Annotated in this window: 230 protein-coding genes, 9 pseudogenes, 2 riboswitches and 2 other annotated features (1 of these 243 cut by a window edge); of the genes and pseudogenes, 46 read left to right on the top strand and 193 right to left on the bottom strand. The window is 41.4% G+C overall.

Features of this window, described 5'->3' with window-relative positions:
* The 23 genes and pseudogenes from NKF87_RS02355 to NKF87_RS02245 all read right to left on the bottom strand — a co-directional run.
* Positions 1-570, bottom strand: partial view of an ABC transporter permease gene (locus tag NKF87_RS02355; RefSeq protein ID WP_117597922.1) — the 5' end (the start) only. Its footprint begins 1,593 nt before the window's first position; 570 of the gene's 2,163 nt are visible here — the first part of the coding sequence; its start codon is at positions 568-570; its stop codon lies off the left edge, out of view.
* A gap of 94 nt (positions 571-664) precedes the next feature.
* Positions 665-1,240, bottom strand: a complete 576-nt coding sequence (pdxT, locus tag NKF87_RS02350) for a pyridoxal 5'-phosphate synthase glutaminase subunit PdxT (protein WP_117597921.1) — start codon at positions 1,238-1,240, stop codon at positions 665-667.
* A 1-nt stretch (position 1,241) separates the two neighbouring features.
* Positions 1,242-2,117, bottom strand: coding sequence for a pyridoxal 5'-phosphate synthase lyase subunit PdxS (gene pdxS / locus NKF87_RS02345; RefSeq protein ID WP_028086810.1), 876 nt, complete (start codon positions 2,115-2,117; stop codon positions 1,242-1,244).
* A 174-nt stretch (positions 2,118-2,291) separates the two neighbouring features.
* Positions 2,292-2,726 carry an RrF2 family transcriptional regulator gene (locus NKF87_RS02340; RefSeq protein WP_117597920.1) on the bottom strand — a complete coding sequence of 145 codons (435 nt, stop codon included), beginning with the start codon at positions 2,724-2,726 and terminating at the stop codon, positions 2,292-2,294.
* A 149-nt stretch (positions 2,727-2,875) separates the two neighbouring features.
* On the bottom strand, positions 2,876-3,169 hold the full coding sequence (locus NKF87_RS02335; RefSeq protein WP_242998884.1) for a hypothetical protein: 294 nt from the start codon (positions 3,167-3,169) through the stop codon (positions 2,876-2,878).
* 68 nt (positions 3,170-3,237) lie between these two features.
* Complete coding sequence (locus NKF87_RS02330; RefSeq protein ID WP_117597919.1) at positions 3,238-4,419, bottom strand: cation:proton antiporter; 1,182 nt, start codon at positions 4,417-4,419, stop codon at positions 3,238-3,240.
* 97 nt (positions 4,420-4,516) lie between these two features.
* Positions 4,517-4,592: riboswitch (Fluoride riboswitch) on the bottom strand.
* Positions 4,593-4,635: 43 nt separating this feature from the next.
* The gene (fliB, locus tag NKF87_RS02325; RefSeq protein WP_253583915.1) at positions 4,636-5,829 is read right to left on the bottom strand and encodes a flagellin lysine-N-methylase; all 1,194 of its coding nucleotides are present in this window, start codon (positions 5,827-5,829) and stop codon (positions 4,636-4,638) included.
* Positions 5,830-6,038: 209 nt separating this feature from the next.
* Positions 6,039-6,665 carry a L(+)-tartrate dehydratase subunit beta gene (gene ttdB / locus NKF87_RS02320; RefSeq protein ID WP_055282987.1) on the bottom strand — a complete coding sequence of 209 codons (627 nt, stop codon included), beginning with the start codon at positions 6,663-6,665 and terminating at the stop codon, positions 6,039-6,041.
* Positions 6,665-7,564: a L(+)-tartrate dehydratase subunit alpha gene (gene ttdA, locus NKF87_RS02315; RefSeq protein ID WP_022416354.1), complete on the bottom strand. Its 900-nt coding sequence runs from the start codon at positions 7,562-7,564 to the stop codon at positions 6,665-6,667. The genes ttdB and ttdA overlap by 1 nt, the downstream gene beginning before the upstream one ends.
* 170 nt (positions 7,565-7,734) lie before the next feature.
* Entirely contained in the window at positions 7,735-9,003 is a 1,269-nt protein-coding gene (locus NKF87_RS02310) for an SLC13 family permease (protein WP_055180518.1), read from the bottom strand.
* A gap of 317 nt (positions 9,004-9,320) precedes the next feature.
* Positions 9,321-9,938 (bottom strand): Spy0128 family protein, encoded by a 618-nt coding sequence (locus NKF87_RS02305; protein ID WP_055282985.1) that lies wholly within the window; start codon positions 9,936-9,938, stop codon positions 9,321-9,323.
* Positions 9,935-10,690, bottom strand: coding sequence for a class B sortase (gene srtB, locus NKF87_RS02300; RefSeq protein WP_117597918.1), 756 nt, complete (start codon positions 10,688-10,690; stop codon positions 9,935-9,937). Before srtB (NKF87_RS02300) ends, NKF87_RS02305 begins: the two co-directional genes overlap by 4 nt.
* Positions 10,691-10,750: 60 nt before the next feature.
* Positions 10,751-11,869 (bottom strand): DUF7601 domain-containing protein, encoded by a 1,119-nt coding sequence (locus NKF87_RS02295; RefSeq protein WP_147332468.1) that lies wholly within the window; start codon positions 11,867-11,869, stop codon positions 10,751-10,753.
* 45 nt (positions 11,870-11,914) lie between these two features.
* A complete protein-coding gene (gene lepB, locus NKF87_RS02290) occupies positions 11,915-12,409 on the bottom strand; it encodes a signal peptidase I (protein WP_117597916.1) in 495 nt (164 codons plus the stop codon).
* A 19-nt stretch (positions 12,410-12,428) separates the two neighbouring features.
* Positions 12,429-14,672 (bottom strand): DUF7604 domain-containing protein, encoded by a 2,244-nt coding sequence (locus tag NKF87_RS02285; RefSeq protein WP_253583914.1) that lies wholly within the window; start codon positions 14,670-14,672, stop codon positions 12,429-12,431.
* A gap of 429 nt (positions 14,673-15,101) precedes the next feature.
* A complete protein-coding gene (locus tag NKF87_RS02280) occupies positions 15,102-15,746 on the bottom strand; it encodes a GntR family transcriptional regulator (protein ID WP_117597914.1) in 645 nt (214 codons plus the stop codon).
* A complete protein-coding gene (locus NKF87_RS02275) occupies positions 15,743-16,348 on the bottom strand; it encodes a GntR family transcriptional regulator (RefSeq protein WP_117597913.1) in 606 nt (201 codons plus the stop codon). Before NKF87_RS02275 ends, NKF87_RS02280 begins: the two co-directional genes overlap by 4 nt.
* Before the next feature lie 77 nt (positions 16,349-16,425).
* A complete protein-coding gene (locus tag NKF87_RS02270; RefSeq protein WP_055282973.1) occupies positions 16,426-16,857 on the bottom strand; it encodes a hypothetical protein in 432 nt (143 codons plus the stop codon).
* Between the two features lie 208 nt (positions 16,858-17,065).
* On the bottom strand, positions 17,066-17,959 hold the full coding sequence (locus NKF87_RS02265) for an IS3 family transposase (protein WP_226851847.1): 894 nt from the start codon (positions 17,957-17,959) through the stop codon (positions 17,066-17,068).
* Positions 17,959-18,645, bottom strand: coding sequence for a helix-turn-helix domain-containing protein (locus NKF87_RS02260; protein WP_006426148.1), 687 nt, complete (start codon positions 18,643-18,645; stop codon positions 17,959-17,961). The genes NKF87_RS02265 and NKF87_RS02260 overlap by 1 nt, the downstream gene beginning before the upstream one ends.
* Positions 18,646-18,749: 104 nt before the next feature.
* Complete coding sequence (locus NKF87_RS02255) at positions 18,750-20,432, bottom strand: Na/Pi cotransporter family protein (RefSeq protein ID WP_055283051.1); 1,683 nt, start codon at positions 20,430-20,432, stop codon at positions 18,750-18,752.
* 280 nt (positions 20,433-20,712) lie between these two features.
* Positions 20,713-21,180 carry a low molecular weight protein-tyrosine-phosphatase gene (locus NKF87_RS02250; RefSeq protein ID WP_253583913.1) on the bottom strand — a complete coding sequence of 156 codons (468 nt, stop codon included), beginning with the start codon at positions 21,178-21,180 and terminating at the stop codon, positions 20,713-20,715.
* A gap of 179 nt (positions 21,181-21,359) precedes the next feature.
* Positions 21,360-21,530 (bottom strand): annotated as a pseudogene (locus NKF87_RS02245) (tyrosine-type recombinase/integrase); the annotation flags it as partial.
* Positions 21,531-21,831: 301 nt separating this feature from the next.
* On the opposite strand from NKF87_RS02245, the gene NKF87_RS02240 reads away from it, so the two are divergent.
* Positions 21,832-22,284, top strand: coding sequence for a hypothetical protein (locus NKF87_RS02240; protein WP_253583911.1), 453 nt, complete (start codon positions 21,832-21,834; stop codon positions 22,282-22,284).
* Here the strand turns inward: NKF87_RS02240 and glsA are convergent.
* From glsA to NKF87_RS02200, 8 genes and pseudogenes are all read right to left on the bottom strand, one after another.
* A complete protein-coding gene (glsA, locus tag NKF87_RS02235; RefSeq protein ID WP_253583909.1) occupies positions 22,245-23,195 on the bottom strand; it encodes a glutaminase A in 951 nt (316 codons plus the stop codon). The genes NKF87_RS02240 and glsA overlap by 40 nt on opposite strands.
* 472 nt (positions 23,196-23,667) lie before the next feature.
* Entirely contained in the window at positions 23,668-23,937 is a 270-nt protein-coding gene (locus NKF87_RS02230) for a MazG-like family protein (RefSeq protein WP_242998888.1), read from the bottom strand.
* A gap of 131 nt (positions 23,938-24,068) precedes the next feature.
* Positions 24,069-24,959 (bottom strand): Fic family protein, encoded by an 891-nt coding sequence (locus tag NKF87_RS02225; RefSeq protein WP_253583908.1) that lies wholly within the window; start codon positions 24,957-24,959, stop codon positions 24,069-24,071.
* A gap of 341 nt (positions 24,960-25,300) precedes the next feature.
* Positions 25,301-25,462, bottom strand: coding sequence for a hypothetical protein (locus NKF87_RS02220; protein ID WP_242998881.1), 162 nt, complete (start codon positions 25,460-25,462; stop codon positions 25,301-25,303).
* 122 nt (positions 25,463-25,584) lie between these two features.
* Positions 25,585-26,067, bottom strand: a complete 483-nt coding sequence (locus NKF87_RS02215) for an AAA family ATPase (RefSeq protein WP_253583906.1) — start codon at positions 26,065-26,067, stop codon at positions 25,585-25,587.
* A 145-nt stretch (positions 26,068-26,212) separates the two neighbouring features.
* Positions 26,213-26,454, bottom strand: a pseudogene (locus NKF87_RS14470) (radical SAM protein); the annotation flags it as partial.
* Between the two features lie 111 nt (positions 26,455-26,565).
* The gene (locus NKF87_RS02205; RefSeq protein WP_022279769.1) at positions 26,566-27,045 is read right to left on the bottom strand and encodes a GNAT family N-acetyltransferase; all 480 of its coding nucleotides are present in this window, start codon (positions 27,043-27,045) and stop codon (positions 26,566-26,568) included.
* Positions 27,046-27,120: 75 nt separating this feature from the next.
* Positions 27,121-27,813: a Crp/Fnr family transcriptional regulator gene (locus NKF87_RS02200; protein ID WP_118310057.1), complete on the bottom strand. Its 693-nt coding sequence runs from the start codon at positions 27,811-27,813 to the stop codon at positions 27,121-27,123.
* 98 nt (positions 27,814-27,911) lie between these two features.
* On the opposite strand from NKF87_RS02200, the gene NKF87_RS02195 reads away from it, so the two are divergent.
* Together NKF87_RS02195 and hcp are read left to right on the top strand one after the other, a co-directional pair.
* Positions 27,912-28,631 (top strand): 4Fe-4S binding protein, encoded by a 720-nt coding sequence (locus NKF87_RS02195; RefSeq protein WP_117597904.1) that lies wholly within the window; start codon positions 27,912-27,914, stop codon positions 28,629-28,631.
* A 17-nt stretch (positions 28,632-28,648) separates the two neighbouring features.
* Positions 28,649-30,253 (top strand): hydroxylamine reductase, encoded by a 1,605-nt coding sequence (gene hcp, locus NKF87_RS02190; RefSeq protein WP_118224354.1) that lies wholly within the window; start codon positions 28,649-28,651, stop codon positions 30,251-30,253.
* Between the two features lie 115 nt (positions 30,254-30,368).
* Here the strand turns inward: hcp and queF are convergent, their stop codons facing one another.
* The 5 genes from queF to NKF87_RS02165 form a co-directional block, all read right to left on the bottom strand.
* The gene (queF, locus tag NKF87_RS02185) at positions 30,369-30,851 is read right to left on the bottom strand and encodes a preQ(1) synthase (protein ID WP_028087154.1); all 483 of its coding nucleotides are present in this window, start codon (positions 30,849-30,851) and stop codon (positions 30,369-30,371) included.
* 11 nt (positions 30,852-30,862) lie between these two features.
* Positions 30,863-31,546, bottom strand: a complete 684-nt coding sequence (gene queC, locus NKF87_RS02180; protein ID WP_253583904.1) for a 7-cyano-7-deazaguanine synthase QueC — start codon at positions 31,544-31,546, stop codon at positions 30,863-30,865.
* A gap of 19 nt (positions 31,547-31,565) precedes the next feature.
* Complete coding sequence (gene queE / locus NKF87_RS02175) at positions 31,566-32,216, bottom strand: putative 7-carboxy-7-deazaguanine synthase QueE (RefSeq protein WP_117597901.1); 651 nt, start codon at positions 32,214-32,216, stop codon at positions 31,566-31,568.
* Positions 32,217-32,639, bottom strand: a complete 423-nt coding sequence (locus NKF87_RS02170) for a 6-pyruvoyl trahydropterin synthase family protein (RefSeq protein ID WP_253583902.1) — start codon at positions 32,637-32,639, stop codon at positions 32,217-32,219. It abuts the gene before it with no gap.
* Positions 32,640-32,895: 256 nt separating this feature from the next.
* On the bottom strand, positions 32,896-33,600 hold the full coding sequence (locus NKF87_RS02165; protein ID WP_117597899.1) for a Crp/Fnr family transcriptional regulator: 705 nt from the start codon (positions 33,598-33,600) through the stop codon (positions 32,896-32,898).
* A 98-nt stretch (positions 33,601-33,698) separates the two neighbouring features.
* On the opposite strand from NKF87_RS02165, the gene NKF87_RS02160 reads away from it, so the two are divergent.
* Positions 33,699-34,418, top strand: coding sequence for a 4Fe-4S binding protein (locus NKF87_RS02160; protein ID WP_118224356.1), 720 nt, complete (start codon positions 33,699-33,701; stop codon positions 34,416-34,418).
* Between the two features lie 66 nt (positions 34,419-34,484).
* Here the strand turns inward: NKF87_RS02160 and NKF87_RS02155 are convergent, their stop codons facing one another.
* From NKF87_RS02155 to NKF87_RS02130, 6 genes and pseudogenes are all read right to left on the bottom strand, one after another.
* Positions 34,485-36,554, bottom strand: coding sequence for an efflux RND transporter permease subunit (locus tag NKF87_RS02155; RefSeq protein WP_117598482.1), 2,070 nt, complete (start codon positions 36,552-36,554; stop codon positions 34,485-34,487).
* A gap of 149 nt (positions 36,555-36,703) precedes the next feature.
* Positions 36,704-38,932: an ATP-dependent helicase gene (locus NKF87_RS02150; RefSeq protein ID WP_253583899.1), complete on the bottom strand. Its 2,229-nt coding sequence runs from the start codon at positions 38,930-38,932 to the stop codon at positions 36,704-36,706.
* Positions 38,911-40,290 (bottom strand): MATE family efflux transporter, encoded by a 1,380-nt coding sequence (locus NKF87_RS02145; RefSeq protein WP_118310059.1) that lies wholly within the window; start codon positions 40,288-40,290, stop codon positions 38,911-38,913. Before NKF87_RS02145 ends, NKF87_RS02150 begins: the two co-directional genes overlap by 22 nt.
* The gene (locus tag NKF87_RS02140; protein WP_118310060.1) at positions 40,290-41,774 is read right to left on the bottom strand and encodes an AAA family ATPase; all 1,485 of its coding nucleotides are present in this window, start codon (positions 41,772-41,774) and stop codon (positions 40,290-40,292) included. The genes NKF87_RS02145 and NKF87_RS02140 overlap by 1 nt, the downstream gene beginning before the upstream one ends.
* A gap of 132 nt (positions 41,775-41,906) precedes the next feature.
* Entirely contained in the window at positions 41,907-42,872 is a 966-nt protein-coding gene (gene arsS, locus NKF87_RS02135) for an arsenosugar biosynthesis radical SAM (seleno)protein ArsS (RefSeq protein ID WP_253583897.1), read from the bottom strand.
* Positions 42,872-43,105, bottom strand: a pseudogene (locus NKF87_RS02130) (C-GCAxxG-C-C family (seleno)protein); the annotation flags it as partial. The gene arsS and the pseudogene NKF87_RS02130, both read right to left, overlap by 1 nt.
* 268 nt (positions 43,106-43,373) lie before the next feature.
* On the opposite strand from NKF87_RS02130, the gene NKF87_RS02125 reads away from it, so the two are divergent.
* A complete protein-coding gene (locus NKF87_RS02125) occupies positions 43,374-44,576 on the top strand; it encodes an IS110 family transposase (protein WP_253583866.1) in 1,203 nt (400 codons plus the stop codon).
* A 99-nt stretch (positions 44,577-44,675) separates the two neighbouring features.
* Here the strand turns inward: NKF87_RS02125 and NKF87_RS02120 are convergent, their stop codons facing one another.
* From NKF87_RS02120 to NKF87_RS02070, 11 genes are all read right to left on the bottom strand, one after another.
* The gene (locus tag NKF87_RS02120; protein WP_253583895.1) at positions 44,676-44,891 is read right to left on the bottom strand and encodes a C-GCAxxG-C-C family (seleno)protein; all 216 of its coding nucleotides are present in this window, start codon (positions 44,889-44,891) and stop codon (positions 44,676-44,678) included.
* Between the two features lie 26 nt (positions 44,892-44,917).
* On the bottom strand, positions 44,918-45,934 hold the full coding sequence (locus NKF87_RS02115; RefSeq protein ID WP_253583894.1) for an aminoglycoside phosphotransferase family protein: 1,017 nt from the start codon (positions 45,932-45,934) through the stop codon (positions 44,918-44,920).
* 39 nt (positions 45,935-45,973) lie between these two features.
* Positions 45,974-47,305: a TIGR04283 family arsenosugar biosynthesis glycosyltransferase gene (locus NKF87_RS02110; protein ID WP_118224361.1), complete on the bottom strand. Its 1,332-nt coding sequence runs from the start codon at positions 47,303-47,305 to the stop codon at positions 45,974-45,976.
* Positions 47,306-47,321: 16 nt separating this feature from the next.
* Positions 47,322-48,296, bottom strand: a complete 975-nt coding sequence (locus tag NKF87_RS02105) for a (Fe-S)-binding protein (protein WP_118224362.1) — start codon at positions 48,294-48,296, stop codon at positions 47,322-47,324.
* Positions 48,286-48,966 carry a TVP38/TMEM64 family protein gene (locus NKF87_RS02100; RefSeq protein WP_118224363.1) on the bottom strand — a complete coding sequence of 227 codons (681 nt, stop codon included), beginning with the start codon at positions 48,964-48,966 and terminating at the stop codon, positions 48,286-48,288. The genes NKF87_RS02105 and NKF87_RS02100 overlap by 11 nt, the downstream gene beginning before the upstream one ends.
* Complete coding sequence (locus NKF87_RS02095; protein WP_253583892.1) at positions 48,956-49,378, bottom strand: hypothetical protein; 423 nt, start codon at positions 49,376-49,378, stop codon at positions 48,956-48,958. Before NKF87_RS02095 ends, NKF87_RS02100 begins: the two co-directional genes overlap by 11 nt.
* Before the next feature lie 104 nt (positions 49,379-49,482).
* Positions 49,483-49,611 carry a hypothetical protein gene (locus NKF87_RS02090; RefSeq protein ID WP_330419046.1) on the bottom strand — a complete coding sequence of 43 codons (129 nt, stop codon included), beginning with the start codon at positions 49,609-49,611 and terminating at the stop codon, positions 49,483-49,485.
* 110 nt (positions 49,612-49,721) lie between these two features.
* Positions 49,722-50,591 (bottom strand): rhodanese-like domain-containing protein, encoded by an 870-nt coding sequence (locus tag NKF87_RS02085; protein ID WP_117598470.1) that lies wholly within the window; start codon positions 50,589-50,591, stop codon positions 49,722-49,724.
* Positions 50,592-50,620: 29 nt separating this feature from the next.
* A complete protein-coding gene (locus NKF87_RS02080; protein ID WP_022415879.1) occupies positions 50,621-50,953 on the bottom strand; it encodes an arsenosugar biosynthesis-associated peroxidase-like protein in 333 nt (110 codons plus the stop codon).
* 21 nt (positions 50,954-50,974) lie between these two features.
* On the bottom strand, positions 50,975-51,670 hold the full coding sequence (locus NKF87_RS02075) for a TVP38/TMEM64 family protein (protein ID WP_055282916.1): 696 nt from the start codon (positions 51,668-51,670) through the stop codon (positions 50,975-50,977).
* A 224-nt stretch (positions 51,671-51,894) separates the two neighbouring features.
* Positions 51,895-54,651, bottom strand: a complete 2,757-nt coding sequence (locus tag NKF87_RS02070) for a translation factor GTPase family protein (RefSeq protein ID WP_253583890.1) — start codon at positions 54,649-54,651, stop codon at positions 51,895-51,897.
* Between the two features lie 208 nt (positions 54,652-54,859).
* Here NKF87_RS02070 and NKF87_RS02065 point away from each other — a divergent pair, with 208 nt between their 5' ends.
* Complete coding sequence (locus NKF87_RS02065; RefSeq protein WP_022415882.1) at positions 54,860-55,723, top strand: phosphoribosylaminoimidazolesuccinocarboxamide synthase; 864 nt, start codon at positions 54,860-54,862, stop codon at positions 55,721-55,723.
* 184 nt (positions 55,724-55,907) lie between these two features.
* On the opposite strand, the gene spoVAE is transcribed toward NKF87_RS02065, so the two are convergent.
* The 18 genes and pseudogenes from spoVAE to NKF87_RS01975 all read right to left on the bottom strand — a co-directional run bounded on the left by spoVAE (position 55,908) and on the right by NKF87_RS01975 (position 72,629).
* Positions 55,908-56,264, bottom strand: a complete 357-nt coding sequence (gene spoVAE / locus NKF87_RS02060) for a stage V sporulation protein AE (RefSeq protein WP_028087137.1) — start codon at positions 56,262-56,264, stop codon at positions 55,908-55,910.
* Positions 56,265-56,292: 28 nt separating this feature from the next.
* A complete protein-coding gene (locus NKF87_RS02055; protein ID WP_253583888.1) occupies positions 56,293-57,297 on the bottom strand; it encodes a stage V sporulation protein AD in 1,005 nt (334 codons plus the stop codon).
* A gap of 34 nt (positions 57,298-57,331) precedes the next feature.
* Positions 57,332-57,793 (bottom strand): annotated as a pseudogene (locus tag NKF87_RS02050) (SpoVA/SpoVAEb family sporulation membrane protein).
* Positions 57,794-57,797: 4 nt separating this feature from the next.
* Positions 57,798-58,214, bottom strand: coding sequence for a stage V sporulation protein AB (locus tag NKF87_RS02045; protein WP_028087134.1), 417 nt, complete (start codon positions 58,212-58,214; stop codon positions 57,798-57,800).
* On the bottom strand, positions 58,174-58,848 hold the full coding sequence (locus NKF87_RS02040; protein WP_028087133.1) for a stage V sporulation protein AA: 675 nt from the start codon (positions 58,846-58,848) through the stop codon (positions 58,174-58,176). The genes NKF87_RS02045 and NKF87_RS02040 overlap by 41 nt, the downstream gene beginning before the upstream one ends.
* Complete coding sequence (locus NKF87_RS02035; RefSeq protein WP_044924819.1) at positions 58,799-59,026, bottom strand: hypothetical protein; 228 nt, start codon at positions 59,024-59,026, stop codon at positions 58,799-58,801. Before NKF87_RS02035 ends, NKF87_RS02040 begins: the two co-directional genes overlap by 50 nt.
* A gap of 112 nt (positions 59,027-59,138) precedes the next feature.
* Entirely contained in the window at positions 59,139-59,852 is a 714-nt protein-coding gene (locus NKF87_RS02030; RefSeq protein ID WP_253583887.1) for a SigF/SigG family RNA polymerase sporulation sigma factor, read from the bottom strand.
* A complete protein-coding gene (gene spoIIAB, locus NKF87_RS02025; protein WP_028087131.1) occupies positions 59,831-60,286 on the bottom strand; it encodes an anti-sigma F factor in 456 nt (151 codons plus the stop codon). Before spoIIAB ends, NKF87_RS02030 begins: the two co-directional genes overlap by 22 nt.
* Position 60,287: 1 nt before the next feature.
* Complete coding sequence (spoIIAA, locus tag NKF87_RS02020) at positions 60,288-60,599, bottom strand: anti-sigma F factor antagonist (RefSeq protein WP_055282902.1); 312 nt, start codon at positions 60,597-60,599, stop codon at positions 60,288-60,290.
* Positions 60,600-60,730: 131 nt separating this feature from the next.
* A complete protein-coding gene (locus tag NKF87_RS02015) occupies positions 60,731-62,095 on the bottom strand; it encodes a tetratricopeptide repeat protein (protein ID WP_253583885.1) in 1,365 nt (454 codons plus the stop codon).
* A gap of 99 nt (positions 62,096-62,194) precedes the next feature.
* The gene (locus NKF87_RS02010; RefSeq protein ID WP_006428236.1) at positions 62,195-62,344 is read right to left on the bottom strand and encodes a hypothetical protein; all 150 of its coding nucleotides are present in this window, start codon (positions 62,342-62,344) and stop codon (positions 62,195-62,197) included.
* Positions 62,337-63,677 (bottom strand): bifunctional folylpolyglutamate synthase/dihydrofolate synthase, encoded by a 1,341-nt coding sequence (locus tag NKF87_RS02005; protein ID WP_253583883.1) that lies wholly within the window; start codon positions 63,675-63,677, stop codon positions 62,337-62,339. Before NKF87_RS02005 ends, NKF87_RS02010 begins: the two co-directional genes overlap by 8 nt.
* Positions 63,664-65,868 carry an LTA synthase family protein gene (locus tag NKF87_RS02000; RefSeq protein WP_118378608.1) on the bottom strand — a complete coding sequence of 735 codons (2,205 nt, stop codon included), beginning with the start codon at positions 65,866-65,868 and terminating at the stop codon, positions 63,664-63,666. Before NKF87_RS02000 ends, NKF87_RS02005 begins: the two co-directional genes overlap by 14 nt.
* Before the next feature lie 98 nt (positions 65,869-65,966).
* On the bottom strand, positions 65,967-68,627 hold the full coding sequence (locus tag NKF87_RS01995) for a valine--tRNA ligase (RefSeq protein WP_117598463.1): 2,661 nt from the start codon (positions 68,625-68,627) through the stop codon (positions 65,967-65,969).
* Positions 68,628-68,692: 65 nt separating this feature from the next.
* Positions 68,693-68,944 (bottom strand) — a binding site (T-box leader).
* Positions 68,945-69,023: 79 nt separating this feature from the next.
* Positions 69,024-69,968, bottom strand: a complete 945-nt coding sequence (locus NKF87_RS01990; RefSeq protein WP_253583882.1) for an AEC family transporter — start codon at positions 69,966-69,968, stop codon at positions 69,024-69,026.
* A 46-nt stretch (positions 69,969-70,014) separates the two neighbouring features.
* Positions 70,015-70,512: a DNA-deoxyinosine glycosylase gene (locus NKF87_RS01985; RefSeq protein WP_253583880.1), complete on the bottom strand. Its 498-nt coding sequence runs from the start codon at positions 70,510-70,512 to the stop codon at positions 70,015-70,017.
* Positions 70,513-70,640: 128 nt separating this feature from the next.
* Complete coding sequence (gene tnpB, locus NKF87_RS01980) at positions 70,641-71,744, bottom strand: IS200/IS605 family element RNA-guided endonuclease TnpB (protein ID WP_253583878.1); 1,104 nt, start codon at positions 71,742-71,744, stop codon at positions 70,641-70,643.
* Between the two features lie 39 nt (positions 71,745-71,783).
* Positions 71,784-72,629 (bottom strand): hypothetical protein, encoded by an 846-nt coding sequence (locus NKF87_RS01975; RefSeq protein WP_253583876.1) that lies wholly within the window; start codon positions 72,627-72,629, stop codon positions 71,784-71,786.
* 142 nt (positions 72,630-72,771) lie between these two features.
* Here NKF87_RS01975 and hydE point away from each other — a divergent pair, with 142 nt between their 5' ends.
* The 3 genes from hydE (at position 72,772) to NKF87_RS01960 (ending at position 75,680) form a co-directional block, all read left to right on the top strand.
* Positions 72,772-73,833, top strand: a complete 1,062-nt coding sequence (gene hydE / locus NKF87_RS01970) for a [FeFe] hydrogenase H-cluster radical SAM maturase HydE (RefSeq protein WP_253583874.1) — start codon at positions 72,772-72,774, stop codon at positions 73,831-73,833.
* A gap of 89 nt (positions 73,834-73,922) precedes the next feature.
* Positions 73,923-75,155, top strand: a complete 1,233-nt coding sequence (gene hydF / locus NKF87_RS01965; RefSeq protein ID WP_253583873.1) for a [FeFe] hydrogenase H-cluster maturation GTPase HydF — start codon at positions 73,923-73,925, stop codon at positions 75,153-75,155.
* A gap of 30 nt (positions 75,156-75,185) precedes the next feature.
* Complete coding sequence (locus tag NKF87_RS01960) at positions 75,186-75,680, top strand: GNAT family N-acetyltransferase (protein WP_055282880.1); 495 nt, start codon at positions 75,186-75,188, stop codon at positions 75,678-75,680.
* Positions 75,681-76,070: 390 nt separating this feature from the next.
* On the opposite strand, the gene NKF87_RS01955 is transcribed toward NKF87_RS01960, so the two are convergent.
* The 13 genes and pseudogenes from NKF87_RS01955 to mgtE form a co-directional block, all read right to left on the bottom strand.
* Positions 76,071-76,232 carry a hypothetical protein gene (locus NKF87_RS01955; protein WP_171029259.1) on the bottom strand — a complete coding sequence of 54 codons (162 nt, stop codon included), beginning with the start codon at positions 76,230-76,232 and terminating at the stop codon, positions 76,071-76,073.
* Between the two features lie 5 nt (positions 76,233-76,237).
* A pseudogene (locus NKF87_RS01950) lies at positions 76,238-76,720 on the bottom strand (DUF3878 family protein); the annotation flags it as partial.
* Positions 76,721-76,734: 14 nt separating this feature from the next.
* Complete coding sequence (locus NKF87_RS01945) at positions 76,735-77,760, bottom strand: transglutaminase domain-containing protein (protein WP_253583870.1); 1,026 nt, start codon at positions 77,758-77,760, stop codon at positions 76,735-76,737.
* A gap of 106 nt (positions 77,761-77,866) precedes the next feature.
* Entirely contained in the window at positions 77,867-78,241 is a 375-nt protein-coding gene (locus tag NKF87_RS01940; protein ID WP_055282875.1) for a DUF1667 domain-containing protein, read from the bottom strand.
* 3 nt (positions 78,242-78,244) lie between these two features.
* Complete coding sequence (locus tag NKF87_RS01935) at positions 78,245-79,537, bottom strand: NAD(P)/FAD-dependent oxidoreductase (RefSeq protein ID WP_118377722.1); 1,293 nt, start codon at positions 79,535-79,537, stop codon at positions 78,245-78,247.
* 20 nt (positions 79,538-79,557) lie between these two features.
* Entirely contained in the window at positions 79,558-80,994 is a 1,437-nt protein-coding gene (locus tag NKF87_RS01930) for an NAD(P)/FAD-dependent oxidoreductase (RefSeq protein WP_253583868.1), read from the bottom strand.
* A 201-nt stretch (positions 80,995-81,195) separates the two neighbouring features.
* On the bottom strand, positions 81,196-82,692 hold the full coding sequence (glpK, locus tag NKF87_RS01925) for a glycerol kinase GlpK (protein WP_055282869.1): 1,497 nt from the start codon (positions 82,690-82,692) through the stop codon (positions 81,196-81,198).
* Between the two features lie 110 nt (positions 82,693-82,802).
* Positions 82,803-83,372: a glycerol-3-phosphate responsive antiterminator gene (locus tag NKF87_RS01920; RefSeq protein ID WP_055214851.1), complete on the bottom strand. Its 570-nt coding sequence runs from the start codon at positions 83,370-83,372 to the stop codon at positions 82,803-82,805.
* A 189-nt stretch (positions 83,373-83,561) separates the two neighbouring features.
* Entirely contained in the window at positions 83,562-83,942 is a 381-nt protein-coding gene (locus NKF87_RS01915; RefSeq protein ID WP_055214853.1) for a VOC family protein, read from the bottom strand.
* A gap of 119 nt (positions 83,943-84,061) precedes the next feature.
* Positions 84,062-84,991, bottom strand: a complete 930-nt coding sequence (locus tag NKF87_RS01910) for a GTP-binding protein (protein ID WP_117598456.1) — start codon at positions 84,989-84,991, stop codon at positions 84,062-84,064.
* A gap of 213 nt (positions 84,992-85,204) precedes the next feature.
* Positions 85,205-86,125 carry a TDT family transporter gene (locus NKF87_RS01905; RefSeq protein WP_117598455.1) on the bottom strand — a complete coding sequence of 307 codons (921 nt, stop codon included), beginning with the start codon at positions 86,123-86,125 and terminating at the stop codon, positions 85,205-85,207.
* Between the two features lie 38 nt (positions 86,126-86,163).
* Positions 86,164-86,688: a C-GCAxxG-C-C family protein gene (locus NKF87_RS01900; protein ID WP_006426142.1), complete on the bottom strand. Its 525-nt coding sequence runs from the start codon at positions 86,686-86,688 to the stop codon at positions 86,164-86,166.
* Between the two features lie 214 nt (positions 86,689-86,902).
* The gene (gene mgtE / locus NKF87_RS01895; RefSeq protein ID WP_117598454.1) at positions 86,903-88,291 is read right to left on the bottom strand and encodes a magnesium transporter; all 1,389 of its coding nucleotides are present in this window, start codon (positions 88,289-88,291) and stop codon (positions 86,903-86,905) included.
* Positions 88,292-88,868: 577 nt separating this feature from the next.
* Here mgtE and NKF87_RS01890 point away from each other — a divergent pair.
* Positions 88,869-90,512, top strand: a complete 1,644-nt coding sequence (locus NKF87_RS01890; RefSeq protein ID WP_117598453.1) for a SulP family inorganic anion transporter — start codon at positions 88,869-88,871, stop codon at positions 90,510-90,512.
* Between the two features lie 179 nt (positions 90,513-90,691).
* Here NKF87_RS01890 and NKF87_RS01885 read toward each other — a convergent pair whose 3' ends face one another.
* From NKF87_RS01885 to NKF87_RS01875, 3 genes are all read right to left on the bottom strand, one after another.
* Positions 90,692-91,894 (bottom strand): IS110 family transposase, encoded by a 1,203-nt coding sequence (locus NKF87_RS01885; RefSeq protein WP_253583866.1) that lies wholly within the window; start codon positions 91,892-91,894, stop codon positions 90,692-90,694.
* A 603-nt stretch (positions 91,895-92,497) separates the two neighbouring features.
* The gene (locus tag NKF87_RS01880; RefSeq protein ID WP_118309112.1) at positions 92,498-92,767 is read right to left on the bottom strand and encodes a hypothetical protein; all 270 of its coding nucleotides are present in this window, start codon (positions 92,765-92,767) and stop codon (positions 92,498-92,500) included.
* A gap of 14 nt (positions 92,768-92,781) precedes the next feature.
* Complete coding sequence (locus NKF87_RS01875; protein WP_117598281.1) at positions 92,782-94,185, bottom strand: alanine/glycine:cation symporter family protein; 1,404 nt, start codon at positions 94,183-94,185, stop codon at positions 92,782-92,784.
* 190 nt (positions 94,186-94,375) lie between these two features.
* Here NKF87_RS01875 and NKF87_RS01870 point away from each other — a divergent pair, with 190 nt between their 5' ends.
* The 4 genes from NKF87_RS01870 (at position 94,376) to NKF87_RS01855 (ending at position 100,701) form a co-directional block, all read left to right on the top strand.
* Positions 94,376-95,380, top strand: a complete 1,005-nt coding sequence (locus NKF87_RS01870) for a calcium/sodium antiporter (RefSeq protein WP_028086956.1) — start codon at positions 94,376-94,378, stop codon at positions 95,378-95,380.
* Positions 95,381-95,414: 34 nt separating this feature from the next.
* Positions 95,415-96,350 carry a D-2-hydroxyacid dehydrogenase gene (locus NKF87_RS01865; RefSeq protein ID WP_117598282.1) on the top strand — a complete coding sequence of 312 codons (936 nt, stop codon included), beginning with the start codon at positions 95,415-95,417 and terminating at the stop codon, positions 96,348-96,350.
* Positions 96,351-96,377: 27 nt separating this feature from the next.
* Positions 96,378-99,197: an HD domain-containing phosphohydrolase gene (locus tag NKF87_RS01860; protein WP_117598283.1), complete on the top strand. Its 2,820-nt coding sequence runs from the start codon at positions 96,378-96,380 to the stop codon at positions 99,195-99,197.
* A 112-nt stretch (positions 99,198-99,309) separates the two neighbouring features.
* A complete protein-coding gene (locus NKF87_RS01855; RefSeq protein ID WP_117598284.1) occupies positions 99,310-100,701 on the top strand; it encodes an MATE family efflux transporter in 1,392 nt (463 codons plus the stop codon).
* A gap of 116 nt (positions 100,702-100,817) precedes the next feature.
* On the opposite strand, the gene NKF87_RS01850 is transcribed toward NKF87_RS01855, so the two are convergent.
* Together NKF87_RS01850 and NKF87_RS01845 are read right to left on the bottom strand one after the other, a co-directional pair.
* Positions 100,818-101,768, bottom strand: a complete 951-nt coding sequence (locus NKF87_RS01850) for a DMT family transporter (RefSeq protein WP_319017398.1) — start codon at positions 101,766-101,768, stop codon at positions 100,818-100,820.
* A complete protein-coding gene (locus NKF87_RS01845) occupies positions 101,758-102,981 on the bottom strand; it encodes a dicarboxylate/amino acid:cation symporter (RefSeq protein ID WP_117598285.1) in 1,224 nt (407 codons plus the stop codon). Before NKF87_RS01845 ends, NKF87_RS01850 begins: the two co-directional genes overlap by 11 nt.
* Before the next feature lie 195 nt (positions 102,982-103,176).
* Here NKF87_RS01845 and NKF87_RS01840 point away from each other — a divergent pair, with 195 nt between their 5' ends.
* Positions 103,177-105,492 carry a TIR domain-containing protein gene (locus NKF87_RS01840; protein ID WP_117598286.1) on the top strand — a complete coding sequence of 772 codons (2,316 nt, stop codon included), beginning with the start codon at positions 103,177-103,179 and terminating at the stop codon, positions 105,490-105,492.
* A gap of 71 nt (positions 105,493-105,563) precedes the next feature.
* On the opposite strand, the gene pnuC is transcribed toward NKF87_RS01840, so the two are convergent.
* The 14 genes from pnuC to ribD form a co-directional block, all read right to left on the bottom strand.
* Entirely contained in the window at positions 105,564-106,250 is a 687-nt protein-coding gene (gene pnuC / locus NKF87_RS01835) for a nicotinamide riboside transporter PnuC (RefSeq protein ID WP_117598287.1), read from the bottom strand.
* Positions 106,243-107,160, bottom strand: a complete 918-nt coding sequence (locus tag NKF87_RS01830) for a PfkB family carbohydrate kinase (protein ID WP_117598288.1) — start codon at positions 107,158-107,160, stop codon at positions 106,243-106,245. The genes pnuC and NKF87_RS01830 overlap by 8 nt, the downstream gene beginning before the upstream one ends.
* On the bottom strand, positions 107,148-108,164 hold the full coding sequence (locus NKF87_RS01825) for an ADP-ribosylglycohydrolase family protein (protein ID WP_117598289.1): 1,017 nt from the start codon (positions 108,162-108,164) through the stop codon (positions 107,148-107,150). Before NKF87_RS01825 ends, NKF87_RS01830 begins: the two co-directional genes overlap by 13 nt.
* A gap of 303 nt (positions 108,165-108,467) precedes the next feature.
* Complete coding sequence (locus NKF87_RS01820; RefSeq protein WP_117598290.1) at positions 108,468-108,683, bottom strand: hypothetical protein; 216 nt, start codon at positions 108,681-108,683, stop codon at positions 108,468-108,470.
* A 59-nt stretch (positions 108,684-108,742) separates the two neighbouring features.
* Complete coding sequence (locus tag NKF87_RS01815) at positions 108,743-109,264, bottom strand: GNAT family N-acetyltransferase (RefSeq protein ID WP_181978376.1); 522 nt, start codon at positions 109,262-109,264, stop codon at positions 108,743-108,745.
* Between the two features lie 19 nt (positions 109,265-109,283).
* Positions 109,284-109,913 carry a flavodoxin family protein gene (locus tag NKF87_RS01810; protein WP_117598291.1) on the bottom strand — a complete coding sequence of 210 codons (630 nt, stop codon included), beginning with the start codon at positions 109,911-109,913 and terminating at the stop codon, positions 109,284-109,286.
* Positions 109,914-109,982: 69 nt separating this feature from the next.
* Positions 109,983-110,756 carry a TIGR03915 family putative DNA repair protein gene (locus NKF87_RS01805; protein ID WP_117598292.1) on the bottom strand — a complete coding sequence of 258 codons (774 nt, stop codon included), beginning with the start codon at positions 110,754-110,756 and terminating at the stop codon, positions 109,983-109,985.
* Between the two features lie 6 nt (positions 110,757-110,762).
* Entirely contained in the window at positions 110,763-112,289 is a 1,527-nt protein-coding gene (locus NKF87_RS01800; RefSeq protein ID WP_117598318.1) for a putative DNA modification/repair radical SAM protein, read from the bottom strand.
* A gap of 156 nt (positions 112,290-112,445) precedes the next feature.
* Positions 112,446-114,143 (bottom strand): carbon starvation protein A, encoded by a 1,698-nt coding sequence (locus tag NKF87_RS01795; protein WP_055283175.1) that lies wholly within the window; start codon positions 114,141-114,143, stop codon positions 112,446-112,448.
* 67 nt (positions 114,144-114,210) lie between these two features.
* Positions 114,211-114,490: a binding site (T-box leader), on the bottom strand.
* 112 nt (positions 114,491-114,602) lie between these two features.
* Positions 114,603-115,247, bottom strand: a complete 645-nt coding sequence (locus NKF87_RS01790; RefSeq protein WP_253583864.1) for an HAD family hydrolase — start codon at positions 115,245-115,247, stop codon at positions 114,603-114,605.
* Positions 115,248-115,260: 13 nt separating this feature from the next.
* Positions 115,261-115,734 (bottom strand): 6,7-dimethyl-8-ribityllumazine synthase, encoded by a 474-nt coding sequence (ribE, locus tag NKF87_RS01785; RefSeq protein WP_006427673.1) that lies wholly within the window; start codon positions 115,732-115,734, stop codon positions 115,261-115,263.
* Positions 115,735-115,766: 32 nt separating this feature from the next.
* On the bottom strand, positions 115,767-116,984 hold the full coding sequence (locus NKF87_RS01780; RefSeq protein ID WP_253583862.1) for a bifunctional 3,4-dihydroxy-2-butanone-4-phosphate synthase/GTP cyclohydrolase II: 1,218 nt from the start codon (positions 116,982-116,984) through the stop codon (positions 115,767-115,769).
* Positions 116,985-117,003: 19 nt separating this feature from the next.
* Entirely contained in the window at positions 117,004-117,657 is a 654-nt protein-coding gene (gene ribE, locus NKF87_RS01775; RefSeq protein WP_253583860.1) for a riboflavin synthase, read from the bottom strand.
* Positions 117,639-118,775 carry a bifunctional diaminohydroxyphosphoribosylaminopyrimidine deaminase/5-amino-6-(5-phosphoribosylamino)uracil reductase RibD gene (gene ribD / locus NKF87_RS01770; RefSeq protein WP_253583858.1) on the bottom strand — a complete coding sequence of 379 codons (1,137 nt, stop codon included), beginning with the start codon at positions 118,773-118,775 and terminating at the stop codon, positions 117,639-117,641. Before ribD ends, ribE (NKF87_RS01775) begins: the two co-directional genes overlap by 19 nt.
* 164 nt (positions 118,776-118,939) lie before the next feature.
* A riboswitch (FMN riboswitch) is annotated at positions 118,940-119,054 on the bottom strand.
* A 155-nt stretch (positions 119,055-119,209) separates the two neighbouring features.
* On the opposite strand from ribD, the gene NKF87_RS01765 reads away from it, so the two are divergent.
* Positions 119,210-122,578 carry an EAL domain-containing protein gene (locus NKF87_RS01765; RefSeq protein WP_253583857.1) on the top strand — a complete coding sequence of 1,123 codons (3,369 nt, stop codon included), beginning with the start codon at positions 119,210-119,212 and terminating at the stop codon, positions 122,576-122,578.
* A 150-nt stretch (positions 122,579-122,728) separates the two neighbouring features.
* Here the strand turns inward: NKF87_RS01765 and NKF87_RS01760 are convergent, their stop codons facing one another.
* Together NKF87_RS01760 and NKF87_RS01755 are read right to left on the bottom strand one after the other, a co-directional pair.
* Positions 122,729-123,652, bottom strand: coding sequence for an alpha/beta fold hydrolase (locus NKF87_RS01760; RefSeq protein ID WP_055195619.1), 924 nt, complete (start codon positions 123,650-123,652; stop codon positions 122,729-122,731).
* A gap of 36 nt (positions 123,653-123,688) precedes the next feature.
* A complete protein-coding gene (locus tag NKF87_RS01755) occupies positions 123,689-124,246 on the bottom strand; it encodes an HD domain-containing protein (RefSeq protein ID WP_253583855.1) in 558 nt (185 codons plus the stop codon).
* Between the two features lie 103 nt (positions 124,247-124,349).
* On the opposite strand from NKF87_RS01755, the gene NKF87_RS01750 reads away from it, so the two are divergent.
* On the top strand, positions 124,350-124,892 hold the full coding sequence (locus NKF87_RS01750) for a nitroreductase family protein (protein ID WP_226853230.1): 543 nt from the start codon (positions 124,350-124,352) through the stop codon (positions 124,890-124,892).
* A gap of 212 nt (positions 124,893-125,104) precedes the next feature.
* On the opposite strand, the gene NKF87_RS01745 is transcribed toward NKF87_RS01750, so the two are convergent.
* The 15 genes from NKF87_RS01745 to NKF87_RS01675 form a co-directional block, all read right to left on the bottom strand.
* Positions 125,105-125,551 (bottom strand): C-GCAxxG-C-C family protein, encoded by a 447-nt coding sequence (locus NKF87_RS01745; RefSeq protein ID WP_055283155.1) that lies wholly within the window; start codon positions 125,549-125,551, stop codon positions 125,105-125,107.
* Positions 125,552-125,604: 53 nt separating this feature from the next.
* Positions 125,605-126,105, bottom strand: a complete 501-nt coding sequence (locus NKF87_RS01740) for a YkgJ family cysteine cluster protein (RefSeq protein WP_028086933.1) — start codon at positions 126,103-126,105, stop codon at positions 125,605-125,607.
* A gap of 53 nt (positions 126,106-126,158) precedes the next feature.
* Positions 126,159-127,748 carry an AAA family ATPase gene (locus NKF87_RS01735; protein ID WP_253583853.1) on the bottom strand — a complete coding sequence of 530 codons (1,590 nt, stop codon included), beginning with the start codon at positions 127,746-127,748 and terminating at the stop codon, positions 126,159-126,161.
* A 69-nt stretch (positions 127,749-127,817) separates the two neighbouring features.
* Positions 127,818-128,588: an alpha/beta hydrolase gene (locus NKF87_RS01730; RefSeq protein WP_253583851.1), complete on the bottom strand. Its 771-nt coding sequence runs from the start codon at positions 128,586-128,588 to the stop codon at positions 127,818-127,820.
* Between the two features lie 180 nt (positions 128,589-128,768).
* Positions 128,769-129,605, bottom strand: a complete 837-nt coding sequence (locus NKF87_RS01725; RefSeq protein WP_118309137.1) for an NUDIX hydrolase — start codon at positions 129,603-129,605, stop codon at positions 128,769-128,771.
* A 183-nt stretch (positions 129,606-129,788) separates the two neighbouring features.
* The gene (locus NKF87_RS01720) at positions 129,789-130,490 is read right to left on the bottom strand and encodes a hypothetical protein (protein ID WP_118377686.1); all 702 of its coding nucleotides are present in this window, start codon (positions 130,488-130,490) and stop codon (positions 129,789-129,791) included.
* Between the two features lie 82 nt (positions 130,491-130,572).
* Positions 130,573-130,914, bottom strand: coding sequence for an arsenate reductase family protein (locus tag NKF87_RS01715; protein WP_055182302.1), 342 nt, complete (start codon positions 130,912-130,914; stop codon positions 130,573-130,575).
* Positions 130,915-131,120: 206 nt separating this feature from the next.
* Positions 131,121-132,227, bottom strand: a complete 1,107-nt coding sequence (locus tag NKF87_RS01710) for an RNA-guided endonuclease TnpB family protein (RefSeq protein ID WP_055182670.1) — start codon at positions 132,225-132,227, stop codon at positions 131,121-131,123.
* Positions 132,224-132,631 carry an IS200/IS605 family transposase gene (tnpA, locus tag NKF87_RS01705; protein WP_055182673.1) on the bottom strand — a complete coding sequence of 136 codons (408 nt, stop codon included), beginning with the start codon at positions 132,629-132,631 and terminating at the stop codon, positions 132,224-132,226. Before tnpA ends, NKF87_RS01710 begins: the two co-directional genes overlap by 4 nt.
* A gap of 236 nt (positions 132,632-132,867) precedes the next feature.
* Positions 132,868-134,925 carry a hypothetical protein gene (locus tag NKF87_RS01700; RefSeq protein WP_253583850.1) on the bottom strand — a complete coding sequence of 686 codons (2,058 nt, stop codon included), beginning with the start codon at positions 134,923-134,925 and terminating at the stop codon, positions 132,868-132,870.
* Positions 134,926-135,111: 186 nt separating this feature from the next.
* Positions 135,112-135,384: a hypothetical protein gene (locus NKF87_RS01695; RefSeq protein ID WP_253583849.1), complete on the bottom strand. Its 273-nt coding sequence runs from the start codon at positions 135,382-135,384 to the stop codon at positions 135,112-135,114.
* A gap of 355 nt (positions 135,385-135,739) precedes the next feature.
* Positions 135,740-137,182 carry a glycoside hydrolase family 32 protein gene (locus tag NKF87_RS01690; RefSeq protein ID WP_253583847.1) on the bottom strand — a complete coding sequence of 481 codons (1,443 nt, stop codon included), beginning with the start codon at positions 137,180-137,182 and terminating at the stop codon, positions 135,740-135,742.
* A 21-nt stretch (positions 137,183-137,203) separates the two neighbouring features.
* The gene (locus NKF87_RS01685; RefSeq protein ID WP_055304203.1) at positions 137,204-139,123 is read right to left on the bottom strand and encodes a PTS beta-glucoside transporter subunit IIBCA; all 1,920 of its coding nucleotides are present in this window, start codon (positions 139,121-139,123) and stop codon (positions 137,204-137,206) included.
* Between the two features lie 193 nt (positions 139,124-139,316).
* Positions 139,317-140,306: a LacI family DNA-binding transcriptional regulator gene (locus NKF87_RS01680; protein WP_028087351.1), complete on the bottom strand. Its 990-nt coding sequence runs from the start codon at positions 140,304-140,306 to the stop codon at positions 139,317-139,319.
* Positions 140,307-140,598: 292 nt separating this feature from the next.
* The gene (locus NKF87_RS01675) at positions 140,599-141,102 is read right to left on the bottom strand and encodes an ATP-binding protein (protein WP_253583845.1); all 504 of its coding nucleotides are present in this window, start codon (positions 141,100-141,102) and stop codon (positions 140,599-140,601) included.
* Between the two features lie 180 nt (positions 141,103-141,282).
* On the opposite strand from NKF87_RS01675, the gene tnpB (NKF87_RS01670) reads away from it, so the two are divergent.
* Positions 141,283-141,573, top strand: coding sequence for an IS66 family insertion sequence element accessory protein TnpB (gene tnpB, locus NKF87_RS01670; protein ID WP_301291883.1), 291 nt, complete (start codon positions 141,283-141,285; stop codon positions 141,571-141,573).
* Between the two features lie 596 nt (positions 141,574-142,169).
* Here the strand turns inward: tnpB (NKF87_RS01670) and NKF87_RS01665 are convergent.
* The 11 genes and pseudogenes from NKF87_RS01665 to NKF87_RS01615 form a co-directional block, all read right to left on the bottom strand.
* Complete coding sequence (locus NKF87_RS01665; RefSeq protein WP_253583842.1) at positions 142,170-143,003, bottom strand: HEPN domain-containing protein; 834 nt, start codon at positions 143,001-143,003, stop codon at positions 142,170-142,172.
* Entirely contained in the window at positions 143,003-143,338 is a 336-nt protein-coding gene (locus NKF87_RS01660) for a nucleotide pyrophosphohydrolase (RefSeq protein ID WP_253583840.1), read from the bottom strand. The genes NKF87_RS01665 and NKF87_RS01660 overlap by 1 nt, the downstream gene beginning before the upstream one ends.
* A 254-nt stretch (positions 143,339-143,592) precedes the next feature.
* Positions 143,593-143,919, bottom strand: a complete 327-nt coding sequence (locus NKF87_RS01655; RefSeq protein WP_055181744.1) for an HIRAN domain-containing protein — start codon at positions 143,917-143,919, stop codon at positions 143,593-143,595.
* Positions 143,920-144,126: 207 nt separating this feature from the next.
* The gene (bioD, locus tag NKF87_RS01650; protein WP_227097093.1) at positions 144,127-144,795 is read right to left on the bottom strand and encodes a dethiobiotin synthase; all 669 of its coding nucleotides are present in this window, start codon (positions 144,793-144,795) and stop codon (positions 144,127-144,129) included.
* A 21-nt stretch (positions 144,796-144,816) separates the two neighbouring features.
* Positions 144,817-145,380: a biotin transporter BioY gene (locus NKF87_RS01645; protein WP_006426874.1), complete on the bottom strand. Its 564-nt coding sequence runs from the start codon at positions 145,378-145,380 to the stop codon at positions 144,817-144,819.
* Between the two features lie 123 nt (positions 145,381-145,503).
* Positions 145,504-146,496 (bottom strand): helix-turn-helix transcriptional regulator, encoded by a 993-nt coding sequence (locus NKF87_RS01640; RefSeq protein ID WP_055181743.1) that lies wholly within the window; start codon positions 146,494-146,496, stop codon positions 145,504-145,506.
* Between the two features lie 2 nt (positions 146,497-146,498).
* Positions 146,499-147,797, bottom strand: coding sequence for a TIGR02679 domain-containing protein (locus NKF87_RS01635; protein WP_253583839.1), 1,299 nt, complete (start codon positions 147,795-147,797; stop codon positions 146,499-146,501).
* Positions 147,794-151,900 carry a TIGR02680 family protein gene (locus NKF87_RS01630; RefSeq protein ID WP_253583837.1) on the bottom strand — a complete coding sequence of 1,369 codons (4,107 nt, stop codon included), beginning with the start codon at positions 151,898-151,900 and terminating at the stop codon, positions 147,794-147,796. The genes NKF87_RS01635 and NKF87_RS01630 overlap by 4 nt, the downstream gene beginning before the upstream one ends.
* The gene (locus tag NKF87_RS01625; protein WP_253583835.1) at positions 151,890-153,035 is read right to left on the bottom strand and encodes a TIGR02678 family protein; all 1,146 of its coding nucleotides are present in this window, start codon (positions 153,033-153,035) and stop codon (positions 151,890-151,892) included. Before NKF87_RS01625 ends, NKF87_RS01630 begins: the two co-directional genes overlap by 11 nt.
* Positions 153,032-154,516 carry a TIGR02677 family protein gene (locus NKF87_RS01620; RefSeq protein WP_253583834.1) on the bottom strand — a complete coding sequence of 495 codons (1,485 nt, stop codon included), beginning with the start codon at positions 154,514-154,516 and terminating at the stop codon, positions 153,032-153,034. The genes NKF87_RS01625 and NKF87_RS01620 overlap by 4 nt, the downstream gene beginning before the upstream one ends.
* A 431-nt stretch (positions 154,517-154,947) precedes the next feature.
* Positions 154,948-155,571: pseudogene (locus NKF87_RS01615) on the bottom strand (MATE family efflux transporter); the annotation flags it as partial.
* A 4-nt stretch (positions 155,572-155,575) separates the two neighbouring features.
* Here NKF87_RS01615 and NKF87_RS14465 point away from each other — a divergent pair.
* Both NKF87_RS14465 and NKF87_RS01605 read left to right on the top strand, forming a co-directional pair.
* Positions 155,576-155,734, top strand: a complete 159-nt coding sequence (locus NKF87_RS14465; protein ID WP_253583832.1) for a helix-turn-helix domain-containing protein — start codon at positions 155,576-155,578, stop codon at positions 155,732-155,734.
* A gap of 123 nt (positions 155,735-155,857) precedes the next feature.
* Positions 155,858-157,657 (top strand): AAA family ATPase, encoded by a 1,800-nt coding sequence (locus tag NKF87_RS01605; RefSeq protein WP_138376069.1) that lies wholly within the window; start codon positions 155,858-155,860, stop codon positions 157,655-157,657.
* 220 nt (positions 157,658-157,877) lie between these two features.
* On the opposite strand, the pseudogene NKF87_RS14460 reads toward NKF87_RS01605, so the two are convergent.
* The 11 genes and pseudogenes from NKF87_RS14460 to NKF87_RS01550 all read right to left on the bottom strand — a co-directional run.
* Positions 157,878-158,009: pseudogene (locus NKF87_RS14460) on the bottom strand (hypothetical protein); the annotation flags it as partial.
* 605 nt (positions 158,010-158,614) lie between these two features.
* Positions 158,615-158,947, bottom strand: coding sequence for a DUF5301 domain-containing protein (locus NKF87_RS01595; RefSeq protein ID WP_005333498.1), 333 nt, complete (start codon positions 158,945-158,947; stop codon positions 158,615-158,617).
* The gene (locus NKF87_RS01590) at positions 158,904-159,740 is read right to left on the bottom strand and encodes an EcsC family protein (protein ID WP_005333496.1); all 837 of its coding nucleotides are present in this window, start codon (positions 159,738-159,740) and stop codon (positions 158,904-158,906) included. Before NKF87_RS01590 ends, NKF87_RS01595 begins: the two co-directional genes overlap by 44 nt.
* A gap of 1 nt (position 159,741) precedes the next feature.
* The gene (locus NKF87_RS01585; RefSeq protein WP_005333494.1) at positions 159,742-160,101 is read right to left on the bottom strand and encodes a YccF domain-containing protein; all 360 of its coding nucleotides are present in this window, start codon (positions 160,099-160,101) and stop codon (positions 159,742-159,744) included.
* Positions 160,102-160,104: 3 nt separating this feature from the next.
* A complete protein-coding gene (locus NKF87_RS01580) occupies positions 160,105-160,539 on the bottom strand; it encodes a hypothetical protein (protein WP_005333491.1) in 435 nt (144 codons plus the stop codon).
* A gap of 229 nt (positions 160,540-160,768) precedes the next feature.
* Positions 160,769-161,101: a hypothetical protein gene (locus tag NKF87_RS01575; protein WP_005333489.1), complete on the bottom strand. Its 333-nt coding sequence runs from the start codon at positions 161,099-161,101 to the stop codon at positions 160,769-160,771.
* 3 nt (positions 161,102-161,104) lie between these two features.
* Positions 161,105-161,395, bottom strand: coding sequence for a hypothetical protein (locus tag NKF87_RS01570; RefSeq protein ID WP_022415108.1), 291 nt, complete (start codon positions 161,393-161,395; stop codon positions 161,105-161,107).
* Between the two features lie 121 nt (positions 161,396-161,516).
* Positions 161,517-162,413 carry a sensor histidine kinase gene (locus NKF87_RS01565; RefSeq protein ID WP_005333486.1) on the bottom strand — a complete coding sequence of 299 codons (897 nt, stop codon included), beginning with the start codon at positions 162,411-162,413 and terminating at the stop codon, positions 161,517-161,519.
* Positions 162,414-163,265: an ABC transporter permease gene (locus NKF87_RS01560; protein WP_253583830.1), complete on the bottom strand. Its 852-nt coding sequence runs from the start codon at positions 163,263-163,265 to the stop codon at positions 162,414-162,416.
* On the bottom strand, positions 163,258-164,184 hold the full coding sequence (locus NKF87_RS01555) for an ABC transporter ATP-binding protein (protein ID WP_117980468.1): 927 nt from the start codon (positions 164,182-164,184) through the stop codon (positions 163,258-163,260). Before NKF87_RS01555 ends, NKF87_RS01560 begins: the two co-directional genes overlap by 8 nt.
* A gap of 77 nt (positions 164,185-164,261) precedes the next feature.
* The gene (locus NKF87_RS01550; RefSeq protein WP_119246877.1) at positions 164,262-164,960 is read right to left on the bottom strand and encodes a response regulator transcription factor; all 699 of its coding nucleotides are present in this window, start codon (positions 164,958-164,960) and stop codon (positions 164,262-164,264) included.
* Positions 164,961-165,285: 325 nt separating this feature from the next.
* Between NKF87_RS01550 and NKF87_RS01545 the strand changes: the two genes are divergently transcribed.
* The 12 genes from NKF87_RS01545 (at position 165,286) to NKF87_RS01490 (ending at position 174,565) form a co-directional block, all read left to right on the top strand.
* Positions 165,286-165,987, top strand: coding sequence for a single-stranded DNA-binding protein (locus NKF87_RS01545; protein WP_117980470.1), 702 nt, complete (start codon positions 165,286-165,288; stop codon positions 165,985-165,987).
* A gap of 141 nt (positions 165,988-166,128) precedes the next feature.
* Complete coding sequence (locus tag NKF87_RS01540) at positions 166,129-166,905, top strand: hypothetical protein (RefSeq protein ID WP_201836390.1); 777 nt, start codon at positions 166,129-166,131, stop codon at positions 166,903-166,905.
* Positions 166,906-166,921: 16 nt separating this feature from the next.
* Positions 166,922-168,733, top strand: coding sequence for an AAA family ATPase (locus tag NKF87_RS01535; RefSeq protein ID WP_119246875.1), 1,812 nt, complete (start codon positions 166,922-166,924; stop codon positions 168,731-168,733).
* Positions 168,734-168,742: 9 nt separating this feature from the next.
* The gene (locus tag NKF87_RS01530) at positions 168,743-169,009 is read left to right on the top strand and encodes a helix-turn-helix domain-containing protein (RefSeq protein ID WP_119246874.1); all 267 of its coding nucleotides are present in this window, start codon (positions 168,743-168,745) and stop codon (positions 169,007-169,009) included.
* A complete protein-coding gene (locus tag NKF87_RS01525; protein ID WP_195601517.1) occupies positions 169,006-171,123 on the top strand; it encodes a vWA domain-containing protein in 2,118 nt (705 codons plus the stop codon). The genes NKF87_RS01530 and NKF87_RS01525 overlap by 4 nt, the downstream gene beginning before the upstream one ends.
* A gap of 16 nt (positions 171,124-171,139) precedes the next feature.
* Positions 171,140-171,826: a hypothetical protein gene (locus tag NKF87_RS01520; protein WP_109215038.1), complete on the top strand. Its 687-nt coding sequence runs from the start codon at positions 171,140-171,142 to the stop codon at positions 171,824-171,826.
* Positions 171,827-171,888: 62 nt separating this feature from the next.
* On the top strand, positions 171,889-172,407 hold the full coding sequence (locus tag NKF87_RS01515; protein WP_109215039.1) for an AbrB/MazE/SpoVT family DNA-binding domain-containing protein: 519 nt from the start codon (positions 171,889-171,891) through the stop codon (positions 172,405-172,407).
* Between the two features lie 19 nt (positions 172,408-172,426).
* On the top strand, positions 172,427-172,675 hold the full coding sequence (locus NKF87_RS01510) for a hypothetical protein (RefSeq protein WP_109215040.1): 249 nt from the start codon (positions 172,427-172,429) through the stop codon (positions 172,673-172,675).
* Between the two features lie 5 nt (positions 172,676-172,680).
* A complete protein-coding gene (locus NKF87_RS01505) occupies positions 172,681-173,259 on the top strand; it encodes a hypothetical protein (RefSeq protein ID WP_109215045.1) in 579 nt (192 codons plus the stop codon).
* Positions 173,240-173,617 carry a hypothetical protein gene (locus NKF87_RS01500; RefSeq protein WP_119246873.1) on the top strand — a complete coding sequence of 126 codons (378 nt, stop codon included), beginning with the start codon at positions 173,240-173,242 and terminating at the stop codon, positions 173,615-173,617. Before NKF87_RS01505 ends, NKF87_RS01500 begins: the two co-directional genes overlap by 20 nt.
* Positions 173,617-174,225, top strand: a complete 609-nt coding sequence (locus NKF87_RS01495; RefSeq protein ID WP_005333458.1) for a hypothetical protein — start codon at positions 173,617-173,619, stop codon at positions 174,223-174,225. Before NKF87_RS01500 ends, NKF87_RS01495 begins: the two co-directional genes overlap by 1 nt.
* A 55-nt stretch (positions 174,226-174,280) precedes the next feature.
* Positions 174,281-174,565, top strand: coding sequence for a hypothetical protein (locus tag NKF87_RS01490; RefSeq protein WP_005333456.1), 285 nt, complete (start codon positions 174,281-174,283; stop codon positions 174,563-174,565).
* 32 nt (positions 174,566-174,597) lie between these two features.
* Here the strand turns inward: NKF87_RS01490 and NKF87_RS01485 are convergent, their stop codons facing one another.
* The 13 genes from NKF87_RS01485 to NKF87_RS01425 form a co-directional block, all read right to left on the bottom strand.
* On the bottom strand, positions 174,598-174,999 hold the full coding sequence (locus NKF87_RS01485; RefSeq protein ID WP_005333454.1) for a winged helix-turn-helix domain-containing protein: 402 nt from the start codon (positions 174,997-174,999) through the stop codon (positions 174,598-174,600).
* Between the two features lie 62 nt (positions 175,000-175,061).
* Entirely contained in the window at positions 175,062-175,934 is an 873-nt protein-coding gene (locus NKF87_RS01480) for an ABC transporter ATP-binding protein (RefSeq protein ID WP_005333452.1), read from the bottom strand.
* A 4-nt stretch (positions 175,935-175,938) separates the two neighbouring features.
* Positions 175,939-176,595 carry a hypothetical protein gene (locus NKF87_RS01475; protein ID WP_253583829.1) on the bottom strand — a complete coding sequence of 219 codons (657 nt, stop codon included), beginning with the start codon at positions 176,593-176,595 and terminating at the stop codon, positions 175,939-175,941.
* On the bottom strand, positions 176,592-177,656 hold the full coding sequence (locus tag NKF87_RS01470) for an ABC transporter permease (protein ID WP_008373936.1): 1,065 nt from the start codon (positions 177,654-177,656) through the stop codon (positions 176,592-176,594). The genes NKF87_RS01475 and NKF87_RS01470 overlap by 4 nt, the downstream gene beginning before the upstream one ends.
* Before the next feature lie 70 nt (positions 177,657-177,726).
* Entirely contained in the window at positions 177,727-178,929 is a 1,203-nt protein-coding gene (locus tag NKF87_RS01465) for a HAMP domain-containing sensor histidine kinase (RefSeq protein ID WP_118618603.1), read from the bottom strand.
* Complete coding sequence (locus NKF87_RS01460) at positions 178,917-179,591, bottom strand: response regulator transcription factor (RefSeq protein WP_023921570.1); 675 nt, start codon at positions 179,589-179,591, stop codon at positions 178,917-178,919. Before NKF87_RS01460 ends, NKF87_RS01465 begins: the two co-directional genes overlap by 13 nt.
* A 94-nt stretch (positions 179,592-179,685) precedes the next feature.
* Complete coding sequence (locus NKF87_RS01455; RefSeq protein ID WP_253583828.1) at positions 179,686-180,003, bottom strand: winged helix-turn-helix domain-containing protein; 318 nt, start codon at positions 180,001-180,003, stop codon at positions 179,686-179,688.
* 313 nt (positions 180,004-180,316) lie between these two features.
* The gene (locus tag NKF87_RS01450) at positions 180,317-181,522 is read right to left on the bottom strand and encodes an ABC transporter permease (protein ID WP_119246872.1); all 1,206 of its coding nucleotides are present in this window, start codon (positions 181,520-181,522) and stop codon (positions 180,317-180,319) included.
* Positions 181,506-182,396, bottom strand: coding sequence for an ABC transporter ATP-binding protein (locus tag NKF87_RS01445; protein WP_008373946.1), 891 nt, complete (start codon positions 182,394-182,396; stop codon positions 181,506-181,508). The genes NKF87_RS01450 and NKF87_RS01445 overlap by 17 nt, the downstream gene beginning before the upstream one ends.
* Positions 182,380-183,144 carry a hypothetical protein gene (locus NKF87_RS01440; protein ID WP_117470419.1) on the bottom strand — a complete coding sequence of 255 codons (765 nt, stop codon included), beginning with the start codon at positions 183,142-183,144 and terminating at the stop codon, positions 182,380-182,382. The genes NKF87_RS01445 and NKF87_RS01440 overlap by 17 nt, the downstream gene beginning before the upstream one ends.
* A complete protein-coding gene (locus NKF87_RS01435) occupies positions 183,141-183,656 on the bottom strand; it encodes an RNA polymerase sigma factor (protein ID WP_117470420.1) in 516 nt (171 codons plus the stop codon). Before NKF87_RS01435 ends, NKF87_RS01440 begins: the two co-directional genes overlap by 4 nt.
* 103 nt (positions 183,657-183,759) lie before the next feature.
* Complete coding sequence (locus NKF87_RS01430) at positions 183,760-184,485, bottom strand: M15 family metallopeptidase (protein WP_008373954.1); 726 nt, start codon at positions 184,483-184,485, stop codon at positions 183,760-183,762.
* Positions 184,486-184,558: 73 nt separating this feature from the next.
* On the bottom strand, positions 184,559-184,813 hold the full coding sequence (locus NKF87_RS01425; RefSeq protein WP_005333435.1) for a hypothetical protein: 255 nt from the start codon (positions 184,811-184,813) through the stop codon (positions 184,559-184,561).
* Between the two features lie 259 nt (positions 184,814-185,072).
* Here NKF87_RS01425 and NKF87_RS01420 point away from each other — a divergent pair.
* The 4 genes and pseudogenes from NKF87_RS01420 to NKF87_RS01405 all read left to right on the top strand — a co-directional run.
* Positions 185,073-185,942: pseudogene (locus tag NKF87_RS01420) on the top strand (BRCT domain-containing protein); the annotation flags it as partial.
* A 77-nt stretch (positions 185,943-186,019) separates the two neighbouring features.
* On the top strand, positions 186,020-186,523 hold the full coding sequence (locus NKF87_RS01415; protein WP_023921566.1) for an NADAR family protein: 504 nt from the start codon (positions 186,020-186,022) through the stop codon (positions 186,521-186,523).
* A 21-nt stretch (positions 186,524-186,544) separates the two neighbouring features.
* Positions 186,545-187,018: an LPD11 domain-containing protein gene (locus NKF87_RS01410; RefSeq protein WP_005333427.1), complete on the top strand. Its 474-nt coding sequence runs from the start codon at positions 186,545-186,547 to the stop codon at positions 187,016-187,018.
* Positions 187,019-187,107: 89 nt separating this feature from the next.
* Entirely contained in the window at positions 187,108-188,472 is a 1,365-nt protein-coding gene (locus tag NKF87_RS01405; RefSeq protein ID WP_005333425.1) for an ATP-binding protein, read from the top strand.
* A 63-nt stretch (positions 188,473-188,535) separates the two neighbouring features.
* On the opposite strand, the gene NKF87_RS01400 is transcribed toward NKF87_RS01405, so the two are convergent.
* The 6 genes from NKF87_RS01400 to NKF87_RS01375 all read right to left on the bottom strand — a co-directional run bounded on the left by NKF87_RS01400 (position 188,536) and on the right by NKF87_RS01375 (position 190,952).
* Positions 188,536-188,898, bottom strand: a complete 363-nt coding sequence (locus NKF87_RS01400; RefSeq protein ID WP_005333424.1) for a type II toxin-antitoxin system HicB family antitoxin — start codon at positions 188,896-188,898, stop codon at positions 188,536-188,538.
* Positions 188,882-189,139: a type II toxin-antitoxin system HicA family toxin gene (locus NKF87_RS01395; protein ID WP_005333422.1), complete on the bottom strand. Its 258-nt coding sequence runs from the start codon at positions 189,137-189,139 to the stop codon at positions 188,882-188,884. The genes NKF87_RS01400 and NKF87_RS01395 overlap by 17 nt, the downstream gene beginning before the upstream one ends.
* Before the next feature lie 2 nt (positions 189,140-189,141).
* Positions 189,142-189,498, bottom strand: coding sequence for a hypothetical protein (locus tag NKF87_RS01390; protein ID WP_005333420.1), 357 nt, complete (start codon positions 189,496-189,498; stop codon positions 189,142-189,144).
* Positions 189,499-189,507: 9 nt separating this feature from the next.
* Positions 189,508-189,729, bottom strand: coding sequence for a DUF5348 domain-containing protein (locus NKF87_RS01385; RefSeq protein ID WP_005333419.1), 222 nt, complete (start codon positions 189,727-189,729; stop codon positions 189,508-189,510).
* Between the two features lie 46 nt (positions 189,730-189,775).
* Positions 189,776-190,435 (bottom strand): recombinase family protein, encoded by a 660-nt coding sequence (locus NKF87_RS01380; RefSeq protein WP_040015506.1) that lies wholly within the window; start codon positions 190,433-190,435, stop codon positions 189,776-189,778.
* Positions 190,436-190,640: 205 nt separating this feature from the next.
* On the bottom strand, positions 190,641-190,952 hold the full coding sequence (locus NKF87_RS01375) for a winged helix-turn-helix domain-containing protein (protein WP_023921561.1): 312 nt from the start codon (positions 190,950-190,952) through the stop codon (positions 190,641-190,643).
* A gap of 253 nt (positions 190,953-191,205) precedes the next feature.
* Here NKF87_RS01375 and NKF87_RS14455 point away from each other — a divergent pair, with 253 nt between their 5' ends.
* On the top strand, positions 191,206-191,547 hold the full coding sequence (locus tag NKF87_RS14455) for a winged helix-turn-helix domain-containing protein (RefSeq protein WP_005333412.1): 342 nt from the start codon (positions 191,206-191,208) through the stop codon (positions 191,545-191,547).
* A gap of 153 nt (positions 191,548-191,700) precedes the next feature.
* On the opposite strand, the gene NKF87_RS01365 is transcribed toward NKF87_RS14455, so the two are convergent.
* Positions 191,701-192,225, bottom strand: coding sequence for a PadR family transcriptional regulator (locus tag NKF87_RS01365; protein WP_005333410.1), 525 nt, complete (start codon positions 192,223-192,225; stop codon positions 191,701-191,703).
* Between the two features lie 210 nt (positions 192,226-192,435).
* Here NKF87_RS01365 and NKF87_RS01360 point away from each other — a divergent pair, with 210 nt between their 5' ends.
* Positions 192,436-193,791, top strand: a complete 1,356-nt coding sequence (locus tag NKF87_RS01360; RefSeq protein WP_005333407.1) for an MATE family efflux transporter — start codon at positions 192,436-192,438, stop codon at positions 193,789-193,791.
* A 130-nt stretch (positions 193,792-193,921) separates the two neighbouring features.
* Here the strand turns inward: NKF87_RS01360 and NKF87_RS01355 are convergent, their stop codons facing one another.
* Both NKF87_RS01355 and NKF87_RS01350 read right to left on the bottom strand, forming a co-directional pair.
* Positions 193,922-194,110, bottom strand: a complete 189-nt coding sequence (locus tag NKF87_RS01355; RefSeq protein WP_005333406.1) for a helix-turn-helix domain-containing protein — start codon at positions 194,108-194,110, stop codon at positions 193,922-193,924.
* Positions 194,110-194,637 (bottom strand): sigma factor-like helix-turn-helix DNA-binding protein, encoded by a 528-nt coding sequence (locus NKF87_RS01350; protein ID WP_253583826.1) that lies wholly within the window; start codon positions 194,635-194,637, stop codon positions 194,110-194,112. Before NKF87_RS01350 ends, NKF87_RS01355 begins: the two co-directional genes overlap by 1 nt.
* Positions 194,638-194,963: 326 nt before the next feature.
* Between NKF87_RS01350 and NKF87_RS01345 the strand changes: the two genes are divergently transcribed.
* Positions 194,964-195,293 carry a helix-turn-helix transcriptional regulator gene (locus tag NKF87_RS01345; RefSeq protein ID WP_005333402.1) on the top strand — a complete coding sequence of 110 codons (330 nt, stop codon included), beginning with the start codon at positions 194,964-194,966 and terminating at the stop codon, positions 195,291-195,293.
* Positions 195,294-195,443: 150 nt separating this feature from the next.
* Here the strand turns inward: NKF87_RS01345 and NKF87_RS01340 are convergent, their stop codons facing one another.
* Together NKF87_RS01340 and NKF87_RS01335 are read right to left on the bottom strand one after the other, a co-directional pair.
* Positions 195,444-195,815 carry a hypothetical protein gene (locus tag NKF87_RS01340; RefSeq protein WP_005333400.1) on the bottom strand — a complete coding sequence of 124 codons (372 nt, stop codon included), beginning with the start codon at positions 195,813-195,815 and terminating at the stop codon, positions 195,444-195,446.
* 4 nt (positions 195,816-195,819) lie between these two features.
* Positions 195,820-196,758: a ParM/StbA family protein gene (locus NKF87_RS01335; RefSeq protein WP_020436706.1), complete on the bottom strand. Its 939-nt coding sequence runs from the start codon at positions 196,756-196,758 to the stop codon at positions 195,820-195,822.
* A 321-nt stretch (positions 196,759-197,079) separates the two neighbouring features.
* On the opposite strand from NKF87_RS01335, the gene NKF87_RS01330 reads away from it, so the two are divergent.
* From NKF87_RS01330 to NKF87_RS01320, 3 genes are all read left to right on the top strand, one after another.
* Positions 197,080-197,475, top strand: coding sequence for a hypothetical protein (locus NKF87_RS01330; protein ID WP_118011129.1), 396 nt, complete (start codon positions 197,080-197,082; stop codon positions 197,473-197,475).
* Between the two features lie 149 nt (positions 197,476-197,624).
* Positions 197,625-198,218, top strand: a complete 594-nt coding sequence (locus NKF87_RS01325; protein WP_020436704.1) for an RNA polymerase sigma factor — start codon at positions 197,625-197,627, stop codon at positions 198,216-198,218.
* On the top strand, positions 198,190-198,996 hold the full coding sequence (locus NKF87_RS01320) for a hypothetical protein (protein WP_109215051.1): 807 nt from the start codon (positions 198,190-198,192) through the stop codon (positions 198,994-198,996). The genes NKF87_RS01325 and NKF87_RS01320 overlap by 29 nt, the downstream gene beginning before the upstream one ends.
* 577 nt (positions 198,997-199,573) lie before the next feature.
* Here NKF87_RS01320 and NKF87_RS01315 read toward each other — a convergent pair.
* The 8 genes from NKF87_RS01315 to NKF87_RS01280 form a co-directional block, all read right to left on the bottom strand.
* Positions 199,574-200,020 (bottom strand): hypothetical protein, encoded by a 447-nt coding sequence (locus NKF87_RS01315; RefSeq protein WP_005333384.1) that lies wholly within the window; start codon positions 200,018-200,020, stop codon positions 199,574-199,576.
* A gap of 32 nt (positions 200,021-200,052) precedes the next feature.
* Positions 200,053-200,835 (bottom strand): class B sortase, encoded by a 783-nt coding sequence (srtB, locus tag NKF87_RS01310; protein WP_117887981.1) that lies wholly within the window; start codon positions 200,833-200,835, stop codon positions 200,053-200,055.
* Positions 200,832-202,052 (bottom strand): CHC2 zinc finger domain-containing protein, encoded by a 1,221-nt coding sequence (locus tag NKF87_RS01305; RefSeq protein WP_119246869.1) that lies wholly within the window; start codon positions 202,050-202,052, stop codon positions 200,832-200,834. Before NKF87_RS01305 ends, srtB (NKF87_RS01310) begins: the two co-directional genes overlap by 4 nt.
* A gap of 54 nt (positions 202,053-202,106) precedes the next feature.
* Positions 202,107-203,054, bottom strand: coding sequence for a hypothetical protein (locus tag NKF87_RS01300; protein ID WP_117887979.1), 948 nt, complete (start codon positions 203,052-203,054; stop codon positions 202,107-202,109).
* Between the two features lie 83 nt (positions 203,055-203,137).
* Positions 203,138-205,375: an ATP-dependent RecD-like DNA helicase gene (locus tag NKF87_RS01295; protein ID WP_118427047.1), complete on the bottom strand. Its 2,238-nt coding sequence runs from the start codon at positions 205,373-205,375 to the stop codon at positions 203,138-203,140.
* A 51-nt stretch (positions 205,376-205,426) separates the two neighbouring features.
* A complete protein-coding gene (locus tag NKF87_RS01290; protein ID WP_005333354.1) occupies positions 205,427-206,485 on the bottom strand; it encodes a YqaJ viral recombinase family protein in 1,059 nt (352 codons plus the stop codon).
* Entirely contained in the window at positions 206,479-207,618 is a 1,140-nt protein-coding gene (locus NKF87_RS01285) for a hypothetical protein (RefSeq protein WP_005333353.1), read from the bottom strand. The genes NKF87_RS01290 and NKF87_RS01285 overlap by 7 nt, the downstream gene beginning before the upstream one ends.
* Positions 207,619-208,016: 398 nt before the next feature.
* Positions 208,017-208,211: a hypothetical protein gene (locus NKF87_RS01280; RefSeq protein ID WP_005333351.1), complete on the bottom strand. Its 195-nt coding sequence runs from the start codon at positions 208,209-208,211 to the stop codon at positions 208,017-208,019.
* A 186-nt stretch (positions 208,212-208,397) separates the two neighbouring features.
* Between NKF87_RS01280 and NKF87_RS01275 the strand changes: the two genes are divergently transcribed.
* The 3 genes from NKF87_RS01275 (at position 208,398) to NKF87_RS01265 (ending at position 210,507) form a co-directional block, all read left to right on the top strand.
* Complete coding sequence (locus tag NKF87_RS01275) at positions 208,398-208,715, top strand: helix-turn-helix domain-containing protein (RefSeq protein ID WP_005333350.1); 318 nt, start codon at positions 208,398-208,400, stop codon at positions 208,713-208,715.
* A 381-nt stretch (positions 208,716-209,096) separates the two neighbouring features.
* Positions 209,097-209,291 carry a DUF3173 domain-containing protein gene (locus NKF87_RS01270; RefSeq protein WP_005333349.1) on the top strand — a complete coding sequence of 65 codons (195 nt, stop codon included), beginning with the start codon at positions 209,097-209,099 and terminating at the stop codon, positions 209,289-209,291.
* A gap of 34 nt (positions 209,292-209,325) precedes the next feature.
* Complete coding sequence (locus tag NKF87_RS01265) at positions 209,326-210,507, top strand: tyrosine-type recombinase/integrase (protein WP_005333347.1); 1,182 nt, start codon at positions 209,326-209,328, stop codon at positions 210,505-210,507.
* A gap of 260 nt (positions 210,508-210,767) precedes the next feature.
* Here the strand turns inward: NKF87_RS01265 and NKF87_RS01260 are convergent.
* The 14 genes and pseudogenes from NKF87_RS01260 to NKF87_RS01195 all read right to left on the bottom strand — a co-directional run.
* Positions 210,768-210,902: pseudogene (locus tag NKF87_RS01260) on the bottom strand (type II toxin-antitoxin system HicB family antitoxin); the annotation flags it as partial.
* A 12-nt stretch (positions 210,903-210,914) separates the two neighbouring features.
* Positions 210,915-213,572, bottom strand: coding sequence for a TrlF family AAA-like ATPase (locus tag NKF87_RS01255; RefSeq protein ID WP_129900150.1), 2,658 nt, complete (start codon positions 213,570-213,572; stop codon positions 210,915-210,917).
* 75 nt (positions 213,573-213,647) lie between these two features.
* Complete coding sequence (locus NKF87_RS01250; RefSeq protein WP_022250145.1) at positions 213,648-214,673, bottom strand: PDDEXK nuclease domain-containing protein; 1,026 nt, start codon at positions 214,671-214,673, stop codon at positions 213,648-213,650.
* A 136-nt stretch (positions 214,674-214,809) separates the two neighbouring features.
* On the bottom strand, positions 214,810-214,977 hold the full coding sequence (locus NKF87_RS01245; protein WP_022250146.1) for a ribbon-helix-helix domain-containing protein: 168 nt from the start codon (positions 214,975-214,977) through the stop codon (positions 214,810-214,812).
* A gap of 14 nt (positions 214,978-214,991) precedes the next feature.
* On the bottom strand, positions 214,992-216,080 hold the full coding sequence (locus NKF87_RS01240) for a restriction endonuclease subunit S (protein ID WP_022250147.1): 1,089 nt from the start codon (positions 216,078-216,080) through the stop codon (positions 214,992-214,994).
* Positions 216,068-218,170, bottom strand: coding sequence for an HsdM family class I SAM-dependent methyltransferase (locus NKF87_RS01235; protein ID WP_129900151.1), 2,103 nt, complete (start codon positions 218,168-218,170; stop codon positions 216,068-216,070). The genes NKF87_RS01240 and NKF87_RS01235 overlap by 13 nt, the downstream gene beginning before the upstream one ends.
* An 84-nt stretch (positions 218,171-218,254) precedes the next feature.
* On the bottom strand, positions 218,255-218,629 hold the full coding sequence (locus tag NKF87_RS01230) for a TnpV protein (RefSeq protein ID WP_129900152.1): 375 nt from the start codon (positions 218,627-218,629) through the stop codon (positions 218,255-218,257).
* Between the two features lie 12 nt (positions 218,630-218,641).
* The gene (locus NKF87_RS01225; protein ID WP_227199138.1) at positions 218,642-220,192 is read right to left on the bottom strand and encodes a MobA/MobL family protein; all 1,551 of its coding nucleotides are present in this window, start codon (positions 220,190-220,192) and stop codon (positions 218,642-218,644) included.
* Between the two features lie 315 nt (positions 220,193-220,507).
* Entirely contained in the window at positions 220,508-220,735 is a 228-nt protein-coding gene (locus tag NKF87_RS01220; protein ID WP_129900153.1) for a DUF5348 domain-containing protein, read from the bottom strand.
* Between the two features lie 174 nt (positions 220,736-220,909).
* Positions 220,910-221,152, bottom strand: a complete 243-nt coding sequence (locus NKF87_RS01215) for a hypothetical protein (protein WP_055155751.1) — start codon at positions 221,150-221,152, stop codon at positions 220,910-220,912.
* A gap of 91 nt (positions 221,153-221,243) precedes the next feature.
* Positions 221,244-222,398, bottom strand: coding sequence for an AAA family ATPase (locus NKF87_RS01210; RefSeq protein ID WP_129900154.1), 1,155 nt, complete (start codon positions 222,396-222,398; stop codon positions 221,244-221,246).
* A complete protein-coding gene (locus NKF87_RS01205) occupies positions 222,395-222,718 on the bottom strand; it encodes a plasmid mobilization protein (protein WP_022250154.1) in 324 nt (107 codons plus the stop codon). Before NKF87_RS01205 ends, NKF87_RS01210 begins: the two co-directional genes overlap by 4 nt.
* On the bottom strand, positions 222,696-223,796 hold the full coding sequence (locus tag NKF87_RS01200; protein WP_156723366.1) for a site-specific integrase: 1,101 nt from the start codon (positions 223,794-223,796) through the stop codon (positions 222,696-222,698). Before NKF87_RS01200 ends, NKF87_RS01205 begins: the two co-directional genes overlap by 23 nt.
* 17 nt (positions 223,797-223,813) lie before the next feature.
* Positions 223,814-223,996 (bottom strand): transcriptional regulator, encoded by a 183-nt coding sequence (locus NKF87_RS01195; RefSeq protein WP_026650251.1) that lies wholly within the window; start codon positions 223,994-223,996, stop codon positions 223,814-223,816.
* Positions 223,997-224,228: 232 nt separating this feature from the next.
* Here NKF87_RS01195 and NKF87_RS01190 point away from each other — a divergent pair, with 232 nt between their 5' ends.
* Positions 224,229-224,753: a helix-turn-helix domain-containing protein gene (locus NKF87_RS01190; protein WP_118576621.1), complete on the top strand. Its 525-nt coding sequence runs from the start codon at positions 224,229-224,231 to the stop codon at positions 224,751-224,753.
* Between the two features lie 186 nt (positions 224,754-224,939).
* Here the strand turns inward: NKF87_RS01190 and guaA are convergent, their stop codons facing one another.
* From guaA to NKF87_RS01165, 5 genes are all read right to left on the bottom strand, one after another.
* A complete protein-coding gene (guaA, locus tag NKF87_RS01185) occupies positions 224,940-226,487 on the bottom strand; it encodes a glutamine-hydrolyzing GMP synthase (protein WP_044919655.1) in 1,548 nt (515 codons plus the stop codon).
* 81 nt (positions 226,488-226,568) lie between these two features.
* Positions 226,569-227,930 (bottom strand): MATE family efflux transporter, encoded by a 1,362-nt coding sequence (locus NKF87_RS01180; protein WP_117598409.1) that lies wholly within the window; start codon positions 227,928-227,930, stop codon positions 226,569-226,571.
* A 106-nt stretch (positions 227,931-228,036) separates the two neighbouring features.
* The gene (locus NKF87_RS01175) at positions 228,037-228,267 is read right to left on the bottom strand and encodes an HPr family phosphocarrier protein (RefSeq protein ID WP_028087784.1); all 231 of its coding nucleotides are present in this window, start codon (positions 228,265-228,267) and stop codon (positions 228,037-228,039) included.
* A gap of 125 nt (positions 228,268-228,392) precedes the next feature.
* A complete protein-coding gene (locus NKF87_RS01170; RefSeq protein WP_117598410.1) occupies positions 228,393-229,937 on the bottom strand; it encodes a response regulator transcription factor in 1,545 nt (514 codons plus the stop codon).
* A 33-nt stretch (positions 229,938-229,970) separates the two neighbouring features.
* Positions 229,971-230,648, bottom strand: coding sequence for a TetR/AcrR family transcriptional regulator (locus NKF87_RS01165; protein WP_242998912.1), 678 nt, complete (start codon positions 230,646-230,648; stop codon positions 229,971-229,973).
* Positions 230,649-230,686 lie beyond the last annotated feature (38 nt).

Genomic DNA, 230,686 nt, shown 5'->3' with positions numbered 1-230,686 from the left:
TTTCATAAGCAGAAAACTCAGTCCGTAAATTCCAAAAGAAAACAGACAGATCACCGGAAACGTAAGCTTTGAATAACTGCCGGCCTTCCCTTCTATACCGACCATATCTGTAATAAATTTCCGGAATATCAAGAACATCCCTTTTCCCACAAAGAAACCAATGAACGTTGCGGCCACATAGCAAATACCTGCTTCTGTCCAGATCATCTTCCTGGTATCTGACATTGATATTCCCATTCTTTTTAATAACATATACTGTGGAATACGTTTTCCAAGATAAGAAACCATTACCGTAATGATCAGAACGATAGCACAAAATAATAACAACATTCCCGCATAGACAAATTGACGGCTGATTCCGTCCTCCTGTAGAAACAATACCTCACTGGAATGCTTCGCCGAAAGGATCTGATAGCACATACTTCCGGAATATGCAATTGCAACTATCAGCATCTCACAGATAATTAACAATATTGTTTCTTTTCTGTTATACAGCATGTTTTTCCAGATGACTGTCTGGAATAAATTATTTTGTTTCTTTTCCGCCCGTAGATCTTTTATTCTCTGCATATTCCAATCCCCCTTGTTATTTTCTTAATGGGATTGTAAGCCTTCAAGTTACTTGAATGTCAATAGAATATACAGAGAACCCCGGAACAGACAATCACTGTGTCTTACTTTCTTTTATCATTTGCACAAAATATTCATGTACACTTGTGTCATCATTCAGCTCTGGATGAAATGCTGTCGCAAGCTGATTTTCCTGTCTGGCCGCTACCACTTTTCCATCTACTACGGCCAGTGTCTCTGCATTTCCATAGACATCAGCAATATATGGCGCACGGATGAATGTCATTGGAATCTTTCCAAGTCCTTTCATCTCATCTTCTGTGTAAAAACTTCCAAGCTGCCTTCCATAAGCATTTCGCTTTGCCAGAATATTCATCGTACCAAAGCATTGGACTCCATCTTCCACCTGATCTGCCAGCAGGATCAGACCGGCACAAGTTCCAAATACCGGAAGTCCGTCTTCAATCTTCTCTTTTAATATATCGTAAATATCCAGCTCGATCAGAAGCTTTCTCATAACGGTGCTTTCCCCGCCCGGAAGGATCAGTCCGTCAAAAGAACGATCCAGATCTTCTTTTTTCCGGATTTCAAAATGTTCCACGCCCAGGCGATCCAGCATCTGTCCATGTTCTAGGAATGCTCCCTGCATTGCCAAGATTGCAATTGTCATTTTACTTTCCTCTTTCTGCCATTAATAATTCAATTTCCTGTTCGTTGATTCCTACCATTGCTTCGCCAAGATCTGTCGAAAGTTCAGCGATCAGTTTTGCATCTGTGTAGTTCGTAACTGCTTTCACAATAGAAGCCGCACGCTTTGCAGGATTACCAGATTTGAAGATTCCGGACCCTACGAATACACCTTCTGCTCCAAGCTGCATCATCAGTGCCGCATCTGCCGGTGTCGCAACTCCGCCTGCTGCAAAGTTTACGACCGGAAGCTTTCCATTTTCATGAACATATTCCACAAGATCAACCGGAACCTGTAACTGTTTTGCTGCTTCGAATAATTCATCTGCTCTTAAGTTCTGGATACGGCGGATCTCCGCATTCATGGCTCTCATATGACGTACTGCCTGTACAACATCTCCGGTTCCCGGCTCGCCTTTTGTACGGATCATGGATGCACCCTCTGCGATACGGCGGAGTGCCTCGCCGAGATCTCTTGCACCACATACAAATGGTACTTTGAACTCTTTTTTATTAATGTGGTAAATGTCATCGGCCGGTGAAAGTACTTCGCTTTCATCGATATAATCAATCTCGATTGCTTCCAGGATCTGCGCTTCTACAAAATGTCCGATTCTGCATTTTGCCATAACCGGAATGGATACCGCTTCCTGAATGCCGCGGATCATCTTCGGATCGCTCATGCGGGATACGCCGCCTGCTGCACGGATATCTGCCGGGATTCTTTCCAGTGCCATGACTGCACATGCACCTGCTTCTTCTGCGATCTTTGCCTGCTCCGGAGTTGTTACATCCATGATAACTCCGCCTTTTAACATCTGTGCCAGCTGCTTATTTAATTCATATCTGTTCTCTTTCATAATTCCTGTACCTTTCCTATCTGTTTTCTGTGAATTTTCTTTGAGTCCTATCATACGCTCATCTGGTATTTTTAAAACAGCCAGTTTTTATGTTTTTGCACATGCCAGTTTCGCATAAAAAATACAGCAGACTTTTGCCTGCTGTACATTTTCTTGTTTTTTATTCATTTACATTTACAGATCCAGCTTGCTGCACTTCTCTTCATGATTATTTACCAAATCTGCAAGTGTCACACTATCCACATACTGGTCGATTACTTTTTTAAGTCCTTCCCAGAACTCAAGTGTGGAACACTGATCCTGTCTCTCGCAGCGATTCGGCACGTCATCCAGACACGCAATCGGCGCAAGGCTTCCTTCCGTTGTACGGATAATATCTCCGGCTGTATATTCTTCCGGCTCTTTCGCCAGCATATAACCACCGTTATTGCCACGATAACTTCTTACATATCCGGCCTTTGTCAGCATCGGCATAATCTGTTCCATATATTTTAATGTAATTCCCTGTCTTGCCGATATGTCTTTCAGACGAATATATTCCCCATTTGCATTCTCTGCCAGATCAATCATAATTCTCAGTGCATATCTGCCCTTTGTTGATATCTTCATAGTACTTCACCTTTCATCCAGGTCTCTTCTCCCGGTTCTTCTCCTACTTAATTACTATGATATCACATTTTTTGACAAATGCCAATCCTCCGAACCATTCGTCCGTTATCCTTTTTCGCCTTTTTTAATCCTGGAATGTCTTCAAAGCATCAATTGTTCTCTGAATCAGATCTTCCAGTGTCCATCCAAGCATATCCGTGACTCGCCGTTGCATGGATGATCTTCTCATCGATTCCCCGTTCTTTCATGATCTCCTGCGATTTGATACAGTGTTCTTCCGGATATTTCTCAAAATCCAGATCGTGTAAAAGTCCTACGATTCCCCAGAAATCTTCCTCATCCGCAAACCCGAGCTCTCTTGCAAAATAACGCATCGTATTCTCTACCGTCTGTGCATGCAGGAGATGAAATTCATCTTGGTTATATTCGGTTAATGATATCACAGAACTGCCATTTGTCAATCAGATATTGGATCTACTTTATTTTATACAGAGAATACATTGCAATGGAATCACTTAGTTTTTGTCAGAAATTTTTTGTAACTGCTATCAATCGCAAATGCTCCAAGCGGTGCAGTCAGTACAATTGCAAGCACTGCTACCGTCAGAACCACATCGCCACAGGCAAATCCAAGCGCCAGTGGAATTCCTCCGATTGCAGCCTGTACGGTTGCTTTCGGTGTGTATGCCATCATCGTAAATAACTTTTCTTTTCCATTCATATCCGTTCCAAGCAGACATACAAAGACCCCTGCCATTCGGAAGATCAGTGCGCCACAGATTAAAATGACTGCCTTGAGTCCTACATAAGACAAATATCCGATATTTACAGTCGCACCGACCAGTACGAATAAGAATACCTCTGCTGCCACCCACATCTTTCCACATTTTACTGCAATCCTTTTTGCAGCCACTTCCCTGTATTTCTGTAAGCCCACTCCCAGAAACATCACTGCAATTAACGCCGAGAACGTAATTGCAGTTGTCATATGATCTTCTGCCACTACCAATAAAAATGAAATACTGAGTAAGATTAATACCTTTACGGTATCCCGGATATGTACTTTCTCAAAATACCGTGCAAGAAGCCATCCGGCAAGTAATCCAATGATCATTCCCAGGATAATAGATATCGGAATATTCAGGAAACTCATAACCGATACGCTTTTTCCCTGCATAATCCCTGAAAAGGTCGTAAATAATACAATGACATATACATCATCTACCGAAGCGCCTGCAAGAATCAACTGTGGGATTCCTTTTTCCGTTCCATAGCCTTCTTCCATCAATCTTACCATACGCGGCACGACAACCGCCGGTGAAACCGCCGCAAGTACAGATCCTAATATTGCCGCCTCCAGCACAGAAAGTCCCAGTAACCTTGGTGCCAGCACTAACATTCCCAACAGCTCAAAAGTTGCCGGTACAAAGCACATCATTACCGCCGGACGCCCGATTTTTTTCAAACCGGAAATGTCAAGCCCTAATCCGGCCCTCATCAGAATAATGATCAGTGCCATCTTCCTAAGTTCCGATGAAATATTTAACAGATTTTCATCCAGAAGATTCAGCACATACGGCCCCAGAACGATACCGGTGAGAAGCATTCCCAGAAGCCCCGGCAGTTTTAATTTTTTACAGATCCAGCTCATCCCCATACCACAGAGCAGGATCAGCGCAACGCTTAGTAACATTTTATATTCCTCCTTATCTACAGAATCTGCCACTGGCAGTTTCTTTCAACCGCATAGCGATCTATAAACGCAGAAAAAGCTGAGACTTTCTGCGTCATTATTCGCAGAAGTCATCAGCTTTATAAGCGGTTCTAGTATGATCACTAAGGGAGAACTTCATTCCCTTCTAAAAGTTATAACATACCTGTATGGTATTTTGCAACTGTAGTTTCAATTTTAATACCTGTCCATCTCCTTATCACCGTCATTTTCTTTCTTAAACCAGGATAACAGATCTCTCCTCATCAGCTTTTCCATCAGGTTCAGATTCGGATCGGAATGCTCCAGTTCTCTGGAATAACGATATACGGTATCTATCACATCCTCCATCTCCAGTGTCTTCTCATTCTTCAGCCACTGTGCCAACAGAAGTTCGTGGATCAAAAGTACACTGACAACCGCCATCTGTACCTTTACATAAGCTTCCCCGTCATACACTGCACCACAGAAATAAGTGCTGATAAAGTACACCAGTAACTGCTCATACTGGATCTCATAATCTGGCATATATGTATTCAGCCATTCGTGAAATTCTCGTTTGTTCTTTGCATACTGTTCTTTGTACTTTGTACATTGTTCTTCACTGTCGCTGCAACCAATATCTCCGTAAAGTAAACTTTCTGCCTCAAGAAGATGCGGTTCCCAGTCATCCCTTAAGCGTTCCATCAGATACTGATTCCGGAACATTTTCTTAATAAATGCATAGTTCTCATCTTCTGATAATTTTGCTTCTACAAACTGTACTGCCTTCTCTGTCTGATATTTTTCAAATACATCATCAATTGAAAAGATATCTTCTCTCTTGATCCGCACCTGCAAGTCATGTGCAATTGCCAATACCAGCCCCACACGCAAATCCAGCTTCTTATCTCTGTCCTGAAGAATATCGATCATCACTTTTCTTGCATCTACCAGTTTTGAATACAGAAACGGGTCAAAATCATCATATTCTTCTTCCTTGTTACTTTCATAAGTCAGAAAACGCACCGGTTCCTTTTTACCAAGCAGAATTCTTGCTACCTCCGGACAGGATACAGACAGCGTCATCTCCCGGACATCTTCGAATTCTTCTACGTGTCTCGGATACATCTTGCAGGTCCGGCACAGGCTTTTCTCTCCGAGCGCAGTATACATATCACAGAGATTCTCATCATTTAAAAAGGCACATCGCTTATTCTTGTCCTGCTTAAATGTTCCCTCTTTCCAGTTAATGGACCGTCTTAATCTTTTTCTGAAAGATCCGGTTACTTTTTTGTATTTTTTCAGTGCCGCCTCATCTGCTACGATCTGCCAGCCGGCACAGCAGGTATCTTCACATTCTCCTGCAATACAGGAAAATTCATGATAATAATCCGGAATTGTATATAACATTGATTCTTCCTCCAGTTTTTATACAAAATCAATTCAACTTTGAGCATTATACCACATAATTTTTTCTAAAACAGCCATTTCGTTTGAACAGGTGCAAAAAGCACAAAAAAGCCCCCGGGCACTTTAGGAGGAAAAGCCCGGGGGAATCGCATAACTTACATTAGTATATAAATGGATTCTCAAGAATTTATTTTTATTATTATCTCAGTTTATTTAATAAAACTTACATGCTTACAGATCTCTTCTGTAGCAGCATCTTTCTTCTTATTGTATTCAACCTTTCTTTCTTCAAAGAGGTTGTCTCCGTTTGCATCGATAGAAACGATCAATGGTCCGAATTCTTTTACGCGGCAGTTCCAGAGTGTCTCCGGCATACCAAGATCTCTCCACTCGGCTCTTACGATCTCTTCTACTTCTGTAGCAGCTACTACAGCGTTACCTGCAGGGAATACGCAGTGGATTGCTCCGAATTCTTTACATGCACGCTCTGTATTTTCTTTCATACCACCTTTACCGATGATCACACGTACACCAGTCTCTTTTACGAATTCATACTCGAATTTTTCCATTCTCATACTTGTTGTCGGTCCTACAGATACCATTTCGAATTTGTCATTTTCCAGTGGACGGATGATCGGTCCTGCATGAAAGATTGCGTTGTTTCTTACATCTACAGGAAGTTCTCTTCCTTCTTCTACCAGACGGCGGTGTGCAACGTCACGACATGTTGTCATGCTTCCGTTCAGATATACGATGTCACCGATCTTGATATCTTTTAAGTCTTCTGCTGAAATAGGTGTTGTTAAGATTTTTTTACCGTTCTTTACTTCTACCATTATAATTCTACCCCCGTATGTGTTGTGATTGTGTAGTTCAGGTCCTTATCAAATACAATATGTCCTCTTCTGTGGCTCCAGCATCCTACGTTAACAGCTACACCGATTGTAGACGGATGACGTGCTGTGTTCTCAATATTAACGCCCATTACAGAATATTTTCCGCCCATACCCTGTGGTCCAAGGCCGATTGCATTGATTCCGTCTTCGAGAAGAGTCTCCATCTTAGCTGCTCTTTCGTTCTCATTGTGTGATCCGATCGGACGCATCAGTGCTTTCTTAGAAAGAAGTGCTGCCGTCTCAACAGATGTTGCCACACCTACGCCAACGAGAAGCGGAGGGCAGGCATTCAATCCGTATGTTGTCATAACGTCCATAACGAACTTTGTAACTCCTTCGTATCCTTCACCCGGCATCAGAACCATAGCTTTTCCAGGAAGAGTACATCCGCCCCCTGCCATGTATGTATAGATCTCACATTTGTCTGAATTTGGAACGATATCCCAGAATACAGTCGGTGTTCCTTTTCCTACGTTCTTTCCTGTGTTGTATTCATCAAATGTCTCTACACTGTTGTGACGGAGAGGTGCTTCAAATGTTGCTTTCACAACAGCGTCTTTCAGAAGTCCTTCCAGTTCGTCGATAAGTGGGAATTTTGTTCCACATTTTACCCAGAACTGTAATACACCTGTATCCTGACAGCTTGGTCTGTTCAGTTTTACAGCAAGTTCCTGGTTCTTGAACATGGTGTCATAAATTACCTTTGAAAGCGGGCTGTCTTCTTTCTCACGCAGCTCTGTTAATTTTTCAATGACATCATCCGGCAGTTTCTTTGCGATATGTGCAATAAATTTTGCCATATAATCTGTAAGTTGTGTTACCTGTTGTTCTTTAGACATTTTCATATCCTCCTTGAAATTCTATTAAAAATTTTTAGTTCCTATCTATATTCCCACAACAGTATTGTGATGAAAGACAGCGAAAACTTTTATCACAAACTGTCATGAGAGGTATGTCTGCTTACATCTTCCGTTTTTATGGAGATTAGAGGTCAAATACTTCCTTATGTTTATGGGAAGAATGGATAGAAGATTGGAAGCAAGATCATACTTACTATGGTTGCTACTACGATCATAGGAATACCTGCTTTCGCATAATCCTTGAACGTATATCCTCCTGCTGTTACTACCATGGTGTTGGCCGGCATTCCGATTGGTGTTGCAAATGCACAGGAGCCTCCGATTACACATGCCATCAGTACGGCACTTGGATCTGCACCCATGCCCTGTGCGATGGATACTCCGATCGGAGCCATCAGTGCTGTCGTTGCTGTGTTTGACATAAAATTTGTCATGATACAGCAGAGCATGAAGATTACAAATGTTAATATGTATGGTGAAGGGTTATCTCCCAGCATTCCGATTACTTTATCTGCGATCAGTTCTCCGGCACCGGTTGCTTCCAGTGCAGACGCAAGGGAAAGCGTACCTCCGAATAAGAAGATCGTCTTCAAGTCGATGGAAAGGAGTGCGTCTTTCTCACTGATAACGCCTGTAACGATCAGTGCAAGTGCTCCCACACATCCTATGACACATAACTTAATACCAATCTGATCTTCAAAAATCATTCCCAGAAGTGTTAATAACAGGATGATCAGTGAAAGGGTCTGTTTCCACTTTGGAACATTGCTGAAATCTTTTGTCTCATCAAAGATTCCCTCACCACTTGTGTCCACTTTATCCGGCAGGAATTTGTATCCAAACAGTGCGAAAAAAATGATTCCTACGATCAAAATCGGAAGTCCTACTTTCGCATAATCGAAGAATCCGAATTTTAATCCGATCTTCTCCATAGATGACTGTGCGATCATGTTACCAGGTGCACCGATCAGTGAAAGGTTACCTCCCATGGCTGCTGCAAATACCAGCGGCATTAACAGTCTTGATCTTGAATATCCTGATTTTGCAGCAATACCGATAACTACCGGAATCAGGATCGCGGCTGTTCCTGTGTTGGAAAGGAAGCCGCTCATCACTCCGACGATCACCATGATCGCAATGATCAGCTGCCTTTCTGTCTTGGCAAAGTGTGTAACCACTCCTCCGATCTTGTTCGCCATTCCCGTCTCAAACAGTGCTCCACCGACAATGAACATTGCAACAAATAAGATTACATTGCTGTCGATGAATCCCGAGAATGCAGTCTGCCAGTCCAATACCCCTGTGACTACCAGTCCTACACAGACAATCATCGATGTTACCCCAAGCGGAATCTTTTCAAGCATGAACATGATGATTGCAAATGCCAGAAACAGTAATGTAATTGTTATCTGACTCATCTTCATTACCTCCTTGTAATTATTTCGTTCGATTTACTCTGATACAAATTTCTTTTCTTGTCTGATATTTGATGTTTGATATGTGATTTTGTATCCAAGACTTGATTATAAAATACTCCTTACTGAGAAAAATGTCAATAGGCTTTTTGACATTTTGGCATATGTTATAAAAGTGTTTATCTACTTTTGTTCAAAATCACAAGAGGATACTTTCATTGTATACTTTGTACGTATTTTTCGGTTTTTGACAGCTATAATCCCGTACGAAAAAGAACAGCTCCGGCACTTTGACCTGACCTGTTCTTTTCCACGATTCCCTAATTTTCTTTTTTCCGCTTCCATCTCTCTACTGCGGTCAGAACTCCGGCCGATATACCGGACATTGCTGCAAGAACTGCAATCGGTGCTACATCTCCTGTCTTGACCGGATAGTTCCGGTAAATGGCCGTTTTTCCCGTCGGAGCTATCTCCGGCGCCTGTTCTTTTACCGAATTCGTAAATATAATCTCGTACGATTTTCCTTCTGTTCCTTCTTTTTCCCCCCAGACTACTGCTTTCGGTTCTCCGGATTCTGTACTGGTCACCCGTACCGTCACATCATATACTGCCGTATCATAAGTAACATCTGTCACATTAGCGGACTTCTGATAAATCTTATAGTGATAATCTTCCGGTTCTTCATAGCATATCGGTCCGAAGCTTTGCTTCTCGTCTTTTCCGATCTGAAGTTCTGTCCGGTCCGGCACTGGTATGCCAGCTTTCTCCGGCTCCAGCACGATTGTTCCTGCCGCACCTTGTACACTTACCGGAATCTGGATCTCCACATTCGGTGTTCCGGCATACACTGGAACTGCCATTGTACTGCCTATCCACATAAATAACATTACGCCCGCAGCTGCTATTTTCTTTACACTTCTATATCTTAGAATCTTCACTGTTTTTCTGCCACCTTCCTCTCTAATTTCCCGATCAGAACTACACGACCATTCGTCTCTGCCTCCGAGCACGTTGATAAAGCAATCAGCGAATTCTCATCTGCCACATTTACATCACGATACTGGACTGCATTCGCCTGAATATAATCAAGCAGATCCTTCAGATTCTCCTTGCGGTATCCATCCGGATGGTAAATCTTTGCATCCGCTGCAGTCACTTTCATACAGGCAAAGAACCGGATTTTCCGTGTTGCATCTGTCAGATAGAGCTTTCCTTTTTGGTGCGTTTCAAAATATTCTTTATTCGTGAAATCTGCCACATCCGCAAACATTCCACCATTTTTCATGTTGTGTCCATAGACCAGATTATATGGATCGGAGAAATCATCCTTGTTCAGGCATGACAGAAAGATTGCTCCCGACAGTTCGAATTCCCCATATACATTCTTATTAATATATTCCATATCATCCTGCCCCTGCACCACCGGATAATCGATGTTGGTCTTCGGCACCTGAATCCAGGCTTTCACATCCGGATTCAATTTTTTCAGATCTTTCAGCGTCGGATTATCCTCTCCGTCATCTGTCGGCCGAAACTTCAACAGTTCTTCATCTGCAAATGAATTGGCATAGATCTTATAAGTATCCCATAACGAATACATTCCATAAGAAAGCATCAGAAGGATCAGGATTCCTGCCATGATACTGAGTATCCGATTACCTACTCTTGCTGCCATCGCTGCCTTTTTCATTTCGCCACTTCCTCTCTAATGCTTTCTTATACCTTCTATCTGCTTTTTTCGCCCAGCCGATTAGTCAATATCCATATCTTTTACACGTTTTCTTCTGAAGAACAGAAGGCTGGATGCAATTGCTGCACCGATCAATGCAATATACGGAGCAACATGGAGGAAGATTCCGGTTGGAGAATTTGTTGTTTTATCATTTACAACAGTAATGTTCTTGTCGCCATTGTCTGCGGTTGTTCCTGCACCGGTTGCGATTGTTCCTGCTGTCGTCGATGTCTTTACATTATTAATGGTTGTTGTATAGCCATCATCTGCATAACTAGACTCTGTTACCGTATATTTATCTGTCTTTGACAATCCCCAGATTTTTGCTGTCTGGTCATCTTTTAATGTGAATGTCTGAGGTTGCCCGGATACCAATGTGATCGGAGTTCTTGAATCTGAGAATGTCATATAATATTTTTCACCGGCTGCTCCGGCTACGTTCAATGTAAATTCGAATTCTTTATTACGATTTCCCTGATTACCGGTAACCTCTTTCTTTACGGTCAGATCTTTCAACGTATCGTGACGACTGCTGTAATCATTCGTGAAAACTCCCTCACCCTTTGACTTCAGATTATTTTTATCTGCAAACAGATAAGAGCTGACTTCCAGATTTCCGTCATCATCGGATGTTACATACACATCAAAATACTTCTGTTCTGTGGTATAAGCAACACCTTCATACGCATTTCCGTCCTTGTCCGCTGCAGCCTCACTTACTACATAGCGGAAGATTCCAGGTTTTGCATTCTTTCCTGTTGTAAATACAGATTCATTAACATTAAGCTTTGTCGTTCCTACTGTAATTTTCTCATTTCCAATATCGCTGTCCGCCGGTACCGATGCAATGACATCCTTATCCAAAGTTACCCCCTTTGCCGGTCCTGCATATATTGCCTCCTGATTCTCACCTGCCGGCACTGCCGTTCCTGGAGCAACGGTAAATTTAAATGTAGTCTTCGGTGCATATATATTACTTTCCTTCGTAATCTGTTTTGTGATCGTCGGAGTTTTCTTAACTGCAGTTTCGCTATCTGAACTTTCTGCCGCTGACACCTGCATTCCGAGCATTGCTGTCATCATTATTCCGGCAGCCGTAACAGTGGATACTTTTTTTAACATTCTTTTTTCCATCATTTCTTTTCCTTTCTTTTTCCATGTTCTGCAATCATGTTACTGATTTTACAGGTTCGATCTGCGAAGGACGGTAATCACTCTTCCCTTTATATCCTTTGCATTGACCGCACCAAAGTATCTGCTGTCTTTTGCACCTTCACGGAAATCACACAGAATGAAATACTGGTCTTTCTTTACTTTCACCGGATAGGATATGCCATCCACATAGGCCGGTGTCTTATAAAAAATATCCGGCTCATTCACAATGCTTCCGTTGATCTTCAGTTCATTTTTGTCTGTAATCTCTACCTTATCTTTCTCTCTCGCCACAATACGCCCTGTATGCAATGTCCCCTCTTTTTGGAATACCACGACATCCCGGTCGGAATATTTCCGTTCCAGCCTGTAATATAAAAGCAGATCTCCGGCACATATTTTCGGGGACATATCCTGATTCTTTGCAGAAGTCATTCCAAAAATCACGCCAAACAGGACCGCCAGCATCACTGCCAGCATGAGTAAACGGGTAAAGAACAGTATGATCTCTCTTTTTTCTTTCATATATGCTCCTTGTCAGATGTTATTCTCCTGTCGGATCTCCCCATTTGCGGATTCCGTATACCAGTCCGAAAAATGCCAGCATTCCGAATGCGGCCCCTGTCATGACCATATACGGAGCCGATGTCTGCCGGATTCCGGTTGCCGGCTGTACTTCTTTCGTATTCGTAAATGTCAGATCTGTATTTTCTGATAGAATATCCGAAAGTTCTTTTTTACCATTGTCCAGTTTCTGTTCCTCTTCTTCCGAAACTTTCTTTGTAATCTGCACATCATAGTCTTCCGGTTCTTCGGAAACGATATATTCTACACCATATGGCATCGTCATCTCGATTTTTTCCATATGCCTCAGCTGGAATGTATAGACTCCATTTTCTACCGCAACTGCGTTTTTTAATTCTTCCTCACTGACTGGATTGCCCTGTGCGTCATATTTCACATAGCTGATTCCACCTGTATAGGATTTCCCGTTCAGCTTTATCTGCACCTTGAACCGAAAGGCGTGGGTACGGTCTCCCATGTTGCCGCCGACTCTCTTTGCAATCGTCAGTACGCGGTCACTCCGGATATACCGATTGACGAATTTTGCTTCCGATGTTGTACTTCCTGCAATCTGCCCGGATATTTCTGTTGTATCCGGTGATACCGTCAGATCATATCCATCCAGTATGGCATCATTTTCATTTACTTTATACGTTGTTCCCGGTGTCAGATTGGTAAATGTATATTCGTATGCGTTATTTTCTGCATTCCATACCAGTCCGTCTGCATTCAGTTTCAGTTCTTTTGTCTCCGTTTTTCCGTCTGGTTTCGTCAGCGCACAGGTAAAGGAGAGCTTCTTTAATACCTTCTGCAATGCTTCCGGGTTATCTTCCAATCCTGTAATGGCTTTCGAAATCTTTAAATTGCCCGGATGCACTTTTATGACTGGTTTCTTGTAATATTCTGTATAGTTCTGTTCTCCATACTTGTACATCAGTACTGCATGTTCATTTTGGTTCGAATAGAATCCGGTGTCTCCTGCATAGGTTCCGGTTCCTGCATCTGCCTGATCTGTGTAGCCTGATGTTCTGTATTTTTCATATGCCGTTTCTGTCGGCTGGATCTTGGCAATGACTTCATAGGTATAGCCTTCCTGCAGTTTATAGTCTGCCGGAAATTGCATTTTAACGGATTTTGATGCAGAATCATAAGAAGCCGTGATTCCGAGATCTGCTGCATTAACCAGGTTTCCGGATGCATCAAAGATCTGCACCTGTGGTGCAAGGACATTTCCATCTGCTCCCTTCACCATCTCAACATTCTCACTCAGCGGATCGGAAATCGTGACATTTGTACATGCCAGTTCTGTGATCTGTTTCTGAATGTCATCGAATGCCTTGTTCAGATTCGCCAACGTTGTTCCGGCATAAGATGCATGTTTTCCGGCTTTGACTGCTGAATTGGCAAGGTCGGTAAGTTTTTTGTAATTCCCTGACGGTCCTACACCGACCGTGAAAAAATAATCGGTCTGCATATCAGCGACTGCATCTTTTCCTGCCTTCAGACTCTTTCCATCTTCGTCGCTGCTTCCATTGCCTTCTGTATAACCGTCTGATCTATATCGGAAGGTTGGATCTCCATCAGATACGAAGATCACTGCTGTCTTGGCATTCTGTCTTTTCCCATTCAGCAATCCTTTCGCACTTCTGATCCCGGCCTGATAATTGGTTCCGCCGTCCGATTTCGGAGAAGTCCGATTCGTGATCGCAGATGCCTGATTCGTCCAGTTTACAGCAATCTCTGCATCATTCCATGCCTCATCCCTATATCCACCAGGCCGATAGTCACTCTTATTTCCACTAAACGTCACAAGCGCAAATCTGACATCCAGATTCTCATTAGCCGCCAGTGTATTCGTCATGCTGTCGATTGCCTGACTTGCCGCATTCCTTCTTTCCCCGTTATTTTCCCAGCTATTCTGACTGTCACGATCCATCGGATAAGCCATACTTCCGGATCTGTCCAAGACATAGATGACATCCAGCGGCGCTTTCGAAGACTCACTGTTTACTTTTCCTTTTACTGTTAATTTCAGATCGTAGGTTCCATCTGCATTCTCTGTCACCGTCTTTTCATGCTCCAGAGACATGCCCGAATCCGACGACTCTTCTCCCTCAGCATGCACCTCCCTGATACTCCCTCCCACGGGCAGCAGTACCAGGATCGCAGCCGTCAGTATGGTAATGATTTTCTTTATGCTCTTCCGGCTGATAGTATGTCCCATAACGCTCCTCCATTTCTGTTTCATTTGAATGTGGCTGTTTTTCTTTACCCTCATAGTATTCTTATGTAGGAGGATGGGATTTTATTCCAGAATTTCTATTTAATGCATTATGGCGGCTGTCACCGATCGGAATAAACTTACAAGGTCCTATCCTGTGCTGACTCCAACATGGGGAAATTCTAAAGCAAAAAAGTTGACCTAAAAACGAGCTCACAAAAAATCCAAACTCGACATTCGTCTCAGACAGTGGATTTTTTGTGAGCAAGCGGTCAACTTTTTTACTTAAGAATTACCAACCATGAGTCCGTATGCACAAGATAGGACCTTGTAAGTTTATTCCTGCGGTTTCGCATGCCATAATAATTAAATGGAGAACTGTAATCTTTTATTACGGTTCGGGAATCTGGCTTAGTGAATTAAATAGAAATTTTATTTATAATATGTCAGCATATCATCCCGGCTGCGCATAATATGATCGTACATTGTTTTCTGCGCAGCCTCTTTGTCATGCTTCTGGATTGCTTTCAATATCTTTCCGTGTTCTTTAATCGACACTTTCGCATAATCTTCCTCGGATACCATACTTCCCATGGACAATCCATTCCATAATTCAGAGATCATATTTTTCATCTTCTGATTACCGGCTGCAGTCCAGATCTCGCTATGGAATGCGTGGTTCAGGTCTGTGTATTGTCTTAAATTACCTTCCCGCAGAGCCTCTGCGGCTTCTTCATAAACAGATTCAATCTCAGATATATCTGCTTCCGGGTCTGCCGCCAGTGCTGCCGCTGAACTTTCCAGAATTGCGCGGAGCTGATAGTGTTCTTTTATGTATGTTTCGGTTATTCCAAGTACGACAGCTCCCTTATTCTTACGAAGCTGGATCAGTCCGTCACGCGCTAAGATCTGAAAGGCTTCCCTTACCGGCATTGCTGATACATTTAGTTGAGTGGCGACGCTGTCCAGCGAAAGAACTTCGCCTTCCTGCATCTGTCTGGACAAGATTGCCTTTCTGAGTTCCGCAGCTACTTTTTCTTTGGCAGACGGCATTTTAATCGGTTTTAATCCGTTCATTCATTCATCCCTCTCTCTTCGTTAACTGCCTTCGCCAGCAGTTTGAAATATGCATCCAGAGCTTTCTCTGCTTTCTTTAATTCCCCATTTTTCAAAAGTTCTGTCAGCTTGTTTCTTTCTTCTTTTATCTCTTCTTTATGACGTCCCGTTGATAGCGCAAAACGGATATAACTGTCACTTGCATTTCTCAAAAGTCGCTTAATATATTCATTTTCCACCAGGTCGCACATTGCTTCTGCCGGCTGCACTTCTCCCAGTAATCCCGGTGTCGTAAGCCTTTCGTACAATTCTTCCGTCTTTTTACTATGCTTCAGACTGTCCAGAGCTTTCTTTGTCATCTCTGAAATCATGCTGTAGATCAGACAGATCTGTTCTTCATCCAGTTCTGTTACGGTAATTCTTCTGGTTGCCAGACGGATAATCAGGCCCTGATTCTCCAGAATCTGAAATGCTTCCCGGATTGGGATTCTGGAAGCTTCGAATGCTTCCGCCAGTTCTTCCTGTTTTAACTGGCTTCCCCCGGGAATTCTTCCAGATAAGATCTCGTCTGCAATCTGTTCTGCCATATAATCGCTTAATCTTTTTTCTGATATATCTTTCATAATTTCCCCTTTAAATTATATTCTTATAACAATAATGTATCCAAAATCACACAAATTGTAAAGGGCTTTTTGTCTTTCTACAAATATTTTTTCATATCCTGAATCAGTTTTTCACACGTCTTTTCAAATTTTTTTGCCAGTGAAATGCTTTCTTTTTCTGCCTCCGAATAACGATTTAATTTCTCTGTAATGGATTTTATTCCCATATTGGCACCATCAATCATCATTTCTGCTATTTTCGAAGTGTCGTCATTGAACATCATCTTTACTTCGGCACTGATCCATGCAAATGTCTCTGCTGCCTTTTCTGAAAACTTTTCTTCCTGAAGTTTTCCTTCTGATAATCTTATCGATTCTCTCTCCATTTTTTCATAATCTTCTTTATATTTAGATAATAACTCCTGCAATTCCTGGTTTTTCAGATATGCTACCAGCTGCTCGATGCTGTTCACTGCCATCCTGCAGCCCGAATTACACTCTTTCATGATCTCATATGTTGATGTGTCCATAATACTTCCTCCTTTTTTAGATAGTCTGCTATCTTTTTATAGTTTTTCTTTCTTCATTACATGATCTTTCTTTTATAGTATTTCTCAAATTTTATTTTTTATGTCTTTAGACTAAAAAAGCCCTTGCAGATTGGTATGCTCCCCGTCAAGAGGACAATAAAAAATAATAAATTTTTGTATCGTCAGCCATGCTATGGCTGGCGATATTTTATGCTGCTTTTGTATATTGCTCATGATATTTCATTGGTGTCATTACATGCAGTTTCCTTTGAAGTCGTTGGTTGTTGTAGTAATCTATGTAATTAGCTATCGCAGTAATCAAAGAGCTTCTGTCATTAAAACGCTGTTTATAATACATTTCTCGTTTTAGAATTCCCCAAAACCCTTCCATTGGTCCATTGTCAATACAGTGGGCAACTCTAGACATACTCTGCTTCATATGATGTTTTTTTAATCTAGTATAAAACTGTGCGCTTGTATATTGAAAGCCTCGATCAGAATGAACTAATGGGTGTGCATCTGGCTCCTGACGAACAGCCTCATCAAACGTGTCCATAACTAATGGATTATCATTATGATCGCTGATTTTAAAGGAAACAATCCTTCTATCATATAAATCTAAAATAGCACTCAGATAAACTTTATGAACTTCTATTCCGTTGTAGTATTTAAATTCAGAAACATCTGTAAGCCACTTTTCATTCGGTTTTTCGGCGTGAAATTCACGGTGTAAATAGTTTTTTGCTATGTGATCAGGATTTCTGTCTCCTCTGGTACAACTCTTAGGTTTCCATTTAATATTTGATTTTATATCGTATTTCCTACAAATACGAAGTACTCGTTTATCATTCACATGAATTCCTTTATGTCCATCTAATTCATCACGAATCCTTCGGTATCCCATATCTGGATGCTGGTGATGAATCCTTTGGATTTCAGTGGATAGTCTTTCGTTTCGAAGTTCATTATTACTTTTCGGATATTTTCCCCAGCGGTAATACGCAGAACGTGTAACATTAAGATATTTACAAAGTCTATCTATGGGATAATGCTTAGTAGACGATAGTTTTTGGATGGCTTCATATTCGGCTAACCGATGGATTAAAGATAGCGACCCCTCCTTTCCAGTTCTCTGACTTTTTTTAACAGATCATTCTCCATTTGTAAGTCTAGATTTCTTCTTTCCAGTTCAGCTATCTTGTCACGTAGCTCTTCTTCAGGTGTTCTGCTTGGAAGAGAAGCTATACGACGTCCACGTCTGTCTTCCAGACCCGCTTGACCCATCTTTTCGTATCGTATTACCCAATTGCGAACTTGTTGATAGGAACAATCATATTTGAGTGCCATTGCACCATAATTCTTATCATTTGCAAGACAATCTGTTACTATTTTTAATCTCTCATCAAGTGTAGTGTTCTTTGCCTTTTTCATGTAAGCACCTCCAGTGGATGTTTTTAATATTCCACCAGAATTATACACCTTAATCCAATCGGAAAGCTGTCTGTGTGAACGAATTCCGTATTTTGTGCAAATATCCTGAAGAGATCCTTCTCCGTTAAGATAATCATTTATAGCAGATATTTTTAAATCTTTTGAATAAGATTTGTTTTTCGGTTGATTGAGTAATCCAGTTGGTCCATCATACTGATAAATAGAAATCCAATTTCGAATACTATGATGATCAACTCCTAATTCTTTTCCTGCTTGCTGTATGCCAATTTCTCCTGCAAGGTAGCGTTCGACTATTTTTACTTTTTCTACTGGTTCTATCTTACTCTTTCTGAACATGAAAATACCCCCATATAGGACTTTTATATTTCATTGTCCTATATGAGGGTAGCATATCAGATATCATTTTTATATCCGCAAAGGCTTTTTTTTCTCTCATATTCTTAATTTACCATAAAATAATTCAGACTGATTTCATTTGACGCAACATCCGCAAGGTTGACACAACTGTTTCCCATACGGTCGATCAGATGCAGGATATTTGTAAATGGTGCTGTCAGGCTTGCTTTACATTTTCCTTTATTGACACGCTGTACATGCGCTTTTCTCATCTTCAGATCCAGATCCATGATCTTATCTTTCCGTTTTATCAGCTTCTCGATCTGCACTGACTCATCTCCCTGTAATGCCTTAAGTGAATCATTGAACATCTTCTCCAGTGTCTTCAGACTCTTCTGCAGTTCATCCATCGCTTCCGGCGTATATTTGTACCGATTGTCTACCTTTTCCCGTACACATTTTGCAACTTCTACGCTCAGCGTTCCCATACGTTCCACATCGCTCAAGATGTACATGAGACTCGCCGTCTGTGCTGCCTGCTGCTCTGTCATTGTTCCGGCCGAGAATAGGGAGGCCAGATATTCTGTGATCTGATCCGTCAGTTTCTTTATCTGTACTCCTTTTTCCTGCAATGGTTCCAGTTCATTCAGGTCTTCTGTTTTAACGATTGTGATCGTATCTGCCACAACCACTTTCACCATTTCACTCACACGAAGAATTTCCTTTGCAACCAGCTGAAGTGCTGCTGCCGGCTGGCTGATGATCTTGTCATCCAGAAATACAGGTTTTGCAGGATTCATATCGACTGCTTTTCCATCCGGAATCAACGTCATAACAATCTTTACCATCACATTGATCAGACAGACCCAGATAAGTGTCATTGTAATGTTGAATAATGTATGTGCATTTGCAATCTGTCTTGAGATCACTTCAATCTCCGGTCCTTTCGGAGAAATGTGCTGGATCAGTACTGCAAATGGTTTCACAAACCAGATAAATAACAGACATCCGGAAATGTTGAAAATACAGTGTGCAACTGCGGTACGTTTCGCATCTTTTGTCTGACCGATACTTGCCAGAAGTGCTGTAATTGTAGTACCGATATTATCTCCAAGCAGGATCGGGATTGCTCCTGCAAGTCCAAGCATACTTGTCACACCGTCAGGTCCCGGCTGTGATGCAAAGTTCTGCAATACTGCGATCGTCGCACTACTGCTCTGTACTACCAGTGTCATAAGCGTTCCGACAAATACACCAAGTACCGGAATATGTGCCACTCTTTCAATCAGATCCGTGAACACCGGGCTGGATGCCAGCGGTTTCATGACATCTCCCATGGTCTCGATTCCAAGGAATAACAGACCAAATGCAAAAATTGTCTGACCGATACTTTTCACTTTTTCAGATTTCGCAATAAACGAAATGATAAATCCAATAAAAATAATGATATAAATGTAATCGCTGATCTTAAATGCAATAATCTGCGCCGTCATTGTCGTACCGATATTCGCACCAAAAATGATTGAGATTGCCTGTGGCAGACTCATAAGCCCCGCACTGACAAATCCGATTGCCATAACGGTTGTCGCACTACTGCTCTGTAATACTGCTGTGGTAAGTGCACCTGCGATAACCCCAAGTACCGGGTTCTTAGTCAGAAGTGCCAGGATGCTTTTCATCTTTTCTCCTGCCGCTTTCTGCAGACACTCACTCATCATATTCATTCCATAAATAAAGACTGCCAGACCTCCTAAAAGTCCGAATATTATCTGCAATTTTTCATTCATAATATTTTTCCATTCTCCTTCATTCGTCTTCTGTAGAACCTGCCGTCGGCAGCTTCTTTCGAGCATATGATGTCCCCTCGACGTTACGGGCTTATTGTAACGAAGGTGTATGCAGCCTATATCAAATCTATGTTAAATCTATGTAAAATCGTACCCGGAGTTTATATTATATTAAATTCTATGAAATTATTTTCGAAAAAATGTAAAGGAATCATCAAATGTATGCAAAATTATCTGAATACTTAAGATGATTCCTTTTTATTGTTTACTCCTATTGTTTTTAATATAACGGTTCATTCTCCATCAGATATTGCAAGAATGCCTCGCAGCCTTCTTTCACATCTTCATAAGTCACATCAAAATTCCCCGTGTACCACGGATCTGCAATATCTCTTGCATCTCCTGCATATTCCAGTAACAGATGTACTTTATGCTCCGGATCTTTCCGGATGATGCGGTTGATGTTGCGAATGTTCCACTGTTCCATGCCGATCAGGTAATCGAACTCTTCATAATCTTTTCGCGTCATCTGACGTGCTCTGTGATTCCCGCACGGGATTCCTTCTTCTCTTAATTTGTTCTGTGTCCCATAGTGTACCGGATTGCCATCTTCTTCGTTACTGGTTCCGGCAGAGTCGATGTAGAAAGATGACTCCAGATTCGCTTTTTTTACTAAATCTTTCATTACATATTCTGCCATGGTGGAGCGACAGATGTTGCCGTGGCAGATAAAGAGCACTTTTATCATTGTTGCATAACCTCGCATTTCTTAGTTTTTCTTGGTATTTCGGGCTTTGTAAGCCTTTGTAAATTTTTGCTTTCTGGCATAACCTGGTTTATTTTCGCATAATATCGTCAGCAAAAGGTGTAAAATAAGGTGTATGTTTTCCCATTTTACACCTTGCTATTTTCAATTAAAAATCGTAATTACACAACCTGAATCCGAGCAACTTCTTCCCTGGCATCCTCAAGATTTACATGCGTATATGTATTCAACGTTACGCTGATCTCTGAGTGGCCCATCAAATATTGCAATGCTTTTGGATTCATTCCGGATTTTGTCATATTTGAGCAATAGGTGTGCCGGCATACATGTGGATGTGTCAAGTATAGGACAAAAAAATTTTATTTTTTTCTGCCGAAGACTATCTGACGCTTCCATCAGGTAGTCCCAGCACCTTTATTATCTTCTGATAAGTCATTCTTGTCCTGCTCAAGTTATCTCTGTTCTGAAAAAATATCGTCAAAATTCCATTCGATTTCAATTTCATCCTGACTATGAACACGGATCACCTTGATAATCTCACGCAGCTTCTCTGTATCGAACTTCTGAATTTTCAAGAAATCTTTAAGTTTTATTTTATCAGAAAGTTCATTTTGTTCAAGAAGCAAAAGTTAGTTGCAGAAGGTAAAATCAAAAAAGATAAGCACGAATCCGTCATTTTCAGAAGGGATAATTCTCATTATGAAAAGCATGGTTCTGAGGAAGTTTACATTGATGATAAATTGCCTTTTGAAATTCCAAGAAATTGGCAATGGTGCGATTCCTACCGGGAACAGCAGACCAAGCAACTATTTTAAGAACAAACCGACTTCAAAAAATATCCTTATTCAGATTTTTCATACGAAAAAAGGAAAAGTCGTTGCAATCAATTTTGGAAAAAATGGATACATGGTAACCATGATTGCAGGAAAAGAACCAACCATTGTTAAAGATGGAAATTGTCTTCCATCCTCTGAAAAATATGCGGATAAAAGAAAAACGACACTGCAAAACCACATGCTAAGGGAGTTCTGCAGTATCGTCTTTTTTTATTTTTCTACCTTCCACTCTCTGGTATCAAAGATGTGAAGATGCAGTGCTTCTGAAATATATCCCAACAATTCGCAGCCTGCGATACAGTTTCCTTTTTTATCAAGAGACGGTCCGTAGATCCCGATTCCCATTTTCTTTTTCGATACGCTAAGCAGGCCGCCGCCGACTCCGCTCTTAGTCGGAATTCCTGTTCTTAACGCAAATTCACCTGATCCGTCATACATCCCGCAGGTGAGCATAATGGTCTGTACCATCCGTACTGTCTGAGATGAGATCAGACGTTTTCCGGTAGATAATTGCACTCCGTCATTTGCAAGCAAAAGACCGAACATTGCCAGATCTCTTGCATTTACCGACATGGAACACATCTTTGTATAAAAGGTAACACTATCTTCTACATCGGTATCAATGATCTCCTTACTTTTTAAAAGATAGGCAATCGCCTTATTTCTTGCGCAAGTCGCCATCTCAGACTGAAATACAGCTTCGTCTACTGCAATCTCCGGATCTTCACATACATCCTGCATATACTTCTGCATATCTTCGATGGAATAGTGGTCTACAAGCAGGCTCGCAACCGTGATTGCTCCAGAATTGATCATCGGATTAAAGGGCCGGTTACTTCGGTTATCCAGTTCTACCAGTGAGTTAAAAGCCTCCCCTGACGGCTCCACACCAACATGATTAAACACAAACTCTGCTCCAAATGTTTCCAGTGCCAGACACAGTGCCATTACTTTGGAAATGGACTGTATCGTAAATCTGTCTTCTGTATTTCCGGTCTCAAATTGATTGCCGTCTATTGTGTAAAGGCAGATTCCCAGTTTATTCTTATCTGCCTTGGCAAGCTCCGGAATATACGATGCAACACTTCCATACCGGATCACACCTTTTCCGATACGGATGGCATTTTCCAGTATTCTCATAACCTCTTCTGATTTCATCATATTCTCCTTTTTCGCTCAGTCATAATCCCCTTACAACTGCTATTTCCTAAGTACTAAGATACTAAAATAGTAATCGTTCCCTTTCCAACCATAATGATTATATTATATGCAAAAATGTGCAAAAAAATCAATCGTATTTTTTTACAATTGATTTTTTAATTAATTTTGAGTGTAGTATTATTTTTTGACCAACTAAATTATGACAACTTTTTTAATTATTCCGATTCGGTCTTCCAAAGGTATAAATAAGGTGTAAATTATTTGTTTCTATCTAGAAAAGTCTTTCTCGCCATACTTTAAACGTTGCCGTGGCAGATAAAGAGCACTTTTATCATTGTTGCATAACCTCGCATTTCTTAGTTTTTCTTGATATTTCGGGCTTTGTGAACCTTTGTACTTTTTTGTTTTCTGGCATAACTTTGTTTATTTTTGTATAACAGCATCTGCTCAAACACATCATCTTTCGCATTAACTATAGTTCAGTATATTTCGTTGCATTTCCTTTTGCTTTATCTACCGGGTACTTTGCTTCATTCTGTTTCATCTTCATATTCACGATTTCATCAGCATCAAGTTCCAATTTGTCCAAAAGATTTTGTGAATAAACAAGTACATCTGCCAGTTCTTCTTTTATATGCTGCAGATCATACTCTGTATCACTCCATTGAAAACACTCCAACAACTCTGCTTTTAATGAATTCCGCCAGACATTCAGCTCACTTAATCCTGTCGTCCGGTTCATCTTTAATTTTATATTTTCATATAATTTTGTTTCCAAACAATCATTCTCTGTATCCATCATAAAATCACTTTTTGTACCTGCATAAATAAGCATTTATTCACCACCCACACATCATATTATTTTGTTCAATTTCAGTAGGCAATCCTAAAATAATCCAAATCCGCTTTATATTTGTCTTGTGCGGTCAGGCAGGTATCTGTCAGATAGCCTTTTTCATTATCCCATTCCTTCAATCCACGGTAATAGAACATTTTCAGATTATCCTCAATGATAAACGGAACAATATTGTATTTCAGACACTCCTTAAACATAATCAACCTGCCCACACGACCGTTGCCGTCCTGGAACGGATGAATCCGCTCAAACTTCACATGGAAGTCTAGAATATCCGCAAAGGTCTTTTCTTCTTTGGCGTTGTATTCCGTCAGCAAAGCCTTCATTTTATCGGCAACTTCTTCTGGAAGGGCTGTATCCCTACCGCCGACTTCATTCGGAAGTTTCTTATAATCTCCAACAGCAAACCATTCTTTTCTGGAATCACTGGTGCCGTTCTTCAAAACCAAGTGAAGTTCTTTGATGAACTTCTCCGTCGGAGCTGCTTTTGCATGATCAATAATTATGTCAATGCACCGGAAGTGATTTGCCGTTTCGATCACATCATCCACATTCAGCACTTCTTTTTCTACGCCAATAGTATTGGTTTCAAAAATATATCTAGTTTGATCGTGTGTCAGGCGGCTTCCCTCCATATGGTTAGAGTTATAGGTCAAATCAATCTGTGTCTTATGATAAATCCCACCGGAATATTTACTTGCCTTCTGCTCTTTCAGAATATCCAACAGAGTAATCGGCTCTTCTTTTCTTTTGTTGGTGCGCTCCGGTTTTTCTGCGTTTTCTGGAATGTTCCATGTCTTACCAGTAAGAAATGCACCGTTCACACGCCCTTGGGCACAGTAATTTCTAACACTGCGCTCTGACATATTCCATTTTTTTGCTATATCAGCAACTAAAAGGTATCTCATCTACAATCCTCCATCACAAATCATAACCCATATCCAAAACGTATCAATCTACTAATTAGTATATCACACTATCGGCAAAAACGCCATTTCTTTTGCCCACCGCGCTATTTTTTAGCCGATATAACAATTATATCATCTAATAAGTTTCACTTTCATTTTCGCACATGATCATGAGACTTTTTTCGTTCAAATTGTGCAATCATATGTAAGTAAAAGGTGAATGTTCCTTATCAAAATAAAAATGGCGAAGTGCTTATCGTAACACTCCGCCGAAAGCCTAACCGGTTTGAGCTAGATGCTTGGTTAGGTCTGCTTTATTATTTTATGCAATTCCATTGCATTTATACACTTAAATGTTCTTTCCAATCCGCAGGAAGATTCATTGCTGCGAGACTGACCACACCATTATTATTTTGAATCAGCTTATCGAAAGCATTTACAAATACTGTCCATTCCTCATCAGATGAACGCAGGTACTTCATCGCCAGTAAGATTTGATACAAGCCATTACTTTAATTGTACTGGATATACATTTGTAGTCTTCATCTTCGGTAACGAAAATTCCCCCTCGTATTGCCTACCACCAAAGGTGGTCGGGGCTATCAATGGCTGCCCCAGCACAATCTTATTCCTGTAAAATTACTTTTTCTCCTTCGCCACATGGTTCTTGAAAATCGTTATAATGATGCTCTAGTATCTCATTTGTTATTATAAATGGAGAATTAGCATTCAAAGACTGATTCCTTTTATACAATCTTTTTTGTAAGGTTCCTTTACTAGCCTTCATATAAACAAGTTCTGGTGTACCGCCAGCTTTTTCTATAAGCCTTTTATAATACGCTCTGTTTGCCTTATTCCAAAAGCTGAAATCAAGGACTACATGTTTTCCTTGTTGAATGAGAGACAGGAGTTCCTTCTGGAGTGCCATTTCCACTATTTCTGAAAGTTTCTCATACTGTTCGTTTGGATAATCAATCCCCTTTCTCCCGTAAGTTTTCCACATTTCCTCATCAATGGACAAGCGAACATAGCCTTCTTTTTCTTTCTTCTTTGCATAAGTTGTTTTCCCGGAACCGCATATTCCACACATCATAATAACTTTAATCATAAAAATCTCCTTGTTTTACTAATCAATGCAGCCTTCTATTGATACTATCAAAGCGTTATTTATTCAACAGCTTTGTCTAAAAATATTTCTCCGTCTAAATATTCTAATTCATGGCAGAAGCACTTTGCCATTTCTGGTCCTATTTTAGTTTTCTATATTCTTCATCACTTACCGGTTCAAGATTAACACTGATACGATCTGCAAGATATCCTGCTGATGCAATCAGCTCGTCCGAAGCAGCAATAACGTCTCGCACATCTTCTCAATCGTATAAGTCGGATTCTTTAAGATTCCGGAACTCAAAAACAGACCCTCGATATAATTACACTTATAAAACTCTACTGTTAAGTCACAGATTTCTTCCGGAGTAAAAGCAGCCCGCTTGATGTACATGCCACATCATATTTTGCTGCGTCAGCAAGAATCTGCAGCGTTTGTATATGATCATTCGAAAAAATATCGTAATAGTCTTATTTCCATGTTTTCTATTTCTGCATATTATTTTTCTACCAATATATATTCCATTTGTCTTTCTTTCGTTCGCATTCCCATTTTTTCATAAAATTTCTCTGCTGAAGTATTTCCCGCCCATACATTCAATGTCACTTCATAGCACCCTATCTGTTTCGCTTCATTTTTTACATATTCAAACAGACTTTCGCCAACATGCTGACCTCGAACCTCTTGACTGACACAAAGATCATCAATAAAAAACGTCTTAAACGGAACCATGTTGTTTGAAAAAGGCTGCTCTTGTAATTGACAAAATGCATACCCTACACAAACATCATCCTCATCCACCGCAACATATATTGGCTTTTCTTTATGTTTCAAAAGCTCTCTCAATTCGTCTATCGTATATTTGGTCGTGCCCGGAATAAAAATATCAGGCCTTATATCTGCATGAATTTGTAACACTTGCTCTAATAACTCTAAAATTCTCGGAATATCTTTTTCTTTCGCTTTTCTGATAATCATTTTTACCTCCATCCATTCTCATTCTTCTGCAAAATAATAATTCTCAAATTAATCCTATATTTCCCTTGATATACATCACATTTTCCTTGTTGAATCCACATCATTAGAAACCATTAATTCAAAATGCTTTCGATTTGTTTTTATAAAACCTTCTTTTTGTAACTTTGATATCTCCGTAGACATTGCTGCACGGTCAATACAAAGATAATCTGCTAACTGCTGCCGGTCAAAAGGAATATCAAAGGATAAAGATGAATGTCTGATTGATTCGGCTGACAGATATGACAATAGTTTATCTCTTGTCGTTCGCTTGCCAACATGTGTGATCTTATCGTTCAAGATCAGTATCTTATTTGCCAGGACACTGACCAGGTTACGAATCAACTTCTGATGATGCTCGCATGCAGTTGGACAAGTAATCAGAAGCTTCTGGACATTTAGGAAAATAATTTCACAGTCCTCATCTGCTACCACACTGATATTCAAAACAGCACCCGGACTTGCCGCATATGGTTCTCCGAAAAAATCACCGGCATGACATTTTGATAAAATATTTCGATGCCCCCAAAGGTCTTCCTGGATAACAAGAACACAGCCTGACACCACAAGTCCCATTACTTCTGTAGAATCTGCTGCTCTGAAAATATAAGAATCTCTCTCTTTTGAAACTGTTGTTGCCTCTACACAGTGCAATATGGATAATATCTCGTCATCAGTAAGACCTTTAAAGAAAGGACTGTTCCTTAAAATGGGTAAAAATTTTTTCAAAATTGTTCCTCCTGTTGGAAATCAAACATACAAGTTGCATTTGTTATACTATGATTCTAACAGAAATAAAAATTTTATGCTATAGACGGAGGGTAAAAATGATAAGAAAGATTATTCGAATTGATAAAGAAAAATGTAATGGATGCGGTGCCTGTGCAGATGCCTGTCATGAAGGTGCCATTGACATCATTAACGGAAAAGCAGAATTGGTAAGAGAACATTTCTGTGACGGGCTTGGCGATTGTCTCCCGGAATGTCCTACAGGTGCCATTTCTTTTGAAGAAAGAGAGGCTCCTGCATATGATGAAGAAGCCGTAAAAGAAGCGCAGAAAAAAGTATTTGCCAAAAATCAGGCAATGTCTACACACACCGGCTGTCCTGGTTCTAGAAGTATGCAGATTCAGCGATCCGAAACACCTGAAACCATAAAATCAACTCCAAGCGTAGAGCAGCTATCAAAACTTCAGAACTGGCCAGTACAGATTAAACTGGCACCTGTAAGTGCACCATATTTTAACGGCGCAAAACTATTAATCGCAGCCGATTGTACTGCTTATGCATATGCAAGCTTTCATCAGGATTTTATTCGGAATAAGGTAACATTAATCGGCTGTCCTAAATTAGATCAGGTAGATTATAGTGAGAAATTGACTGCAATTATTCAAAATAACAACATTCAAAGTGTAACAATTGTAAGAATGGAAGTTCCTTGCTGTGGTGGTCTGGAAATGGCAGCAAAAAAGGCGCTTCAGGATAGTGGAAAATTCTTACCATGGCAGGTTATAACGATAAGTATTGATGGAAAAATTATAGAATAAAAAAGGAGAATATAATAATGGATAAGAAAATGTTTTGCTTTCAGTGTGAGCAGACCGTCGGATGCGCCGGATGTACAGGAAATGCCGGTGTCTGTGGAAAAAAGGCAGATACAGCCAGATTACAGGATGAACTGACAGGTGCCTTGATTGGTCTTGCAAGAGCTGTCGATAGTACAACAGCTATTTCCAAAAGAACCGGACAGGTCATAATTGAAGGACTGTTTACCACAGTTACAAATGTAAATTTTGACGATGCCTCAATTGAAAACATGATACAAAAAGTCCGAGCTGAAAAAGAAAGACTGGTTCCTGACTGCAGCAAAGGTCAGTCACCTTGCGGTAAAACAGGCGAATACGATATGCAACAGCTGTGGAATGCCAATGAAGATATACGCTCTTTGAAATCTCTTATTCTTTTCGGAATTCGTGGAATGGCTGCCTATGCCTATCATGCAAATGTTCTGAATTATGAAGATACTGAAGTGAATCGCTTCTTCTGTGAAGCATTATTTAAGATTGGTTATGAAGAAAGTGCAGATGCACTGCTTCCTACAGTACTAAAAGTAGGAGAAATCAACCTGAAGTGTATGGCACTTCTTGATAAGGCAAATACAGAAACCTATGGGACACCAGAACCAACCAATGTTACACTTACAATAGAAAAGGGACCATTTATTGTTGTAACCGGACATGATTTGAAAGACCTGCAGATTTTACTTGAACAAACAGAGGGCAAGGGAATCAACATCTATACTCATGGTGAAATGCTCCCTGCCCATGCCTATCCACTCTTAAAAAAATTCTCACACTTAAAAGGGAATTTTGGAACCGCATGGCAGAATCAGCAAAAAGAGTTTGATCATCTTCCAGCTCCGATTCTCTACACCACCAACTGTCTGATGCCGCCAAAAAGCAGTTATGCTGACAGAGTATTTACAACAGAAATGGTTGCCTTCCCCGGTGCTGTTCATATTGATGAGAAGAAAGATTTTACGCCGGTTATTGAAAAAGCGCTGGAACTTGGTGGTTACAAGGAAGATCAGGTACTCACCGGCATCAATGGCGGTACAAAAGTGACAACCGGTTTTGGTCATGCAGCCATCCTGTCCCATGCAAACACTGTAATTGAAGCAGTAAAATCAGGTGCAATCCGTCATTTCTTTCTGGTTGCCGGCTGTGATGGTGCTAAACCTGGACGAAACTATTACACAGAATTTGTAAAACAGACACCTTCTGACAGTATTGTCCTTACTCTGGCATGCGGAAAATTCCGTTTCAACGATCTCGATCTTGGAGAAATCGGTGGTCTGCCACGACTAATGGATATGGGGCAGTGTAATGATGCTTATGGTGCGATTCAGGTTGCTGTAGCACTTGCAGATGCATTTGGATGCTCCGTAAATGAACTTCCTCTTTCCTTCGTTCTCTCCTGGTACGAACAGAAGGCCGTCTGCATCCTGTTAACACTTTTACACCTGGGTATCAAGAACATTCGTCTTGGTCCTTCTCTTCCGGCATTTTTGTCTCCTAATATTTTGAATTTTCTGGTAGAAAATTACGGTATAGCACCTATCACCACGCCGGAAGAAGACATCAAAACGCTGATGAATTATAACAAATAAATTTCTTTAAATCTCTATGGAATCTCCGAAGCCGATACAGGATTCAAAAATCCTGCATCGGCTTTATGATCAGATTCTTCTCTGCAAAACCTATGTTCCTTTATTATAACAACTCTCACCGATTATCAACCCTCTCCGGAAACATATCATGATTACTCATACGATTCCAGGCAACCTGCTCCCAATCTGTCCCCGGCTTTCCGTAATTACAATACGGATCAATGGACAATCCTCCTCTAGGAAGAAATTTCCCCCAGACTTCTATATATTTCGGTTCAAGAAGCTTGACCAGATCTTTCATAATTATATTGATCACATCTTCGTGAAAATCTCCATGATTTCTAAATGAGAACAAATATAATTTTAAGGATTTGCTCTCCACAAGCCGTTCATCCGGAACATACGAAATCGTGATCGTTGCAAAGTCCGGCTGTCCGGTAATCGGACACAGGCTTGTAAATTCAGGGCAGTTAAACTTGACAAAATAATCATTTTCAGGATGTTTATTTTGAAATGCCTCTAATACGGATGGATTATAATCCATACTGTACTCTGTTTGCTGATTTCCCAATAGTGTTAAATTTTCTTTTTCTCTCATCTCTTCCTCCTCTATCTCAACGCCGGATCTTCCATTTGATTTGCCTGAAATGCCGCTGCACGATCAATGCATGTTCCACATTTTCCGCAAGGCTTCTCTCCACCTTCGTAACAGGACCAGGTCAACTCGTAAGGAACTCCCAGTTCTAATCCAATCCTTACCACTTCGGCTTTGGATACATTAACAAAAGGTGCTTCTATTTTAAGCTGATGTCCGGAACCTTCCCATATTGCTTCATTCATAGCCTGATTGAATACCGGTGAGCAATCCGGATATGCAAAACCTGCAGAATCATCTGCATGAGCTCCATAATAAATTACTTCGCAGTCTTTGCTCAGTGCAATACTTGCCGCCGAAGAAAGAAATAATCCGTTTCGGAACGGTACATATGTGCTTACTGGTTTATCGCCATTTGTTTTTGAAATCTGTTCTGCGTAACTCTCCTCCGGAATGTCTTCTGTAGACTGTTGAAGCAGTGAACAGTTACTATATTGAAATATCTTACTTAAATCCAGAAACAAATGCTCCACGCCATAATATCGGGCAACTGCTATTGCAGCTTTAATCTCTTTATCATGCTTTTGTCCATAGGAAACCGAAAGAGCAATGACCTGGTCTTTCCCATACTTTTTGATTGCCAGTCCCAATGCCGTTGTTGAATCAATTCCTCCACTAAAAAGAACTAATGCTTTCATCTCTATCACCTCTCACTATTTATACTCCCCGTTCATCGGGATCCCAGATTACTTTATGCATCTGTATCTGCAACCGTACACCATTCAACCGATGTTTCAACATAAATTCTACTATTTGCATCGGTTCTATTGCTCCAAAAACAGGGCTAAGATAAACATGACATCTATTTGTCAGATCGTAAGTCCGAATCAATTCCAATGCTTTCAATAAATCTTCCTGACTGCCAGATACAAATTTTACAGTATCATTCTTTTCAAGCAGTTTCATGTTCTCTGTTATCATATGTTCTTCGCACCCGCTTGATGGTAACTTATAGTCCATTGTAAATACCGGACGTTCTTCACAAAATGCTGCCAAAGCGACTGCTCCATTCGTCTCAACTTCAACTTGCAGCCCCGCTTGTAAAAGAAGATGGATTAAATTCCTGATGTCTTTTTGCAGCAGCGGTTCTCCTCCTGTCAGTGTCACATTATGAATTCCAGTTCCAAGAACATAATTTAATATTTCTTCTGGGGTTTCCTCGTTATATGGGCACTCAGGTTCATTAGCCCACAGAGTATCACAATAACTGCATCGCAGGTTACACCCTTTAAAACGAACAAATACTGCAAGTTCTCCTGCGCGCGTGCCTTCCCCATTAATACTGGTAAATTTTTCTGCTACCTTCATCTACTCTTCCTCATAAACTGCACAATTATCAGGCGTCTCATATACTTCCACACAATGAACTCCATACCCTGAATCCGTCAATTTTTTGTAGAAATAATATGCGAAATTTTCTGCTGTCGGACGAAAAGAGACTTCTTCCAAATGAAACTCTTCCTTCTGAAGTGCAGCTACCGTTTCTGCTTTCAGAGATCCTGTCTCGTAAATCAGACTATGGTCAAAGTAATCACAAAATACTTTCAGGTCGTTTTTCAGATTACCAAAATCCACTACCATTCCTCGTGTCTGTCCTTCTCGTTCCAACTCCTGACTCTTGATTTTTGCAACAACATTCCAACGATGTCCGTGGATGTTTCTACATTTTCCTTCGTATTTCCATAGAAAATGTGCTGCATCAAAACTGGCTTTTGTTTGTAAATAATACATATTTCAACTCTCCTATATGTGAAATGTATGTACCTGTTAAGAGCTATGCATCCTAAATGGAGCAGTTTTTATATATCAGAAAATCCATATCTAATATACAAAAAGCTCTGCGTGTATCTTCGCACGCAGAGCCTGAAATCCTCATGATTAGCCCCGGTTTTATTTTTCGACAGGAAGGTACAAATGAACTGTCGGCTGTTTTCACAGCATGAAAATTATACCACAAAACATCATATTGTCAAATTGATTTATGATGTTAATATATTGCTCTTCCCTTCATTCTTGAATCCACATTCTTAGAAACAGTCAATTCAAAATGATTTCGATTTGTTTTTATAAAGCCTTCTTTTTGTAACTTTGATATTTCTGTAGACATTGCTGCTCGATCAATACAAAGATAATCTGCCAGCTGCTGTCGGTCAAAAGGAATGTCAAAGGACAAAGATGAATGTCTGATGGATTCGGCTGACAGATATGACAATAGTTTCTCTCTTGTCGTTCGCTTGCCAACATGTGTGATCTTATCGTTCAAGATCAGTATCTTATTTGCCAGAACACTGACCAGATTGCGGATCAGCTTCTGATGATGCTCGCATGCAGTTGGACAAGTGACCAACAGCCTCTGGATATTCAGTAAGAGAATCTCACAGTCCTCATCTGCTACCACACTGATATTCAGAACAGCCCCCGGGCTTGCTGCATACGGTTCTCCAAAGAAATCGCCGGCATGGCATTTTGATAAAATATTTCGATGTCCCCACAGGTCTTCCTGAATAACAAGAACACAACCTGACACCACAAGCCCCATTACTTCTGTAGAATCTGCAGCTCTGAAAATATAGGAATCCCTCTCTTTTGAAACTGCTGTTGCCTCTACACAATGCAAGATAGATAATATCTCTTCATCCGTAAGACCTTTAAAAAATGAACTGTTTCTTAGAACCGGTAAATATTTTTTCAAAATCTTCCCTCCTGTTGGAAATCAAACATACAAGTTGTATTTATCATACTATAATTCTGGCAGAAACAAAAGTTAAATACTATTGACGGAGGATAAAAATGATAAGAAAAATTATTCGAATTGATAAAGAAAAGTGTAATGGATGCGGTGCCTGTGCAACTGCCTGTCACGAAGGAGCCATTGACATCATTAACGGAAAAGCAGAATTAGTAAGAGAACATTTCTGTGACGGACTTGGTGATTGTCTCCCGGAATGTCCTACCGGTGCCATTTCATTTGAGGAAAGAGAAGCACCTGCATATGATGAAGAAGCCGTGAAAGAAGCACAGAAAAAAAACGCCATTCAAAAACAGGCAATGCCTCCTCACACCGGTTGTCCGGGATCTAGAATCATGCAGATCCAACGAACAGAAACACCAAAGTCTGAAGGACCATCTTCAGCTACAGATTCAGTATCAAAACTTCAGAACTGGCCGGTACAAATTAAACTGGCTCCAGTCAGTGCACCATATTTTAACGATGCAAAGCTTTTAATCGCAGCCGATTGTACTGCTTATGCTTACGCAAGCTTTCATCAGGATTTTATCCAAAATAAAGTAACATTAATCGGCTGTCCAAAATTAGATCAGGTAGATTACAGTGAAAAACTGACTGCGATAATCCAAAATAACAATATTCAAAGTGTGACAATTGTAAGAATGGAAGTTCCATGCTGCGGCGGTCTTGAGATGGCAGCAAAAAAAGCACTTCAGAATAGCGGAAAATTCATTCCATGGCAGGTTGTAACGATAAGTATCGACGGGAAAATTATCGAGTAAAAGCAAGCCCCACAAAAATACGGGGCTTGCTTTTATTCTGGTTATATAAATCAATCCTTATATGCTTTATTTCACAGGTAAGAATCCCTTACTTGTCTTCACAATCACCTTATCAAATACCATGAACATCGACGGTAATACAAAGATGACTACGATCATACTGATGATTGCACCTCTCGCCATCAATATACACAACGAGCTGATCATATCAATATTTGAATACAATCCGACACCGATTGTTGCTGCAAAGAAACTCAGCGCACTTACCATGATCGACTGTGCTGATGCACGGTGTGCGGTAGTGATCGAATCGTATTTCTCCGCTCCGTGATTGCGTTCTCTCTTATATCTCGTTGTCATGAGGATCGCATAATCCACCGTTGATCCAAGCTGGATCGTGCCGATGACAATCGATGCGACGAATGGCAGTTTCGTTCCTGTATAATACGGGATTCCCATATTTACAAAGATAGCAAATTCAATAACACCAACCAGAATAACCGGAAGCGAAATGGATTTAAATAATATCAATATGATCACGAAAATGATACCGATCGATACCATACTGACTGTCTTGAAATCCGTATCTGTAATATCGATCAGATCTGCTGTCAACGGGCCCTCACCGATCAACATACCACCTTTGTCATATTTATGTAATATTTTATTCAGATCTTTGATCTGTGCATTCAGTTCATCCGATGCAACCTTATACTCAGAATTGACCAATAGCAGTTGATACTTATCATTCTTCAACATATCTGTTACAGAATTCGGGATCATATCCTGCGGAATTGCCGGTCCGATCAGTGCATCCAGTCCAAGTGCCCATTTAACACCATCGACATCATCCATCTTATCAATCATTTTTGCAACATCTGCCGATTCTACGGAACTGTCTACAAGAATCATATGCGTCGTATTCATGTCATAATCTTTTTTTAGCTTCTCATTTGCAATAATACTTGGAAGGTCTTTTGGCAGTGTCTCATCCAGATTGTAATATACGGCTGTATGGTTATTTCCATAGATTGCAGGGAACAAAAGTACAAGGAAAAGGATTACATAGATCATATACCGCTTCGTAACTTTATCTGATATCTTTCCAATATCCGGAAGGAAAGGCTTATGCATCGTCTTCATGATCCATTTGTCACAGCACAGGATCATAGATGGCAGGATTGTCACACAGGCAATCACTCCGAGGATGACACCTTTTACCATAACTACACCGATATCCATACCCAGTGTAAATGTCATAAAACACAGGGCAATAAATCCTGCCACTGTTGTAACCGAGCTCCCGATTACAGATGAGAATGTCTGCGATATCGCATGTGCCATTGCCCGTTCTTTATCACCGTTGTAACGGACCTGCTGTTCTTCATAGCTGTGCATCAGAAAGATCGAATAATCCAGTGTCACTCCGAGCTGAAGTACTGCTGCCAATGCCTTCGTAATATACGAGATCTCTCCAAAGAAGTAGTTGCTTCCCAAATTATACACGATTGCCATTCCGATACTCAGCATAAAAAGTAAAGGAATAAAATAGGAATCCATCGTAAGACCTAATACGATCACTGCCAATACGACTGCGATCAGTACATATAACGGTGTCTCCTTCTCAGCCAGATTCTTCGTATCCGTAACAATTGCTGACATACCACTTAAAAAGCACTGTTTTCCTGCCAGTTTACGGATCTCCCCAATGGCTTCCATCGTTCCGTCAGATGAAGTACCCTCGTCAAAAAAAATCGCCATCATCGTTCCTGTATCGGAATTGAACACCTCATAGACATCCTTTGGGATCATGCTCTTTGGCATACTGATATCTGCCAGCGAATCATACCATAAAACTTTCTGAACATGTTCCACGTTCTCAATCTTTGCTTTCAGGGCCGATACCTCTTTATCTTCCATTCCATCCACAATGAACATGGAAAATGCACCGGTTCCGAAGTCTTTTACCAGAATATCCTGCCCTTGCATCGTCTCTATATCTTCCGGCAAATACGTCAGCACATCATAATTGACTCTGGTATTCACATATCCAAGTCCCGCCGGAATCAGGAGTAAGATACTGATGATCAGTATCGGGATTCTGAACTTTACTACCTTTTTGCCAAATGCAACCATATTCATAACCGCCCCTCCTTTATGACCGTTGGTCATTTTATATTCTACCTGCACTATACAATAAAAAAGACCAGTAGTCAACGTGTTTTTTGACTATTGGTCATTTTTGTTTTATACAATTTTATACATTTGTATGGAACGGTTTTTCTCTATATTTCAAGTAATCCAAGCCTTGCTAAAACCTTCAGATCCATGTTCTTTACATTGTCTCCAAACTGTATCCGGATGTGATCACCCTCCATGTCTACCACGACACCCTCACCGAATTTCTTATGCTTTACAATCATGCCTTCTCCAAGTGCATCTGCGAGTTCCTGATAGCTTTTTCCCGGTTGCTTCTGAGAGCCATGATACATTCCATTTTCCTTTACGCCATATGTTTCCGCCGGACTATAATCTCCCCATTTCTTTATTCCTGCATATTCTTTTTGCCGATTCTCTCTCAGATTCCTCTTTCCCAGCAGCTCACTGCAGAATTTAGACGGCTTATTCGTCGTAAATACATTCAGCTGATTCTTTGCCCTGGTCACACCTACATAGAAAAGTCTTCTTTCTTCCTCGTAAGTTTCAAGTTCTTCTTTCGATGCCGTCCGCGGATTTACCAGAACTTTTTCCGGCAGTATCCCATCCATAACATCCAGAAGATAGACGGTATCATATTCCAGTCCTTTACTCGCATGCATGGTAGACAGAATAAATGGACAGTCGCTTTCCGTCTTCTTTTCCCGGATGATCTTTCTAAGCTCTTCCAGACGTTCCAGTAATTTTTCCGGAGAGTCTACCCTGCTTCCAATCATCTTGACAATCTCTAATTTATTTGCATTCATGCCCATTTTCTTCAGATAATCCTGATAACCCATATATGTCAGTATCTGATCAACCGCCTCATCCCCTGTCATCTTTAAGATGCGTTCCATCTGCCGTCTCAGATTACGGATATTATCCTCCTGATACTTTTCCAGATTATCATACTTAAGTACCGCATCTAGAACCGCCATATCTTTCTCCTTGCTCAAGTTAACATATCTTAAAGCATCTTCCTTACGGAAGAACAATTTCAATCTGTAATATATCTGCATGAATCTGTCAGTATCTTTCGGATTCATTGCAAACCGTATGATATTCTCTACATCCAGAACCGTACGGTGTGTGAAAAAAGACAGCTCTGCATTCCGCATCCTGTACGGAATATTCTTCCTCTCCAAAAGATCTATCAACGGAATAGCACACTCGTTATCCCGGTATAGAATCGCCGTCTCCGCTTTCCGTGCATCCATACCGTTCTTTTGCAGGCTGCTTTCCCGGGTCATACATTCCTGTGCTACCCTCATCAGATATACATACTCTGCCTTTCTGGATTTTAAAGAAATTTCTCTGATATCCGTCCCTGCCTCTCTTGCAGGCTTCATATGTTTTTCATGACGAAGCGTATTTTTCTGGATGAATTTATCCGCTGCCTCCACAATCTTCGCATTCGATCGGAAATTTTCTTCCATCAGAAGTACCTTTGCACCTTTATGATTCTTTTCGAACGACAACAACGCTTCCGGATAAGCCGCCCGGAATCCATAGATACTCTGATCCTCATCTCCGACCATAAACAGATTTCCCGATTCTGTCGCCAGCAAAGCAATGATCGCATGCTGGATTTTTGATGTATCCTGTGCTTCATCTACACAGATATACGGATACAATTTCTGAAAATACGCCAGAAGTCCAGGATCCATTCTCAGCATCTTATATGCATACAACATCTGATCATCATAATCCATCAGATTCTGCGCACGCATCTGACTACAGTATTCACGGTAGATTCCTGCAATCCGGATATCCGACTCTTCTTCTAACTTCTGAAGTTCTTCTTCGGTCAGCATCATATTTTTTATATATGTGATCAACGTTCTTACATTCTTAAGATCACTCTCCGTCGGATATCCCATGCCATGATCCTGACAGATTCTGATCAGCATCCCTGTCGTTGTCTTTTCATCCTTCACCAGTTCGAATGGTGTCTTTCCAATCCGTCTTCCGTAATACTGGATAATCCTCGCACAGATTCCGTTGATCGTCCTAAATTCCAGTCTCTTTGCCATATCCTCGCCAAAACGGACTGCAAATCTTTCGGACATATCTTTTGTCGCTGCCACCGTATATGTAACCGTAAGTATGCTCTCCGGAGGAATATTCCTACAGTAGATCATATAACCAAGACGTGTCACCAGTACCGTGGTCTTTCCTGATCCGGGTACGGCAAGAAGCAGTACCGGCCCTTTTGTGCTCTGTACTGCTTCTTTTTGCTGTTGATTTAATTTTACCGAAAATGTTGTTTCAAATTCTTTCCATTCCATACTTCTTTTTATGTTAATTTGTGAATCCACTTATAGCTCCTAAATCGTAAAAATACCGGAATTCCTTTGAACAACTGATCCGACTGCACTGCAGCCACAACCAGTTCCACAGGGAGTTTCCACACGAATGCCGCCAAAAATGACAACGGCATCACGATTCCCCAAGTAGAGATCATATTCGTGTACATAGAGAACTTTGTATCTCCCCCACCTTGAATGACACCTACCGATACCGGCATCTGATATGACATTCCTACCATAACTATGCTCATGATCATAATGAAATGATCTGCAAGCACTGCTGCCGTATCTGTCAGTTTATACATGGATAACAGAGGTCCTCTCAATACAAATAACAAAGAAGCAAGCACTGCACCGATCAGAAGATCAATCACAGAAAGCGTTCTTCCATCAGATTTTACTCTTTCAATATCTCCCTCTCCGATATCTTTCCCGATCACAACTGCAGATGCAGATGATATGGCGATTACGATCACCTTCAGATACTGGAAAAATGTGCTGGATACAGAATTTGCAGCAATTGCATCTGCAGACAAATGTCCGAGAATTGCCGTCTGCATCGGTACCGAGATTGCCCAGATCATCCCCGAGCACATGATTGGAAATGCAACTTTCAAGAATGCTCTCCATATCTTTCTATTCTCCGGCGCAAATATGATTTTGATCAGATTGACGTCAAATAACCGGACTTTCGTATCTATCTTCCATACATACACCACAATGATCAATAGTTCCAGCATTCTTGCAGTTAACGTTCCCACTGCTGCTCCCCTGATTCCCATCTCCGGAAATCCAAAATGTCCAAAAATCAATGTGTAATTGATACAACCGTTTGTGATCAATGACACTACTGATATGACAAATGAAATCTTCACTACCTCTACACTTCTAAGCATGGCAATCAGCAGATTACTTATCATGAAAAGTAAAAATGTCCACTTCAGACGCCCCAGGTATGCCTTTCCTTCCGCAATAATCTCAGGTGACGTCGTAAATATTCCCAAAAGCCTCTCCGGCATGCACGTACAGGCTGTCACGACCACTGCAGCGATCAGGATACTGAGTGCCAGTGCTATTCCTGTCAGCTTCCGGATTTCCTCAGTCTCCTGCTTTCCCCAGTACTGAGAACAGATTGCTACCAGTGCATTTCCAATAGACAATGCCAGCTGGTTCACAATAAAGAATATCTGGTTCACCGTTGCCGCACCGGACAATGCATTCTGGCTGTAACTTCCAAGCATAATATTATCAAGCATATTCACACTGTAAGCCACCAGATTCTGAAGTGCCACAACCAGCATCAACCGGAAAAATGTCTTATAAAAATTTTTATCTCTTGTAAAAAATGTTGTTCTTGTAGTTTCCATTATCTTAACAGATTTCTTACCATTTCTGCATCAAATGTAACAGATTTCACATGATCTACCTCAATCTGATACAGGGCATTCGCCGCAATGTGTTCAGCCGCCTGCTCCAGATCACGGATTCCGGATGTATTAGAATATAACTTGATCAATTCATCCAATCCTTCCTCACTCATGATACACTCGTCTTCCTTAAGGCTCATTCTCTTTAATACCTTCGGAAGTGCGAATTTGGAGAAGATCACTTTCTTCTCTTCCGGTGTGTAATCAGGGATATCGATCACGGCAAATCGTGACATCAGCGGTGCACTGATCTGAGACTTGTCATTCGCAGTCGCAATCGGATATACTCCTACGGTCGGAATCATACACTCGATATAGTTATCTGTAAATCCAAGATTATCCAGTAATGTCAGAAGTACATCGGCCGGATTGCCATTTCCTTTTCCGGATGCTGCTTTATCCAGCTCATTAATGATGAATACCAGATTTGATTCTCCTGCCATGGCAAATGCATCCATGATGATACCTGTCTTTGCATTGGCATAGATACGAGAACTTCCTGTCAGCTGCTCAGGATCATTGATCGAACTCATATCCAGAGTCGTCCATGGAAGCTTCAGGATACGTGCCACCGCATAGGCAATCTGTGATTTACCGGTTCCTGCCGGTCCTACTAACAGAAGTCCATATGCCGGCAATGTATGTGTACGGTTGATCTGAATTATGGTCTCGATGATTCTCTGCTTTACGCGCTCCATTCCGTAAAGTTCTTCATCAAGAATTCTGCGCGCTTCATCCGGATCGATCGCTTCAAAATAATTGCTCTTCCACTGTACATTCATCATAATAGAAAGCGCTCTCTGTGCATGACGTCTTTCTTCCGGTGATACTTCATGAGAACGTGCCACGGCAAGATTACGTCTTGCCCAGAGGCGGATATTATCCGGAAGGGTTCTTCCCGCACAGTTCATGAAGTCTGTGATACTCTGAAGACTGGTAAGCTTCATATCATCTCCTGCTTCGTCTTCATCTTCATCATTCTCCTCTTCTGCCGGTGCATTACTTGCCAGAAGACGCTCGATCATAAATTGCAGGAATCCATCTTCTGCAGATAACTTTGTACCGCCGCCAAATGCAATCTCACGGATCTTGTATACTGCATATCCTTCTTCTGTATTCTCTCCTGAGAGACGCACATTAATATGATTCTCTCCGAGCCATTTTAACAGACTTACAAATCTTGCATCGATCTTTAAGATGTCTGCACTTACGGTTCCGTCTTCCTGCTGGAATTCGAATGATGTTCTCTTGATCGGATTTGTGAATACACCGCAGGAATGATGATCCCATTTACGGATCTTGTTATCCAGAATCATCATCGGTTTTTCTATAGTTGCTTCATTTTCATTAGAGCGGATTACCGTATATGTACATTCCGCTGGTTTCTTCTCGTCCGGTGTTGCGTTAAAATCAAAAACTGGCATCGTTTGTTCTCCTTTTTGTATATTCTTACATTGTCATGCATAATTATTGTTCTTACTGCATTAGTGTAACATAACATACTCGCTTCTTCCAGCGCTATTTGTCAGGCAGCCTGCCTAACTCATTGCGCCTCCTCAGCTGGAACCTGCCCCTGCTGTACATGCATAACAATGCTTATCCATCCGGATTTTTCTCACCTGATATGGCTCTCCAGTCACATCAAATATAGTCTGTCCGCCGTTCACAGGCATTCCCGCAGCTAGGTTAAAATCGCAGTCATACAGCTGTCCGTCATAATCTACTGAAAGTTGTGTCCTGCACATCAAAGCTTCCACTGTATCTGCATTGAATGCATCAAATAATTTCTTCATATAACGATTCAGATTTCCTGATTTTCTTAAGAACGCTCCGAATCTTCCCATCGGATTATTATACAAAGTGTAAAGACTATTGAATTCAATTCCGAAATCCTGCAATAGCTTCTGCTTATATTCTTTTTCCATTGCTTCCTGATCAGGCGGAAAGAAAGCTTCTGCCGGATTATAGACCATATTCAGTACGAGTTCCGGATTGCGCCCATATCCCATTGCATTCAGATGCCGAATCACTTTGATTGCTTTATCAAACGCTCCTGCACCGCGTACTTTATCCATCTCCGGTGCACGGTAATACGGAAGCGAACATACCACTTCTACTTTGTTTCTTGCATACACTTCCATGAGATGTTCATATTCTTTTTCAAGAAGAATGACCAAATTTGTTCTTACTATGACATGCCCGCAAATTTTACTGCTTTCTTCTATCAGATATTCCAGATGCGGGTTCATCTCCGGTGCTCCTCCGGTAATATCTATTGTTACAATCTTCTGCTCTTTTGCAAAAGTAAGGCAGGCATCCATCACCTCTCTTGACATCTCTTCTGTCCGCGCGGGACCCGCATTCACATGACAATGTTTGCAGATCAGATTGCATTTTCGTCCAATATTCATCTGCAATACATCCAGATATTCTTCTGTATCCATATACTTCTTATCCGATATCATCTGCTGGAATGGCGGGATCTCTGTCAAATCATGAAAATCCTTAATGATATCATCCATTACATAACCTCTTTCAGTATCTCGATCGTATCTTTCACTACTTCCGGGCAGAAATCAAACAAAAGACCTTCAGCCAGTATCTTCTGCATATCTTCCGGATCCGCAATATCATGCTTTAATAATCCTTTGCAACTGCACGAAGCATATTTTTTTCCGAATTTTTCCAGAAATTCTGCTCTTTTTGCATTCATAATCTCTTTCTGTTCCATGTGTTCTGTGTCAAAATGTCCATATTTAGTACCATAAAAGTGTAGTTGTTAGAGAGTAATTAACTCTAACATCTACACTTATTTTATTATAATAAGGGAAGTAGTTGGTATGACATATTGCCATTAGGATTTTCACATCCGTGAATGAAACCGTCAGCCATCCCCTTATTATAAACATTCATTTAAGCAGGTTGAAACTCGCAGGAGCTTTCGCGTAACGAACTAAACTGAATCATAATAAGTGTAGATGGGATAAACAACTGCAATTCTATAAAAAGAAAAGGAGTATATTATGATCAGCGTAGGAATTGATGTATCAAAAGGGAAAAGTACAGTATGTATTTTGAAACCATATGGAGAGATTGTTAGTAAGCCTTTCAATATTACCCATACCCAAAAGGATTTAAGCGAATTATCTTCCATGCTTTTCAGACTAAATGATGAAGTCAAAATCGTTATGGAAGCAACCGGAATTTATCATCTTCCAGTTCTTACATATTTACAGGAAAAAGGATTTTTTGTTTCTGTAATTAATCCGTATCTTATGAAAAGTTATCGTAACGAAAGTCTGCGAAAAGCCAAAACCGACAAGATTGATTCCCGTATCATTGCTAATTATGGAATTGATCATTGGTTTAAAATGAAAGAATTTCAAACTTCTGGAGAGATTTATGAAGAGTTGAAGTTGCTTGGACAGCAATATCGGCATTATATGAAGCTTCATCTTTTATCTCTCGCTGAATTGACCCATCTTTTAGATTTGACCATGCCTGGAATAAAGAATCTTCTTGCAAGTTGGAATGAAACAAATCGGAAAGATAAAAGAAGTGATTTTGTGGAACGTTTTTGGCATTATGATGTAATAACATCTATGTCTGAACAGGAATTTACTGAAGAGTATATACTTTGGGCAAAAGAAAAGAAATACGTCCCAAGCCAGGAAAAAGCCAAAGTTATATACACCCTGGCTCAGGAAAGTATTCCCACATTACCTTCAGAAACCTCATCGATCAAAATGCTGGTGACTGAAGCAGTTCGGGTGCTCAAGGAAGTTGATGCAACCCTTGGTCTAATTTTATCACGGATGCAGGAAATAGCCAAAACTTTGCCAGAATATTCGGTTGTAAGAGAAATGGGTGGAGTGGGAAATACATTAGCCCCAAAGTTAATTGCAGAAATAGGAGATGTTCGCAGATTTCGCAACGGGAAGGCATTGGTTGCATTCGCAGGAATTGATCCACCACCGTATGAATCTGGTCAATTTGTAGGTTGTAATAGGAAAATCTCGAAACGTGGTTCAGCATCATTGCGCAAAGTAGGATACGAAACAATGAGAAGTTTAAAAATGCATTCCAGACCAGAAGATCCGGTTTACCGATATGTTGTAAAAAAGGAATCAGAAGGTAAAAGTAAAAAATCAGCAAAGATAGCCGGATTAAATAAGTTTTTACGCATTTATTATGCTCGAGTAACCGAACTATATAAAAATATATAATCTTATATAAAATAAATAATTTTTTAGACTGCCAATCAGACAGTCTATTTGTGGTACGCAAATATATTTTGTGACAGAAAATAAAAAAGATAAAAATAATTATTGACTTTTCTTAGCAGGTTTCATTCCCAAAACGATCATTGCACCGACTACTGCACCGCAAGTCTCGCCGATTCCCATTCCGCCGCCAAATCCTGCAGCCATCTTATATGCTTCTTCCTGTGTGATCCCCAGTTCTTCTGCAAATGCCCCTGCTACAACCTGAGAACAGTCAATTCCTTTCATAAAAAGTTCTGCAATTCTTTCTTTTTCCATCTCTTTTCTCCTTACTCACACTTACGTTATTGTTCCAAAAACATTTCTATTTTTTCTAAAAATCCATCACTCAGATAATCCTCCAGCTTCCGATATGTAGATTCATTTATAATCAGTTTATCCGGCTGCTGATACTGCACCCATGCCATTGCGCACCAGGTGATTCCTCTTAAGCATGTAATCTCCATAAATACTTTCGTTCGTTCTTTTAATCCCGTTATATCAAAACGCGCCCCCACACATTTCAGATATTCATTCAGAAAATTTTCTATCTCTTCTTCCCTCAATATCACATCCGTTTTCCAAAACGTCGTTGTCGGTGCAAGGAAATGTCCCAGATCCTGTGCCGGATCTCCAAATAACGGCTTTTCCCAATCAATGAGATAGTTCGACTTTCCTTCTCCTCCAATCAAGAAATTCGTGGAATTCAGTTCTGTATTAATGCAGCATTGATACGGTGAATCTTCCATATGGAATTCTTTTGCCTTTTTCCATGCCTTATCAAGCAAATCTCGGAGTTTCCTTTTCATCCTGTCTTTTCCAAGCGGTGAATCCATATATATCTTCACCATCTCTTCGCACTCTTCCAATATTGCGGTCAGTGGATTCTCTGGCCGAATCAAACCCGATTCTGATTCCGGTATTCTGACACTATGTATATCAGCCAGACACTCTGCCGCATATTTTAAATCCGTATGATAGTCTAATGCTTTTCCCGGCAGATATTCCATTACCAGTACTCCGTGATCTAAAAATTTCCTGCTCCCATCTACATAAAGCACTTTTGGCGTTCTTCCCGATGCTTCCAGCAATTGCAGTGCATGACATTCATACCCAATCTGATTTTCCAGATGCATCTGACTCCCACAATTGACACGTAACAGAAGTTTTTTCCCTGTCTTTGGATGCGTGAAGCTGTAATTAATATTATACTCTCCCTGTGCAAGCATTGTATATTCTTCTTCCTGTTCATTCGGAAGATTTAATGCTTTCCTATACTTTTCATTTTTCACATATTCATTTAATCCTTTTATACGTTCCATAATCCCGATCCCCTATTGGCTATATTGTTTCCTGACATTTTATCTTACATCTTTATATAACTTCGATATCGTCTCTATCGGCACACCATCCCGGTACATTTTTCTTAGCCGGTTCATCTTCCACATCACTTTTAACTGCGGAATCACCTTTTTAGGGAATCTCCGGTCTGACGTATAGATTCTGTGCCTAGCAATGCCAAGCTTTACTCCCATTTCCTTTAACGTAAGCGAAAACTGGTAATCTTCCATAATCGGAAGAGCCGGAAACATCCCCGCTTTGAAGAACAGTTCTCTTGTGATAAAAATCCCCTGATCTCCAAACATCACTTTTCTGTCTTTTATCCTATGATTTGAAATAACTCTGCATGTCCACATAAAAAACTGTCTGGAATGAAATGCAATGCCAAAGCATCCTGCTTCATGATCTTTTATCACTGCTTTGATTTCTTCCAGCGGTCTTTTCGGAAGTTCACTGTCACTATGAAGAAAGAAAAGAATATCTCCGGTACTTTCTTTTGCGCCAAGATTCATCTGGTTCGCCCTGCCTTTTTCCGAATGCAGTACTTTAAATCCCGGTCTGATCATCGACAATGTTGCGTCTGTACTCCCACCATCGACTAGAATGATCTCACACTTTCCCTGTAAGTTTTCTAATTGCTCCTGCAGTTTCTCTATCGTTGTCTCTTCATTATAGATCGGCACAATGATAGAAATCTTCTGTTTTTTTAGCAGGTAACGTCCAGTATGTGTGTTCTGAAGTAACTTCTGCCTCCTCATCCGGCTCCGATACGCCGTAATATCATCTCTGTCATCCATATCCTGCAATCTTCTTACATATCCGATTGTCAGTCCCATTTCCTGTAATGGCTGCACGGTCTGCTCCAGTACATTTCCTGTTCCATATGTCTTCTTTTCAAACACTTCACATACCGGTCTTTTCATTCCGACCAGATAATACCCTTCGTCTACGGTGGGACCAAAGACTACATCATTTACATCCAAAAGCCTGAACGCATACTCCAAATCCGAACATTTCAGTTCCGGTATATCCGTTCCTATTAATACACAGGAATCATACCCTTTTTCCAGTACATATTCGATTGCCTGATACATCCTTTCTCCCAGACCTTCCCCTGTCTGGGAAATATATTCTTTTGCTTTCCTGAATAATTTTTCCAGATATGCTTTCCCTTTTTCCGGTGTGTAGCATACGAATATGTCAGCATTTACTTTTTCGCATTCCTGTGCAATATCTTTCAGAAAATTTTCATGAAGTTTTGCACATTCTTCCGGCGAAAAATATGGCATCATTCTTGTCTTTGTCTGTCCCGGAATGGGAACTCTGGTAAATACGATCACTGCCCATTTCATTTCCGTCGTTATCCCCTTATATAAATTTTGTTTTCATCCTATTCAACATCGATTTCCCTGTATCGGCTTTTTCATCTGTTTCTAATATTTCTGTCAAAATATGAGTGACATTCTTACATCCGTTCCGATTTAGATTGCCTGCACAGGACGCACAATAGCTGTAAATCTTCTGCCCGCCACTGTTTTTTAACGCTGCTCCCATATTTTTTGCAAGTTCTGGTTCTTTTACAGGGGCACAGCCACCTAAGCCACAACACTGTACCTCTTCGATTGGAGTCAGCTTTCCTTCTATGTATTGCTCTATCTCTCCTAACAGTTCTTTCTTTTCCCTGTCAGGACATGGAAGGAACACCTTTGCCGGAAGCAGATTCTTCTTTCCGATTCCGAATTCCTCAAGCTTTTCATAAATGCTTACAACCTTTACTTCTTCCATTCTTGGTTTTAAATATGCATAGCAGTTCGGACAAAGCATGATTACTTCTTTGATTTTTCTTTTATGCAATTCTGATTGTATCTGACTTATAATCCTTTTTTCATCCTCTTTCATGCCAAGTTCTACAATCGGCTTTCCACAGCAGTCATATGCCACTCCTATACCATATTTTTTCAGTTCATTTACCAGCCTCTTGGTCGTCTTTGGATAAAAAGAAGGAAAATTACATCCCGGAAACAGAATACTTTCCCCTTGTGCATGTCTGTAATTCCGATATATATAATCTTTTTTTTCTTTTAACAGCATCCCATATCCTTTTTCTTCCAAAGTTCCACCGGATTTTTCTACTTTTTCTCTCCGGAGATTTAGAATATACTCTCTTCCATCAATATTCTCGGGGCATACCTCTGTGCACTTTCCACACAGGAAACAATGATAAGAAAGCTCTTTTAACTTCTCTGTATCTCCGATATCTATTCCGTACTTTTTCAAAAATTCACACTGATTCTGGCAGACGTGACAATGGGTACACGCTTCTACTGTATTGTTATCCTTCATTTTTTTCCTCCTGCACATAATGCTTCTTAAGGAACGCACCAAGCCCTATTACAATCCCAGCCAGAACAATTGCTATCCCGATATAAAGAATACGGTTCTCTTTGTCTGCAAGTCCTGCCATTCCAACCGTATACATAGCTGTTCCCGGAAGCATGAAGATCAAAGAACAAATGGAATATGTTGAAAACTTAATATCTGTCACACCATAAGCAAAATTCTGCAGATTATACGGAAATAATGGAACCAGTCTTGTGATCATCAGAATAAATACTTCATTATTTCCAGACTCATCAAATAACCATTTTTTTAAATATTTGTTCTTCATCGCCATCGGCTTAATAATGTCCTGTAAGAAAAATCTTCCTACAACAAATGCTACCATAGCCCCAAGTGTAGTCGCTACGGAGCAACAGATGGTTCCAAGTACCGGTCCAAATACCAGACCTGCAACGATTGCAAATGTCACCCCCGGAAGTGCAAGTACCACACAGCTTATGATGGTAAGTATGGTATAGATGCCAATCGCCAACACTAAATTTTCCTGTACCATATTTTCCAGGAATTTCAGATTCTCTGTATTTCCCAGATAAGAAGACCAGCCAAATATGTGATTTAATATCAAAATCAGAACGATCATTCCGATAAATATCCACAGTTTTTTATTTTTCATTCTTTTTTGTCCCCACTGCAATTCCATTTCTGATAATCTGCATCAGTGTCGCTGCCCCAAGAAGCGGCATTAAAAAGTAATATGCCGGAAACGATTCTATAGATTTCAACACTGTAATTTCCAAATAACTAATTCCTAATATCTGCATGATCACAATCATTACAAAATCTATCTTTCCCAACAATTCTTTTTTCTTCCTATATCCCACAATACTTAATACGATAAGTACAATAGCAGCAACTGTAATATATTTTAGTATATTATAAACAGGGTTCTTCTGGATCTGCATATTCTGATAATTCACCCACCGGAGCATCCCCAGTTTTTTTCTTGTAAAATATTGGAACGCATATCCTCCGATCAAAAACGCTATAGTTAATAAATCTAAAAATATATAAATGATTTTTTTCATTTTACTCCTTAATACTACCAAACGCTGTCACCAATATCCAGTGACAGCGCCCCTAATCTTTGTATTATATTTTCGCAGAAATTCTCTACACTCCCTGCTTTGTTTTATTTTGCGGCTTTTCCTGTAGGAAGTTCTCCAACTGTTGTGTGAACACAATCATCACTTGCCGGATCACCAACCTGTACCGGATAGTCATCATGCATTAACCACTCATACCATCCACCATCATACACAGAAATGTTATCATATCCATTTTCATAAAGTACAAGGAATGGTACGGTTGCTCTCCAGCCTGTTCCATCATCATTTGTAAACCATAACAGATTCTTTCGAACACCTATCTTTACTCTGTTACAAAAGCTGCGGATACATCTCCGTCTTTTGCTCCATTCTCAATGATAAATAAATTATCTGTATCAAATCCTGCATCTTTCATTACTGAAATTGCTGTTTTTGCACATTTATTACCACTGTAGCAGAGAATATATACAGGCTCATCCTTGTCCATCTTGTCTTTTGCAAGATTGTACATCTCTGTCTGTGCTTCCGGTGTATCAAATTCCTTCAGGCTGCACTGAAGTGTTCCTTTCAGATGACCTGCTTTATAGGTATCATCATCACGGACATCTAAAAATTGTACATCTTTATCTCCTACCTTGTCAACGGCATCCTTTCCTGCTACATATTTCCAGTCGATGTTTTCTTCTGTACGGTCTGTAGTCAATGCCCCATTTTCTTTACCAAGTGCTTCTGCTCCACCTTCTACTGTATAGATGGATGTCGGTTCAATTCCTGCATCTCTTAATACACCTGTTGCTTTTTCAGCTCCACGTTTTCCACTGTTGCAGATAAGATAGATATCTTTTCCGTCATTCAGATGATCTTTGGCATAAGTTGTCATCTCATCTACCAAGGAATCATCCTCCAATGGGAAGATTGGACACCACTCTGAATTTGCAACTCTTCCTTTGGAATAATTTTCCCATTCTCTTACATCTAACACGTGAACTCCGTCTGCACTTACTGTATCTGCCGCGGATACATACTGGTATTCATCATCTGCCAGTTCTTTCTTTTCCTCTGTATCCTTTTTATCATCCGTCTGTTCTGTCTTCGTATCGGATGTCTTATCATCAGCCTTGGATCCACATCCAACAACCATTGTTCCTGTCATTGCAGCTACCAGTAATAATGTCACAATTTTCTTTTTCATCTTATTTTTCCTCTTTTCTTCTTTTTTAATTAAAACTCCAGTTTCTTTACAATATTTTTCATCTGTACCCCGTGTACAAGACTTGCTCCGCCACGGATCGCTGCTGCCACATGTACCGCCTCTGTCATCTGTTCTTCGCTGACACCTTTATCCAGGCAGTCGTTCGTGTAAGCATCAATACAATATGGGCACTGTACGGTATGTGCCACTGCAAGTGCAATCAATGATTTCTCTCTTGCAGTCAGCGCACCCTCTTCGAATACCGCATTGTAATAAGCAAAGAATTTTTCTGCCAACTCTGATGCTTTTTCCCCGATTGTCCCAAACTTTGCAAGATCCTCCGGATTGTAATATGTTTCCATATTCTTTTTCCTCCCTTTTTTTTATTTTCCGGACTGTCTGTCCATATATATCTTTCTCAGCATAAAAATTAATGCCGAAAGAGAAAACAAAATCAATAGTGCTGTTACAAGAAGTTTCGCTCCGCCAGTCAGCATACCGCCCACATAAGAATAGACGATGGTTGCCGGTAACTGTCCGATTCCCGTAGCAACAAAGAATGAAACAAATGACATCGAAGTAAGGCCTGCCGCATAACTAACAATGTCAAATGATACAAACGGAAGAAGACGACAGATTAAAATCGTATTCTTTCCATAACGTTCAAAAAATGTATCAATTTGTTCAAGACCTGTTTTACTTGTTAATTTTTCCGCCACGTCACGTCCTAATATTTTTGCAATATAAAAGCATACTGCTGCTCCCGCCATTGCACTGCTCCATGAAAGGATCGCACCTTTCCACCATCCAAACAGGCTGGCATTGGCAAATGTAATTAAAAATGCCGGAAGCGGTGCTGCGATTGACTGAAAAATCATCAACAAGAAAGACATCAGTGCCGCATATACCCCATATGACGCAACAAAATCTCTTACAACTGTAAAGTCTCCGCTTGCAAACATCTTAAATATCTGGTTCATTGTCTTATGTATCTCCGGTACCCATAAATATGAGGCAATACATACCAGTAAAACTATAATCAGGGTTCCCTTTTTTATCCAATCATTTTTCTTTTTCATATATTCCCCCTTCATTCATGACTTGCATGCTATCATTAAATATTATTTTACCAATAAATAATCTATCTGTCTAATTGTGTTTATTGATATGTTTTCATCATTTATATATTATTTCTATATATGTATACTTTCATCAAATCCCCGCTTTTACCGGATAACAATACAAAGCACACAGAAAAATCGGATCTTTAAGATTTTTCTATGTGCTTATTTTTTACTTATCCTTATTCACTTTCTCTTCCAAGCCTGATTTTTTCCATTTTCTTCACAAATTCATCATCCGCATGGTCAAACAGATAGTTCCTGTCACTGACCCGTTGTTTTTCATTATCTTCTTCAATCAATTTCTTTGTATATTCAATCTCTTCTAAGAAATCTCTGGAAGAAATACGGGTTCCACCCTGCCCCATCGTGATTACCTGCTCTACCCCATCGGAAGTCACGACCGTCACATGATACTTTCTTCCGATATGATGAACGACCTTTTCAATGTACTGATCGGCAGTTTCGGCTTCTTTGGTATATACGACATGGATATTATGATACTTCTGAATCTCCAGTGCATAGCCTTCTACCTTGTATGCGTCAAATACCAGAATCAGGACACATTTCTTATACCCCTGATAATTACACAGGATATCCATCAGTTTGTCTCTGGCAGCCTCGATGCTGACTTTTGCCAGTTCTTTCAGCTCTTCCCATGCGAAAATAACATTGTATCCGTCAACCAGCAGGTATTCCTGCATAGCCTCTTCTTTTTTGCGCTGCTTTTTCGCATACTCACTTTCGTAAGTTTTTGGTGTCAGTCCACCTTTTCTTTCTACTTTTCCATATGTGCGGATAAAGATTTCTTCCAATTCTTTTTCTGCTGCTTTAGAATAGACTCCCGGTGTTCTGGCCGCTCTCGGTACCTGTCTTGCTGCCTGCTCGGACTGCCTCTTTGCTTCTTCTAATGCCCGTTCTTTTTCAAGCTGATTCTCCAAATGCATGTACTCTGGCACTTGATTCCATGGAACGTTAAATCCTGCACCATGGGAACAGAAGACGGATCCTGTCGGATTCTCGATGTCGCGCTCCGGATCATAACCAATCTCTTCGATCACTGCCTCTGCGTTCCGGCAAGGTTCATAGCCGCGGAACGTACAGGTCAGATGTCCCTGTCCTCTTGTATAGGAATTCACTTCCATCTGATAATCCCGCATACCTGTAACCGGTGCATATCCCTCGATCGTCGTCATCTCTCCTTCTGTCTGCGGTGTACCGGTCTCCCCATTCATCCGCTGAATATCTGTAAGTGCCCGTCCGATCATTCCCGATGGAATTTCCATCTGAAAATCATAATACGGTTCCAGCAGCATACTTTCGGCCTGCATCAGTCCTTGGCGCACCGCACGGTAGGTTGCCTGCCGGAAATCCCCGCCTTCGGTATGTTTCAGATGTGCCCGTCCTGCCGTCAGTGTGATCTTCATATCCGTGATCACAGAACCTGTCAGCACACCCCTGTGTTCTTTTTCCAGAAGATGGGTAAGGATCAGACGCTGCCAGTTCTTGTCTAACATATCCTCACTACAATCCGTTCCGATCACAATACCGCTGCCTCTTTCTCCCGGTTCCATCTTCAGATGTACTTCCGCATAATGCCGGAGCGGTTCGAAATGCCCCACACCTTCCACTGTATTCTGGATGGTCTCTTTATATACGATATTTCCCGTATCGAATTCCACATCTACACCAAACCTGTCTTTGATCAGACTTTTTAATATCTCGATCTGAACTGCTCCCATAAGTTTTGCATGAATCTCTCCCAGTTCTTCATTCCATACGATCTTAAGCATTGGGTCCTCTTCTTCGAGTATGCGCAAATTCCCGAGCATTTTGTGGACGTCACACCCCTCCGGAAGTTCGATCTTGTAGCTTAAGACAGGCTCCAGTGCCGGTGCTTCGGAATCGCATTCTATGCCAAGGCCTTCACCTGGATAAGTATAATTCAATCCGGTTACTGCACAAACCATGCCGCTTTTCGCTTCCTGTACCATCTCATATTTTTCACCGGAATAAATGCGGATCTGATTGACCTTTTCTTCCCAGTTATGATCGGCACCCTCTGTTTCATCTGAGTGACCGTTCTTCCGCATATCCCCTTTTAGGATATCTTTCACTTTCAGTCTTCCGGATGTTACTTTCAGATGTGTCAGGCGATTCCCTGCTGCATCCCTGGAAATCTTATAGGCTTTTGCGCCAAAAAAACCTGTGCTTTTTCCTTTCATGTCACTTTGACCGGATGCCGGATCTGTTTTTCTCTGCTGATTTTTCTCTATGTAACCGGTCATCCCATCCATGAATTCCTGTACGCCTTCCATCTTCAGCGCCGAACCAAAATAACACGGATATGCTTTCCTGTTACCGATTATCTCAGCAATTGTATCCTCTTCTATTTTCTCCGACTCCAGATACTCTTCCATCGCTTTCTCATCACACATGGCAAGGCTGTCATACGTTTCTTCCGTTATCTCCGAAAAATCGATACACCCTTCATCCAGTCTGTTCTGCAGATCTGCCAGTACCTTTGCCTTATCCGTTCCCACCTGATCCATCTTATTGATGAATATGAACGTCGGTATCTGATATCTTTTGAGCAGTCTCCAAAGCGTACGCGTGTGTCCCTGTACCCCGTCTGCGCCGTTGATCACCAGGATTGCATAATCCAGCACCTGTAAGGTACGTTCCATCTCTGCCGAAAAATCCACATGTCCCGGTGTATCCAGAAGAGTTATCCCCAGATTACCCATCTTTAATTCTGCCTGTTTGGAAAAGATCGTGATTCCTCTTTCCCGCTCCAATTCGTATGTATCCAAAAATGCATCCTTATGATCCACTCTTCCGAGCTTTCTGATCTGCCCACTTAAGTAAAGCATGCATTCCGATAATGTTGTTTTCCCGGCATCTACGTGAGCCAGGATTCCAATTGTAATATGTTTCATAATTTCTTTCCTTATTATCTGTCGTTATCAGTCACTATTACCATTACTTATCAGTATTCTTTTTTACGATATTCTTATTATACATCATAATTTATATTTTGTACTTTTTTTCATAATTTTGCAATTTACTATTGTTTTTTCCTGAAAAATCTGTTTGACTATTAGTGAGGACATATTAAAAAAAATAATAAATAAGCGAGGTATTGTTATGAAACCAATAAAAGAAGGTAAAGTCCGTGAAATTTATGATAACGGAGACAGCCTGATTATGGTTGCCACTGATCGTATCAGTTGTTTTGACGTAATTCTTAAGAATATTGTTTCCAAGAAAGGAACTGTTCTGACGCAGATGTCTAAATTCTGGTTCGACCTGACAAAAGACATTCTTCCAAACCACATGATCTCTACTGATGTGAAAGATATGCCTGAATTCTTCCAGAAACCAGAATATGACGGTAACAGCATGATGTGCAAAAAGCTTGAGATGCTTCCAATCGAATGTATCGTACGTGGTTACATCACAGGAAGCGGATGGAAGAGTTATCAGGAGAATGGTACTGTATGCGGCATCAAACTTCCGGAAGGATTAAAAGAATCGGATAAGCTTCCAGAGCCAATCTATACACCATCCACAAAAGCTGAGATCGGAGATCATGATGAAAATATTTCTTACGAGCAGAGCATTGCCCACCTTGAGAAATATTTCCCTGGTAAAGGCGAAGAATATGCAGCCAAGCTTCGTGACTGTACGATCGCTCTCTATAAAAAATGTGCAGACTATGCATTAAGCCGTGGTATCATTATCGCAGATACCAAATTCGAATTTGGTCTTGATGAAAATGGTAATATGGTTATCGGTGATGAGATGCTGACACCGGACAGCTCCCGTTTCTGGCCTGTAGAAGGTTATGAACCGGGACACGGACAGCCGTCGTTCGACAAACAGTTTGCACGTGACTGGCTGACTTCTCACCCGGATAATGACTGGAACCTTCCGGATGATATTGTCCAGAAAACAATTGACAAATATCTTCAGTGCTACAAGATGATCACAGGTGAAGAACTTGCTTAATTCCCCTGTATTCAGAGATAACGAACTCCTTGCGGTTTTCTCGATCATCTGATCAGGTAGCAATGCAGAGGATCTGCCACCGGCAGTTTCTCTTGCATATTTTAGTATAAATACTCCCGCCGGGACTACCACTCTGACAGCTTCTGCGGGAGTTTTATTATAATACATGAACTACCTTTGAACATTATTTCTTCATCTTCGGCTCAAAGACAAGCGATGCCAGATAGCCAAAGATAAGTGCTGCAGATATTCCAACGGCACTTGCCTTAAATCCGCCCATAAATATCCCGATGAATCCTTCTTTATCTACAGCTTCTTTGACACCTTTCCACAAAAGATTACCGAATCCCAATAATGGTACGCTGGCACCGGCTCCTGCATATTCCTGAATCACCGGATATATCTTCAGTGCTCCTAATACAGAGCCGCTGCACACCAAAAGCACCATAATCCTTCCCGGCATCAGCTTTGTCCGGTCCAGCAATATCTGTGTCAGTGCACAGATCAGACCTCCCACCCAGAATGCATTGATATAATCCATATTATGTTTCCTCCCTGTATGTTTTTGTCTAACAGTGTTCCAGCACGATTCCATGTGCAATTCCCGGAACACTTGCTCCCTCATTGTAACTGACCGTCGACATCAGTGCTCCTGTCGGAACGAACAGTACCCTCTTCCACTCACCGCTTGCAATGGCAGGCAGGATATACGCCGATAACGTTGCTGCAGCACATCCGCAGCCACTTCCTCCCGCATGGGTATCCTGCCTGCTCTGATCAAATATTGTCATCCCACAATCCATATGTCTTTCTTTGATATCGTATTCTTTTTCCCGCATAAGATCAAATAATATACTCTGTCCCACATATCCGAGATCTCCGGTAATGATCCGGTCATAATCTTCTTCTTTTCTTTCAAAATCTTCCAGATTCTGGATGATCGTATCGCAGGCTGCCGGAGCCATACATGCGCCCATATTCTGCGAATCCTTCAAGCCATAATCCACAATCTTACCGACCGTCACTCCGGTGATCCTCACATGACTCCTGTTCTTTCCAACAATAAATGCTCCACTTCCGGTCACCGTCCATTGTGCAGACAGCGGTCTCTGATTCGCATAACTGAGCGGAAAACGGAATTCCTTTTCTGCACTTCCGAAATGGCTGGATGTCACTACGAGCATCCGCTCTCCGTATCCTGCCGCCACACACATCGATGCCAGGGCGAGTGCCTCCCCTGACGTTGAACATGCACCGTACAGACCAAACATCGGTATCTGCAGCTGTTCAACTCCAAGTGATGTTGCCACTCCCTGCCTTAGCAGATCGCCTCCGAACAGATACCGAATGGCTCCTGCCGTCAGATGTGCTTTACCAAGTGCCAGCTGACAGGCTTCTTTCTGCATACTGCTTTCCGCTTTTTCCCAGGTGTCCTCCCCGAACATATCATCCAGACCCACCATATCAAACCTGCTGCCAAGTGGTCCTTCCCCCTCTTTCTTACCGATGACAGATGCACTTTCCTCAATATACGGAGATGCCTTAAATGCTATACTCTGCTTTCCTTTTATCATATTCTTATATCCTCCTGCTATATTTCCATACAGATTATCCTGCAACTCCTGCCACTTTTAGCAGCCAATAGAACAGTCCAAGCAGCCAGCTTGTAAATATCCCATACAGGATCACCGGTCCGGCAATGGTAAATATCTTGCACCCGATTCCTATAACCTGTCCTTCTTTCTTGTATTCAATCGCCGGTGCTGCCACTGAATTGGCAAATCCCGTAATCGGTACCAGCGCTCCTGCACCGCCCTACTTTGCGATCTGCGGATACAGATTGCATCCGGTAAGCACTGCACTCAGAAGCACCAGAAGCATCGAACACCAGCTTCCACTCATATCCCTGCCCAGTCCCGCTTTCTCGCAGATATTCAGAATGCCTTGCCCGATCACACAGATGGCACCGCCTGTAACGAATGCTTTCGCCATATTTACCGGCAGATTATGCACCGGTGTTTTCTGCCTGACATAATTTTCATATGACTGTTGTTGTTTTTTCTTCTCCATATCATCACCACCTCTTCCAGAAAAACAATAATGCGCCCAGACCTTTTCCAAATGCGATTCCAATCATCACCGCTGCAATCCCTCTTACCATACGGATTCTCCGGATAAAGATTGGAAACAGATCCAGCATTTCCGTCAAAGCCATTGCCCAGCAGCCCACAAAGATTCCTCCGAACAGTCCCATGACCGGAAGCAGACAGCCTGCGAACGGAACCGCCGGATGATACACAGAAATAACGGCGCCCAGGCTTCCTCCGGCTGCAACCGCATCTTCATATAACATAACCTGTTCTCCTGTATGTGTCCGGTCGGCAAAGTCCGATATCACACCCAGGCCTATGATAAAAGAAAAAAGTCCGCCTGCCGCCGTAATCCCTGCACTAAATCCCAGTAGTGCCAGACATATGTTTTTCGCCAACATCCAGTTCTTTCTCCTTTCTGGAATATGTCTCTACCAGCGTTGTCTGTATATCATTCTCGTAAAGACGCATCTCCACCTCCATCGGTGTCGGATCTACCGACAATCGTTTTTTTCCGAAATGATTGAAGAATGTCAGAATTCCTATCACAATACCAATACAGTATGTGAACTCCAGGATTGTAAATCCATCTGACTTTGTACCGGTTAAAAGTTCATATACCTGTCCAAACATTCTGGTCACACCTACATCATTATTGAATGCCATTGTTGAAAATGCTGCGCCAAAGAAACTGATCAGTACTACAGCCACAATCTTAACGCCATGGATGATCCCGCCTTTTCCATCCTGTTCCTCATACGTCACGATAAAATCCGTTTCTCCGATATTTTCTACTGCTGCATCCGGATATATCTCATGGATCTTCTGTATCACTTTCAGAAGTGATACCACTGTCCTACGCTGTCTCTTATCATCCGGATGATGAAAGGTCAGCAGATGAATGCTCCGGATCCTGGCAAGCATTGCCGGGTCTGTACACTCTATCTTCAGCACATCACCGATCATCACGGATGTCTTTGCCACCTCAACATTCCGGTCTGCCTTTATATATACAGTGCCTGCCTTCCCTGCCATCTTTCTTCACCTCCGTTTTTTCATCCTGATAGTATACCGTCTTCTTTACCAACGTTCCTTCATTTACTCCGTGACTGCCTTTTACATCATGAAAATAATAAATAAATCCTATGATCACTGCTGCTGTAATAACAAAGATCAGGCACATCCTGATCTTCTTTCTGCCTTCTTCCAACATTCTCACCCTTTCTTCCCATGCTTTCTTTTACCGGATCTCATGAGTTAGTATGCCGGATTCTGACAATTCTATGCATGGATTCCATACATAGAATCGATCCTTGACGTGCCTGTTATAACTTCTCTCTTAAATTTTTTAATATCTTCTTTTCCATTCTGGATACCTGAACCTGTGAAATTCCAAGTTCTTTTCCTACCTGTGTCTGTGTCTTTTCCGAAAAATATCGTAGATAGATCAGCTTTCTCTCGTCCTTATCCAGATTTTTCAGCAGTTCTTTCAATAGCAGATGATCTACAACTCTTTCTTCTGCCGCATCAGCCTGACCGACTTTCTCCATCAATGACATTTCCTGTCCTTCTTTTTTACAGACAGGTCTGTGCAGTGATTCCACATCCGTACATGCATCCATTGCCATCGTCAACTCTTCCGGTGCGACCTTTAACTCTTCTGCAATCTCTGCAACCGACGGCTCTCTTCCCAGCTCTTTTCCGAGCCTTTCCTGCGTCTGATACGCTTTGTATGACAGTTCTTTCAGTGAACGGCTGACCTTGATCATTCCGTCATCTCTCAGGAACCGCTTGATTTCACCGCTGATCAGCGGAACTGCATAAGTTGAGAATTTCACTTCAAAACTAAGATCGAACTTGTCAATTGCTTTCAGCAGTCCGATCGTTCCGATCTGGAACAGGTCTTCCATTTCTGTTCCGCGCCCTGCAAAGCGTCTTACGATACACCAGACCAGTCCTGTATTTTCCTCCACAATCTGTGCTCTTGCTTCGTCATCCCCTTCGTGAGATTTCTGAATTAAAGCGATTGTGTGGTCCATATCTTTCGTCCTTTTCCGATTGTCTTTTTCATTTTCACAATAGTTCCTTTTCCCGGTTCGGAACTCACTTCAACCTGATCCATGAATGCTGTCATAAAAGAAAATCCCATTCCTGACCGGTCAAGCTCCGGCCTGGTGGTAAATAACGGCTCCATCGCTTTTGTCACATCTTCGATTCCTTTTCCATGGTCTTCCACTTCTATCTCCAATGTGTCTTCACAGGTTGTACATCGGAGGAATATCTTCTCCACCCGGCATTCATAGCCATGAATCACCGCATTCGTCACAGCCTCCGACACAGCCGTTTTTACATCTGCAACTTCCTCAACTGTCGGATTCAGTGATGTCATAAATGCTGCAACGGCAACTCTGGCAAATGATTCATTCGAGGAATAACTGTCAAAAATAATCTGCATTTCATTGGTATTTTCCATTTTATTTCTCCTCCTCATATATCTGCATGATTTTTGTTACCCCTGACATAGTCAGGATCTTACGGATCCGTTCGCTGGTATGTACCGCACAGACTTCGCCGCCCAGCATATAGATTTTACGGTAACGTCCCATGATCACTCCGATTCCCGAACTGTCACAGAATTTCGTATCTGCAAAATCAAAAATCACATACCGGATATGATTATGTTCAATCAGATGATCGGATTCCTTTCTTATCTCTTCCGCATTGTGATGATCCAGTTCCCCCGGTAAAAATATAGTCAGATAATTCTCCTGTACCTGATACTTCATGTTATAACTCCCCATTTACATCTTTCTATTATTTTGCATAGTGCATAAACCAAAAAAGGACATACACCTCTTACGTGTATATCCTTCTCTTTTTGTATTTCTGCCATTTCTATACCAGGACAATCCATATCCTAGTTATTATTCTTTTTACTCTTCTGTGCATTCTGCGTATCAAGTGCTTCCTGTGCATCGGTCGCAGCCTGTGTTCCCTCATGCGCTTCTATGATCTTCTGATAATACGCATTCGCCTTATCCTGCTCACCCTGTTTTTCATAAGACTGCGCAAGCAAAAGCATGGCCTCTCCGTCCTGGTATCCCTCATCCATCTGTACCACCTGCTCCAGATTTGTTACCGCCGTATCATAATTTGCCACTTGATAATTCTTCTGGGATGTTGCATACAGGCTTTCACAGACTTTTGGATAAATCTTCTCTGTCAGACTGTCATATTCTTCTTTTCCGGATGTGCCAAGTGTACCTGCATTAATCTTCAGCAGTTCTTCTGCCAGCGCAGAATTACTCATATCTCCGGTTGAATAATGCGATACAACCGTCATCAGTGACTCATAACTTGACTTTGTTACCTCCGCAGTCTGTTTCTGTTCCTCTGCAGCTTTGGTATCTGTACGGTATGTTTCCAGTTCTTTTTTCAGTGCACTGATCTGTGACTTCTGCGTCGCAATCTGATCACTGAACTTCACCGTCTGCTTGTTCACCTTGCTCTGTCTGGATGCAGATACTGCCGGCATGACCAGGAAAGCCATAACCGCAACTCCGACAGCTACACCAATTGCAATATTTATCATTGTGTGCAATCCGACATTATCCTTAAGACCGGATGCGACAGGCTGGATGATCGTTTCATTTCCGATATTATAAGTTACCGTCTGTCTTCTTTTTTTCTTCTTTCCTGTATCTTTATCATCGACCAGGCGCACATTCCTTGACTTCCGCACCTGATTCAGTTCATGCATATAACGCATGGTGATATCATCTGTCTTGTCCAGCTTGTGTGCGATCCGGATATTCTTTCTCGCCTCAGAATACTGTTCATCCATAATGTAAAGCAGTGCCAGAAGCTGATATGCTTTCACATATGTCGGATGCATCTCAATTGCTTTCTTAAGCTGGAGTACAGCCAGATCCTCACAGCGCTGATAACAGTAATCCAGTGCCTGATTGTATCTTTTGATTGCCTGATTGATCTGATCCAACTCGTCTTTTTTCTCTTTTATCTTTATAATATAATAATTGGCAATGTTCTCTTTCGGCTGGAGATTCTTGCTTAACACCCATTCCGTCAGTGCTTCTACCACATCACCTCTTCCGTAATAGACAAGTCCCAGAAGATTTCTCGATGCGATGTTATCTCTGTTATATTGTAAACTCTTTTTCAGCGATGTGATTGCTCCGGTCAGATCCCGGATGTTCGCTCTTTTAAGCCCGTCATTATACCAGTAGTTCGACTGATACGCCAATTTTGTTGTATAATCCATATACTTCCCTCTATATTTCCGTTACTGTTCATACAGCGCTGAGACTTTCCATTCCGGAATTCTTCCCTGTGAACTGTAACCGCTTTTCTTTGCCGCAGTTTACTGTGGATCGTCCTGCTTCGTCTGTTCGATCACTTCTCTTAAAAGATCTGTCATATCTGTCAGATCATCCTGGTAAATCGCATCTCCCAGTTCCTCTACTTCCAGACTAGGCTGGAATTTCTTTAATTCTTCTTCAAAATCAAGCATCTATGGCACCTCCTGCCAGTAACTTTTTTATCATCCCTACAAGGTATAATGAACCAAGACAGTATATCTCTCCTGACTCCCCCCGTTTATCCAGTGCCGCTCTGACGGCATCTTCCAATCGTTCTTTACAATACACCGGTCTGTCTGTATACCGGCGGAAGATATCTGCAAGTTCCTCAACCGGAACACCTCTCTCGTCTTCGATCTGTGTGACGATATATGCTTTCACATCCAGATTCCCGCACAGGTATTCTATCATCTCATCGTACTTCTTATCCGATACTGCGGAAAATAATAATATCATCTCACCGCGTTCAGACTCATCCAGTGCCTTTACGCTTTCTACAAACGCCTGCATTGCACCCGGATTATGCGCACCGTCTACCGTGATATGTGCTCCGATCCGTTCCATACGTCCTTCCCAGTGAAGCTGTGCAAGTACCTGTTTCCACCGGTCCATATGTATCTCTTCTCCCGCAAGCAGATATTCCGACGCTTCCAGTGCAAGTTCTGCATTCATCGCCTGATAGCATCCGCACATCGGCACCTGAAAGATAACATCTTTATCATACGCACTCCGTCTGGAAAATGCAATATATTTCCGGTGAACTTCCCGGATTTCATACGCATGATTCGTGACTTCTCTACAATATACGCCCAGTTCTTCTCCCTTTGTCCGGATTACTTCTGCCGCTTCTTTATTACTTCCGTCAAAGAATACCGGAACTTTTGGCTTAATGATTCCGGCTTTTTCAACGGCGATCTTCCTGATCGTATCACCAAGAATCGCCGTATGATCCAGACTGATAGACGTAATGATGGACAGTGCCGGCTTCTCAACCGCATTTGTTGCATCCAGTCTTCCGCCCAGTCCGGTCTCCAGGATAATATATTCTACATCTGTTTCTGCAAATGCAGTCATCCCCATTCCGAATAAAAATTCAAAATAAGACGGATGTTCGATTCCATCTTCCACCATCCGGCGGACTGTTTTTAAAACCTTGCGGAATACTTCAAGAAATGTCTTATTATCTATCTGTACATTATCCATCCGTATCCTTTCATTTACAGATACAAGATGAGGGGATGTAAAGAACCCGGTTCTCTTCCCCTCTGCCATAAGTATGGCCTGTAAGTATGCACATACAGACCCTTTTCCATTGGTTCCGGCAACGTGGACGATTTTCCTGTCCACTGCCGGATTCCCTAATCTTTTTAAAAACAATTTTGTGTGCTCCAGCGTATGTTTTTTTGTAAATTTCGGAATTTCTTCGATATATGCGGCTGCCTCTTCATATGTGAACACTTCTGGTTCTTTTTTATTTAACATCATATTCCTGATCCACCCAAGATTTGTTCTTATCGGTTGCTGTACCTTCCTGTTTTACAAGCTGTCCGTTCTGATAAATATATTTATCGGACATCCGGAAGATTGTATCACTGGAACCAACCTGTCCGACCTGTATTACATCTCCGTCTTGCAATTCTGTCTCTGATAGATTAATACGTGTATTATTCAGGAAACTGCTCTTCTGCTTTTCTCCATTCACATATACGCGGCTGTATTTTGTAAAGTTCTCGCCGTACAGACTATATCCGCTGCTAAGCTGCGGAACAATACTGCTCAATGACACATCACGGATTCCCATTACCATATGCCCTTCCGTGATCGGAGGATGATTGTTATAAACGTACTGCTTTCCATACAGGATATCATACTGCAAAAGTTCCAGGTCTGAAAGATAATTCTTCGTTCCTTTTCTCTGCTGATGATAATTGAACACTGTACCGGAATGAATATCCAGTCTGTTCAGGATCTCTGACATCAGCTGGTAAGCAGGAATATTCTTGTCCTGTTTCTGAAGTCCGACATTGTCCCAGATCACATAATTTGTATTATATAAATAACGGCTCTTTAAGTCTTCTGCTTTCAGTCCCATGGTTGGAAGATGATCCCCATAAAATACAACTACAGACGGTTCCTTTCTTGCTTCCACTGCCTTGATCAGATCACCAACAAACTGATCCATCTCATAGACCTGATTCACATAATATTCCCATTTATTTTTTAATGCTTCATCTTCAATTCCTTCAACCTTGATCTTTGGATTTTCGATCACCTGCGTCTCCGGATAGTTTCCATGTCCCTGAACACTGACAGTGAATACAAAGTCTTCCTGATCTGATGTATCCATGGCTTCCATGATATGCTGTGTCAGGATCTCATCCTTCGCCCAGCCGTTCTCTGTCGTCTGAAGGACATTCATGAACTCCTTACTGGTAAATGTATCAAATCCCATATTGTTAAAGACATTGGCACGGCTATAGAAATTACCTGTATTATCATGCAATGCATGTGTCCCGTATCCAAGTGCGGAAAGTGCGGTTGCAGCACTCTCTGTCGGATGTTTCTTCGAGTATGTCTTATATGGATATTCTCCCGGTCCGAAGTAACGGAGATTCATTCCTGTCAGTACTTCAAACTCTGTATTTGCCGTACCGGCTCCCACCGACGGTACCTTGAAATATCCGGATGAATAATTCTGGTATAAATTATGCAGGTTTGGACACGCATCTTCAGATGTGGTAAAGAACTCTGCATTTGCCACATCAAAATATGACTCCAGCTGTACTACAATAATATTCGGAAGTTCATCGGAAGAACGGCTTGTTGTGCTCTTATTCAGCTCTCCGTTTTTATTGATCTTTGCCATTTTTTTCTTTGTGTACCCGTTTGGCTCACTGATTCCGGTATTGAACAGACTCGCCGAAAAACAATATGGAAGACCGTAATCTTCATAGGCAAATGCAATATTTCCAAAATACGTAGATACTACTCTTTTGTCTATTGCTGCATTCGTGACAAATGTGTAAAGTATGCAGCACACAACAATTCCCAGCAGCGATGCTACGTGGTGTACCTTTCCTGTATACTGTCCGCCGCGTCTCCACATCGAAACCAGCCAGACCACAAGCGCAGCTGCTCCGATAGCGATCACAACGACTTCAAAGCCATTACAATAGTTATTGATCAGCGCGATTCCGTCTCCTGCGATCTTAAGATCCTGTGCATTAAACGGTGTAACCCTCTTTAGCAGGATATATCCATTGGCAATTCCGAGGATAATCCACAATGCGCTGATAATGATACGGACAAATATCCTTCGCTTAAACAGATATACAATAGAAAAGGTTACGAAGATCATAAACGCATTGTACAAAAATACCAACGGTGTTCCTGTCATATAGTTCCAGGCAGCAGCGAGCGAATGCCTGGAAATTGCTTCTATTGTAAAGTTAATGATGCACGCAAGCAGTGCATGAAATATCAAAGAGAATCGGTTCATGAATGCATAGACCGGCTGCATCTTCTTTGCAAATGCACTGTTACGTCTTGCTTCCAGTATTCTCTCGCGTCGTTCATGTCTGCCTTTCCAGTATGCAATAACATCCTCTTTCTTCAAATTTCTTATTTTGCGGATTTTTCCCTTGATATCCGGTTTCTTTAACTGAAATTTTTTCATATAATCCCCTTTGATATCTAATCCGCAGCTATCCTGTTACTGATAACTGCGGAAATATATGGTTGTCTATAGGTTTTAAGATTTACAATTTTCTTCGCTTAAGACTGTTTTGCTTTTAATCCTTCCAGTCTTTCTTTTACCTGAGCCATCATCTGCTGATAAGTTTCCAGTTTTTCTCTTTCTTCCTGAACCTTTGCAGCCGGTGCTTTACTTACAAATTTTTCGTTGTTCAGCATTCCGTTTGAACGTGCGATCTCTTTTGTCAGTCTTTCCTCTTCTTTTGTCAGACGTTCGATCTCCTGTTCAAAGTCGATCAGCTCTTCCAGTGGAAGATATACCGTTGCATCCGGAACTACAATGGATACTGCGTCTTCCGCAATGCCTTCTGTCGTCTTCTGAAGTACCAGTTTGTTCAATGCTGCCATATTCTGAGCTGCATTACTTAACATTGCAAGTCCTGATCCGAGCTGTTCATCTTCACATACAACATAAGCAGTTGCTTTTCTTGAATTTGGAACATTCATCTCTGCACGTACGTTACGGATACCGCGGATGATCTCTTTGTAGTGATCAACAATATTCTCTGCAATTGGGAAGTTCCAGTCTTTTTCATATACCGGCCAGTCGGACATCATCAGTGACTCTTCTTCCGGTACCAATTTGCTGTATATTTCTTCTGTAACGAACGGCATATATGGATGAAGCAGTTTCAATGATTTTTTCAATACTTCTTTTAATGTCCATAATGCATCGTTTGCCCCCTGTGGATCTTCCTCTGCATGATAGATACGGTATTTTGCAATCTCAATGTACCAGTCACAGAACTCATCCCACATGAAGTCGTATATCTTGGAAAGTGCGATACCAAGTTCGAACTTGTCCATATTTTCTGTTACATCTTTTACAAGGTTGTTGCACTTGGACATGATCCATCTGTCAGCCGGACGGACAGTAAAGTCAGCCGGTTTTTTCAGTTCTTTATCGCCCAGATTCATCATAATAAATCTGGAAGCATTCCATACTTTATTTGCAAAGTTACGGCTTGCTTCTACACGTTCATTATAGAAACGCATATCATTACCAGGTGCATTACCTGTCATTAATGTCATACGAAGTGCATCTGCACCATACTGATCGATGATCTCCAACGGATCGATACCATTTCCAAGGGATTTACTCATCTTGCGTCCCTGTGAGTCGCGGACCAGACCATGGATAAATACTGTATGGAACGGTGCTTTTCCAGTATGTGCATATCCTGAGAATACCATACGGATTACCCAGAAGAAGATAATATCATAGCCTGTTACCAGAACATCTGTCGGATAGAAGTAATCCAGATCCTCTGTCTTATCCGGCCATCCGAGTGTTGAGAATGGCCACAGTGCTGAACTGAACCATGTATCCAGTGTATCTTCATCCTGTGTAAAATGTGTGCATCCGCATTTCGGGCATTTCTCCGGTGCGCCGTGTCCAACTACTACTTCACCACACTCGTCGCAGTAATAAGCCGGAATTCTGTGTCCCCACCAGATCTGACGGGAAATACACCAGTCACGGATATTCTCAAGCCAGTGCAGGTAGATCTTATTGAAACGTTCCGGAACGAATCTTAAGTCGCCGTTCTTGATCGCTTCAATCGCTGGTTTTGCAAGGTCTTCCATCTTAACGAACCACTGCTGCTTGATCATTGGCTCTACGGTTGTGTGGCAGCGGTCATGTGTTCCTACATTATGTGAATGTGGAACCACTTTTACCAGGTATCCCTGCTCTTCCAGATCAGCTACCATCGCTTTTCTTGCTTCGTAGCGGTCCATTCCGGCATATTTTCCGCCGTACTGTTCGTTGATCGTTGCATCATCGTTCATGATATTGATTTCTGGCAGGTTGTGGCGTTTTCCAACTTCGAAGTCGTTCGGGTCATGTGCCGGTGTGATCTTAACCGCACCTGTTCCGAACTCTTTGTCTACATAGTAATCGGCAACGATTGGGATTTCTCTGTCTGTCAGAGGCAGTTTACACATCTTTCCTACGATGTCTTTGTATCTTTCATCATCCGGATGAACTGCGATCGCAGTATCTCCAAGCAATGTCTCCGGACGTGTCGTTGCGATCTCCAGATAGTCATCTGTTCCAACGATTGGATACTTGATATGCCAGAAGAATCCGTCCTGCTCCTCATGTTCAACTTCTGCATCAGAAAGAGAAGTCTTACATACCGGACACCAGTTGATGATTCTGGAACCTTTGTAAATATATCCTTCGTTATATAATTTGATGAATACTTCTTCTACCGCCTTGGAACATCCTTCGTCCATTGTAAAACGCTCTCTGTCCCAGTCGCAGGATACACCTAATTTTTTAAGCTGTCCCTCGATCGTTCCGGCATATTCTTCTTTCCACTGCCATGTTCTTTCCAGGAATTTCTCTCTTCCTAATTCTTTCTTGTCAATTCCTTCTTCTTTTAACTGGTTTGTAACCTTAACTTCTGTCGAGATAGCTGCATGGTCTGTTCCCGGAATCCAGAGTGCATTGTATCCCTGCATTCTCTTATAACGGATCAGAATATCCTGCAGTGTATTATCAAGGGCATGTCCCATGTGAAGCTTACCTGTAATGTTCGGCGGCGGCATTACTGTGGTAAATGGTTTCTTACTTCTGTCAACTTCGGCGTGGAAATATTTGTTATCACACCATTTTTCATATAACTTTGCTTCAATCGCTTTGGGATTGTAAGTCTTTTCCAGGTTTTCGCTCATAGTTTCCTCCTCATTTCACACTTTTTTCACATTTTTTTATTACATGAAAAAACCCTTTACATTACGTAAAGGGCGATTGTAGTCGCGGTACCACCTTCATTATACAGGAAAACTCTTCCCCATATATCTCATCTTATTCTTTAACGGGAACGACTCCGGGATGAACTACTACCGTCTTATCATATGTCTCAGGTTCACTCATCCGGCTCCGAAGCTACCTTCCTACGTCTCGTATTCCTTAAGTGTCTCTCAGCCGATGGATCACTCTCTCTGGTATGGACGAACTTACGTGTACTCCTCTTCATCAATGCCTTTACGTATAAACTACTGAATATGATAGCCATCGAATCCCCATTTGTCAAGGATTTTAGGGATTTTTCAGAAACTCTTAAGGAGTTACACCAGACTGAAACATTTCATAATGAAAAGCCATCCCGTTAACGTAAATGCACTGCACATCGTCGTCAGCATAACTACACTTGATGACACGACACCTTCATGTCCCATATTCTTAGCCATGACATAACTGCTGACCGTAGTTGCTGAACCAAGCATGACTAAGATTGCGATCAGTTTCTCTCTCCTGAATCCGATTACTACCGCAAGCGGCATGAACACTGCTACAAATCCCACTAATTTGATAAATGCGGCGATCACGGTCGGTTTGATCTTGCCAAACGCTTTCTTAATATCAAAGGTTGCTCCCATTGCCATCAGTCCCATCGGTGTTGCTACGCCGCCGATACTGCTGACCGCCTTATGTAAGATCACAGGCATCGGAAGTTTCAGCGCTGACCATAACAGACCTGCTGCAATACCGATGATGATCGGATTCGTAATGATACCGGTCAATGTTTTCTTGAGCAGTGCTTTATCCATACCATTTTGTCCCGGTTTGAAAAACGACAGCACAACCACCGCCATAATATTATAAAGCGGTACACTTCCTATGATCATAAGTGGTGCCTGTCCGGAATTACCATAGATATTCTGAATAAATGCGATTCCCAGAAGCGCCGCACTGCTCCGGTAAGCCACCTGGATAAATTCTCCCTGGATGTTTCTGTCTTTCAACAGGCAGGAGATTCCAATTGCGATCGTGATACTGATCAATGTAATAATAAAACAGAAAATTACGAATTTCGTATCCCACGCTTCCTTGATATCTACGACCGCCAGATCGCCAAATAATAATACCGGCAGTGGTATCCGGAAGACGAATTTGTTCATCTTATTGGCAAACTCTTCGTCCATCCACCCGATCTTATTGAAAAACAGTCCCAATACCATCATTAAGAAAATGGGAACTGTTGCATTTAAACTAAACACCAGATTGTCCATTATACTATATCCTCTCTTGCTTTGAAATCAGAAAATATCTGACTCCTTATTCCAGATATTTTCTGATTTCAAAATATGCTTCATAGAGCTGCTCATACGATGTTCTGCAGTTTGCCGGACTGGTGGATGGTAACCCGATTGCCATAATCCCAGTCTTCGGATAACAGAACTTCTTATATAATTGGAACGCTTTCGTTCCCGTCGTGAAGATTGCTTTGATATCAGCACATTCAAGTATCCTGCTCATATCATTCGGCTGTGGATTGCGGATACTGCTGTCATCTGCTCCTTTGATATCACATCCCGCCAACACATCCCATACTGCAATACCATTTCTTAATGCAAATGTAATCTTATCTTCTCTTGTCTCCGGATATGCTTCTCCACAGACATCCGATGCAACTTTCCAGAATCTGTTTCTTGGATGGCCGTAGTAGAAGCCGACTTCACGGGATTTCGGAGACGGCATAGTTCCGAGCATCAGGATTTTGGAATGTTCATTGTAGATTGGTTCGAAATTGTGGATGATATGTTGTGTTTCCATGTTTGAATCAGCTCCTATTCGTGAACTACCCATTGTCTAAAGCCAATGGGCTTCCTGCTTCGCAGACCTCGTAACCTACTATCTCCACAGGCGTTAATTCGGGCAGTCCCTGCCCTATATTGTTATTTTTATGCTATTTGTCTTAATCCTTCTTCCAGTATATTTTTTGCTGCGTTGATATCCCTGTCATGATTTGTTCCACAGACAGGACATGTCCATTCCCTTACTGATAGATTTTTTGTCTCTGTGTTTTGGTATCCACAGACTGAACACAGCTGACTACTGGCATAGAATGTGTCTATTTTGACATATTTCCTGCCATTCCACTTTGCCTTATATTCTAACTGTCTTGTCAGCTCATACCATGATACATCACTTATAGACTTTGACAAACGGTGATTTTTTACCATGTTTTTTATCTGCAAATCTTCCGAAACTATCACTTGGTTTTCGCTGATAATCTCATGGGACATCTTGTGCAGATAATCTTTTCTGGTATTTGTTATTTTTTCATGGCATATTGCTATCTTTTTCTTTGTTTTGTAGTAATTTTGACTTCTTTTCTCTTTATGGGCTAACTGCCTTTGCAGTTTCACCAGTTTCTTTTCGTATTTTCTGATGATTTTTGGATTTTCGTATTTCTTTCCAGCAGAAGTAATACATAACTCCTTAATACCTAAATCTATTCCTGTATTTTGTTTTATATGTGGCAGTTCCACGTGTTCTGTTTCCACTAAAATTGATACATAATACTTTCCACTCGGAACTTGTGATATCGTTGCCAATTTTATCTGTCCGATAAAATTTCTATGCAGTTTTGCTTTTATTCTTTTTAATTTAGGCAATTTTACTCTATTGCACCCGAAATCTACTGTTATATTGCCATTCGTAAAATTTGTTGTATATGACTTATGATTATTGTGTTTACTCTTAAACTTCGGATAACCTGCGTGTTCCTTGAAAAACTTCTGGTATGCAGCATCCATGTTGTAAATCGCATTTGTCAGAGCAAATTTATCCACTTCTTTCAGCCATTCATACTCTTTCTTTAATTGTCTATTGCAATAATTGTTACAGTCGGTTTTACTAACTGTTTTTTTCTCTTTCTCATATACTTCTTTCCGGTATGCCAGTGTCTGATTATATACAAAACGGCAACAGCCAAATGTTTTTGCAATCTGTATTTTCTGCTCATTATTTGGATATATTCTATATTTATATGCCTTTAACATCCACTGTCACCTTCTTTCTCAACCTTGAATTTTGGATTTTTATCTGCCATCTTTCCAGCTCACGATCAGCCCCGCAAGCAGGAATACCACTCCTGCTCCGGCAGAGATACATCCCATCCAAAGGAATGCCTTCAGATTCACATCAATCGTACGTCCAAGTATTCTGTCCGTCAGTAAGCTGAGTACCTTATTTCCCATAAGTCCGATTCCCGGCGCAAAGATAACACTGCAGATCAGACCTTCTACACCAAGTGAAAAGAGACCTCTGTATCTTGGATAGCCCAGTAGAATCGTCAGAACCGCAAGAATCAGGATTGCTGCTCCCGCTGCCACACGGCACGGCATAGACAATAATATGGTATAAAGCTTTGCAACTTTTCCTTGCACCGTACTGGTATCGTTCATATTATTATACAGGTTTGAAGCATAGCTGTTCAGCACATCCTGCACATCAACCAGTTCCTCTTTCAACTGCTGTTTCATCATTGCCAGCATATCGTCATTTAATTCCGGATTCGTATCCTTAATTTCCTGCATACTGTCATCCAGAATCCGATTCAGTTCTTTTGTTACATCTACATCTTTGTACGCTTTTCCGCTGGAAAGATCCTCTGTTATCTCGTTCATGACCTTTTGTGTAATTGCCTGTACTTCTCCGTTTTTCTCGATCTTGTTCTGTATCTTTGCGATCCATTCCGTATCATCCGCTCCTGCATAACCGAATACCGCATCCATCATCCGGTGTGAAATTGCAGTATCAACTCCTGCCTGACTGATTGCATCCACCAATACCTTTTTTGCCAGAAAACTTGATCCCAATACCGTTACACTTATGATAAACAACAGTCCGATCAGTACATTTAATATTCTTTTGCCGATTCCCATAATTTGTTTCCTTTCCTTTTTATTTATGCTGCCACACTACATTCCAAAGTTTACAATGAATTTATTGTCTACTCTTATTAATTAGTATGATATACTATATGGAGATGATTATCAACAACCAGCAATTAAAGGACAACTATAAATGAATACAGATAACCAAAATCAAAAAAGTTTCATTGATAAATTACACAAGGAACATACACTTACCAAAGAAGAATGGATCTCACTGATCGAGGGACGCACTCCGGAACTTTCCGAATATCTCTTTTCCCTGGCACGCAAAGAGCGCCACCGCTATTACGGACACGACATCTACGTGCGCGGACTGATCGAATTTACCAACTATTGTAAAAATGACTGTCTCTACTGCGGCATACGGAAAAGCAATGGAAACGCACACCGGTATCGTCTGTCAGAAGAAGACATCCTGAATTGTTGTAAAGAAGGATATGACCTTGGCTTCCGTACCTTTGTCTTGCAGGGTGGAGAAGACGGATATTATACAGATGAACGCATCATCCATCTGATCCGGATGATCAAAGAGCAATATCCCGACTGCGCCATCACCCTCTCCATCGGTGAAAAATCAAAAGAAAGTTACCAGGCTTACTTCGATGCAGGCGCCGACCGTTATCTTCTGCGTCATGAAACTTATAATCACGAACATTACAGACAGCTTCATCCATCAAATCTTAGTCCCGGACACAGACAGCAGTGTCTGCGTAACTTAAAGGACATCGGTTATCAGGTCGGCTGCGGATTCATGGTGGGATCGCCTTATCAGACACCGGAATATCTGGCAGAAGATATGCTTTTCATGAAAGAACTGAATCCACACATGATTGGAATCGGTCCGTTCATCCCACACCATGATACCCCATTTGCCGGAGAAGCTGCGGGAACACTGGAGCTTACCTTATATATGCTTGGTCTGATTCGTCTGATGATTCCAAAGGTTCTGCTTCCGGCCACAACTGCACTTGGAACCATCCATCCGAAAGGACGTGAACTCGGAATCCTTGCCGGAGCCAATGTCGTAATGCCAAATCTCTCACCGACGGAAGTCCGGAAAGATTATCTTCTATATGATAATAAAATCTGTACCGGAGATGAATCCGCCCAGTGCAGACATTGTCTAGAAATGCGGATGAAATCCGTTGGATATCAGGTTGTAACAGACCGTGGAGATTCCCTGAATATTTAATCATTGAAACAATACCGCAGATTTATACAGTTTTAACATTTTTATATGGTCAGCTTTACACATAGCTGTCAGAAAGCGAGGAATACATCATGAGTTTAAACAGCACACCCTCTTCAGAACGTACACATATCGGAATCTTTGGCAGACGTAATGCCGGAAAATCAAGCCTGATCAATGCACTTACCGGACAGAATCTGGCAATCGTATCCGATGTACGCGGAACCACGACCGATCCGGTGTTCAAAGCCATGGAACTACTTCCGCTTGGTCCGGTTGTCATGATTGACACTCCAGGTCTCGATGACACAGGAGAACTCGGAAAACTTCGTATCCAGAAAGCCTATCAGGTCTTGAACAAGACAGATATTGCTGTACTTGTAGTTGATGGAACCACCGGAATCACCCCACAGGACAATGCAATTCTTACACGTATACAGGATAAAAAAATCCCTCTCCTGCTCGTCCTCAATAAAGCTGATCTGGTATCCGAACATGTACACCAGGAAATGATCGTATCCACACACCTGAAATATAAGATTCCTCTGGAAAATATTCTGTGGACCAATACCACAGAACATCTTCATATTCATGAACTGAAGGAACGGCTCGGATCTCTGGTTCCTTCTGAGGATTCTTCCAGATTCATTGTGCGTGATCTTGTAAAACCCGGGGATTTTGTCGTGCTGGTGGTTCCGATCGACTCGGCGGCACCAAAGGGAAGACTGATTCTTCCGCAACAGCAGACGATCCGTGATCTTCTCGATGCCGGTACAACTGCCATTGTGGTAAAAGAGACGGAACTTAAGAGCACTCTGGACTTACTGGGCAAAAAACCTGCGCTTGTGATCACCGACAGTCAGGCATTTAAAGAAGTTGACAAAGATACACCTTCTGATATCCTTTTAACTTCATTTTCTATCCTTTTTGCAAGATACAAGGGGAATCTGGAAACAGTTGTCAGAGGCGCACGTGCATTAGACACACTGGAAGACGGAGATACCATTCTGATCAGCGAAGGCTGCACCCACCATCGTCAGTGTGACGATATCGGTACTGTCAAACTGCCTCGCTGGGTATGCGAATATACCGGAAAAGACGTGTCCTTTGAATTTACCAGCGGAACCGAATTTCCTCTGGATCTGACTCGCTATAAGATGATCATCCATTGTGGTGGATGTATGCTGAACGAGCGTGAGATGAAATACCGCCTGAAATGTGCCGATGATGCAGATATCCCGATCACAAATTACGGCACTGCGATTGCATACATGAAGGGAATTCTGGAACGGAGTATCGAGATATTCCCACAATTACGAAAATAAACGAACGCTTTATATATAAAGGAGATTTTTATGCAGATCAGAAAAGCGACAATGAATGACCTCCCGGATATCCTTGCAATCTATGCCTATGCCCGGGAATATATGAAAGAACATGGAAACCCTGACCAGTGGAAGGACAACTATCCTCCGTTAGAACTGACTACACAGGACATCCGTTCCGGCTGCTTACATGTCTGTATCATCCGGGCAAATGACCGGGAACGGATTGGCGGTGTATTCTATTTTCATCCGGAAGAAGATCCCGATTATCTGAACATTGACGGTTCCTGGTTGAATTCCTGCCCTTACGCCGTTGTTCACAGAGTTGCCACAGCACCGGACACGAAAGGCATTGCCACCTTCTGCCTGAACTGGGCTTATGAACAGTTTCCAAATATTAAGATTGATACACACGATGATAATATCCCGATGCAGCATCTGCTCGCCAAATTAGGCTTCACATGCTGTGGGCATACTACATTGAAAAGCGGTGATAGCCGCCTGATCTATCAGAAAGCTGAATAAACTCAGCAGAGAGCAGCAGTTACACAGGGATAATTTTTTGGCTTTTACTGTGCTAACACCTTCTCAACCTCTTCTATCGGAAGTCTTATTGCTCACTTTAGATTTCCTACAGATTATCTTAAGATTTTTCATATTTTCTTTAGCCTTATAACACAAATTAGAAACATTTGCCATGTATTATATAATTATCAACAACAAAGAAGTCACTCAGGTATCAGAAATATGAAGCAACTTTTATCTGATCTGGCTTCGCCTAAAAAATCCTTCGGTTATTTAATAAAAGCTAACAACCGAGTTTATATATATCATTTTTCTTTTTCATAACTTTTTTCCTTTTGGGCATCCGGTGTGGATGCCCATTTTTAATACTGGCATGCGGACAAGCATCTGCTATTCTTTATTCTTTTCCAGCGAATAACTCTCTATTTTCACTTTCCTGTTTAAGATTCCCTTCTCCCAGATCATCAGATGAATCTGATAACCGATACTGTCTTTTGCAATCTCGAATGGTTCTTCTCTTAAAATAACAGAATCTTTTCCTTCCTTTTGCAATTGCTGTATTGTTCCGGCACTGCAGGATAACAGCAGTAATTAAGCGGCGGAAAATCCACCAGCATCGCAAGCTTTCGTTCCTCTGGTGTACAGTATTCCCCTCCCAGATAATCATACTTGTCTCTCATGATTGCCAGACGGTATTCCAGCTGCCGCAGATATTCATAATCCTTCATCCAGAAATGTCCGATCTCCCCATAATCATACAGATGGACATCTGTCAACAGATCTTCGAAAAATATCGTGACGACTGAATCTCCCTGATGGACCACAGGAATGTACTCCATATCTTCAAAACTCATCGATGCCGATATCTCTCCTTCATAGTCCGGTCTGTATTCCCCTGTCATTCTGGCATTGTGAAATACAAGAAAGCTTTCCACCGCATCATTCATCAGATATACCAGTCGGATATCCGGTTACCCTGAAATTGATCGCTCCGGAAAAATCAGCTCAAACTGTTCCTGTTCCAGAAGCTCTTGCAACATTACAAATGCATCCACTATTCTTTCTCTCCTTCATTTGCCTCTTCAACCACAACTTCCGGTTCCACTTCCCCATGATCTTCTACATAATCAAATCGCAATACCGCCTGTGGCCAGTTCAAACTGATCCTTGCATTCTTCTGCTTTTCTTTTCCGGCTTTCTGAATCAGCTCCAGAAGTTCTTCCAAAACAGCTTTCGTCAGATAACCGCCCCGCCAGTGAAACGTAAATACTCTTCCTTTTTTTGCGGTCTGTAATGCTCTTCTATATACATCTTCTGTCTTTGTAAACGACAGTTTCTTCTCTTTATAATAGAAACGGTCCCCATCTTCGCACTTTGGTGCCGGAGCGATCAGCGGCTCATGATCTCTGAAAATGCTTTTATCATCCAGGTTGAAATAGTCGTAGCGGATTTCTTTTTTGTCATTTCCGAGTGTATTATCAAATGTCGCATCCAGATGATAATAATTTCCACCAATTCTCACAATGTTCCAAGTATGACGGTATTTGATCCCTTTCTCCGGATTGTTACCGCAGACTGCGATCATACACCAGATCCCGAATGCGTCGCACAGCACTTTCACTGTTTTTGCAATCCCTTCACAGACCCCGACACCCTGTCCGAGCGGTCCGATGATCTCATGGGAATATGACTTTTTTAATTTATCATAGTGTACATTTGCACAGATGAAATCATGTACATATTTTTCCTTTTCCCATTCGGATTTATCTTTTACCGGTCTTGCAAGCTTTTCTACTCTGGACTTCAGTGCTTTCTGATGTTCCTTTATTTTGTTTTTATCAAATAAATATTCCGGGATAAAAATGAAATTGGGCGAATCCGGATAATACTTGTACTTATACCCGGTTGCCCAGAAGATTTCCGGATGATCCAGACGCAGGCGGAAGAATACATTATAAAGTTCCTCCGCCTCCATTCCTGGAATCTGTATTGAATCTGAGATTTCAAGCAGTCCCTGCCGAATTGCATGATAGGCTGCCTGCTGTACTTTGTTCATCTTGCTATAATAATATGGTTCCACGATCATCTCTCCATTTTTATCTTTTTAAATCTGAACCCATTATAGCAAATTTTCACATATTTTGTATATTTCATATCCATTATGTATTTTGTAGCGGTTGTAAATTTTATATAGATTCTACATTTTTCGTCGCCACAATATCCACACCGGTACCGGCCACATCCTTCACCAGTACATCTCCGATATGTACCGGTGCCGGAACTTCCACACTCTTCAGTGCTTTCACACATTCAAAGATTTTTCCTTTCGGAATATCCTCCTTTGTCTTCACCGATACCATATCCGCATCACCGCCGGATACTCTTACCGTAGAAGTTACGATTCTGGTCGGATTGGTCACTTCTTTTCTTGCATATACGTCTCCTCGTTTGCAGGTATTTCCTGTTACACTGATCACTTCGCCGGCTTCCATTGTCACGATCAGAGGGCAACCCATCGGACAGCCGATACATGTCAGTTCTCTCGTTGTTACTGTTCCCATCCTCTACGCCTCCTCTATCTTTACTGTAATTGTCTTCAGACCCGGATACTTCATAAGCTGTTCTTTCGTAAGTTTAATCTGCTCCATCTCTCCCGGTGCAACAACCGGACGTTTCTTATGTATCACACGTTCTTCATCAAAATATACACTTACATAACAGTTCTTGTATACACCGCCCACACGGAAGCGCACCGTAAGATTCTCATCCATATGAACCGGATTAATGGTACTTGGAACTGTATAACGCACACCTTCTACCGGATTCAATACAATCTCCGCTGCCTCTTCCCTACTATGCTTATCTCTATCGTCGGTATCTGCCTGTAAGTTCTTCACATATTCTGCTGCATTTCTTCCCGCAGTCTTCGCTTCTTCCGACACAAAATCCACCAGGTCATGTACATGCAGTACATTTCCACATGCAAATACACCTTCGATATTAGTCTCCAGGCTTTCATTGACTTTCGGTCCGGATGTCACAGGATTCATATCTACGCCCATACCTCTGGATATCTCATTTTCCGGAATCAGTCCGCAGGAAAGTAATAACGTATCACAAGTGTATTCTTCTTCTGTTCCCGGAATCGGCTTTCCTTTACCGTCCACTTCTGCCAGTGTGATTCCTTCAACTCTTTCTTTTCCTTTGATATCTACAACCGTGTGGCTTAATTTCAAAGGAATATCATAGTCATTCAGGCACTGTACAATATTACGCTTTAAACCACCGGAATACGGCATCAGTTCTGCTACAACTTTGACCTTTGCACCTTCCAGTGTCATACGTCTTGCCATGATCAGCCCGATATCGCCAGAGCCTAAGATTACAACTTCTCTTCCCGGCATATACCCTTCCATATTGACCAGCCGCTGCGCTGTTCCTGCTGAATAAATGCCTGCCGGACGATACCCCGGAATGTTCAATGCACCTCTGGAACGCTCACGGCATCCCATAGCCAGGATGACTGCACCTGCCTGTATTTCAAATAATCCTTCTTCCCGGTTCATCGCTGTTACAATTTTATCTGAGCTGATGTCCATAACCATCGTATGTAATTTGTATTCGATTCCAAGATCCATTACCTGTTTGATGAATCTTCCGGCATATTCCGGTCCTGTTAGTTCCTCTTTAAATGTATGAAGACCGAAACCATTATGAATACACTGATTCAGAATTCCACCCAGTTCTTTATCTCTTTCCAGGATCAGAATATCCTGAATTCCATTTTCTCTTGCTGATACGGCCGCCGCAAGTCCTGCCGGGCCTCCGCCAATAATTACTATATCGTATGTTTTCATAATCTATCTTCCTTTTTCTATTACAGCTGATCCTTATTCGTTCCTGTGATAATTTGGGATTTTCCGCCGGATTTTGTGATCTCTGACATCGGAATATCCAATTCTCTTGCCAGTATCTCCATCGTTCTAGGGGAACAGAAACCGGCCTGGCACCGCCCCATACCTGCTCTGGTTCTGCGCTTTACGCCGTCTAATGACTTTGCTCCAAGTGGTCTATGGATTGCATCGATAATCTCACCTTCTGTGATCATCTCACATCGGCAGATAATATTACCGTATGCCGGTTTCTCTTTGATCAATGTCACTCTTTCTTCTTTAGTCAGAGTGTTTGGATCCAGGATTCCTTTTCTTGTTGCAATGAAATTTTCTTTTTCTTCCAAATGAAGCTTTTCTTTCAAAATTCCCGCAACCATCTCACCGATTGCCGGACTACTGGTAAGTCCCGGAGATTCAATTCCTGCACAGTCAATAAATCCTTTCGCATTTTCTACTTCTTCTATGATAAATTCATGTCCTTCTTCATGTGCACGAAGTCCTGCAAATGAAGTAATTACCTGACGCATCGGTATATCTTTTACATTCTGTCCTGCTTTTGTAAGTACCTGATCCAATCCTTCTCTTGTCGTATTCGTTCCTTCTTTTTCTTCTATATCGATCGCTGTCGGTCCAAGAAGGAGATTGCCGTGTGCAGTCGGTGTAACCAGAATTCCTTTTCCGAATTCATTTGGCAGAGCAAATATTGTCTTGCTCACATGTGCGCCTGCTGTTTTATCCAACAGACAATAATCACCTCTTCTCGGTGTGATATGTATCTTCTTTTCACTGACCATATTGTGGAATTTGTCTGCATAAACACCGGCCGCATTCACCACATATTTCGTCTTGAATACACCCTGATTCGTGTGAATTTCCCAGATATCATCCTTTTTTCCCAATCTCTGTACTTTTGTATCAAATTTGAATTCCACACCATTTTCACAGGCATTTTCTGCCATCGCAATATTCAATCCAAATGGACATACGATTCCGGCTGATGGTGCATAAAGTGCTGCATATACATTATCTACAATATTCGGCTCCATCTCGAGCACTTCTTCTCTGTTCAGGATCTGAAGTCCCGGCACGCCATTTGCCACTCCTCTGTCGTATAATGCCTGCAATTTATCCATATCTTCTTCTCTCAGACAAATCACCAGCGAACCAACTCTCTGAAATGGGAAATCCAGTTCTTTCGATAACTGTTCCATCATTGCATTTCCGCGGACATTTAACTTTGCCATCAATGATCCTTCTTTTGCATCATATCCTGCATGTACAATTCCACTGTTGGCTTTTGACGTTCCACAGCAGACATCTTCTTCTTTTTCTAATACACATACCTTTGCTTTATAACGGGACAACTCCCTTGCTGCTGCCGAGCCTGAGACTCCGCTTCCAATTATTATCACATCATACATATTTTTATCTCTCCTTATCTAATATCTGTATGATTTTTTGAAAAAAAGCCTGACAAGTAAACGCATCACGAATATGCGGTTATCCTGTCAGGCTCTCTTCTCTCACGCCTCTTGTTCTATTTTCTTTGTCATTTTACCACGGAATAGCACCAAAAAGCAATACCGCTGCAACAGCTCCTATTACCTGTCTTTATTCAGTTTTTAATCTTCTTTTGCCCAGCCGTAAGCATATTTTACAGCTTTGTTCCAGCCTTTGATCATCTTGCTTCTCTGCTCGTCATCAATCTTAGGCTCGAATGTCTGATCAATTGCCCAGTTCTTGATCACATCTTCTTTGCTTTCCCAGTATCCGACTGCAAGACCTGCAAGATAAGCAGCTCCCATTGCCGTTGTCTCTACACACTGCGGACGGTTTACCGGTGCGTTAATGATATTCGCCTGTGTCTGCATCAGGAAATCGTTGGCACTTGCGCCGCCGTCAACCTTCAGTGCAGCAAGATCGATTCCGGAATCTGCTTTCATTGCAACAAGAACATCATTTACCTGATATGCCAGTGATTCCAGTGTTGCGCGGATAATGTGATATTTGTTCACTCCACGTGTAATTCCTACAATGGTTCCTCTTGCATACTGATCCCAGTGTGGTGCTCCAAGTCCTGTAAATGCAGGTACTACATAACATCCATTCGTATCTTTAACTTTCTTTGCCATATATTCAGAATCCGGTGCAGAATCAATAATACGAAGTTCATCTCTCAACCACTGGATCGCTGCTCCTGCTACAAAGATCGAACCTTCCAGCGCATAATTTACTTTGCCGTCTAATCCCCATGCAACGGTCGTAACCAGACCATTTTTAGAAAATACCGGCTTTTCTCCTGTATTCATCAGAAGGAAACATCCTGTTCCGTATGTATTCTTTGCTTCTCCGGCATTGAAACATGTCTGGCCGAATAAAGCTGACTGCTGATCTCCTGCTGCTCCTGCGATTGGGATCGGACCTCCGAGATAAGACGGATCTGCCTCTCCGTAGATGCAGCTTGATGGTTTTGGTTCCGGTAACATACATTTTGGAATATCCAGTTCTTCCAGAATCTCATCATCCCATTCCAGTGTATTAATGTTAAATAACATCGTACGTGATGCATTCGAATAGTCTGTCACATGTGCTGCACCTTTCGTCAGTTTCCAGATCAGCCATGTCTCAACGGTTCCAAATAATAATTCTCCTCTTTCTGCTCTTTCTCTTGCTCCCGGCACATTATCAAGGATCCATTTTACCTTTGTTCCCGAGAAATATGCATCGATGACCAGTCCGGTTTTTTCACGGAATTTATCTGTTAATCCTTTTTCTTTTAAGGAATCACAATATTCTGATGTTCTGCGACACTGCCATACGATCGCATGATGCACCGGTTCTCCTGTTTCTTTATCCCAGACGATTGTTGTTTCACGCTGATTTGTGATACCGATCGCTGCAATATCTTCTGCCTCTGCATTGATCATATTCATTGCTTCTACCGCAACACCAAGCATACTTGCCCAGATCTCATCTGCATCATGCTCTACCCAGCCCGGTTTTGGGAAATACTGTGTGAATTCTCTCTGTGCCACACTGCACATCTCACCTTTCTCATTAAACAGAATACACCTGTTACTGGTAGTTCCTGCATCCAATGCCATTACATATTTTGCCATATTCATTTCCTCCTGATTTTCGCTTCATTTTACTTGTTACTTTTTCGCATGCGTTCTATTTAAATTGCTCCCTCAAGCAATTAAATACTCTGTTTTCTCTTATACAGTTATTACATCTTCCATACTTGATGATTGGTTGATGACACTGCAATTGCTCCGGCTGATAATGCAGCCATCACATCTTCTTTATCTGTGATCAATCCTCCTGCTATGATCGGTGTCTTCACTGAACCACAGATCCGTTTGATCACTCTTGGCATTACACCCGGAAGTACTTCTATAAAATCCGGTCTCACCATATGTTGTTGCTGTCTGATATTTTCAAATGCCATGGAGTCCAGCAGAAAATATCTGAGAACCGTATACATTCCAAGTTCTTTCGCTTTCTTGATCAGTGACGGCTTTGTTGATATGATTCCATCTGCTTCTGTATGTTCTTGCAGATATTCTACCGAAATTTCTTTCGGGCTGAGTCCGCTGATCAGATCTACATGTACCATCGCAACCTTTCCGGCATCTTTCACCCGTTTTACAATCCTGTCTATCGAACAGACATCTCCAAATAATATAAAAATCACCTGTATCTCTTCTATTGCACAACATTTTTCTATATCTTCCATACTTTTCACAGCCGCAATGATCGGATTACTCCCGACTGCATCATAAAATATCTGATCCATTTTTCCATCTCTCATCCTTTTGTCAAACTTTTATATTTTCAATTTATTCTATTACATTTTGTATTATTTTTCAAAAAAAGGAGCGCGACTAAAAGCAATCGTTTGATTACTTGTATCCGCTCTCCTATCTCAACTCTTTTGTTCAACTGCGTTTACTATATCACAGTGCACAATTTTTCTCAATGACATTTACAGAAACTGACTAAACTCTACCTTCTCTTCATTAGGTCCTTTAATCGTAAAAAATTTTACTCCATTGTCCCAGAATGGCAGGAAATGAATCTCGTCATTTGTCGTATTCAGATCCATTGCACAGACTTCTTTGTATGTCTCTTCGATATCTTTTACATCAATTGCGACATGATCAATGGCTCCGGCTTTCATCGTTGCCTCATCTGATTCATATGTCTCGATCACCAGGTTTTCTAATTTTAAGAATGCTACTTTTGCACCCTCATTCACCGTCTCAAATGCCGGTTCAAAACCAAGTTTTGCAAAAAATGCTTTTGTTGCTTCCATGTCCTTTGTTGGAATTCCGATGTGCTGGATTCCTGTTGCGTAATTTTTCATGTTGTTCTTCCTCCTTTTGATTGTCATATTTTACTCGTTTGGGAATATCATCATTTTACCATTTTTGCCACGGATTTTGAATACTTCATTGATCTCACCCAATGGAAGTCTGTCGGAGATCAAAAATACTGCTGTATCCTCTCCTCATTCAGTTCTTCTCCGATCACGATCACAACTTCCTGTCCTTCCGGAATTGGACAAATTCTCATCTCCTGATGTGTGGCATTTAATTCCAGCCACTCGCCAGCTTCATCTTTCAAGAATCCTTTGACACGGAATACTCGTCCACATTCTTTATCCTCCAGAATGTTCTTTGCTGCTTCTATGATCTCGTCTGTCGTCTTATCCAGATTCATAAAATACAGGGATTTAAATGTCTCTCCCTCTTCGATATGCATCTTCCGGTAATTCTCCGGTACATATCCACAGGATAAAAATGTCTCATAATCTGCCTCATCAAATGCCGTCCAGTCTTTTACCACAATCTCATCCTTAAATCTTCTTTTACACTGTACTTTCTCCATTGCAGCATTCAGGTGTGAGACTGTATTTTCAATCTCTTTCTCCGACGCTTCCTGGCTTCTGCTGAGTACGATGCATCCTGCATTCGCAGCTTCGGATGCAAGCAGATAGTCTGCTTCATCCGACAGTCCCTCCTCCAGTTTTGCGTCAACGACTGTGATCACATTCCCTATCTCATACCATCTGTCGATCGGATCATCCCTTAACACATCAAAGAATTCATCCACATCATAGATGCCCGACGGCTCTACGATCACACGGTCATAGCCGCACATTCCCATTGCAATCAGTTTTGTGCGGAAACGTCTTCTGTGGCATTCCGCATCACATCCTCCGGCAATCATCTCCAGTTCACAGTTCTCGCCTTCCAGATCTTTTAACAGCATCATATCTACGTTGACTGCACCGTAATCATTTTCCAGTATTCCGATATTTTCTCCCTGATCTATCAGATATTTTGCATATTTTTTTATAAATGTTGTCTTTCCGGATCCTAAGAATCCTGTGATCAGATCTATCTTTACCATTTCACCCTGCTACCTCGAATATTTTCTTTCCTGCAAATTGCAATTCCCTAATTCCGGTTTAGCGATGCTTCCATATACATCTTATTATTAACTGTCATGTCAAACAAAAAAACATATCATAAAGTATAACCTTTTTTTCAAGGCTATGCAAGAACACAAAAAGCGGCTGCCCTACAACAAGCAGCCACTCTTTATTATTTTTTATTATTTTATTTATTTCTTTCCACCAAAGATAAATCCCATAAATCGGATATAAGTATACACAACCAGAACAACCGCAATAATCGTCTCGATCAATACCACATATTTCAGGAACGGCATCGGATGTCCCATATTCATTGCACATGCCATCGTCTGTTTTGAAGCGATCGCACTGATGACAAATGGGAAGGTGAATGCCGCATAGCTTGGAAAGAATGGCATCTTCAAATAGCCGATTGCTTTTACAAGTGCAAAGATATAGATCACCGTTGCAACTACAAACATTCCCATCAGAAATCCGTAAGATTTCGGCATGACAGACTGTACATATCCTGCGATACAGAGGCTTGTCGGTGCCGCATAGATACAGATCAGTGGTTTTGCTGGATCCGGTACTTCTTTCACCGTCACATAGCGGTATGTAACCAGGATCAGTAACAGGATCAGTGTCACAAATCCAAACCAGAATGCTGCACTTCCGATTGCAAGTTTCTCATAAGCAGGTGCCGTGACTGATGCAACGACAATTCCAACATATACGATATAATAACTTGCGAATACCTTTGGCATCTGCAATTTGAATACAAATTTCACCGTAAAATAAATGATCAGCACGATATGTAATGCGATCGCAAACAGCCAGATATAATAAGCCGCCTGTCCGATGAATGGTTTTACATAGGTACTTAAGATCATAAGTGCCATCGGAAATGTTCCTAATACGCTTGCCATGATCGGATTCTTCATATCTTCCTTCACAGCTCCCGGAAACATAATTAGCTTCAGAAGTGCCAGGATCAGCAGAAATGCTGCGAACACTCCACACACATAACGGATTCCTTCGGAATAGCTCTGAAGCAGGTTACCTAATGCTGCCGCTCCAAGCATGACTCCGCAGATTGGAACCGGTACTTTTTTGATTACATCTTTCATAATATCTTGTCTTCCTTTCTAGTCTGTATCTATGTATTCTAGATATCTGCAATTGCACGACGTTCTGCCGGTTCATCAATTTCGTCCAGATTCTTGATTCCCAGTTCACGACAGACAATCTGTGCTACTTTCCATGCACACAGTCCTGTGAAAAAGATACATTGTTCTTTGTGCTCACCCTGTCCCATGTTGAATTCTTTTGTCAGAACTCTGCAGCAGATTGCATTCTTCCCATTAGCTTTCTTGAACCAGTCATGCAGTTCGTGAACCAGTTCCATACATTTTACGCTCTTTGGATTGGTTGGCCCGTCCTGCTCTGTTCTTCCGAAGAACATTCCAAGTGCAAGCAGACCTCCGTTGAATGCGCCACAGACACATCCCGATTTGCCTGCTCCGACAGCCATACCGGATGACATTGCAATGACTTCTTTTGGTACATCCAGTTTAAATTCATCACGGATGGTGCACATCAATGCCTCACAACAATAATACCCGCTTTTAAAATTCTTCTCTGCTGCTCTCTGCACCGCTCTTGGGCTGATTTCTGTTACTCCGATGTTCATAAGTAATTCCTCCTGTTTTCCTTTTATTGAATATTTTCAAAAAACTTCTGTTTTTATTATATATAGATATAACTTATTTGTTAAAATGATATTTTTTATATATCACATTACTTATCATGTCTCTCTATATCCATAAATACATATACAAAAAGTCATATATCAGATTCATGCCATTATAATCTGATATATGACTTCTTCCATATTTCTTCCATATTTATCCGACCAGATGCATCATATTGATCAGGAAGATCCAGCTCAGTCCATAATATGATATAACCGCTACAAGGTCATTGACCGTTGTGATAAGTGGTCCGGACGCTACCGCCGGATCTACATGGATCTTCTTGAAGAACAGCGGGATCAATGTTCCGACCGCTCCCGAGATTACCATTGCCAGCAGCAGTGAGACTCCGATACATCCGGATACCGCATATGCGAATACAAACGTCTTTCCTTTGAATAATGCAATATATAGCCCGATCAGTGCAAACGACAGAATTCCCAGGATCGAACCATTCGAGAATGCAATCTTCATTTCCTTAAATACCAGTTCTGCCTTCTGCTTTCCGGTCAGAGACTCATCCATCAGTACACGGATTGTTACAGCCAGTGACTGGGTACCTACGTTACCTGCCATATCCAGGATCAGTGACTGGAAGCACATGATAATCGTAAGCTGGCTTACCACTTCTTCAAACAGACCAACTACAGATGAAACGATCATTCCAAGACCTAATAATACCAGCAGCCATGGAAGTCTCTTCTTGATACTCTCCTTTAACGGCTCCTTCAAATCTTCCTCTGCGGTCAGACCGGCGAACTTCGCATAGTCTTCACCCATCTCGTCATCGACCAGATCTACCATGCTCTGGGATGTGATGACTCCGAGGAGCTTGTTGTCATTATCCAGTACCGGGATCGAATCCTCGGAATAATCTTTCAGTCTCTCAATACAGTCATCGATCAGCTCATTACCATATACATATGGATACGATGTTGCGATCAGATCCTCCAGCGGGGATTCTCTTCTCGCAATGATCAGATCTTTCAGATCCATTGCTCCGTAAAATGTATTATCTTCCGTTACCATAAATAACGTAGAAATGTTATCATTCTTTGCCGCCTGATCAACCAGACTGCTCATTGCCTGCTTCACCGTCAGATTCTCACGGATCATGATACAGTTCGTCGTCATTCTGCTTCCGATCTCCTCCTCATCAAAGGAAGCGATGATTGCCATATCCTTTCTGGCATCGTCATCCATTAATTCTATCAGAAGATTCTTCTTCTCCTTTGGCATCATCTGCAGAACATCTACTACAGCATCTGTCTCCATCGCAGACAGGATTGCTGCTGCTTTCTTGATATCCATCTCATCCAGATATTCGGCTGCTGCCTGTTCATCAATATGCTCAAAGATATCTGAAAGCATGTCCAGATCCAGAATTCTACAGATTTTTCTTCTTTCGGAGATCTTCAGCTGCGGAAATACTTCAGCAAGGTCATTCGCATGATAATCTTCCAGTCTGCTTCTCATAATCCCCGGTGATGTATTGCTTCTGATGATTTCCAGTATTTCAACTGTGTAATCTTTATTTTCCATACCTTTGCCTCCTACCCTTTTTTCCTCACGTGAAATATAACCGTGGCACAGATTGCCCGGTTTTCTTCACCACAAATACACTGCAGGATATGTAACGATCATATCCTCCATCAACGACTGCTACTATTCACTTGTCATACTCATTGGGAAATAGGATAAGAAATAAAAGAAATATATAATGTATATCGCAGTGATACTTACATCCAACAGAACCGACTGTTGCTTAATAAACTTTTTTGTTCCCATCCTATGCTGCTACTTCGCCCATGACTATCGCAACCGTCCATTCTGTTCACCTGCCTTTTTCTTTGAATTTTATTATTTATTTTCTAACTATTTTGTGCGGCATATAACTGCCCGCAACATATTATAAACGCTCAGAATATGAATTTCAAGCTTTTCCCCGATACTTTTCCTTAATCTAACATAATGTTTCCGGAGATTTTACTTTTCCGGAATTGTACATAAATATAAACATCTCAGTTCCCGGTTTTTGCAAATTACTTCCTATGTTATACTGAATTGTTGTTTTTATAGATTAGAGGAATAAAAAAGAGAGAGAGGGTAAAATCAACACATGAACTCATTAAAACCAATGTTACTGACTTCACTGAAATCTTACGACCGTTCCCAGTTTGTAAAAGATGTGACCGCAGGAATCATTGTCGCAATCATTGCACTTCCGCTGTCCATAGCACTTGCACTTGCATCTGGTGTCGGACCGGAAGCCGGAATCTTCACTGCGATTGTTGCAGGATTTGTCATCTCTGCACTTGGCGGAAGCAGTGTCCAGATTGCCGGACCTACTGCTGCATTTGCAACTATCGTTGCAGGTATCGTTGCAAAAGACGGGTTGGACGGACTTGTGATTTCAACCATCCTTGCAGGTATCTTTCTGATCCTGATGGGACTCTGCCATTTTGGAAGCCTGATCAAATTCATTCCATATACGATCACAACGGGCTTCACTTCAGGAATTGCAGTTACGATCGTGATCGGGCAATTGAAAGATTTCTTCGGCATAACTTATCCCGACGGCGTAAAACCAATCGAAACGACCGAAAAATTCAAAGCATTTGCAGAAAATATCTCTACGATAAACACAGATGCCTTAATCGTCGGAATCGTAAGTCTCGCGATCCTGATCATCTCACCGATGCTCTTAAAGAGAATTCCGGGATCGCTGATCGCCGTTATTGTCGGAAGCCTGATGGTACAATTCCTGCCGCTTAAGGTCTCCACGATTGGGAATCTTTACACGATCAGCAATTCCCTTCCTTCATTCCATCTGCCGGAGGTTAATGTACAGATTGTCCAGAATGCGATTCCAAATGCATTTACCATTGCAGTACTTGCTGCCATCGAATCACTTCTTTCCTGCGTTGTTGCAGACGGAATGATCAACGGGAAACACCGTTCCGACATGGAACTGGTTGCACAGGGTGCAGGTAATATTGCTTCTGCTTTATTTGGAGGAATCCCTGCCACAGGTGCAATTGCAAGAACTGCTGCCAATATCAAAAACGGCGGACGTACACCCGTTGCCGGAATAGTCCACTCCGTCACACTGGTCATCGTACTTGTTGTCCTGATGCCATTTGCCGGAATGATCCCGATGCCGACTATTGCAGCGATCCTGTTCATCGTTGCCTATAATATGTGCCAGTGGCGTACATTCACCCATCTGGTGCGCACCGCTCCGAAGAGCGACATCATTGTATTGTTCACCACATTCCTTCTGACCATCCTGTTTGATCTGGTGGTTGCGATTGAGATCGGTATGGTACTTGCATGTCTCCTCTTCATCAAACGTATGAGCGAAGAAACTCATGTAGACAGCTGGGTCTATGTAGATGATGACACCCCGGATGTTGATGCACAACTGAAGGAACTGCCATTGCAGATCCGTGTCTACGAAATCACCGGACCATTATTCTTCGGCGCTGCAGATGCAATCGAACACATTGTTGTCAAAGACTTTACACGCTGTCTGGTTCTTCGTATGCGAAGTGTTCCTGCAATTGACAGTACTGCTATGAACGCATTATTCAATCTTACAAAGGTATGTGAAAATAAAGGAATTACGCTGGTATTCTCGCATGTAAATAAACAGCCTCTGAATGTTATGAAAAAATCCGGATTCGTAGATTTGGTTGGACGTGAGAATTTCTGTCCAAATATATCAGCCGCGCTTAAACATGCGGAAGAGTTAATTCAGTAGTAGATAGAATCTACAGGTATACAAAAAGGGCGTGTGTGTCAAATGCCTTACGAATGAAACCTGCTAAGAAAAGTCAATAATTATTTTTATCTTTTTTATTTTCTGTCACAAAATATATTTGCGTACCACAAATAGACTGTCTGATTGGCAGTCTAAAAAATTATTTATTTTATATAAGATTATATATTTTTATATAGTTCGGTTACTCGAGCATAATAAATGCGTAAAAACTTATTTAATCCGGCTATCTTTGCTGATTTTTTACTTTTACCTTCTGATTCCTTTTTTACAACATATCGGTAAACCGGATCTTCTGGTCTGGAATGCATTTTTAAACTTCTCATTGTTTCGTATCCTACTTTGCGCAATGATGCTGAACCACGTTTCGAGATTTTCCTATTACAACCTACAAATTGACCAGATTCATACGGTGGTGGATCAATTCCTGCGAATGCAACCAATGCCTTCCCGTTGCGAAATCTGCGAACATCTCCTATTTCTGCAATTAACTTTGGGGCTAATGTATTTCCCACTCCACCCATTTCTCTTACAACCGAATATTCTGGCAAAGTTTTGGCTATTTCCTGCATCCGTGATAAAATTAGACCAAGGGTTGCATCAACTTCCTTGAGCACCCGAACTGCTTCAGTCACCAGCATTTTGATCGATGAGGTTTCTGAAGGTAATGTGGGAATACTTTCCTGAGCCAGGGTGTATATAACTTTGGCTTTTTCCTGGCTTGGGACGTATTTCTTTTCTTTTGCCCAAAGTATATACTCTTCAGTAAATTCCTGTTCAGACATAGATGTTATTACATCATAATGCCAAAAACGTTCCACAAAATCACTTCTTTTATCTTTCCGATTTGTTTCATTCCAACTTGCAAGAAGATTCTTTATTCCAGGCATGGTCAAATCTAAAAGATGGGTCAATTCAGCGAGAGATAAAAGATGAAGCTTCATATAATGCCGATATTGCTGTCCAAGCAACTTCAACTCTTCATAAATCTCTCCAGAAGTTTGAAATTCTTTCATTTTAAACCAATGATCAATTCCATAATTAGCAATGATACGGGAATCAATCTTGTCGGTTTTGGCTTTTCGCAGACTTTCGTTACGATAACTTTTCATAAGATACGGATTAATTACAGAAACAAAAAATCCTTTTTCCTGTAAATATGTAAGAACTGGAAGATGATAAATTCCGGTTGCTTCCATAACGATTTTGACTTCATCATTTAGTCTGAAAAGCATGGAAGATAATTCGCTTAAATCCTTTTGGGTATGGGTAATATTGAAAGGCTTACTAACAATCTCTCCATATGGTTTCAAAATACATACTGTACTTTTCCCTTTTGATACATCAATTCCTACGCTGATCATAATATACTCCTTTTCTTTTTATAGAATTGCAGTTGTTTATCCCATCTACACTTATTATGATTCAGTTTAGTTCGTTACGCGAAAGCTCCTGCGAGTTTCAACCTGCTTAAATGAATGTTTATAATAAGGGGATGGCTGACGGTTTCATTCACGGATGTGAAAATCCTAATGGCAATATGTCATACCAACTACTTCCCTTATTATAATAAAATAAGTGTAGATGTTAGAGTTAATTACTCTCTAACAACTACACTTTTATGGTACTAAATGACAAATGCGTAACCGTAGTGGCCTCCACCGGGTTACACTTCCGGGTATTTCATTTCTTAACATCCGCAGCCAGTCACGACTTGAAGAAAACAGTATAAAGTGGTTCTGGTGAATGTGGAATACTCTTAGGAAAAGTTAGAGAGTCAGAATCTCCGTTAAAGGAACGAAGCGAACGTGTTTGAGGCAAACGCCGAGTTTGAGCGTAGTTCCTTTGCTTTTAGGAGATTCTGGCTCTCTTAGTTTTTCTTAGAGTATGGAACCTGAACCAGAACCATTTTATACTGTTTTCTTCAAGGATCGAGAGGCCAACTGCGTTAATAAATTAAATCCCAATTAAATCCAATTACAATCCCCGCCGGTAATCGCCAAGCTCAGAAGCGCATCCATCTTCGCAACTTCTTCTGTGCCTTCGATCTTCTGCAGAAGTTCTGCCGTATCCAGCACATCTTCCAGCGATTCATCCGGGCCGATCTCGTAATCGATCTCCTGCTCGCAGTCCGGACACGGGATCCGTTTCATCGTCTGCAGGGACAGAAAACGATTCCCGCATTTCTTACATTCGTAATATCCGCATTCCTTTGTTCCGTCCGCTACATAATACATAGCTGTCACCTCCTCTACTTCCAGCAATCCAGTTTCTCTTTCATTCCGATATCCGTACTCTTAAATACCGGATTCATACCCTTTTTCAGCTGTTTTTCATAATCATCGAGTGCTTTCAGTGCCGTATTTGATAAGAGGATGATCACCGGAATATTAATGATCGCCATCACTCCCATTAACACATCTGAGATATTCCAGAGCATGGACATCTCCATTCCGGCTCCCATGAATACAACAAGCGCACATACCACACGGAATGCCATCATGAAATGCCGTCCGGGCTGACTTTTATGAATATATGTCAGCAGATTATCGCAGTAAAAGCAATTGCCGAGCAGTGTTGTAAATGCAAATAATACCATAGACACCGCAATAAATACAGGGCCAAACGTTCCGAGTGATTCCTGCAATGCAGCCTGTACCCAGGGCGCTCCTTGCAATGCTTCCGACGGGGCTACCCCGGATGACATACACATCATAGCAGTTGCCGTACATAATAATAAGGTATCAATGAACACCGATAACATCTGAACCAGTCCCTGCTTGACCGGGTGCGTGACATTTGCCGATGCAGCCGCATTTGGTGCAGAACCAATCCCCGCTTCATTTGAATATAATCCCCGGCGGATTCCCTGCATCATGGCAGATCCGGCAAATGCACCAAAGATTGCCTGAAAGTCAAATGCTTCCCTGAAAATCGTTGCAAACACATCTGGAATATATCTGATATTGATCACAACCACGATCAAAGCCACCACAATATATGCCACACCCATAACCGGTACCAGCATCGAAGTTACTTTTACAATACGTGAACCGCCGCCCAGCAGACACCATCCTGTCAGAACTGCCAGAATCCCTCCGATGATCCACGGTGTCACATCTGCATGATAAAAAGAAAATCCTGCAAATGTAGACTGCAGGTTATAAGATGCCAGCATATTAAATCCAAATGCATATGTCGCGATCATGGCAATACAGAATGCAATTGCCAGCGGTCTGCACCGAAGTGCAGCCTCTATGTAATACGCCGGTCCTCCGTAACATGTTCCGTCCTCACCCTTTTTCTTATAAATCTGCGCCAATGTACTCTCCACGAACGCAGATGCGCTTCCAATAATTGCGATCACCCACATCCAGAATACGGCTCCAAATCCCCCGATACAGATTGCAGACGATACGCCTACGATATTTCCTGTTCCAACTCTCGATGCAGTGGAGACCATCAGTGCCTGAAAAGAAGAGACTGCATCTTCATCATCCGGTTTCTCCATTACCGCTTTGCAGGCGCTGCGAAACAGCCGCACCTGCGGAAATTTCGTCCGGATCGTAAAATACACACCAGTTCCGATTAACATAATGACCAGCAATTTACTGTACATGAATGAACTGATGCTGTCAATGACCATACTTAACATACTTGTATTTCTCCTTCTTGTTTTATTTTCCATATAAATATACAGTAAATCCATGCATTTGGAAAGAATAATTTATATACATTGGCACTGGCACTTGTTTCCTCTTTGTTTGATTTTATGGTACAATTACAAGGAGACAGCCTTTGCCGGCTGTTAATATCTATTTAAAGATGGAAAAAAGGAGAATCACATGCAATTATTAAAATCACTCATTATATTAATCGTCGGATTTGTCCTGTTGATCAAAGGTGCCGACTTCTTTGTAGAAGGCAGCTCTGCCGTAGCAAAGCGGCTCCGGATCCCTTCCATGATTATCGGCATGACCATCGTAGCCATGGGTACCAGCCTTCCGGAATGTGCAGTCAGTGTAACTGCTTCCCTGACCGGCAATAATTCCCTTGCCATCAGCAATGCGGTTGGCTCTAATATTTTTAATCTGCTGGTAGTATGCGGTGTCTGTACTTTATTTGTTCCGCTTGCCGTTCAGAAAAGTACTTTACAGAAAGAATTCCCATTATCTATCTTCTGTGCAGGACTTTTACTGCTGCTTGGATATCTGGGTATGACACTCGGACGAATCGATGGAATTCTCTTTCTTATAATATTTACCGGATATCTGCTCTGGATGATCCGCTCAGTCAAAAGAGCACGCCGTACAACAACACCTGATGCTATTTCTTCTATACAAGAAGAAAGGATCTCTCTTTCTGAAGAAGAGATTGAACAGGTTACCTCACATATCAATCTCCTTCCGGCATGGAAATGTCTCATTTTCATTCTTGGAGGTATGATCGCGATCAAGTACGGCGGTGATTTTGTCGTCGATGGAGCCTCTGCGATTGCAGTCCGCCTGGGACTCAGCCAGACATTGATCGGACTTACTATTATTGCCATGGGTACAAGCCTTCCGGAACTTGTCACTTCCATTGTTGCCGCCAGAAAAGATGAAGTCGATATGGCGCTCGGAAATGTCATTGGTTCCAATATCTTTAACATTCTTCTTGTACTCGGTGTTGCCGCAGCAATCAGTCCGGTGGCTTTCGCCTGGGATAACATGATCGACATTGCTGTCCTGATTGTGATCAGTGTGATAACTCTGATCTTTGCATGGACTTCAAAAGAACTCAACCGCAAGGAAGGAATCATCATGCTTATCTTATATGCTGCCTATATGGTATATATCTGTATCCGGTAAAGCAGTGATTTCATTATGAAAGGATGAACCTATTATGAAAATTGTATTTTTAGACGCAAAAACAATCGGTGATGATATTGACCTTTCCGGATTCGACGCACTTGGGGAGGTCACCAGATACGACTTTACCACACCGGAAGAAGCACCTGAACGGGTCAAGGACGCAGACGTTCTGATTATCAATAAAGTTCCTGTTAACGAACAGACAATCCATACCGCAGCGCATCTGAAGCTTGTCTGTGTTACTGCTACCGGAACCAATAATCTGGATAAAGACTATCTGGCTTCCCGCGGCATTGCCTGGCGCAATGTTGCCGGATATTCCACCGAAACAGTAACCCAGCATACATTTGCCATGCTTTTCTATCTTCTTGAAAAGCTGCGTTATTATGACGATTATGTAAAAAATGGAAATTATATCAATGACACCTGTTTTACTCATTTTTCCGAACATTTTTCAGAACTTAACGGCAAGACATGGGGCATCATCGGGCTTGGTGCTATCGGACGCCGTGTTGCCCAGATCGCAGAGGCATTTGGCGCTCATGTAATCTATTATTCTGCTTCCGGACAACCTGCCCAGAACGGATACACTCAGGTTGATCTTGATACACTGCTTACTACTTCAGATATCATCTCTGTCCATGCTCCCCTGAATGAATATACTGAAAATCTTCTAGATAAAGATGCATTTGCAAAGATGAAAAAATCCTGCATCTTTTTGAATCTCGGACGTGGACCGATCGTTGTAGAGCAGGACTTATATGATGCTTTGATAACAGATGAGATTGCTGCCGCCGGTCTGGATGTCTTATGCCAGGAGCCGATGAGTGAGCAGAATCCACTTTTTCAGATCAAAGACAGCCGCAAATTGTTAATTACACCACATATCGCATGGGCTGGCATTGAGGCGCGCATACGGCTGATGGACATTATTCTGAATCAGATCAAAGACTTTTTTGAACTGTAATCACATCGTACTTCCAGGAGGACTGACATGACAAAAGAACTATACATACAAAATACAAAAATACGATATTTGTTTTATCTTCTTATGTCCGGCATACTCGTCTGGTTTCTTATCCTTCAGGCATTCGGGACCAACGAAAGAGACATAAACGAAGTGTCCGGTATGCCAGTTTATCATGGTTCGTTCACCTGGCAGAAATCCGACGGCAGTTCCGAAAAAATTACCGTTCCCGGACGATATTCCGTATCACCGGAAGATACTATGGTAATCACCTCTACGTTACCGGAAGATTACGACAGTAATACCTTAGCTGTCCGTTCTTCTTTACAGAGTGTACGCTTTTATATTAATGGGAAACTTCGTTCCGAATACGACACCAAAGATACCAGACTTGCAGGCAAAAATTCTGCGAGCCGTTATGTTTTCTGTAAGACATCTGATGCAGATGCCGGTAAAGAACTGCGTATCGAATTACGCACCAATACCAAACAATACTCCGGTGTTGTCAATACGGTATATTGCGGTGATAAGATCGATATATGGGAATTCCTGTTCACACAATACGGCATGGAAACAATCATTGCATTTTTCCTGTTGTTTGCAAGTGTGATAACCATTATCTTCAGTATCATGCTCGGACTTATCTATCATACCAAATTCGACATGGAATATCTTGGATGGTGCATGCTTATGGGATCGATCTGGATGCTCGGCGAATCAAAATTTCGCCAGCTTCTGGTTCCGCACTCCTCCGCACTTGCCACTCTGTGCTTTATTATTCTCATGCTCTCCCCTCTTCCGGTACTCTTTTATGCCGATCAGGTACAGCATAGAAAATACCGCAAGCTCTATCTTCCGATAGGATGGCTTGCAATTTTTAATTTCATCATCAGTACCATTCTGCATCTTACAGGAATTGCTGATTATATCGAGACGCTTTTTGTGTCTCATACCATCCTCCTTCTTACTGTATTTGTAGTACTGTTCACATTTGCACTGGATCTAAAGAGAGATAAAAAGCACCGGAATCTGCTTGCATTCTCCGGACTGCTTGCTGCTACAATCTCTGTCATGATCGAAGGGATCTCTACTTATTTTGTTGTATCTCTCTCCGGTATATTTGTCGGAATCGGCATGATGATTCTTTTCTCTTTAAATGTGCTTCGCACCGCAGAAAATATACATATGATAGAACTCCAGCGTCAGAAAAAAGAACTGGCCAAACGGAAACGTCAGATGGAGAAAGTATCCCTTCAGATGATCCAGACTCTTTCTACTACGATTGAAGCAAAGGATGAATATGCCCGTGGGCACTCTCACCGCGTTGCTGAATATGCCGCTCTGATCGCCAATGAACTGGGATGGGATTCCGAAGAGATCATGAATCTGAAATATGCCGCACACTTACATGACATCGGTAAAATCGGTATCCCGGATATGCTTTTGAACAAGCCTGCCTGCCTTACACCGGAAGAATATTCCGTTATCAAAGAACACACTGTTATCGGTGCCGAAATTCTAAAGAACATTTCTCTGATTCCTCATGTTGCCGAAGTTGCCCGTTCACATCATGAACATTATGATGGAACAGGTTATCCGGACGGACTTGCCGGAGAGAATATCCCTCTTTCCGCCCGCATCGTGGCTATTGCCGACTGTTACGATGCCATGAATTCCAAGAGAATCTACCGGAATGCACTTCCGCCGGAAAAGATCTTTAAAGAAATTGAGAATAACAGAAGCACTCAGTTTGATCCGGAGCTTACAGACATCTTCCTGAATCTGCTTTGCGATGACAGAGTCCATATCTGTGAACACTGTGAATTCTCGGAGGATGATCCTGAACTTCCATTTATTGAAAATGAGATTGAAAATTTCGTTTCAAATGTCATGTCTACACTACAGACGCAGGAAGACAGTGAAAGCTTTGACTTCCTCACCGGACTTCCGATGCGGAGCAGAGGTGAAAAGCTCACTGCACAATTCATGCAGCAATATAGCGGATGCCTCATCTTCATAGATATGGACAATCTGAAAAAGATCAATGATATCCATGGACATAAAGCAGGTGACAGAGCATTGAAAGTTCTTGGTACGCTTCTTACGGAGTCCTCACAGAATTCTGTCGTATGCCGTCTCGGTGGTGATGAGTTCCTGCTCTTCATTCCTGAAACAGACAAGGAACAGGTGACAGCATTCATTCAAGATCTTTTTGAAAAATTCGAACATGCCACCTCAAAAGACCCTGAGATCCAATATGCTTCTATCTCCGCAGGATTATATCTGAGTACAAAGGGCGAACCTTTTGAAGATTGCTACTCCAAAGCCGATAAAGCACTCTATCATGTAAAACAAAACGGAAAGCAGGGATTTTTCTTCTATCAGCAGATGGAACTGGATTTTTCCGAAGACGAAGTAACCGGCAAAGACCTAGGATTAATTGCCCATGCTCTGAGCGAAAGCGGCCGTTACAATGGTGCCCTGAACCTTGATTACCGGGAATTTGCAAAAATATATGAATACATGAACCATCTCAATGAGCGCTATAAACATCACTGTTTCCTTATAATGGTCTCAATCGACACCGCACCCGGCTCTGTCACATATACGGAAAACAGAGAATATGCCCTTTCATGTATGGAACAGGCCATTCATGAAAAAATCCGTAAGGTAGATATCTGTACCCGCTACAGTTCCATGCAGTATCTGCTCATTCTGTATGAACCGGATGAGACACAGATTCCAAAAGTAATGGATCGTATCTTCCAATATTATGATACGTTATATGATAAGAAGGATTTTATACCGAGCTACGAATATCGTCCAATCCTGCATTCAAATGATTGAATCCTTTCTGCATTCATGTTAATATATATTTTTGGGTCTGATAACAGACAGAATGAAATTGTATGAACAGGCGCTCTGGTTTGCCGGCGTCACTGTGGAGGAAAAGAGATTTATGAGTGAAAATCAATCATCTGCTCCCATAGCAGAAAACAAGATGGGAACCATGCCCGTCGGAAAATTAGTATTTAACATGTCCCTGCCAATGATGATTTCCATGTTGGTACAGGCACTTTATAACATCGTTGACAGTATCTTCGTAGCAAAATTATCAGAAAATGCGCTGACTGCCGTTTCGTTAGCTTTTCCGCTTCAAACACTTCTGATTGCGGTAGCTACCGGTACCGGTGTCGGCATGAATGCACTCCTGTCAAAATCCCTTGGAGAGCGCAATTTTAAAAAGGCGAATAAGATTGCTGATAATGCAGCATTTATCTATGCCATCAGTTACATCGTATTTTTAATCCTTGGCTTTACGATTGTAAAACCGTTCTATGCAAGCCAGATTGGAAATGCAGATGTCGAGATCATGAATCTCGGAATTGATTACCTGAGTACAGTTATGATCTTTTCTTTTGGTTTGTTTACACAGATTTTCTTTGAACGATTACTGACTTCTACCGGAAGAACGATCTTCAGTATGACTTCTCAGTTATGCGGTGCTATCACCAATATCATCCTTGACCCGATTATGATTTTCGGACTTCTCGGATTCCCGAAGATGGGAGTAACCGGAGCTGCCGTTGCCACCGTCATCGGACAGTGCGTAGCTGGCATCGTAGCCGGAACCTGCAATCACAAATATAACCATGAAGTATCCTTAAGCTTCAAAGGATTCCATCCGGACATAAGCCTGATCGGACACATTTATGCAGTTGGTATTCCGTCTATTATTATGCAGTCTATCGGATCAATCATGACCTATTCGATGAACCGCATCCTGATCGAGTTTTCTTCTACCGCAACTGCTGTATTCGGTGTATACTTTAAGCTTCAAAGCTTCTTCTTCATGCCGGTATTCGGACTGAATAATGGTATCACACCGATCATTGCTTACAACTACGGTGCCCAGCAGAGAAAGCGTATGATCCGGACGATCAGGATCAGTCTGACAACTGCATTCTGCCTTACTTTTATCGGATTTCTCTGTTTTGAGGGTATCCCACAGGTATTGCTTGGAATGTTCAATGCATCTGCTGACATGCTGAAGATTGGTGTTCCGGCACTTCGTATCATCGGTATCCACTACCTGATCGCATGGTTCTGTATCATTGCCGGTACCGTATTCCAGGCACTCGGCAAAGCAGTATTCAGCATGATCGTATCTATCATGCGTCAGCTGGTTGTACTGATCCCTGCTGCTTATATCCTGTCTAAGATTGGCGGACTGCACGTTGTATGGTGGTCTTTCCCGATTGCGGAAGTGATATCATTTATTGCGTCTATGGCATTTTTGATCAGAATTTATAAGACGATTATCAGTAAGATTCCGGAAGGAAAATTGTAAACTCTATATCGCTGACATGCAAAAGAGGCTGTAAAAATTCTTTTTAGAAAGAACTTCTCAGCCTCTTACTTTATTTACATTTCATTACTGTTTTTCAAAAAGATATTTCCCGAAATCTACTTTTTATTTTTGTAATTCACAATATAAATTCCCACACATACCAGAATCAGTGCAATCAGGCTTCTCGCATTAAATGCCTGGCTTACTTCTCCAAGAACCAGTGCCGATAACACCACACTGCAAAGTGGATTGACAAATCCAAAGATTGCTACTTTTGACACTTCATTATGTGCCAGCAGAACTGACCAGAGTGTATACGCTACAGCCGATACCATCGCCAGATACAGGATCAATACCGCTCCCGCAACAGACATATGATCCAGATGTCCACCCATGAGGATTCCTACTACAAACAACAACACTCCACCCATGAAGAATTGACAGCCGCTTAAGATAACCGGTGATACTTTTTGGGAAAAAATATTGATCAGTACGGTCGATGCTCCATAGGACAACTGTGCAATCAGCACAAAGCCTTCTCCCGTCAGTCTGAAGCCCATATCCATAGAACCACCTGCCATGTTGATGATCACGACTCCTGCAAATCCGAGAATACAGCCGGCAAGTTTTCTGCCTGTCATCTTTTCATTTCTTACTAACAGACATGCCATTAAAATTGCGATAAAATTTCCAAGACCTGTGATAATTCCGCCTTTTACACCGGAGGTATGTGCTACTCCGATGTAGAAGAAAAAGTACTGGACAAAGGTCTGTGCAAAACAGACAGGAATTGCATAGCGGAATACTTTTCCATCCGGAAGAACCATATGTTTTTCACGGATAGATGCAAATACTAATACCAGAATTCCAGCCAATGCAAACCGGATACCTGCAAAGACGATCTGGCTTGCGGTATCTGCAGAATCTACAGATAAGATGCGATAGCCTGTCTTGATCACTGGAATTGCGCTGCCCCATAAGATGCAGCAGACACACGCCAGAGCTGCAACCACCCAGGTCCTCGTTAATCTATTTTGTTTTTCTGTAATTTCCATTTTATTTTTCAATCTCTATCTTCTCTTTCAGTACGACACATCCGGCCATATCACCGATTACATTCACACAGGTTGCTCCCATGTCACATAATGTATTGATACTGATATACACACCCATGACTCCGGCCGGAAGACCTGCCATTGTTGCCAGTGCCGCAAACGATGCGATTGCTCCTCCCGGGATTCCCGGTGTTCCAACTGACAGAAGAACATTCGCCAGAAGGATGATGATCATCATCGGAATACTGACATGTACGCCACATGCATTTGCAAAAAACATGATCATAAACGACATCAGGATTGATACTGCGTCCATGTTAACAGTTGCTCCAAGCGGAATTGTGATACTGGATATCTGATTCGGTACGCCCAGTTCATCTTCCACACAACTTTTGCTGAGAGGAATCGTTGCAGAACTTGAGCATGTACCAAATGCATTCAATGCTGCCGGCATGATCGCTTTGAAGAACTTCACCGGACTTGTCTTTCCGAGAATGCTTACTGCACCGCCATATACAACAAATGCAAATCCAAAGAACGCAACATATAAGATGATCAGCTGTGTAGCCAGTGATACGATCGTCTTTGTTCCATTTGCCTCTACGACAGGAACGATCGTACAGAATACTCCGATCGGTGTGAAATACATAACCGTACTGATAATCTTCAGGCATGCTTCGTTGCAAGAATCAATTACCTTTAATAATGGCTCTCCCTTTTCTCCGATCGCGATCAGTGTAAATCCCATGATCAGTGCAAATACCAGCACCTGCAGCATATTACCCTCTGCAAATGCAGACACCGGATTGGAAGGAATCAGTCCTTTCACTGTATCTAATATACTGTCCATCTTTGTTGCCTGAATATCAGATGTAGCCATCTTAAAGCTGACACCTTTTCCAAGACGGATCAGTCTCGGAATGATCAGCCCGACAAAACTTGCCAGCGCTGTGGTGCACAGGAAGAACAGCATTGCCGCTCCTGTGATCTTACCTGTCGTCCTGGCACTTCCGATGCTTGCAATACCCATTACGATCGAACAGAATACCAGCGGGAAGATCATCATGTTCAATGCACTCATATAGATGCTTCCCAGTACACTCGTTGCAGTCAGAACCACTTTAAACCGTCCCGCCAAAAACAGTCCGGTCAAGATTCCGAGGATCAATCCGCCGAAAATCGCACCGGTGATGTGTTTTCTGTACCACTCATAAAAACTCTTCATTCGTATGTACTCTCCTTACTCTTTTAACTATAATATAACGTCTATATTTTACTATAGACATATAGATAATAGTTTATATCAAAAGGAGTGGGACGTCAATGTCCCACTTCCTTGGTTTCACCGTTTTTACAGTTTCCCCGTTGTTTGTCATATGCTAAAATAGAATTATTATCAATACAGAAACGAGGTGCTTTTATGCAGCACGAAGTATTTATCAGTTATCACCGAAACTCATCTGCTGAACTTGTGGAACATATTGTAGCGGCACTGGAAAGTCACGGAATCAAATGCTGGTATGCCCCACGAGATGTAGATTCAAGCTATGCCGGAGATATTGTTAAAGCAATCAATACATGCAAAGTCTTCCTTCTGGTTATGAATGAGCAGTCTTCTCATTCTGCCCATGTACTCAATGAAATTGACTGTGCTTTTAACCGGTTCCATCAACATGAATCCATCCGCCTGTTACCTTTCCGAACCGATAACAGGGAAATATCGGATGATGTCCGGTATTACCTTGGACGGATTCATTTTCTGGATGGTACCGAACCGCCAGAAGAAGACCGTATCAATGCTCTTGTATCCAGAATTTCTTATTGGATTCAAAGCAGTGAATGGAACAACAATGCCCAACCGGTCGTTCAGGTTCAGAGCATACACAGTACCACCCTTGTACACAACACAAATTTTGTTGGCCGGGCATCTGAACTTAACGAAATATACCGTTTACTTCATAGCGACAACAATAAATTATTTTTATGCGGAACCGGTGGCATTGGAAAAAGTGAACTTGCCAGACAATATGGACTGAAATTTCAGAACGAATACCGAACCATTCTCTGGTTCACTTACAACAGTACGCTGGAAGATATGATCATCACAGATCAGTTTCTTCTCATCCATGGTCTGGAAAATGAGAAACAAGACCTTACAACTCCTCAGGCACGGGAAACTTATTATTATAAAAAGCTGAATTATTTAAAAGAACACTGTGATAAACGTACACTTCTTATCATCGACAATTTTGATGCCGAAGATGAACGTACACAGGAACTTCTGGAGGGACCATATTCTGTAATTTTCACTACCCGCATCAGTCGTGAAAAAGATGGATATCCGGAACTTTCCATTCATCCAATGGACAATCCGGAAGATCTTATTGCTTTGTTTCAGAAATTTTATAAACGTCCTCTACAGTCTGGCGATGATATGATTCTCTTGCAGATTTTTGATAAGATTGCCCGTCACACCTACGGCATCGAACTTCTGGCCAGACAAATGCAAGCCTCCAGAATGTCCCCTGCCAGTATGCTGGACTTTTTCAATGGAAAAGAAACTCCTGCCTCCAGACGTTCTCACATAGTAATGGAACATATCCTGAATATAATGACAGATTTGTTCCACCTGGGCAGCCTTACAGAAGAGAAACTCTCCATCTTGAAAAATATGGCACTTCTTCCGGTAGAAGGTATTGAAACAGAGACTTTTTTTGACTTGACAGAACTAGATGATTTTATGTTGATAGATGAACTGATTGATTCCAGTTTTATCCAGTATAATTACATTACCGATGTGATATCCCTGCATCCGCTCATTGTCAATACCATTCAGAAAAATGATCCTGATTTTGTAGATGACTGCCAGATTTATATCCAGAATCTGACCAGACAGCTCTCATCTTTTACACATTTGAAGTCAACGGAAAAGCGTACCCTGCTCTCACTTGCGGAAGCTTACTATCTGAAATGGTGCAGTCCATCCCGCTCTTTTGATATTCCATTCATGGAACATCTTGCGGAAGCTTATGCCGAATATTTTATACGAGACAAAAGTATTGCCATCATGAAACGGCTTCTGACGCTGAATCCGAAGCCACTGAAAGCCAGCTGGTATCACTACTACATTTCAAATCAGCTGCGCTGCCTTGAACAATATGATGGACTTTCTTCTGAAGCTGCGTTGTCCCTTTCCCTACTGAAAGACCTTCCGGATTCTTTAGAAAAGAAGCAGCAGCTCTCCAGAAGTTATTCTATGATGGGATGGGCAAAATATCATACGGATGACTTTGAACAGGCTTTTTCTTATTTTGAACATTCTCTGCATCTCCGTAAAGAAACGCTTTCAGACGACAATGTGCTGATCGCCTGGGCATATTTCAACAGTGCCAGTGTGCTGACTAAGATGAAAGAGACAGAAAAGGCCATTCAATATTATGAAGAAGCCATCAGGCGTTTCCTGCTGATTAACGAGATTGGTATCTGTGTACCTGCCTATATCTGTATCGCAGAAGCCTATCTTGATTTGAATGACTGCACAAAAGCTACGAATGCATTGGAGCAGGCTTTTACTTATGAATATGAATATTATGGTGAAGAAAATTGCCGGAAATACTGGCTTTATGATATCAAATCTAAGATTTTGGAAAAGCAGGGTAAAAACGATGAAGCTGCCGAATACCGGCGCTGGTCTGAAGAAGAATATAAGAAATATATTCAGAGTCGCGAAACATAACTTCCATGTTTCAATATAAAACTATTCTCCCCCAGCATAGCTGGGGGATTAAACTTTTCCTTCACTCTATATTACTGTGCATTTTCCTTCGCAATCTTTCTCCAGTTCAGGAAGCCGTATGTAGAGTTGATAAAGTTGATCGACTTCATGATGATGATCAGAAGTGCGGATGAATCACCCTGCATAAATACCATGATCCACATCACAATTGACAATGCATTTACGATTGCCCACATTGCCCACTGCTCAGAGAAGCGAAGCAGGTACAGGAAACTTGCAACAACAGATACTACCGTTGTCAGAGAATCCATGAATGGAAGATTTCCGCCCATCCACTTCAGAATCTGCATGTAAGCTAATACACCGGCAATTGTTACAACCGCTGTTGTGATCATAATCTTTGGTGTCATGGTACGGAATTTGACCTCGCCACCCTTGGTCATGTTCTTCTTCCATGTGAAGATTGCAATCGTACTTACCGGAATCGAGTAGATCAAGTTGTACATAACCTCTCCGTACAGCGGGATCCCCATACAGTTGATCGCATACAGTGCGCTGTTGATGATCGCAAAGTACAGACCGGCCACTTTACCTTTCGCTCCCAGTACCAGGTTCAGACTGCTTGTCAGTGTCATGACCAGCATGAATGCGCTTTCCTTCTGAATGCCCCATGCAACTGTCTGTACGATCAGCACGAATGCCAGCCACGCTTTTTCTTTCCAGCTCCAATCTGCAAAAAAGTTCTTGATTTTATTCATTTTCCCATTCCTCCGAAATCTTTTGAAATTCCTCGTAATCCATAACCGGTCCGGATGTACCTACGACCGCTGATGCCACATGGTTGGCAAGTCTTACTGCAGCTTTTACTTCCATTCCCTGGGAAAGTCCTGCGATCACTGCGCCGATATGGCTATCACCTGCGCCCACCGTATCTACTACTTCTGTTTTGAATGATGCCACGTTCCGAATCTCATTTCCGTCATAGAACATTGTTCCGTTTCTCCCGAGTGTAACAAATACGGTATTCTGACTTTTTGCGAAAATGTCTTTCACTGCATCTTCTACGTGTTCCCGACCGGTGTAGTTCTTGGCCTCTGCCTCATTAATATGAAGCACCGGACTTAATGCCATCAGCTTTTCCATCGTCTCAGGTTCGATCTCTGTTATCATCGGTCCCGGCGCAAAAAAGATCTTCTTTTTATCTACATCCGGTACATTCTGCAGCCAGTCGGCGATAATCCTGCCACTGTTTCCACACACCTGATAACCGGCAATGTAGATATTCTCATATCTGCTCATGTCAATCCGGTCAAACCATTCTTTTTTGAAATGGCATTCCGCTCCCTGAACAGTAATAAATGTCCGCTCACCGTCCGCTTCTACCATGCTTAAGCAGTATCCGTTATCCTCTTCCGGTTCTTCAATCACCGGTTCGTATCCTTTTTCTTTCATTCCTCTGCGGATGATATCTGCAAATGACCCGGTTCCGACCGGTACACACAGATCATGTTCACAATGCAGGTTCCGTAAAGTATTTGCCACATTATAGGCACAGCCGCCGACTACCGTCTTTGTCTCCCTGCATGGAATATCTTCCCCACTCTTCGGAAGCCGGTCGATCTTCATCATCAGATCAACGATCGCCGCGCCGACTACTAACGTCCGCATCCCGACAACTCCCTTCCCTTTTCAAGAATGTTGATATATTCCGCAAAATCCGTCTCCGGATTCTGTACTCTTAAAAGTTCCGTGTATTCCGGATTGATCTTGGAGTATCCGGTAAATGCTCCGCAGATTGCAGTTGCCATAGCTCCGATGGTGTCTGTGTCTCCTCCAAGATTCGCACACATCAGGCAGCATTCATTCGGATCCTGTGTATAATATGCAATGGAAATTGCCGCCGGAACGGATTCAATGATTCCCACACCAGATCCGATCACATCATAGATTTTCTTTGAAAATGCATCTGCATCATCTGCATATTCTTTTGCAATCTGTACACCGATCTTCACACGTTCCGCAAGTCTTGGACTGAATGTCTCACATCCCTTTTCATATCCGGCTTCTTCTACCGAAAGGATATCACTTAATACCTGCTCAAAATCATCATTTACGATTGCAGATGCCACGCCTTCTGCGATCATGGCTGCTCCGGCAATTGTTACATCACTGGTATGTGTTGCCTGCGACACACCGTATACATAATCGATCAGTTCGGTTCTCTGATCCGGTGTAAATAAGCATCCAATCGGTGCAATTCTCATAGAACTTCCGTTGGATAACGCTTTATTCGTAATCGCACTAGCATCCACACCGTCACGAAAATTCGCTAATGCTACTTTTGACGTCGGTCCGAGAATGTTATTTTCAAATGCATTTTCCTTCTCTGCCCACTCTAACATACGTCTTGCGATGTCTGCCGCATCTGGTTTATAATCTGTTGCTTTTAATGAATCCAGAAGTACCAGGGCCTGGCCTGTATCATCTGTGAACTGCGCTTTGTTGTAGTTGAATGCGACGTCATTTTCCTTCGGTCCGTCGATAAATCCTGTGATCTTTCCTCCGAAGAACTTTCTCGCTCTTTCACGCCCCCACAACTCTGCCGGCATTCCCATCGCATCACCTAATGCCATTCCGTATAATGCTCCTGCGATCTTGTCTTTTAATTCCATTTGTCTGCTTCCTCCAAATACATCTTGATAGCACAACTTGTATTGTTCATTGTTAGTTCATTCTATCCATATGTTTTTTCAATAACGTTTTCTATTTTTACACTTTTTTGGTGAAGTCGTCAAGAATCTGAGCGGATTTATTCGTGAAAGGAATGATATTTTTGTTAAAATTGCCAATAACAGCTTTTTAAAACGCATAGCAAAAAAATCCCTGAAATCACCGTCATTTGTCGTTTTACTGTGATTTCAGGGATTCATTTCTGATTTCAGACTATAGCTTCCAGACTATTTTTTATTATTTTATCAGTCATCTAACAACACATCATTGACCGCATCGTACGCATCTTCCAATGCATCCAACGCTTCCGTCAGAGTGTCTGCTTTATCCACTTCACCTTCTTCTTCATATTCATCCAGTATATTTACCAGAGAATCTTTTACTTGTTGGATGGATGTTATCATGTCTTTTAACTGTTCTTCTTTTGTTGATGTGGAATTTATATTTACTATTTTGCTCACATTGTACCTCCCGTATTCTTGCCTATTTATTCTCTTGCTGATACATTTTTTCCAGTGTTCTAATTCTGATTCTTTACACCCATCTCATGCCATTCTTCCCCGCCCCAGGTTGACTGCGCGATTCCTTTATCTTTAAATCCGAATTTCTCATACATCGCTACCTTCGATTCCAGACAGGTAAGGATAATCTCTTTTCTTCCCCGCCCCCATTCTCTTTCGAGATACCGGCGTACCAGTTCTCTTGCAAGTCCCTGACTGCGGTATTCCGGCAGTACATCCAATCCCAGAAGCATGACATTCTTGCCTTCCGGGTTATGCAGACTGGCATTTGTAAAGAACTCGTCCTTTAATATCTCATCATCCGTTGCTAGTCCATTTAAAAAACCTGCCATCTTTCCATTTTCTTTATCAATCGCTACCAGAAATAAATCCGCAATTCCGGCAACACGGTCTTTCATATGCTTCTTAGAACAGGCTTCATTCGGCGGAAAACAGATCCTTTCGATCTCTGCTGCTTCTTCTGCTTCGTTCTGTTTTATGTTTCTAAATTCATATCTTTCTGAAATATGTTTATTTGACATTTTCTTTTCTCCAATCCCATTACCGTATAAAATGTGTCGCAATTCGTTCTTCCTTTTCCGGTAATCCGAACTTTTCTTTTCCAAGCGCAATACTCTTCATCAAGAATGTCATATTTCTTGCAAGTGTACGCATCGTCTGTTTTCCTTCTCCGTCCTGCTCTGACTCACCCGGCATACGTCCATGAATGCTGTTCCAATACTGGCTTGATGCAACCGGCATTCCGGAGATTGTAAAATACTTGTTCAATTCATCAAATGTTGCTGAACAACCACCGCGTCTTGCACATACAACACTTGCTCCGACTTTCATCGTCTTGTCAAAATGACTGCTGTAGAACAAACGATCAAGACAAGCAATCAGTGTCGCATTTGCTGACGCATAATATACCGGGCTTGCAACGACAAATCCATCGGCTTCTTCAAACTTTAGTGCCAGTTCATTTACCATATCGTTGAATACACATTTGCCTTTCTCATAGCAGGAACCACAGGCGATACAGCCTCGAATATCTTTATTGCCGACCAGTATGATCTCTGTCTCGATTCCGTTATCTTTAAATACCTGTTCCATTTCTTTTAATGCAACAGATGTATTGCCATTAGCCCGTGGGCTTCCATTTAACATTAACACTTTTAAATTTTGCTGCATTGATTTGTTCCCCTTTCAATGATTCTCTTCCTGACAGATATTTCTTTCAGGATTCGCAAGTTTTTATGCTCATATCCTTAGCGTTCTGAATTCCACCGCATGCTTCCTCTTCCAGATTGGGAACAAATTCCGCTGACACACATAATTCTCCCTCTCTTTGATCGCAACCGCCTGAAAAAACGTCTTCCACATCTCTGTATATTCATCTTCATACTGTTCTGTTTTACGAAGTGACTCAAATTCGTCATCCGTCAGATAACGCAGATAGTTTGTTCCGTCTTTTGGATGTACGCATGCTGTTTTCCGGTTATCATCTATGATCATCCAATGTTCTGATGGCATCCGGTCCGCAAAATGTCTGCCAACCAGCATGATCACATCACTTTTGGGTTCCAGATGACTGACATAGACCTTTCTGTCCAGCGACTGGAATCGTGCAAATTCATTAAAATGATGGCTTTCATTACCGACTTTCCTCCGAAGTTCCAACATGCGTATCACATGAGGATTCGAATACTGTTCCAGTACCTTACTTCCCACTGCAAATCCGACACGCAGAAAATTATAGATTGCCTGTAACGCATCTTCCTCCACAGAAAGGCTTGCATAATATACATCCAGATATGCTTCATCGGAAATATCCCTGCGAACAGAACGGATTACTTTTTCTGCTTTCACATTATCCCCGTCTACATGGACATACTCATCAAACATTGTCTGCTGTAATATCGGTTCTTTCTTTAATTGTATCTGATCATGACCGATTCGTAAAGCTTCCGACCAGGCATCATAGATGCAGGTCATAATGTCCTCCAGACGATCCTTACAAGTATATATCTTCATAATTTCCTACCCTATCCCAAAGTCTGCCAACGACAATTGCACATAAGATTCATTGGAATGTTCTATATTCCATACATCTTTCTTATCTACACTCACCAGTTGTCTCATAATATACGATGCTTCAACCGGTGTATGATACATCTGTTTTCCCCCACAGGTAATAAAATAATGCGCCCGCTTAAGTACCACACCCATCTTCTTTAAGCTTGCAAAATCCAGTCTTCCATACCGTCTTGCATGTGTGATCCGACTGGCGGATTTGGGACCGATTCCCGGTACCCGAAGCAGTCTTGCATAACTTGCAGTCTCTATTTCCACAGGAAATTGTTCGAGATGGCGTAATGCCCAGTCACACTTTGGATCGATCAGTTCATTGAAATCCGGCTTTTCTTCCGACAATAATTCACCTGCCTGGAATCCATAAAATCTAAGCAGCCAATCTGCCTGATAGAGGCGGTGTTCACGCAAAAGCGGTGTCGGTGTTCCAAGCCCCGGCAGTGCATCATCCTCATTCAGCGGAATATATGCTGAGTAAAACACTCGTTTCAGATCAAAGCCCTGATACAACTGCTGGGTCGTCTGCAATAATGTATAGTCACTTTCCCCCGTCGCACCGATGATCATCTGTGTACTCTGCCCAGCAGGTGCAAAACGACGCTTTAAACCAGACATATCACGGGGTGCTAACTGATATGCATTGTCCCATGTAAGGAGTCCATCCACTCTCCCCATTTCTTTTTGAGAAGGCAAAGTTCCGTCCTTTCCATCCGACAGTCTGTCTGTCTTCTTTTTTTCTTCCAGGCTTTCCCGATAATTCCTTTTGGATATTTCCGAAAAAATGCCGTTATTTAACAGTTGATTTCCCCTGCTTCTTTCCATATATGCTGTCTTTCCGATGGCCATCCGGTGTGCAGCAATTGTATTCTGAACCTTTCCCATAGGATTAAGGATTGTCTTCATTGTCTTATTCGGTGCAAGAGTCCGAAGACTCTCTTCCGTCGGAAGTTCCAGATTCACACTGATACGGTCGGCCAGATATCCCGCTGCGGCAAGAAGTTCATCCGAAGCTCCCGGAATCGTCTTCACATGGATATATCCGTTAAAATGATATTTTGTGCGAAGCAGCAGTAAAGTCTCACACATCTTTTCCATCGTGTATGTCGGATTTTTCAAAACTCCGGAGCTTAAGAAAAGACCTTCTATATAGTTACGCCTATAAAACTCAATCGTCAGTTCACAGATCTCTTCAGGTGTAAATGTTGCCCGTTTCACATCGTTACTTGCACGATTAATGCAATATTTACAATCATAGGCACAATGATTTGTCATCAGAATCTTTAATAAAGAAATACATCTTCCGTCCGCTGCAAAACTGTGACAGATGCCGCATGCCTCTGTATTGCCGAGTTCTCCTTTCTTTCCACGGCGGCTGGAACCACTTGACGTACATGCCACATCATATTTTGCCGCATCAGCAAGAATCTGTAATTTCTCCTGTGTTGTATAATTACTGTTTTTGATTTCTATATTCATAGTTTTATTATACAAACAAGCGTTCTTGTTTTCAAGTGGTTTTCAGAACATTTGTTCTTTTTTATCTGCTATAACTTAAATAAAAAACTGCGATAATAACCTTCACGCTATTATCACAGTTTCTCTTATATGTTCTTATTACGAATAAAATAATGATTAAGCTGTTGCTTTCTTATCATCTGTTTTTTCAAGAAGTTTCTTTACACCCTGGATTGCAACCAACACACCAAGGATCAGAAGCAATACGGCAAAAATCAGCTGTAATGTATTTCCAAGATCCAGCCCTGTTGTCAGGAATGCTTTTGTCAGTTTCACGATCGTCATACCAAGTGCTGTAAATGTAACAGCCATCATGAATACCATTGGTCCCCAGAGCATGAATCCCTTGCGCTTCGTTTTCTTAAGGAATACCGCACAAGCTACCAGTGCCAGTACAGATAACAGCTGGTTGGCTGAACCGAATAAAGGCCAGATCTCTGCATAACCGACTTTTGTCAGGAAATATGCAAGTACCAGTGTAATAACCGTTGCAAAGTATTTATTCGTTACCACTTTTAAGAATGGACTCATGTTATCCTGATCTACATCATCATCGAGGAAGAATTCCTGGAATGACAGACGGCCTACTCTGGCTACGGAATCCAGAGAAGTCAGTGCAAATGCGGATACTGCCAGATTGATCAGCGTAAATACAAGAGAGTGTGGCAGTCCGATGACTGACAGGAAGTTCGCAATCGCTCCGGCGAAAATCTGAGGCTGTGTTGTCAGTCCCTGTGCTGCTGCTTCACCTTTGGCAAAAGATGCAACTGCGATCAGTGCAATAACTGCAAGCATACTTTCCATTAACATTGCTCCGAATGATACAGGAAGCATGTTCTTCTCATTCTTAATCTGTTTGGATGCTGTACCGGAAGATACCAGTGAATGGAAGCCGGAAACCGCACCACAAGCGATCGTTACAAATAAGATTGGGAACATATACTGTCCATCTACGTTAAAGCTTGTGAATGCCTGAAGGTTACAAGATGGATTTGCTACAAATACACCAACAATCGCACCAACAATCATAAAAATCAAAAGGTAACTATTCAGATAGTCACGAGGCTGAAGAAGTGCCCATACAGGAGCGACACTGGCAATCAGGATGTAAACGAAGATGATGAGATGCCATGCATCCAGTCCTACATACATTGGGAAGTGAAGTCCCAGTGCGATTGCTGCTACCAATAATACGATTGCAACCGCTGTATTAATCCACTTGTTGAATTTCGTATACTTCAAAAACATTCCAAGTCCGACTGCTTCTAAGATAAATATCATAGAAGTAGTTGCGACTGCACCGTTAGCTGCAATTTTTGTTACTTTTCCGGCTTCACTTACTGAGAATCCATTAAAGGTTCCGGCTACAACATCAGCAAAAGCTGCAACGACCAGAATACAAAACAGCCAGCAGAATAACAGGAATAATTTCTTACCTAATTTTCCGATATATTCTTCAATGATATATCCGATTGTACGTCCTTTATTCTTTACAGATGCATACATAGATGCGAAATCCTGAACGGCTCCAAAGAATACCCCTCCGATTAAGATCCATAAAAGTACCGGAAGCCATCCGAAGATTGCTGCCTGGATCGGTCCGTTGATCGGACCTGCACCTGCGATTGATGCAAACTGATGACCGAATACGACGTTCGTATCGGCCGGTACATAGTCAACCCCGTCTTCCATCTCATATGCCGGAGTTTTGGCATTTGGGTCAATGCCCCATTTGTTCTGGAGATAACGACCATAAAGAAGATATGCTCCACCAAGCACAACAATGGCAATGATCATCATTAATATTCCACTCATAAAATAATCCCTCTTCTTTCTCTTTAAAGTAAATATATAAAAAAACGCCTTCGCTATCCTTTCGGATAACAAAGGCGGAATATTCTTCCGTGGTACCACTTCGTTTTACTGCAGTCATCACTAACCACAACCACTTGTTACTGTCAAAATATCTAACAGTTTCTTCTGTAACGTGAAGACAACGTCCCGGCTTACTCGATACCTGACTATGTTGATTCTTCCAACCTGTATATTTCAGCGGGATGCTCCTGGGTGATATCATAAAATACTTTCTGCCGTTTCACACCATCCAACGGCTCTCTGAATTCCAGTTAACTTTTATGACGTATCCCTTTCATTGCATTTCTTATTTACTTTTTTAGCTTACTTAATGTTTTACACTTTTTTCTTGTAAAGTGCAAGAGTGGAATTAAACATAATTTACAAAAATACTATTCTATTTTTGTGCATTTTTTCACATTATATGATTCCGGTTATCTCTTCTACAGATTTCACAAAATAATCTGCTCCATCCAGTTCTCCCTTCTCACCATAACCATACAGGCATCCGATAAACGGACTTTTACAGGATCTGGCACATTCCAAATCCTGTCTTCTGTCTCCGATCACCAGATAGGAACCCGGATAGTCTCTGATAACTTCCTGCACGATCTCCGTCTTAGGGCAGAAACCATACGATTCACAGTCATAAAACTGTTCAAACCATCTTTCCATTCGGAATTCTTCCCAATGTGCTTTGCGGTATGACACTTTACAGTTGCTTAAGATCACAAGATGATATCCTCTGTTCTTCAAAGCTGTAAGCATCTCTTCCGCTCCCGGATACCACACTGCCCGGTGCTTCCTGATCTGCCTGACCATGGAATCTCCCACGATTGCACTCGCCTGATCTTTGTATCTCTGATCTAATTCCGGCAGAAATGTATCCCACATTTCTTTGCTGTTTAAGCCCAGCCAGCCTGCGATCTGCGCCGTCTCTATCTTCTGTTCCTCTACAACATTCTGTTCTGACAACCACTGATAAGCTTCCCTGAACGCCGGCTCATAGATTCCAAGAGTATTATGTATCGTTCCATCATAATCAAAAATGATTGTTTTCACCATCGGCTGCACCTGATTAAAGCTGCTTCATCAGATTTACCATCTCAATTGCGGACAATGCACAGTCATATCCTTTATTTCCTGCTTTACTTCCTGCACGTGCGATAGCCTGTTCGATATTCTCTGTTGTGATCACTCCGAATAATACCGGAATTCCTGTTGCAAGTTCAACCTGCGCGATTCCTTTGGCCGATTCATTACACACCAGATCATAGTGGGAAGTATCCCCGCGGATAACTGCTCCCACGCAGATGACTGCATCATACTTTCCGGACTGTGCCATCTTCTGTGCAGTCAGCGGAATCTCAAATGCTCCCGGTACCCATGCAGCCGTAATGTTCTCTTCTTCTACCCCATGTCTTACCAGCCCGTCGACGGCTCCGCCCAATAACTTATTCACAATGATCTCATTGAATCTGGCAGCCACGATTCCGACTTTCATTCCCTCAGGTGCTACTACTTTTCCTTCTACTAAATTGATCTGTCTCATGATTTCTTCCTCCTGTTATTCATTAAATCTTTTTATAATTCTATTTCTTTGAAAATGTGTCCCATCTTTTCCTGTTTTGTCTTCATATATTTCAGATCATACTTCTGGGGTGGGATCTCCAGCGGTACTCTTTCATTGATCTTCAGTCCAAACCCACCAAGTCCATAGACTTTGTCCGGATTATTGGTCAGAAGTCTCAATGACTTCACTCCGAGATCCGATAATATCTGCGCTCCGATCCAGTACTCTCTGAGATCCGGTGCAAATCCCAACTTTACATTGGCCTCTACCGTATCATATCCCTGCTCCTGCAGTGCATATGCCTTGATCTTATTGAGCAGCCCGATTCCTCTGCCTTCCTGCCTCATGTAAAGAATGATCCCTCTGCCTTCTGCTTCTACCTGACGCATCGCTGTCTGAAGCTGCAGACCACAGTCACATCTAAGCGAGCCAAATGCATCACCTGTCAGGCACTCCGAATGTACCCTGCAAAGTACATCTTCACCGTCTCCGATATCACCTTTTACCAGTGCAAGATGGTGTTCTCCTGTAATATCATTGATATATCCGTGAAGTCTGAAATCTCCATACTGCGTCGGAAGGTCTGCAACCGCCTCTTCTTTTACATGTTTTTCATGGATTCTCATGTAATCCTGAAGATCACGGATTGTAATAAATGTAAGATTATGCTCTTTTGCAAGTTCCCACAACTGTGGTGTACGCATCATTGTGCCATCTTCTTTCATAATCTCACAACACACGCCGCATTCTTTCAATCCAGCCAGTCTCACCAGATCAGTCGTTGCCTCTGTGTGTCCGTTCCGCACCAGGACTCCGCCTTTTCTGGCAATGAGTGGAAATACATGTCCCGGTCTTCTGAAATCTTCCGGCTTCGCATCTTCATCCACACATTTCATGATTGTATAGGAACGTTCTGCTGCCGAAATACCTGTCGTCGTATCAACATGGTCCACTGCAACGGTAAATGCTGTGCTGTGATTATCGGTATTCTCCGCAACCATCGGTGGAAAGTTAAGCCTTGCTGCAATTTCCGCACTCATCGGTGTACAGATAAGCCCTTTCGCATAAGTCGCCATAAAATTAATATTCTCCTGTGTTGCAAACTCTGCCGCACATACCAGATCCCCTTCGTTCTCTCTGTCCGGATCATCTGTAACCAGAATAATCTTTCCTTCCCTCAGGTCTCTCAGTGCCTCCTCGATTGTATTGTATTGATTGTTTTGTGACATTTTTATTTATCCTCCTGTTCTAAAATCCGAATTCCTGCAAAAATTCCATCGTAATTCCGGATTCTTTTTTCTCTTCTTCACTCTTTTTGATGCCTAACAGCCTTTCTACATATTTTCCGATCACATCATTCTCTAGATTCACCGGATCGCCCGGCACCTTTTCCAAAAGCGTCGTTTCTTCTCCTGTATGCGGGATAACCGATACCTGAAATCCCTCTTCATCTACTTTTGCCACTGTCAGACTGATGCCGTCTATACAGATGGATCCTTTTTCCACGATCAGATGTAATATCTGCGGCGATGTTCCGATGGATACCCAGATGGCATTCTCCTCCCTGATCAGAGACCGGATCACACCGGTTCCGTCAATATGACCGCTTACGATATGTCCTCCGAATCTTCCATCTGCAGCCATTGCCCGTTCCAGGTTCACCTGACTTCCGGCTTTGCAGCTTCCCAGACTGCTTCTCCTGACAGTCTCTGCCATCACATCTGCAGTAAACCCATCCGGCTGGAGTGAAGTAACGGTCAAACACACGCCATTGACTGCGATACTGTCACCGATCTTCGTTCTTTCCAATACCTTCTTCGCCTTGACTGCCAGAACTCCCGACTCTCCGGTCAGCTGCATATAGCGGACCGTTCCTTTCTCTTCTACGATTCCTGTAAACATGGCCCCTCCTGTTCTTTTTCACATACCTGACAGATTATCCTGATGTCTTCACCGATCCGGCAGATATCCGTACATTTCAGTTTCAATGCTTCTGAGGGAAGTCCGATGCCGATTCCTTGCACCGGTGTCTTACTGTTCTTTCCGCCAAATAATTTTGGTGCGATAAAACAGTGTACCTCTTTTACAATTCCTGCCCGCAGTGCACTGTCGTTCAGCGTGCCCCCGCCTTCCAGCAGAATGCTGTCAATGCCCTCATTTCCAAGATATGTCATCAGCTTTTTAAGGTCTATCTGACCTTTTTCATCCGGACAGCAGACAGTATCCACGCCTTTCGCATGTAACCGTTCTATTTTTTCTGTTATTTCTTCGTTCTCTTCCCGTCCTGCATAAGCCACGATTGTCCGGTACTCTTTTGCACTTCTTACGATCTGGCTGTCAAACGGTATCCTAAGACTGCTGTCGCATACTATTCTGACCGGACTTTTCCATCCTTCTACCCGGACATTCAACATCGGATCATCCGCAAGTACAGTCCCGATACCGGCCATAATACCCATATACCGGTGCCGCATATGCTGCACTTCCTGTCGGGCCGGTTCTCCTGTGATCCACTTCGATGCACCCGTCTTTGTCGCAATTTTCCCATCCAGTGTCATGGCATATTTCATCACTACATACGGTGTCTTCGTCGTAATATAATGGAAGAACACCGGGTTCAGACAGTCACATTCTTCCCGCATAAAATCCTGAACTACTGTAATTCCCAATTCACGCAATATCTGTGCACCTTTTCCTGCCACCTTTGGATTCGGATCCCTGGAACCAATCACCACTTTTTTAATCTTCTGTTCTATGATTGCTTCCGTACACGGCGGTGTCTTACCATAATGACAGCATGGTTCCAACGTTACATAGATTGTCGCACCCTCTGCCGATTCTGTAAGCGATGCGATTGCGTTGCGCTCTGCATGAAGTTCTCCGCATTTTTTGTGATAACCTTCCCCGATGATCCGGCCGTCTTTTACGATCACCGCACCTACCATGGGATTTGGATTCGTCCATCCTTCTCCTTTTTTTGCAAGCTGAATTGCCCGGAGCATATATTCCTGATCCGTCATTTTTCTTCCTTCTTTCTTAGTTATACAAAAACCCCTGCAGGATACCTACAGGGGAAATGATCTGTTACATATAACTGACAAATGATCTGTTAATCAAAAAAGCTCTGAAATGGATCACCATCTCAGAGCTCTGACACTACATTCATCTATTAAAATAACTGTACCATCATCTTCTTTCATCCAGACTATACTGTCGGCTCCGGAATCACACCGGATCATGCCTCTCGGCCCGCGGGCTTTACCGCCGGTAGGGAATCACACCCTGCCCTGAAGATTTCGTTTTTTTTATCATAATACTTTATATATCATTTGTAAAGCAAAAGTTTGGAAATAGCAGACTCCTTTTCACATTGATTTCATCTGCCAATTTTGTTATTCTATACGTATAGATTATTGTCACCTGAGAATACGTAGAATCTAAAGGAAATCAAATTATGAAAATAGAGAAAAAAATATGGCTCTCGTTGATCGCATCTGTCTTATTTGCCGTTATCTTTTCCATCTGGATATTTAGACAGGATACTGTTCGGAACGAACTGCCTTTTGATAACACCACCTCACTGAAAACAACAAGTTTTAAAACTGACGGTGCGAAAACAGAATCTGTGATCCTGTCCGATGAATTCCACACGCAAAAAGCGATTCTTTTCCAGACTACTCATACCAATGCAGAAGTCTGGCTTGATGGGAAACTTATTTATCAATACGGAAATGAAAAACACACACCCAAATTCATGAAATCACCCGGCTCCTGCTGGCATATTGTAGACATTCCGGCAAACAGTGACACCAAGAAACTGACCGTCAAAATCATTCCTGTATATCAGGGTTATTACGGGAACCCGGTGCATCTTTTTCTAGGTACGAGGGGCGATTGTATTCTGAAGATTCTCAGCCAGAGTCTAGGAATACTGATCCTCAGTTGCGGTGTTTTATTTTTGGGATTTCTCTCTCTGGTATTGTATATTGCAGTGATTCGTAAGAAACAGGAGGATTTTTCCGAAGAAACATCTAAAATATTCCTGAATCTTGGAATCTTCTCCCTGTTGATTGCCTTATGGTCCCTGAATCAATGCGGTTTCCTGCAGTTTTTAGTCCCGGATGGAAGAACACTGTATTTTATTGACTTCTTTACATTTTATCTCTTTCCTGTTCCGTTTAATTTCCTTTTGTATGATATTTGCAAAAGTAAATTCCAAAAAGGTGCCCTGTTCCTGTCTGTTTCTTATCTGATCAATATGGGCGCAGCCGTCCTTCTTCAGTGTATGGGAATTGTCGATATCTTCCTGATTCTTCCGATCACGCATCTGATCATGCTTGTGAATGCAGCATATACGATCGGACTGATCCATTACGAAGCAAAACAGCTTGGAAACGAACTTGCCAGAAAGTTCAGATATCCAATGTACCTCATTATGTGTTTTTCCTTATCGGAACTATTGATTTATTATATCCGCAGATTCCAGCAGACATCTGTATTTCTTCCGCTTGGCACTCTGCTGTTTATCCTTATGCTGATCTGGATCCAGGTATCGCAATATTATGAGCAGTGTATCCAGAAGCAAAAACTGATCTACTTCCAGAAACTGGCAAATATAGATATGCTCACCGAAGCCATGAACCGGAATGCCTATGAAAATATGATCCGTTATCTGGACGAACAGGAGTTGGAATTACATACAACCGGAGTTGTCTTATTAGACCTTGATAATCTGAAGGAAATCAATGATAACTTTGGCCACGAAAAGGGAGATGAAGCCTTAAAGCTTTGCTATCAGTGTATCCGCCAGGCTTTTCCATCGGAACAGAATTGTTTCCGAATCGGTGGAGACGAATTTGCTTATATTTTCCATAAAGATGAAAAAGAGCTGATTGCCGATAAGATCCATAAACTGGAGCTGCTTCTAAATGAAAAGGATCAGGATCTTTCCTATTCTCCCAGCGTCTCCTCCGGATATGCCTATTATCAGCCTGACACCGATATGGATTTTAAAGATATCGTAAGACGCAGTGATACTATGCTTTACCGTGAAAAACGAAGAAAAAAAATATCACATTCCGCTTCTTCTCATCCGATGCTTTCTTCCGGAAAGCAATCTCGTGCACAAGGGATCACGGATGAACTGATCACGCAGGAGAAAAAATACCAGCATATTTCACCGACGGAATTATGCGGGATCATTGACCTGCTCAGTCCAAGTACCGATGACTATCTGTACTTTATTGATTTCCGGACCGACTTTTACTATATTGCGCCACAGTCACTGGAACGTTTCTGCGTTCCTCAAAATGCTTTTTATAATGTTATGGAAACACACCGGGACTTTGTATATGTCGAGGATTATCCGCTGCTGACTGCCGAATTCCGTGATCTGCTTACTACCAACCGTTGTATCCATAATATGGAATATCGCTGGCTGGATCTGAACGGGAATCCGGTCTGGATCAACTGCCGCGGATATCTTGTACGGGATGATTATCAAAAGCCGCTCTACATGGTTGGATGTATTAATGAGATCGGCGAAAAGCAGAAAGCAGATAATATCAGTGGACTTTTCGGCGAGAATGGTCTGATTGAATACCTGAAGACCCAGGAGACTCCTCTGGAAAATGGATTTCTGTTACGCCTTGGTATCGATAATTTCAAATCGATCAATGAAAAATTCGGATGGGATTATGGTGATTATATTCTCCGGAAAACTGCAGAGTGTATTTCGCACTGTATTTCAGGGGAACAGCAGGTATACAAATTATCCTCTGATGAATTTATCATCGTGGATGTTACTTCTGACGATAAGCAGACAGCAGTACACCTTTACAATAAAATCAGGGAAAACATCAACCAGTTTATTAAAAAGAATCATTATACGGCAATCTTTACGATTTCCGGTGGGATTCTCCCATTTTATAATCTTCTGGAAAGCGAATATGATGAAATGATGAAGCGGACAGATTTTTCATTGAACACAGCTAAAAAACGGGGAAGAAACCGTTATTACATTTTCAATGAACAGGACTATCAACGGTTCTTACATCTGAAAGATATCAGCGATGTCCTTCATGCGGCAGTCATACATGACTTCCGTGGATTCTCTGTTGCCTTACAGCCATTGGTGAAAGCAGGCTGCAGACAGCCTTTTGGTGCGGAAACCTTGATGCGTTTTTCTTCCGGACAGTTCGGAACTATCTCACCGGCAGAATTTATCCCTATCCTGGAAGAAAGCGGACTCATCATTCCGGCCGGCCGCTGGATCATAAGGGAAGCTCTACAGGCATGTAAAAAGCTCCGTGAAACAATTCCGGACTTCCAGGTCAGCATCAATATCTCACAGATACAGATTGAAAAGTCTGATGTGATACAGGATATCTCTGCTGAACTTGAAAATGCCAAACTTCCTCCGGAAGCATTGATCGTGGAATTAACAGAAAGTGCTTTGCTGGAAGACAATTCCAATGCACGGCATTTCCTGAAGGAATTAAGAAAAGCCGGCATACGGCTTGCACTGGATGATTTCGGAACCGGTTATTCGAACTTCCATTATCTCAATGAACTGCGTCCGGATATCATTAAAATTGACCGTTCCTTTACCGCAAAAGCTATAAAAGATGCAAAGGAATATGATCTTTTAAAACGATTCTGCACTATGATACACCGTCTGAACATAAAAATCTGCATAGAAGGTGTGGAGACTGAGGATGAATGGGAAAAGATCCGGCTGATGGATCCTGATTATAGTCAGGGATATCTGTGGGGAAAACCTTGCTCTTTCGATGAACTTCTTCAAAAAGGACTCCGGTTTTAGTAAAACCGGAGTCCCTGAAAATCAAATTTCCCTTACGTCTTTCTTATCTACACTGATCACGACAATCGTTATCACAAATGCTCTTGTACTTTTTATGCCTTTATCTCTATTTTTTTTAAATTATAATCCCTCCCGGCACCTAATACATTTTTATAATGCCTTGTCCATGAATGCAATAATACCCGCTTCGACTTCGTTCTTAATCTCAGCATAATTATGTATCTCGTGGCGGTATCCCGAGTACAGCTTCGTCGTTACGTTATGTCCGGTCTGTACCAGCCAGTTACTTACCTGATATACACCGACACCATACTCACCTACCGGGTCCTGATCTCCCGCAATATTATAGATTGGCAGGTCTGTCGGCACTTTTTCGGCCCACTTTGTTCCCTCGATCTGTAACATCATCTGGATGAAATCATATACCGAACGGTTGCTGGTCGGTCTGGTAAATGCATCAAACGGATCATCGGCATGATCCCGCTGTACATACGGATCGGCACAGATCCACTCATTTCCGATACTGACCTCTCCACAGCGCTCACACATCCATCCCATCAGTTCTCCGGTATATGACGGATCAGATTCTTCTCCATGTCCTGCATCGATCGCTTCTTTTAATTTCTTTCCCGTCTCTTCTGCCCCGCGGAAGATTCCCGTTGTTCCGCAGATGGTTGCCCCGGCCAGTTCGTCCCCGTATTTTGCAATGAAATCTCTTGTGATAAAAGATCCCATGCTGTGTCCGAATAAGAAATATGGCAGATCCGGATATTTTTCACACACGATTCCTTTCAATGTATGCTCGTCTTCCATCATTGTATGCGGTCCTTTGTCTCCCCAGTCGCCCCACACATTATTGACCATTGCTGTCTTCCCATGTCCTACATGATCGTCTGCTGCCACGATATAACCCGCATCCATGAAGGCAGATATCATATGCAGATAACGTCTGGAATGTTCCCCAAATCCGTGGATCACCTGGACAATTCCCTTCGGTTTGCAAGCCGGAACATAGATCCATCCCTGGACCTGGTCACGTCCGTTGTAGGACGCAAAAGATACTTCGTGTAACATAATGTATTCCTCCTTTTCTATCTTATCCGTACGATTTTAGATTCTTTTATTCTGTACGGTTATAAGCTGTTCTTCAAAAATCCTCCGGTATTCCTCTTCCACCTCACCAAATGCTCTGACCTCATACCTCAGATCAATATGCAATTCGGGCGCTTCGCTCTCCTGTTTCTCTCCCAGAAGAAACGTCAGATCATACCATAGCATTGCCTTATCAATCGCATTCAACTGCATCTTCTCTTCCGGTGTCAGGTCCGAACCGAGAAATTTTTCATAAATCATAGAAAGCATACGTTCTTCGCGTTCATTATATTCCGGCAGTTTCTTCTTAAAAGGCGACGGAACATCCGACATATAACACTCGCTTGCATCGTGAAGCAGGCATGCAAGCACCATCCTATCCGACAGACCTCTCGCCTTTGCCTCTTTTGCACAGCAAATGCAATGTTCCCCGACCGACCAGAACGTCTTCACATGACCATTTCCTCTGCATATCAGGGACAGCGCATGTGCAATATCTGCTATGTCAAATAACTCCGGATTCGGTTCTGTTGGTTTAAAATGTTTTCCTGTGTAGGTCGTAATGTATTCGCTCATATCCTTCCTGCTTTCTTTTGTCTAATACTTGTCTAAATACTCTTCTCTTCCCTTTTCTTATATTCTCAATTATACTATAAGAAAAAAGATAAGGGGGTTTTTTATGAATTTATTATCAATTTTCCAGCAACGCCACAGCATTCGTAAATACACCGGTGCACCTATTGATGATGCAGCATTGACACAGATCATTCAGGCCGGACTTCTGTCCGCTTCCAGCCGTTCGATCCGCCCATGGGAATTCATCGTCGTCAAAGACAAAGACATGCTCCGTCATCTGTCCGAATGCCGTACCGGCGCCGCCTGGATGTTGGCCGGCGCAGATGCGGCCATCGTCGTCATCGCCAATGCCGAAGTCTCTGATGTATGGATTGAGGACAGCTCCATCGCCATGGCAAATATGCATCTGATGGCCGACAGTCTTGGTATCGGAAGCTGTTGGATCCAGGGACGGTTAAGAACTGCAACTTCCACCGATTCCGGTACTGCATCTATTACAACCGAAGATTATGTGCGTGAATGTCTGCATTTTCCGGAAGGGTATAAGCTTGAAGCGATTCTGTCTCTGGGGATGCCGGCTGAGGAGAAAACACCTGCCGAACTTTCAAAGCTTCCATTTGAGAAAATTCATTATGAGAAATTTTAAAATCCTTCATTGTCTGCGGAATCTGCCCCCAACCAGACTTTACGAATACATAACAATTCCTGCCACTGGCAGCTTCTTACGAACGCATGGCGATTCAGAATATAAAACAGAGCGGTACCTTCATCGTACCGCTCTGTTTTTTATATTCAACATCAATCGTTCTATTATCCTTTTATTCTTTATATATTCCCCGATTTTTTTGCTGTCTTTTTCTACTTATTCTTCATATATTCTTCCAAAATCTCTGCTGCTCTTCTACATGCTTTCACGCACGGTCTGCTCTGATAATACTCTTCCGTTCTGACCGCAGGCTCTTCCAGATCTTCGCCCTTCTCCAACCCAAGAAGTTCCCGGCAAATTAGACTTCCTTCCGATTCTTCAAATGCTCCGCAAAGCTTCTGCACAAGTGCATAAAGCTTCTTTTTCCCCGCCGCATCTTTCGGATCATCGTATCCGTACAGATCACCGATCACCATGACCATCCCCGTCACAGCACCACATACTTCACGAAGCTTGCCGAATCCTGCTCCGAACGGGCTTGCCTTCTTCGCTGCTTCTTCCACTGTTATTCCCAGTTCTTCCGCAAATGCTGCATAGACCGACTGGCTGCAGTTGTAGCCTGTGCGGAAGAGGGATTCTGCTTTGTCTGCTTTGTTCATTGATTTTCACCTCCGGTTGTAATTACCTCTTTATCATTCCATTTACATTATCATCAATGAAAGTTATATATTTTCTTTAACCGTTCCCAGATCTCATATGCTACAGGACACACCGCTATCGCATCAAGCATACCATACAAACTCCCCAAACGTCCCGATTGATCCGTATACGGATACTTCTTACAGCCATCCGGCTTGCACTCCTCTAAAAGACATTCTCCATTCTTTTGAAGAAAATCACATGGTTTATTTTTCGTTAAATAAGTCCCTTCCGTCTCATCTTTTTCCAGATATGTCTGAACAAATTGCGGCTCTTCCATCTTAAGATACTCTGCCACTTCCTTCACTTCATCTGTCGTAAGTTCCGCACAGTACTCTTTACAACAGTTACGGCATCTGCCGCAATCGAAGTTTTCAAATAATTCTTTGTGCAGTTGTAAAAATTGCTGGTCCAGTTCTTCTTCATCCGCATTGCATTTTAAGAAGCTTCGGAATCTTAAGTTCTCTTTTTCTTTCTTTTTTGCTTCAAAATGTATTTTTCTTGCCGGGAGCATTTTATTCACCTCTACTATGCTTTCATTTCACTTATATGCCTGACGAAACACTGTTATTTTTTCTTATACGCCTTAATAACACACTCATGTTTCTTATCTTTTTTACTATAATTAATCCCAACCAGCAAAATATCACCTGTATAATCTTGAATAGAATCCGGATATTTTCTATCCTTTATCTGCTGCAATGCACTCACAGCACTTTTATTCCATTTCAATTCCACAACAAGCGCCGGATAATCACTCTTATATTCCGGTTTTGGAATAAACACAAAATCCGCAAAGCCTCGTCCTGTCGGTAATTCTCGAACTGGTTTAAAATAATATTGCATCGCACTCAGATATGCCAATGCCAACACACTGCTAAGTGAATTTTCATTATTGTATTGAATTGTTGATGCATATTCCTCATGTATTTTTTCTATCCGTTCTGCAACCGCTTCACCATCCATATCTAACGTTGCATCTAATAACAATTCGGATTCCTGCTGGAAAAGTAACATCTCGTTCCATCGTTTTCTCCGCGTCGCACGAATCAGTTCCTGCCGGATCTCCTCGTTCGGTACAAACGCCATCCTGGAAGCACCCGAATATCCCAAGTAACCCATATGAATCAGATACGTCAGGACATCGTCCTTATTCACAATATTTGCAATGTCATTCTGAAATGAAGCAACGTCCACTTCGACCGCTGCCCCCGACAACATTTCAATAATTGCAGTCTTTAATCCATCAAAATCCATATTAATCAATGGAACGATCGAATCATAGGAAGCCGTTCCAGACCAGTAACTCTGAAAATTTCCATCGGTCATCAGATTTACGACTGCGTTTGGATTATAGACATGATATTTTCCTAATTGATAGCCATCATACCAGCGCTTCACCTCTGAAAAATCCTTTTTATATTCCTCACAAAGTTCTTTTACTTCTTCCTCTGTGAATCCAATATAAGAGGCCAGTGGTCCCGCATTCAGCATCGAATATTCACGGAAATTATTAAGTGCCGATTGTGTTCTTTCTTTTTTTATCGGTAAAATTCCTGTAAGATAGGCGAGCTGGATATATTTCGTAGGTTCCGTTCCCTTGAACATACTTCTCAGGAAACGGATATATTCATCCTGTACTTTCTTATTTGCCGACTCATCCCGGATAAGCACATCCCATTCATCAATAATAATAATAAATTTCTGTCCTGTCTTATCCTTAACCCGTGAAAGCCCATCCGGCAAAGATCTTACATTCTCAGACAAAATTTCCGGATAAATTTCCCTCAATTCATCCAATACTATCCTGGTAATATATGCTACAACATTTTCTGCTTCTTCACAATTGGTCAGAAACCATTGTACATCTATATGGATCACATCATATTTATTAAGATGCTTCTTAAAATCTTCTGTTTTTCCTATCTCAAGATCAAAAAACATCTCTTCCGAATCTGCACCTTTGCTATAGTATGCTGCAAGCATATTCGCCGCATATGATTTTCCAAACCGACGTGGACGACTATTGCAAATATATCCGTCTGTTGAGTCCAGTACATCATTCATGCAGGCAATTAAGCCTGTTTTATCTATATAGATTTTTGAATTCAGTGCTACTTGAAATGCACTGTTATCCGGATTCACAAATCTTCCCATATATTACACCTTCTAATCTACTTCTATACTGATTATGATACCATGAAACCTTAACACCCTCAACTTATATTATAAGCCACTTTTCACTCCGAACATCCATTTCACGCCCTTAGCCAGCCTTTTCCCCGCATCTGCAAAATGCCCTCCCGCATTCCACTCTAAAACCACGGATTCCACCATCGAGTCCTCCTGTAACAGCCTTTCCTGCGCCCTGGTCCTGTCACCGACCGCTGCCATTACTTTGTTCTTCGTCTTCTCTTCTTTCCCGCCAAGACTCAGATACACGCTACATTTACTCTGAATCATATGATCCCTTACATAATGATCCCAGTCCGGGAACCACAACGAACCCGAACAGCATACAATTCCAGAAAACACGTCACTTTCATAAGCTGCCCATAGCGCGAATAATCCGGCAAGCGAATAGCCCATCAGCCAATGTTCCCTGTCTTTCACGCCAAAAGCCCGATCAATATGTGGCACACATTCCTCTGTCAGCCATCTCAGCGTCTTCAGACCTTGTCCTGCGAAACCTTCCGTTCCGAATACAGCCGATGCTTCCCACGGTGAAAAGTCCCGGTTCCAATTCTCCACCTGAAATGCAACGAGCAGGAAATTTTGTTCCGGCACAAGTTCCAGTAGAGATTCCCACAGATGCTCTACTTCGTTCTGCTGATGTGGATACATGCCCCAGAAGATGACCGGACCGCCGATTCCGTTCTGAGCGAGATGTAGTTTGATTCCGTTTATTGTAATATCCTGAATCATCCCGGCACTCCTGCCGCTCTTTTCTTTTGTTAGCTCCGTTGTAAGCATTTGCTTTTTCTCTTTATTTTCCATCTGCAATTCTCCTAAATTACAAAGATTCATCTTTATTAATCTCTTCCATATACCCGGCTGTAACAATGCCTGCCGGCAATGCCACAATTGCTCTAAATGTTCTTTTTTCCCAAATTATGAAAAGTATCAAGAATAAAAATTTTATCATTAGTATGCACAGCCCTTTCTTCTTACCAAAGTTTATCTTTTCTCCCGATACAACTTCGCCGGTCTATGCCCGGCATCCCCCGTCATCTCCCCGGTATCTTCTACCAGATCAGCCACTTTTCTTCGAAAAGCCGGAACCAACAGCTTCGTATCCAGCACCGTCTCATGAATCTGCTGCAATTCTCTCAGTGTAAACTTCTCCGTTAAAAGCCGGAACGCTATATGCGTCTCCGTAATCCACTTGCGAAGCTGTACGATTGCATCTGCAAGAATCAGCTCGTGGTCAAATGCAAGGTCATCGCTTTCTATAGTCTTAAATTTCTTCTTTACATCCCACTTCGAAGTTGTCTCTTCTAATCTTGCATGAAGCTTCTCATCCCCATGTGTCAGACACAGATTCCATATACCGGCTTCTTCCTGAAATGACACATCAAACCACTTTGCATCCGAAGCATCATCTCCTGCCTGGATCATTTCCTGTCCGGCATTGACAAGTGCCATGTATCCATTGCTGATCACCCATCTTCTCGGATCACGGTTTGGATTGCTGTAGGTACCGAACTGTTCCAGGAAATTACAGTTGCAGTTTGTCTCTTCTTTTAATTCACGTTCTGCGGCTTCGCCGATGGTTTCCTTCGGACCAACGAATCCGCCCGGAAGGGCATAACAGCCTTCATATGGTGCCGCACCTCTCTGGATTAAAAGTACCTTTAACTCTTTCTCGGCTATTTTTCTGTAATTATCTTCTTCTTTATCAAACATTCCGAAAATGACGATATCTGCAGTCACGGATGGTTTTGGATATTTTGAATCATCGTAAGTCTTTACAAATTCTTCGTTAACCTTTTGCATTTCTGATTTTTTCCGCATGATTACTACCTCTTTCTTTTTTCGTCCTATATTATTATCTTTATGATAGTATCACTTTGATAGTATGTCAATATATAAATTTACGCACACGAAAAATGTCATCTCATCATCTAACGTTCTTCGTGTACGTTTATCCTCTTCAGATACTTCACTACCTTGCTTATTTGTTTTTACTGAATCTTTTCACATATACTTCTTCCGCGACAACCATTTCTGATCAATACACTTCACTTCCCCATCAAACCGGATATGTAAATGCACCCCGCCAGATCTCTGATTAATCTTCTCCACAATTCCATGTCCGAATTTCGGATGTGTCACTGCGTCACCAAGCTTATACTGAACCACCTCATCTTTTTTCTTCTGTGCAGTCTTCAGTTGCTGATAAGTATCCCGGACCGGCACGGATTTATCATGGATTCTGTTCTTTAATACCTTATCATAGTCATGATTCATAAGCGCTTCGCCCGCCTTATAATACGGCGTCGGCGCCGCTCCGATTAGAGAACAACAGTATTTCCACGCACTTCCGTGCGTTCCCGCCTGCCATTTATACTTTTCGGGAATCTGCATATTGTACTGCATGTAATGGGCATACTCATGCTTAAACAGATCTATGCGGTCTTCTTTGGACAGCGGATTCTTCACACCATATGCAATAAACAACAGCGAAAAATGAAAATGCTCTTTTTCATGTGCACTTCGTCTAGTGTAAGATCCCAGTGTGTCCGTATCATATCCAAATGTTATCGGTACTTTTGCCCCGTTTAAATGGAGTTTTCTGTCCATTTCTTCATATAGATTTTGTATTAATGCCCGTAAAATCGGGATTTCTTTCTGCAGGCGCTGCCGCAGGAATTGGTCTTCTCGGTTGTAATCTATCATCTTCTCACTCAGTATTCTTTCCTTAATCTCAAATTTATTTGTTATTATTTTTGAGTTCCTTTTTTACTTTCTTTATACTCTTTTATTTCCAGTTTTTCCAGATATCTGGCTGATATCCTACTGTTGCCTGTTTCCCGTTACGCACAATCGGTGTCTTGATCACCTTTTGATTTTCCAGAATCTTTTCTGCTTTATCTTCCTCTGCAAGATAAGTAATCAACGCAAGCAGATCTTTATCCTTGCACTCCTGATCGATCAGTTTTTCATATCCTCCGACAGCCTGGCATACCGAATTGAATTCACCTTTACTCAGACCTTTTTCTTTCATATCTACGAACTGGTACTTAATTCCGCGCTCTTTGAAAAATCGTTCAGCTTTTTTGCTGTCGAAGCTTTTCTTGGTTCCGAAAATTTGTATGTTCATTTTTGTTCCTCATATAATTACTCATCATAATAATTCCATTTTAGGGTGACATGCTCCCACCACTTAAATCACAGATTTTGAAGTGAGGGCTTCTTGCTCAATGGCTCTACTGAGCCAAGTATCTACAAGCTATCCTCGCGTGCCCCGCGATTCATTTTTACCCAGTTATGGGATATTTTCATTGTCTGGATACAGACACTTCCCATTTATCCTGCTAACAACATGCGGCGTGCTTCTTCACGTATATTGATTGCCGCATTCAGATCCCGGTCTATCCGATTTCCACATGTACAAAAATATACTCTGTCCGAAAGTTTCAGTTCTTTCTTTACACTACCACATTTACAGCATTTTTTACTGGAAGGGAAAAAACGGTCTACACGTACCAATTTCTTTCCTCTCCATGTCAGCTTATATTCCAGCAATTCCCGAAACTTTCCGTAACCGTTATCCATGACACTTTTCCCAAAATGCATACACTGGCTCATTGCTTTCATATCAATATCTTCTACTGCAACAACATCATATGTCTCTGCCATTTCATGACTCAGCTTATGTAAGAAATCTTTCCTCTGATTTCGGATTTTTTCATGACATAATGCAACACGTTTTTTCTGTCGGTAATAATTATTGCTTCCTTTCACGCAATGGGATAACTTTCTTTGTTCCCTTGCCAGCCGCTCCTCACTTTTTCTGAAGTATCCTTCATTTTCCTTCTGTATATCTTCAGAAAACACAGCCATTCCATGCATTGCATAATCAATTCCTAGTATCTTTGCGTCTTCATAATCTAATTCTTCTGCTTGGTTTTCACAGTCAGTTTTTTCATATAATAGACTTGCATAATACTTTCCAGATGGTTCCATACTTATTGTTACAGATTTCAGGCAATATTTTTCTGGAATATCACGATGTTTTTTCATACGGATCCATTTCAACTTCGGTAGTTTTATCTGATGATCTTCTACCTGAATATTTCCATTGACCACATTTGTCGTATAGCTTTTTCGGCTCCTGTGTTTTGATTTGAATTTTGGAAAGCCAATCTTTGGATCCCTGAAAAAATTCTTATATGCCTTTTCCAGATGCATCTGCACATTTGCAAGTGCCAGGGAATCCACTTCTTTCAAAAATGGATATGCTTTTTTATACATCGCCGGTGTATTTCGCAGCATTTTTTTCGTTGCTTCATATTCCCGTATCTTATCATTCAACATCTGATTATATAAAAAACGACAGCAGCCAAATGTTTTTGCGAGCAGAACTTCCTGCTCTCTGTTTGGATATATACGAAAATGGTAAGCTATATTCATCTTTTTTTCTCTCCCTGCGTCTCGATATAATTACGGATAACATCAATCGGTGCACCACCCGCTGTCAACAGGCAGAAACTTTGACTCCAGAATGCTTCCTTCCAAAGTCTTTCCCTGATCTGTGGATATTCCTTTTTTAACAAACGACTGCTTGCACTTTTATACGCATTGATAAATTTACTGAGTTCTGATTTTGGCTGTGCTCGAAACATAACATGCACATGATCAACATCATGATTCCATTCTTCCAGTGTGATTCCATAATCAGGTGCAATACGTTCCCAGATCTCTTTTGCACGTTCCGAAATCGGATCATCTATTACTTTTCTTCGGTATTTTACAACCATGATCAGATGATAATACATCAAATATACTGAATGTGCATTATGATCCATTTTGTCCATATAGTCAGTCCTTTCTATCCTTTCGACTGATTATAGTATACCACACTTCGCATTGCAGAACAAGCGTTCTATCTTCTTTTTCTGCAATTCATCTCCCACCTATAGAGGAAGGAGAATTCTTGCTAACTTTTGTTAAATTTTTGGGGTGTTTGCTTTGCATTAGTTTTAAAAAGCTCCATTCTTTTTTAGAACGGAGCCTTGTGATATACACCTCAGGTGATTTTCTTAAAAACAAATCATTTATTTCCGAGAATAACTGCTATCTTAATTTCTTTTTCTGTATCACTAAGATCAAATTCTCCTCCATCTTCTACCATAACATGCACTTCATATAATGTATCCTCTGTAAGTTTATCCGGCAATGTTCCATCTTCTTCCTGAATATGCCATAACTCTGCAGGAACTTCTTTTAATTTATTCTCTTTATCATATGCATATAATGTAAATGTATCTGCTTTTCCTGCAATTCCTTTCATTCGTATTGCCACAGTAGTATTTGGATGTACATTTTCTACTGTAATCGTATTCAGCCAGCCTGCAACATTTCCTTTCCCGCCGGCTTCTGTAAATTCTTCTTGTGTTAGTACATTTCTCTTTGCCTTGTCTAAATCTACTTTTCGATAAGGCATCTCCGGCAGATAAACAAATCTGTCCTGCAATCTTAAGAGCTCCAGATATCCTGTCGGGCAATATAATGTATTTCCACTATTTCCTGCATACATGCCGATTGCCATATTGTTGTATCCCGGTTTATCTGAGACATCCATTGTAAATACTGTTTCTCCTGTTTCAAAATCTAACATGATGAATTGCCACATGCCACTTTCCAGATCCTGAACATAACCATAGATATAACCTGTCGCTGTAGAAAGCTTCATCATAGATGTATCACGGATATCGTTTCTGCACCAGATACTCTTCATTTCGTATCCGTCCTTTGTCTTAATGGTATCGACACGCTCTACTCCCGGCACAACCATCTTATTTCCCTTCTTCAACCAGTTTACATCGTAAATATTTTCATAGGTCTGTATAGAAGAATCGTTGTCTGCGTCCGCAAGTTTAGCACTTCCGGCTCCAAACCAGTTACATACGATTGTGCTGACTGTACCTTCTCCGTTATCATATACCATTGCTGAATTTTCTACCGACACCTGCATATTTTTCGGAAGCTCATCGATTACCGGCATGCTTGCCACTATTTCCCCGGTCTTCATATCTAATGCCAACAGATTTACCGGATCCTGATTATCTGTAAACATAACTAATTTGCTTGTCAGAGATGGTGAACATCCACCTCCCCAGGCAAGACCTCCGCCTGTAGTTTCATCTCCCTCTTTGCTGTCTTTCGCTCCCACGCTTTCATATGGGGTACACCACTGCACCTGTACACCATCTTTTGCATTTAATAAATAACAATTTTGATTCGTTAATATAACTGCACCTTCCTTTGACGATGCAATTCCATTCTCTGCACCTTCGCCAGGCTCCAATTCATATACAAATGTAGATTCTTTCAGATCAACATGTTCTCCCTTTAAGATGGCATCAATTGCTGCCCTTGAAATGTATCCCATTGCACCTTGCTGTTTACGTTCCGGATAAATACGGAAACCGCCTGTAGCAAACCATAAATTTCCTTCATAGTCAAAAACTACAGATAATAAGTTCTGATCCAATGTTTTCCCTGTAATTTCTTCTGCCGCTGCTTTAATATCAATATCCAGCACTTTTTCAAATTCCGGAAGGACATTTCCCGCATCATCTGTTGCTTTCAACATAAGCACATGGTTGTTGCTTGTCGGACATACCAGGCGATTGCTCTCATCTACGAATGAATATGAGCTTTGTATCACATATCCTCCGCCATCATGCTTTGCCGGTGAAAAATAACCTTCTGTCTGTGTTTCATCCGCATTAATATCACGGATAGCCAGTCCTCCTTGAAATGGAACAACAGCATGTCCATATGTATCAAAAAATACCGCCGGAGATGCATTTGGATTTACTTTTTCATAAGAAACATTAATCTCCGGATAAATATCAACCGGTAATACTTCATCTGTCGTATCTGAATTATAACAGTCCTGATGAACATTGGCATCACTCTTTGCCATATATGGATTATCATCAATTACTTTTGCCGTAATCGGCTTAATTGGAACAACTGCATTTTCTTCTGTTGTCTTCTGCTCTGATTTTGCCTCCTCTGTCTTTGATGTACCATTTGCACATCCCGATGTGAGCGTAATTGCAGATATAATAAACGCTAATAGTATTTTTCTTCCTTTCATTTATACTTTCCTCCTTTTTCCAGCCTTTGTCATCTACTGCTTTTATTATAAAAAAACACTTCTTGTTTTCAATCGCTCTGTCACGAATAGTCAAAAAATAGCACGAATTGTAAATCCGCCCCGTAGTTTGTCTATCTGTTTTATGTTAAAATAAACGCATGAGAGAAAGCTTTTATATATTTCTTATTACGTATACTTCTTCCGCGACAGCCATTTCTGATCAATACACTTCACTTCCCCATCAAACCGGATATGTAAATGCACACCGCCAGATCTCTGATTAATCTTCTCCACAATTCCATGTCCGAATTTCGGATGTGTCACCGCATCGCCAAGCTTATACTGTACCACTTCATCCTTTCTCTTCTGTGCAGTCTTCAGTTGCTGATAAGTATCCCGGACCGGCACGGACTTATCATGAATCCTGTTCTTTAATACCTTATCGTAGTCATGATTCATAAGCGCTTCGCCCGCCTTATAATACGGCGTCGGCGCCGCTCCGATAAGAGAACAGCAGTATTTCCACGCGCGTGATCCGACGAAGCGGAAAAGTGTTCCGTTACGACCGGAAAAACTGATCCGTTGCTAGCGGAATCGGTGATCCGATGAAGCGGAATTTGCAGTCAGATACAAAAAACTTGCCACCTGCTACTTCTTACAAATGCATGGCAATACATAAAACTTGCCACTGACAGCATCTCTTGCATACTATGGTATAAAAAATGTGGACTGGCACCTCTTTTTTCAGGAACCTGTCCACATTTTTATTTTCTTTTCCGTATATTCACCTGTTATATCTTATGCAGTCCGGAATCTATTTTTTATATTCAACCTCGAATGATCCAAGTTCATATCCATGAACGCTTCCCTTTACCTCTCTGGATACAAGCTCTACTTTCTGTTCAAGATGTTCACTATATACTCTTGTTGTCAGAACCGTTTCCCCGTTATTAATGAATATCTCAATGGCTGATGTATCCGAAAAGATGGTAATATCCGAAAGCTCTTCCACCTTAGCAAAGCGCTGCTTTCTTCCACGTCCGCTTTCTCCCATCGATAAGGTAAAAAGCCCGTCCTTCCAGCTTATTGTAACATCTTCACGAAGCTTAAGCTCCAGATTTTTTGCTTCTTCCACGTCAAGTCTCAGTTCAAAACAGCAGTCCGCAGGCGCCCACTTTGTAAATGCTTCCAGTTCGCAGGTAAATGCATTTTTACGCAGATCTTTCATCTCCTTTAATGGATGCTGTAAGATCTTTCCATCTTTCCATTCCAGTTCTCTTGGCATGGTAAGTGCATGGATCCAGTCATATGCAACCGTTGCATCATTATCATAATCTGCATCCGGAATCCCCATCCAGCCAATCAGGATTCTTCTACCCGCTTCATCTGCAAATGTCTGTGTCGCATAGATGTCAAATCCTTTGTCAAATTCCTGAAATTTTCCAAAGCTGTATGATTTGTTCTTCAGGTCAAACTCTACCGGAAAATATCCACACTGGTACACATTCTGGTAATCATATCCCTTCTGATCTACTCCCTGTGGACAGCATGTCATAATCTGCTGGCCGTCAATCTCGAACAGATCCGGGCATTCCCACATATAACCAAATGGCTTTGCTGTCCGCACCGTATCGTACCATTTCCAGTGTTCCAGATCGTCGGAACAAAACAAAAGTGCACAGCCATAAGATTCCGCATCACGGCCTCCCTGGATCATATAATAACGGCCGTCTTTTTTATAGATTTTTGGATCTCTGACATGCTTGGACATATTCACCGGATAATCATCATTGGTCATTACAAGCTTCTTGTATGCAATATTCTTTCCATCCGGACTGAATACGTGAATCGTATTCTGTTCCCGTCCATTCATGATATAATCATAATCTTTATCCCAGAGTTTTACATTTCCTGTGTAAAAATAGTGAATTCCATCTTCACAGGTATAGGCTGATCCGCTATATACACCGTCTCTGTCCCATTCTTCGTCCGGATAAAGGAACGGCTCTTCTTCTTTATAATGAATCCAATCCTTTGTTGTGTAATGTCCCCAAAGCTTCGTTCCCCATCCGGCAAGAAATGGTGTATATTGGAAATAAATATGATTCACACCCTGAAATTCACACAGACCATTCGGATCATTCATCCAGCCTGTCGGCGGCATTATATGAAAGTGAAGTCTGTTTTTATCTTTTTTTACATTCTCCCTCATACTTTCATGCTTCGGATATTCTGTTAAATATGTCTCTTTGTTCATCTGTTCCTGTCCACCTTATCCTTACACGATTTCAGCCATCTTATCATTTTTTGCAATATGTTTTTCTTCTGTTTTGATGGTCTTTCCTTCCGGAAGCTCTGTGAAGATAACAAGAATCTCCGGAGAGTATCCATGCTTCTTCACCAGGTCGATGTCAAATCTGATAAGTGCTTCTTCTGCTGTTACTTCCTGTCCTTCTTTTACAAGTGTCTCAAATCCTTCACCGTTCATATTGACGGTATCTACCCCGCAGTGAATCAGGATCTCTGCTCCATCTGCAGTTGTAAGTCCGATTGCATGTCCGGTTGGATATACGAGTGATACGGTTGCCTTACATGGTGCCATAACGGTTCCGTCTTCCGGAAAGATAACGACACCGTCTCCAAGTACCTTGTTTGCAAATGTCGGATCTGTCGATGCTTCGATATCTTTTACTGTTCCCTCTGCTGCTGCATAGACTGCACCAGGCTCTTCTGTAATAACTGCCTTTGTTGTATCATTTTCTTTTGTATCGTTCTTTTTGTCATTTTTATTCTTATCCGGTGCTGACCACATTTTTCCAAAGATGACTGTACATACAAATCCAATCGTAATCGCGATTGCATGTGCAATGATGTAGTTAATGTACCCGTGATGTGCCGGATTAGCAATTGCCATTCCAGGAAGTGCAGTTGTACCGAATCCAAGAGCAGTAAGCTTTGAATAGTATACATATGCACCTGCAACTGCACCACCGATACATCCACCGATCAGTGGAAACTTGTAACGTAAGTTTACTCCGAAGATTGCCGGTTCACTGATACCAAATAATGTCGAGCAGAAACTTGGAATACAAAGCTCTCTGGCTTTTAAGTTCTTCCAGTTCAGGGAAAGATAACCAAGTACCGCACCACTTTGTCCAAATAAAGCTACAGACATCAGTGGATTTAAAAAGTTTGTTCCTGTCGATGCAATAAGCTGTGCTTCTACCGCACCGATAATGTGATGAAGACCTGTGATAACTACGATCTGCTGAACTCCGGCAAATAACGCATACCCGAATGCTCCCAGATGTTCTGTACCCCACATCAGTCCGTCTGTGATTCCATTAGAAAGAATTCGTCCTGCCGGGCCTACAAGTGTAAAAAGTAATACCGTAGAGATAAATACTGTCAGCATTGGTGCAACCAGAAGCTTGATTACATCCGGAATTACCTTATTGAAGAATTTATCCAGTTTTGCAACTACAAATCCCATCATAAGCGCGATGATGATTCCTCCCTGGAATCCTACCATCTCAATCTTCAGTCCGAACAGACGGATAACTTCTATATCAACGGTTCCCTGTGCAGCCTGGTAAGCATTGGCAAGAGAACTGTCTAACATGATTGCTCCGATTACCATACCAAGAACCGGATTCCCGCCAAATCTTTTTACGGCTGAATAGCATACTGCCATTGGAAGGATTGCAAAGATACCTGTAGACGCAAGACTTACCAGCCGGTTGATCGCATATAAGGTATCATGTGTCTTTACTACTTCAAGTCCGCCAAGGACGCTTGTAATTCCCATCAGAAGGGCTGCTGCAAGAAGTGCCGGCATGATTCCGATAAATACATCAGATAACGCTTTGATCACTGCCTGAAGTGGATTCTGCCTCTTCGCACTTTCTTCCTTCAGATCTCCCAGTGACATATTCTGTGTATTCGTATACTCGGCAAATACCTCATATACATCATTCACTGTTCCAGCTCCCAGGATCAGCTGTAACTGATTACCTGCTATGAACGCACCTTTTACTTTGTCGATATCTTCCAGTTTTTCAATATCTGCAAGATCATTATCTTTCAATACGATCCTGAGTCTGGTTGCACAGTGTGCTGTTCCCTGGATATTATCCATTCCACCAATATTGGCTACGATCTGTTTTGATATTTCCAGATACTCATTGTTCTTTCCCATTTCTCTTCTCCTTGTATTGTTTTGTTTTGGAACCGGTTCCGTTCCTATGTTTTTATTATATACATCAGCTTTTGTATGTCAACACAAAACGTCACTGCAATTTCATTTTCGGAAACGGTTCCAAAAATTGATATCTAAATTTGTCTATATTGCACAAAAGCGGGTCTGTCAAATTGACAGATCCGCCTGATTCTCAGTTCTCTTTTACACTTTTTCTTTCTATAATTTCATACGGGTTGACCTGAAGCGGGCTTACCGGCTTTCCTAAAATCATCTGGATCATCGACTCAGCACTGATCTCCCCCCAGTTCTTCCAGTCAAATTTTACCGTCGTAAGTGGCGGCTGTAACAGTTCTCCTGCTTCGTAATCGCCAAATCCTACCACGGATACTTCTTCCGGTATCCGTATACCTTTCTCTGACATTACTTTGTACACGCCAAATGCGATACGGTCTGTTGCGCATACGACTGCCGCCGGTGTCTTCATATGATCTACAAATTTCTGTACATTTTCAATTGCATTTTCATAAAAGAACGTTGTCTCTATGACTTCTTTTGGCTTTTTCTCACAGGACATAAGTCCATCGATCACTCCATGGCGTCGTTCTCCTCCTACTGCCGGGTCATCTTCAGGTACCCAGAGCATATAAATCTCCTTGAACTTACGTTGTCCGATATAATTACCCACCGCATATCCTGCATTGTAATCATCATTAATGACAGAATTCTCTCCCGGGAAGCGTTGTCCAAGAAACAGGATTGGAATTTTTAACTTCTTTACTGCTTCTTCGTATTCTTTTGTGCTTCCCGTCGCAAGAACCATAATTCCATCTACATTCATATTCTTCAGCCGTTCGATACAGCGTATTTCTTCTTCGATATCATTTTCCGTATGCATGATAAGAGGTGTATAATCATTTTTCTTAAGATAGGCAACGATTACTTCTACAAGTCTCGGTGTTGTTACCGAGTTAAATCCAGGTACCGTAAGTCCTATGATCCGGCTCTCTTTTGCATTCAGCCTTGCAAACAGATTCGGCTCATAATTATTTTCTTCGATGATTTTTTTTATCTTCTGGGCCGTTGCATCTTTGACGCTTCCCCCGTTCAGATATCTTGATACAGTACTTTTTGCCACACCGGACATCTGGGCTATATCATTTATTGTCAGTTTTTTTTCCAAATTATTTTCCCCCATAGCGTCTATTTCGAACCTGCTTATAATACAGAGAACCTGCCAGTGACAGCTTCTTTCGGACACATGCCGATTCAAAATGTCTTAATATGTATTATACTCTTCTTTGAAATTTCCTGTCAAATTATCTCCTGTCCGAAATAGAGGATTCACACAAAGATTTTCAAGGGTTTGCGGAGAATTTAATAACAAAATATAACAGTTATTAAATCTCTTAAAACAGGTGAAATCTCAATCGGGATTTCTTTCTGCAGACGCTGCCGCAGGAATTGGTCTTCTCTCATTTTTCTCTTTCTACGCTATAATATAACTGTTTTGGACTCTTTGGCTTATCTGGAATACTCAACTTAATTACGCCAGCTTCTACTAATGGATTTACATACGTCTGTATAGCATAAGTAACAGAATTTAACCCCAGATAATCACAAACTTCCTTTCTTGTACGCGGTGTTTTACAAAATACTATTAAATTATTTGTTTCTTCATCATTTGACATATCTTCATAATCATTCTTTGATTCTTTATATAGTTTTACAATAAAACTTCCTCTTTCATCCAAGAATTCTGGCTGTCTTAAGTTATATTTCTCCATTTCCATTCGGATTGTTGGAATTCCCGAATACCTGTTTTCTGTTATTCCCAATGTTTCAAGTGCCGATGCAAGTACCGGATTTCTTGTATCCGGTTGAATTTTTCCTAATTGGTCAATAGTGATTCTTCCATATAATCCACCTGGATTATGTATTTCAATCCTGTCTTCAAACATTATAAGTTGAATCGGCATTCCTTCTGTATGAATACTATAATCACGATGTACTAATGCATTTATAATAGCTTCTCTAACCGCTGTTATTGGATAGTCTGTTCTGTCAGTTCTTCGTCCGGTTACTTACATAATCATATTATATTATTCGTAAGCGCTTAGTTTTTGGGTAACTAGATATTCTCCGTTTCCTACCTCATAATGATAGAAGATATCGTTTGTGGCAGAACAGGTATGCGTAAATCTATCGATGGATTATGCGCAATTATTCAGGAGCAGTTCTCTATGGAAATCGACCATTCGCTCTATCTATTCTGTGGACGCAAATGCGACAGGATTAAAGCTATCTTAAAAGAGTCCGACGGAATTGTTATGATCTACAAAAGACTCACCGCCCAAGGCTCTTACCGGTGGCCCCGGGATAAATCAGAAGTCCGGAATCTCACTTGGAGAGAGTTCGACTGGCTGATGTCAGGCATCGATATCGAGTAAATGCTCAATAGCGAGTACCTTAACATTTTTAGGCGGCTGCTTTGCAGCCACCTAGATTTAAGCTTTGCGAATCTCTGCTGGAAGTTTTCGCGACCAAGGCAGAAGATTTTCCAAAAAGGAACAATCTTTCTCGTCTGTGTGTCTCGGAATCTCTTCCAAAAGATGGGAGTAGTAGGATACAAGAAAGAGTATAGCTATATCTATAATAGAAATGCCATAGCTTAATTCCATCTTTATACGCGGAACACTAAAAACACCTTTATAATCTCGACCGAATATTCTGCCAGTAAAGTAAATAATCTAGGCTAAAATCTATCCCCTGCTCGGTGTATGGATTTTAGCCCGGATTATTCATATATGATTAATTATTTTCCAATCTACACTAATAATTAAATCCTCAAAATCTAAAGCTTATTACATCATGATAAATTACATTTTTTCAGTAAAGCTCATCAGCTATCTCATTCGAGATATTATATTTTTTGTTCTTCGATTTTCCCTCCTGCTTTTTACAACCCCCCTAAAATAAATATATCTTTTTTCTGTATACATCAATAAACGATTTTACTGCTTTCATTATTTACAACTTATTCTTATCATTCCGCCCTTTCCAAATTTTCCACAGCATGCTGTATTCTTAACTTATCTGAAACATGCCCCCATCTACCAATCAATTTTTCATTTAACTTTTTCACATCTTGAAAACCTAGTTCCAAAAGCAAATAATATTCTAATATAAATACTAGTGTTTTATTATATATCGTAATTTCTTCATCATTTAAAACCAGTCCCTTTTCCTTAATCTTTTCATCATAATGTATATAATAATTTCTTGTCCTAGCTATCACACTAGGAAATTCTTCTCTTTTTATATTTCCTGTATCAAAATATATTTGAAACTCTGCTATTAATAAATCTGCGAGTCGGCTTTCTAAAGTTACAAATTTTCTCGAATTAGCCATTAATAATTTTCTTTCTCTTTCCTTCACTTCCTCTGGTCTATCTTTTAATATTTCATTATCAACTCGCCATTTAAATCCTTCTAAATCATTAGTTGTAAACCTAGAATGATAGGTTTCCAATGCCTGTACAAGATTTAAAAACATACGTCTTCCAGAAATTTCCCCTTTACGAAATAGTTCCATATATAATTCAATAATTGGTTCCAATTTTTTATACTTTTCAAAATAATAGTTAAAGCTATTATTTTCTCGTAACTCCGTAAGAGTAATAAAACGCCATATATCACTCTTATCTATTTTATCCTTTTCAGCTTCCCTTTTATTTATATAAATAGCATCAATCTTTATCGGCCGTTCAAATTTACTATCTGAGTCATAAATATCACAGATTTGAGAATTCCATCCCCATATCTCTTCTATATAAATTCTTTTCAGTGATGATAATTCAATTAATCTTTTTATTTTCATTAATTCTTCTGTATATTCTTCAAGCGGTCTCTCTTAGCCTTCTCCACCGGATACTTCTCTGCATTCACCCTGATCTTCTCCCGCACGATCTCATCCAGATCCAGTCCGCAAGCATCTGCCAGCAAGACACAATAATTCACAACATCCGCCAGTTCTTCTTTTATTTTCTCCTGTTTTCCTTCATTTAAGACATCTGCGCCACTCCACTGGAATACTTCCAGAAGTTCTGCTGCCTCCAGTGAAATGGAGATTGCCAGATCTTTCGGGTTGTGGAATTGTTTCCAGTCTCTGTCGTCTCGAAATTTTAATATTTCTTTGATTGTTTCTTCTGTCATTTCAATTTTCCTCTTCGATGTATTTACTGAAAATCTCTTATATTCATTATACTTCGCTAACCATTGACGTACAAGAAGAAGTCATATTTCTACGACTTCTTCTAATACAATTGACATTTATCATCAAATAAAGTAATATTCTATACAAAGAAATGGGTTTGTTACCGTACAGCTGTTGCTCAAGCGGGGTGCTCGTTTCTTTTTTATATTCATCGAATTCCAAAAATTCATTTCTAAATCTATCACAAGGTAATTCATGCTGTTTCCTCCTGTTCACTTTTCAGACTCTTTTTACAGATCTTGCAGATTGTTCCTGCCGGTGTAACCAATACCACCTTCGCATATGCCGTGTCACCAATCTTGTCATACAGGCGGCCTGCACTCATAGATTCACCGATGACTGTATACGAACTATTTGCCACATAACCGATCTTCCCAAGTCCTTCATACGTCACTTTGATTGCTTCCTTGTCATATTCATTATCCGGATCCTTTTCTAATCTGACCTTCATACCTTTCTTCAGAAAATCATTTCCGAAGTAGTGTTTTGTTCCTGTCAGGGTGATAAATATTTTTGCCATTGTGTGTGCTCCTTTCACGCTTAAAAAACGTGTTCATCTGAATTTGATTTGTTGTCTTATAATTACTTTTATCTCCCGGAATTCTGTTTTATTCCCTTTGATGTGTATAGTATAATTCAGTTGATGGGGTATAATATTCTCACCTTATTTTTTATTTCCATACATCAAAAAAGGAAATCAACCACAGTCAATTTCCTCTTCTCATCATCAGTCATACAACCTTTTCAACACTTCCAGATCAACCTCAAGCTCCCTGTCACCATCTCTTACCCTGGCAATCACCGGTACCCCCGTTAATCTCTCGATCATTTTCTCATTATCTTCCTGCATCGCTCCACCCGAGTAATGATTCAGAATGATTCCTTTTACATCCATTCCATGATTCCGGATATATTCTACCGTCAGGACAACCGCATTGATCGTGCCAAGTCCGGCATCTGCGATCACTAGAGTATTCAGATGCAGCATTTTCACAATGTCTTCCAGCAGGATCTCATGCTCTTCATCCCAGCGGATCGGACATACAATGCCGCCGCTTCCTTCTACCGTGACATAATCGTACTCTTTCTTTACCCTGTCAAAATCTGCTTTTACCGTTTCCGGATCAACCGGATTCCCTTCTATTCTGGCAGCCAGATGCGGAGACACCGCATTTTGATACAGATATGACAGTAAGCTGCTGTCTTCCTGTGTGATACCGGCAATCTTCTTTACATAGCCTGCGTCACTTTCTTCTATGGACTCTGCGCCTGATAAGGCGGCCTTATAATAGCCTGCATGGATTCCTGCATCCGCCAGCTTTTTCACGATTAATGCTGTGACATACGTCTTTCCTACATCTGTGCCGGTGCCCGTCACAAATATTCCTTTTGCCATAATCTCATGCCCCTTTTTTTATTAACTCAGATAAAATCCGCTTTTCCGCATTCTAAGTCCCACACCGGCTGCCAGCAGACATAATACAAAATCTCCAGGCATATCTAATGGGAAGCAGGACAAAAAGATCACGCCCAGCGTTGCCGGTGTATGTGCATAAAAGTTCAAGATTATGAATTTATACACGATTCCGATTGCATATGTCACAACAAATCCTGCAAGACAGGCAAGCAGATAGTTCTTGTAACTTGCTTTCAGCTTTTCGCATACTTTTCCGGTTACATATGCGCTTACAATGAATCCGACCAGATAACCAAAGCTTGGCCGGAATATGTATCCGATTCCTCCGCCTGCTGCAAAGATTGGTACTCCGACAAGTCCCAGTAATACATAACATCCTACAGATATTGCTCCCTTATCAGCCCCCAGAATCAATCCTGCAAGCAGTACGAAAAAGAACTGAAGTGTGAAATAATCCATATATGGAACCGGGATCTGGATAAATGCTCCTATGGCAACCAGCGCCGCGAACATTCCGCATAATACCATACTTACGGTGGATAATTTTTTTGTTTTTGTGTTCATTAAATTGTTAACCTTCCTTTCAGTTTATGGTTAACAATTTATCGTATTTCGCTTTGATTGTCAACTTATTTTTCTCGCAAGTTTACAATCGTGTTCTTGTTTTGCTAATTCAGAATCCATTTCCTACTCCCCATACTGCTCCATAAGCCTCCGGGCCTCTCCCCGCATCTGCTCCACAACCTCATCCGGTCCAATGATCTTAACTGCCTCCCCCAGCGAGAATACCCATCCCAGGAACTGTTTGCTCACATGCACGTCCACATTCACCCGGAAATGATCCTCATCTTCCGGAATCATCATCACATCTTTCCCGAACCGGTCAATGATCACGCCCGCAAGGCTGTTATTTACCAGCATCTTTACAGACGTTTCCTTTCCCCTGAACATTCCGAAACTCTTCTTGGCATAATCCGCCATATCCAGCTTCTTAAAGTGTTCTTTTCCCTCACGGGATTCATCCGACATCCGGATATGCAGCATCTTGTCCACCCGATAATGCTTGATCAGCTGCGCCTCTGCATCATATCCGATCATATAATAATTCTCATCATCCCAGGACAATCCCCACGGGCTGATATGATACCATGCTCCTCCGTGACGCAGTTCCATCTCTTTCTTCACATTCCACTGGAAATACTGGAACTTGATCTTCTTATTTTCAGAAATCGCATTGTGGATTGCATCGACAGTATAATAGATGCTTTCATTCATCGTCTTAATTCTTCCGGATACATACACCTGTCGCTGCAGCCTCTGTGCATCGTATTTGCTGACCAGCTTTTCCAGCTTTTTTATCAGTGTGTTGGTCTTCTTCTCTGTGATGAATTTGGAAGACTGGATGGAATCTACCAGAAGCTTTAATTCCGGCAGTTCGAACGGGCGGTTGACTACGCGGTAATGATAGCGGTTGCCGATGGGTTCGCCCTCTACCTCGATCCCGAGTACAGACAGATCACGCAGATCTGCATAGATTGTTTTGCGATCTGCGGTCACTTCGTATTTTCCCAGTTCTTCCATGATTTCCGGCATGGTAATATAGTGTTCGTCATCTGTATTTTCCAGCATGATCTGTGCGAGACGGTATAATTTTAGCTTTTGATTTGTTCCTTTTGGCATAATCACATCTCCTCCACCAACATCTCCTGATACCCGGCAGTCCCATACTCTTCGATCCTATCCACCACCGGTTTCAATCTCCTATCCGTAATCCGCTCCAGTATCTTCATACGCTTCGGCGATATCACTTCCTCTGACCTGCACTTCTCATAATCCGCCGTTTCCATATGCCAGTAATGAAATTCTCCCTTATAATACTGTGATAATTTCTGTGCGATCAGTATTCCTTCCGGGTCAAGGTCGCCCGCATAATATACCCGGATTCCCGACTTTGCAAATAGATCCAACACCATCAGACCTGCCAGTCTTGGCTGTCCATTCATGCACATATATGCTCTTCTTACGTTTCCTGATTTCTCTTTTCCACACAATACCGCAAAAACAGACGGATTTTCCACAATATAGATCTCATCTTGTGGACAATGAAGCGACTCCCACTCCGTAATCACCGCAAGCGGGACCTGTACAATATGCTGCTCACTCGCAAATCCCTCCATGCCTTTATGAAGATTTCCGTCTTTCTTGACCGCCTGTACCTGATATAACATTGCATAATTTGATATATCATCCAGCATAATTCCGGCCGTCAGGTAACTTTTCTGACGCTTATACGCCGGAAATATCTCCGAGGACTCTATCTTAATTTCTCTGATTTCCAGATCCATCTGTATCATCTGATACAGGAAATTTCCTGCTGCAGTTCCATTGTCAAATGCATGCGGATTTCCCGTCAGCATGGCTGCAAATACAGCCAGATACAACTTATCACTTTGACGATATGGCAAATGATTGTACATTTCTGCTCCAAACCGCAGCGCACAATCCCATTCTGCAAGTTCCTGACTGTCACTGTCTTTGACAATATTCCTCAGTAATTCTGCCGCCTTCTCTATCTCAGTTCCTTTATAGTCTTTCAAAAACTTCTGCCAGATTTTCTCTTTTTCCCGTTCTCTCAAAAATTTCTGTTCCTGTTTTCCAAGCAAGGGTTCTCCGAAAAAATTCTCCAACAGACATTCCGGTGGGATATCTTTATAGCGGCTTGCTTTCAGTGCCTGCCGGAATTTTTCTGCAGACACTGTCACACTTTTCTGTCCATGAAAAGACTTGCCAAAGAATCCCTCCAGTTCTTCGATATCCTGTGATTTCAGATTCTTCAGAACTACTTTACCACCAAATCTTCCATAAGAACTGTATTTATCACGAAACCCTTTCAGAACTTTTTCCCAAACTGGACTTTGGTGGAAATATGTCAGGCATTCTTTTTTTATCTTCTCAAGTTCTTGTTGCTCACTCTCATTCATTGCTGTCCAATCTCGGCCCCTCTCTGCTCTACTTCCTCTTCACGTTCCAACAATTCTTTCTTCTTTCCATTCCACAGATACGGCATAACCGTCACGAATTTTGCATTGCCCGGGCGGATCAGCTGATAGATCGCCAGTGCATCCAGTGTATCACAGTCGCCCCACAGAACCTGCGAGTTAATGATAAAGTCAAATCCGAACTCTGTCATCAGGCGGAACATATCGCGGATATTCTTATTATCCACTCCGGCAAATGCTTCATCCAGCGAGATCAGTCTTGGTGCATCTTCTCTGCCTCCCTGATACTTCGCTACAACCGCAGAGAATAACGGTATATACATGGACATCGCTTTTTCTCCACCACTGAAGGTTCCGAATACACTGTTTGTCAGTTCTTTCTGACGTTCTCCGTTCTTCTGTGAGAACAGCTGGAATTCAAACCATTTACGGTAATCCAGTGTATCTTTCATAATCTGATAGAAGGATATCATTCCGGCACTGTCTCTTGCATTCCTTCTCGCTTCTGCTACTTTTGAACGGAAATGTGCCGACAGCCGGGAGGCTTCTTCTTCGCTCATCAGACGGTAATCTTTCTTTAACAGGTCCACCAGTTCTTTTGTATCCAGTTGGTCTTCCTGTTCTGCCGTCTTACTTCTCCATCTGAGGCTGAGTTTCAGACCGCTGGATGTGTTCATCCCATTCATCAGGGAATTCATCTTCTGTACCCATGTGTTGGATGCATTGATCTTTCCACGGATCTTCCGGCTTACCGTATTGGCAAGAATGTCTTCGAACAGTTCCCTGTCACCGTCTTTGATCAGATTCTCCAGTTCTTCAATGTCTTCTTCCAGATGTGTAAGGAGACTTGAAAATGATATCTTTACCCCTTGGTATCTGGCCGAAATATCCAGTCGTTTTGCCGGGAATTCTGTCTGCTCTGCTTCTGCAAATAATTCATTCTGCATCAGATGATAATCGGTCAGAAATCCTCTATTTTCAAAATATACTTTATTCAGATCACGGATCACACTGTCTTTATCCAGTGTTTTCACGTCAGACTCCAGATAGCTCCGTACATGTCCGGCATCATCCGGTATCTCTTCCGGTATTTCCACATAGTGCAGACTCTTCTCCTGCTCATAACATTCTGAAAAATATGCCGTCTTCTTTTCATATTCCTCAATTCTCTTCCGACCCTCTTCCAGACGCAGGGTCAGCTGTCCAACTTCGTCTTCTTCATGCGTCTGTCTGCTTACACATATGCGCAGTCTTTCTGGATATTCCTGAAGCCACTTGATGCATGCGTCCAGACGGTCTTTGATTTCTTCGTAATCGGTCAGACGTAATTGTTCCTGAATAGAGGTCTGTTCTTCCGTCTTTCTCCGGAGTTCTTTCTGAATCTCGAACAGATCATACCGGATCTGTTCCATATCTGCATCCAGATCTTCCAGATGTTCTTTCCTCTCTTTCAGATATTCCAGGCTTCTGAGGAACATTTCATGTGCTGCAATCAGACTAATCAGATGCTTTCCATATTCTTCCGCTGCACTTTTTGCTTCTTTGAATACTTCATAAGAACAGGTCAGATACAGAGAATCCGCAATTTCCAGTGCTTTCTTTTTCTTCTCTTTTAATATTTCGAGCAGTTCACGGATCCTCTCTTCTAATTTATCACTTTCCCGTCTGATCTGTTCACATGCCCGTTCCTCCGCACGCATCATCTGAAGGGCTTCCCGCATATCTGTATCTTTTGGAAGATTCTCATATTCCTGTCTGAGAATGACTTTTCTTTCGGATAACTTCCGATACATTTCTTCCAGTTGCTGTAATACTTCTTCCAGCCCTGCGATTCTCTGTCTGCAGGCTTCCATCTTTGCCTGTCTGTGTCTTTCACGGGCCTTTGTTCCAAGGAATCCGGCCTCATATTCTCCGGTTACCGTTCCTGCAAGTACTCCCATCCGGTAGGTACCGTCTTCTGCAATCGTAATTATACTTTCGTTATCATATGCAATACTTCCAAGAATTCCCGTCAACCGCTGATTGGAGAAAATGTCATTGACTTCTTCGTTCAGTTCCAGTACGTCTAACAGACTCTTTCCTGGTTGCAGCTCTTTCTGAACATTTTTGCAGCTAAACAGATAATGATCTTCACATCCCTGTTTCAAATGCAGAACCTGCTCTTTGTATTGTTCATCAATCACCAGCGCATCCAGAATTCCCATTTTCAATAATGCTTCTTCCAGCCGGTTGCAATCTTCTTCATCCAGATTGTCTCCGAACTCTATAACTTTATAAAACTCCTGGTACGGAATTTCAAGTGCATCCAATCTCTGACGGTTACGGATGACCGCTTCCGAGCGCTCCGGCTGTGGTTCTTTCTGATTCTCCCATTCCGTCAGTTCTGCTTTCACTTCTTCTAGTTCTTTTTCTGCTGTTTCTTTCTCTGCCCTGTTCGAAGAAATCCCAGATTCAACATCCGCATTTTTCCCGATCCACACATCTGCAATCTTCTGACGAACCTCTGCAAAATCAGATGTCTCTTCATAAGCTTCTGCAAATGTGCTTAACTCTTTTAGTAATTCTTTTTCCAGTACCAGTTCCCGATTCGCACCATTCCACTGATATAGAGCTTCTTTCCATTCATTCTGTGTCTGTACAAACACAGCCTCCAGTTCTGATACTTTTCTCTGAAGCGTATCCAGTTCACGGATCTTTTTTTCTCTTTCTTTGATCAGGTCGTCTTTCTGTCTTTCCAGACGATCCGTCTCTGCAAGGATTTCTGTTCCTTCATTGATTTTTTCTTTCGTATGCTCATATTGCTGCTGATGTAATTCGAACTTATATGGTTCTTCCGGATGCTTTTCCAGTTCTTCTTTCATAAATGCATGTTCTTCGAAAGCCATGATATCTGCCTCGTCCTGCATCTCTTCTATGAGTTCTTCCAGTTCTTTTTCTTTCTCATACTTCCGGTCTTCTTCTGCTTTGATCTGATTCTGTGCATCCTGATATTGCTCTTGTTTCAGTTCAAGAAAATGCTGCTTTTCTCTTAGATTTTTCTGCTGCCCCTCTAATTCTGTAGTCACTTCTGCTTCTCTTCGTTTTAATGCTACAGCATCACTTTTATTCAGGGACTCCCGTTCTTTTTCCATGGACTCATGTTTTGCATCCAGTTCCTGATGTTCTGCCTGCAACTTCTCGATATTCTGTCTGCACTCGGATAATTTCTTTTCCTGCTCTTTCTGCTGTGTCCTGGCATTTTCTAATTTGATTTCTGCCTGTTCATACCGCTCTGCTTTTTCATATAATAATTTCTGATTATATTTTGAAAATACTCCCTGAATCTTCTCTGCTGCCTGTTTTGCTTCTTTTCTATTCTTCAGATTCATGTTCATGGTATCCATATTTTCAATTGCTTCAGACATCGGACGCAGATCATCATCCGATAATGGCTGAAGCGAATCACTCAGAATATCATTGATCACGGATGGTTTGAAATCCTTGGAAAGCTTTGGTGTCCTGAGCTGGATTAAAAGGTCTATCATTTCCTTATATTCTTCTGCCGTCTCGAATCCGAAGATCTGGCGGTTGACATACTCCATGTAATCGGCCTGTCTGTCAATAACACGGCCGCCTGTCCCAATCCTGTTCTCCAGTTCTTTTTTGGAAAGTGTGACTTTTTCTCCTGTGTCTTTATATAAGAAGAAATCTTTTCCTACCCGTCTTCCATCCGTCAGACTAAAATACCACTTGTCCAGATTTTTCCCTTTTCTCGCCCGGATTCCCATACCGATCGTCAGATATGTGTCACTGTCCTGCCTTTTGAATTCCAGATACAGATAACCGGTCCGCTCCTCGCGTCCATCATCTTCCTCCAGAAGATAACTGCTCATCTTACGGTCTCTGGAACCGAATGGATCCAATCGTTCCGGGCTCATATTGCCATCCAGAAGAAGCGGTACCACGCTCTGCATGGTTACGGATTTTCCCGATCCATTCGATCCACGAAGAAGCATCCTTCCTTTTACAAACGGGAATTCCTGTTCATCATAATACCAGAAATTAATCAGTCCGATCTTATTTGCCTGCCATCTACTATTCATCATTTCTTCCTCCCGCATAATCCTCCGGATAACTTCCCTGTATCTTTCCTGTGAGCGGGCAAATCTTAATCTGATGAGCTGCCTTCTCCTTCCTTATAAACATCCACAATTCCATTGCATCGATCACATTTTTTACAAATTCACCTTCCGGCATCTCACGATAATTTTTTGAAAATCCACTTCCATATTCCTGTTTCACTTCTTTTATCAGATTTTCAAACTCGATCCGATCTGTAAGACAACTTTCATCCGCTGCCGTCTTCCATTCGCCATTCTCAATCTTCTTTCGTATTTCGCCAAAACACAGAAGTAAAATATCGGATATCGAATTATTACCCGGAAATACCGTTCCCATTCTACACTCATCCCCGGATAACAGATACGCACTTCCTCTGTGAATATGCACCTGACAGTCGAAAATCTGTTCCAGTTCTTCGCTCAATCTCCGTCCATAATATTTCAAATATTCAAAATCTTCCGGTGATCCATCTTCTTTATACATGCCCGGCGCAAAGATCAGTCTTTTGTAGACTCTGTGTCTTCTTGCAAATCCACGGTCTTCGTCCACTTCGAACCAGTCACTTTCCTGAAAATCTTCCGGTTTCGTATACTCCATAATATCCTTCGAAAAATTCTTCATAAAGTATCTGGACGCACCTGTATTTTCATAGAGTACTTCTCCGGCCTCATCATCCATGAATGCTTCGTCTTTTCCGTCTGTGACATCAACCATTCCCTGATCTACCGCAAATCGCAGCACACGGATCAGTTTTCTTCGGTTCGTATACAAAGTCCAGTCCGAAATTTCTCCCGGCAGGTTTGCCGTGATATATTCCGTCAGCTGTGACAGGATAAACTGCTCCTGCGCATCCCTGTCTTCCAGAAACATCAACAGGATACATAGATAAGCATACTCTTCTTTTGACGAAAATTTCTGAATGCCCATGAAGCTTTCCGGAATTACCGGAATCTTCTCCATCTTGATCAGGAGAGAATTATCAATGATCTGACATCCCATCTTCTCTGTAGTAAATTTCCGAAGTTCTCCAAGTGCATCTCTTATTTTATAATACATTTCTTTGTCTCTGGATTTTAATACCCATCTTTTATTTAAAAGAACCTCCAGCTCCTTCATCATTCTTCCTCCTGAAATACAATGGACAGCTTCGGCATTGTAAAGTTTCCATCCTCACAATGTACTACACAGTTTTCTCCTGCCTGACTTCTGTCCAATATATATCTTCTTCCATCGTCTGTCCTTGCCGAAAAATCTGCGGATTCCATGGCATCTGACAACCATTTCAAAAGAATCTCGCGAATTCTAGGTTCCAATACAGGCAGTTTATCAAAACATATCTTTCCATCTACTTCCAACGCCTGTAGTTTTTCCGTCTCTTTTTTCTGTTTCTCAAGCAACTTACGTCTTGTTTCCTGCTTTTGCTCTGCTGATTCACGGATGGCGCTTCTCCTGGATTTTTCTCGGTATGTACGCACTCTCGGTTTCAGAGTAATTTCCATTGGCCGCTCTTCGTAGACTCCGATGTTCATGCTGTCTGTCTCACGGATCAGATCTCCTGCAAGATGCTGCGGACATTCCATGCCGAATACCATCGCCGACATCTTATGCGCCTCTTCCACATCCTGACACCGTAGGAACAATTCTGCTACTTTCCGATATTCCTCTTTTCTATTCGCACCCAGTGCATTCTTTTCGCTCAACTGTGCAGCGTATCTTGTAATCCTTCGGATGATATCATTGGTGGCATCAAAAAGTTTTCCCGCTTCATTCTCCTGTCCTTCATTTCCCACGAACCAGTCATAGATGCTCTGATATCGTCCCTGAACTTTCTGCTCTATCAGTTCTTTCGAGATTTCTATCTCCATACGCGGAATTGACAATTCATAATCTATAACTTTTTCAAATACCTGCTTTTTCAGTTCTTCGTTCTGTAAACGCAGATTTTCTTCGATCACTCCGACATTTCTCTGCAGTCCTTTAATGAAGCTTCGCAGATATTCAATCAGCCGGTCCTTGAACACCAGGAATTCTTTCGTATGCATCATCTCTTCCGCCCGGACGCTGTTCAAATCCCTGATATAATCCTGATAATTCTGATTCAGCCGGACAAAATCATTATTCAGATCTGTCCACCATGTGTACACTTCATTCTTATCTTTTCCTGCCATGTCTGGAAAATGCTCTACACTTCTCCTTATGCGCTCCAAAAGTGTCGGTTCTAATGATGCTCCCTCGATGAACAGATTCTCTAACCGGATCACCAGACGCTCTATCTCCACACTGTACTCTGTCATCTGATACCGGTACTTTTTGTTCTTGAATTCTTCGATGGATGCGACCTTTTTTGTATCCTGGATCGTATTCAGGTTCTTCCACTCTGTCAGCATGGTGAGATCCTGCTGGCACTGTTCCAGTCTGTAATCCGCAAAAAGCGGGTCCTGTATCATTTCTTCATAGACCTCTTCCTGATACAGCCAGTATTTTAATTTCTCATAATGCTCGAAAAAGATACGCATGATACAGCGGTATCTGCTTACGTTGTCGGCATTTAAATATTTTGCTTCTGTCAACGGCTTAATTAATTTGTCTGATACCTGCATAGAACTTCTCCTTCTGGTTAATTAAGTTCAGTATAGCACATGCATTGGAAATATATTCCACATATTTCCTGTTTTTTAATCATTCACATAATCATAATAATCCGCTTCGCTGGCAAATAGGATATATTCGCCATCTACCATTCCCATATAACCGTCACCTGTGTTAAAACCTTTCATTGCCAGTTCCTCCATTTCTTTGAAAATAAATGATCTGTTTTCCCTTTTATGTCTATAGTTTATAACATCAGGTGGGGTATAAAATTACCTCCTGTCCTCTGCGCATTAAATCGTATGCCGCAAGACGAAAATAAGGGCAAAAAATTCTTTAAACGAATTTTTTGCCCTTATTGTTCTATCTCTGTACGTTGTCTGACTTATTTTAAATACCGCATCCATGCTCGCCACATGTATGCCCTTCCTCATGGCTGTGCTCATGGTGAGAACACTTTACATCCGTTAAGTGCCACATAGGAAATCAAAAAATTTGCAAACCAGCCAGCTGGTACAGCAAGCCAGACAAATGCAATGCCAAACCGGGGTGCAAAAATCAAAGCAACCGCCAGGCGGATCGCAAGATTTACCATATTGGCGATGAGAAACGGGCGCATGATTCCAAGTCCACGAAGTACTCCATCGGTTGCCATCTTGATACCCATGAAAATGAAAAAGTAACCGAGCCATCTCATGTAATCCCCTGACACCTGATATGCCAAGGCGGATCCATCTTTGCCCAGGAATAACGAAGAAATCTGCGTATGCAGTGTTTCAATGACTACAAAAGCAAGGACTGCAAAACACAGATCTAACACCAATGCTGCGTGATATCCCTTTTTGATACGATCCATTTTCTTTGCGCCAAGATTCTGGGAAACATACGGTGAGACTGCATTTCCGATAGATACAAATATCAAGGAAAAAACATTCTCTACTCTCATCGTTGCCGCATAACCTGCAAGTGCCTGTGTACCGAATGGATTTACAACTGCCTGTACGATCATCATACCGATTGACACTGTAGACTGCTGCAGAACCGAAGGTACAGCAATCCGCAGCATCCGTTTGGATTATTCTTGTAATCTGCTTCAACATTCCGACCGTAGCATTACGGATATCTGCCACAGTGCCGGGTTTGGAAGTCTGAGAACTTTCAATCGCACATTTCTAAATACTTATAAAATGTCTCCGAGAGATTATCGGAAGATGATTTGTGAAGTGTAATCAAGAATAGCCAACGAAAGTGATCGTTTCACTTCCACATTTTTCAACGTTATAACCCATTATAACCCATTGATATTTTTCTTAAAATGGGTTATAATAGATTGTAAGAAACGGGGTGATATTATGGATATCTACAAACGAATTTATGAATTAGAAAACGAAATAGCATCCTTACCACAAGGTTCTATCAACATGAAGAAAATTTACGGCAAAGAGCAGCCTTATCTGCAATGGACAGAGAATGGAAAAAGCAAAAGCAAGTACATTAAAAAGAACGAACGCGAAGAAGTTTTTGCAGGTGTTGAAAGGCGCAAACAGCTTCAAGAAGAATTGAAAGAACTGAAACAACACAGTTCTATTGTTCCACCTAAATCTACAGATTTTGAAACTTCTGTCATTATCGGAGAACGTCTTCTGGCACTGACAAAAGGTGTAAAAAACTGGGGAAAACGTGATTGTTTCAGACAGTTACAGGCATATTTAAACAGTGAGGAAACAGATCGTGTATGCTTGGTATTTGGTCTGCGACGAACAGGAAAGACAACAATGCTGCGTCAGGCTGTTTTAGGAATGACTCCATCACAGTCCGCAAAATCAGCATACATCAAAGCGAAAGGGAGCGATACCATGGCAGCGATGAATCGTGATTTGGGCAAACTCCTTGATCTGGGATATGAATATGTTTTTATTGACGAAGTAACCCTGATGCCCGACTTTATTGATTCAGCAGCACTATTCTCTGATATCTACGCTGCACAAGGTATGAAAATTGTTTTATCCGGAACAGATTCTCTTGGCTTTTGGTTTGCGCTTCATCAGGAACTTTATGATCGAGCTGTTACGATTCACACTACCTTTATTCCATTCCGTGAACATAGTCGTTTACTCGGTATCGACAGTATTGACGAGTACATTCGCTATGGCGGCACACTTCGTGCAGGAGAACTAGATTTTGATGATAAAGACGTTATTGCAGAGGATGCTTCGTTCCGTGATGACGAATCCACACGGCGTTATATCGATACCGCAATCTGTAAAAATATCCAGCACTCCCTGAGTTGTTGTCAAGATGGAGGATATTTCCGTCATCTCCAATCACTCTATGAGGCAGGTGAACTAACAGGTGCTATCAATCGAATCATTGAGGATATGAATCATCGTTTCCTTATTCGTATTCTGACCGACAAATTCAAATCTCATGATTTGGGTTCAGCTGCTGATGTTTTGCGAAGAGATCGTAATCCAGAACAGCGTACAGATATTTTGGATAAAATCGATACAGAAGCAGTAACCAAACGATTAATGGATATGTTGGAGATTCGCAACAAAGAAGAACAATCTATTGGTATTACAAATGCTCACATAGAGGAAATCAAAGAATATTTGAAAGCACTTGACCTGATTGTTGACGTTCCACGAGAAACGGTAATTCCAAGTGCTGAACCACTAGAGAATATTTTATTCACGCAACCAGGCATGCGTTATTGCCAGGCACAGGCATTGGTTCATTCTTTGACAAAAGATGAATTATTCTCTACATTGAGCGAGCACGAAAAAATGTTAGTTTCTGAACGTATTTTGGAAGAAGTGCGTGGTCGTATGATGGAAGACATCGTACTTTTAGAAACATTCAAATCGACTAAAAGACATCAACGTGTTTTCAAATTGCAATTTGCTGTCGGCGAATACGATATGGTAATTTACGATGCTAAACTCAATACATGTGAATGCTACGAAATAAAACACAGCTCGAAAATTGTTCCAATGCAAGCTCGCTTCTTAGTTGACGAAGAAAAACTGAATCAAACAAGTCATAGATTTGGTCAGATTACCAAGCGATGTGTGCTCTATCGTGGTGAAGATTCCGTCATGGAAAATGGCGTTGAGTATCAGAATGTAGAAAATTATTTGAAACATTTATAATTTTCCCCTAAAGAAAGAGCGGTCCATGACATTTAACATCATGAACCTCTCTTACTTTATTATCCTCTATTTCTTTTAGATGTGAAAATAGTTGTTGTAAGAACAAATTATGCAAACACAAACATCATATGAAAAACTATTCACTAATCTTGAGCTGCTCTATATTTTTTACTCCTCTAGTTCAATATTTATCGATACATCCTGTGTATCTTCATTGCAACTAACAAATGGTAAATGAATATCTGATGTCTTCTTCCGCACTGATATGATATTCGTCTTCCACATCACTTTGCCAGCTGTCGATACCTCCGACTCCTCTGACTGCTCCGTATACGCATAAAACTGTTCTTCTTCTGAAAACATTCCTTTTTCTGCTCCGGTTGCCTCCATGCTGTAAGCTCCTCTGTGGTACTCTTTCCTTTCCAAACAAATCCCAAAAAAGATTTTTGGGATTCGTTCGTTAAAAATTTCTTGTTCTATTTTAGTATACACCTACAAATGAGATTATCTGTCACTGGACGTAAGCTGCACGAAACGGGAACAGACACTCTTCGGGAAAAACCAGCAATATTGGTTTGCCAGTGATAACGGAAAGGAATACGCCTTCTCACTGGAAAAGAATATCAAACTCCTAGAGGGACATCGGTATCGGCTGTACTTCCGGAAACCACAGCAGGGAACAGGGCAATCGATGCCATGTGCCGGAGATATTCTCGGATATGAAGAACTCACCGATCAACTGCCGGAACTTCCGGATACATCCGTTTAGATAGAAAATGAGCCGCCCGTACTGCATCACCCCTACAGTTCTGGCGGCTCATTTTATTATAAATAACCTCTCTTATTTCTATCAAACAATAGTGTTTGTATCCGCTTCAATGCCATGAGCATTTGCTCCGGGAATGTCTTAGTTAAACTTGAAAGAATTAGATTTTCATTCTCATTACACAAATATTATTAGATAACCAATTCAGAAATATCAATGCTCGTTTTATAGTTTTGTTTTACTCCGCCAGGAGAAGTAATAAAAATCGTAGCATATTCCCCATTTTCATAAAGGGTAATTTCTTTTATATCTTTTTCTTCATCTTGGTTCGTAGTATCGCAATAAAATTTTATGGTATATTTAGGGTTCATACCTATGCTTTTTTCTGTCTCTTTCCATGATTTTATATTTAAAGCAGAAATAACCTTGTCTATATTATGCTTATCATCATACTTTACCAGCAATTCCTTATTTGCGGCATCATATATCTCTATAACTTTTACACCTTTTACATAATTGTCCATTCTCTGCCTTTTTCCGCCCCGCCAGATACCTGTGCCGGTATTTCAGCTCTGCATACTCTGTGATCCGTTTCATGTAGACTGCATCATAAGCTCCGCCTACAGCACCAACCACCGGAATTCCCTGTAAGAACTTCATATACAGAAGCTCTTTTGACAAAGCTCCCGCCGTTTGTTCGATCTGCTCCTTATCCTGATACTCTTCCGGCAGTATTCCGTTTCTGATAAATTCATTTACTTTCCCGTCAATCTCACAAAGTGTATCCCCATAGGATACTGCTCCCCGGATCAATAATAAGATAAAATATTTTTCTTCCCTGCTTTCATAGCTGTATCCATACTGCAGAGCAGTCTCATAAATATTCTTTAAAATCATCCCTGTAAATACCGGAATATCCGGCAGACCGATTCCCAATACGCCCATCCCGATTCCAGACACACCGGATAGCAGTAAATTCTTTGTTCCCGTATCTCTTGCCTTTTTAGAAAAAGAGCGGAGGGATTTGGAATTCTGCTTTACATCCGCCATATACTGCCGCACCTGATAATCCTGCTCCAGTTTTGTCCGCTGATACGTCTTTTCAATAACCCCGGTTCCTTTCTCGAAAATCAGAGCAAATGCCTTCGCAAAAGCGGTATCCAATGTTTTCTGAAGTTTCGGCGGTATCTTTTCCTCCAGTTTCTGATTCAGAATGCTCTCCCTTTTCTCTGAACGCTTCTGAAGGAATCTCTGCTCCTGTACTTCCAGCTTTTCCCACTCCTTCTGAAGCGGTGTCCTTTTATCAAATAATCGCATCTTAATACACCTCCGCACCAAACGGCATCAATGCCAGTTTCGCCAGTTTAAACTGCTGTAAACCAAACGGGATTCCGATAATCGTCACACATAAAGCTGTACCCAACGCCAGATGCTCCAGTGCAAGAGGCAGACCGGATACAATCAGCCAGATGATATTCAAAAGGAACGAACCAGCTCCGCCACCATACTGCACCTCTTTTCCAAAGGGGAAAAAACTAAGCGCCGCAAATTTAAAACACTGCATCCCCACCGGAATCCCCACAACGGTAATACACCAGAGACAACCTGCCAGACACCAGCTCAGCCCACTGACTGCGCCGCCAAACACAAACCACAACACATTTCCCAGGCATCCCATATGCTACACCTCCCCATTCATCCGATTTTTCACATCAGCAAGTATCTTTTCTATCCGGTTGATGGCATCATCCACCTGTTCTCTTGCATCTGCAATCTTGCTCTGCACCATATAATCTGCCACCAGCCCGTCCAGAAAGAAATCCGCAAAGGAAAGGAAGCTGCCGATTTCCATGCGCAGATCCAAGGAAACCTGCACATCTCTTAATTCTCTCTGAAAACGCTGAATATCGCTTTTCGCCTGTTCCATCAACGCAGCTGCGTCATTCATTTTAGAATGCTTCACAAAGTCACTGATAAAGCCTCCTCCAAGCATATCAAAAATGCCCCAGTTTCTCGCACTTCCCAACTTATCCCTTGCTGCGTAAAGGCTCTGAAGCGCCCGCTCCCCTGCCTGTACTGCTTCCTGCATTTCCCGTTTCATCATTTCGTTACTCATCGTTTATCCTCTCTTTCTTTTTAGCAGACTATTGCGGCAGATTTTCTATATTTCATAATAAAAAAAGACTCCTATCATGACCTCTGCCACAATAAAAGTCTTGCTATCTCATTTGCTACGGGTATCTCTCGATACCGGTTGTCGGTTACAAAACCACCTCTTTCAAGGCGTTCAGCTACTCCCTTTTTTGCTTGAGATGAATATAACATATTGGAAATAATTTGTCAAATCATGCATTTTTCTTTTCCAACCGTTCCGCTTCTCTGGCAAATACATGCGAGATATCAAACAGTTCCGGTACATCTGATATGGTACACACATTCACACAATAATTGAGCCATGGAAATTCTTTTGTCATCTGATAAATAACTGCCATGGCTTTTGCTTCTGACATTGCTTCCACCGAATGATATCCCGATCCCTGAATATGCTCAAATCCGTTTGCTTCAAAAAAGTCCCTTACATCCGCATATGCATTATGCCAGTCACCTTTCGGATAATATTCCTTTAGTGCTTGTGTATTCAGGTCAAAATTGATGCCTTTCCTCTGTAAGCTGTCCATCTGTTAGTTCCTTATAAAGTCTGTAATCAGGTTCTCCTTTTCTGTTCCGTTATACCAGAAACACTCTAACAAATTCTCTGCAATTCCTACGGAGTTTTTCAACTGAAAGATTGCTGCCCAGAATCTTCCATAGTCCTGCTTGCGTCCCCGGTCAAGATAAATCCTGCTTCCAAGGGCTTTGACTGCACAGCTTAAATCCTCCTGCTCAAAAATCTGATCTGCCTGTTCACACATCTGATTTACCGTTTCCGGAGCGAGCTTGCTTGTATCAAATTTAAGTTCTACTTTATACATTATACTCATCCTTTCATACAACAAATGACTGAGTGACTCTTCTCTTTCTACTGTAATTCTACCATGAAACCTATATAAAGTCATTCCCCATTTTCACTTGCTTTAATATAAATTTTTCCTTTTATTTTGGAAACACAATCTCCACACAGAACTCATTCCCTTCTATCCGGGCGCTGATTTTCCCATCCATACGAAGTACCAGCTCTTTCGCAATTGATAAGCCGAGACCGCTGGAAGTCTTACTGCGTGCTTCATCCGCTTTATAAAACCGTTCAAACACCTGATCTACATTTATTTTTTCCACATGACATACTTGATTTTTTATCTGTATCCGGATGTTGTTTTCAACTTCTTCCAGTGAAATACTGATTTTCTTCTCCCCGTGATCCAGTCCGTTTTTTATGATATTCTGAAAAATTCTCTGGATTCCCTGTTCATTTCCGTTCATAAACAGCAGTTTATCTGTAATCTGTATCTCCGGTTCAATTCCTCTGCCCGTCCATTCATCGTAGTAGGAAAATATGGTATCTTTCAAAATCTTGTTGATACAGCAGGATGACATTTCCAGATGAAAAGAATCGTTTTTAAGTTTTGTAAAAGTAAATAATTCTTCCAGCATTTCTTTCAGGCTGCCGATTCTCTCCTGTATGATCTTCATATACCGTCTCTGCTCTTCCTGGTCTTCACAGGTTTCCATTAACTGAAAATATCCGTCAAGGGATGTCAAAGGAGTACGGATATCATGTGAGAGATTTGTATATGTATCCGAAATCATCTCCTCTTTCTTCAAGTATTCCTTCTTTTCCCTTCGCTTCAGTTCCAGCCATTCGTTTAAAACATCTGCCAACTCACCAATGCCTCCAAAATCCATTTCTCTGGTAATCAGCATGTTGCTGTCGTGCTTCATCAGAAACGACAACTGGCGGCAGATGTCTTTCACCTGCCGCTGGTATTTCCAAAATAACATTCCTTGTACCAGTATCACTGCTATCAATAGCACGAACCCTAGTTTTATCATTTAGATATCTCTCTTTCTGAATACCCATGCTGTCAGTAATGTAACCACGATTCCGAACGCCGCCGCAATCACAACTGCCGTCAGGCATTCCTTATTGGTCGGTGACATGGATAAAAGTGCAATCTTTCCTGTCACTGTATATTTCAAAATCTGGAAATTCTCCACACCTGCCTTCTGGATCAAATGATTGATCACTCCGTATAAGACAATCATGGTATTCATGCACAGGCAGATAACAATCGTCATGCTGAACACGTTGCTGTTCAAAACCACCGCAATCGCCATACTGATTAGTACCAGTGCATAATGAAGCAAAATCTGAATACCAAAGTATCTCAGCAACTCGCTTCCATTCCCCCACTCCAGATATCCGAAATACATCTGCTGTGCAATAATCTGAAGGATAAAATAAATCAGCATGGTAACAGTCGTATACACAAACAACACTGTAGCTTTGGAAAAGATCAGGTTTCTCCGGCTCCTTACCTGTCCGCCGATATTTTTTATATAACCGCTTCCTATATCCGCACTGGAAAACAGCACTGTAAAAATCACCAGAAACAACGCCACAAACTTCGCCTGCAGGTTTGCATAAACCTGATCAAAGACCGTTACTTTTTCTCCCGGCTGTGTCGGCAGGAATACGGACATTCCCATATTGATGGTTTCCGGTTCCACTGTTTCTGCAATACTTTCTGTCTGCTGTTGTTCCGCTTCCTTGTTCATCGTATCAATATCCAGTTTCGACATGGATGTGGAGAAGAATATAGCTGCCGCCATCACAATCCATACCACATACATACTTTTTGTCCGGACCATCCGGTACAGATCCATTTTTATCATATTAAGCATTTTGATTCCCTCCTGTCAGATTCAAGAAATAGGTTTCCAGTTCTTCACTGGTAATGGAAATTCCATTGACCAAAATTCCTTCTTTTGCCAGCTCCATATTGACATTGGCGCTTTCATTCAATCGTTCAAATATATGGATATGGCTCTTATCTGTAACCTGATAGTTGGTAAATCCCATTCTGTCCAGAATCGGAACCGCCTGCTCCGGATGGACTAACTCTATTTCAATCCGTTCACTGCAGCGTTTCATCAGTTCTTCGCTTGTCAGCTCCTGCAGAAGACTTCCATTATGGATAATTCCATAATCTGTTGCAATCTTAGATAATTCCTCTAAAATATGACTGGATATCAAAATCGTCATATTCCGTTCATCGCGCAGTCTCTGTATGGTGTCACGCACCTCTGCAATTCCCTGGGGATCAAGCCCATTGATTGGTTCATCAAGAACCAGGAGATCCGGCTCCCCGACCAGTGCCAGCCCGATTCCGAGACGCTGCTTCATTCCAAGGGAAAAATGTTTCGTTTTTTTCTTTCCGACACCTTCCAGCCCGACCGTCTCTAAGATATCTTCGATGTATCCCTTTTTCCGAATACCAAACAATTCACATTTTATTTTCAGGTTTGTATATGCATTCATGTTACCATACAACCCCGGTGCTTCAATCAGACACCCCACACGAGAACGAATCCTCTCCAGTTCTTTTCCTTTACACCCGAACATCTCAATCTCTCCGGCTGTCGGTCTTGCAAGTCCACTGATCATCTTCAGGCAGGTCGTCTTTCCCGCACCGTTTCGTCCGATAAATCCATAGATAGCACCTTTTTTTATGTGAAGATTTACTTTATCCACTGCCTTATGATGACCATACTGCTTTGTTAATCCATTTGTACTTAATAACAATTCACTCAATGCTTTCATCTCCTTTTCTTATCTGCTGTTATCATATCGGATAAATCCTAATCAAACGCAAATAAATAGTAAAAAAAGAGTAAAGATTAAGAATGCAGACGGTAGCCGATTCCCCATACGGTATCAATATATTCCTCCTGCGTTACTGCTTTTATCTTTTTCCGGATATTGCTGATATGTACATCCAGTGTCTTTGTCTCTCCCATATAATGTTCATCCCACGCATATTCAAAAATTTCTTCTTTGCTGAAGACCTGTTTCGGATGCTCCAGTAAAAGCTCCAGAATTGCAAATTCCTGCTTTGTAATTTTAGGAAGCAGCACTCCGGCAATCCGGACTTCAAAACGCTCACGGTCCAGTTCCAGGTTTTTATATGACACGCTTTTATGTTCCGGCTCCTGCTGCTTGTGACGGAGCTGAACCTGAATCCGGGCAAGCACCTCCTGTATCTCAAACGGTTTTGTAATATAATCATCTGCCCCACTGGTAAGAAGCCCGATTTTTTCATCCAATCCGTCTTTGGCTGTCAGGACAATAACCGGCGTATTGCCCTGTTTCCGGATCTGGGCAAGCACCTCTTCTCCCGAAATTCCCGGAAGCATCAGATCCAATAGAATCAAAGAAAAGCCCGCCTTATCCATCTGGAACAGCATCCTCGCTTCCGTCCCGGAAAAAGCTTGTACCGTCTCATATCCTGCTTTCTGTAATGCCGTATATAAAAGATTATTGATATCCGTATCGTCTTCTACAATCAGAATTCTGTTTTTCTGCTCCATTTTTCTCATCCTTCCATTTTCCGATTTAAACAATATTATATTGCACTTTTATAACTATGTCCAAGATTCTTTTGATATTATCCTTTTGCCTCGTCCACATATACTATATATAGTTTTAATTATTTTGACATACGCTATATATTGTGGTAATATAATCTTGTATTTAAGTTTTTGTGCTATCCCGTCATGGGAGTCTGGACCATTTCTCCAGAAGCACATGCAGTTTAAGTTTGGAAAATCGTGTCATTATACTGCCGTTTTATACGGTGCTATAATGGCACTTTTTTTATTTTAATCTATTTTAACGCCCGAAGAGGCAGAAAGGAGAATTTTTATGTCAGCAATTTTAACAATTTTAGGGAGGCCCACAAAAGATCCTGAGATGCAGCAAGGGAAAAATTCCGGTACGGAATATGTTTCTCTGGACATTGCAGTTTCACAGCGAGGCCAGGATGGAAAGGAAGAAACCATTTACTATCAGTGCTATTTTAACAAGTTCCTTGCAGAACGCTTAGCAAAAGCAGGCGTAAAGAAAGGAACCGGGCTGATGATCTATGGTGATCTGGAACTTCATCCGTTCATTTATCAGAAAGGAAAGAATGCGGGGCAGGCAAATGCCGGTCCGAGGATCAATGTCAAGGACTGGCACTTTGTACCATCCAACCGTTCTGACAGCAATACCGGACATCCGGGTGCAAACCAGAACAGCCAGCCGAATGGTGGTGCGGCAACGCCCGGTGCAGCCGGCAATGGCAGCTACCCAATGCATGGAAATCCCAATGGCAGCTACCAGAATCAGGCAATGCCTGGCGGCTATCCACAGCAGGGAATGGCTCCAGCTAACGGTGCCTACGCGTCTCCTGCAAATGGCGGACAGTATCAGGCTCCTCCAAACAGAACCGGTCAGCCACAGAGTAGCTACCCGCCGCAGGGCAGTTATACCGGAATGCCAAATTACGGAGGTATGCCGGGCAGTCAGCCAACTGACGGCTTTCAAAATGTGCCGGAACAGATGGCTTCCCAGTTGCCCTATTAACTCTCAAGGAACCCTATGTTGAGGAATTGCATTTATCATCTTTGTGATGATGTAGTTCCTCTTTTTCATGTCCGGAAGCAGTGATTTTCCATCCAGCTTCCGGACTCGTCTAAGAATCACGAATCAGAAAGGAATCATCCCATGAAAAAATCAAATCGAAAAAAATTCTTACAGTTTGTCGTGCTTGTACTGTTTCTTGCAGCTCTTTTCGTACCACAGGATGCCAACCGGCTTCTGATTGCAGGCATTGCCCTGATCGGTATCGGAGTCACGCTGTTCAGTTATCTTCTCCCGCTTTTCACGGAACGCCTGAAAAGCAGGGAGCATAAGCCCCGAAAACGCCCAGAAAGAACTCGTCATCTGGAAGGAACACCTGATCTGGAAACCATTCTCTGGAGACAGATCAAATTCCAGATTACCGGAAAGCTCAAGGAAGCCTTCCCGGATGCCACATGGGATTTTGTGAAAGAACCACCGCTCTTCCGGATACTGGATGGGGAACCATTACGGATTCGCACCCGGAATACCGGTAGCTATAATTTTGCGGAAATTCTCATGGATGCCCGTGGCAGTCTGATGCTTCAGATGATGACCATTGAATCCTTACATAAAAAGGAACCGTCAGAAGGAAATCCGGATGGCAGACCAGCCGTTAATCCTAAATCATGGTATTCCCTGATTGGGAAACCGATACTGATGGAATTGGTCGGTGACTTACAGGCAAGAGGCTATGAAAAGCTGTTTATCAACGAGCAGGGAGATGTCTATATTCTAAACGGCACTGAACCGGAAGTCCGGGGAAAGCTGGAACATTTCCCGCCCAAAGATTACTGGAGCGAATTGACGGAAATTTTTACCGAAGATGAATTGACCACAGAAGAGACAGAGCAGGCACTGGAACTGTCCTGGATCTCATAAGAAGGAGGAACGAATCATGGCAAATAACATCGTAGCAACCTGGGGGTTCAAACGCAAACTCCCGGAACCATTTGAGGATTATACGGACCATGCAATCTTTGATGACATTGCATCCAAATACTGTACACAGCCACGGAAAAAATCCACGCTTCATGCAGCTACCCTGCGGGCAGTCCTTGCTTATCTGGAGCTGGAAAACCCGGTTGGCAGTACCCCGCCAGAAAAGCTTGGGGCGGTCGGTACCCAATCCAACAATTTTGTTGTGGCGGAATATCCGAGCAAAACCGGTGATCTTCAGGTGGTTGTCTACAACCAACTAAACGGAAAGTTTTACGGAGGCTGCTATACTCCTCCGCCGGATGTGGAAAGCACACCGGAAAAATACGAATTTAAAGACTCCAAACAGTCCGGTGCGGCTCTGCTGTTCGCACTGATGCCGGTTTTTCTGGCAGATGAAGAGTGTAATGAAAAGTATCAGGAATTAAAAGCGCACCGGGACAACGGTTATCCCGATCTGGACGCCGCTGCGGAAACAGCAGCCGTTCTCTGCGACAACATTTACCGGAGAACCCGCTATGCATCAGGTCTCCCGACCGGTGGTGTTAAGATTGACCTTCCGGCAAACGGCGTATTGTCGCTGATCAAACCGTTAAATATCCAGAAGGGGGTCTATGCACCAACCGAAGTGCTCCATGGAGACTTTCAGGTGTTACGTCCAGGAAGTGGATTTAAGAAAGCACAAGCAGCCATTTCCAGAGATGATTTTGTTGGGAAATTTATCCTGACCGCATCTCGAAGGCTGTCTCCGGAAGAGGAACTATCTGTTCCGCCATTGGCAGAGTGGTACATCATCCCTCCGGAAATCAAACGGATCTGCGAACACGCAAAGCTGACAACGGATACCACACAGCCGATGCGGAATTTTCTTTTACGTGGACCGGCAGGTACCGGAAAAACCGAAGGAGCCAAAGCCATTGCTTCCGCACTTCACCTTCCTTACCGCTGCATTACCTGTTCCGCAAATACAGAGGTATTCGACCTTTTAGGTCAGATTCTTCCGGATGTGGACGGAAAACGCACCCGGCTTCAGCGGCAGTACCCGTCTTTTCAGGAAATCCAGTTAGATCCTTCCGGTGCCTATCAGAAGCTGACCGGAAACTATGATGAAGAGATTTCTGCCGAAGACACCTACCAGAAGCTGATCGATACGATTTTTGATGAAATGCACAGCTATTATAAGGAACACACCTCCGGACAGAATTTCCAGTATGTTGATACGCCTCTGGTCGAAGCCATCCGCTATGGATACATTTTGGAAATCCAGGAACCCACTGTCATTGCAAATCCCGGCGTACTGGTTGGACTCAACTCCCTTTTAGACCGCTGTAACAGCGTATATCTTCCAAACGGAGAAACCATTCACCGTCATCCGGATACGACCATCGTAATCACCACAAACAATGACTATGCAGGCTGTAAACAGATGAACCAGTCTGTCATTTCCCGAATGAACCTTGTGATTGATCTGGATGAGCCGGATGAGGATACACAGGTAGAACGTGCCATGGCTGTTACCGGATGCAAGGATGCAAAAACGGTACGTCTGATGACACGCATTGTCAAATCCATGGCTGTCTACTGCCGGGAAAACCTCATTACAGATGGCTGCTGCGGCATGAGGGAGCTGATCTCCTGGGTGCAGTCCTACATGGTCTGCGGGGATATCCGGGAAGCGGCCCGTTACACGGTGCTTGCCTCTGCCTCTGCCGATGCTGAGAACCGTACGGAAGTGGAAGAAAGCTGTCTGGATACTGTGCTTGCTGCGTAGGACACGCTTATGAAAAAAGCAGCACTCACAGAAGCCCAGATCCGAAAGCATCTGGCAGATAATCTGTCTTATCTCCGGCAAGCCAAAACACCGAAGTTATCACAAAAGGCAGTTGCCAGAATCTTAAATCTTCCCCCGAAAACCATTATGAATTATGAAAATGCAAAATCCTCCCCGATGGCTTATGCTGTCCTGCGCCTTGCTGTGTATTACGGCTGCACGATGGAGGAACTGCTGACAAAAAATCTAAGAAAAGAAAGGAAGAATATCACGTGAATCACAGCCAAAGAAATTTAAAGAAACTAATCCGGGCAAAAGAGGATTCCATTGCGGATGAGGAGTTATTCCTCTCCGCTGCCTATCAGAAGTACCAGACCTCCCTTGCCAGAGCCGTCACCGGACGTTACCGGTATGGACTGCAGGTACTGCTGGACTGGGACATTTCCGAACAGGCAGGCGTTGCATATACCGACAACTATAAGGTGCATCTCAACGCAGCGAACCCGATCACCCAGTCTTTCCCCACCCGTTTCTTACGTTCCCAGAGCCTGACCGGGCTCACCGGGCATGAAGTGGGGCACTTACTCTATTCTGATTTCACAGCCCACGCTGTTCATCTGAGGAGTCTGGAAAACGGTTCCTTCTATCCGAAGGAGCCGGAGCTATCCCTTCCCGCTTATCAGACAGCACTGGATGAGATCAAAGAAGTGTTAGAAGAAAAGGACAAAGCCGGATGCCTGACACTGGCACGATGTGCCGGAACTTTCCAAAACATTCTGGAAGACATCCATATTGAAGACCGTATGTGTGAGGAGTTCCACGGCACCTTCCGACAGGGGATTGAACTCAATAACCTGCGTATGTCCGAACAAATTCCTTCCATACAGGAACAAATTGACAAAGAATACCAACCATTTTCCATCATTGCCAACCTGATCCTTTCTTATTGCCGGACCGGAAACATCAACAATCCCACCGGCTATCAGGGGGATTATCTGGATACCATTTCCGATTGTACCGATCTTCTGGATACGGCAATGGAATCGGAAAAAGGCACTGACCGGATGCTGGCTTCCAATGCACTCTTAGCCCTAACCTGGAACTATATCCAGCCGCTCATCGAAAAGACACGGGAGGAATTGGAAATGCATGGCGAGGATTCCGCTGCCGATGCTCTGGAAGATCTTCTGGGGGATGAAGTCAGCAGCGGCGCTCCTCTTCCGACCGGGAAAAGCGGTGCCATTCCAAAGAATATCAAACCAGCTTCCCAAAAAGGAACTGGGAATGATGAGGGCAATGCTCCTTCCGGCCCACGTGCTAAAGAGGATGCCATAGAGGAAGCCAAACAGGTGCTTTCGGAAGAAGGCGGGCGCATTACTCTTACAAAGACCAATACCATTCTGGATGAAAACAACCCCGGCGTCACTTATGCCAGTCAGTATCAGGGCAGCGGCTATGAACATGCTGCAGAGGATCTGTTCCGGATTTTAAACGATGTGGCTGCCGAAAAGGTGCAGGAAGACTGTCAGACGGAATTGACCGAGGAACTGCAGAAAACAGCCAATGACATTCATTACGGTAATGCCCATGCAGGCATCCATGTTACCATCCATCGCCTGACCAGTGTTTCCGATTACCTGAAGAATGAATACCAGACAGTTGCTCCCCCGCTCCTGCGCGCTTCCAAAAAGCTGCAAAGCACCATCCTACCGCTTTTGAAAGAAGAACAGCAGGGCGGAAAGCAAAAGAATCTCCTATTTGGAAAACGTCTGGACTCCCATGCTCTCTATAAGACAGACGGAACCATCTTTACCAGAACCAGACTTCCGGGAGAGGAAAAACGTCTGGCTGTTGCCCTCCTGATTGACGAGAGTGGTTCGATGGGTTGGGGGGACCGGATGACACACGCAAGAAAGACTGCCATTGTCCTTTATGATTTCTGTAAAAGCCTCGGTATCCCTATCACCATTTACGGACATTCCACGGATGCAGGCGGCGTTGCTCTTTACTCCTATGCAGAATTTGATTCTGTGGACAATGAGGACTGTTACCGGCTGATGGATATGTGCGACCGCAACGGGAACCGGGATGGCGCAGCTCTCCGCTTCGTAGCAGAGCATTTGTGCACACGCCCGGAGCTTCAGAAGCTGCTGATCCTGATTTCTGACGGTCAGCCAGCCGATTACGGCTACAGCGGGACGGAAGCAGAGGCAGATCTGCGGGGCATCAAGAAAGAATACGAAAAACGGGATGTCATCCTGTTTGCGGCTGCCATTGGTGACGATAAGGAAAATATCCGCCGGATTTACAAGGACGGATTCCTGGATATCACGAAACTGGAAGAGCTTCCAAAGAATATGGCACAGCTTGTCAAACAGCATCTCAAATAAAGGAAGGTGAACACTCATGAATGAAACTTATCAAAACCGGATTACCGACCAGATCTGCAAGATCCAGAATGACCGGGCACTCATTGCCTTTTATGACCGGCTCCGCTACGCACCACTCGGCAGCTATGCACAGCTACATGCCAAAGGGGAATATCAGGAAAACGGGCATAAAGTACATTCTTTAATCTGCGTCACCATTCAGGATTATTCCAACGGTACCGGAGACCGGAACATCATCACCCGTTTCAACCTGGCACCGGAACAGATTCAGTTCCTCTTAACCCGGATTACTTCCGGTTTTCAGGAATTTGAATGGAGCCAGAGCAAGATCTACGGCAATCCCGATCAGAACGGTTATTCCACAGCCCAGATGTTTTATATCTCCAGACATCCCTATGATTCCAAAGGGCAGCCTATGAAAAGCCCCTGGAAAATCCAGATTGTAAATGGGAAAGGCATCAAAGCACAGACTAAGAACGGTGGTTCCTACATGCAGCCACGCAGCTTCCAGTCCGAAAAGACAACAGCCATCCAGCTTACCGACATGGATCTGTTCACGCTTCTGAAGCGGACGGATTCCTATATTTCCAACTGGGAAACGGTGATTGCTGCATCACTGATCAATAACGGGAAACGGATGCTGGCAGACCAGCAGAACAGTCAAATGCAACAGACAGCACAGGCTCCGCCTTACGCTGCCTAAATTTTCAGAAGAGAAGCGGTACTTTGCTGCTTCTCCTCTTTTTAAGAAAGGAGACTTTAGTTATGAATATTGCACTCATCCGGACTATGGACTCTCAGGGGCGTATTGTCATCCCTGCAGAAATCCGGAAACAAATGAAGCTCTCAGACGGAGATGCACTGGAACTGGAAAATGTGGGCATGGAGCTGCTTTTACGCAAATGCCCTGCCTACTTAAACGGAAAAGAGGAAATGTCTTCCTATCTTTCCGTCCTCTACAGTGTCATCCACTGTGGTATCGCAATTTGCAGTGAGAATCACATCCTCGTATCTGCGGGCATCTATCTTCCGGAAGGCACTCCCGTTACAGAAGAACTCGCCGAATTGGTTGTGGGCGGCCAGGAACATATCTTTGCTGAGAACTGCCCTGTCTACCCGGTATCCAACGCCCGTCAGCCGGTTTGTGCTTTTTTCCCGATTTTAAGGGAATGCAAAGAACCGCTGGCACTTCTTCTCTGTTCCAGAACCGGACAGCACTTATCCGAGATGGAATTGGGATGCGCCAAACTGGTCGCTGCCGTAATTGCAAACAAAATTAAGTAAGGAAAGGAGCGTGAAATCAATGAAGAATACAAATATAACCTTACACACCACCCAAAAGAAAGAATATGTCCTCACCGGAATCCTGTCCCTGCCCCTCCATCTGGGAGAACGGGCGTGGATCTATAGTTATAACCAGACCTTTGTTACCAGTCCGGTGCAGAGTATTCTGGAAGTATCCGAAAACGGTGTGGTATTTGAGACCTGCAACAGTATTTACCGTCTCAGCTACACCCGTGTTCCGATGGAGATGGAGGCGATGTGTGCTTGACAAGAATGGAAGAACTGGAGAGCTGCCTTTCGGGGCTCCTCTCCACCTTAAAGAAGAACCGGGAACATGTGCCTCTGGAAGTGCTGAAGACACAGTATAAGCAGCCGTATGAAGAACTGGTCAGAAACATCAACCTGACCGCTTCTGCCTATGCAAAATCTGTGCTGCTCCACCGGCTGGTCCTGAATCCGGATGCAGATGTGGATGAACAATGTACCGTCATCAACCAGATGATACAAACTTCCGGGATGCTGAAGAAAATCAGCTCCTGCATGTCCAAAACCTATGATGTAGGACAAATGTATCCTCTGATACTGGAACTACGCCATATGGTCGAACAGGCACTCTGGCCCTATGTGAATCAGGCAACCTGCCTGGTCGCAGATCTGGATGATATAGAAAAAGAACCGATTCTTTATAACCTTTTGACACATGAAGTTTATGAAAATGACACCTGGATTCACCGGGAGATCGACCTGCGCTGGAAATTGCTGGTGCATCTTACTCCCGAACAAAGAGAATCCGTACCACCAGCCAATTGTAATATGAATGGAGGAATTTACCATGAAAGAACAATCATCTAATCCTTGCGAAAAAGTCTCATTTATTTTGACCTATGACCAGCTTGAAGCTGCTTATAACATCTACCGGGAACAATTTATTTCCTGCGACTTCATCCGCCGCTCCATGGAACGTCTGGAGGAAAGAATCGGACTCTGCAACCTTCCATATGAAACGCTGCGTGATGATCCAAGCCTTCTTCATGAAGCATACCTGCAGTTTCTCCGACTGGAAGACTGCAATGTGGCTTATAACGACACGCTGGAGCAGGTAATTGATGCAATCGAACAATGGCTTGCCTCTGGCACCTTATCCCCTGTAAACCTTACGGTTTCCAACCAGAATATGGGTGAAACTTTTGGAACGGAGGTGGATGTATAATGGCAAATATCTGCTGTGATGATGTGATCTTTTATACAGAAGGAAATCCGGAAGGACTATATGACTTGTGGGAGGACCTGGAAACCTACATCATTCTGAACCAGAATCCTGATTTATGCTGGATTGGCAATTTATTTTCCCACAAGAAAATAGATTCCACCGGAATATCTCTTCGTGGAAATGTCAGCTACATGGAATGGAATGATACGTATATTCTACTTTCTTTAGAGACAGCATGGACTCCACTTTATGAAGCATATCAGGCGATAGCCGCTGCATATCATGTTCCCTTTGTGATGCAAAGCATAGAACCTGGAGAACGAATTTATTATAACACGGATGAAGCACACCTATTTTTCCCTGACCGATATTGTGTCCGCTTATATGAAGAAAGCCTATTGACTCCATGTGGCTTAATAATCGGAGAAAAGCTGGAAGACGGTGAACCATTTGAAACGGAAACAGACGTATTAGAACGATTCAGAGATTGCGGATATCCAGCAGCTACACTAAAAGAGTTGGAGCTCATGTTCGATGCGGATGAACTTATTATTTTTGAATTTACAAATCCATATTTGGATCTGGAGCAGAAAAATGCTTGTGCATGAAACTTCTCCCCTCCACACCAAAGACGATTATCATCAGATTTAAAGGAGGAACACCATGACTGATTTGGAACTGGATGTCTGGGATGCATGGCTCAGGGAACGTCAGGAACATCTGGAAGAAACCCTGTCCAATATCTCACCATCGGAAGAACCCTGCAGATATTACCTGCTAACCGGATATATTCAGGGAATGCTAGAAGCTCTTACCATGCTTACGACTGTTGAGGATGGGAAACGCTTCAAGATCAAACTGGAGCAATTTCGCCAGAATCTGCTCCTCTCTGGAGATTACGATGCTACCGGTAACTATAAACAGGCAGTGAAGAAAACTGCTGTTTAAATACTTCGAGCCGCCCAATCGGACGGCTCTTTTTATGCCCGAAAACGGTAGCCTACACCACGTATCGTTTCTATGTAGTGCGGTTCTTCCGGATTTTCTTCTATTTTCTTTCTCAGATTCTTGACTAACCCATAGACACGGTTATCCACTTCTGACTCCACATCCTCATAAATATGCTGGTAAATCTGTTCTTTTGTAAATACCCGATTGGGGGATAAGGCCAGATAAAAAAGCAGGTCATATTCATGTCTGGTAAGTTCCACAACCTTACCATCTTTGATTACGCTCCGCTGAAGCTGGTCTATTTCCAAACCTTGGAATGTCAACTTTTCAGAATTTGTAATCTCCATAACTTCTAACGTACTTTCGCAGGCTAGAACTGATTTAATTTTATTCAGGATTCCCTCTTCGGAATCAGAAATGGTAAGAATCATCACTTTCCCATAACATCACCTGCTTTTCTTAGCATTTAGCTTTCACTCCTCATTAACAATGTTTATCGATTGGTTACATAGATATATGCATCTTCCAAAGTTACGTCACAAGCTATACATCCACTTTCTGACGGCATATTCTCCCCTAACAGTCTTAATCTAATTCCTTCCTCCGTATACTGCTTACTGGAAATATGATATTTTCTTTCTAATTCTCTTGCAAGGCTTTCGTCCTCTGTACAGCATTCCCATACATGCCCTCTTGCCTTATTCAATAATTCCCTCATTGTTCCTGTATAAAGGAATCTACCTTTTTTCATAACCGCAAGCTGATTACAGGTTGCCATCAGATCCTCCACCACATGCGTTGAAAATAATACGGTGCGTTCTTCTGCAAAATCTACCAGTAAATTACGGATACGGATGCGTTCCTCCGGATCGAGCCCTGTTGTTGGTTCATCCACAATTAAAAAATCCGGCTCATGGAGTAATGCCTGCACTAATCCAACTCTTCGCTTCATTCCACCTGAAAGCTGCCGCATTTTCTTTTTCTGATGGTCTGCAAGACTGGTCTTCTCCAGATAGTAATCAATCCTTTTCTTGCTTTCTCTTTTCTCAATTCCAGCCAGATCTCCCATATACTCCAGACATTCTCGAACAGTCAAAGACGGATACAGATCAATTTCCTGTGGCAGATACCCAATCTTTTTCTGTATCTTTTCGTAATTTGCTTCGCAATATAGCGTACCATCTAACAGAACTTTTCCACTTGTGGGTGCAAGCACCGTTGTAAGCACCCGCATCAACGTTGTTTTTCCTGCACCATTTTCACCTAACAGACCAAATATCCCATGTGGGATTTCCAGATCCACATGATCTACCGCTGTCACTCCATTTTTAAATGTTACTGTTAAATCGTCTATTCTTATACTCATAATCTTACCCTCTCTTCTTTAATATCTTAGGAACAAATGCAAGCATCATCCCCGCAAATACCACGCACAGCACCTTCCCGCCAAGCCATCTCCACTCTGTCAGCTTACCGAAATCACAAGTTCCGTAGGAAAATGGTCCCCAGTTTTTCAAAAACTGAGTTGCCTTTCCGGAAATAGAGAAAAACCAGAAAAGCAGCACGACACCCATACCAATCCATCTGTTTCGAACCAGATTGCTGACAGTTACGGAAAGCACACTCCAAAACAAAACAGTTCCGGGAATCGCAATACAATAAATTCCAAACAAGGCACCGCCATCTAATTCTTCTGTCAGATTCACCGGTTTCTGCCAATAAAAGAGTCCATATGCCAACAAACTGATTCCAATCAGATAAGCTACCTGCACAAATAGTCTTTTATAAACTACCCCTGCCTGCTTTTTTAGATTATAAAGGCAGAATACTTCCGAGCGTTTGCTCTGCACTTCCACCAGATAAGTATCTGCACAGAAAACGACTGCCAGAAGCGAAACAGCTCTTTCCACTGCCCCTCCGATTTCTTTTGCGTATACAACAGGCTGGATTGCACTCAATATCACAACAAAAGCGATTGAATATGCAATTTTATAATATGGCATACATATTTTTACTTCTTTCTTCAATGTACTCTCCTCCTTTTCCACATCCACACCGCTATAAACATGAGCAGTATGGATGCTGCCACAAGAAGCAGTTGATTGAGATATACCCGATATGGCAATCCCGTTTCAAAAAAATTCCCCGGAAATCTAACCATAATAGAGAATGGTCTTGCATGACACTGTCCTTTGCTGTCCCATGTCAGCATATTAGAATAAATGATATAAAGAACCAGCGCCGGAACCGCTGGAAGCGGATTCTTAAACAGCAGCGCTGTAACCGCATACACACAGCAGATCATCAGGATGTTCGGCAGGACATACAGGATCGAATTCTGAACAAAATCCAGTATGTTCATAGCAAATCCTGATTTTACTGCCGTGGCATAACACAAAATGATAAATACGATATTCATAATGACCAGTGCCGTCGTCATGATGAGAAATCCACTGCTTATTTTCCCGGCAATATATTGAAAAGCCGTCATCGGTTTGGTGTGCAGCAATTCATAAGTATTTTTCCTCATATCCTGGAAAAATAAAAACGCCAGCAGAACCGTTGCAAAGAATGCCATATGCAGGCTTGCAAAATCTGTAAATTTTCTTCCGAAATAATAGGAGAATGGATGTTTCTCAAGATTTTCTCTGATATACCGATTGACTTCCTCCGGGCTTCCCTGATACCATGAAACGTCCTCATACACATAATTGGCACCATTAAAGTGGTATTCCGTTTTCAGATACTGACACGCCTCCGTAATCTCCATCTGTTTCATCTCAGATATCACTGCCTCCGCCTCTGCTTCCGACATGCCAAACCCATTCTCTGTGTCTTGAAGTATCTTTACAATCTCTTTCTCCCACAGTTCTCTCTCCTTATCCGGTGTTGCCGGAATACATCCCTCCATAACATCCCCATCGGAAGCCATTTTTACCTTCCTGAAGGTTTCATCCGGCTTCACGTAATGAATGGACAGATAAGGTGCAAGTGTCTGGTACATACTGATTAAAACAACAATCAAACCGGTCCAAAATATCGGATTTTTAAGATAATTTTTCAGATTCCTTTTTATGATCGCTTTCATAAGTCATCCCGCCTTTCTTTTTTCTACAAACAGCATAGCCTACAAATCACAACAAAAAAACAACAGCCATTTATTTCTGCTGTTGTTTTTCTGATACATAATTTTTAAACACTGCCTCAATTTCCGCACCACCATCTGCTGCATTTTTTATCAGCAGTTTCCCGCCATGCCGTTCGCAGTAGATACGGCTGATATACATACCCATTCCAAAATGCTTTAAATCATCCTGCGAATTTTCATGATAAAACGCCTGTGTCACCGTATCGGTATTTTCCTGAAATCCCGTTCCGTCATCACCGATACTCATTTTCAGATCCTGCGCCGTCACTGTCAGCTTCAGCCCGACTTTCTGACTGGCATAGCGGAATGCATTGGACAACAGATTATCCGCTACTTCCATGATGATTTCCGCATCTGCGACCAGAGTTTCCGACTCTCCCACTGCCGTTACCGTGAAGTCCTTTTCTGATTTTTCTTCCATGACTTCTGCCAGCGTTTTTATCTGGCTGATCAACTGCCGGATATCCACCACGGAACAGTTTAATTCCCGTTCTTCCAGTTTCGTCATCTTCCGCATAGCATCAATAAAATGGTTCATCCGTTCAATCTGAAGCATACCGCCCCTTAACATCTCCATCATTTTCTCTTGATCAAGCATATCTTCCGGAACAAATTCCAAAAGCATTTCCTGATATCCCCGCATGATTGCAAGCGGCGAGCGGATATCATGGGCAATCGCTGCACGCAGTACCCGCTCATCTTCGATCATCTGCCAAAGTCTACGGTTATTTTCTTCCAACTGCCCACGCATCCTTTCAAATTCCCTGCACAGCATCCCCATCTCGTCCTCGTTCTCATAAGCCATATGAAAATCCAGATCTTCCTCCGCAATCATCTGTGATGCCATCTTCAGTTCCTGAATCGGTCTCTTTAATTTATTTTTGTAAAACAGGCTGACCGCAATTCCACATCCGGCAAAAGAAAAAAGCAATACTCCGTACGTCTGAAGGAAATCACAGGTTTCTGAAATATGCCAGTCCATTCTGCTCATTTTACTCTGATTCGGTCTCGGTACCACTACCTCAAAATTTTCATTGCGGTCATTCATTGCCTGATAATACTCGTCCTGATCCACGTACTTCCACCAGACCTCCTCCTGTATCTGCCCGGCAATCTCAATAATTGACACAGAAAGAAAAAAAGTGACAATCAAGCTGAGTATCGTATATAAAACCATTGTCTTTTTCAAGGATAAATTTCTTATCTTTTCCATCGATACCCCATCCCCCATACTGTCTCAATGTATTCTGTCTGCGTATATTCCGCCAGTTTCTTTCTCACTCTCCGGATCAGTTCCGTAACAACACGGCTGTCACCTTCCGCATCATAACCACACACCTTTTCGTATATCCGCTCCCTGTCAAAAACCTGTCCTGGATTCATGGACAAAAACTCAATGATTGCATATTCCAGCTTCGTAAGCTCCAAATCATTTTCACCGATCTGAACCCTCTTTGCTCCATAATCAATACTGAGGTCTCCGTGGAATCTGTATTCAGACTTCCCTTTATGACGCTCCTCACGCTTCAAATGTGCAATAATACGAGCATCCAGTTCTTTCAGACTAAACGGCTTCAGTATATAGTCATCCCCACCGGATAAAAGCCCGTTTACCCTGTCCTGCTCCTCCACTTTTGCCGTCAGGAAGATAATGGGACAAGTTACTTTGCCCCGGATACGTCTGCATACTTCTAATCCGTCTATTTTAGGCATATTGATGTCCAGCAAGATAATATCCGGTTTCTTATGGATTTTTTCCAAAGCATCTGTGCCATCTTCTGCCATCATTACATCATATCGTTTGATTTCAAAATAGTTCTTTAACATCTTTAATAATTCGATGTCATCATCCACGATCAAAATTCTATATGCCACTTTTATCACCTCGTTTTATCAGTATACAACGAAAAAAACAATAAATAAACAACAAGAGAAACACTTCGAGCCGCCCATTGCCGGACGGCTCCTTTTATGCCCGAAAGCGATAACCAACACCACGTATCGTTTCTATGTAGTGCGGTGTTTCCGGATTTTCTTCTATTTTCTTTCTCAAGTTCTTAATCAGACCGTAAATTCGGTTATTCACTTCTGACTCCGCTTCCTTATAGATATGCTGATAGATCTGTTCTTTCGTGAATACCCGATTAGGAGATAACGCAAGATATAGAAGCAGATCATATTCATGTCGGGTAAGCCCCACTGTCTTATCTTCTCTGATTACACAACGCTGAAGCTGGTCTATTTCCAGACTTGGGAATCTCAACTTTTGAATGTTTACATTATCCATAAACTCTACTGTGTTTTCACAGACTAGAACCGATTTAATCTTATTCAGAATTTCTTCCTCGGAATCAGAAAACGTAAGAATCATTACTTTCCCATGGTATCACCTGCTTTTCAACCCTTCCTGATCTTTTTCAAATATCCGGAAATAGTTTATAAACATATCCCGAACGAGTTCACGTGATGTCATTTAATTTCTCTTTTATATAAAGAGGCACAATTACGCAATTTATCAGTAGCCCTCTTTTTTATCCGGATCATAAAATTTCTGCAGTAACAGCCGAAAGTTTCAATAGCTTTATCAGACGTTCGTAATACTATTTCTTCTTTAACCCATATCGACTATAACCTATATATATTAAAGGCAACAGTACAATAAATAATAAGATGTACAGAAACATCAATAACGAAATCTGACGAAATACAAACGAACCAATCTGAAAAAGAATCGGCGTCCTCACTGCATTAAAAATATTAGTCAATACAGTTGGCAGCAAATTGAAAAAAGCATCAAATGCCGGTAATACTCTTGCGATAAACGGCATCATACAAAGCAGGAAAAACGGGATACAAATCGCCAGATTCGGTGTATGCATCTTAACTGTCACCAGCATAGTCAACGCAGCACAAAACATTGTCACGATATACCCGCCCACAAGTATCAGCAAATAATATTCTCCATATGTCATAACATAAATACTGTATGGATCATCAATCTGATACGGCGTGAAAAATCCGCTTGTTCCCATTACTGCAAATGAGATAAGAGACAATACCCCCACTCCGATCCAATAGGTAACCGTTGACACAAGTATTCCCGCAAAAATCTTGTTTTTTATTGCCTTCGTTCTTCCATATTTAGTGGTAAAAAAAACATCCTCTGTTCCCGGGCGGAACTCTCCGGAAAATATACCAGCTACCAAAAAACCTATGATCACTGCCATTAACAGTACATAAGTTTGTGCGTACATTGTCATCGTAGTCCAGGAATCTTTTGCTTCGAACATAAAAGGTATTTCTATCTTTTTATAAACGCTTTCCAGATAACTTCTCTTTTCAGGTGTAGTACCATACTCTTCCACTATTTTCTTCATATTGTCCTGATAGATTGTATAGATATTCTGTAGCTGTTCATCTGAAAGCTGATATACTACACTTTCATTCCATTCTGAATCTGGAGTCATTATGCCAATTACAAAACTATAAATATCATAATATGACTGTACTGTTTTTCCATATTCTGTATTTGGTATTTCATCCGGATATTTGGCAGATATCGTCTTGTAATCATTTATTACTTCGGAAATTTTCTCCGCTGTAAGTTCCCCTTTCCATTGATTGATATTTTCAGCCAGAAGCCGTCCCGATTCAATCCCAGTGTGATTTTGCCCCTCTTCATCCACATAGCGCATACTTCCGATTGCCATACCGGAATAAATAATCGTCACCACAAGCACTGCCGCAAGCAAAACCTGATTAACCCGCTTAGAAAAGATCTTTTTCAACTCATATTTGAACATCATCTTTATCACCTGCCTTTTCTCCAAAATACAGAAGAAATGCATCCTCCAGTGTTGTCTCCACCTGTACTGCATTCCTTGCCGGCGGCGTCTTTGAAAGGACTCTTAGTTCCACTCCGTCGGCAACTGTCCTTACATTTCCAGTCAGATATTTCTTCATATAATTATTCAGTTCCCTTTTAGGAACAGTACAATTCCATACTGACATATCCATAGACAAAATAATCTCATCCGATGTTCCTGTATAGAAAAATTTTCCTTCTTTCATCAATATGATTTCATTTGCCACGTATTCGACATCTGACACAATGTGGGTAGACAGCAGGACAAGGCGGTCTTCCGACAATTCACTGACCAGATTTCGGAACCGGATTCTCTCATTCGGATCAAGACCGGCGGTTGGCTCATCCAATACTAATATCCGCGGATCATTCAACATCGCCTGAGCAATTCCGACTCTCCGGATCATTCCCCCTGATAAAGTGCGCATCTTTTTTTTTCGCTTTTCAGCCATCCCGACCTGCTCTAGCAGTTTTAAAGCCCTTTTCTTTGCCACGATGGGACGGAGTCCTTTGATGGATGCAATATACATCATGTAGTCATACACTGAAAGATCCGGATAAAACCCGTAATTCTGCGGCAGATAACCGAGTATCCCTCTATAAGATGCTCCCAAACTGAAGATATCCTTTCCATTCCACAAGATTTCTCCGCTTGTCGGATTTATCGCTGTACACAGCATCCGCATCAAAGTGGTTTTCCCCGCTCCGTTTACTCCCAATAACCCATATACACCTTTCTCCATAGAATGTGTTACGTGATCTACTGCATGTACATCTCCATAAGCTTTTGTTACATTTTTAAATTGCAGTTCCACTCGACTTCACCTCCCAGTTTATTTCGCAGTTACATTGCGATTTGTGAACACAAAAGATCAGATAACCAAACGATATGATCAGCAAGCCAACCCAGATCGGTACCGAAATTTTCTGATAAATAGAATCTGTGGACACAATCAGCGTCCAAATCAGTATGCAGGATATACTTAGAAAAACAGCAATATGCTCCATATCATTCCATTTGCTATACAATAGTCGGAAACAGATACAACAGGAAACATTAAGCGGCACTAGAAAATCTATGATGATCCGGTATGCCGAAATCTGTAGTGTATAAACTGAAATACTGAAAAAAGCTGTAATCATAACCAGATCCACTGCTGCAAATAGCAATGTCCTTGCAGCACAGATCTGGCGCAGTGAATAGAATGCCGTTTTTTCGATCTCGACTGCAGAAAATCTCCGGTTCTTCCAGATTTCAGGTACGATCATCACAGAAAACATCACCGACATAGCCCCCAGTGTCCGCTCTGTATTTGCTCCTCCATCTGAGTCCGCCAGCAGAATCCAAAGCAGAAACAGGATTCCTCCCTGCAGGGCCCACCATCTTTTCTTGATAAATTTGAACTGCTCAAATAAAAATTCGAAATATGACGCCCGTCTGTTATCCTGACGGCTCACAATGTCTGAACACCGTTCCATTACTGTGCAAACTGCCGTTTCCTGTATATATTCCTTCTGTATCAAGGATTTATACTCCTTGATTTTTCTCTGATACTGCTTCAATCTCTTCCCTCCTCCAACTGTTTTGACAGTAATTCTTTTGCTTTCGAAACACGATATTTTACAAGTGATAATTTTATATGTAATAAATCAGAAATTTCTTTTTGTTTTAACCCCTGAAAGAAAAACAAGATTGCCGTCTCTTTTATTTCTTCCGGAAGCAGATCCAACGCCCGTTCTACATCAAGCCGGATTTCTATTTCTGTCAGATTATCCTTTTCTATATCCGGCAACTGATCCAATAATATTTCCTTCTTTTTTTTATAGTAGTTTTTAATGATATTTCCCGCTATGCTGTATAGATAGCTCTTCGCCTTTCCTATTTCAGCTCCGCTCATCAGCGCTCCGAAAAACCTCACAAAAGTTTCTTGTACCATATCTTCTGCACATTCTTGATTGTGGATGTGCAGAAAGCAATATTGATAGATAAAAGAATAATATTTTTCAACAAACTGATTACCTGCATGGTTGTTGCCGTTTCTGATTTTCTGTAGTAATAAGAAGTCAGAAGTCATCTCATTCCTCCTTCCTCATTTGCCCCCTATATTTTACCCTCCTATATACTAAGACACCTAACAAGCATAAAAAGTTAGTTAAAGATAAATTATTTTTTAATTTTTATTTTAGAGTCTCGATATACTCCTCCAGACACAATCCTTTTTTCTGCATTTCCAGGGCAGCATCCACCCCTACATACCTATAATGCCAGGGTTCATTGTTCACTCCTGTAATTTCTATCTTATTATCAGGATACCTTTTAATAAAACCATATTTATATGCATTATTGGCAAGCCATGTATAAACAGCATCCGAAGAACACTTGGACGTATCCGCATTGATATCAACGGCTATCCCAAGTTCATGCTCACTTGTTCCAGGTTCGGCAACATATTCTTTCGCAAGTTTTTTTGCCTCCCCACGTGAATAGCCTTCATCCTGATACTGCTGAATTCTCTCATTCATAATATCTTTCTGATCCTGAGTTGTCCTGTACCCTTCCCTTACAAATAATTCAAGTCCCTCAGCTCTGGCATCATCAAACATCTGCTGAAGCTGAGGATAGATTCTCGAATCCACTTTTTCTCCGTTTGATAATTCTGTGAGTTCTACCTCATAATTACGGGGAACACAATAATCGTCATTTACAAGAATCAAGTTCCATCCAAAAGAAGTATCAGCTTCCCTTCTAAATAGATTGAAACTGTTAATCATCGGAATTTCACCCTGAATCGCCATATACGAAACAGCCCGCAAAAGCACAAATCCCAATATAAACACTAAAGCAACCACAGCGATTTGCTTCAAAAGTCTCTTTCGCCTGGTATACCGTTTATAACTTCTCATGTTTATCACCTTCAATCTGCTTTCAAATTTAATAATCTATATTTTATGACAATTCAGCATATAGAAAAGTTAGTTATTCGTGAAAATTATTTTTAAATTTAGAACTTGCATAACCACTACGATGTAAAAACAGTTTAGAGGCATTTATGACAGAGATTGATTTTATCTGGTTTTCGACTTTCTCCACGAAAGTGGCAAAAAATACCTGGCTACGAATTCCTTCGCTTAGGGCAAATCTGAAATCCTGAACGCTTTTATTCCTGTAGCCGACAAATTTGTCATCAACATAAGGCAAAAGCTTCATTGAGGAATCTATTTCATTTGACATATACTACATCTAGTGTTATACTGTTCTTATATCAATTATTTGTGTCAATCCGGAAAGGATTTATCACACGCAGTTTAGGTTTGAAACGTAGTCAGGAGTTTTCCTATGCCCAACAAGCAGCAGGGACTTCTGGCTTTTTTTATTTTGCAGGAAACTGCATCTATTTTGAGAATGAACATAAGCGTCATTCTCTTTTTTTATGCCTGAACGCAGGGAAAGGAGGATTACGGAAACAAATGATTCCGGAACTGGCACGCCACAAAAGAATCTGGATCGTGGAAGGTATACCGACATCACGCCTCCGGTCTGCCCTTGCTGTGGTTCCAAAACCAGAACCTACAGCCGTAAGACCAGCGACGGTCGCACCGTAGAAACTCTGCATTGTGATAATCCGCAGTGCGACAGCCAGATCACAAGAAGGTTTGTCCATTTTGCCAGCAAGAAGGCAATGAACATCGAAGGACTGTCAGAAGCCACTTTAGAAAAATTCCTGAATCTGGGCTATCTGCACTCTTTTCAGGACATCTATCATCTGGAGGAACACCGGGAAGATATTGTGGCACTGGACGGATATGGTGAGAAATCTTTCGACCGCTTGTGGGAATCCATCAACGCCAGCCGGAGGACCAGCTTTGTCCGCTATCTGGTTTCCATGGATATTCCTATGATCGGCAGAACCAAAAGCCGGATTCTGGACACCGTATTTTCCGGAAATTTAACTGCATTTGAACAGGCGGCTGTCGGAGATTACGACTTCACTCAGTTAGAGGATTTTGGCGAAATCTTAAATCACAACATCCATTCCTGGTTTGCAGATGAAGCAAATCTTGATTTATGGAAAAACTTACAGAACGAATTCACATTTGAACAAAGAAAGGAAGAGACCATTATGACAAAAGAAAACAAATTTACAGGATGTACCATCGTAGCAACAGGGAAACTGGAGCATTTTACCAGAGACGGTATCAACGATAAGATTCTGGAGCTTGGTGCCAAACCTGGCAGCTCTGTAACAAAGAAAACCGATTACCTGATCTGCGGGGAAAAAGCCGGCAGCAAACTGGCAAAAGCCCAGAGCCTTGGTATTCCAATTCTTACAGAAGCTGAATTTTTGGAGATGATTGCATAACCATCTCTGCAATAGATGAGAATTATTTTGAGGTGTGGCTGAAAGGCCGCACCTCTTTTACAAAGGAGGAATTTATAATGAATCAAACAAATACAAGCAAGCGCATACCTACACAGATCAATGAATTTCGGGGAGATTATGCTTTTCTAAGCAATTTCTATCCGGCACCGGTCTCTTACATGGGACAAACCTATGCAAATAATGAAGCTGCTTTTCAAGCGCAGAAAACACTCTCTGCGAGAGAGCAACGCAAATTCTGTATTTTTCGGATGCATAATCCTTCTGATGCAAAGAAACTCGGCAGAGATCTTACATTACGCCCGGACTGGGAAAAAGTGAAAGTCCGGCTCATGTATGAAATCTGCATGTGCAAATTCATGCAGAACCCGGAACTCCGGGATAAACTTCTTGCAACCGGAGAGTCCACACTTATTGAAGGAAACAACTGGGGTGACTATTTCTGGGGCAAAGTCAATAACTGCGGAGAAAACCAGTTAGGAATCATCCTGATGGATGTACGTGCGAAGCTGCAGTGGAATGCAGAAACAGCGCCCAATAATATACCTCAATGTCTGCAATAAAGGAAAGGATGGTCTAATAGAATGAATGAAAATGCAAAAACAAAATTAGTGCTTGAGTATACTGGCATGGATGATTTTTCCTGTCCGGTATATAAGGACCAATTCGGAAAGTTGTGGAAGGATATTGACCTTGGCAAAGAGCCTGAACCGAATCTTTATTCTTTATCTTTTAACCATATTGATGGAGAACCTTCCCATCCCATACAGCAGGAGTACACATTTCATCCGGCTCCGTATCAAAGAAGTTCCTATGAATTCGAGTACCGGATGTTAAGTAAATTACAGTCTGACTGTGAATACTATCTGGGCTACGGAAATCGCAGTCCGTCTATCCTATGCAATCATAGCGTTCAAAACCATATTGCCCGTATGAAAGAATTATGGAATGGTTTTCCCACAGATCAGAAACCGGAATGGCTGACCTGGGAACAGCTTCTTCAGTACGAAAAAGTAATGACAGAAACCGGAATACCCGTGAAGAACTGCTCAGACTAGACAATTCATCATTTATCAGAAATTACCCTCTATATTATCCATTCATATTTTGATATAATAGGAACAGTTGAAAGAAAGGAGCATTTCCCATGTATCTGAAAAGAAAAGTTTACGATCAGCTTCTGGATTGGAAAAACGATACCGTCCACAGCACCTTGGAAGTGAATGGTGCCAGACAGGTCGGAAAAACATATATTATCAATAAATTTGCGGATGAGAACTTCAGGCACAAGATCTACATTAACCTGTTTGATTTGTCCGGCAAACAATTTATGGAATGTTACAAAAAAGCCACAGACTGGACTCCCGGTACAAAACGACCGGAGCAGCCGCTTCACGATGCTTTTAAACTCTTCGATCCGGATTTTGAAGATACCAACGATACAGTCATCATTATTGATGAAATTCAGGAATCCTCAGAGATATTCAACCGTATCCGAGAATTTACCCGCTATTTTCAAGCGCATTTCATTGTAACTGGAAGTTATCTGGGACGTGTACTGGAACCGGAATTCAAATTCTCCAGTGGAGATATTACCAGTATCCGTATTTATACCCTTTCCTTTAAAGAGTTTTTGGAAGCATTGGATGACCAGCTTTTTCAGAAGTATCTATCACTTCCACTGGATCATGCAGATGACACCGTACCGGAACTATATGACGAATTAAAGAATGTTTACGACATCTATAGACAGATTGGCGGCTATCCAAAGGTTGTGGAAACATACCTTAACACAAAAGACGTGGAAGCAGCTCAAAAAGAGCTTGTTAGAATCATCCGCATTTTCTTAAACGAATCTATGCGGTACTTTGATGACATCACAGATATTAGTGTTTTTACCAACATCTTTTTAAGCATCTGCCGTATTCTGCTTCGTGAAAAGAAAGGATTAGATGAGGACAGTATAAGTGAAGAACTGCAAAAGCTCGTTACAAAGAATTACTCCAGTAATCTTTCTAAAGCAACCTGCTATCGTGCTATCAACTGGCTTTACCATTCTGGAATCATCGGTTTCTGTGGCAAAATCACAGAACTGGACATCTTGAATTTCAAACCGGGAAGCCGCTGCTTCTTCATGGATCTTGGAGTTGCATATTATTATCTCTCCAGAACTGGTGCTACTGTATCAACTATGGATGGCTCATTGAACGAAAACTATGTTTACATTAACTTGTCCAAACGCCAGGAATTCCCGGAAGAAATTATCTTTGAGACACCGGCTTTTGCTACTTATAAAGGTGGTGAAATTGATTTTGTAGCTCAGACATTGAAAACTCACATCCGCTATCTGATTGAAGTTAAAGCCGGTAAGGGAACTGCATCTACTGCCTTGAAGGCATTGGAACAGGGGAAGGCCAATAAACTACTATATCTGAAAGGTGATACCAAAGGCGGAACCGTTGGAAACGTACAAACACTTCCTATCTATCTGCTAGAACAATATCATTTTTAATCAAAGAAAGAATACTTCGAGCCGCCCATCCGGACGGCTCTTTTCATCTATATTCTTGTATATTTATTTTACTAACAGCGCATCATTCTTTGAAAGAAGATATATACAGTATTGATTCATACTGATGCCTTCTTTTTTTGAGTGTTCCGCCAGATCCCGGTGTAAGCTGCGTGGCATCCTTATTTTAAACTGTCCCGAATACTCTTCCAGGCTTCCCGGTTCGTGAATCTCAATCCCTTCTTCCAGTGCAGCTTCTAACCATGCTTTTTTTGCATCCGCTGCATTTTCAACTGCCCTTTCTATCGTCTCTCCACAGGTGATGCATCCCGGCAGTTCCGGATAAGAAACCACAAATCCACCTTCATCCTTATCTTCCACAATTTCCATGCGATAGGACATTGCCAAATAATCATTCAGTGTCTTCATCGTTTTTCGCCTCACTTTCTACAATCTGCTTTACCATTTCAACATAAATTTTCTTGATTGGTTCGTGTTTCGGTATTGTTATCGGCTGGCATCCCGCTTTACGGAATGTATAATGGCTGCTCCCACTTCTCGGAGCATTTATCTCATATCCATAACTTTCTAATACTTTTCTTAGTTCATCAAAACGAAGGTCTTTCGATAATGAGCAAATTCTTGTCAATAGTTTATCCCATTTCGACATCTTTAATGCCTCCTATCTATAGTATATGTGGTGTCATATGTGGTGTCAATCTGTTTTTCATCTTTCTTGGTCAAATAAGGCTGCAGCTCTTTCTTAGCAGCCGTCACAAATTCTTCTTTTCTCGAACTTACCATATAAATCTTCCAGAGCATCAGATTCAGCTTTTCCGCATCCACTGCTTTGCATTTCTTTTTAATCATGCGGATAAACGGATAGATTACCGTATCCGATAACTTGTTCCCAGCAATCAACATCGTTCCATCCGTTCCATATACCTCATACAGACATTCCAAAATACTCCCCAAATCTGTCACCAATCGGAATGCCGGCTTTTCATATTTCTTTTTAGCTTCCATCATATGCTCCTCCTACATTCGAACCGTCAGTCCACTGAGACTCGTCTTAGGAAGCCCTACCAGATACCAGTCTTCATCCATTTCAATCCGAACCGGAATCCATGCATCCTTTACCTTCACATCAAAACATTCTCCGCAATGAAGACCTCCATAATAAGATTCAATCCCAAACCGGATATCAAATCTTCCCATTGATGGATCATAAATTAAAGTACCTATTCTCTTTTCACTCATATTTCTTTCCTCCTGAAATTCTTTGGTCTATATAAGTAATAGGACTTTAATTTGCAGAATTTGAAAGTTCCGGGTATTTTTCATAAAAAGTTTTTCGATAGCGATAAAAAGTTGAGTGCGTCATTCCCAAATTTTTACGAAGCTGTGTAGGTGTCGTTTCTCCAGAAACTACGCTTTGAAAGTTCTCATCAAAAGTTTCCTGCTTCATCACACTTGGTCTTCCATAATCATCCCATTCGCCCCGCAATTTCTTCGCTTCTATCCCTTCCCGCTGTCGCTTCTCCTTTTTCTCCAGCTCTGCCTGCGCCATAGAAGCATAAAGCTCCAGCATCATGTTATTGATTGTTTCCAGCATCATCCTTGCCATCGCATTATCCATCACAGATAAATCCATAAGCGTAGTCGGCAGTTCCAGAACCATAAGCCGCACTCCCATGTTCTTAATCCGCTGGATCTGTTGCATGGTGTCATACTTGTTTCTTCCCAGTCTGTCCAATTCTGTAACAATCAAAATATCTCCCGGCCGCAGGACATCCTCCACTAAAACGGTATATCTCGGACGATTAAAATTCTTCCCTGTCTCCTGATCCGTAAAAATATTCGTAAGTGCCATCTCATGCTCGTTACAGTACCGCTCAATTTCCTGTATGCCACGGTCAAGATGCTGCTCCTTTGTACTGGTACGGTGATATCCATATATCTGCATCCACATTTCTCCTTTCCATGTCCCAAAATATCCACACTTTTATTGGTATATTTCAAAACTGTGTGTGTAACCTTTTTGAAATATAATCCCTCTTTCCGGAACGTACTTCTAAAATGTATACATTTTGGGATATGTTTCTTTTCTATTTCTGTACGTACCAGAGCCGAAAAGTGCAACAAATATGACAAAAAACTCCCAGAGGATGTTACTCCCCTGAGAGTGGTTGAAACTTATAGCCCACACCTCGGACGGTGCGGATGTAATTCCAGTTCCGTGAATCTACTTTTAACTTTTTACGAAGCTGGCTAATGCAGCACATAACCGCATTAGCACAGTCAATCGGTTCTTCCTTCCAGACATTACGATAAATCTCCTCGTGAGAGAATACCCAGCCAGGATGTTCTGTTAGATATTTTAGTACCGTAAATTCTTTCAGACTCAATTCAATCTTTTGATCATTCATAAAAACAGTATGACAGCGAATATCTATCTGTAGGTTTTTGTCTTTGTAATGCAATTTACTTTCCTCCTAATCTGTTTCACCTTATCACAGCTAATCTAAAATGCTATTATTAGACTGCCAAAACTCAAATTCAAAACCAGAGCAATGCTTTACCTGCAAATAGTCTGGTAATAGACCAGTAGAATCGCAATAGCTGCAAGAGCCAGAAACGGCAAACACATAATTACCGGGGCAGAGTGAAGTGATAAATAAGAACCACTGATTTTTTAGCATTTCAGCCGGATATACAAGCCATCCCCATAGATTGGTGACCGTTACTGTTAAAATTACAGCACTGCCTATATATGTGGCAGCTCCTTTCCGGGTAAAGTTAAAGTCGCAGACCTTTACGACCTACGGCTTAATAGTACGAAAAGACATTAACTTTTCTGTAAAAGAATTTGATGTACTTTATATGCTATATTCTAATCCAGGGATGGCTTTTACTAAACAACAGATTTATGAAGCAGTTTGGCATGAAAAAGCAAATGGTTATTTCCACGCCGTGGAAAACACTATTTTTCAAATACGCAAGAAGATAAAAAAGTATTCCAGCGACAAGAATTACATAAAAACAGTAGTTGGATATGGGTATAAATTTGAAGTTTAATCTGCAGGATATAAGGAGCACCGGGTTTGAGGGAGATTCCCCACTAAGAAAATTTCTATGTTCTGGCTACAAAGCCGGAACATAGGTCGGCATCCATCCCTGTTTCTTCCCAATCCTGCAGACCTAATAAGAAATCAGCTAGTGACTTCTTCATCAAAAGTCTTTTTTTAGAGAAATAATCCATTTTTCAATAGCATCCGCCAAAACTATCTGCTGTTGCAATACTGCCATACCAGTCTTAGGGATTTCCGGATCATTCTCTTTCTCTCGAAGATTTTCCTCCAGATAAGTTTTTAATATTTCAATATTTTCCTCAATACTGGCAATACATGATTGTTGACTTTCAGGCGGTAACTTATCCAAATTTACAATTACTGCATTAAAATCTAAAAAAAAGTGAATGGGTTTAGAGGCTGTTTCCATCATAAGCTTTACAAATTCTTTTTCGCCTTCATCTGTTAATGAATAAACTGCTTTTTCAGGCATCTTACCTTCTTTCACAATTTCTCCTTTAATGAAGCCTTTTTCCTCCAACTGAATTGCTTTTTTGTAAATGGATGGTGTACTGATTTTTACCCATTTTGATATATTACGATATTCCACTAATTTTTGAATATCATAGGCTCCCATCGGTTCCTTTTTCAATATTCCTAACACAATTAAATCTATTGTAGCCATAGTTCACCCACTTTCTATATCCACGAAAGCTATAAAATACTTACGGTTATATATACTGTAATTTATAGTATTTGATTTTATACCTCTTGTCAAGGAAATTGCAGGATACACGCTTGACAACTACTATAAATTATAGTAGTATTCTCTCACGTAGTATACTATAATTTATACTACTATAATTTATATTCTTAATTGAAAGGAGTATTTGAAATGAACAAGAATAACAACAAAATGGATTTATTAGGAAATGCACCTGTTCCCCAAGCACTAATGGCTCTTGGTATACCGATAATGATTGGTATGCTTATTAACGCTCTCTACAATTTGGTGGATGCTTATTTCATAGGAGGACTTGGCGAGAGTCAAATGGGTGCAATTTCCATTGCGTTTCCTTTAGGACAAGTAGTTGTTGGTTTAGGTCTGATGTTTGGCAATGGTGCCGCCTCCTACTTATCAAGACTTTTAGGGCGAGGAGATAGGGAAGCTGCAAGTAAAGTCGCCAGTACTGCATTATACAGCAGTGTTTGTATTGGCGCAGTTATTATTATCGGAACTGCAATTTTTTTGAAACCTATTTTAACCATGTTAGGTGCAACAGACACGATTATGCCATACGCCCTTTCTTATGGAAGAATCTATGTTATTTCATGTATTTTCAATGTATTTAATGTAACGATGAACAATATCGTTGCAAGTGAAGGCGCCGCAAAAACAACTATGTGTGCATTATTATTAGGAGCTGTATTGAATATTGGTTTAGATCCTATTTTCATCTATACTCTCGACATGGGGGTTGCTGGTGCGGCAATCGCTACAGCAATTTCTCAAATGGCTTCTACTCTTGTATATTTAATTTATGCATTACAGAAAAAAAGCGCTTTTACATTTTCCATTAAGGAATTTTGTCCTTCTAAGCAGATCATAACTGAAATTCTGAAAATCGGTATACCCACATTGACTTTCCAGCTTCTTACAAGCCTTTCTATCGCATTCATAAACCGGGAAGCTAATATCTATGGAGATGCTGTTATCGCCGGAATGGGCGCTGTTACAAGAATCACTTCAATGGGAACTCTGGTTGTGTTCGGCTTCTTAAAAGGTTTCCAACCAATTGCCGGCTTTAGCTATGGTGCCAAAAAGTTTGATCGGCTCAGGGAAGCAATTAAAACTTCTATCTTATGGTCAACAATATTTTGTGTAGTTGTGGGATTGACAATAGCCCTATTTTCCACACAGATTATTTCGCAATTTACAGAAGGCAATACAGAGATGATTTCTGTAGGTCAAAAATCGCTAATGGCAAATGGATTTTCCTTCTTCGTATTTGGATTTTACACAGTGTATTCTTCTCTGTTTCTTGCACTTGGAAAAGGCACCGCCGGATTCGTTCTTGGGGCTTGCCGACAAGGTATTTGCTTTGTTCCGATCATTCTGTTGCTCCCATCATTCTGGGGCATAAATGGAATACTATATGCACAACCGATTGCCGATGTAATTTCTGCTATTGTTACTGTGTTTATGGCTCTACATCTTCATAAAGAACTGGCAACAACAAAAGAGCATTAAAGCATCAGGCAACATAATAGATCAACACCGTCTGCCGCTTCGAACTGAGGCAATATCACCCTTCAAAAAACAATCACTCCCAGAGGATGTTACTCCCCTGAGAGTGATTGCAGCCTTTGTTTAAGATAACTTACTCAATTATCTGGAATCTCTGGATACACTGAAGCAATGTACTTACCAGTTCCTGATACAGATCTTCATCAAATCTGCCATTCACAATCGCATTCTTAATTAAAAGCGGCTTATATATCTCTAAAATCTTCAGTACCGCATCTGCATTTCCTTCTTTTGCCTTTAAAAGTAATCGTTCAAAATTCATTAGTTTTCACCTCCCATCACCTTGCGGATCTTCCGGATTGCATAATAATAAATACCCTTGCATCGCTCCTCTGATAACCCGTTTAGCCTGCTCATTTCCTCAAAAGTACGTTCTTCAAACACATGCTGGTAAATCAGCTTCCGTTCTTCATCCCGCAGCGTATGAAGCGCTTTCATCAGTCTTTCATCTGACATCTTATTCCATTCTGGATATTTCCCCTGTGCCTCCTGCAATAAAAGCTGCTCCCTCGTTTGGTTCTCCAGCAATTCTTCGATTACAATTCTTGCCTCCATCTGTCCAATATCCTCCAACAGTTCTTCTGCATCAGCCATCTGGATTTTCTTCTCCAGATAATCATGTCGTTTTCCACGGACAAACTGTATCAGATATGCTGTAAAGTGATTTTGTATCTTTGATCCTGTATATGTTTTTTTGTTCATTTGTTTTATCCTCCGAAATTTTTTATCACGTTCCAAAAAATTCCGAGGATGGCGGTGAGCGTCAACAAAACGTGACACTGCCTTCATTTTTTCGAAAAAAAGAAAGGCTGGACCACTCTATTCGTAGTCCAGCCGATACTTCTCTTTCTATGTAATTGTGTAGGATATGCAATGATAGTATCTCATATACTGCATATTCTAACTTCTCTCCGACACATTGTATGGATAAGATTTTTTTAACAGATTCAGTTCCTCTTTGGCTTTTATCTTATGCTGTCCATTCATGTCTGTCGTACTTACTTCCATGTTTCTCTATTTGTGCATGTGTTATCCTGCTTATCATAACGCACTTTAACGCATTTCGTATAGTGTTAATCTACGATAAAATATATGCATTAAGTGAGGTGATATAGATGGTGAAAAAATTATTGGGAGATGCAGTCAGGGAAGAACGTCTCCGCCGCAATCTTTCGCAAAACAGCCTTGCGGAACAGGCAAAGATTTCTTTACGGACTGTCTCTGATATTGAAAACTATATTGGCAATCCACAGTTGGAAACACTTTATGCCTTGGCAACTTACTTACATATTTCCATAGATGCTATATTTTCTAACCAGAAAACGAACCCGGATTCTACCATGCAGCAAATCATGGCAGAACTAAATTCCTGCCCGGAGGAGCAGAAACAGCTTGCCCTTTCTACACTGCGTGGACTTCTGGATGGATTCAAGAACCTAAGTTAAGGCTCTCCCGTATCCTTCATCATCTACACATTATACAAAGACAATCTGTGAGTAATCTGTGAATAGTCTGTGAGTTTTCTGTCTATTCCCATTCTGATACAAAGAACAGGAGAGTACACTGCCATAAGCATGTGTATCTCTCCTGCTTTTTTATGCCCTGCGAAATGCACTGATAGCATCCACTACATTCTGTCTCATAGTCTGATCCATCCGCAGCGGTTCTTCTTCCATCAAATCAACTTCTGTGGGCATTTCTCTATTTATCTTAGAAACGTCCTGCCCTTCCAATACCTTTCTTACTTCTTCCCGGATGATTTGCTGCATCATTGGCCGGAGCATATCCGGTTCCATGCTTATACTGCCATTACCTGTCTCATCCGTTCTTCCCGTATATGCCAGAATTGCCGCAACGATCAGTTTTGCTTTTTTCTCTGTCGTATTCAGAAGTTCTGTCACATACACGTGATCTGGATCCGACTTATCAAAACCAATAGTGAATACAAACGGATTTTTCTTTCCCATAAAATCACACTCCAGCCTGTGTCATGCGATACAAAAGATCATATCCATCGGCATTTGCTTTCATATCCCGGATAAAGGTATGTTTTCCCAACCGGTCTGCCTGCTCCAGAAATCGTTCCAGAAGCACTGCTCCGCCGCCGATAAACACCGTATAAGTAGATTTTGTATCAATGCCCCGCTCTCGGATGCTGTTCAGAAGATCGGTAACAAAATTCTGAACCATGGTTTCTACTGCCTGTACAACAGCTTCCTCATAATACTGCGTTTTTCCCTTGATGATACTGTCGATATCTGCCTCCTCCAGAAGCATGTCATATTCACTGTTAATACTGGAAATGATATCGTTATACATGGTAATCACACCTTTTTCCAGAGAATCACAATAATCCATATCCGGTCTGCCACTTCTCATCAGAAGATAATCAGAAGTAAATCCGCCAATATCAATCCCTACGACTTTCGGAATCTCACGGATTTCCATCATCCTCGTCATCATGGCTGCATAATCCTGCGGAAACGCCATTACATTCTGTATACAGAGGTGATAGACTTTATCGTTGAAGCACAGTTCCTGCACCTTCCCGTCCCCTTTGAAATAGCGTTCATATCTCTCACAAAGCTCTGCAAAATGCTTCGGCGGAAGCCCAATCGGAAGTTCCACCTGAATGACATCCTCCGGCTGGATCTGGCTTTTCTGCTCCAGCTCCATTGCAATGGCAAATAAGGTCAGAATCCAGAATCGGTTCCGGCTGTCCTGCGTCTTGTCCCTCTGGTACGGAATCCGCTTCTCACTAAGGGTATAATACTTTCCCTGATATTTCAGATACTTCTCTCCCCTGGCAGGCTTTTTATCCTGTTCCGTCAGTCCTGTGGTAAAGATAAAATGACAGGTTTTCATGTTCCGGTTCCCGTGATCCACGGCTACTCTTAATTTTTTAATCATAATGATTTCACTCCTTTGTATTTGATACTTATTCTGTACGTAGGAGGTACCTAGAGTGCAACTCTTTATAATCCATTTTCTTATTTTACCAATCAAAAAATTCAAAAAACAAAAATTAAAAATTATCTTTTTTTATTTTTTAAATAAATGCAACCGTTACAATATTTACTGTGTATCTTATTACAAAGGGAACCTTGGAAAGGAGTCGTGTACATATATGAAGGCTTATAAAAAATAATCAGTTTTATCCTAACACTCGTTATGATGCTGTCGCTAAGTGTTAATGTTTTTGCAGCAGAGCCGCTTACAGATGACCCTAATATGATTGAATGGAAGTACACTGTGTTTGCTGACGAAAGCCTGCAGAAAGTTGTTGAAGAAGGTGTTATTCCAAATGCATATGCCCGATATACTTGGCGCGGAATCACATTGAAAAATGGCGAAGTCGCCATATTAACACCATCAAATAACAGTATGGGACTTTATTGTAATAGCGGCAGATACATAACTATAAATTACACTTTGAGCCGTTCTGCTTTTCATCGTTCAAGAGTACGCGCATACGTAGCTGGACCTTCATCAGAATTTGTGCGTGAGATTACAGCAAGTGGTTTGCGTTCAGGATTTACGACACAGGCAACAGATTACTATTACGGCATGGTAACTAATCTGTCCTCTGATGCCTTTACAATCAAATCATTTTCTATTACATTTTAATAGTGGAAAATATTTCAAGTGCTGGTGAGTACTTATCCTGATTTTAATTGAAGCTTTTTAACTTGGTTTCTCGGTTCCCTTTTTTGAAAATACACATTCCCATTATTAAACCACTGCTATAGTATTCACTGAATTTATGAGGTAGAAGCATGTTATTTAACATAGATGAGAAACAACTGATGCTCGAACTAAAAAATAAAGATGAGCGCGCTTTAAAAATATGTATGAACAAATACTACAGATATGTTGTATACATAGTCGAGAATATTATTGGAAGTGCTTTGCCATATGAAGACAAGGAGGAGGTCGTGTCTAATGTTTTTGTAGCTCTATGGAATTACAGTGCAGATTTAGATACAGATAACTACAGCACATTCAAACCCTATTTAGGAACAATCGCAAGAAACATGGCAAAAAACGCATTACGAAAAACCTCTAAGATGCATTTTGAAAATTACGAAGATGCGTTTCAGGTTGGAACGAACGAACATATTGAATACGGGCCGTTAAAAGAAGAAGTAATCAAATGCTTAAAAGAAAGCATATATGAACTATCAGTTGACGAAAGAAAATGTTTTATCTCGTACTACTATTACACTAAGACAATCGCTGTAATAGCAGAAGAAACCGGATTAAAAGAATCTACAGTAAAATCCAAACTGTTACGCGGACGTAAAAAATTAAAACTAAAAATGGAAAAGAAGGGATTTAGATATGAAGACTGTAAAATTTTCTTTGAATGAGTTAATGAGTGAAATTGATGAATCTTTTATTGAGGAAGTGTATTTTCATGATTGCAATAAAATACTGAAAAAATATTCCAAACAAAAGATACGTCAAAATGTATTTTGTAAAACAGCTTCAAAACATAAGCCTTTAAAGTTCACTTATAGAACTGCAATTATTGTAACTGTGGTTTCAGTGTTTTTGTGTATGCCTGTATATGCTGCAATCAGTCATCTGTTAACATCGGCTTTAATTGATGACAGCAATCGACATTTAATCGGGACAGAAACCAATGATAGAAGCTACATCATATTAAAAGACGGTGTATATACCAATGAAAATGGGAAAGTTGTTGATATTGAGGAATTAGCCAAATCTTCATCAGAATTTCCTGAAAGCAGAATTGTTAAAAGCAGTCTGATGCCTAATTTCATACCATCATCAATAGTAGAGATTCCTACTGATAAATCAGATGAAATGTATATCATTCCAGAAATAATTCTAATCAACAATTCACTTTGTGTACTTACACAAGACAATGGAAAGGGATGGGAACTAACTGATAAAGATAATATAGTCATTTCGTTTGATAAATATAAATCAGACATTACAGTATCCCAAGATTTGATTATCGGTTATGTAAAAGACGGGATAATGTATGAAGGAGAAGTGTTCGATGAACTGAGTGGAAAATATAGTTTCTCACCAGATGAAAAAGGGGAATATTTTTTCTATCTGCTTAGCGGAAGTTCCGATTATCTATCTCTTAAAAGCGGTAATCTGGAGGTAAATTAAATGTTGCTTTTGCGGGACTTCAGCATACCAATTAACTTTAGTATAAGGACAGGAAGACCTCTTCCGTACAGGAATAGGTCTTCTTGCTGTCTCCGTGCATGCTTTAAAGTATAAATAGGCTTTAATCTGGATACAATTTCAACTGCATCGTTGATACACGCTGTGTTTATCTCGTTTACTGTATCATTCATAAGAATTTAATTGGTTATGTTTATTGTGATGATAGAGTAGCCTTTGTTTTGAACATCTTCCTTGAAAGATTTGTAAACGATACTGTAGATTATCATATTCATTATGTCGGCGTAGATTCTTTAGATGAAGAATGTATTGAATGCAGAAAATACTCTGATTATTGTGAACATATTTTACCTGCTTTCTGGATAGATGACGATTTTTGTGAATAATGAAACACTGGTGTTTGGTTATTCAAAATTTAAGCTGATAGATACTGGTGTTAAGTATATTAATCCGAAGCATTTTTCCGTAAAAAACTTTGTAAAGTATTGCAGATTCAATAAAGAGTGAAATTACAGTAAAATAAAAGATAGTTTTTTCGTTCCTTTGTTATGCCATTGTTCTACGCCGGAATCTTTTCTGCCATCTCCGGCAGGCACTTCTCAAATAATTCCCGATATCTTCGATACCCTTCATCCCGGAGTGGACCTTGCAGTGATGTCAGAGACCAAAGGAGAAGCTCTTCCTCTTCCACAGCATACGGAGAGGTATAGACAAATTTTTTTCCGTCAAAATGCGGTTTTGATAACTTCAGTATTTCCGTAATCTCTCCTTTTGTTTCCGCCTGCATAATCATTTCCACTTTCTTCCGATGGAACTCGCAGACGATGCTCTCCAGAAATCCCTGCTTCAGATAAAATTCCGCCCTTCTATAAAGTTTTACAAGAGCCTCCACTCTTTCATCAAATAACTTGTCCTTTTCACTGACTATCATCTGTGCCAGTGCGTTTGCATGTTCCATAACCAATGCTGTTCCCATTACATTTCCTCCCATAATAAAAGCTGGCATAAGAAATTTCTTCTCACACCAGCACGATTCTTTTATTCCTCTGTGATGATCTCACTGCTTAATTTTCCATGTACCAGATAGCGATAATTCCGTCTGGAATTGACACAGGTAGACAGCGTAACTATCCGATCCGTTGCCGACAGCTCGGTGCCGGTATCATAATCCCTATAAGAAGACACCGTATCCAGAAACGTCTGAAAATCTTCCGCTTCCGGGAAATGATACCTATATCCCTCACTTCCGGTTCTTCCCGCATAGCAGGAAAAGATACGATACTTGAGGATCTTGTCCGGCAAATAGAGATAAAACTCCGGATGTTGTTCAAATAGCTCTTTGTCTTGGTACTTATCCAGAGTTCCGAACATGCTCCCGTTTTTCATATTATGCCCGTACACGATCGTATTCTGATCCGTAAAGTCCGGCTGATTATGGCAGTCCACAAAGATGCTCCCGTTGATATTGGATTCTCCCGAAAAAAGGTGATGAAGATAATATGCATTATCTTTCCCCTGTACCACTGGATAACTGATATCCAGTGCCGGAATCTGAATCCACGCTATGACATCCGGATTAACCGCTTTTAAACCTGCAAAATCAATTTCCAGATACCTATTCTTAGGTTCCTCCTTTTCTTTCTCAGGCTCCGGTGATTCTTCTTCCTCTGGTTCCTGAACATATTCCTGCAGTTTCTCGTAACTTACGTCCCCTTTCTGATACTTCAGATAAGCACCAAAGAGTTTTCCTGCCGCTGCGAGAAAAACAAGCAACAGGCAGATAATGAGTCCTGCAAGAACCGTATTTCCTTTTTTTCTCATGATTGTTCTCCTTTCGGAAGAGCCGAAGTCTGTGCCCCGGCTCCTTCCTTCTGTTTGATGGCGGCTAAATAGTCATCAATCCCCTTGTGTTTCCCGTTCCACTCCCCGCTCTCGTCCATATCCCAGACCATCCGGTTCATCGGCAGGGAAAGCTCCCGGCAGATTTCATAGACCTTATTGCAACCGTTCTGGATAATCCTCCGTTTCTCCGCCTTATGCTGGCAGATAACAGGGGAACGCTCAAAACAGACCGCACACTTACTGTCATGATGATTACAGGCTACTTTCATCTTCTTATCCATGTCATACGCCTCCAAAAGCTGTTTCATCCCATAACCTTTCATCCGTTCCAGCACTGGTTTTAAATTCCGATACTGATTCACTCCGGCAACACATACAAAGGTCGCACTGGATAGATAATGGGCGATAGTTCCTTTTAACGCCCCTTCTGTCAAATAGACTCGTTCAGCATGAAGATCACCGATGACATGTACCGGACTTCCAGAGGAAACTCCCTGGTCATAATTGACACTGGACAGCCAGATATATTTTTTCGTGTCAGTCACATGATCTACCCGGATCTGAAAACCCTGGATGAACCCGTCCAAAGAAACTATGGGAATCAGGATTCCTGAGTTTTCTGCTTTGAAGTTAATCGTCCAGTTTCCGTCTGTATCCCGGTAGAATCCCGGCACGCCTTTCACCCTATATCCTTCTTCTGCCAGCCTTTTGACCAGCTTCTTCATTCCAAACAGCGGGACACTCCGGTAACGCTGTGCTTCGATCTGTTCCGGTTTTAATCCCCGTCTTTGCAGATCCTCCTGATGCTTCCTGTTAAGCGTGAGCATGGACAGCATTCTCTGATACGTCCGATGGATTTCCTCTATGGGTGCAAGCTCTGCCGTTGCCTTTTCTTCCTGTACCGGCGTTGCTTTGATATAATCCGTCCGGTATTCTCCTTTTCCTAATGCTTCCCGGATCTGCTGATTTGCTTCGGAGAGTGTAACATTGTGCAAATCCGCATAAAGCTTCAGCATCCCCCCGGACGCATCACAGCGGTTGCACCGGAATACATTCTTTTCCACATTGATATTGAGTTTTCCATGCGTCTCTCCACAAAACGGGCAGTCATAATAGTTTCCCCGCCGCTTTCTGAGATGCAGCACCTGCACCACATCCAGTATTCCATAATCAAACCCAGACATATCATAATACATCCCGGTCTCTTCCTCCTTTCCCCCACAGAAAAAAGCTCTCTGCGGGGTTCTTCCTTAACCAGCCATCGGCATTGCTTTTTGTAAAATTACCTTTGCTGCCGCCGGAACCAGATTGTTCGGTCCGGAATATTGCTCGGCAAACCACTGGATCGTTGACGGGCTTTCAACTGCCACCTGTCCCATGGTCTTTCCGCCGTATTTTCCCTTTCCCGGAATCACAGTCCCGACTGCCATTTCATAGTTCATGTGTTTCATCAGTTCTTCTACCGGAAGGGACGTATCCAGATTCTGTAATGCTCCCTGCAGCATCTGTCCGGTCTTTGGCGGCGTAGAGGCAGCCGGAGCGGAACCGTAGCCAGGCATTTGTCCACTGCCATGGTAAATGGTGCTTCCCGCCGCCTGTGCCTGCTGATAGAACTGATTCATCATCTGCTGACCTGCATATTCCGACTGGCCTGGCATCTCTCCATAATTTGGCATAGCCGCCTTTGGCATGACACCCGAATCCGACATGGCAGCATTTGCCATGGCATCTGAATCCGGCATCTGTGGATTCTGATATGGAATTCCGGCATCTACCTGTGCAGGATCATTTTCCTCTCCCACATCCGCAAACTGCACACCATATCCAGCATCCGATAATGCCCTTCCTACGGCTGCTGTTTCCGCCATTTCCAGAAATTTGTCTCCAAACTTCGGATCATCGCTCCGGAATTTCTGTGAAAAGGAATTGGCTACATAATTGTCTTCCTGATCACATTTATCCAGATAGATACGTGCTTCCACAACTGCCATATTCTCTGTGAAAGTGATAATCCGGCTGATGATCTTTCCTGCAGGATTGACCAGACGAAACCAGAGCTTCCGGTATTTCACATCCAGATAAAGCTGCTCCTCCTGCCCTTCTTCTCCAATCTTTCTTGCCAGTTCCATCGGATGGAAGCCATCCACACGGTTTAAAGCGGCAACTGCCTCTGATTTCTTATACAATAATTCTTTCATTCTCTGCTCCTTTCATTTAGAAAAGCAGACGTTCCCCTATATAAGAGTAATAGTCCGCTTATTTCAAAAATTGAAAAATATTTTTAAACAACAAGTTTTAACTGCTCCATTTCCGGTTTCTGTTCACTCTGATACTGATCGTAATACTGTACGATCCGCTCACTCAGAATGGTGTTCCTTGTCCCGCTGTCATCCGTATGGATTGCCTGACAGACTGCAGCCCATTCCCCTACCAGATAAACCTTGCTTTTCGCTCTGGTCACTCCGGTATAGAGAATATTGCGCTTCAGCATCATATAAAAGGCTTTTACCCAAGGGATGATGACAACCGGACATTCGGAACCCTGTGCCTTATGGATGGTTGTTGCGTTGGCATGTTCGAGCATTTCCATCTGGTCAGCTTCATATTGCACCTGCCGCCCGTCCGGGAATCCGATCACTGCCCTGGCATTTCCATCCTCATCCGTGATACAGTCCAGTATCTTGCCCAGATCGCCGTTACTCGCCATCTCGGTATTTTTATTCTGTAAAATCTTATCGCCAACCCGGAACACCTGACTGCCGATATGCAGTTCCTTCTTCCCTGCGATTGGCGGATTTACAAAATCCTCCAGAGATTTGTTCAATTCATCCACTCCGGCAGCACTGCGTTTCCGATACGGAGTCAGGATCTGTACCTGATCCATGCCGTTTTTTGCAATCTCGTCCAGATAAATCCTCCGGACAATCTCTGCCGCCTCATCTGCTCCTTTGCAGGCAATGAACTGAAAATCCTCCCCAAAGCTCAGATTAGTCTTATTCTCCTGCATCAGTTTTGCATTATAAGGGATGCTGCTCAAAGCGCCCTGTCGGTAAACCAGATCCAGTACCGTGACCGGAATCAGCCCGCAGGCAATCATCTGCCGGAACACATCCCCGGCTCCTACCGATGGGAGCTGGTTCTTATCCCCGACTAAAAGGACTCTGGCATGTCTGCTTACCCGCCGGAAAAATTCATAGGCAAGATGCATGTCCACCATGGACACCTCATCTACATTTAAAAATCCGGCAGACAGGTACTCAAAATCCGGTTCAAAATCCGTATCATCTCCCAAAAGCCCCAGGGCCAGATGCATCGTGGATGCATTTTCACAGCCGGTACTCTCCACCATACGTCTTGCCGCACGTCCGGTCGGAGCCATAAGCTGTACCTCTGACCTGCATAACGCCTGATGGATATAGAGAATCACCTTGAGAACCGTTGTCTTTCCGGTTCCGGGACCTCCGGTAATAATACTGATGGGATGTGCAAACACCATCCGCACTGCCTGTTTCTGTGTTTCTGACAGCGTGATCCCCAGTGTCTTCTGTGCCTTTTCCAGCTCCAGTTCAATGGACAACGGAACCGGCTTTTCCAAAAGCCGTCTCGCTATCATGGAAGCAGTCTGCGTTTCTTCTTCATACTGCCGGATAGAATAGATCCGTTCTTCCTCCACTACAATGCTTTTTTGCAGCACCAGCCGGTAAAGCACCTGACTGACATCCTGCTCCGATACTGCCATGACCTGCAGATCCCGGTTCAGCATTTCCAGTGCTTCCCTGATAACCTCCTGACGCTGCTTAAACAGATGTCCATCTTTCATTGCCTGATTCATGATATGTCCGATGCACCCGGATATCCGCATGGGATCATTGAGTGCACAGCAGCACTGTCTTCCGATCGCATCCACAGTCAGAAACCCGAAGCCTTTGACTGCACTCAGCATGTAAGGGCGGTGCCGGATAATATCCACCGATTCATTTCCGAATTTCTTCAGAATCATATTCACTTTTTTGGGTGTCACCTTAAAAGGCGCCAGAAACGTCATCAGTTCCCGGAACACCTGGTTTTTTCCATAGGACTCCACAATAGCAGAAAGCTTCTTCTCGGAAATCCCACGGATCTTTAAAAGTTCTTTCGGACTGTTTTCCATGATTTCCAACGTCTGAAGCCCAAACTTCCGGAAAATAGTATCTGCCATCTTGGGACCGATGCCTTTGACTGCACCGGAAGAAAGGTATCCTAAGATACCCTCCTTTGTCCGTGGTACAACCTCCATGAAATTTTCCACCTGATACTGGGTTCCATGCTCCCCGCTCTCCCATCTGCCTTCCATCTCAAGCTCAATCTCGTCTGTAAGCGGAAGACCGAATCCAATCGCTGAGAAGCCGATGATATTCCGGGATGCCAGATATTTGTCTCTGGCTGACAGGGGGACAGACGTATCCTGTGTGGTGAATATGGCAATCGTATACCCATTCTCCTCATTCCGGAAAATCTTATGTTTAAATCTGCACCTCATTGTTTATATCCCTCCAGCTTTTTACCCGCATCCGTTCATTTAGTTTTCTCATTACGCCGCCTCCTTCTTAATTCGGAAAGTACGGCTCTCCGTTGTTTTTGTATATTCCTCATAGATATCCGGATGCTGGTTTTTCAGCTTCTCCATCTGGTCTTTCCCAACCGAAGTACGTCTGGTCGGATTATAGGTAATACGGTAACGGTTCGTACCGTCCTCCAGCACTGCCTTGCAGCCCTGCCCCAGCTGTTCCACAAAAGGAACACTGATTGCCCGCTGTTCTGCTTCGATTTCCTTTTTCCGTTTTTCCAACTGTGACTTTTCCTCCGAAAGGGTAAGATACTTCTCAAGATTTTTTGATTCCAGACCGGAAAGCACAATTTCCGGAATAGATTTGTCTGCAAAACCACCATAATTACGGATATTTGCCAGAACCAGATCGGAATTCCCGTTATGCGGCGGTACTACATTTTTCAATACATGTTCCTGCCAGAAATACGTTTCCTGATCAATGATGTCTTCTTCCTCAATCAGATCACGCTCAATGGTGCGATACACAAACTCATTCTCGTTATTTCCATACAGGCATGCGATAAAGGCTTTCTGCATATTCATCACAGACAGATAATGCCTTACCTGCAGCACATAATGAGCTGGAATACCCTCATCAGCCCACTTATCTTTCGCATTATAATTGCAGGTTTTACATTCCAGAATCGCAAATGTCCCATCCGGCATACGAACAAAAAAATCCACATCTGCAAGCATGAACGGATATAATGGATGCCGGAACATGACACGTACCGGAAATACTTCCAGTCCGGTCTTTTTGGAAAAGATTTCTGCCACCAGATCTTCCAGCCGGTGTCCGACTTCCTTGGCAACCCAGTTGCTTTCCTCTTCCTCCTGAATGACCGGCTGCACACCTGTTTTGTTGTAAAACAGATCCCGGATAGTGGCAAATGGAGAGATCCCCATGATTGCCGCTACATCACTGCCGCCGATTCCTTTTTTGCGGTATTCCAACCAGTCTTCTCTTGACAGGTTACTGATATCCACAACCTTTTCCGGTGTATACTCTGCTTTGTTATTCATTCCAATTCCTCCTAACATTTGACTGCTCCATAAACGTCATATTTTTTCCAGTCTTTTATAAGCGCCTTCGTAATATCCTCCTCCAGCTTCAGGATGCCCTGTCCGGACATTCCTTCACAGGCTGCAAAAAAGGAGGCTTCATTCATGGCATAATAAAGATCATGTGCCGTACAGGCACCTTCCCCGTTCTGGGATACAAATAGCTCCACCACCTCATTCCGGATCTTCTGTTTAATGCCAAGTTCCTTCATCAGCAGCTTCAGGCAGTTCACCGGATTACGGATCTCAATGTCCATAAGCTGAGTAAGATTCTTCATCGCATCCACATAGCGGGCGCATACCTGCTCCAGATTTTTCCGGAAGTCCAGAATCGTTGCCCCTTTATCGTGAGCCAGCTTGATTGGACTTCCCAGACTGATAACGCCGTTTGGTCCGTCTGTCAAAAGCATCGGATACAGATTTGCACCGCTCGCTGCCACGTCAGATGTGGTAAAACGAAGTGCCGGTGACAGGATCTTCTCATCCATTCCGTGTGCATCCAGTGCTTTTCGGTAAGTATCCAGAAGTTCCTGACTTCCTCCGAGCTTCCACATGGCAGATACAATGGAATGGTCATAGATACCAGAGCCCTCCATGTAAACACTGCCTTTGAAATTCAGATTCAGATATTCGCAGGTTGTCTCAAACATGGCTTTCATATCAAGGATGCAATAATCATGTTTATCCCCGCCATGTACTGCGGAAACCTTTCCGTCCGCAATCTTAATCAGGGCATCCCCTTTTGCAACCCGCAGGCAGTAATTGACTACCTTCGCATATGTTGCCTTATCCAGCTTGCGAAGCCCGTCTCCATTGACACCTGCGCGGCTTAAAATGGTGCGGATGGCACAGTCACGTACCGGATAGGATTCTCCTCTCATTTTCAGTACAAGCTGCGTATTCTTCTCTGTATCCTCCAAAATTTCTTCCATGGATGCATCTGCCGCATCCAGATTTTGAGCCTCCTTTTCCAGTGGTGCCAGCCGTAACGTATTCGTTGGCTTTCTGATCCATTTGGCATTTCTTCCTCTCTCTGCCAGAAACTCCAGCAGATCTTTTACTTCTGCAAAGGATCTCTCAAATCCATCTGCATACACTCTTGCTTCATTCATGTTCTTATTCCACCTTTCTTAAAATAATATTTATCCATCAACAGCCGAAGCTGGTTGTGGCATGCAACTATGCCGAAACCTAAATGTAAGCACAAAAAAAGAATGAAAAGAGAGTCTTTTCTCTGTTCATTCTTAAAAGTCTGGTTTCTTCCTGAAAAAACAAAAGTGCCACGCAGCCAAAAAAGGCATACCGTGACACTCACTACAAACATAAACTACTTATGCCAGGAATCAGCTCCTGCTGTTTCCTGTAAGTTTGGAGATTCTTATGAATCCCGAAACTCCCCAAAAAGGGTGTGCATAAAATAAACTATATCAGTATACTAGCACAAGATATTCCTCATGTCAATTCAGGCTTATACTATATATGGTGTTTATATTTGTTCAAAATACTACATCTATTTTTCTACTACGAATTCAATCTTCTCTTTCAGATACTCCCGGCAGCCAAACCGAACCGTTCCACACTGCTTTGACTCCTCTTTCGCCTTTTCATTACAGCAGTCCAAGTAGGGACAATCGTTACATTGATTCCGCAGTGCTTCCTTCGCCCATTCAATTTCCTGCTCATTTCCTATAATCCGCACAGACATCCACTTCCTTTGCTATCATCATACCCCAAAATCCATTTTCTATCATCCATAATTTCTTTTTTTGTATCATTTTAGTAAATTACGGTTATATTACGGAATAATCACTATATTTCAAATATATCTCTATTTTATTCCGTAATTTGCTGTAAGTAAATAGTTTAAAATGTGGAAGAGAGGTGTAAATGTATGGATAAAAACTTTATTGGAGAACGCATCAGCGAACTGCGTTTAAAGAAAAATGTATCTGAATATCAGATGAGTCTGGATCTTGGCAAAAATAAAAGCTACATCCAGTCCCTCACTTCCGGACGTTCTCTGCCTACCATGCAGAGCTTTCTGGATATCTGTGACTATCTGGAAGTCACTCCTCAACAGTTCTTCGATTCAGAGCTGCACAATCTTCCTCTGATTGACAAAGCAACTGATCTGATGAAACAACTCGATGACGAGGATATGCTTGCGCTCATTTCCATGCTGAATCGTCTGGCTCTAAAACGCAAATAGATTTCCGTGGCTGCCAAATCAAGGCAGCTTTTATTTTTATCATTTTTTCTTAAAATTTTTCAATCTTAAAGAAAAGCCCCCTATTCCTTAATTGAATGGGTAATATATCCATTCGCCGTACCTTGAAAACAAAAGAAATCTTTCGGGAGATTGATATAGGTGACTGCAGATAGTTTGCATCTTCGCACGCCTGCAGCTTAATAGTTACAAAGTAACACCGTTTTACGTGGCCGGAACGGGCATAGGAACTGGCTTCTGAAAGAATAACATAGACTTTTGGGATTTTAGCTTATAGCGCTTTTATTAGAGAACTTTTACTCAAAATTTGATATAATAATAGACAGGTATCAAGTTGATTCCCTGTCTGTGGAAAGGAGATTCATGATAACTGTAACAAAAAGGGATTTGATTGAATTAGGCTACGGTCCTTCCTTTGCTGCTGATATTATCAAAAAAGCAAAGGAACTTATGGTAGAAAAGGGGCATACCTATTATCAATCCAGAAAATTAGACAGGGTTCCAAAAGAAGCCGTTGAAGAATTATTAGGGATTACTTTGCCCGATAAGCAAGAATGATCGTGCTTTTTGCATTTTAGTAAGGAGTGAAATCATGGCAAAAGATCCAATTAAAAAAGCAGAAAACGGCACTTATTATTTTCGAGCCAACCTCGGATATCATCCTGTAACCGGAAAACAGATTCAAAAATACCGCAGCGGATTCTCAACAAAAAAAGAAGCCCGTGCCGAGTATTCCAAATTGATTCTTGCATCAACGGAAGAATTAGCTGATAAGAAGGAAGACATTACCTTCAAAAAGTTTATTGAAGAAATCTATCTTCCGTGGTACAAAACTCAGGTGAAAGAAAGTACCTACAAGAATCGTTACTCGACCATTCAAAAACACTTTGCCTATTTCTACAAGAAGAAAGTGTCCGAAATAGAAGCGATAAATGTACAGACCTGGCAGCTCAAGTTGGCAAAACAATTCAGTCCAAACTATGTACGCATTGTTCAGGGAATGTTATGTTTAGCTTTTGACCGGGCGATTATCCTCGGACTTGCAAAGAAGAATCCTGCCCGCATGATCGGCAATATCAAATCTAAAAAAGTAAAGATCGACTTCTGGACTTTGGAGGAGTTTCAGAAGGTAATATCCCTGCTGTACAAAGGTGACTACTACGAGCACTATCTCTTCATCTCGTTCTGGCTTTTATTTATGACTGGAATGCGTATTGGAGAGGCTGCCGCCTTACAGTGGGATGATATTGATTTTGAAACAGGTATGCTGATTATTAGTAAAACACTGTACTATAAAACAATGAATGACTACAAATTCGTTGAACCTAAGACGCAGGCAAGCAACCGTACCATTTATATTGATGCTGATACCATCAAGGAATTACAAGAATGGAAGGCGGTCCAGGCAAAGGTTTTACCAAATTGTGGATTCGTACTGAGTTATAACAGTACACCCACCAGCAAAACAACGCTTCCAAGAGCATTAGAGAAATTGGCAAATTTAGCTGGTGTCCACAGAATCAAAATTCATGCCCTGAGACATTCGCATGCTTCCCTGCTTATCAGCATGGGCGAAAATCCACTGCTGATTAAAGAGCGTCTTGGACATGAAAAAATACAGACGACACTAGGAACTTATGGTCATCTGTATCCAAACACCAATATTGAGATTGCAAAGAAGCTGACCGGGGTTCTCAGCTACCAGTCAGCTTCTCAAAGTATTGCTAATTATACCAGTAATCAGCATACTGCAATGTATCACAAAGAAATATAAAAATGCAATGATAATGCAATTTCAAACACCCAAAGCCGCAAAGCCCCGTGGTTACGGGCTTTGTAGCCCAGCGTCAACTATTCAAACTCGGCAAGTCCGATGATGGTTTTAAACATATTTGTTTAGTTTTTATTTCTTTTCTGCCGTTATTTTATCTCTGTTACATATATTATTTTGGCTCGCTGATTTTCTGTTGCCAATTTGTTGCCATTTCATTATAACTACGTTAAGATTACTTCGCAATCATTATTTTGATAATATGCTTCAAGCCATGCCTTTTTCGCATCTAATGCATTTACTGCTGCACTCTCTATGCTCTCGCCCAGGTAATACAGCCTGGCAGATCTGATAAAAACCACAAATCCACCTTCATCCTTATCTTCTGCAAGTTCCATACCATTTATTTTTTAATTATATTGATATTTCCGTTCTCTTTTACGAAAAGCATCTTCTCCACCTTCCATAATTTCGCAAATTCCCTCTCTAATAAGCTTTTCCTCAATGCAGCCTGCCTTTTTCCCTTTTCTGAAAGTAACTTTTCCCTGATTATTACGTTCTAAAACAATAATCCCCTCTGCGTCACCCAATACCGGAATATTGGGATTATGCGTAACGATAATAATTTGACGTTTACTTTTCATCTTTCTTATAGATTTTACAACAAGCGAATAGATAAGACTATTATCAAGGTCATCTTCTGGCTGATCAATAATCAATGGATTCTCACCACTATTTAATATGAAGGCAAGAATCGCTGCACTCTTTTGTCCTGGCGATCCTTCATTAATATCAATTTCACCATTTTCATCAATAATTTTAATTTGCAATTTGTCCTCTGGAAGAACTTTTATCATTGAACTCAATGTGTCATTATTATATTTATCTGTCCAAAGCTTAGCAAATCTTGTATCTGTAGAACAATTCAAAAACTTTTCAACATTTCCAGAATCTGTAATCAACATGAACTTCAAAAATGCTCTATACTGTTCCCAGCTATTATCTTTAGATAGTACTTTATCAGCCAAATTTTGAAAATCATTATCAAATGTTCCTTCTTTTCCAAATTCCTTCTGTAAATTTGCCTTCCATCGTGCCAAATGACCTAATGGAATAACTTTAATTGATATGTTTTCCAACTTCAAGTTATCAATTACAGCCTGTCTTTTTTTTGATAGTTCAATCCGCTTATCAATAAAATTGTCTATACTCTCTTCAATTTTCTTTTCGATATTACCTTGTTCATTTTGTAATGACATCAAATCGTCATACCTTTTTTTATTTTTTTGTAATTGATCCTGAATTGCATTAATATCTTCTCCACCAGTATTTTTCACTTCATCTAACGCATTTAAATATTTTCTATGGATTTCCTCACGTTTTTCATAAGTAGTGGATATTTCATATTCTCTCTTCAACGTTTCAACAGATTCCTTTTTATGATTTAAAATTTCAATGAGACTTTGATTGATGCTTTTTAACTTTTCAATTACTTCGAGTTCAATTGCATTTTCTACAGATATATCAAGTGCTTCCATCTGATTATCCAATCCTCTATTCTGTTCCTCGAAGCTAGCAACAGCTACAGTTACAGCGTTCAATTCTGAAGCAAACGATTTTTCCACATTTTTTATCTTATTGTCTATATTTTCAAAATCTTTTCTCGATTCTTCTATTCCACTTGCTTTAAATTTTTTTAAGATAGTATCTGCCTTTTCAATTTCCGCTTTTATTGTAGGCAATTCCTTAATTTTCTTTCTATTGCTCTTGAATTCATCTGAATATTTTTGCATATTTAATATTGCACTATCAATTTCATCAGAATATGAATACATATCAGCCGATACTTTATCATCAATCATCTTTACTAATGGACTCATTGTTTGATTTGCAATATTATCATCTTCATCTATTAAATTAAAGATTTCTTTTTGTCCATAAAAATCTATCTTAAATTCTGGAGGATTCTCAACACTACCATTATTATCTTCAACATCCGTTACAATTTGTTTTCCTTTTCTTGAGGCTTTTATCACATATGGTTTATTGCTACCAAAATTAAAATATGTTGAAATTTTTGCATCTTTTGTTAATGTTTTTTCCAACAATCTACATTTCGAAAGATCATGTTCATTACATACGCCATAGTTTATTGCATCAACAATAGTAGATTTTCCTGTTCCTCTCCCTCCTACAATACAATTTAAATTAGGCGAAAATCTCATATTCATTTTTGTCATATGAGAGATTCCTTCAAACGCAATGCCACTTATGTAATTATAAGTAGTTTCATTAGGATCAAACTGCACACCTATTTTTTGAAGTGATAACCAATTAATGCATCTATGTTCCGGATCAATAAATACTTGGCGAAGTCCTTCAAAAGATAATGTTGAAAGCTTAATCCATGTAAACATTTTCCCGAACCCTTCGATTGAATGCTGTGCTTCATCTCTATTCGACGGATTATCTGATCCTGTTATTAATACTGCTTTATTAATAGCCTTATTTTTTAATTTGTTATTATATTCCCTAACATCCTCTTCATTTCTTACTTCAACAGCCGAAAACAAAAGAAACTCTTGATATTTTTTTATGGCATTTTCTGCACTTTTTCCAAGCCCTTTATTAGATGCAAAATGAGCAGGAATTACAAATATTTTTTCCCTTAATTCCGTACATAATGTTTTTAACCTATCTTCAGATACGTTAATCGTTGTGTCAGCCCAGTCTTTTCTTAATAATCCCAAATTGCTAACAACTGCATCTTCAATTTCTGTTACGGACATCTTATCATCAAAAATAATGAGAAAATGTGTAAAATCCGAAGATACACAAAGTTCAATTCCATAAAATACCTTAAAATTTTCGTCCTCGAACTCCGATTTCACCTCCTCTATTTTACTAATCCATCCAACAGAATTATGATCACTTACTACAACTGCATTAATGCCCGATTCTTTAGCCGATTTTAACCATTCTTTTGGTGTCACTTTCTTATCTGGAAAACATTTACTTTCCGGTGTATGCGTATGAAAATCTATCTTATACCACTTTGCTAAAGCCATATGCTCGCTCCTTCTCACTTGTGTTAATCCATCGTTAATCCGTCATTGTTCATTTAGTTCCCCATCAATCCATCATTACAATTTCTCAAATACTTTTAATCTCTTTACAATTTCTTCCGGTTCTGGTAACATTTCCTTCATCTCTTCAGGCAATGTATTTCTCAACTGATATGTAGCTACACCAATTGGCATATTAATATTTTTCAAAGCATACTCTACATATGTCTTGTCCTTGCTTTTGCATATAATAATTCCAATAGATGGATTTTCATCCGGTAACTTTATCTGTTCATCCAACGCTGTCAAATATAATTGCATTTTTCCTGCATATTCTGCCTCAAACTCTCCTATTTTTAGTTCTATGGCAACTAAACTTCTCAAACGTCTATGAAACAATAAAAGATCTATATATAAATCTCTATTCCCCGCCATTAAGTGATATTGATTTCCTATAAAAGTAAAATCTCCACCCATCTCGATCAAAAAATCCCTGATATTATTGACCAATTGCAATTCCAGTTCATGCTCCGAATATTCTGGAGATAATTCCGCAAAATCAAAAGTATATTCGTCTTTTACAGCCAATTTCGCCTGTATTCTTCTATCCTCTGGAATCGTTAAATCAAAATTCGTCTGGTTTAGCAAATACTTTTCATAAGTCCTTGCCTCAACAAAATTTGTCAAAACCCGTTTTGTCCAACCATAACGCTTTGCCATCTGTATATAAAATTCTCGTTCTAAATCGTCTTTGCATTTCTCCATAATAATAATATTATTGCTCCAGCTAATTTCTCGCACCATTGGTGCGAGTTTTTCTGAATGACGATATGTTAAATAGAAGTTCCGCATTCTCCACAAATTTGCTGCTGAATATCCCTTTGCTCCAGGGAATTCTTTTTGTAATTCTCTTGATAAAACCTGAACAATAGATTTCCCCCATCCTTTTTCTTGCTGCTGTTTATAAATCTCTTCTCCAATTTCCCAGTAAAGATTGATAGTTTCTGCATTTATTACTTTTAACACATGATATTGTTTTTTATGTATTAATTGTTTTAATTCCTCAACTAATGGTTCATACCCTCGAATTTCATTCTTTTCCATATTCTGGTCTCCATTTCTCGCACCAATGGTGCGAGATTTCAATTATTTTCAATGCCATTCATTTATCTTAAATCTAATAACACTATAAACCGTATTTCTCTTTATTTTCAGAAAACACAGTATATTATTCAATACATTATTTTTCTTGGTTATTTTGATATTCCGATAAATATTGCTTTAAAGCTCTCTCTATAGCAACTGTTTTCGTTTGTCCCATTCTTTCACAATATTTTTCTAATGATTCTATTATTTCGCGTTCAATATACAAATTTATATGTCGTCCATCTTTTTTTTCTCGTGCCATTTTGATATTTCCTCCTACAATACTATTATTTCAGATAAGGTTAAGATCTTTTGAGCGATACTTCTCTTTATTTCTTCAATTTGTTCATATTTATCTGCCAATTCTTTTTGTTTTTGAAAATCATATTTTCCATCCTCAGAAACCGGAATAGGTATAGTATCTGTCATTCTTTTTATTGCTATAGGTTTTAGTGATGTGTATTCATTCTTACCCATATCACCTTCCCTTCCTTTTTTCCGTTTTCTAAAAATAGGTTCTAACACATATTTTATATATCTCAAATCAATATCTACACATTTATCTGTTGGTAACAAAATGCCTCTATGGCACGTTATACTGAACTTCTCATTATGATACATAATATAACCAGCCAATCCATCAATACACCATGTTAAATATTCTCCTGAGTATTCAGCAATATTTACTCTAGCATATTCACTAGTAGTTGTACCTGAGTACAGTGGTATTTCTCCTTTATTTCTTGACACCCATGTTTTTGTAAAGTCAGCATTTCCGCCTTTAGGATAAAATAAATCAGTAACTAACGGATGAGCCCATTTTATATTCTTATCCTCTGGCAGGATAACAGACATATTCTGTAATTTCATTCTCTTTTGCAAAAGAACATTTCTCTGTTCCTCTATAACTGAATATTTTTCTGCTAACTCTTTCTGCAGATTTAAATTAAAAGTTCCGTCTTTATTAACAGGAATTTCAACTTTAGTATTTAATATATCTGCTTTTGGCAAGTTTCCTAATCCATATCCTTTAGCAATATTGGTAAATATTGGTTCTACTACTTTCTGCAAATATCTTATATCAATTCCATCATGTGGAATTAGCCCCGTAGCATGTTTTCCTATTGTATATTTATTATCATTAACTAAATATGTACATCCTGCCGCTCCATCATTAATTACAACCAAGCATGGTTTTTCATTATTATAAAAATTAATATATGCAAATGGCTTGTTTATTGTTGCTGCATAAACTGGATATTCTCCCACATTATTTTTGGCCTTTATTTTCGTAATGGTTTTATCACTATTAGCCACATCACATATTTCATAAATGTAAAAAGATTGTTTTCTTACTTCAGGCATTCTATAGCCTCCTGATAATTTTTTATATCATCAATTAATTCTGATATATATCCGTGAAATTCTTCTAATGACATAATTGTATCTTTCTTTTTAATACCTAATTCTATTTTTTCTTCATCCGACCAAAACAGTTCAATATTCCAATTCTCCTCGATTCCAAATTTATCTACCGGAATTAATTTTGCTCTTGGATTATCATTTACCGCAGATATTGCAATTTTATTTTCTTTATTTCCACGATACAAATTATATAAATCAACCGCATCATGAAGATCATTTTCATCAATATCAAATCTATAAGTATCCATAGTTTCGCCTATTGTACTACAAAGATATGTATAAACCGGATATGACTGTATCTTATTCATTTCTTCTTCCGTACGTTTATGGATTGTAAGAATAAATGTCTTTTTGGGAGTATTGAAGAATGTCCCCACCGGTAATGAAATAATACTATCTATATAGCAATTTTCTATTATCAATTGTTTTAACTTATTATTTCCTATGTTAGTAAAGATACCATCTGGCAATATAATATTCGCTATTCCACCTTTCTTTATGGACTTAACAATCCATTCTGTAAAAAGAGCCTCTATTCCTCTTCCTCCAGATGTATATGCTTTAGTCTCTGTTCCATATATTTTAACCGACTTGCTCGCCTCACTAATCGCAGCACTCTGATAATATGGTGGATTAGCAAGTATTAAATCATATTTGTCTAAATATAAATTTTCTAAAGTTCCTAAAGTAGTATGACTGGAAGTAATCACTTTATTTAACAGTTGTTCTGATAATTCTTGTATTTTTTCAATAGAATCACAATTATTTTTAAACAAGTCCGAATAATAGATTAACATGTTTGATTTCGCAAGTATTGTTGTTAAATCGTATGTGTTATCTTCCATTTTCTTTTCCATACCTACTAATTCAATTTTGGCTTTTAACTTTCCATTTTCAAAATAAAATGGTGAAGAAATTTTCGATGCTGCTTCAAGCAAAAATTTACCAACTCCGCATGCCGGATCACATATACTCATTCCTTCCTTTACATCAACCATGCGAACCATCTCTTGCACTACTTTTAGCGGTGTAAAAAACTGCCCCATTCCATCTTTATCCGTACTATTTTTCATAAAAGTTTCGAAAAGCTTTGATTTGAAATCTTTATTTATATATAAGAACTTTCCATGTTCATCTTCATATTCTTTAAAACAATCGAGTAGCTTACCAAAACAATCCGCCGAACTTTCATGTATTACAGGATTACCGATATCATCTGTCTCTGTATGAAAAATTCTTCCATTTATTATTGTTGTTCCATCTTCTGGATTATATGGAAAAAGCTCTAATAATTTTTTTCTTACTGTAGTCAGATATTGAATAAATGCATCTTTTGAACTCTGTTCTGCATAAACAGAATATATCCCTTCAAATGAATAAATCCCCCTTAAAACGCTTATATCTGATAAAAATTTAAAAGTAAAAAATTCTACAAATGTATATAGCGAATTTTTAGCTGAAGATAATGACATATTCTGCAAGATACGTGCTACTTTTTGTGCCAAAGGCGTTGGATCAATATACTCCTTTGGCATTATTTTATTGTTTGAATCATTTATACAATAGCATACATCATCTATAAACTCAGCAAGTTCCTTATTCTGCTCAGGTGACAAGTTCTTTGGATTAATCTTTCGTGTTATTGGTTTATCATTTTCATCCGTAATACGAGCACCTGTAATAGGATTAATCCATATAAAAGTTTCCCCATCCGACAACATATATATTTTTGCCTTTACCTGTCTTGCAACTCCTAATTCTTGGTATTTTGCTAATCGCTGAAGCTTTTCCGTCTTTAATTTATCTGGTTCTTTCATCTCTATAAAAACTACAATCTGTTTATCTTTATTAAGAATTAATACATCTGGCCTATTTGCTTTTATTTTGTCGCATTCTTTAATTGTAAGACCTGTGACTTCTTTATTTTTTACTAAATCTTTAATTGTAGTTGCTCCTAAACTTCTACAAATATATTTATCAAGTTGTACCGGTATTGAATATAATCCCTCTTGAATAGTTTGCTCTGACATATACATTCTCCAATCTTTTTTTTATATCATACTATATATATCTTCAATAATAAAGATATATCTTTATTATTCGCAATCCTATTTTTAACATTCAATTTTTTTCAATATCATCTCCTCCGCACAAGCCCGGATATTATTCATTCTCCCAACCCATTCCATCGGATCCTGCATCTTCAATTCTTCTGTCACGCCCTGCTGTTCTTTCATCTGCTCCACCAGCCTATCCATCATCTGATGACACTCCTCGTCAATCTGGTGCAAATGCTCATTCAGTTTCCCGTCAAGTACCAGCTCCAGATACAGCCCTTTCCGATGCTCCTTTAAATACGTCTTTCGTAACATTCCATACTTTCCAATCGGATACTCCGTATCCTCCGGAAGGTACAGGTCTGGATAATACAGACCATCCTCTCCCAAAGTATAGCTGATGCCATTTTCTCCCATAATGTGTTTCTCCATGATTTTGTCCTCCTATCTTGCCCCTCGATCCTTGCTCTGATTTTGGGTACGTTGTGTGTTTTTCTGTTCCTGTTCTATTTTCTTTCTGTTTGCTGCCAGCTTTGCCCTGACACCATGCGGCTGCGGCTCTGGCTCTTTTCCAGTTTCTTGTTGCCATTGTGCGATTGCCTTCTGATACTGATTGTACTCGGACTTTGCTGTTTTGAAGTCTTTCAGAAATTCCTGTACACTTCTATAGCCTACTTTCTGTACAATCTTCGGAAGATAATCTTTCATATTCCGGATCTGGCTTGTCAGATCATCGATTTCTTCCTGCAATTCTTTTTTCTTTCTTCCTTTAAACCAGCCTTTGATCTCAGACAATTCTTTTTTCTTAGTAGCACGCTGTTTCTCTTTCTTGTAAATTGCATTATTCTGCTGCTCCAGTTCATTGTTGATCTTAAAAAATCTCGGATATTTTGATGCTAGCCTTGTCATTTCCGGCTGCTTTGGCTCTGGCTGTCTTTCCACTGGCTCTTTTATTTCTACTTCTGTTCGTTCTGTTTCTGGCATTACGGACTCCATATCAGAAGCATCTGTTTTCTGTAATTGCTCTTTCTGCTCCAATGATTCCTTATACTTTTTCACAAGTACAGTTTCTATCATCAGTTCCAATGTCTCAATCGCCATTGCGACAACTTTTGCAAATAAGTTTGGTTTTCTTCCTTTCCGGGAAATTGCACTCTTGATCGGCTCCGAAATTCTTTTTTGTTTCACTTCCATAATCTGCGGCTCTTGAATGCCGCTAATCAGTGCCATATCCACCGCCCGATTCCATTCCTGGCGTTTCCGATTATCCGCTTCGATTTCCAGTGCTTTGGGATTACGCTTCCCGATTTTCTTTGTTGCAAGATAAACGCTGCCACGTTGAAATACCTGCAACTTCTGGTTTTCATCTTTCACATAAAGATTAATCAGTTCAGTATAGGAACGCTTCACTTCATCAAGGAAGGAATTGCTTTTAAACCGTTCATCTTTAACTGTAAACAACTTCTTCTCATAAATCTCGCCCTTCTTTACGATGTGGCAGCCTTCCCGGATTTCTCCATCTTCTCCTAATATTTCTTTCTTGGTTCGGACATGTTTTCCATTTTCATCATAAAACATATTTCTGTTGGCAGTCTTAATGATTGGTTCATCCAGTAGTTTCCGTTCTGCAAATATCAAATGAATGTGATAATTGGTCTTTCTTTTATTGTGGTGCAAAGCAGCAATACACTCTGTTCCATAATTCTGTTTAAAATGATTTGTAAAAAGCTGTAGCAATCTATCCGGCTGATATTCTGCGAAACTCTCTGGCAAAGCAATAATCAATTCTCTTGCCTCAATGCATTTTCCTTCTGTCCCGCTTTTTACAAATTCTTCCTGATTACATTTTGCAAGTTCCCGCCAGAATTTCCGTTCTGTAGTTTCATAAACTGCATAGAGATTTTCCTGTTTTGCATGACTGGATATATAAGTGATTCTGCCTTTTACATTGCTTAGTTTTGTCATTTGAATAAATGAATTTCTTCCGATAGGCACTCCCTCCTTGTCTTCGGCAAAATAAATTCCGCCATTTCATTTGTGAGTGGATGAATCGGCATCCGTTTACGAACTAACTGCCGTTTCCGGCTATATTAGCTCCCGGCAGGGCGAAATACACAGAGCATAAACGAAGTTTGTGCGATGGGTGTATTTCGCTCTCAAACGCCGAGGGCTTTGTGAGATGCTTCTTACATCTACCACAACTTGGCTTTTTCCTTTCATTTTGGGCGTATCCGCCCTCTTTTTTCTGCCCGTATCCGGGCTTATTTTTTATCACTAACAACCAAGCGGCTATTTCTCTTTCTGTCTGCTTTATTCCTGTATCCTTGCCCGTACATACTCCAGATCTCCACAATATGGTGTTCCAACCAAATACCATTCTCTCGCCAGATTCATTTCCATTCGTGTCTTTACCCACTGATTATCAACTAGAACTTCCAGACATTCTCCGCAGTGAAATCCTGGATCAATCCATAAGTCTGAGGACAATAATCCATATCTTTTGTTATAACTGTTGTAACCTAATCTTCCTTCTCTCATGGTGTCATTCTCCCTTCATTTATCATTTCCGCAGGGACGCCCTGAATCAGGGCCCCCTTTTGAAAAGTTTTTTCTTCGCCAATCAACTACCGGCTACACCTTACAAACCTTCTCTTTGTCTGCTATTTACAGGTGCGTGGCACGCTCCTGTCATAAGGTCATCAAGCAGAATCTTTACCAACGAAAGTTCTCATGCATTCCACACTTATCCAAATACTCTTGTCTTGCCTTTTCCCGTTCTTCCTCGGTTGGTGCTGTTTTGAATGTTGTATATAACTGACGTCTTACCATACTGTCTAATTTTTCCATCAATGCTTTTTCTATCTCCGGTTGATATTCCTCATTCCCGGCAAGATGATACTGGAACAATGCCAGTAATAAATCTTTTGGTATCTGCACCTGTAATTTTCTTTCCATGTTTCTCCTTTCCGTGACGGTCGTGACGATAGTGACGATATTTTCACTACTGACACGCTATATAAAATACCGTCACAACCGTCACATATCGTCACACTTGGTTTCCAACAAAGGCTAATCTGATCTTTCTTCCATCATGTCCTCGTTCCGCTTTATACTGGATTCCATATTCCAGAATCAATCGTTCAAGGCTGACATTTAATTTTCGTGATAATGCGTTCGGCTGCATTTCCACCTGCAATACTTCCACAAGCTCTGTTGCTGTTCCTGCCCACTCTGGCGTAGTTTCTGTTACAAGCTCTTTGATTTTTTCCAACACTGGATCTTCTGGTTCTTTCCAAAGTTCTGTCTCTGTCTTGATAAGTTCCCAGACACATCTCTCCCGGTTAAAGTTCAACCATAGTTTCTGATCCTGCTGGTCACGTCCTGCCACTTCCAGAACTGCCTTATTATCTGTCCGTTTTTCTTTCTGCATGACGAACGCTCCATCCGCAGCTCCAAGCAATCCATTTGTGCCAGAAATCATATCAAAACTATCTGAAGATTCCATTTTCCTTGTATGATGCACAACCAGAAAACAGATACCATATTTATCGCTGAATGCTTTCAGCTTCGTTACAATTTCGTAATCGCTGGCATAACTGAATTTATCTCCACCGACCTCTCGAACCTTCTGAAGAGTATCAATGATAATCAATCTTGCGTCTTTATGCTCTGTTACAAACGTTACAAGCTGTTTTTCCAGTCCGTCATTGAGCGATTTTGATTTTGTAGCGAAATAAAAATTCTCACTGCCTTCCATTCCAAACATCTGTGATAACCGCTTTTGCAACCTTGCATAATCATCTTCCAATGCCAGATACAGAACCGTTCCCTGTCTGACTGAAAAGCCCCACAATGGAAGTCCTTTACTGATGTGATACCCGATCTGTGCCATAAAGAATGATTTTCCAATTTTCGGCGAACCAACAAACAGATAAGTTCCGTTATACAGAAGTCCATCTACAATCGGCAATTTTGGTGGATATGCAGTATCGTATAATTCCATCATAGAAACTGTTTCCAGATCATCTAGATTCTTTTTATTTGCTGATTTTGCTGTATTTTCCGCATTATTTGTGGCTTGCAGATTGCCCTTACCGGGCAAATCTGCTATACTTTGGTTGGTTAATTTATTACTTGATGACTGTTCCACATCTGCGCCAACAGATGCAATCGGAGCAGTCATTTTTTCTTTTGCTGTCATTCATTTTCCCCTTTCAATCCATACAATGTCTCTGCGACCAATCTCAGGGTACTCAGCAACTCTTCGTTTTCCTCACTGCATTTTTCCAGATGTTTCAATTCTTCATAAATCTCTGCCATCTGATTTCGCAATGCTTTATACACTCTTGGATTTCCCTGTACCACAATTTCCCGATCAGTTAATCGTTTTGTGATATAGTCCTGCTTGCTAAGTCCTGACAATCGGACACATGCATCAATCTGCTCTGCTTCTTCCGGTGATACCCGGAATGCTACGATTTTGTTTCTCCATCTTCCTTTACTGTCCAGATTTTTCTCCATTTAATTTTTCCATCCTTTCAATATCCAACTGTTCTGCCATCTGTGTCTGCTCACTTGGAAACAGATGCGCATATCGGTAAGTGATATCAATGCTCTCATGTCCCATTCGGTCTGCGATTGCCAATACCGTAAATCCCATATTGATCAATAACGATACATGGGAATGTCTCAAATCATGCACACGGATTCGCTTCACCCCAGACACTTTTGATCCTCTGTTCATTTCATGATGCAGATAAGATTTGGAAATTGTGAAAATTCTTTCATCTTCCTTCAGACCGTAAAGCATTTCCATATAATCCTGCATCTCATCACATATAAATTGTGGCATCTTGATAAATCTGTTACTTTTAAATGTCTTTGGTGGGGTAATCACATCTTCCCGGTTTAATCTTTGATATGATTTGTTAATTCGCAGTGTATGCGTTGTAAAGTCAAAATCCGCTGGTGTCAGGGCAAGCAACTCTCCTTCACGGATACCACACCAGTAAAGCATTTCAAAAGCGTAGTAAGAAACTGGTTTATCCATCATCACATCTGCAAATTTCAAATACTCTTCTTTCGTCCAGAACAACATTTCCTTATATTCCTCTATTGCTATATTTCCAGCTTTCTGTGCCGGATTAGAAGGCAAATGATAAAAATCAACTGCATGATTGAAAATGGCACTTAACTGGCTGTGGATTTTCCGCAGATATGAAGCAGAATACCCTTTTCCATTCGCTCTCTTAAATGCAAGCAAATGATTCTGCCATGCAATCACATCTTTTGGTTCAATTTCTGCAATCTTTCTCTCCCCAAAGTATGGAAGAATTTTTGTTCTGGCAATATTATTCTTAGTTCCCCATGTGTTATCCCGGATTCGTTCCTTTTTATCTTCTACATAGATTTCATAAAAACTTGCGAAAGTCATATCCAGTTTTGCATCATGCTTTAACATTTGTTCGTGTTCCCACATCTGCGCTTCTCGCTTCGTAGGAAATCCTCGTTTTGAAGTCTGTTTCGTTTTCCCTGTCCAGTCGGTATACCGATAAACCACTCGCCACTTCCCAGTGACATTATCTTTGTAAATACTCATACAAATTCTCCTCTCTCTTACACTTCGCTGTAACATACTTTTTTGCGGAAATAATTGGTGTTTACTCTGCCAGCTACCGTAAGATAACCCAGCTTCTGTAATTCATCATTTAATTGTTTGACAATCTTATAAGCATAAGACTTGGAAACTCCCAGTTCCGCTGCAACTTCTTCTACTGTCATAAAAGTTCTGTTCGTCACATCGCATCTCCCCTCTCTATCTTAACGCAATTTGTTTAAGTCGTTACATTTGCATGATACTAAACATTTTAATTTAAGTCAAGCAGTTTTATAAGAATATTAAATTTTTTTGTTTAAGTTCTTCTTGCTATCTAAAATTGCTCATGCTATACTGAACCTAAACAGAATTGTTTTATTTTCTTCACAATTAATTATGGCAACACGAATGACCACTATAAGGAGGCAAACAAAAATGGCAATCGGACAACGTATCAAATTTTTTCGCAACCGCAAAGGCATGACACAAAAGCAACTCGGAGAGCAACTGGGATTCAAAGGAAAAACCTCAGATGTCCGCATGGCTCAGTATGAATCTGAAGCCAGAGTTCCTAAAATCGATCTTGTAAAACAAATGTCTCAGATCTTCGATGTCAATACTCATGCTTTAACAGTTCCAGATATTGATACTCACATAGGTCTGATGCATACACTATTTGCACTGGAAGATATGTATGGTCTGAAAGTAAGAAATGTAGATGGGCAGCCTCATATCTGCCTTGACTCTTCCATATCTGCTCCCGGCTCATCTGTTGATGAAATGCTTCGTTCATGGATGGAACAGGCTGACAAATTGGAAAACGGTGAAATCAGCAAGGAAGAATATGATGAATGGAGATATAAGTACCCGGAACTGGATACTTACCAGAAACGTGCCAAGGTACCATCTCAGGAACTAAGTGATTACCTCGTAAAAGAATTGACTAAAAAAGAAAAATAAGAGAAAAGAAAAACCTTACCGATATTCAGTTTTTTACTTCTGAAAATCAGTAAGGTTTCTTTATATACGTTATGAAATAAAATTTTTATCTCTTGAATAATCACAAAATGTTGCCATTTTGTTGCCAATCACTAAACAAATTTGTTTGTAACCCGCATGAATACTGGTTTCTCGTGATTGTGTGGATTATTCAAACTCAATCGTTCCAGGCGGTTTAGAAGTCAGATCGTAAAATACTCTGTTAACTCCCTTAACCTCATTAATAATTCTGCTCATCACCTTATTCAGTACATCATAAGGAATTTCAGCAGCCTCAGCTGTCATGAAATCTACAGTTGTTACTGCTCTTAAAGCAACAGCATAATCGTATGTTCTCTCATCCCCCATAACTCCGACACTTCTCATATTTGTCAGTGCTGCGAAATACTGGTTAATATTCTTGTCAAGTCCTGCGTTTGCAATCTCTTCTCTGTAAATGGCATCTGCATCCTGAACGATCTTAACTTTTTCTTCTGTTACTTCACCGATGATACGGATTCCAAGTCCAGGTCCAGGGAATGGCTGACGGAATACCAGTCTCTCCGGAATTCCAAGCTCCAATCCTGCCTTACGTACTTCGTCTTTGAACAGATCACGAAGAGGCTCAATGATATCTTTAAAATCTACATGCTCCGGAAGTCCACCTACATTGTGGTGAGATTTAATCACTCCGGATTCTCCACCGAGTCCGCTTTCTACAACGTCCGGATAAATGGTCCCCTGTGCGAGGAAGTCTACAGCACCAATCTTCTTGGCTTCTTCTTCGAAGATACGAATGAATTCTTCACCGATGATCTTACGTTTTGCTTCCGGTTCTGTTACTCCGGCTAGTTTATCGTAATATCTCTGCTGCGCATTTACACGGATAAAGTTCAGGTCGAACTGTCCATTTGGTCCGAATACACCTTCTACTTCATCACCTTCATCTTTACGGAGAAGACCATGATCGACAAATACACATGTCAACTGCTTTCCGATAGCTCTGGATAACAATCCTGCTGCCACTGAAGAATCTACTCCGCCTGACAGTGCAAGAAGTACTCTTCCGTCGCCGACTTTTTCGCGGATCTCCCGGATTGTATTCTCTACGAATGCATCCATCTTCCAGTCGCCTGCACATCCGCAGACACCTAATACGAAGTTCGATAACATCTTAGTTCCTTCTGCTGTGTGAAGTACTTCCGGATGATACTGGATCGCATATAATCCAGCTTCTGTATTCTCAGCTGCTGCGACCGGGCAGTCTGCTGTGTGTGCTGTGATCTCGAATCCAGGTGCAACCTGTGAGATATAGTCAAAATGGCTCATCCAGCAGATGGTCTTCTCAGATACACCTTCGAAAATCTTGGAATCTTTCTTATCTACCAGCACTTCTGTCTTACCATACTCACGTACCGGAGCGGATTCTACCTTTCCTCCAAGTACATGCATCATAAGCTGTGCACCGTAACATAATCCAAGAACCGGGATACCAAGTTCGAACAATTCTTTTTTATATGTCGGGGAATCTGCTTCATAACAGCTGTTTGGTCCGCCTGTCAGGATGATTCCCTTAGGATTCATAGCTTTGATCTTCTCAATATCTGTCTTATATGAGTAGATCTCGCAATATACATTGCATTCTCTGACACGTCTTGCTACCAGCTGATTGTACTGTCCACCAAAGTCAATGACAATTACTAATTCTTTTTTCACAAGAACTTCCTCCTATTTGTTTTCTATATGGCTAATCTCTATTATAAAATAGAAGACCTGTTTTTACAAGAGACTTCTATCTTATACGATCGCCTTTTTCTTCCAGCTTCCTTTGAAATAACGGATCACAAAGCAGAGCGCACGGAATACCCAGTCAATGACCATCGCAACCCAGACACCAAATACACCCATGCCCAGATATTTCCCAAGCACGTAACTGAATCCGATCCGGAATATCCACATGGATATACTTGAAATATACATACACGCTTTCGCATCTCCCGCCGCACGGAATGTCGCAGGCAAACTGAACGCAATCGGCCAGATGAAGATCGCACCGATTCCGTGGAAATGTATGATATCTGCCGTCGTTCTTGCTGTAAGATCCGACAGATTATATGCCTTTAATATAACCGGCAATAATGAAAATATGAATAATACCATCGCTGTCATACTGACATAAGTAATAACCATTAATTTTTTATTATAATATCCTGCCTGTTCATAATCACCAGCACCCACACATCTTGAAATAACCGGTGTGATCGCCAGCGTAACTGCCATTCCCGGAAGGATCTGAAACAATGCGATCGCATTCGACACTGCATTCGCCGCAATCGCATAAGTTCCGAATGTCGATACAAGACTGAGTACGATGATCTTGCCAAGCTGGAACATACTGTTCTCCAGACCATTCGGCACACCAATGCTCAGAATCTTCTTAACCATCTCCCAATTGATTCGGTAATGCCATGTCCGTTCTATATGAAGTATCCGTTTCTCATCACACAACATCACAATTACAATAACCGCTGCCGTTATTCTGGACACCAGTGTCGGAATTGCGACACCTTCCGTTCCCCGATGAAATCCATAGATCAGAAGTGCATTTCCTCCTATATTAATAATATTCATAATGATCGATATCTGCATTGTCACTTTCGAATTGCCCATTGTACGGAAGATTGCCGCTCCTGCGTTATACAATGCCAGGAATGGAATCGATGCCGCCACGATCAACAAATAAACGTCTGCATGATGCATTACATCCTGATCAATCTTGCCGAATACCGTATGCAGGATAAATGATTTCCCTAAATATACAAGTACGGTAATACCGATTGCACATATAGTAATAAACCATACCATCTGAGTTGCCGATTTACAGGCCTCCTCTTTTCTATCCTGTCCCAAAAACTGTCCTGCGACTACTGCACCTCCGGTCGCCAGTGCGGCAAATGCATTAATCAAAAGTACCATTATCTGATCCACCAACGATACTCCCGACACCGCCGCCTCGCCGACGCTTGCGATCATAATGGAATCTGCCATTCCTACCATGACCGCCAGGAGCTGCTCAACCACCAGTGGCAGGATCAGCGCCAGCAGAGCTTTGTTGTCAAAGAAATATGCCTGCTGTTTCTCTTTTTTACTCTTTCCCATTTTCTTCTCCTGTAATGTTTATATGCCGAAAAAATTCCCCAACGTATATTCTTATTATACGCTGAGGATTCTTCTCATACAATATCCAGTTACTGCAGAAGTAAACTTATGCAGCTACAAATTTATCCAGTTCTTTCCAAAGATTTTCGCATTCTTCTTCATATACTTTCAGTTCTATTTTATGGTCAAATCCAAGATTCATAAGACCTAACAGGGACTTTGCATCTACAATATATCTGCCCCGTTTCATATCCATGTCAAAAGGATATTTTTCAACAATCTTTACAAAATCTATTACATCATCTGGATTCGAAAAAATAACACTTTTCGTACTCATTATTGGTCCCTCCTTTTTTCTTATTGGAAATATCTTAACATTCTCCCGTATTTCTACAAGGGGGAAATATTTAAAAAAGGATGACTTTTTTTGACTGAATTTGTGTTTTTTTAACGTTTTTTAATCTAACTGTTCTTTTTTCGGTATTCGAGAGGCAGCATTCCAGTCTCTTCTTTGAATACACGGCTCATATATTTAGGGTCTGTATAACCCACCATTTCAGCAATCTTCGTCAGTTTCCAGTTTGTAACCGTCAAAAGTTTTTTTACGTGTTCAAGCCTGTACCCTCGGATCGTCTCGGTAAATGTCCGTCCTGTTTCTTTTCGGAACTGAGTACTTAAGTACTCCTCTGTCACATGCAGTTTTTCTGCAATTTCTTCCAACGTGATTCCCTGATCATAATATTCCCGGATATTCTCCAGTGCCTTTTGCACCAGAAGACTTATATTATTGTGGCATTCTTCTTTGCTTGTCAGATATTCGAAGAATTCATCTGCTTTTTCTTCTACGTCCGTCCATCCATTGGCTCTCGATATTCCCTGAAGAAAAGCCTGTCCTTTTCTCTGCGCCTGTAGTGCCCCTGCTTCTGCCGCCATCTGGATCAGGACCAATGCGATATGTGTACATCCTTCCTTTGCCTCCTGTGGTGTACATGGAAGTTCCCTGCAATATGCCTGATACCTGAAAAATATCTCTTTAAAACGCTTCAAATCCTTATTCATCAGTGCTTCTTTGGCTTCTATTTCAAGGTGCAGCGGATACTTATATGAATGCAGCTTAATTTCCTGTATCTTTTCCTTACAGATTAATGTTCCCTTCTTCAGAATCAGATTCCATTCTGCCGCATGATCTAGTTCTCTGACCGCTTCATGCATATTTTCAAATCCATCACTGACCGCCCAGGTACATATCACCCTTCCACGTGCAGTATTACAGATCATCGGAACAATTGTCTGTTCCAGATACCGATACGTCTCCTGTTCATTTCCCATATGATAAAAAAGAACCACAAAGCTGTGACGTCCACGCATCTCTATTGCATACGCACAGAAATCCTGTTTCTGATTAAAAATCTCCAGTTCTTTCAGAATCTGCTTCACCTGTTCTTTATATTTCTCATAATTTGAGCCCATGCCGATTCCCAGAACGCCAATCCTTTCGTCCGGTGCGATTCCATAACCTTCTTTTATGAGTTCTTTTATCTGCAGGTCATCTTTCAGCTTTCCTGCCATCGCATTCGGGAAAATGTAATCCAGATTCAGTATGTGTTTCCACTTCTTCTCGCTTTCCAGCTCTCTTCTCAATCTTCTTAGTATATTGCGGACTTCATAAGTTTTCAATGGTTTGACCAGAAAGTCAACAGCACCAAGCTCCATTGCACGTTTTGCATACAGAAATTCTGGACAGGAACTTGTAATCACAATTTTGCAGGATATCTTTCTTTTCTGCAGGGCTTCGATCATCTCGAATCCATCCATCTCCGGCATCCGGATGTCTGTAAATATCACGTCCGGACCAGCTTTTTCCCGGACCAGCTTTTCCACCAGCGCAAGCCCTCTGGCTCCATTGGCTGCACTTCCTATGATCTCTATATCTGATTCTTCCTGCTCCAGACATTGTAACAGTTCATCTCTATACAATTCATTGTCTTCTACAACAACTATCCTCATAAGGAAATACCTCCTTCCAGATTATATCTTACTCTATCCCAGATGATACGCATCCAGTGTCTTCGCCAGATATCTGACTGTCTTATCCACCGCCTCGTCTACCGTCGGCTTGTCCCTGTCACTTCGCATGATTGCAAGCATTCCCCGATAGATCAGCACACTCATTTCATTCAGTTCTTTGATCTCCTGCTCAGATATCTCATAATTTCTTTCTCTGATCACATCTCTTAGCAGATCTTCGTTGCGTTTGAAGAAATCTCCTTCTTTCAAAAATCCTTCGTAATCTTCTGTCTTTTCTTCCTTTTCATTTGGATAAATCTCATAATATCTCCGGAAAACCTCATTCAGGTTCTGTGTCCCTTCCGGACTGAAGAATAAGAAGTTATAGATTCTCGGTCTCTGGAACGAATGTCTGCAAAAGCAGCGCCACTGTCCCAGATACCACTCCTGAAAATCCTTTCCCTCGGCCTTGTGTATCAACGTTTCCTGCATATATTCATCCAGACATTTTACACTTGCAAATAATTCCAGTTCATCCAGATTAGAGAAATAATGATACAGCGTTGCACTGTTGTATTTTGCCTGTTCTGCAACCTTCCTGATCGTCAGATTCTCTATTCCTTCTTTTTCCATTAATTCAATTGTCGCATTGATGAAATACGACATAATCCTTTTTCTCTTTTCCTGTCTGTTTCCTCCAACTGTTACCACAGTCTGCTGTCCTCCTTCATTCTCTTCCTTAATTTTAA

Source organism: Dorea longicatena (assembly GCF_024168045.1).
GTDB lineage: Bacteria > Bacillota > Clostridia > Lachnospirales > Lachnospiraceae > Dorea_A.
This window is presented reverse-complemented; position numbering and strand designations above follow the sequence as displayed.

Coding starts and splice junctions, on each gene's coding strand:
- NKF87_RS01465 (WP_118618603.1), bottom strand. CDS start 178,929: ATGGAAAAGATAAGAAATTTATCCTTGAAAAAGACAATGGTTTTATAT.
- NKF87_RS01540 (WP_201836390.1), top strand. CDS start 166,129: ATGAAAAAATCAAATCGAAAAAAATTCTTACAGTTTGTCGTGCTTGTA.
- NKF87_RS01415 (WP_023921566.1), top strand. CDS start 186,020: ATGAATCAAACAAATACAAGCAAGCGCATACCTACACAGATCAATGAA.
- NKF87_RS01595 (WP_005333498.1), bottom strand. CDS start 158,947: ATGGACAATTATGTAAAAGGTGTAAAAGTTATAGAGATATATGATGCC.
- NKF87_RS01645 (WP_006426874.1), bottom strand. CDS start 145,380: ATGAACACAAAAACAAAAAAATTATCCACCGTAAGTATGGTATTATGC.
- NKF87_RS01765 (WP_253583857.1), top strand. CDS start 119,210: ATGAAAATAGAGAAAAAAATATGGCTCTCGTTGATCGCATCTGTCTTA.
- NKF87_RS02195 (WP_117597904.1), top strand. CDS start 27,912: ATGATAAGAAAGATTATTCGAATTGATAAAGAAAAATGTAATGGATGC.
- fliB (WP_253583915.1), bottom strand. CDS start 5,829: ATGTTATATACAATTCCGGATTATTATCATGAATTTTCCTGTATTGCA.
- NKF87_RS01280 (WP_005333351.1), bottom strand. CDS start 208,211: ATGTCTGTGCGGATTATAGGAAATGAGCAGGAAATTGAATGGGCGAAG.
- NKF87_RS02125 (WP_253583866.1), top strand. CDS start 43,374: ATGATCAGCGTAGGAATTGATGTATCAAAAGGGAAAAGTACAGTATGT.
- NKF87_RS01725 (WP_118309137.1), bottom strand. CDS start 129,605: ATGCGGAAAAAATCAGAAATGCAAAAGGTTAACGAAGAATTTGTAAAG.
- bioD (WP_227097093.1), bottom strand. CDS start 144,795: ATGGCAAAAGGAATATTTGTGACGGGCACCGGCACAGATGTAGGAAAG.
- queC (WP_253583904.1), bottom strand. CDS start 31,546: ATGAAAGCATTAGTTCTTTTTAGTGGAGGAATTGATTCAACAACGGCA.
- NKF87_RS01825 (WP_117598289.1), bottom strand. CDS start 108,164: ATGGAATTAAAAGACAAGATCGCAGGAGCATTATACGGAATGGCATTA.
- NKF87_RS01455 (WP_253583828.1), bottom strand. CDS start 180,003: ATGGATAATGTAAACATTCAAAAGTTGAGATTCCCAAGTCTGGAAATA.
- NKF87_RS01550 (WP_119246877.1), bottom strand. CDS start 164,960: ATGAGAAAAATGGAGCAGAAAAACAGAATTCTGATTGTAGAAGACGAT.
- NKF87_RS01795 (WP_055283175.1), bottom strand. CDS start 114,143: ATGAGTGGAATATTAATGATGATCATTGCCATTGTTGTGCTTGGTGGA.
- NKF87_RS01235 (WP_129900151.1), bottom strand. CDS start 218,170: ATGTCAGAGCAAACTATTCAAGAGGGATTATATTCAATACCGGTACAA.
- NKF87_RS02215 (WP_253583906.1), bottom strand. CDS start 26,067: ATGATTAAAGTTATTATGATGTGTGGAATATGCGGTTCCGGGAAAACA.
- NKF87_RS02005 (WP_253583883.1), bottom strand. CDS start 63,677: ATGATGTTAAATAAAAAAGAACCAGAAGTGTTCACATATGAAGAGGCA.
- NKF87_RS01515 (WP_109215039.1), top strand. CDS start 171,889: ATGAATATTGCACTCATCCGGACTATGGACTCTCAGGGGCGTATTGTC.
- NKF87_RS01250 (WP_022250145.1), bottom strand. CDS start 214,673: ATGGAAAAGAATGAAATTCGAGGGTATGAACCATTAGTTGAGGAATTA.
- ttdA (WP_022416354.1), bottom strand. CDS start 7,564: ATGTCTAAAGAACAACAGGTAACACAACTTACAGATTATATGGCAAAA.
- NKF87_RS01365 (WP_005333410.1), bottom strand. CDS start 192,225: ATGGCTACAATAGATTTAATTGTGTTAGGAATATTGAAAAAGGAACCG.
- NKF87_RS01685 (WP_055304203.1), bottom strand. CDS start 139,123: ATGGGAAAGAACAATGAGTATCTGGAAATATCAAAACAGATCGTAGCC.
- NKF87_RS01620 (WP_253583834.1), bottom strand. CDS start 154,516: ATGCAGGTATCAGACAAATTAATTAAGCCGTTGACAGAAGCAAAATAT.
- queF (WP_028087154.1), bottom strand. CDS start 30,851: ATGAGAGAAAAAGAAAATTTAACACTATTGGGAAATCAGCAAACAGAG.
- NKF87_RS01695 (WP_253583849.1), bottom strand. CDS start 135,384: ATGAATCATGACTACGATAAGGTATTAAAGAACAGGATTCATGATAAG.
- NKF87_RS01870 (WP_028086956.1), top strand. CDS start 94,376: ATGCAATTATTAAAATCACTCATTATATTAATCGTCGGATTTGTCCTG.
- NKF87_RS01755 (WP_253583855.1), bottom strand. CDS start 124,246: ATGAGCGAATACATTACGACCTACACAGGAAAACATTTTAAACCAACA.
- NKF87_RS01880 (WP_118309112.1), bottom strand. CDS start 92,767: ATGTATTATGTAGCGGACGGAACAAAGGAATGCGGATATTACGAATGT.
- NKF87_RS01885 (WP_253583866.1), bottom strand. CDS start 91,894: ATGATCAGCGTAGGAATTGATGTATCAAAAGGGAAAAGTACAGTATGT.
- NKF87_RS01845 (WP_117598285.1), bottom strand. CDS start 102,981: ATGAAGAGTTTTTATGAGTGGTACAGAAAACACATCACCGGTGCGATT.
- NKF87_RS01345 (WP_005333402.1), top strand. CDS start 194,964: ATGGTGAAAAAATTATTGGGAGATGCAGTCAGGGAAGAACGTCTCCGC.
- NKF87_RS01815 (WP_181978376.1), bottom strand. CDS start 109,264: ATGTCAAATAAACATATTTCAGAAAGATATGAATTTAGAAACATAAAA.
- NKF87_RS01485 (WP_005333454.1), bottom strand. CDS start 174,999: ATGATTCTTACCATTTCTGATTCCGAAGAGGGAATCCTGAATAAAATT.
- NKF87_RS01385 (WP_005333419.1), bottom strand. CDS start 189,729: ATGAGTGAAAAGAGAATAGGTACTTTAATTTATGATCCATCAATGGGA.
- NKF87_RS01510 (WP_109215040.1), top strand. CDS start 172,427: ATGAAGAATACAAATATAACCTTACACACCACCCAAAAGAAAGAATAT.
- NKF87_RS02170 (WP_253583902.1), bottom strand. CDS start 32,639: ATGTATTATTTACAAACAAAAGCCAGTTTTGATGCAGCACATTTTCTA.
- ribE (WP_006427673.1), bottom strand. CDS start 115,734: ATGAGACAGATCAATTTAGTAGAAGGAAAAGTAGTAGCACCTGAGGGA.
- NKF87_RS01435 (WP_117470420.1), bottom strand. CDS start 183,656: ATGACTTCTGACTTCTTATTACTACAGAAAATCAGAAACGGCAACAAC.
- NKF87_RS02205 (WP_022279769.1), bottom strand. CDS start 27,045: ATGATTATCAGAAAAGCGAAAGAAAAAGATATTCCGAGAATTTTAGAG.
- tnpA (WP_055182673.1), bottom strand. CDS start 132,631: ATGGACAAAATGGATCATAATGCACATTCAGTATATTTGATGTATTAT.
- NKF87_RS01840 (WP_117598286.1), top strand. CDS start 103,177: ATGCAGCACGAAGTATTTATCAGTTATCACCGAAACTCATCTGCTGAA.
- NKF87_RS01640 (WP_055181743.1), bottom strand. CDS start 146,496: ATGCCAAAAGGAACAAATCAAAAGCTAAAATTATACCGTCTCGCACAG.
- glpK (WP_055282869.1), bottom strand. CDS start 82,692: ATGGCAAAATATGTAATGGCATTGGATGCAGGAACTACCAGTAACAGG.
- NKF87_RS02285 (WP_253583914.1), bottom strand. CDS start 14,672: ATGGGACATACTATCAGCCGGAAGAGCATAAAGAAAATCATTACCATA.
- NKF87_RS01425 (WP_005333435.1), bottom strand. CDS start 184,813: ATGTCAAATGAAATAGATTCCTCAATGAAGCTTTTGCCTTATGTTGAT.
- ribE (WP_253583860.1), bottom strand. CDS start 117,657: ATGTTTACAGGAATCGTAGAAGAGAAAGGAACGGTCCGCTATATGCAG.
- NKF87_RS01760 (WP_055195619.1), bottom strand. CDS start 123,652: ATGTTACACGAAGTATCTTTTGCGTCCTACAACGGACGTGACCAGGTC.
- NKF87_RS01190 (WP_118576621.1), top strand. CDS start 224,229: ATGGCAATCGGACAACGTATCAAATTTTTTCGCAACCGCAAAGGCATG.
- NKF87_RS02115 (WP_253583894.1), bottom strand. CDS start 45,934: ATGGAACGTATAAAAGGATTAAATGAATATGTGAAAAATGAAAAGTAT.
- NKF87_RS02255 (WP_055283051.1), bottom strand. CDS start 20,432: ATGAATGAAAAATTGCAGATAATATTCGGACTTTTAGGAGGTCTGGCA.
- arsS (WP_253583897.1), bottom strand. CDS start 42,872: ATGGATGATATCATTAAGGATTTTCATGATTTGACAGAGATCCCGCCA.
- NKF87_RS02310 (WP_055180518.1), bottom strand. CDS start 9,003: ATGAGTCAGATAACAATTACATTACTGTTTCTGGCATTTGCAATCATC.
- NKF87_RS01560 (WP_253583830.1), bottom strand. CDS start 163,265: ATGCTTAATATGATAAAAATGGATCTGTACCGGATGGTCCGGACAAAA.
- tnpB (WP_301291883.1), top strand. CDS start 141,283: ATGATAGAAGATATCGTTTGTGGCAGAACAGGTATGCGTAAATCTATC.
- NKF87_RS01730 (WP_253583851.1), bottom strand. CDS start 128,588: ATGGAAAATAAAGAGAAAAAGCAAATGCTTACAACGGAGCTAACAAAA.
- NKF87_RS02070 (WP_253583890.1), bottom strand. CDS start 54,651: ATGAAACATATTACAATTGGAATCCTGGCTCACGTAGATGCCGGGAAA.
- NKF87_RS01860 (WP_117598283.1), top strand. CDS start 96,378: ATGACAAAAGAACTATACATACAAAATACAAAAATACGATATTTGTTT.
- NKF87_RS01325 (WP_020436704.1), top strand. CDS start 197,625: ATGTTATTTAACATAGATGAGAAACAACTGATGCTCGAACTAAAAAAT.
- spoIIAA (WP_055282902.1), bottom strand. CDS start 60,599: ATGAAGTATCAGGTACAGGAGAATTATCTGACTATATTTTTACCGGGG.
- NKF87_RS02065 (WP_022415882.1), top strand. CDS start 54,860: ATGAAACCAATAAAAGAAGGTAAAGTCCGTGAAATTTATGATAACGGA.
- pdxT (WP_117597921.1), bottom strand. CDS start 1,240: ATGACAATTGCAATCTTGGCAATGCAGGGAGCATTCCTAGAACATGGA.
- NKF87_RS01625 (WP_253583835.1), bottom strand. CDS start 153,035: ATGATGAAGGAGCTGGAGGTTCTTTTAAATAAAAGATGGGTATTAAAA.
- lepB (WP_117597916.1), bottom strand. CDS start 12,409: ATGAAAGAAAAAAGAGAGATCATACTGTTCTTTACCCGTTTACTCATG.
- pnuC (WP_117598287.1), bottom strand. CDS start 106,250: ATGAATAAAATCAAGAACTTTTTTGCAGATTGGAGCTGGAAAGAAAAA.
- NKF87_RS01480 (WP_005333452.1), bottom strand. CDS start 175,934: ATGAGTATAAGAATAGACGATTTAACAGTAACATTTAAAAATGGAGTG.
- NKF87_RS01335 (WP_020436706.1), bottom strand. CDS start 196,758: ATGATTAAAAAATTAAGAGTAGCCGTGGATCACGGGAACCGGAACATG.
- NKF87_RS01920 (WP_055214851.1), bottom strand. CDS start 83,372: ATGGATCAGATATTTTATGATGCAGTCGGGAGTAATCCGATCATTGCG.
- NKF87_RS02105 (WP_118224362.1), bottom strand. CDS start 48,296: ATGAAGGATAACAATACAGTAGAAGCGTGTACCCATTGTCACGTCTGC.
- glsA (WP_253583909.1), bottom strand. CDS start 23,195: ATGATGAAATCAGAAGAGGTTATGAGAATACTGGAAAATGCCATCCGT.
- NKF87_RS01790 (WP_253583864.1), bottom strand. CDS start 115,247: ATGGTGAAAACAATCATTTTTGATTATGATGGAACGATACATAATACT.
- NKF87_RS02330 (WP_117597919.1), bottom strand. CDS start 4,419: ATGTTACTAAGCGTTGCGCTGATCCTGCTCTGTGGTATGGGGATGAGC.
- NKF87_RS02230 (WP_242998888.1), bottom strand. CDS start 23,937: ATGAACCGGACGACAGGATTAAGTGAGCTGAATGTCTGGCGGAATTCA.
- NKF87_RS01720 (WP_118377686.1), bottom strand. CDS start 130,490: ATGATAGATTACAACCGAGAAGACCAATTCCTGCGGCAGCGCCTGCAG.
- NKF87_RS01205 (WP_022250154.1), bottom strand. CDS start 222,718: ATGGAGAAAAATCTGGACAGTAAAGGAAGATGGAGAAACAAAATCGTA.
- NKF87_RS01630 (WP_253583837.1), bottom strand. CDS start 151,900: ATGATGAATAGTAGATGGCAGGCAAATAAGATCGGACTGATTAATTTC.
- NKF87_RS01210 (WP_129900154.1), bottom strand. CDS start 222,398: ATGACAGCAAAAGAAAAAATGACTGCTCCGATTGCATCTGTTGGCGCA.
- NKF87_RS01545 (WP_117980470.1), top strand. CDS start 165,286: ATGTCAGCAATTTTAACAATTTTAGGGAGGCCCACAAAAGATCCTGAG.
- NKF87_RS01170 (WP_117598410.1), bottom strand. CDS start 229,937: ATGAGGATAGTTGTTGTAGAAGACAATGAATTGTATAGAGATGAACTG.
- NKF87_RS01930 (WP_253583868.1), bottom strand. CDS start 80,994: ATGTATGATGTGATAATAATTGGAAGCGGAGTCTCAGGCTCGGCAGCA.
- NKF87_RS01580 (WP_005333491.1), bottom strand. CDS start 160,539: ATGAGTAACGAAATGATGAAACGGGAAATGCAGGAAGCAGTACAGGCA.
- NKF87_RS02015 (WP_253583885.1), bottom strand. CDS start 62,095: ATGGATTATACAACAAAATTGGCGTATCAGTCGAACTACTGGTATAAT.
- NKF87_RS01995 (WP_117598463.1), bottom strand. CDS start 68,627: ATGAGCGAAAACCTGGAAAAGACTTACAATCCCAAAGCGATTGAAGCA.
- NKF87_RS02055 (WP_253583888.1), bottom strand. CDS start 57,297: ATGATAAAAGGAAAGCAGAGTATAGCATTTAAGGCATCTCCGTATATT.
- NKF87_RS02040 (WP_028087133.1), bottom strand. CDS start 58,848: ATGGCAGGGAAGGCAGGCACTGTATATATAAAGGCAGACCGGAATGTT.
- NKF87_RS01395 (WP_005333422.1), bottom strand. CDS start 189,139: ATGTCGAAATGGGATAAACTATTGACAAGAATTTGCTCATTATCGAAA.
- NKF87_RS01655 (WP_055181744.1), bottom strand. CDS start 143,919: ATGGCAAAAATATTTATCACCCTGACAGGAACAAAACACTACTTCGGA.
- NKF87_RS02280 (WP_117597914.1), bottom strand. CDS start 15,746: ATGAACGGATTAAAACCGATTAAAATGCCGTCTGCCAAAGAAAAAGTA.
- NKF87_RS01315 (WP_005333384.1), bottom strand. CDS start 200,020: ATGCCAGCTTTTATTATGGGAGGAAATGTAATGGGAACAGCATTGGTT.
- NKF87_RS01380 (WP_040015506.1), bottom strand. CDS start 190,435: ATGCAGATATATGGATATCACCGTACCAGTACAAAGGAGCAGCATCTT.
- ribD (WP_253583858.1), bottom strand. CDS start 118,775: ATGACGGATCAGGAATATATGCTCCGGGCAATTCAGCTTGCAAAAAAA.
- NKF87_RS01215 (WP_055155751.1), bottom strand. CDS start 221,152: ATGGAAAGAAAATTACAGGTGCAGATACCAAAAGATTTATTACTGGCA.
- spoVAE (WP_028087137.1), bottom strand. CDS start 56,264: ATGGATTATATCAATGCATTCTGGGTGGGAGGTCTGATCTGTGCACTG.
- NKF87_RS01355 (WP_005333406.1), bottom strand. CDS start 194,110: ATGAATTTTGAACGATTACTTTTAAAGGCAAAAGAAGGAAATGCAGAT.
- NKF87_RS02080 (WP_022415879.1), bottom strand. CDS start 50,953: ATGGAAACATATTACAATCCGGAGGATCTTGCAAAGTTTGGGACAATC.
- NKF87_RS01530 (WP_119246874.1), top strand. CDS start 168,743: ATGAAAAAAGCAGCACTCACAGAAGCCCAGATCCGAAAGCATCTGGCA.
- NKF87_RS01665 (WP_253583842.1), bottom strand. CDS start 143,003: ATGAAAATAAAAAGATTAATTGAATTATCATCACTGAAAAGAATTTAT.
- NKF87_RS01200 (WP_156723366.1), bottom strand. CDS start 223,796: ATGAGTATTTACAAAGATAATGTCACTGGGAAGTGGCGAGTGGTTTAT.
- NKF87_RS01935 (WP_118377722.1), bottom strand. CDS start 79,537: ATGAAAACATACGATATAGTAATTATTGGCGGAGGCCCGGCAGGACTT.
- NKF87_RS01290 (WP_005333354.1), bottom strand. CDS start 206,485: ATGTTAGGAGGAATTGGAATGAATAACAAAGCAGAGTATACACCGGAA.
- NKF87_RS01660 (WP_253583840.1), bottom strand. CDS start 143,338: ATGACAGAAGAAACAATCAAAGAAATATTAAAATTTCGAGACGACAGA.
- NKF87_RS01565 (WP_005333486.1), bottom strand. CDS start 162,413: ATGATAAAACTAGGGTTCGTGCTATTGATAGCAGTGATACTGGTACAA.
- NKF87_RS01285 (WP_005333353.1), bottom strand. CDS start 207,618: ATGAATGAAGCAAGAGTGTATGCAGATGGATTTGAGAGATCCTTTGCA.
- NKF87_RS02225 (WP_253583908.1), bottom strand. CDS start 24,959: ATGAGATACCTTTTAGTTGCTGATATAGCAAAAAAATGGAATATGTCA.
- NKF87_RS01520 (WP_109215038.1), top strand. CDS start 171,140: ATGAATGAAACTTATCAAAACCGGATTACCGACCAGATCTGCAAGATC.
- NKF87_RS01360 (WP_005333407.1), top strand. CDS start 192,436: ATGAACAAGAATAACAACAAAATGGATTTATTAGGAAATGCACCTGTT.
- NKF87_RS01585 (WP_005333494.1), bottom strand. CDS start 160,101: ATGGGATGCCTGGGAAATGTGTTGTGGTTTGTGTTTGGCGGCGCAGTC.
- NKF87_RS01535 (WP_119246875.1), top strand. CDS start 166,922: ATGGCAAATAACATCGTAGCAACCTGGGGGTTCAAACGCAAACTCCCG.
- NKF87_RS01350 (WP_253583826.1), bottom strand. CDS start 194,637: ATGAAGGCAGTGTCACGTTTTGTTGACGCTCACCGCCATCCTCGGAAT.
- hydF (WP_253583873.1), top strand. CDS start 73,923: ATGAGTTTAAACAGCACACCCTCTTCAGAACGTACACATATCGGAATC.
- NKF87_RS02110 (WP_118224361.1), bottom strand. CDS start 47,305: ATGAAATGGGCAGTGATCGTATTTACCAGAGTTCCCATTCCGGGACAG.
- NKF87_RS01180 (WP_117598409.1), bottom strand. CDS start 227,930: ATGGGAAAGAGTAAAAAAGAGAAACAGCAGGCATATTTCTTTGACAAC.
- NKF87_RS01320 (WP_109215051.1), top strand. CDS start 198,190: ATGAAGACTGTAAAATTTTCTTTGAATGAGTTAATGAGTGAAATTGAT.
- NKF87_RS02260 (WP_006426148.1), bottom strand. CDS start 18,645: ATGTTCAGAAAGAGTAAGATAGAACCAGTAGAAAAAGTAAAAATAGTC.
- NKF87_RS02340 (WP_117597920.1), bottom strand. CDS start 2,726: ATGAAGATATCAACAAAGGGCAGATATGCACTGAGAATTATGATTGAT.
- NKF87_RS01305 (WP_119246869.1), bottom strand. CDS start 202,052: ATGTATTATGATATGTCTGGGTTTGATTATGGAATACTGGATGTGGTG.
- tnpB (WP_253583878.1), bottom strand. CDS start 71,744: ATGTTAAAGGCATATAAATATAGAATATATCCAAATAATGAGCAGAAA.
- mgtE (WP_117598454.1), bottom strand. CDS start 88,291: ATGGAAAATAAAGATTACACAGTTGAAATACTGGAAATCATCAGAAGC.
- NKF87_RS01575 (WP_005333489.1), bottom strand. CDS start 161,101: ATGGACAGCTTACAGAGGAAAGGCATCAATTTTGACCTGAATACACAA.
- NKF87_RS01245 (WP_022250146.1), bottom strand. CDS start 214,977: ATGGCACGAGAAAAAAAAGATGGACGACATATAAATTTGTATATTGAA.
- NKF87_RS01985 (WP_253583880.1), bottom strand. CDS start 70,512: ATGGAAACACAACATATCATCCACAATTTCGAACCAATCTACAATGAA.
- NKF87_RS01710 (WP_055182670.1), bottom strand. CDS start 132,227: ATGAATATAGCTTACCATTTTCGTATATATCCAAACAGAGAGCAGGAA.
- NKF87_RS01400 (WP_005333424.1), bottom strand. CDS start 188,898: ATGAAGACACTGAATGATTATTTGGCAATGTCCTATCGCATGGAAATT.
- NKF87_RS01675 (WP_253583845.1), bottom strand. CDS start 141,102: ATGCCGATTCAACTTATAATGTTTGAAGACAGGATTGAAATACATAAT.
- NKF87_RS01745 (WP_055283155.1), bottom strand. CDS start 125,551: ATGAACAAAGCAGACAAAGCAGAATCCCTCTTCCGCACAGGCTACAAC.
- NKF87_RS02045 (WP_028087134.1), bottom strand. CDS start 58,214: ATGTTGGCGAAAAACATATGTCTGGCACTACTGGGATTTAGTGCAGGG.
- NKF87_RS01750 (WP_226853230.1), top strand. CDS start 124,350: ATGAATTTATTATCAATTTTCCAGCAACGCCACAGCATTCGTAAATAC.
- NKF87_RS02140 (WP_118310060.1), bottom strand. CDS start 41,774: ATGCCAGTTTTTGATTTTAACGCAACACCGGACGAGAAGAAACCAGCG.
- hydE (WP_253583874.1), top strand. CDS start 72,772: ATGAATACAGATAACCAAAATCAAAAAAGTTTCATTGATAAATTACAC.
- NKF87_RS01865 (WP_117598282.1), top strand. CDS start 95,415: ATGAAAATTGTATTTTTAGACGCAAAAACAATCGGTGATGATATTGAC.
- NKF87_RS01635 (WP_253583839.1), bottom strand. CDS start 147,797: ATGAATGAGAGTGAGCAACAAGAACTTGAGAAGATAAAAAAAGAATGC.
- NKF87_RS01875 (WP_117598281.1), bottom strand. CDS start 94,185: ATGTTAAGTATGGTCATTGACAGCATCAGTTCATTCATGTACAGTAAA.
- NKF87_RS01505 (WP_109215045.1), top strand. CDS start 172,681: ATGGAAGAACTGGAGAGCTGCCTTTCGGGGCTCCTCTCCACCTTAAAG.
- NKF87_RS01810 (WP_117598291.1), bottom strand. CDS start 109,913: ATGCAGCAAAATTTAAAAGTGTTAATGTTAAATGGAAGCCCACGGGCT.
- NKF87_RS02160 (WP_118224356.1), top strand. CDS start 33,699: ATGATAAGAAAAATTATTCGAATTGATAAAGAAAAGTGTAATGGATGC.
- NKF87_RS01430 (WP_008373954.1), bottom strand. CDS start 184,485: ATGAGAAGTTATAAACGGTATACCAGGCGAAAGAGACTTTTGAAGCAA.
- NKF87_RS02275 (WP_117597913.1), bottom strand. CDS start 16,348: ATGAAAGATATATCAGAAAAAAGATTAAGCGATTATATGGCAGAACAG.
- NKF87_RS01230 (WP_129900152.1), bottom strand. CDS start 218,629: ATGGAGAAACACATTATGGGAGAAAATGGCATCAGCTATACTTTGGGA.
- NKF87_RS01700 (WP_253583850.1), bottom strand. CDS start 134,925: ATGAAAGGAAGAAAAATACTATTAGCGTTTATTATATCTGCAATTACG.
- NKF87_RS02155 (WP_117598482.1), bottom strand. CDS start 36,554: ATGGTTGCATTTGGCAAAAAGGTAGTAAAGTTCAGAATCCCGATACTG.
- NKF87_RS02250 (WP_253583913.1), bottom strand. CDS start 21,180: ATGATAAAAGTGCTCTTTATCTGCCACGGCAACATCTGTCGCTCCACC.
- NKF87_RS02035 (WP_044924819.1), bottom strand. CDS start 59,026: ATGTTGGAAGAAGGCAGAAAGAAGATCAGGATGTGCCTGATCTTTGTT.
- NKF87_RS01715 (WP_055182302.1), bottom strand. CDS start 130,914: ATGAACATACAAATTTTCGGAACCAAGAAAAGCTTCGACAGCAAAAAA.
- NKF87_RS02100 (WP_118224363.1), bottom strand. CDS start 48,966: ATGAAAAATAAAAAACTGTGGATATTTATCGGAATGATCGTTCTGATT.
- NKF87_RS01830 (WP_117598288.1), bottom strand. CDS start 107,160: ATGCGGACGTTAGTAGTCGGCGCGGCGATCGTTGATCTGATGATGAAG.
- hcp (WP_118224354.1), top strand. CDS start 28,649: ATGGATAAGAAAATGTTTTGCTTTCAGTGTGAGCAGACCGTCGGATGC.
- NKF87_RS01990 (WP_253583882.1), bottom strand. CDS start 69,968: ATGGACAATCTGGTGTTTAGTTTAAATGCAACAGTTCCCATTTTCTTA.
- NKF87_RS01900 (WP_006426142.1), bottom strand. CDS start 86,688: ATGAACATCGGAGTAACAGAAATCAGCCCAAGAGCGGTGCAGAGAGCA.
- NKF87_RS01265 (WP_005333347.1), top strand. CDS start 209,326: ATGGCAAAAGATCCAATTAAAAAAGCAGAAAACGGCACTTATTATTTT.
- NKF87_RS01330 (WP_118011129.1), top strand. CDS start 197,080: ATGATTGAATGGAAGTACACTGTGTTTGCTGACGAAAGCCTGCAGAAA.
- NKF87_RS01735 (WP_253583853.1), bottom strand. CDS start 127,748: ATGGGAAGATTTGTGAATCCGGATAACAGTGCATTTCAAGTAGCACTG.
- NKF87_RS02010 (WP_006428236.1), bottom strand. CDS start 62,344: ATGCTTGATTTTGAAGAAGAATTAAAGAAATTCCAGCCTAGTCTGGAA.
- NKF87_RS01220 (WP_129900153.1), bottom strand. CDS start 220,735: ATGAGAGAAGGAAGATTAGGTTACAACAGTTATAACAAAAGATATGGA.
- NKF87_RS01405 (WP_005333425.1), top strand. CDS start 187,108: ATGTATCTGAAAAGAAAAGTTTACGATCAGCTTCTGGATTGGAAAAAC.
- NKF87_RS01270 (WP_005333349.1), top strand. CDS start 209,097: ATGATAACTGTAACAAAAAGGGATTTGATTGAATTAGGCTACGGTCCT.
- NKF87_RS01890 (WP_117598453.1), top strand. CDS start 88,869: ATGAACTCATTAAAACCAATGTTACTGACTTCACTGAAATCTTACGAC.
- NKF87_RS01960 (WP_055282880.1), top strand. CDS start 75,186: ATGCAGATCAGAAAAGCGACAATGAATGACCTCCCGGATATCCTTGCA.
- NKF87_RS02000 (WP_118378608.1), bottom strand. CDS start 65,868: ATGAAAAAATTTCAGTTAAAGAAACCGGATATCAAGGGAAAAATCCGC.
- NKF87_RS02075 (WP_055282916.1), bottom strand. CDS start 51,670: ATGAAAAAGAAAAATGATTGGATAAAAAAGGGAACCCTGATTATAGTT.
- NKF87_RS01255 (WP_129900150.1), bottom strand. CDS start 213,572: ATGGCTTTAGCAAAGTGGTATAAGATAGATTTTCATACGCATACACCG.
- pdxS (WP_028086810.1), bottom strand. CDS start 2,117: ATGAAAGAGAACAGATATGAATTAAATAAGCAGCTGGCACAGATGTTA.
- queE (WP_117597901.1), bottom strand. CDS start 32,216: ATGAAGGTAGCAGAAAAATTTACCAGTATTAATGGGGAAGGCACGCGC.
- NKF87_RS01495 (WP_005333458.1), top strand. CDS start 173,617: ATGGCAAATATCTGCTGTGATGATGTGATCTTTTATACAGAAGGAAAT.
- NKF87_RS01275 (WP_005333350.1), top strand. CDS start 208,398: ATGGATAAAAACTTTATTGGAGAACGCATCAGCGAACTGCGTTTAAAG.
- NKF87_RS02295 (WP_147332468.1), bottom strand. CDS start 11,869: ATGATGGAAAAAAGAATGTTAAAAAAAGTATCCACTGTTACGGCTGCC.
- NKF87_RS01295 (WP_118427047.1), bottom strand. CDS start 205,375: ATGAGGTGCAGATTTAAACATAAGATTTTCCGGAATGAGGAGAATGGG.
- NKF87_RS01915 (WP_055214853.1), bottom strand. CDS start 83,942: ATGAAAAATTACGCAACAGGAATCCAGCACATCGGAATTCCAACAAAG.
- NKF87_RS02095 (WP_253583892.1), bottom strand. CDS start 49,378: ATGAAAAAAATCATTTATATATTTTTAGATTTATTAACTATAGCGTTT.
- srtB (WP_117887981.1), bottom strand. CDS start 200,835: ATGAGAAAAAAAGGAAATACGGTTCTTGCAGGACTCATTATCTGCCTG.
- NKF87_RS01555 (WP_117980468.1), bottom strand. CDS start 164,184: ATGAAAGCATTGAGTGAATTGTTATTAAGTACAAATGGATTAACAAAG.
- NKF87_RS01450 (WP_119246872.1), bottom strand. CDS start 181,522: ATGATGTTCAAATATGAGTTGAAAAAGATCTTTTCTAAGCGGGTTAAT.
- NKF87_RS01800 (WP_117598318.1), bottom strand. CDS start 112,289: ATGAATATAGAAATCAAAAACAGTAATTATACAACACAGGAGAAATTA.
- NKF87_RS01240 (WP_022250147.1), bottom strand. CDS start 216,080: ATGCCTGAAGTAAGAAAACAATCTTTTTACATTTATGAAATATGTGAT.
- NKF87_RS02120 (WP_253583895.1), bottom strand. CDS start 44,891: ATGGAAAAAGAAAGAATTGCAGAACTTTTTATGAAAGGAATTGACTGT.
- NKF87_RS02030 (WP_253583887.1), bottom strand. CDS start 59,852: ATGGACCACACAATCGCTTTAATTCAGAAATCTCACGAAGGGGATGAC.
- NKF87_RS01300 (WP_117887979.1), bottom strand. CDS start 203,054: ATGAAAGAATTATTGTATAAGAAATCAGAGGCAGTTGCCGCTTTAAAC.
- NKF87_RS01855 (WP_117598284.1), top strand. CDS start 99,310: ATGAGTGAAAATCAATCATCTGCTCCCATAGCAGAAAACAAGATGGGA.
- NKF87_RS01940 (WP_055282875.1), bottom strand. CDS start 78,241: ATGGGAACAGTAACAACGAGAGAACTGACATGTATCGGCTGTCCGATG.
- NKF87_RS01390 (WP_005333420.1), bottom strand. CDS start 189,498: ATGATGGAAGCTAAAAAGAAATATGAAAAGCCGGCATTCCGATTGGTG.
- NKF87_RS01410 (WP_005333427.1), top strand. CDS start 186,545: ATGAATGAAAATGCAAAAACAAAATTAGTGCTTGAGTATACTGGCATG.
- NKF87_RS01805 (WP_117598292.1), bottom strand. CDS start 110,756: ATGAAGATATATACTTGTAAGGATCGTCTGGAGGACATTATGACCTGC.
- NKF87_RS01500 (WP_119246873.1), top strand. CDS start 173,240: ATGAAAGAACAATCATCTAATCCTTGCGAAAAAGTCTCATTTATTTTG.
- NKF87_RS02270 (WP_055282973.1), bottom strand. CDS start 16,857: ATGGACACATCAACATATGAGATCATGAAAGAGTGTAATTCGGGCTGC.
- NKF87_RS01570 (WP_022415108.1), bottom strand. CDS start 161,395: ATGTATAAAGTAGAACTTAAATTTGATACAAGCAAGCTCGCTCCGGAA.
- NKF87_RS01740 (WP_028086933.1), bottom strand. CDS start 126,105: ATGCTCCCGGCAAGAAAAATACATTTTGAAGCAAAAAAGAAAGAAAAA.
- NKF87_RS01340 (WP_005333400.1), bottom strand. CDS start 195,815: ATGGGAAAGAAAAATCCGTTTGTATTCACTATTGGTTTTGATAAGTCG.
- ttdB (WP_055282987.1), bottom strand. CDS start 6,665: ATGGTAGAAGTAAAGAACGGTAAAAAAATCTTAACAACACCTATTTCA.
- spoIIAB (WP_028087131.1), bottom strand. CDS start 60,286: ATGGAAAATACCAATGAAATGCAGATTATTTTTGACAGTTATTCCTCG.
- NKF87_RS01590 (WP_005333496.1), bottom strand. CDS start 159,740: ATGCGATTATTTGATAAAAGGACACCGCTTCAGAAGGAGTGGGAAAAG.
- NKF87_RS01975 (WP_253583876.1), bottom strand. CDS start 72,629: ATGGGAATCGGCAAAAGAATATTAAATGTACTGATCGGACTGTTGTTT.
- NKF87_RS01175 (WP_028087784.1), bottom strand. CDS start 228,267: ATGAGTACGAAAAGTGTTATTTTTTCGAATCCAGATGATGTAATAGAT.
- NKF87_RS01490 (WP_005333456.1), top strand. CDS start 174,281: ATGACTGATTTGGAACTGGATGTCTGGGATGCATGGCTCAGGGAACGT.
- NKF87_RS01910 (WP_117598456.1), bottom strand. CDS start 84,991: ATGGTAAAGATAGATCTGATCACAGGATTCTTAGGATCCGGAAAGACA.
- NKF87_RS01905 (WP_117598455.1), bottom strand. CDS start 86,125: ATGAAAGATGTAATCAAAAAAGTACCGGTTCCAATCTGCGGAGTCATG.
- NKF87_RS02085 (WP_117598470.1), bottom strand. CDS start 50,591: ATGAAAAAGAAAATTGTGACATTATTACTGGTAGCTGCAATGACAGGA.
- NKF87_RS01690 (WP_253583847.1), bottom strand. CDS start 137,182: ATGAACAAAGAGACATATTTAACAGAATATCCGAAGCATGAAAGTATG.
- NKF87_RS02145 (WP_118310059.1), bottom strand. CDS start 40,290: ATGGAAACTACAAGAACAACATTTTTTACAAGAGATAAAAATTTTTAT.
- NKF87_RS01780 (WP_253583862.1), bottom strand. CDS start 116,984: ATGTCACAAAACAATCAATACAATACAATCGAGGAGGCACTGAGAGAC.
- NKF87_RS01605 (WP_138376069.1), top strand. CDS start 155,858: ATGGATATCTACAAACGAATTTATGAATTAGAAAACGAAATAGCATCC.
- NKF87_RS01470 (WP_008373936.1), bottom strand. CDS start 177,656: ATGAAAGCGATCATAAAAAGGAATCTGAAAAATTATCTTAAAAATCCG.
- srtB (WP_117597918.1), bottom strand. CDS start 10,690: ATGAAAAAGGCAGCGATGGCAGCAAGAGTAGGTAATCGGATACTCAGT.